Source organism: Streptomyces minutiscleroticus (assembly GCF_014650875.1).
In the GTDB taxonomy this organism is placed as follows: Bacteria; Actinomycetota; Actinomycetes; order Streptomycetales; family Streptomycetaceae; genus Streptomyces; species Streptomyces minutiscleroticus.
In genome coordinates, this window is record NZ_BMVU01000003.1 from 224,423 (window position 1) to 426,644 (window position 202,222).

Below are 202,222 nucleotides of genomic sequence, written 5' to 3' on the forward strand. Positions count from 1 at the left end.
AGTGCCGAAGGCTGCGCGGGCACGGGCTCCGAGGAGATCCGAGGGCCCGGCCGGGAGGGCTTCCGTGGTGGTGCGGACGGGTCAGGCCCGGGCGCCGGGCAGCCTCTGCGACAGTTCGATCATGTTGCCCCACGGGTCGCGGAAGAACGCCAGGCGGCGGCTGATCTCCTCGATCTCGAAGGGCTCGCCGACGAGGTCGACCCCGCGAGCGGCGAGTTCGGCGCACGCCTTGTCGACGTCGTCGACGTGGAGGCAGAGGTGCTGGTACCCGCCGTGCCCCAGACCGGCGCCCAGGTCGTCGAGGACCTCGTTGGGATGGGGCACCGGCCCCGCCAGCAGCTCCAGGTGGAAGTCGTCGTCGGCGGCCGGACTGAGGCAGGCGAGCCTCAGCTCGCCGTAGGGCCACTCCTGCACCACCCGGAAGTCGAGCTTCTCGGTGTACCAGGACCTGGCCGCCTCGTGGTCGGGAACGCGGACACCCACGTGGTGCCCGCGGAAGGAGGCGAACGGGCTCGCGGGGTTCTTCGGGGGATCGGCGGGCATGGGCATCGCGGTCTCCTGGGCGTCGGGGCGGCCGCGGCGGAGGGGTTCCGGCCCGCGGCCCGGCCCGGTGCGGGCCGTGGCACCAGCCAACGCCGTCCGCCGGGCCGGTTCCATACGCTGCCCGGCCCCGTCCGGCCTGGTTCCGGCAGACCCAGGTTCGCTGTGGCCCCGAACGGGCAGGGGCGTTCGGCGCAACCGCCGAGAGGCCGTCAGGAAGCGTGCGAGCTGGCGCGGATCTCCAGGCGGTGGGGCACCACGATGTCCAGGGGCGGCACGCCCGCGGCGGGGCTGTAGATGCGGTCGGCCAGGCACTGCAGGGCGCGCTCGGCGATCTGCCGCTTGTCGGGGGCCACGGTGGTCAGGGCCGGGTTGGCGTAGAGGGCGTCCTCGATGCCGTCGAAGCCCACCACGGCCAGGTCCCGCGGGACGCGCAGGCCGTGCCGGTGCGCGGTGTGCAGTGCGCCGAGGGCGAGTTCGTCGCTGAAGGCGAAGACGGCGTCCGGCCGCACACCGTCCTCCAGCAGGGCGGTCATGGCCTCCGCCCCGTCGCTGCGGTGGAGGGTGGTGACCGTCCGCTCCAGCCGGGGGTCCGGCTCGATGCCCGCGCGGCGCAGCGCGGTGCGGTAGCCCTCCAGGCGCTGGTGGGCGGTGCCGTTGCGCAGATGAGGCTGGAGGCCGACCGCGGCGATGCGGCGGCGTCCGGTGCCGATCAGGTGGGTCGTGGCCTCGTCGGCGGCGAGCACGTTGTCGACGGCCACGCGGTCGGCGAGTCCGTGCGGGTGCCGCTCGCCCAGGAGGACGACCGGCACGCTGCGCGCCTGCGCGGTGAGCTCCTCGGGGCTGAGCGACCAGGGGCTGATGATGAGTCCGTCCACCAGGCGGCCCCCGGTGCCGTCGAGCAGTCTGCGCTCGGCGTCGGGGTCGCCGAAGGTCTGGTCGATGACGACGGTCCACGAGCGCTGCCGGGCGGCCTCGACGATCAGGCCCGCCAGCTCCCCGAAGTAGGGGGAGTGCAGTTCGGGGATGGCCAGGCCGATCAGGCCGGTGCGGCCCGCCCGCAGATTGCGGGCGGCGAGGTTGGGGCGGTAGCCCAGTTCGTCCAGGGCCCGCTGCACCCTGGCCCGGGTCTCCTCGGCGACGGACGCCGATCCGCTCACCACGTTCGACACGGTCCGTATCGACACGCCGGCGAGGGCTGCCACGTCCTTCAGGCGACTGCTCACGGTGGTCATCTTCGCACGCGCCGACAACGGACGGCCAGAATCCCCGGCAGGGTATTGCAACGTTGCATTCATCGATGCAACATGAGGGTCGTCCGATGCAGCGCAAGGAGGCGCGACATGACCACGCACGCATACCCCGGCATCACCCCGGCGGCCCTGGACGTCGACGTGACGCAGGACGTCCGGAACCTGTACGAGGACGGCATCACGGCGCGCAAGGGCGCCTTCTCCGTCGAGTGGGCCGACCGGCTGCGGGAGGACGTCGACGTCGCCTTCGAGGAGGCGCTGTCCCGCCCGGGCGGCGCCGTGGGGCGCGGCCCCAACCGCTACTACGTCGAGATCCACCCCGAGCAGATCAGGGGCTTCGTGGAGCTGGTCGACCACCCCTGGGTGCGCTCCGTGTGCACGGCCGTGCTCGGCCCCGACTACCGCATCGTGGAGCTCGGCTTCGACGTGCCGCTCGAGGGCGCCGTCAACCAGCCCTGGCACCGCGACTTCCCCATGCCGGAGGAGACCCGCCGCGAGCGGCGGCTGACCTCGCTCGCCTTCAACGTGACCACGGTCGACACCGAGGAGGACATGGGCCCCTTCGAGATAGCGCCGGGCACGCAGTGGGACGACAGCCCCGAGTTCGACCACGGCATGTTCCCGCCCAGGGACCACTACGACCGCTACCTCGGCCGCGCGGTGCGCAAGTACCCCAAGCGCGGTGACATCTCCGCCAGGACCGCCCTGACCATCCACCGCGGCACCACCAACGAGTCGGCCAAGCCCCGCCCCGTCCTCGTCCTCGGCGTGGACGGACCGGAGGCCGGCAACGCCGACCGGCACGACACCGCGGTGACGCGCGCGTACTGGGACGCCCTGCCCGAGCGCGTGCGCCGGCACCTCGACTGCCCCGTGGTGGACGAGCTGGTCCCCGTCACGCAGAAGCACACCATCGAGGGTCTGGTCATGGGCGATGCCTGAGCTGACCGCCGTCCCCGCCTCCGCGGACACGGCACGCACCACCGTCCGGCAGCCGCCCCAGGTCTACGCGGTGGCGGCCGTCTCCGCCCTGGGCGGCCTGCTCTTCGGCTACGACACGGGCATCATCTCCGGTGCCCTGCTCCACCTGCGCCACGACCTCCACCTGTCCTCGCGGCAGCAGGAGATCGTCGTGAGCGTCATCCTGGTGGGCGCGATGATCGGCGCACTGGTCTCCGGGCGCCTCGCCGTCCGCCACGGACGGCGCCGGGTGGTGCTGTGGGTGGCCGTGGTCTTCGCCGCGGGCGCCCTGGCGGCCGCCGTCGCACCCGGCACCGGCACACTGATCGCGGCGCGCTTCGTCCTCGGCCTCGCCGTGGGCGGCGCCTCCAACATGGTGCCGGTCTACATCGCCGAGGTGGCGCCCCCCGCCATCCGCGGCCGTCTCATGGTGCTGTTCCAGCTCATGGTCGCCATCGGCCAGCTGATCTCGTACCTGTGCGGCTGGCTCCTCAACGGAAGCGGCGGCTGGCGTCTGATGTTCGGCCTGGCCGTCATTCCCGCGGCCGTCCTGGCGATCGGCATGCTCAAGCTGCCCGAGAGCCCCCGGTGGCTGGTCGAGCACGGGCACCTCGACACCGCGCACGCGGTGCTGAGCAGGCTGCGGCCCGCCGGGTACGACGTCGCCGCGGAGATCGCGAGCATCGGCGAGGTGTCCGCGGCAGCGCCCCGCGCGGACCGGCGCGCGCTGCTGCGGCCGTGGCTGCGGCCCGCCCTGGTGGTCGCCCTCGGCGTGGCCGCGTTCTCCCAGCTCACAGGCATCAACGCCGTGGTCTACTACGCGCCCACGATCCTGTCCGACGCCGGGTTCGGCGAGTCGGTCGCGCTGATCACCGGCGTGGGCGTCGGGGCGATGCTCGTGGTGGCCGGCGTCGTGGGGGCGATCGCGGTGGACGCGCTGGGCCGGCGGCGCACGATGCTGTGGTTCGTACCGCTGTCCGGTCTGGCCATGGCCGTGCTCGGCGTCGCCTTCCTGGCCGGCGACTCACCGGTCCAGCGGTGGACCGTCGTCCTGTCGCTGCTCGCGTACATCCTGTTCAACGGCATCGGCATGCAGTCCGTGGTGTGGCTGATCGCCCCGGAGATCCTCCCGCTCTCCGTGCGGGGACCGGCCACCAGCCTGGCCACGCTCAGCGTCTGGGGCTTCGACCTGCTGATCGCCGTCACGGCACTCAGCGCGATCAACGCCATCGGCCGCTCCGGTACCTTCTTCGTGTACGCCGCCATGAACGCGCTCTGCGTGCTGTTCGTCCTGTTCAAGGTGCCCGAGACGCGCAACCGCTCCCTGGAGGACATCGAGCGCGCACTGCGGGCCCCGGGCTCGCTGCGGCGCAACCTCGCCCGGTCCTCCTGAGCAGCGGCCCGGCGGCCGGCGGGGCGCGGTCGTCCGCGCCGGTGGCCGCCGGCCGGTCGTCGGCCGCCCCGGTGAGAGGGCCGACAGGGCGTGACGAAAAGGCCGGCCCGGCGCACACAGCGCCGGGCCGGCCTTTCGCCGCCCCGCCCTCCGGTGAGGGAACCCGCGGCTGCCGGTCCGTCGTCGGCCGCCCGGCCGTCAGGACTCCACGCCACAGCGTCGCGCGATCGCCTTGAGGCGTTCGGGCTCGCGCTCCGCCGCGGCCGGGTGGGCCAGGTCGAGGGCCATCTCGGCGCGTCCGGCACTCCGCCGACTCTCCTGTCGGGCCGTCCCGGCGTGGACGACAGCGGCACACCATAGGACGAGGGGCGGGCTCACCGCCTGCGCATTACGCCGTGGACCGCTTCGGCCGGGCGGGGGCGGCCCGCGCCCGGTCCTGCCGCGGGACCGGGAAGCCGCGCGCTTTGGCGGCCGGGCCGGCCGTTCCGCCGGGCGCGGCCGCCGACGCGGTACTTCAGCGCCGGTCTCCGCCTCGACGTGACGCCTCAGTGCCCGATCGCCGCCCCGGCGCGGTGGAGCGGTGTCCGATCCGCGTCCCGTGCCCGGTCACGTCCGGCCGGGCGCGCACGCGTTCGCGGTGCCGGAAAAGCGTTTGCCCTCCCGGCCCGTGTCCTCAAGGCTTCACGCATGGCCGCCTCACCCCGCCTGGAGAAGATCACGCCCGGCAACCTCGACGCCGCGATCGCCCTGAAGGTGCGTTCCGACCAGGAACACCTGGTCGCCCCGGTCGTCAAGTCCCTCGCCGAGGCGTACGTGCATCCAGGCGTCGCCTGGCCCCGGCTCATCGTCGACGGCGACCGGCCCGTGGGCTTCCTGATGGCCTTCTTCGACATCGACTTCGCCGGCGACGGCACCGGCACCGACATCCGCTCGGGCCTGTGGCGCCTGAACATCGCGGCCGGCGAGCAGGGCCGCGGCTACGGACGCTTCGCGGTCCGGGCCGTGGCCGCGGAGATCCGCCGGCGCGGCGGCACCCGTCTGACGGCCACCTGGCACCCCGGCGAGGACGGCCCCGAGAAGTTCTACCTCGGACTCGGATTCCGGCTGACCGGGGAGATGAGCGGGGACCAGCGCGTCGGCGAACTGGAACTGGCCTGAAGCGGACTCCGCCTGGTTCCGGCCATGGGTCTGCGCCGGTGACGGCGGGCGCCCGCCGTGCTTGACCTGCGCGGAAGTGCGCGAACGGGTGCGGCCCCGAGGAACCGCCCCGGCCGTTCCGTACTTTCACGCCAATCGGTGTTCGCTACACAGGTGTTGAGGTGTCCGCGTTCTGTCACGGCGGTGTCGTGATGCGCGGACGTGTCTGGTGACCGGGCCCCGGGGTGGGGCATGGTCTTCCCACAGCGGCTCACAGGCCGCGGACCACCACACTCACTCCACCGTCCCGAGAGGGTCTCTTCATCATGATCTCGCTGCGTGCCCGTACCGTCCTCGTCGCCGCCGCCGTCGTGGCGGGCGCACTGTCGACGGCGGCCTGCCAGAACGACGACACCGCTCGGGGCGCCGCCCAGGACGGCACGGCGAGCGTGCAGGCCGCCGCCGACAAGGACGGGGTCGGCGGCACGTTCGCCGGCGGTCAGGTGACCTACCTGGCGCCGGGCAAGTACACGGTCACCACCCGCGGCAGGACGCAGCAGTTCTGGCTGGCCGAGGACACAAAGATCTGGGGTGCCGGGAGGATCTGCGGCGACGCCGGCGGCCAGGCGGCGAGCGAGTGCACCGAGGCGGAGCTGGAGAAGGCGGCCAAGGCCGGCGCGGTGCCCGCGGACGTCGTGATGGAGGACGGCAGGGCGGTGACCGTCACCGAGCGGCCCGCCGCCGACGGCGGTGGCGGGGACGGTTCGTCCGGCTCAGGTGACGGCTCGTCGTCGGACGGCGGGAACGGTTCGTCCTCCGGCGACGGCTCGCCGTCGGGCGGCGGAGCGGACACCGGCGAGGGCAAGGGCGTCAGCGGCACCTGGCTGGGCACGGTGTCGTACCTGGCTCCGGGGAAGTACACGGTGTCGGACCTGAAGGACACCGAGCAGCAGTTCTGGCTGGGCGAGGACACCGAGATCTGGGGTGCCGGCGGGATCTGCGGCGACGCCGACGGGCAGGCCGCGCAGGCGTGCACGGAGGCCGAACTGGAGACGGCCGCGAAGGCGGGCACCCTCGCGGCCGAGGTGCGGATCAGCGACGGGATCGCCACCCGCATCACCGAGGAGCGGTGAGGCGTCGGGCGGTGAACGGGTCCCAGCAGTGGTGGAAAGGGCGGTGTGTGCAGGAAGGCGCCGGTGACGGTGGCGCCACCGGCCCACCAGCCGAAGCGGGCGCCGGGCCAGAGACCGGCCCCGGTGTTCCCGGACACGGTGAGCAGGACGGACGAGCGTGCCGGATCCCCGGTCAGCAGCGCGTCCGTGGCCTCGCGGAACGTCTCGACATCGTCGGTCACATGCCACGCCACGGCTCATGATGCTGCGTCCGGTCCCGCGTACGCACACCGTTTTTCCACCGGCACACCGTCTCCCGGACACCAGGTCCGGCCGCTGCCCCGGGCCGGGCGTCCGAGGAGGCCGTCCGCGACCCGATGCCGACGACCACCCGCGTGACCTGCCGGCACGCTACGCGGCTGGGCCGGAACCGTGGCCGCGGGACGGGCCGGGCGCGCCGGCGCGGGCGGTCCGCCGCCTCCCCGTTCCGGCAGCGGCGCCCCCACGGTGTGACGCGGCGCCCGGCTCAGGTCGGGAGGCGGACAAAGCCGTGACCGGAGCCCGGCGGTGCCGCCGACCGCGTCCGCCCGCCGAGGGTCCGCAGCAGCGCACGGGCCACCGCGTCGTTCTGGCGGAACGCCGGGGCGTCGGTGCGCGGGCGGGCGAAGGCCGCCACGGCACGGGTGTTGGTGGGGGCGCCGAGGGCGATGCGGCGGGGGTGCCGGCCGCCGAGCAGCGGGTCGACGACGTGGCCGTCCGCGGGGGAGACGGCGAGGAGGCCGGAACGGTGGGTGTGGGCCGGGTCGGTCACGACCTCCTCGGCCAGCTCACCGGCGCGGTACAGGCTCCGCAGGAGCGGGTCCGCGGTCCGGTCGAGGGAGGGCCTGGGCAGGTACGCCTCGATCAGGGCGGTGGCGTGGACGGTGTGACCGGGAAGGGTGGGACTGGTCGCGGTGAACGTGCCGGTGGCCTCGTCCGTGTCCACGCGCAGGTCCGCGCCGGTGAAGCGGACGATTCCCGCCCGGGACAGGGCCAGCAGCTGGCGCAGCCGGAAACCGGGCGGCCCGGAGGCCAGGAAGCTGAAGAAGCCGTGCCACCAGCCGTCGAGGTCGTGGGCGAGGGAGCGGGCGGTGAGGCGGCCCGCGGCGACGAGGCGGGGCAGGTGGCCGTAGACGGAGAGCAGGGCGAGGAACGCCCCCAGGTCGGCGCTGTGTTCCGGGTCCTCGCGGCGGGCGACGTCCCGTGCGACGTAGGCGCGCAGATGTTCCTGGAAGGCGTGCGGCGTGGCGAAGGACAGACCTTCCAGGGGGCGGTCGAGGGCCTCGAAGTCGAGCCGGTCCGCCGGGTCGGGCACGGCCTCGGCGATCAGTGCCGTCATGGCGTCGGAGTACCAGTCCAGCCGGTCGTAGGCGGCGGCGAAGTCCGGCCAGGGCAGGGCCGTGCGCCCGGGGTGGCCGTGGAACAGCTCGTGGTAGTGGCCGAAGCCGATCTCCTTGGCCATCAGCGGCCACACGTCCCGGCGCAGGTCCAGCGGGCGGCCCTCGGCGAGCAGTGCGTCGATCGCCGCCGGGCCGAAGTGGCGGGGCAGCGGCGGCGTGGGGCCCTGGAGCCGGTAGCGGGTCTTGGAGTGGTAGGGCACCCCGCGCCGCGACCCGACGTGGAGGACGGGCTCCCGGCCGGACGGCAGGTAGGTGAGGGTGCCGTCGTGCCCGGTGCGGTAGGCGCCGCCGCGGCCCTCGGTGAGCAGCGCCACCAGGTCGACGAAGGCCAGGCCGAGGCCGCGCACCAGGACGTGTTCACCGGGCCGCAGCGCCGACAGGTCGGCGTCGGCGGAGAACTCCGGCGGAAGGTGGAAGCGGCCGTGGCGGCGCGCGAAGGCGGCGTGCGCGCGGTGCTCGGGCGCGGGGGCCGCGCCCAGGTGTCCCTGGGCGAGCACCACCAGGTCGGCGGTGAGCGGGGCGGCGCGGCCGGCCAGGCGCACCTGCTGCGGCCCGTCCGCGGGGCCGGTGACGGCCGTCGCGGTGGTGCGGTGCCACTCGACGGTGACCGAGGGCGGCAGGTCCGCCAGTGCACGACGGAACACCCAGGTCAGGTAGGCGCTCTGGGCGCGCCGGGTGGGGAAGTCGGTGCCGCTGAGCGTCCGCAGTTCGGCCAGCACTTCGGGGTCGGCGAGCACGTCGGGGCCGGCGGCCGGCGGGGCCTCCCCCTGGCCGGGCGGGGCCGGGAGCCCGGGGGAGAGGGGCGTGCGGTGCGGGTCCGGTGCGGAGAACCGGGCGGCCCACTCGGCCAGCGAGGGCCCCGGGCGGACCGGGCCGTCGACGGTGGACGTCTCGTCGGTGAACATGGTGACGTCCTCCGCCATGGAGTTCATGCGCAGCAGTGGGGACTGCTCGTGCCGCCATATCCTCCCGGGGCCCGGCGGGTACGGGTCGACCAGGTGGATGTGCAGCTCTCGCCCCTCGGGCCACAGTTCGGGGGCGTTGGCGGCGATGCGCTCCAGCAGGCCCGTGGCGCGCGGTCCCGCGCCCACGACGACCAGGGTGGCCGGGGAGGGGCCGCCGCTCACCGGTCACCGCCGGCCGAGGGGCGGGCGCCGTCGGCCGCCGCGGCCGGCCGGACGCGCAGGGCGGCCAGGCGGGTGCGCAGGCGTTGCAGCGGGGTGGGCGGCAGACTGCGCGCGGCGCCCCGGGCGTAGTACCGCTCGACGTGATACTGGGCGGCGGTCAGGACGGTGGTGACCGCGACGTACCAGAGGGTGGCGACCAGCAGCAGCGGGATGACCTGGTAGGTCTGGTTGTAGACCAGCTGGACCGAGAACAGCAGGTCGTGCACGGCCAGCACGCTGACGATGCTCGTGCCCTTGAGGGTGCCGATCAGCATGTTGCCCGCGGTCGGCACGATGGAGCGCATCGCCTGCGGGACGACGATCCGGCGCAGCGTGCGCCACCTGCTCAGACCGAGCGCCTGGGCGGCCTCGGTCTGCCCGGCGTCCACGGAGAGGATGCCGCCGCGCACCACCTCGGCGGCGTAGGCGGCCTCGTGCAGGGTCAGGCCGATGACGGCGGTCAGGGTCGGGCCGAACAGGTCGACCGTCTGCACGGTGGCGAACTGCGGGCCGAACGGGACGCCGACCCCGAGCGTGGGGTAGAGGGCGCCGATGTTGAACCAGAACAGCAGCTGCACGAGCAACGGTGTGGACCGGAAGATCCACACGTAGCCCCAGCCCAGTGTGCGCAGCACCGCGTTGGCGGAGAGCCGCATCACGGCCAGCACGGTGCCGAGCAGGAAGCCGAGCACCATCACCGCGGCCGTGAGCCACAGTGTCAGCAGCAGCCCGCTCAGCACGGCGGACGTGGTGAGGTAGCGGCCCACCACGTCCCATCCGAAGGCGTCGTTGCGCACGACGGAGTTGAGCACCATCGCGAGGACCAGCAGCGCGACGGCGGCGGCCAGCAGGCGCCCGGGGTGCCGGCGCGGCACGATCCGCGGCGTCCTGTCGGCGGAGGCACGAGAGGTACCGGGTGGTTCAGGACGCCCGGCCTTGCCGGCGCCGGGAACGGTGGTACGGGAGGACGTGGTCATCGGAAGGCTCTCCGGGCAGGGGACGCGGGCGTGGCGGAGCACCCGGGGCACCGTGTGGGGAGCGCCGCGTGAGCGGGCGCCCGTACGGTGCGGCCGGGATCCGGTGTCGTCACACTCGCCGCGTCCCTCAACGCGGCCGGAGGGGGCCGCCGCGCACGGCGGCCCGGTCCGCTGCCGATCGTAAACGCACGCCGCACGGACGTGTCAACAACGCGATCGGACCGGCCGGTTGGGGCGGTCCGGTATGCGAGCGGTTCTTGACGGCGGACGCGATGTCCTGCTCAATTGGTCGCATGAACGCCCAGCAGCGCTTGGTCTCGCGCGATCACATCGACTTCGGTCGGGTGTGGTCCGCCGCGTGTTGCGCCTGACGCGGCAGCGGGCCGTCTGACCGGCCCTTCCCTCCCTCGGTGACCCCGTCGTGGGCCGAGTTCTCCCTTCGCGCCACCGTTGTGCCCGGGTGATGACCCGCGGACGAGGCGGTGCCGCGAGCCCGGACGCGCGCTGCCCTCGCTCCGTCGCTTTCTTCGCCCTCGACGCCCGGCGTCGTCACACCCGTTCCAGCCGGCGACGACCTCCTCGACCGGCCCCCGCCCGCGGCCCGGCCACACGGTGTCCAGCCCTGCCCGTGCGCGGTCCGCGGCCCATCCGAAAGGCCCTTCCATGCCCGTGGAGTTCCTCGGCATAGCAGCCACCAACGACGGCTCGGAGACCGTGACGCGCTCCGGTGCCGCCTTCGACAAGGAGTACACCCTCCGGCTCGCCCGGGCGCACGAGGACCACGGCTGGGACCGGGTGCTGTTCGCCTACGGCTCCGGATCGCCGGACCCGGCTCCGGCCGCCGCGTACGTCGCGAGCCGGCTGGAGCGCCTGCAGATCCTGCTCGCCCACCGGCCCAACGTCTCGTACCCGACCTTCGCGGCGAAGACCTTCGCCACGCTCGACCGGATCAGCGACGGCCGGCTGACGGTCCACTTCATCACCGGCGGCGACGACCACGAGCAGCGCCGTGAGGGCGACACCCTCACCAAGGACGAGCGTTACGCCCGTACGCGCGAGTACATCCAGATCGTCAAGAGGATCTGGACCACGCACGAACCCTTCGACCACGAGGGCGAGCACTACCGCTTCCACGACTTCGTCAGCGACGTCTTCCCCGTCCAGCAGCCCCGCCCGGACGTGTCGTTCGGCGGTTCGTCGCCCGCCGCCTACGCGGCCGGGGGAGCCGAGGCCGACGTCTACTGCCTGTGGGGCGAGCCGCTGGAGAGGACCGCCGAGCAGATCGAGGCCGTGAGGGCCGCCGCGCGGGCGGCGGGCCGGACCGACGCGCCGCGCATCCAGGTGGCGTTCCGCCCGATCATCGCCCCGACCGAGGAGCTGGCCTGGGAGAAGGCCCGGCGCACGGTCGGCGCCATCCGGGAACGGCGCGAGGCCGGCCTCGTACGTCACCACCGCCGCCGCACGGGCGCCCCCGAGAACACCGGCTCGCAGCGGCTGATCGAGATCGCCGGGGCGGGGGAGCGCTACGACCGCGCCCTGTGGACGGCGACCGCCGCGGCCACCGGGGGAGCGGGCAACTCCAACGCGCTGGTCGGCACGCCGGAGACGGTCGCCCAGGCCCTGCTGGACTACTACGACCTCGGCGTGGACATCCTCTCCGCCCGCGGCTACGACCTGCTGGGCGACGCGATCGACTTCGGCCGGCACGTGATCCCGATCGTCCGCGAGGAGGTCGCCAGGCGCGACGCCGAGCAGGCCGCGCGCGGATCGCGGACCCTCACGGCGGTGGGGGAGTGAGCACCGTCCCGCGCACACCGCTGCGGGAGCCGGCGGTCGTCCACGTCCCCGTCTCCGATCCGCGCGTCGGGCCCCTGCTGCGCGAGCTCGGTGACGAGTACTCCGCGCGCTACGGCAAGGACGCGCACACCGAGCTGGCCCGCTATCCGGACGAGGAGTTCACCGAGCCGTACGGCGGCCTGCTCCTCCTGCTCCTGGAGGACGGGGAGCCCGTGGCGGGCGGGGCCTTCCGCCGGTACGACGGGAACACCGCCGAGCTGAAGAGGATCTGGACGCACTCCGCCCACCGCCGGCGGGGGCTGGCCCGCCGTGTCGTCGCCGAACTGGAGCGCGAGGCGGCCGCCCGCGGCTACCGGAGGATCTTCCTGACCACCGGGCCGCGCCAGCCCGAGGCCCGCGGCCTGTACCTGGCCACCGGCTACACACCGCTGTTCGACCTGGAGGCCGCCCCCGAGACCGTCGGCCCGCTGCCCTTCGAGAAGCACCTCACCGTCCCCGCGCGTCCGTACGCCCCGGCCGGGGGCGGCACGTACGGCGGGGCCCCCGGTGAGCGGGGCACCCGCGACGCCGCGACCGGCGCGCCGAGAACCGATCCGCCCGAGCACGAGTGACCCGTAGGCAGGACGCCACGATGGACCTCACCACCGGCCCCGCCGCGACGCCGCCCGGAGCGGCCGCGCCGGGCGCCGGCCCCGAAGCCCCGCCCGTACCGGACGACCCGGCCGCCCTCCGGGTCGTCCCGGCCCGCCACTACGCCCGATGGGCCGCGGCCGCCGCCGTGGCCGTGCTGGTCGCCCAGTTCGCGCACGGCCTGGCCACCAACCCCGTCTGGGAGTGGGACGTCTTCCGCGCCTACGTCCTGTCCGAGACCATCGTCCAGGCGGTGTGGGTGACGCTCCAGCTCACCGCCTACGCCACCGTGCTGGGCTTCCTCCTCGGCACGGTCCTGGCCTTCATGCGGCTGTCGCGCAGCCCGGTGCTGCAGACCGTCGCCTGGACCTACGTCTGGGTCTTCCGCTCCATCCCGATGATCGTCCAGCTGGTGTTCTGGTTCAACCTGAGCGCCCTGTACGAGGAGCTGGGCGTCGGCATCCCCTTCGGACCGGTGTTCTGGTCCGTCGACAGCAACAGCCTCATCGGCACCATCGGGGCGGCCGTCATCGGACTGACGCTCCATCAGGCCGCCTACGCCGCCGAGGTCGTCCGCGGCGGAGTCGTCGCCGTCGACCACGGGCAGCTGGAGGCCGCCGCCGCGCTGGGCATCCCGCGCCTGCGGCAGATCCGCCGCATCGTGCTGCCGCAGGCCATGCGCGCCATCCTGCCCACGGCCGGCAACGAGATCGTCGGCCTGCTCAAGGGCACCTCGGTGGTCTACGTGATGTCCATCGGCGAACTCTTCTACCAGGCACAGGTCATCTACGGGCGCAACGGCCGGGTGATCCCGCTGCTGCTGGTCGCCACCGCCTGGTACGTGGTGCTCACCTCCCTGCTGTCGGTCGCGCAGTACTACGTGGAACGCCGCTTCGCCCGGGGCGCCGACCGCACCCCGCCGCCCACCCCGCTCCGGCGCGCCCGGCAGTTCGTCCGCACCCTGCGCGGCGCGGCGGCGCAGCGCGACCGGTCCGTCGTACCTCTGAGGTTCCTGGGAGACAGCCGATGAGCGAGGTGATGGTGGACGTCCACGGCGTCCGCAAGAGTTTCGGCCCGCTGGAGGTGCTGCGCGGCGTCGACCTGCGGGTCCGCGCCGGCGAGGTCGCCGTCGTCCTCGGGCCGTCCGGCTCCGGCAAGTCCACGCTGCTGCGCACCGTCAACCACCTGGAGAAGGTCGACGGCGGCTGGGTCAGCGTCGACGGCGAGCTGATCGGCTACCGCCGCGCCGGCGACCGGCTGTACGAGCTGAAGGAGAAGGAGGTCCTCAGGCAGCGCACCCGCATCGGGTTCGTCTTCCAGGACTTCAACCTCTTCCCGCACCTGACCGTGGTGGAGAACCTCGTCGAGGCTCCCGTCTCCGCGCTGCGCCGCCCGCGCGCGCAGGCGGAGGAGACGGCCCGCCGGCTGCTGGAGCGGGTCGGGCTCGCCGACAAGGCCGACGCCTACCCGCGGCAGCTCTCCGGCGGCCAGCAGCAGCGCGTGGCCATCGCCCGCGCGCTCGCCCTGGAACCGAAGGTGCTGCTCTTCGACGAACCCACCTCCGCCCTCGACCCGGAACTGGTCGGCGAGGTCCTCGACGTGATCAAGGATCTGGCCCGTACCGGGACCACCATGATCGTGGTGACCCACGAGATCGGCTTCGCCCGCGAGGTGGCCGACACCGTGGTGTTCATGGACGGCGGCGTCGTCGTGGAGCAGGGACCGCCCGCGGCCGTCCTCGACGCGCCCCGCCACGAGCGCACCCGCGCCTTCCTCTCCAAGGTCCTCTGACCGGCCCCGCCCTCCCCGACCCACGCAAGGAGAACGCCGTGCCCCTCCGCACCCGCCGTACCACCGCAGCCGCGCTCGGACTCGCCTCCGCCCTCGCGCTGGCCGCCTGCGCCGACCCCTCCGACGGCGGGACCACCGAGGTCGCGGCCTCGGCGGGGGCAGGGGCGAGGATCGACCTGAGCCCCGACCAGGACCGCGTCACCACGGACGAGGTGGCCTCCATCGCCGCCCGGGTCCCCGAGCGGATCCGGAAGAGAGGCACCCTGGAGGTCGTCGCCTCGTCCGGCTCCGCCGCGCCGCTGACGTTCCACGCCACCGACAACAGGACCGTCATCGGCGTCGAACCCGACATCGCCCACCTGGTCGCCGACGTCCTCGGTCTCCGGGTGCACCTCAACACCGTCTCCTGGGAGAACATCTTCGTCGGCCTCGACAGCGGCAAGTACGACGTCGGCTTCAGCAACATCACCGTCACCGAGGAACGCAAGGACAAGTACGACTTCGCCACCTACCGCGAGGACAACCTGGCCTTCGAGGCGAGGAAGGGCAGCGGCCTGAAGGTCGCCGGACCCGAGGACGTGGCGGGCAGGACGGTCGCCGTGAGCAGCGGCACCAACCAGGAGAAGCTGCTGGTCGAGTGGAGCGAGGAGAACGAGAGGGCCGGACGGGAGCCGGTGGACGTCAAGTACTACCAGGACGACAGCGACACCTACCTCGCCCTGCAGTCCGGCAGGATCGACCTCTACCTGGGCCCGGGCCCGACCGCCGCCTACCACGTGGCCACCAGCGGCAGGAGCGAGATCGTCGGCACCTGCTCCGGGGCCGGAGCCACCCTCCAGGGCCTGGTCGCGGCCACCACCAAGAAGGACAACGGCCTGGTCGACGCGCTGGCCGCCGCCCTCGACGAGGTCGTCGACAACGGTACGTACGCCAAGGTGCTCAAGCGCTGGGGCCTGTCCGACGAGGCCGTGACCGACTCCGAGATCAACCCGCCCGGCCTGCCCAGGACCGACAAGTAGCCGCCCGGGGGCGTGCCTGCCCGCCTCCGGTCCCCACATCGACGACGAGGAACATCATGTCCGTGTCCGCCGTGCCCCCGCCCCGCCCCGCGGCCCGCCTCGACGAGGCCGCCTACGACCGGCGCAGGCTGCGCCAGTGGCTCGCCGGGGACGCCAGGGCGGACGGGGTCGGCCGCCGCCGTCTGCTCACCCTGCTCGCCGCCACGGCGGCCGCCACCGCGCTCCCCGCGCCACGTCCGGCCCGCGCCGCCGGCACCCCGACGATCGTCAAGGCACTGCCGCCGGAGTGGTTCGTCCGGCGGGGCACCAACGCCGAGACCCGCTGGGAGGCCTTGCGCGCAACCGGCCACCACACCCCCAACGAGCTGTTCTTCGTACGCAACCACACGGCCACCCCCGTTCTGGAGGCGGGCGACTGGCGGCTGCGGCTGTGGGGCAGCGGGCTGCGGGGCGCGCCCGGCGAGGACAGGCCGGTGGAGTTCGGCTACGACGATCTGCGCGCCCTGCCCGCCGTCACCCGGACCGCGTTCGTCGAGTGCGCCGGGAACGGCCGCGGTCACTACACGACCCAGCAGGGCGAGACGGTCACCGGCACCGCGTGGGCACTGGGCGCGATCGGCGTCGCCCGCTGGCGCGGGGCCCGCCTGTCCGACGTGCTGCGCAGGGCGGGGCTGTCCTCCCGCGCGGCGGACGTCCAGCCGCGCGGCCTGGACGCCGAGTACGTCAGCGACGGCGAGAGCCTCGGCCGGGTGCGCCGTCCGCTGCCGCTGGCCAAGGCGCTGGACGACGTCCTGCTCGCGTACGAGATGAACGGCGAGCCCCTGCCGTACGACCACGGGTACCCGGTGCGGGTGCTGGTGCCGTCGTGGGTGGGGATCGCGTCGATCAAGTGGGTCGGCGACATCGAGGTGTCCGCCCAGCCGCTGTTCTCGCCGTGGAACACCACCTTCTACCGGCTGTTCGGCTCCGCCCACCCGCAGGAGGGCAGCGCGCCGCTGACCCGGCAGACGGTCAAGAGCGCCTTCGAGCTGGCGAGCGGCGCCACGTTCCCGGCGGGCCGGGGGCAGGTGCTGCACGGCCGGTCCTGGTCGGGCGCCGGAGCCGTCACGAGGGTCGACGTCAGCACCGACGGCGGGACGAGCTGGCGGCCGGCCCGGCTGCACGACCGCCCCCGGCCCGGCACCTGGACCCGCTGGTCCGTCCCCTGGAAGCCCGGGACACGCGGCGCCACCCACCTCCTGGCCCGCGCCACCGACACGGCGGGCCGCACCCAGCCGGACGCCGCCGTGCCCAACACGCAGGGCTACCTGTTCGACGCGGTGGTACGGCACCCGGTGACCGTGGTCTGACGGCTCAGGGCGCCGTCCTCACCGGGCCCAGCGCCATCCGGTGGCACGCAGCGCCTCCGCCTGCTCCCTGACGGCGGCTCGGAGCTGGGCCGCGTCGGCGACACCGGCATAGGCGGCCTGCGCGGTCGTCTGGGCGGGATGCTTCCGGTAGAGACCGCCCGGGGTCCCGATCATCCATCCGTCGGAGACGGCCGCGCAGCGGAGCACGACGGCGATCGCCTCCCACGCGGGCAGGGCCGGCCATCCCCCCACCGCGAGCAGCAGCGGGGTCCGCGCCGTCAGATGGGTCCCCAGGACCGGGAAGAGGTCGTCGTCGTACGCGGTCAGCAGCGTCTCGTACGCGAGGGGGCCCTCCGGCGGGTCGTACGGGCCGGGCGCGGTCGAGCCGTCGGGCAGCAGGTCGAGCCCGGCGGAGATGCACCACCCCGTCCCGGGGTGGGCTTCCATGGCGTCGATGTCGCGCACCAGCCCGCCGGGGGCGAGCAGGTCGTCCGCGTCCAGCGCGCGCACCAGTTCGCCGGTCGCCCGCGGCAGGGCCATCGTGCGCGCCACGCCGGCGCCGCCCCTGGCCGCCCCTCCGGTGGAGATCCAGGGCTCGTCCGGCAGGGTGCGGAAGGGCTCGCCCGTGGTGCCGTCCTCCTGGACGAGCCACTGCAGGTCCCACCCGTCGGGCAGGCGCTCGCGCTCGTCCCGCACGGACTCGTACGCCTCGTGCAGGTACGCGTCCCCTCCCTCGTGGACGGGTGTCACTACGCTGACGATCCGAGTCATGACCATGGCCTCAAAGATGTGACGAACCGGGGTTCCGCGCGCTCCGCGGACCGGGGCCGGGCAGGGCGACGATCCTCTCGGGCGGCGGTGGACGATCGAGGATATCGCCGGTGACCAGGGACTCCGCGCCGGGGACCCACCGGTGACGGACAGTCGGCGGCCGGAGCCGCCGACGCGGGCGGCACCGCCGGACGGCGCGGAACGGGACCGGGGGCCCGGACGCGTCCTGCTCCCCACCCGTCCTGCTGCGTGCCCGTCCTGTTCCGTGCCCGTCCTATTTCCCGCGCGCGCCGCCGGCTTCCCGCGCGGGCAGGGCGCAGGCGGCCGCTCCCGGCCCCTGGACGGGATGCGCCCGCGCGGACCCGGCGTGCGTGCCCGCGTGGGCCTCGTACAGCGTGCGCAGCGTGTCGGCCAGCGCCTGGGCGGCGTCCTCGTCCAGCGGCGCGAGGTAGGCCCTCTCGGCCTCGGCGCGGGCCTGTTCGGCGTTGCGCAGGCACGCGGCGCCGGCCTCCGTGAGGGTCACCACGTTCCGGCGGCGGTCGCGGGGGCTGCGATGGCGCTCCACGAGACCCCTGTCCTCCAGGTCGTCGATGACGGCCACCATCGTCGTGCGGTCCATGCCGATCGCCGACGCCAGTTCGTTCTGCGACCGCTCGGCCCCGTCCGCCGCGATCACGGAGAGCACGCCCAGTTCCCGAGGATGCACTCCGAACGGCTCCAGGGCGTCGCCCAGGAAGGCGGCCAGCTGGAGGTAGGCGTGCTTGACCAGATATCCCAGCCGCAGCGTGAGGAGGTCGGACAGATCGGCGTCATCGGTCATGCGCGATAGCGTATCCTGGTTCTGATAATCAGCGATGCTGACTATTTGCTGCGCGACGTAACGCGAGACGCCCGCCGCGCACAGGGGGGACGGGGCACCGGCGCCCTGCCTCTCCCGGCCTCCGGACCTCCACCGCGCCTTCGGCCCCGCGTTCCGCCGGGACACGGGGCATCGATCCGCGCTGCCCTCCGCGGCGCACCTCACAGCAAGGAAGCACGTCCTCGACATGAGCGACTCCATATCCGCAGGCGCCACCCGCACGGCGCCCGGCTCCCACACCGCCGACGCCGGGGCGCCCGACCCCCGGCGCTGGTGGGGCCTGGTCGTCATCGCCCTGGCCCAGCTCATGGTGGTCCTCGACGCGACCATCGTGAACATCGCGCTGCCGTCCGCGCAGCAGGACCTCGGCATGTCGGACGGCAACCGCCAGTGGGTCATCACGGCCTACACCCTCGCCTTCGGCGGTCTGCTGCTGCTCGGCGGCCGGGTCGCCGACCTCGTCGGGCGCAAGCGCACCTTCATGTTCGGCCTGGTCGGCTTCGCCGTCGCCTCGGCGGTCGGCGGCGCCGCGACCGGCTCCGGGATGCTCTTCGCCGCCCGCGCGGCGCAGGGCGTCTTCGGCGCCGTCCTCGCGCCGTCCGCGCTGTCGCTGATGACGACGACCTTCACCGACCCGCGCGAGCGCGGCAAGGCGTTCGGCATCTACGGCGCGCTGGCCGGTGCGGGCGGCGCGATCGGCCTCCTGCTCGGCGGCGTCCTCACCTCGTACCTGAACTGGCGCTGGTGCCTGTACGTCAACATCCCGATCGCGATCGTCGCGGTCGTCGGCGCGGTCGTGCTGCTGCACGACCGGCCGGGCCACAGCGAGGCCAGGCTCGACGTGCCCGGCGTGATCCTCGGCTGCGGCGGCCTGGTCGCCATCGTGTACGGCTTCTCCGAGGCCGAGTCGCGCGGCTGGGGCGACGCGTCGGTCGTGTCGCTGATCGCCGGCGGCGTGGTGCTGCTGCTGGCCTTCGTCCTGTGGCAGTCCCGCGCGAAGTCGCCGCTGCTGCCGCTGCGCATCCTGCGGGACCGCAACCGCGCGGGCTGCTTCCTGACGATCGGCTTCGCCACGATCGGCATGTTCGGCCTGTTCCTCTTCATGACGTACTACCTCCAGGGCATCCTCGGGTACTCGCCGGTGAGGACGGGCCTCGCGTTCATGCCGATGTCCCTCGCGATCATCATCGGCTCCACGCAGATCTCCGCCCGCCTGCTGCCCCGCGTCCCGGCCCGTGCCCTCATGGTCCCCGGCATGCTGCTGGCCGCCTGCGGCCTGCTGATCCTGACCCGGCTGGGCGTCGACTCGGCGTACGCGACCCACGTCCTGCCCGCCGAGATCGTCATGGGCCTCGGCATGGGGCTGACGTTCATGCCGGTGTTCTCCACCGCGACACACGGTGTGCGCCCGCAGGACGCCGGTGTCACCTCGGCCATGGTCAACACCTCGCAGCAGGTCGGCGGTTCGCTGGGCACGGCCCTGCTCAACACCATCGCCACCTCGGCGACCTCCGCCTACATCGGCGGCCACCTGACCGACCCGTCGCACAAGGCGCAGGTCGTGGCCGCCGGCGTGGTGCACGGCTACACGCACGCCATCGGGTACGCGGTCGGCGCGATGCTCCTCGCGGGCTGCGCCGCCGCCTTCCTGGTCAACGCCGAGCCCGTGGCGCACGGCGGCTCCGCGACGCCGAACGCCGCCCACTGATCCCGGCGGTGCCCCCGGTGACGCCGGGGGCACCGCACGGGGACGCTCCGTCCCGGGTGCTCCGGGCCGGGAGCAGGGCGACAGGCCCTAACCCCAGGTGAGCGGGTCCAGGTGGAGGTAGAAGCGCAGGCGGTCGTGGTCGAGGACGGTGCCGTACCGCGCGGCGAACTCCGCGTCCGCGGCCCGGGCCCGCGCGTCGTCCGCCCACGTCTCCCGCGCGTTGGCGAGCAGCAGGGCGAGGTCGGCGTGGCGGTCGGCCAGTCCGAGGCGGCCCAGGTCGACGAAGCCCGCCACGTCCAGGGTCCGCGGGTCCAGGACGATGTTGGGCAGGCACAGGTCCCCGTGGCAGACGACCGTGTCGGCGGCCTCCTGCTCCCGCCGTCGCGCGGCCTGGGGGACGAGGCGGGCGAGCAGTTCCGCGGCCGGTGCGTGCCGCTGCTCGACGGGGAGGAACTCCGGGTTCACCGCGTCGCGGGCCACGACGTCGCGTGCCAGGGCCAGCATCCCGTCCAGGTCCCGGCGGAACGGGCACCGCGACACGGGCACCTCGTGCAGCCGGCGGACCGCGTCCGCGATGCCCTCCCAGGCCGCGCGCAGGTCCGCGGCGGACACCCGGTCGGCGGGCACGCCGCGGACAGCACCGGTCACCAGGCAGGCGCCCGCGTCACCGGAGTGCCAGTCCAGCACCCGCGGCCCCGGAACACCCTGCTCGTCCAGCCACGCGGCCCGGTCGCGCTCGGCCTCCAGACCGGCCGCGTCCGCGGCGGCCACGCACTTGGCGTACCGGGTGCCGTCCGCGCTGCGGAAGACGGCGGCCCCCGATTCGCCCGTGGTGACGGGCAGCCAGCCGCCGTCACCACCCTTCGCACCCGGCACCACCGATGACACTGAACGAGCTCCGGAACCACTGTCCATGGCCGGGCACTCTAGCCAGTCGGCCAGTCGGCCAGTCGGCCAGTCGGCCAGTCGGCCAGTCGGCCGGTCGGCCGGTCGGCCGGTCGGCCGTCGGTCCGGCCGGGACCCGGATGCGCGGGCCGGCGCGGTGCCGCCGCCCGGTCCGGACCCTTAGCGCCGGATCCGGCCACCGCGCTCCGGGCGCCGCCCGGCGGAGTCCGCCTGCGGTCGGCCCCGCCGGGCGGACCGTTCGCCGGGTACGGCCCGGACGACGGTGCCCGCCGTGGCGTACCGCCACGGAGGTCCGCCCTCGTGCCGGACCGGTCACCGGACCGCGCGGCCGGACGGGCGGGCCGACACCCGTCCCCTCGACCGTCCCCGGGGCGACGACGGGCCGGGAAGACGAGGGGCGCCGGCGTCTCCTGCGACCGGGGCGCACCTTTCGAACGGCCCGGATGGCGACTGCGGGACCGGCGTGCCGCGTGCCATGCTGGCACCACGACGCACCACCCCGCACGACGGCGCACCTGTCACGGCAGGACCGGCGCGAAGTACCTGACCGTACTGTTCGGGGAGGCTCGATCATGTCGTTGCGGCCCCTCCCGGCTGCTCGCCCCGCGCACCGCCGCCCCCGGGCCCGCCCGTGGCCGTACGCCGCCGCGGTGGCCGTCGCCGCGGTGGTGTCGCTCCTGGCGGCCGGCTGCTCGGGCGGGAGCGGCGGGGCCGGGCGGGACGACACCTTCGTCTACCTCTCCAGCAGGGGGCTCGTCACCGAGTGGGACCCGGCCCGCTCGTACTCCGACGAAGTGGTGGTCCTGTCGAACGTGTACGAGACCCTCACCCGCTACGACGCCGGCACCGGCCGGACGGAGGGCGTGCTCGCGACCGGGTGGACCTCGTCCGAGGACCGCAGGACCTGGACGTTCACCCTGCGGGACGGCGTCCGGTTCCACTCCGGGCGCCCGCTCACCGCCGAGGCGGTGAAGGCTGCCGTGGAACGCACCATGAGGCTGAAGGCCAGCGCCTCCTACGTGTGGGACCCCGTGGACAGAATCGTTCCGCTCGGGACCCGGCGGGTCCGCTTCGAGCTGTCCCGCCCGGCGCCGCTGGACGTCATCGCCTCCGCCACGTACGCGGCCTACATCTACGAGGTCAGGAAGAACGCCGGGGACTACCGGGCCGACGGCTGGGGCACCGGTCCGTACACCGTCGCCTCGTGGCGGCCCGGCGGCGAGAACGAGGTGGAGCTGACCGCCTTCGAGGACTACTGGGGCGGCTGGCGCGGCGACCGCTACCGGGAGGTGGTCTACCGGGCGGTGCCGCAGTCGTCCACGGCGGCGCAGCTCATGAGCTCAGGAGAGGGCGACTACGCCGGAGGACTGCCGCCGCAGCTGATCGACACACTCCGCGGCCGGCCGGGCGTCACCGTACGGGAGCGGCCCTCCTGGCAGACCCTCATCGGCCTGCTGAACACCCGGAAGGCGCCACTGGACGACCTACGGGTGCGCCGGGCCGTCGTGAACGCGCTCGACTACGAGCAACTCGTCACCGCGAGCAGGGGCGCGCTCGTGCGCTCCGACGGCATCATCCCGAAGGGCCTGCTCGGGTACACCGCCGATCCCGACCTGCCCGGCGACCGCGCCCTCGCGCGCAAGCTGCTGGCGCAGGCCGGGTACGGGCCGGGCAGCGGCCGGACCCTCGACCTGGAGATGACCTATCCGGCGGGCGACGACACCATCCGCACCCTCGGCGACCTGATGACGGCCCAGTTGCGCCCCTTGGGCGTGGACCTGCGGGTCAAGGGCCTGGAGTGGTCGTCCGCCCAGTGGCCGCTCGCCAAGCGGAAGGACCCCGACGAGCGCCAGGACGTCTTCGTCATGTACTGGTGGCCCGACGACCCCGAGTCGCTGTCGTACTACCGCAACGTGTTCCGCACCGAGAAGGAGATCTCCTACAACCTCGCCTACTACTCCAACCCCCGGCTCGACCGCCTCATCGACCGTGTCGGCGCCCTCACGGCCACCGACCCGGACCGGGCCGTGCGGACCTACCGCACCATGCAGGACATCGTCGTCGACGACGCGCTCGTCCTCTTCCTCGGCACCACGGTCTACCAGCGGGTGCTGAACAGCGACGTCGAGGGGTTCACCGACAACCCGGCCTACGCCAACGTCGTGTTCGTCCACGACCTCACCCACCGTTAGGGCCGGGGGCGGACACGGTGCGCGCCGGGAACGGCCGCGGAATGCCGGTGGTGTCCTACGTCGCCCGCCGGACGGGCCTGTCGGCCCTGGTCGCCCTCGGTGTGGTGGTGCTGACGTACCTGATCGCACGCGTGGTGCCCGGCGACCCCGCCGGTGTGTGGGCGGGGCCCCGGGCCTCGGCCGCCCAGCGGGCGCGCGTCCGCGCCGAACTGGGCCTCGACCGCCCGGTCCACGAGCAGATCGTCTCCTACGTGGCCGGTGTGTGGCGCGGCGACTGGGGCGTCTCGGTGCACACCCACCGTCCCGTCCGGAGCGACCTGTTCGGGCTGCTGCCCGCCACCTTGCAACTGGTGCTCGCCGGACTGGCCCTCGGGCTCGCCGTGGGAGTGCCCGCGGGGCTGGTCGCGGCACGGTGGCACGGACGGTGGCCCGATGCCCTGGTGCGGACCGGCGCGCTGCTGAGCGCCTCGATGCCGGTGTTCTGGCTGGCGCTGCTCCTGCAGACGGTCTTCGCCAGCCGGCTCGGGCTGCTGCCGATCGCGGGCGGCTACGACCGCACGGTGCTCGCCGCGCATCCCGTGACCGGTGTCACCGGTCTGCCGCTGCTCGACGCCGTGCTCACCGGAAACCGGGCGGCCGCCGCCAGTTACGCCCGTCATCTGGTCCTGCCCGCCCTCGTGGTGGCCACCTACCCGGCCGCGGTCGCCGCCCGCCTGGTGCGGGCCGGCGTCCTGGACGCCCTCGGTGAGGGCCACATCCAGATGGCGCGCTCCCTCGGCTTCCCCGAGCGCGCCGTGCTCGGCCGCTTCGCGCTGCGGCTCGTCTGGAACCCGGTCCTGCAGCTCGGCGCACTGGTCTTCGGGTACTCGCTGGTCAACACCTTCCTGGTGGAGGCGGTGTTCGACTGCCCGGGACTCGGGCTGTACGCGGTCGACTCGGTGAGGTCGCTCGACGCGCCGGCCGTCGTCGGCGTGACCCTCCTGGTCGCGCTGGTCTACCTCGCCGCGAACCTGGCCGTCGACCTGGCACAGGCCGTCCTCGACCCGCGCATCCGGCTGGGGTGAGCGCGTGTGACGGCCTCGCCCTCCCTCCCGCTCCTCCTCCGCGTCCGCCGGGCGCCCGGCGCGCTGCGCGGCCGGTGGACACTGGTCCTGACGGCCGGCGGCCTGGTGCTCGTCGCCGCCCTGGCGCTGCTCGCCCCGGTGCTGGCCCCGTACCCGCCCCTCGCCACCGACCTCGCCCGGACCCTGCGCCCGCCCTCGTCCGCCCACTGGTTCGGCACCGACGAGCTGGGGCGCGACGTGCTCTCCCGGGTGCTGTACGGCGCGCGGACGGGCCCGGTCGTCGCGGTGACCGTCGTGGGGGTCTCCCTGCTGGTCGGCACCGCGACGGGGCTGGCCGCCGGGTACTGCGGCGGGTGGACCGACGAGGCGCTGATGCGCCTCACCGACGTCTTCCTGGCGGTGCCCGCCCTGCTGCTGGCGCTGGCCCTGACCACGGTGCTGGCTCCCGGCCCGGCCGGGCTGACGGTGGCACTGGTCGTGACCTGGTGGCCGTGGTACGCCCGGCTGGTGCGCGGCGAGGCGGCGTCGGTGACCGGACGTGCGTACATCGAGGCGTGCCGGACCCTCGGGCTCGGTCACCGGCGCATCCTGCTCCGCCACGTCCTGCCCAACGCCTCGACCCCGTTGCTGGTCCAGGCATCGACCGACGTCGGCGGGGTCCTCCTCGTCGCCTCCGGGCTGTCCTTCCTCGGGCTGGGCCCGCAGCCGCCGGCACCCGACTGGGGGCTGATGGTGGAGGAGTCGCAGAACTACTTCACCACACACTGGTGGCTCGGCACCTTCCCCGGCCTGGCCATCATGGTCGTCGCGGCGCTCTGCTTCCTGCTCGGCGACGCGCTGCGCGACCGGCTCGACCCCCGCCACACCCCCCGGATCTGACCGATGGCCACCGCCGCCGACGCCCCGTTCCTCGACCTGCGCGACCTGTGCGTCCGGTACGGCACCGCCGACAGCGCACCTGTGGTGCGCATCGACGAACTGACGCTGTCGCGGGGGGAGTTCCTCGGTCTGGCCGGGGAGAGCGGTGCGGGCAAGACGACGGCCGGGCTGACGGTGCTGGGTCTGACCCGGCACACGGGCGCCCGGGTCACCGGCAGCATCCGGCTGGCCGGCGAGGAGCTGGTGCCGGCGCCGGAGAAGCGGCTGCGGCGGCTGCGCGGGTCCGTCATGGCGCTGGTCCCGCAGAACCCGGCCGCCGCGTTCAGCCCGGTCCTGCCGGTCGGGGCGACCGTCCTGCGCGCGCTGCGGCTGCACGGGTGCACCCGCGCCGAGGCCCGGCGCCGGGCCGCCACCGGCCTCGAACGGGTGGGGCTGCCCGTCGGCCACCTCTCCCGCCTCCCGCACCAGCTCTCCGGCGGGCAGCTCCAGCGGGTGGCGATCGCCCTGGCCTCGGCCCTGCGGACGCGGCTGCTCGTCGCCGACGAACCGACCAGCGCACTGGACGTGACGGTGCAGGCGGAGATCTGCGCCCTGCTGGCGGAACTGCGCGACGCGCACGGCACGGCCGTCCTGTTCATCAGTCACGACCTGGCACTGCTGGCGGGGCTGTGCGACCGGATCGCGGTGATGCACCAGGGGCGGGTGAGGGAGGACCGCCCCGCCGCGGACCTGGTCGCCGCGCCGCGGGCCGACTGCACCAGGCGGCTGCTGGCGGCGGCCCCCCGGCCGGGCGCCGCGGCGGCGCCCGGTCCCGGGGCCGCGGTGGCACCCGGACCGGGTGACATCGCGGAGCCCGGGCCGGGCGGGGGACGCGGCGAGGAGGCGGCCGGTGCTTGAGGCGCGCGACCTGACGGTGGTGTACGGGGGAACGACCGTGGTGGACCGGGTGAGCCTGGCCCTGCCCGAGGGCCCGTACGGCCTGGGGCTGATCGGCGCGAGCGGTTCGGGCAAGACGACGGTGGCACGGTGCCTGCTGGGACTGGTGGCGCCGACGCACGGCACGGTCCTCTTCCGCGGTGCCGACGTCGGCGGGATGCGGCGGCCGGGTCCCTACCGGCGCGCGGTCCAGATCGTCGTGCAGGACACCGAGGGCGCCCTCGATCCGCGGATGCGGGTGGGCACGGCGATCGCCGAGGTCCTGCGGGCGCACCGGATGGTGCCGCGCGGCGCCGAGCGCGGGCGCGTCGCCGAACTGCTGGCCGACGTGGGGCTGGACGCCGAGCACGCCGCGCGCCACCCGCACCGGCTCTCCGGCGGGCAGCGCCAGCGTGCGGCGATCGCCCGCGTCCTCGCGCTACGGCCGCGCTTCCTGGTCCTGGACGAGCCGACCAGCGCACTGGACACGACCACGCAGGCCCGCATCCTCGGCCTGCTGGACAGGCTCCGCACCGAGCACCGGCTCTCCCTGCTGCTGATCTCGCACGACCTCGCGGTGGTGGAGCGGCTGTGCCGGCACCTGGTCGTCCTGCACCGCGGACGCGTCGTGGAGGAGGGACCGCTCGCCGACGTCCTGCGCGCGCCCCGGCATCCCGTCACCCGCGGCCTGCGCGACGCGGTGCCGCGCCTTCCGCTGTGAGCCCGGGCTCGGGACGCGCCGCCCCTCGGCGGTGGGCCGCCGGGCCGGACCCCGGAGGGCGGGTCTGGACGGCCGGCGGACACACCGTCACGGTGGGGCACGGGAGCCACCGGAAATTCCCGGTGGGCCCCGCCCCGCCCCGGTTATCCTGCCTCGTCCCGGACAGGCCAGGGAGGCCCCGCCATGAGCAGCGTCACGTCGTCCTTTCCCGCGCGGATCGAGCTCTCGGGGGAGGGACTCGTCCTGCGTGACTGGACGGAGGCGGACCTGGCCGCGATGCCGGAGCTCTTCGACCACCCCGACATCGCGTACTGGACGCCGATCGTCTCGCCCTTCGACGAAGCGGCCGCCCGCGCACGGCTGGAGAAGGACCGGCGGCTGCGGGCGGAGGGTACGGTCGTCCTGCTCGCCATCACCGTCGGCGGCGGCGCACCGCTGGGCGAGGTGATGCTGCGGCGGTCCCCCGAGGGCATGGAGATCGGCTACGCGGTCGGCCCGGCGCACCGCGGCCGGGGGCTGGCGGCGCGGGCGGTGCGGGTGATGGCCTCCTACGCCTTCGGGCAACTGGGCGCGGAGCGGGTGATCCTGGAGCTGGAGGCGGAGAACGCCGCCAGCGTCGCCGTGGCCGCCAAGGCGGGCTTCCGGCTGCTCGACGTGCCGCTGATCACGGGTGAGGAGAAGGGACGGCCCTACGCCCTGCAGACGTGGGGCCTGGACCGCCCCTGATCCCCGGCCGGGACCACCGGCTCCCGGCCCGGACCGCCCGCCCCTGACTCGCCGGCGGTCGACGGCCGGGGCCCGGGCGGGGACGGAGGGCTCAGGGCGCGGTGAATCCGCGGCCGGCCTGCTCGAAGCAGGTCCGCGCGAGTTCCATGAGGCGGTCGAAGCCGTCGTCCGGGGACCACAGGGTGTAGGCCGTGGCCATCGCGGCTCCGGCCGTGTTGACGGCGAGTTCCGCGTAGACCTCGCTGCCCGAAGGGGCGCGGTCCGCGATCCAGTCCCGCAGCTCGCGCTTGAAGCGGGCCGCGTGCTCGCGGGTGGAGGCGGCGAGGGTCGGTGACACCGTCTTCAACCGCTTCTGCAGGACGAGCCGGTCGGAGAAGGTGCTGACGTAGCCGAGGTGGACGGCCTGCAGGGAGGCCCACAGCGTCTCCCGCTCGGGACGCGCGTCCATGAGCGAGCGCCACAGCTGCGGGTCCTGCGGGGCCGGGTCGAGGACGATCGCCTCCTTGGAGGCGAAGTAGTTGAACAGTGTGGTCCGGGACACGCCCGCCGCCTCGGCGATCTCGTCGAGGCTGACGGCGTCGAAGTCACGCCGGTCGATCAGTCGGAGCGCCGCGTCGCGGATCGCCTGCCAGGTGGCGAGCTTCTTGCGTTCCCGCAGTCCCATCCCGGTCTCGTTGGCCATGTCCGCACTGTAGGAAGAATGTTGGACTTGATTCAAATTTGTCCTTGTGCTGGTTCCCTCACCGGCCTTCCGGGAGGGCCGGACGCCGCCGAGCGCCGCTGGGGAAGCGGAGCCCGTCGTGCCGCTGGAGGGGCGGAGCCCGTCGGCCGCGGTCAGGCGGGGACCTGCTCCGCATCTCCCGTTGCGGGGCGCCCACTTCGGGACTTCGCGGACTCGGATCAAACTTGCATTCGGTTCAACCTTGTTTCTATTGTTGCCCTAGGCAATCAAATGGCGCGGGCGAACTTCGCCCGCGTCGGGGGCGGATCCATGCGGGCGGGGAATCGATGAGCGGCAGCGTGCACGACGAGGCTCTCGGCGATGTCGTCCGGCAGCTCACGGCGATCGCCGCCATACGGCGACGGCTGGTACGCGAACTGCCCCAGGGACTGGGGAACGGCTCCTCCGTGCTCGCCGCCCTCGCCCACTGCGGTGAGACCCGGCTGCGTGAACTGGCCCACCACCTGGACCTCGACATGTCGGTGGTGAGCCGGCAGGTGGCCCAACTGGAGCTGCAGGGCGCCGTGGTGCGCCGCGCCAACCCCGAGGACCGGCGCTCCAGTCTGGTCAGCATCACACCGTCCGGCCGTGCCTGGGTCGACGCGCTCGTCCGGGCCCACACCGACTCGGTCGCCGCCGCCACCGCCGACTGGACGCCGCAGGAACTGACCACCCTCACCACCCTGCTCGAACGCCTGCGGGACGGGCTCTCGCGCCGGATGCACGGCACCGAGCCGCGCGACGACGCGCCCGACCGCTCCGGCACCCACGCTTCGCCCGCCCCTCTTCCGTGATCCGGGGCGGCGCGCACCAGTGACCGGCGGACCGGTTCACCACCGCCGACCGATCCTTGCCCCGCGACGGCGCGGGACCAGCGAACAACCACTCAAGGGAAGACAACACACGTGGCACAACAAGGCAGTACGGGCGTCGCCGAGGCCCAGGCCGGCGATGCTCCGATGACGCATCGGCAGATCATGGAGGCCCTCTCCGGCCTCCTGCTCGGCCTCTTCGTGGCGATCCTGTCGAGCACGGTCGTGTCCAACGCCCTGCCGCGGATCATCGCGGACCTCGACGGCAGCCAGTCCGCCTACACCTGGGTGGTGACCAGCACCCTGCTGGCCACCACCGTCTCCACCCCGATCTGGGGCAAGCTCGCCGACCTGACCAGCAAGAAGCTGCTCGTGCAGCTCTCCCTGGTCATCTTCATCGTGGGTTCGGCCGCGGCCGGCCTGTCGCAGAACACCGGGATGCTGATCGCCTTCCGCGTGGTGCAGGGCCTCGGCGCCGGCGGTCTGACCGCCCTCGCCCAGGTCATCCTCGCCTCGATCATCCCCCCGCGCGAGCGCGGCCGGTACAACGGCTACCTCGGCGCCGTCATGGCGGTGGGCACGATCGGCGGCCCGCTGCTCGGCGGTGTCATCGTCGACACCTCCTGGCTCGGCTGGCGCTGGTGCTTCTACGTCGGCGTCCCCTTCGCCCTCGCCGCCCTGGTCGTGCTGCAGCGCACCCTGCGGCTGCCGCTGCTCACCCGCGACGTCAAGGTCGACTACCTGGGCGCCGTCCTCGTCGCCGCCTCGGTCTCCCTGCTGCTGATCTGGGTCTCGCTGGCCGGTGACACCTTCGCCTGGTGGTCCTGGCAGACGATCGCGATGGTGCTCGGCGCCGTCGTCCTGGCCGTGCTGTTCGTGCTGGTGGAGCTGCGGGCGCCGGAGCCGATCATCCCGATGCACCTGTTCCGCAACTCCACCATGACCCTGTCGGTCGTCGCCAGCCTCGCGGTCGGCACCGCGATGTTCGGCGCGACGGTCTTCCTCAGCCAGTACTTCCAGATATCCCGCGGCGACTCGCCGACCATGGCCGGCGTGATGACCCTGCCGATGATCATCGGTCTGGTGGGCTCCTCGACGGTCGTCGGCCGGCTCATCACCGCCTCCGGCAGGTGGAAGCGCTACCTGGTCACCGGCGGCATCCTGCTCATCGTCGGCCTGGCCCTCATGGGCACCGCCCGCGCCGACTCGGCCTACGGCCTGCTCGCCGTCTACATGTTCCTGATCGGCTGCGGCGTCGGTATGACCATGCAGAACCTGGTCCTCGCGGTGCAGAACACCGTGCCGATGCAGGAACTGGGCGCGGCCAGCTCCGTGGTGGCGTTCTTCCGCACCCTCGGCGGCGCCATCGGCGTCTCCGCCCTCGGCGCCGTCCTCGCCTCCAAGGTCGGCACCTACATGGCCGACGGGCTGGCCGAGCTGGGCGTCAAGTCGTCCGGCAGCGGCGGCTCGCTGCCGGACGTCAGCACCCTGCCCGCTCCGATCGCGGCGGTCGTCGAGGACTCCTACGGCCGCGCCACCGGCGTCATCTTCCTCATCGCCGCGCCGATCGCCCTGGTCGCCCTGGTCGCCATGGTCTTCATCAAGGAGATCCCGCTGCGGACCGCCGTCGACGGCGCCGGGGAGGGCGCGCAGCAGGCACCGGCCGGTGCGGCGGGAGCGACCGCGGCCGGCGGGGACGCGCCGGTGACCGGCGCGAGCGCCGCCGGCCGGGCCGACCGCGGCGAACCGGTCGACGGGGACGCCCTCGGCGCCCGGTGAGCCGCCGGCCGGGCGGCTCCGCTCGGAGCGCCGCCGCCCGGCCACCGCGCGCAGGCGGTCCGCAGGACACCGGGGACGGTCCCGGACCGCCTGTGCGGAGCACGACGGTGCGAGGCGGGAAACCGCTTCGCACCCGGGCCGGGGCGGCCGCCGAGAGACGGCCGCCCCGGCCCTTTCCCCGTCCTCGGTGCCGGCACCCGCCGGTACCGGTTCCGTCCGCGAGGGGCGCGCACGCCGGTGTCCGCGAGGAGCGGGGAACGGTGCCGAGGCGGCCGCATGGGGGAGCGGGCGCCCCGAGGCGCGGCGGGCTGCGGCGGATCCTGCTCGACCCGCTTCCGGCCGGTACCGCCCGACGAGGGCACAAGGCCGACGGTGTGCGCGCCCTCGGCGGGAACCGCCACGAGGCGACCTCCGCCGCCGGCGCCCGACTCGCCGTGGACGGCGGCTCCCCGCTGCGACGCCCGGCACCGGGAGCGGCCGTCACCGCTGTGCGCGGGGCTCCGTACCGTCGTCGACGGGGACGCCCAGCCGGCCGGCCACGGTGGTGAGCGCCGCTCCCAGCGGGAGCGCGACCCGGGTGACGGCGTGCCGGTCGCCCCGGGTCACGTCCCGGTTGACGATCAGCACCGGCTTCCCGGCCTCGGCCGCCTGGCGGACGAACCGGAGCCCGGACATCACCGTCAGGGAGGAGCCGAGGACCAGCAGCGAGGTGGCCTCACGGACCAGCGTGCGGCAGTGCTCGACCCGCGCCGGCGGCACGGCTTCGCCGAAGAACACCACGTCAGGCTTGAGGACGCCGCCGCACACCGCGCAGGGCACCACGCGGAAGTCCCCGACCTGCTCGTCGGTGAGGTCGGCGTCACCGTCGGGGTTGATCCCGGCGGCCACCGGCTCGAAGCCGGGGTTGGCCTCCTCCAGCCGCCGGGCGAGTTCGCGGCGCGGGCTGAGGGCGCCGCAGGAGAGGCAGACGACCCGGTCCAGGCTTCCGTGGAGCTCCACCACGTCCTCGCTGCCCGCGGCCTGGTGCAGGCCGTCGACGTTCTGGGTGATCACACCCGAGAGCAGGCCGTGCCGTCCGAACGCGGCCACGGCCCGGTGCCCGGCGTTGGGACGGGCGCGGCCGAAGGTGCGCCAGCCCAGGTGGCTGCGCGCCCAGTACCGGCGCCGGGCCTGCGGGTCGGCGGTGAAGTCCTGGTAGGTCATCGGGGTGTGCCGGCTCAGGCTCCCGCCCTCGCCCCGGTAGTCGGGGATGCCCGACTCCGTGGAGATGCCCGCCCCGCTGAGCACCAGCACACCGCCGCCGCTCAGCGCGTCGGCGACCGGCTCCGGGTCCGTGGTGGCCGGCGGCAGGTCGTCGGTGGGGGTCCAGCTCAGGGTGGGGCGCATGCGCATGCCGCCAGGGTACGGAATCCCGCCGGAACGGTGCGTGCGGGCGGGCCCGCACGCGGGGAGGCCCGCCCCCGCGCCCGGGGAACCGGGACGCGGGGGCGGGCTCGCGGTGCGGCACCGGGGCGGGGCGACGATGAGGTGCCGCACCGGGCCTGGTCAGGCGCCGGGCAGGACGCCGGTGCGGGCCACCTCCGCGTACCAGCGGGCACTGGCCTTGGGGATGCGCGTGCCGGTCGGGTAGTCCACGTAGACGGCGCCGAAGCGCTTGCTGTAGCCGTGCGCCCACTCGAAGTTGTCCAGCAGCGACCACAGGAAGTACCCGCGCACGTCCGCCCCGTCCTCGACGGCCCGGTGCACGGCGGCCAGGTGACCGCGCAGGTAGGCGATGCGGGCGGGGTCGTTCACCTGGCCGGAGGGGTCGGCGTAGTCGTCGGACGCGATGCCGTTCTCCGTGATGACCAGCGGTACCTCGGGGAAGTCGGACGCCATGCGCCGCAGCAGGTCGTACAGGCCGCTCGGGTCGACGGCCCAGCCCATGGGGGTGGTGTCGCCCGGGGGCTGGTGGAAGGCGACCTCGTCGGCGGCCGGCCACGGGCTGTGGGCGCTGTTGCCGTGCCCGTCCGAGGTGTGGGCGCCGTCGCCGTCGGCCCGGGAGACGAGGGTGGGCGTGTAGTAGTTGACGCCGAGGAGGTCCAGCGGCTGGTGGATCTGCGCCAGGTCGCCGTCGTGGACGTACGACCAGTCGGTCAGCGCGGCGGTGTCCTTGAGGAGGTCCTCCGGGTAGGCGCCGCGCAGCATCGGGCCGGTGAAGACGCGGTTGGCCAGCGCGTCGATGCGGCGGGCCGCGTCGGCGTCGGCGTCGCTCCCGGTGAGCGGGCGCACATGGTGGATGTTGAGGCTGACCAGGCACTCGGCGTCGGCGACGCGGTCGCGCAGCGCCTGCACGGCCAGGCCGTGGGCGAGGTTGAGGTGGTGGGCGGCGCGCAGGGCGGCGACCGGGTCGGTGCGGCCGGGGGCGTGCACGCCGGAGCCGTAGCCGAGGAAGGCGCTGCACCAGGGCTCGTTGAGGGTGGTCCAGGTCTTCACCCGGTCGCCGAGCGCGTCGGCGGCCAGGGCCGCGTACTCGGCGAACCGCTCGGCGGTGGCGCGCTCCGGCCAGCCGCCGGCGTCCTCCAGCTCCTGCGGCAGGTCCCAGTGGTAGAGGGTGGCGACGGGCTGGATGCCCTTCTCCAGCAGCGCGTCGACGAGACGCCGGTAGAAGTCGAGCCCCTTCTGCGAGGCGGGACCGCGGCCGGTGGGCTGGACGCGCGGCCAGGCCAGGGAGAAGCGGTAGGCGCCGACGCCGAGGCCGGCCATGAGGGCGACGTCCTCGTGCAGGCGGTGGTAGTGGTCGGTGGCGATGTCACCGGTGTCGCCGTTGCGGACCCGGCCGGGGGTGCGGGCATAGGTGTCCCAGATGGACGGCGTGCGGCCGTCCTCCGCGACGGCTCCCTCGATCTGGTACGCGGCGGTCGAGAAGCCCCAGAGGAAGCCCTCGGGGAAGGTGCGGGAGGCGTCCGGGGCGGATGCTGTCGACTGCTGTGCTGCGGTGGCCACGTGGGTCCTTTCGGAAGCGGGGGCGGGCAGGTGATGACGGGCGCGCAGGGGCGGAGGGACGGAGGGGTGCGGGGAGGGGGCGGCCGGTGGCTCCCCGCCGGTGCGGTGCGGCGGGTCAGCCCTTGACGGCGCCCGCCATGATGCCGCTGACGATCTGCCGGCCGAAGACGATGAACATCGCCAGCAGCGGCAGCGTGCCGAGGAGCGCGCCCGCCATGATCAGGGACTGGTCCCGGACGTAGCCCGCGCTGAGCTGGGTGAGGGCGACGGGGACCGTCGGGTTGGTCATGTCGAGCACCACGAACGGCCAGAAGAAGTCGTTCCAGGCGTGCACGAACGTGATCATGAACAGGACCGCCATCGCGGGGCGTGCCACGGGCAGCACGATGCTCCAGAAGATCCGCAGCGAGTGCGCGCCGTCCACGCGGCCCGCCTCGACCAGTTCGTCCGGCAGCGCCTCCGACAGGTACTGCCGCATGAAGAAGACGCCGACCGCGCTGACCAGGGTGGGGAAGATGACGGCGGGCAGCTCCTGCGTCCAGCCCAGCTCGGACATCATCATGAACAGCGGGACGACGCCGAGCTGCGGGGGCACCAGCATGGTGCCGATCACCAGCATGAGCAGCACGTTGCGGCCCTTGAACCGCAGCTTGGCGAAGGCGAACCCGGCCAGCGTCGCGAACATCACCGTGGACAGGGCGATGACACCGGCCACGATCAGACTGTTGATCATGGCCTTGCCCATCGCCGCCTCGTCCCAGGCGCGGGCGAGGTTGCTGAACAGGTTGGGGCCGGGCAGGAACGGCGGCGGCGTCTGGCTGACGCGGGTGTTGTCGGTCGAGGCCGCCACCATCGTCCAGTACAGCGGGAAGATCGACAGGATCGCCGTGATCGCGAGCAGGACGTAGGCGAGCGGGCCCGCGTGGTGCTGGCGCCCGGCACGCTGGCCCAGCAGTCGGCGGCCACCGCGGGCGGCGGTCCTCTTCGGCGCGGTCCGGACCGGCGCGTCCGCCCGGACCGGGAGGCTGTCTGTGGTCATGGGGACTCCTGGTCAGGACGTACGGGGGCTGCGGGACCGCAGACGCGTGATCAGGCGCTGCGTCACGAAGACGAGGACGAGCAGCAGGAACATCGCCCAGGCGACGGTCGCCGAGCGGCCCATCTGGTAGTTCTTCCAGCCCTCCTCGTACAGCAGCAGACCCAGCGTCTGGTACTGGTTGTCCGCGCCGCCCGTCACACCGTTGGGTCCCTGCCCGAAGATCAGCGGCTCGCCGAACAGCTGCGTCGCGCCGATGGTGGAGAGCACGATGGTGAAGACGATGGTGGAGCGGATCCCCGGCACGGTGACGTGGGTGAACTGCTTCCAGCGCGAGGCGCCGTCGATGGCGGCGGCCTCGTACCGCTCGGCGGGGACGGCCTGCATGGCGGCCAGGTACAGCAGCGCGTTGTAGCCGGTCCAGCGCCAGATGACGATGGTGGAGATCGCGAGCTGGGCGGGCCACTTGTCGGCCTCCCAGTTCACCGGGTCGACGCCGACCAGCCCCAGCATCCAGTTGATCATGCCGAAGTCGCGCTCGAAGAGCATGGTGAACACCAGGGCGGCGGCGCCGACCGACGTGGCGTAGGGGACGAGCGAGGCGACGCGGAAGAAGAGCGAGCCGCGCATCCGGTAGTTGAGCAGGTGGGCCAGGCCGAGCGCCATCAGCAGCTGCGGCACCGTGGAGATGACACCGATCGTGACGGTGTTCATCAGGGCGTTCCAGAAGCGTTCGTCGTTCCACAGCGCGACGTAGTTGTCGAACGCCACCCACTCCATGACGTCGAGGGTGGCCAGTTCCACCCGGTGCAGGGAGATCCAGGAGGTGTAGAGGAGGGGGTAGAAGCTGAACGCGGCGAACACGACGAAGAACGGTGCGACGAACGCGTACGGTGCGCCCTTGAGGTCCAGCCGGTGCAGCAGCGCGCCGCGCCGCCGGCCCGCGTTCTCGCCGCCCGGCTCGGGGGACGGTCCTCGACGTCCCCCGCCGGTCAGGGCCTTGGTGGTGGAGGTGGCCACCGGAGTTCCTTCCTGAGAGCAGGGATGTGAGCCGGGCCCCGGGCCCGCCGGCGCAGTGCGGGCGGGCCCGGGCGGCCGGACGGGCGACGGGTCAGCCGACCGCCTTCTCGATGCGCTCCGCGGTGGTCTTCCATGCCTGGTCGCGTGCGGTGCCCTGCTGCTCGATCAGGGTCAGCCCCTGGGAGAAGGTGTCCTTGATCGTGCCGTCCTTGCGGCCGAGGATCTGCTTGTCCGGGATCTCCTGGGCGGCCTCACCGAAGATCTGGCCGATCGGGGCGTTGTCGAAGTACTCGGACTTCACGCTCTTCACCTCGGGGCTCTCCAGCGCCTTCTGCGAGGACGGGACGCTGCCCAGCTCCTTGAAGATGTGCGCCTGCTGCTCGGGGGCGGTCAGCCACGCCACGAGCTTCTTGGCCTCCTCCTTCACCGGGCTCTTGTCGACCACGCCGAAGAAGGAGCCGCCCCAGTTGGCGCCCTTGGGGGCCTTGGCGACGTCCCACTTGCCCTTGTTCGCCTCGCCGGCCTTCTCGCTGATGTGGGCGAGCATCCAGGCCGGGCAGACGGCCGTGGCGAACGTGCCGTTGGCCAGGCCCGGGTCCCAACCGGGCTGGAACTGGCGGAGCTTGGCGGACAGGCCGTCCTCGGCGGCGTCGGCGGCCAGGTTCCAGGCCTGCTTGACGGCCGGGTTCTTGTCGTAGATCAGGTCGCCGTCGGCGTTGTAGTACTGCTCGGGGTAGCCGTAGACCATGGCGTTGAACAGGCCGCTGGCCGCGTCCATGTACGCCACGTCACCGCCCTTGAAGTCCTTCTTGAACGTGCGGCCGACCTCGACGTACTTGCTCCAGTCCCCCTCCCACAGCTTGGCGACCTCCTCGCGGTCGGTGGGGAGCCCGGCCTTCTCGAAGTAGTCCTTGCGGTAGCAGACGGCCATCGGGCCGATGTCGGTGCCGAGGCCGAGCACCTTGCCGTCCTCGGTGGTGATCTGGGACTGCTTCCACGGCAGGAAGTGGTCGGTGCCCTTGACGTCGGAGAAGTCGGCGAACTTGGCGGCCTGGGTGTCGACGATCTCCTTGGCCCGGCCGATCTCGATGCCCTGGATGTCCTTCAGGCCCTTGCCCCCGGCCAGCCTGGTCTGCAGGGCGGTGTAGTACGTCTGCTCGTCACCGGCCACCTCGGCCTTGATGCGGACGTTCGGGTTCTCCTTCTCGTACTGCTCCAGGAGGCCCGTCTCCTTGAAGCCCATCACGCCGTACATGCCCATGGTGATGGTGACCTTGCCGTCCTTCTTGCCGCCGCCCGTGACGGATTCGTCACCGCCTCCGCAGCCTGCGACGAGCGCGAGCGCACCGGCGGCCGCGACGACGGCGACCGCTCTCCTGCGCGGTGATCCGTGAACTGTGCTCATGTCTCTTCCTCCAAGCGACGGCGCTGGCGCACCGGGCGACGCAGATGTACGTGAAGTCCCATGGCGGTACGACGGACTGTGGGAGCGCTCCCAGGGGGCTGGTGGGAACGTGCCCATGTGTAGGTGGGAACGTGCCCACCGGCGGTTGGAAGACTCGTGGCAGCGAACGGCCGTGTCAATGACTTGAACACGATTCGTTGCCGGACCGGGGACCCGGCGTCGTCTCCCGATTACGGGAGGGTGCTGCCGCAGCCGTGGTGTCTGCCACAATTGCCGCTGGTCACCTCCGCGGCGGGTGCCGCCGCGGCTGCCGCCGGGAGGATCGCATGACAGGGAACCGCCAGCCCACGATCAAAACGGTCGCCGCCCGGGCCGGGGTGGGGCGGACGACGGTGTCCCGTGTCATCAACGGCTCGGATCTCGTCAGCGCCGACGCCCGCGCGCGGGTACTGGCGGCGATCAAGGAGCTGAACTACGTCCCCAACTCCGTGGCCCGCGGCCTGGTGACCAGCCGCACCGACGCGGTGGCCCTGGTGATCCCGGAGTCCGAGAGCCGGCTCGGCGCGGAGCCGTTCTTCGCCGCCCTGATCCGCGGTGTGAGCGGCGCGCTCGCCGAGACCCGGACGCAGCTGCAGCTCACGCTCGTCCGCGACCAGTTCGAACGCGACCAGCTGGCCGCGTCGGTGGCGACCCGCCGGGTCGACGGTGTGCTGCTGGTCTCGGTCCACACCCACGACCGGCTGCCGGGCATGCTGGAGGAGATGGGACTGCCGACCGTGCTCGCCGGCCGCCGCGACGCGGGAGAGCAGCTCAGCTACGTCGACTCCGACAACTCCGGGGGCGCCGCCGCAGCCGTCCGGTACCTGCTGGCCAGGGGGCGCCGCCGCATCGCCACCATCACCGGATCGCTCGACATGGACGTCGGCCGCAGCCGGCTCGCCGGCTGGCGCGACGCCCATCGCGAGGCGGGGGCGCGGGCCGACGGGGCCCTGGCCGAGACCGGTGACTTCACCGAGGAGGGGGGCGTCCGGGCGATGCGTTCGCTCCTTGAACGTGCGCCGGACCTCGACGCCGTCTTCGCGGCCTCGGACCTCATGGCCGTCGGCGCCCTGGCCGAACTGCGCCGCCAGGGGCGCCGGGTGCCGGACGACGTCGCCGTCGTCGGCTTCGAGGACTCCGTCCTCGCCCGCCACACCGCCCCGCCCCTGACGACGGTCCGTCAGCCGGTGGAGGAAGTGGGCCGCACGATGGCCCGGATCCTGCTCGACATCACGCAGAACGGCGCGGACCGGCGGCAGGTGACGCTGCCGACGGAACTGGTGGTGCGCGAGTCGTCGTGAGGCCGGGCGGACTCCCGGCGCCTTCTCCTGCGGGTCCGGCACACCACTGTCGGACGTCCGAGGACGAACGGGCGAACGGGCCCGCCGCCTGAGGCCATCGCGGAGAGCACCCCGGAACGGGGACCGACTGCCGGGGTCCGGACTCGGTGTTGGGGTCGTATGGGATGGCGTCACGTGGTGCCAGGTGGTGCCACATGGCACCACCTGACGCCATCCCGGCTGCTCGCCTGTGCATAGACCTACGTGATGGCACGACGGGCCAGGCCGTCACGTGTGCGTTTTCGCAGGTCAATATGGGTAACGGTGAGTGCGGTCCGTGTGTGGTGCCATAGGGGCTTGCGGGTAGCGCCAGAGTGGTGCCATGATGGCGTCATGGATCTCACCCCGTATGTCGACACCCTCCGCCGCGAACTCGCGGTCGCCGCCGAGGCCGGCGGCGACGAAGCCCGCGAGCTGGCCGAGCGGCTCACCGCTCCTCTGGAGTCGGCGGCCCGGCTGACCATGCTCCACGTGCTGTCCGCCGCGATGGACGAGATCACCCGCGAGCTCGCCCCCGGCTCGGTCGACGTACGGCTGCGCGGGCTGGACCCCGACTTCGTGGTGACGCTGCCGCCCGCCGACGGCGGCACCCCCGCGGAGCCGGCCGTGCCCGTCGTCGAACCGCTCGCGGCCCCGGCCGAGGGCGAGGAGGGCGGCACCGCCCGCGTGAACCTGCGCCTGCCGGCCCACCTCAAGACGCGCGCCGAGGAGGCCGCGGGCCGCGAGGGCCTGTCGGTCAACGCGTGGCTCGTACGGGCGGTGTCGGCCGCGGTCGACGGCGGCGCCCGGCCGCATACGACGCAGAGGACCCGCACCGTCGGACAGAGCTTCACAGGCTGGGTGCGCTGACCGCACCCCGCCCGCATCACTCCACCCACACCACGTCCCAGCAGCGGGGACGCCCTGAAGAGCCAAGAGGACGGGACAGCCATGCCTTCTTTCGACACTCCCGAACCGATCTCCGTCACCGCGCACGTGGACGCCGGTTCCCTCCGGTTCGCCGCCGGCGACCGGCCCGACACCCTCGTCGAGGTGCGCCCCCGCGACCCCGGGAAGGAGCTGGACGTGCGGGCGGCCGAACAGACCGAGGTCGCCTGCGCGGGCGGCGTCCTGACCGTCAGGACGCCCAAGCCCGGTCTGTTCGGCCGTACCGGCACCGTCGACGTGACGGTCGACCTGCCCACGGGCTCGCGCGTCGACATGACCGGCGCCTGGGCCCAGGTGCTCGGCGAGGGCCGGCTCGGCGAGGTCCGCGTGAAGACCTCCTCGGGCGACGTCCGCCTCGAGGCGACCGGTCCGCTGACGCTGACCGCCTCCCACGGCTCGATCACCGTCGACCGGGTCGAGGGCACGGCCGAGATCACCACCAGCTCCGGCAGCCTGCGCGTGGGGCTCGTCGACGGCGCGGCCGTACTGAAGAACTCGCACGGCACCACGACCGTCGGTGCCGCCACCGGCGAGCTGCGGGTGAGCGGCGCCAACGGTGACATCGACATCGCGCGCGCCGAGGGCTCGGTCACCGCCACCACGGCCCACGGCACCCTGCGCGTGGGCGAGGTCGCCCGCGGCACCGTCCAGCTGGAGACCTCCTACGGCGCCATCGAGGTCGGCATCCGCCGGAACACCGCCGCCTGGCTCGACGTCCGCTCCGGCTCCGGCCAGGTGCGCAACACGCTCACCGCCTCCGAGAGCCCGCAGGAGAGCGAGGACACCGTCGAGGTCCGCGCCCGCACCCGGCACGGCAACATCGACATCCGCCGCGCCCGGGCCTGAACACCGGCCCTCCGCCGACCCGTCCGTTTCCCACTCGCCCCGGCTCCCACTCGCCCCATCCTTCGAACGGGAGGGCTCCATGCCTTCATCTGTCATGCTCACACCCAGAACGGGTGACGGCCGTCCGTCGCCGGCCGCCGTCTCCGCCGTCGGACTGCGCAAGTCCTACGGTGACAAGCTCGTCCTCGACGGTATCGATCTGCGTATCCCGGCCGGGTCCGTGTTCGCGCTGCTCGGTCCGAACGGCGCCGGCAAGACCACCGCCGTGAAGATCCTGTCCACGCTCGTCGCCGCCGACGGCGGGCAGGCCCAGGTCGCGGGCCACGACGTCGCCACCTCGCCGGACGGGGTGCGTGCCGCGATCGGTGTGACGGGGCAGTTCTCCGCCGTCGACGGGTTGATCACCGGTGAGGAGAACATGCTCCTGATGGCGGACCTGCACCACCTGTCCCGGCGCGAGGGCCGGCGGGTCGCCGCCGGGCTGCTGGAGCGCTTCGACCTCACGGAGGCGGCGAGGAAACCCGCCTCCACCTACTCCGGCGGCATGAAGCGCCGCCTGGACATCGCCATGACCCTCGTCGGCAGTCCGCGGATCATCTTCCTCGACGAGCCGACCACCGGCCTGGACCCGCGCTCCCGGCACACCATGTGGCAGATCATCCGCGATCTGGTCACGGGCGGGGTGACGGTGTTCCTCACCACCCAGTACCTGGAGGAGGCCGACGAACTCGCCGACCGCATCGCGGTCCTGAACGACGGCAGGATCGCGGCCGAGGGCAGCGCCGAGGAGCTCAAGCGGATCGTCCCCGGCGGGCACGTACGGCTGCGCTTCACCGACCCGGCCGCCTACCGGTCCGCCGCCGGCGCGCTGGACGGGGCGGCCCGGGACGACGGGGCGCTGGCGCTGCAGATCCCCTCGGGCGGCAGCCAACGCGAGCTGCGCACCCTCCTCGACCGGCTGGACGCGGCCGGCGTCGAGGCGGACGAGCTGACCGTGCACACCCCCGACCTCGACGACGTGTTCTTCGCCCTCACCGGCCCCGACCAGCCCGAGGAGGCTGTCCGATGAGTTCCCTGTCCCTGGCCGTGCGCGACTCGTCCACGATGCTGCGGCGCAACCTGCTGCACGTCCGGCGCTATCCGTCCCTGACGCTGAATCTGCTGCTCTCGCCGGTCGTGCTGTTGCTGCTGTTCGTCTACATCTTCGGCGACGTGATGAGCGCCGGCATCGGGGGCGGCGGGGCGGACCGTTCCGAGTACCTCGCGTACCTCGTGCCGGGCATCCTGCTGCTGACCATCGGCTCCACCACGATCGGCACCGCGGTGTCCGTCGCGATGGACATGACCGAGGGCATCATCGCCCGCTTCCGCACGATGGCGATCCACCGCGGCTCGGTGCTCGTCGGGCACGTCGTCGGCAGCGTGCTGCAGTGTGTGACGAGCGTGGTCCTCGTCGGGGCCGTCGCCGTGGCCATCGGCTTCCGCTCCACCGACGCCACCGCCCTGGAGTGGGTCCTGGCGTTCGGACTGCTGGTGCTCGTCTCCCTGGCGCTCACCTGGATCGCGGTCGGGTTGGGGCTGTCCGGCCCGAACGCGGAGGCGGCCAGCAACAACGCGCTGCCCCTGATGGTCCTGCCGCTCCTGTCCAGCGCCTTCGTGCCGGTCGACGCGATGCCGGGCTGGTTCCGGCCGGTCGCCGAGTACCAGCCGTTCACCCCGGCCATCGAGACACTGCGCGGGCTGCTGCTCGGTACCGGGATCGGCCACAACGGGTGGCTGGCCGTGGCCTGGTGCCTGGGGCTGGCCGTGCTCGGTCACCTCTGGTCCAGGTCGCTGTTCGGCCGCGACCCGAAGTAGCGGGAGGAGCGTCGGCCCGCACCTCGAGAGCCGCTTCCTGCGCGCGCGGCGCCCGGCTCGCTCCCCAGCAGGCGGGGCTGCTCCCGCAGCCGGGCATCCGCCGCGTCCCGGGGCTGCGCCGCGAGGAGGTCGCGCGGCTCGCCGGCGTCGGCGACGACTACTACGTCCGCCTGGAGCGCGGCCGCGACCTCGACGTCTCCGACGGCGTGCTGGACGCCATCGCCGGAGCCCTGCGGCTCGATCCGGCCGAACGCGCCCCCGCCCTGGCCGGGCTCGTCGACGACCTGTCCGTCCACCGCGACTTCCGTCGCTGGTGGGCGCACCACGACGTCACCCCCGCGCCCACGGCGCCATCCGCTTCCACCACCCCCTCGTGGGCGACTTCGCCCTCGGGCACGAGTCCTTCGGCCTCGCCGCCGAGACCGACCTCCGGCTCTACGTGCTCACCGCGGAACCCGGCGGCCCCGGCCGGCGGGCACTCGATCTCCTCGCCGTCCGGGCCGCTCCGCCCCCCGCCCCCGGTCCGGGCACCGTTCCCGAACGGCCCCGTGACCGGGTGCGGCGCGGCGGGACCGGCGTGGTGCGGGGCCGACGGGGGCGCCGCGGTGCCGCGGCACCCCTGCGGGGCGGTGGACCACCGCCCCGCAGGGGTGCCGTTCGAGAAGGGGCAGAGGGATCGGAGGGATCAGTCGAGGGTGTCGGGGTCGGGGCCGGTGCGCAGGCCGCGGTCGAGCGCGGCGACGGCGGCCATCTCGTCGTCGGTGAGGGCGAAGTCGAAGACGTCGATGTTCTGCGCGATGCGGGCCGGGGTGACGGACTTGGGGATCACGATATTGCCGAGCTGGAGGTGCCAGCGCAGGACGACCTGAGCGGGGGACTTGCCGTGGCGCTCCGCGACGGCGGTGATCGCGTCGTCGCCGAGGACGGCGCCCTGGGCGAGCGGGCTCCATGCCTCGGTGGCGATGCCGAGCTCGGCGTGCAGGGCGCGCAGCTCGTTCTGCTGGAGGCCGGGGTGCAGCTCGATCTGGTTCACGGCCGGGACGAGCGAGGCGCCGTCCAGCAGCCGGCGCAGGTGGGCGGGCTGGAAGTTGGAGACGCCGGCGGTGCGTACCAGGCCGTCGGCCACCAGCTTCTCGATCGCCTTCCACGTCTCCCGGTACAGGTCGCGGGCCGGGGCGGGCCAGTGGATCAGGTACAGGTCGACGTACTCCAGGCCCAGCGCGGCCAGGCTGGCGTCGAAGGCCTTCAGGGTGGCGTCGTAGCCCTGGTCGGCGTTCCACAGCTTGGTGGTGACGAAGAGCTCGTCGCGCCGGATGCCGGAGGCGGCGAGCGCCTTGCCGACGCCGGCCTCGTTGCCGTAGACCGCGGCGGTGTCGACGGAGCGGTAGCCGGCCTCGAGCGCGGAGGCCACCGCGGCGGTGGTCTCGGCGTCGGGGACCTGGAAGACACCGAAGCCGAGCTGGGGGATCCGGGTGCCGTTGTTGAGCGTGACGGTGGGGACCGTGGGGACCGGGGTGGTCATGGGGAGATCTTCCTCGCTGTGCGTACGGGGGTGGGGGAACCGGGCGGGCAGGCGCCCTCGGCGCGGTCCGCGTGCCCGGGGCATGCGGGGCCGTCGTCCCGGCCGGCGGAAGGGCCGGGAGGTCAGTGGCCCAGGGGTACGGCCGCCTGGTCGGTCCGGGAGGCCGCCACGACCCTGCCGGACGCCCGGGAACGGGTGCGGCGGTCGAGGAGGGCGGCCAGGAGGGACAGCAGCAGCGCGGCGCCGGAGAGCAGGGCGCCCACCCAGTTGGGCGAGGTGTAGCCGAGACCGGCGGCGATGACGACGCCGCCGAGCCAGGCGGCGAGGGCGTTGCCGAGGTTGAAGGCGCCGATGTTGGCGGCGGAGGCCAGGGTGGGAGCGGCCGCGGCCTGGTCGAGCACCCGCTTCTGCAGCGGGGGCACGGTCGCGAAGCCCAGGGCGCCGATCAGCGTCAGGGTGATCGCGGCGAGGACCTTGTGGTGGGCGGTCGCGGTGAACAGCAGCAGGACCAGGGACAGGGCGCCCAGCGAGGCGAACAGCATCGGCATCAGGGCGCGGTCGGCGAACCGGCCGCCGAGGAGGTTGCCCACGAACATGCCGATCCCGAACAGCACCAGCAGCCAGGTGACGGCGGCCTCCGTGTAGCCGGCCACCTCGGTCATCATCGGCGTGATGTAGGTGATCGCGGCGAACACACCGCCGTAGCCGAGCACGGTCATCGCCATCGCGAGCCAGACCTGCACGTTGCGGAAGGCGGCGAACTCGGGGCGCACGCCCTCCGTCTCCGGCCGCCCGGTCTCGGGGACGAGCCCGGCCACGCCGAGCAGGCCGACGACACCGAGGGCCGCGACGACGGCGAAGGTGACCCGCCAGCCGGCGGCCTGGCCGATGTAGGTGCCGCCCGGGACGCCGACGATGTTGGCGACGGTCAGGCCCATGAACATCAGCGAGATGGCCGAGGCCTTCCTCTCGGGGGCCACCAGGTCGGCGGCGACGACGGAGCCGATCCCGAAGAACGCGCCGTGCGCGAGGGAGGCGACGATCCGCCCGGTCAGCATGAGACCGAAGCCCGGCGCGAACGCGGACAGCGCGTTGCCCACGATGAACAGGCCCATCAGGAACATGAGCATCTTCTTGCGGGACACCCGGGTGCCGAGCACGGTCAGCAGCGGAGCGCCGATCACCACGCCGAGGGCGTAGCCGGACACCAGCCAGCCGGCGGTCGGGACGGTCACGCCGAAGTCGTTCGCGACCTGGGGCAGCACACCCATGATCACGAACTCGGTGGTGCCGATTCCGAAGGCCCCGATGGCCAGGGCCAGGAGCGCGAGAGGCATGGACGTACCTTCCAAGTGATTGCTTGAGGCGCTTACGGGCGGCGACAATAGTTGCATACGCTGGATATTGGCAAGCGCTGGCTACGCCGGTACGTGTTTGCCATTGTGTGCAAGCATTGGCGGTGAGGCCCGCCTCCGAAGGAGCCCCTGTGACAGCCACCGCCCCCGCAGTCACCGCCCTCGCGCAGGGCTGGTGCGCGCTCCCCCTGCTCCACGACGGGATCGAGAGCCGTGCCGGGCGGGCCCTGCAGGCCGGACACGGCCTGAGCGCACGTGAGTACTCACTGCTCGACGTGCTCGGCCGCCGGCACGACGGGGAGGGCGGGCACCTCCGGATGCGCCAGGTCGCCGACGCCGTCGTGCTCAGCCGGAGCGCGACCACCTCCGGCGCACCGGCGCCGAACGGCGGACGGCCGGTGGCGGCGTGGGCGACGAGCGCGCCCCGGGCGAACATGTCGCCTTCGGGTCCGGCCGTGCCGGTGCGGTAGTACTCGGGGCTGATCCAGCCGGGAGTGCCCGTCATGACACCGGTACGGGTCACACCGGTGCCGTCGGCGGCGCGGGCGATTCGAAGTCCAGCACGCGTGGTCCGGCGGGGGTGAGGACGACGTTCTGCGGCTTCACGTCACGGTGGACCACACCTGCCTCGTGGATGACGGCCAGCGCCTGGGCGGTGCCGGTGGCGAAGGCGTACAGGGTGCCTCCGGCGAGCGGGCCGTGGGCGGTCAGGTGCCGGCCGAGGTGGGGCCGGCGGCGTAGGCGGTGGCCAGCCACGGCACGGCGGCCCCGGGGTCGGCGGCCAGAAGCGGTACGAGGCACGGGCCCTGCACCCGGGCGGAGAGCCGCACCTCGCGACGGAACCGCGCCCGGAACTCCGGGTCCTCGGCCTGCGCCGGATGGATCACCTTGACCGCGACCCGGAGCCCGTCGGCGGCGGGACCGGCGTGGACGGTGCCCATGCCGCCGGAGCCGAGGCGGCCGATGATCCGGTACGGGCCGACACGGGAAGGGGCACCGGGACGGGCGGGCCGGACCCGCCCAGTGGAGTCGACAGTGCTCACAGACAGTCCGCTCCTTGGCGGGACATGGCAGGTGGAACGATCGAGGGCCGGACGCCGGCCGCAGCCTGCGCGCCCGCCCCGGCCGGGCCGATGGGCGGCCCGGCCGTCAACGGGACTCCCCGAACTTCACCGCTTCGAAGGAGACGGGCCGGCCGCCGGGCTCGGTGCCCGCAGCCGGCTGCCGCAGCGGCGTCCGCCCCGAGGGCGGTCGCTGACGCGGGCACTGGTTCGGCTGGTTCATGCATGTGCCCGGCGGCGGTCCTGCGCACCGGGTGGAGAGGGGAGGGCGAGAGGTGAAGCGGCGCGCTGCGGGGTTCCGGGGTGGGGGAGAGGACCGTCAGCGGAGTGCCCGTGGATGGTTCCGGGGAGCGTTCATGTGATTCCGTCAGTCACCTGTCCTGTGACGGACCGAGGATGTCTGCTGACCGACCGAACGGTCCGCGCAGTCGGTTTCCGTACCGGCGCACGGGCCACGGTCTTCGAACGGCCCGGGGCCGCCCGGGCCCGACGGCAGGTCGTGCACCCATCTGCACCCACCTGCGCACGTCCGCGTCCACCTGCGGCCGACGAAGCACAGGGGCACGCCCGCGGACGGCGGTGGTGCTCCCTGCCGTCCGCATTCCCACGGCGTGGTCGAGCGGACCGGTCGACCACCGGTGCGCTGAGGGGTCCTGCGCGAACTGCTCCGCCCCGTCGGCTGTCTACGCCTCGGGCCTGCTGTAGAAGACCGAGCGGCCCTGCCGCGTGCGCTGAGCCTGGCTCCTGGCGACGAGCCCTTCGAGCGTGGTGCGCACGACGGTGGCCTTGATGCCGCGGTCGGGGAGCGCCTGGGCGAGTGCCGTGGTGATCTCGGCCGCGGAGCGCGGTTCGTTCTGCTCGGCCAGGTGACGGCGGGTGAGTTCGACCAGGGTCGGCCGGGAGGACGCGGGCGCCTCGGCGTTCGGGGCCTTCTCGGCGGCGGTCCCGGTCCTCCCGGCGGGCCTGCCGTTCCCGGCCGTGGTCTTCCCGGCCGGCTCGCCGTTCCCGGTGGTGGTCTTCTCGACGGGTTCGCCGTTCCCGGCGGCGGGCTTCTCCTCCTGCGCGTCCTTGCCGCGCCCGGACGGGGCGGGAGCCTCCTTGCGGGACGTGGGGACGGTGGCACCGCCGGAGGAGCCGGGTGCGGCGGGTGCGGCGGCGACGAGTGCCCGCTGCACGTTCACCAGGACCGAACGCTCGTGCCGCAGTGCGGTCAGCCGTTCCTGCAACGCGGCGATCTCGGCGGTGACACGCTCCTGTTCCTCGGCGTTGTTCCCCAGGTCGGCGTCCACCTGCGCGCGGTACTGGCCCGTCAGGTCGGTTGTTTCCGTGTTCACAGACATGGTGTGTTCATCTTTCTATGGCTGTCGGCCGTGGACGGGACCGCGTTCGGCCGACGCCTCCGCAGGAGGCAGTGGCCGGAGTGCCATCGGTTGTGCGACGGCGGACGTACGACCGTCGGTGGGTGTCCCGGTGTAGGGATAGTACGGATGAGTGGAGTCTGTTGCTTCACTCGAGTGGTGGCTGCGCCCATGTCTTGCCGGCGCGGGCGGGCAGTGATGCGAGTGAGCGCAGTCATGGCGTATGACCTGAACCGACTACGGACACGACGGCCGCTGACGGCGTCATGCCGCTGACACACCGCCCCGTCTCCCGGCGGCGGGGTGAACAGGGCGGCGGGTGACGTGGTCGACGAGGTGCGGGGCGACCCGGCCCTCCACGACGCCGTCGCGGTGGCCGGTGGGAACACGGTGCCGCGGCTCATGCCGTCGCCGACCAGCAGGGTGATGTCCGAGCCGACGCCCCGCCCGCACTCCGGACCGCCGATCGGGCGGCAGGCTGTCCCGTACCCCGGCCCAGGCGTCCGGCCTGCGGAAACCTGTGGATCGTAAGGGGTGTTGTACGAGGGTTTCCCTTTGTTACGGTCGCCCCGGCTCAACAGGTCCTGCCAGGCGGACCGCATGGCCCGAGAGGTGTGCACGTCCGGACGGGAAGGCGAGGGGTGACGGTGTCCACAAGCAGCCGGCTTCCGGGCCGGAGCCCTTCCGGCCGGCCGTCGTGGGAGCGGCAACCGCGGGAGCGACCGTCACGGACGGCACCAGGGCGCTCGGCGCGTGTGCCGTCCGCCAGTGGGGGAGGCTGCCGGGTCTCCCCCCGAGGTGACGGAGCGCCCGGTGTTCCACCGCCGTAGCCGTCCCGGCGCCGGCCCCGGCGGGGTTCCCCACGTCCTCGGCGCGCTCATGCCGGTGGCGTCGGAGGCGGCCGGCCCGGCGGACCCATGGCAGCCGTCCCTCTGATCACCCCGGCCGTCGTCCCCGCCGCGCCCCCGGGGCCGAAGTGCCCCGTCGCCGGACCGGCCTGCGGCGTCACCAAGGGCTGACCACAGCGCCCCGTCCCCGACACCTACCGTGGAAGAGCACACACGCATGAAGATCGTCGACGCCAAGGTCGTCGTCACCAGCCCCGGCCGCAACTTCGTCACGCTCAAGGTGACCACCGACGAGGGCCTGACGGGCCTGGGGGACGCCACGCTCAACGGCCGGGAGCTCGCCGCGGCCAGCTATCTGTCGGACCACATCGTTCCGCTGCTGATCGGCCTGGACCCGCACCGCATCGAGGACACCTGGCAGTACCTCTACCGCGGCGCGTACTGGCGGCGCGGGCCGGTCACCATGGCCGCGATCGCCGCCGTCGACGTGGCCCTGTGGGACATCAAGGCGCAGACCGCCGGCCTTCCCCTCTACCAGCTCCTCGGCGGCGCCAGCCGCCGGCGCGTGGGCACGTACGGGCACGCCGACGGCCGCGACATACCCGAACTCCTCGACTCGGTGCGCGCCCGCCTCGCCGAGGGCTACCCGGCCGTCCGCATCCAGTCCGGAATCCCCGGGCTCAAGGCCGTCTACGGCGTCCACACCACCGGGGCCGACGGCTCGGCCGTCCTCCACCAGCAGGCCCGCCCCCTGGTGGAGGACTGGGACACCGACGCCTACCTGCGTCACATACCGGCGGTCTTCGAGGCCGTACGTTCCGAGTTCGGCCCCGACCTGCCCCTCCTGCACGACGCCCACCACCGGCTCACCCCCGTCCAGGCCGCCCGCCTCGGCAAGGACCTGGAGCCCTACCGGCCCTTCTGGCTCGAGGACTGCACGCCCGCGGAGAACCAGGAGGCCCTGCGCCTGGTACGGCGGCACACCACCACACCCCTGGCCGTCGGCGAGGTGTTCAACACCCTCCACGACTACCAGGGCCTCATCACCGAGCAGCTGATCGACTACGTCCGGTCCGCCGTCACGCACTTCGGCGGCGTCACCCCTCTGCGCAAGCTCCTCGACTTCGCCGCGCAGTACCAGATCAAGAGCGCCGTCCACGGTCCCGAGGACATCTCGCCCGTCGGCATGGCCGCGGCCGTCCACCTCGACCTGGCCGTCCACAACTTCGGCATCCAGGAGTACTCCGGCCACACCGCCCTCACCCACGAGGTCTTCCCCCACGCCTACACCTTCACCGACGGTCACCTCCACCCCGGCGAGGCACCCGGACTCGGCGTCCGGCTCGACGAGGACCTCGCCGCGGCCCACCCCTACGAGCCGGCCTACCTCCCCGTCAACCGCCTCCACGACGGCACCGTCCACGACTGGTAGGCCCGGACGGGTCCGCGCGGCAGCACTCCGCGCCACGCGGGGTCCCCTGACACGAGGAAGGGCGGGAAGGGCCGGCCGCCGGCCGAGCCCGAGCCCGGTTCCGGTCAGGGGGGCCGCTCCCGCGCCGTACGGCTCTCCGCGGCGGGCCGGTGTTCCTCGTGCCGTGCGCAGGAACTGTGGGCGTGGGCAGGAGCCCCTGCGCACGGCGTGGGAACCGGGTCGCCGGTGCCGTCACCCGACCCCGTGCCGGAGCATCCCGCCGCGGGCGGCCGCCGTCCATTACCCGTACGGGCGATGTCGCCCGGTGGTCCCCGCCACCGTGTCCGGCGGTCCTCGCCCGCCGTGTCCGGCGTCCGGCACCCGGCGAAGGCGCCGCCTACGGCCGCGTCACCGTTGTGACACCGTGCGGCGGGCCTGGCTCAGTCTCCGTGCGGGGGAGGTCCTTCCCCGTCGCGCAGAGGGAGCCGGGTGCCGAGTCCGGCTATGGCGATCATGGTGCGTACGACGGTGCTCGGCTCGGTGATGCCGACGGCGACACCGGTCATGGTCAGGGCGTTGCACAGGCCGAGAAGCGTGAACAGGCCGCCGCGGTCGCAGTAGGCGATGTCGGACAGGTCCAGCAGTACCCGGCGGCGGCCGTCCCGGTACGGGGCCAGCTGTATGAACTCGTCGATCAGGAGCCGGACGGTGTCGCTGTCCAGTTCGCCGGCCACGTACACCACCACGGCGTGTCGGTCCCGGACCTGATGCGTGATCAGGCGAGGTTTCGCGTCCTCTTCCATCCTTCCGGCCGTCCGTCAGGGACGGGCCGTGACCGCGCCCGTCGCTGCTGGTCTCTCTTTCAAGCGTGGCAACGAGCCGGTGGGCTGTCAGGACACTGCCGCACTGGTCATGTGATTGATGCGATGTATATGCGCGGCGCATGGGCCGCGCCGCGGACGCGTTTGCCGTTCGCGCACGGGGCCGCGAGGGCCGCGGGCGGGCGGTCGCGGCCCGCACGGGCGGCGGCAGGCGCCGTCAGGGCCGGGGCGCGGCGGCCCTCTCGCCGGGGAGGCCGGTGAGCGCGACCGCGGCGGTGGTGCGCTTGCCGACGGGCTCGCGGTGCACGGTGAAGCTCTGGGCGACCGCCGTGACGATCTCCAGGCCGTGCCGGCCCACCCGGTACGGATCGGCGGGATGGGCCACCGGCAGTCCCAGCGCGCGGTCCCGCACCGTGATCTCGACACGGTCGCCGCGCAGTTCCAGGTCGAGCAGGCACGGTCCGGGCGCGTGTTTGCAGGCGTTCGTCAGCAGCTCGCTGACCACCAGCCGCACCGTGTCCACCGCCGTGCCGCAGACGGGCAGGCCGTACTCGGTCCGCGCGCGGGTGAGGAAGGCACGGGCCAGATCACGCGCCTGGGCGATGTCGTCCGGGTTGCCCGCGTACGCGGCGGAGACTGTGATCGGCTCGTCGTCCGTCTGCCGGTCGTTGCTGTGGACGGCCTTGTCCATCCGACTCGCCCTCTTTCCGAGCTGGGAGCGGTTACGCCCGGGCGTCTGCCCTCAAAGCCGGGGCTCACCGGGAAATCATCCACGCAATCAAGACAATTGGCCTGGGCCGACTCCCCGCGGAGGGCGCGGCCGCCCCGGAAGTTACGGCAAGCAGCCGAACGCCGGCCCGCCGGGACGGCGCCGGAGCATCGACGGCCGAGGCCGGACCGTCTGCCGCCCCTCCGCCCGGGGACGTACGGAGGCCCGTCAAGTCCCGTCGGCGCCCGCCCGCCCGGCCGAGCGCGCGATCGTGAACCCGCCGCGACGGCACCCGTACCCGTGCTGCGGCGGCACCCGTACCCGTGGCAGGACGGTCCGCGAGCCCGCGACCGTCGGGTGCCGGCACCGGCCGCCCTTCCGGGCCACGACGGGCCCGGCACGCAGGACGGCTCCCCACCGATGAGCCGCACGGTGCATATGTGCACGGCCATGCTTGACACGCCCGTACGCGACGCGTGAGGGTGGCGCGGACGCCTGCGGTGTCGGTACCGGATGCTGTGACAGCACCGGGAGACTGTCGAGACGGAGCTTTGGCCCACGCTGTGACTGACGAGCATCGTGCATGCGAGGAGACCGTGACCCACACCGACGGAGCAGCACGGCCCGATCGGCTGTCGATCACCACGGACACCGTCGACGACGTCCGGGTCGTCGCCGCGCGCGGCGAGATCGACTACAGCAACCGCGACCGGTTCGCCCAGGCGCTGCTCCCGCCCGGCACCACCGCACCGCCGCGGACCGTGCTCGACCTCACCGGTGTGACCTTCATGGACTCCACCGGCCTCAACGCCCTCATCGCCGCCCACCTCGCCGCCACGCGGACGGAGGGCTGGCTGCGCCTGGTCTGCCCCCAGGGGCCGGTGCTGCGCGTCATCCAGCTCGTCGGTGTCGACGCCGCCGTCGGCTGCCACCCCACCCTCCACCACGCCCTGCGCGCCTGATCCGGCCCGGAGGCGGCCGTGCCCGCACCGGTTCCGCCTGCGGCACGTCCGCCGGGGGACTCGTGACGACGTCCGCAACGCCGCCCACGGTCCCGCCTCCGGTGCCACCCGCCGGCGACGGCCGAGGGGAGTCGCACTCCGCCGGGCGTCCCCGAGGGCGGTGGGGGTGGTGTGCCGTTCCCGGGGGCCGTGCCGGTGGTGTGCGTTCCTGCTCGCCCGGTCGTCCGCGACACGCGCGGTCGGGACGCTCGGTCCTCGGCGCGGTCCAGCGGGTCGCCGGCCGGGCCGACGGCCGGCCACTGCTCCACGGCCGCGATGCGGACGGCCGCGGCGGAGGCGGCCGGCGCGGCGTCGCGCGACCGCGGCGAGCCGAGGATCTGCTCGTGGTCCCGGTGGGCGTCGTCCAGATCGACGCGGCCCGGGTCGGCGGGGTCGACGAGAACCTCGCGATCCTGCTGCTCGCCGCGGAGTTCGGGGTGCCGGTCCGTCCGCACGCCGGCGGCGTGGGCCTGTGCGAGCTGGTGCAGCACCTGTCGATGTTCGACTTCCTGGCGCTGTCCGGCACGACCGAGGACCGCGCCGTCGAGTTCGTCGACCACCTCCACGAGCACTTCACCGACCCGGTGGCGGTGCGCGACGGCCACTGCACGGCCCCGCTCGCCCCGGCTCCTCCGCCACCATGCGCGCGGAGTCCCTTACCGGGTACCGCTACCCGGACGGCTCGTTCCGGGCCGCCGACCTGGCACGAACGGAGGAGACAGCATGACCGGGCTCTCGGGCCTCAGAGCCGTCGTCACCGGCGGCGCGTCCGGCATCGGGCCGACCACCGCCCGCGCGCCGGCCGCGCAAGGGGCGCGGGTGGCCGTGCTCGACCTCGCCCCGGACGGTGTGACCGACCCGCTCCTCGGGCTCAGGGCGGACGTGAGCGACGACGCCTCCGTCCGCACCGCCGTGGCCGCGGAACTCGGCGGCATCGACATCCTCGTCGACAACGCGGGCATCGGCGCCGCGGGCACCGCCGAGGACAACCCGGACGAGCAGTGGCACCGCGTCCTGGACGTCGACGTCCTCGGCGTCGTCCGCACCACCCGCGCCGCCCTGCCCCCTCTGCGCCGGTCCGCGCACGCGTCGATCGTCGACACCTGCTCCGTCGCGGCCACCGCCGGACTTCCGCAGCGCGCCCTGTACTCCGCCGGCAAGGGCGCCGTGCGGGCCCTCACCCTGGCCATGGCCGCCGACCACGTCCGCGAGGGCGTCCGCGTCAACTGCGTCGACCCCGGCACCGCCGACACACCGTGGGTGGTCCGGCTGCTGGACGCCGCGGACGACCCCGAGGCCGAACGCGCCGCCCTGAACGCCCGTCGGCCCATGGGCCGCCTGGTCACGGCCGACGAGGTGGCGGCCGCCGTCGTCCACCTGGCCGGTCCGGCCGCCGCGTCCGTCACCGGCACCGCGCTCGCGGTGGACGGCGGCATGCAGGGCCCGCGGCTGCGCCCGGAACCCCGGTCATGAGGGCGGCCACGCTGGGCGGCACCGGCGTCGAGGTCTCCCGCCTGGCACTGGGCTGCGCCGCCCTCGGCAACCTCTACCGTCCGGTCACCGACGAGGAGGCCCGCGCCACGGTGGACGCCGCCTGGGACGCCGGCGTCCGCACCTTCGACACCGCGCCCCACTACGGCCTCGGCCTGTCCGAGCGGCGCCTCGGCGCCGCCCTGCGCGAGCGCCCCCGCGACGCCTACACCCTGTCCACCAAGGTGGGCCGGCTCCTCGTCCCGCATCCCGGGGGCGCCGCCGGCGACGACCTCGCGCACGGCTTCGCCGTCCCGGCCGACCACCGCCGGGTCTGGGACTTCAGCGCCGGCGGGGTGCGCCGGTCCCTGGAGGCCAGCCTGGACCGCCTCGGCCTCGACCGGGTCGACGTGGCCCTGATCCACGACCCGGACGACCACGCCGGGCAGGCGCTGCGCGAGGCCTACCCGGCGCTGGAGCGGCTGCGCGACGAAGGCGTGGTCCGCGCGATCGGCATCGGCATGAACCGGTCCGCGCTGCCCACCCGCTTCCTGCGCGAGACCGATATCGACCTGGTGCTCCTGGCCGGCCGCTACACCCTCCTGGAGCAGGACGGGCTCGCCGAGCTGCTCCCCGAGGCGGCCGCCCGCGGCCGGAGCGTCGTCATCGGCGGCGTCTTCAACTCCGGGCTGCTCACCGCCCCGCGCCCCGGCGCCACCTACGACTACGCACCCGCCCCGCAGCCGGTGCTCGACCGGGCGCGGCGCCTCGCGGAGATCACCGGACGCCACGGAGTGCCGCTGCGGGCCGCCGCGCTGCGCTTCCCGTTCGGGCACCCCGCGGTCGCGAGCGTCCTGGCCGGCGCGCGTTCGGCGCGGGAGGTGGACGACGCGGTGGAACAGCTGCGGCGCCCGGTCCCGGACGCCCTCTGGGAGGAGCTGCGCGCCGAGGGCCTGCTGCCCGCGGACGCCCCCGTACCCGTGTCCGGTCCGGCCGGAGAACCCCTGCCGTCGAAGGAGCCGTCATGAGGGGCGCCCTGCACACCAGGGTCCGCGCGCACCCGCGTCGAGGAGTACGAGGCCGCGCACCGGGAGGTGACCGGGGAGCCGACCGCCGCCATCCGCGCCGCCGGGGTGGGCCGGTGGACGATCCGGCGCAGCGGCACCGACCTGTTCCACCTGCTGGAGGCCGAGGACTACCGGGCCGTGCTCGCCGCCCTGGAGGACCTGCCGGCCGACGTCGCCCGGCAGGCGCGGATGGCGGACCCGCTCGACGTCGTCCACGACCGCTCCGCGCAGGGCGCGGACGCCTCGCTGCCGGTGGTGGGGGACCTGTGACCGGGGCGCGGAGCGGGTCCGGGGCCTCGCCGCCCTCCCGAACACCGTGTGCAAGCTGTCCGGCATGGTCACCGGGGCCGACTGGGACTCCTGGTCGGTCGACGACCTGCGGCCGTACGCCGACACCGTGCTCGACGCCTTCGGCCCCGAACGGCTGATGTCCGGCTCCGACCGGCCCGTCTGCCGGCTCGCCGCCACGTACGCCGACGTCCTCGCCGCCGCCCGCGAGCTGACGGCCGGTCCCGGCCCCGCCGAACGCGAGGACGTCTTCACCGGCACGGCCGCACGGACCTACGGCCTCCCCACCGTCCCACCGCCCGCGTCGCCCCGGCACCGCAGAGTGAAGGAGTCCACGCCGTCGAGACCACCGGGACCGCTGGGGTAGGGTCCGACACCATGCCCTTCCGAGTCCTCGTGTACACGCGTACCACCGGCTACCGCCACGACTCCCTGCCCGACGCGGTGGCCGCCTTCCGCACGCTCGGGGACTTCGACGTCGTGCACACCGAGGACCCCGCCGCCCTGGAGACCGGACTGGACCGGTACGCGGCGGTCGTGTTCCTCTCCACCAGCGGTGACGTCCTCACCCCCGCCGGGCGGGACCACCTCGCACGCTACGTCGGGTCGGGAGGCGGGTTCGTCGGTGTGCACGCGGCCGCCTGCACCGAGTACGGCTGGCCGTACTACGGCGACCTCCTCGGAGCGCGCTTCACCCGGCACCCCGAGTACCAGCCGGGAAGAGTGCTGATCGAGGACTCCCGGCACCCCGCCACCCGGCACCTTCCCACGGTGTGGGAGGTCGAGGACGAGTGGTACGACTTCGAGGCCAGCCCCCGCGGCGCCGTGCACGTCCTCGCCGTCGCCGACGAGTCGTCGTACACCGGCGGCGGAATGGGCGACGACCACCCGATCGCCTGGTGCCGCGAACACGGTGGGGGCCGGGTCTTCTACACCGCCCTGGGACACGCCTCCGCCGCCTACGCGGACCCCGGCTTCCGCTCCCACCTGCTGGGCGGCGTCCTCTGGGCGGCCGACCGCCCCGACTGAGCACGGCCCGCGGGTCCGGAGGAACCGCGAGCAGGTCCCCGGACACGGCCTTTGCCGAGCCGTTCTCCGGCCGCGTGGCGCACCGCACCCGTGCCGCGCTCCGGGGCCGCCGGTCCGGGCCGGCCCGGCTCGTCGGGAACGGGCGGGATCGCCGACGGCATCACATGGTGTTCCACGGCTTCGCGCACGCTTCCGCCGCGAACCGCCTACGCTTCCTGCGTGAACGACACCACGTACGGTCTGCGCATCAGACCGGGCGGCCCGGCCGACGCACCCGCCGTTCTGGCCATGCTCGACTCGGCGGTGGCCTGGATGAACGACCGCGGCAACACCGAGCAGTGGGGGACGACACCGTACTCGCACAGGCCCGGCGGCGTGGCGCGGGTCGAGCGGTACATGACCGAGAACGCTCCGTACCTCGCGGAGCTGGACGGAGCGCCGGTCGGGGCCCTGGTGCTGGACTCCGGCCCCAGTCCGCAGATGCCGATCGCGCCGGCCGGGGAACCCGAGCGGTACGTCCGGCTGCTGGTCTCCGACCGTCGGTACGCCGGTCGGGGCATCGGGGCGGCGCTGCTGGCCCGTGCCGCCGAGGAGACCCGGCGGGCCGGTGTGCAGCTGCTGCGGGTCGACTGCTGGGCGGGCGGCGGAGGCGGACTGGTCGCGTTCTACGAGCGCAACGGTTTCACCCCCACCGATCGTTTCCTGTCCGGGGCGTGGCCGGGGCAGGTGCTGGCCCGACGGGTCGGCTAGGAGCGCACGGCGGGGGCGGGAGGCGCGGCGGGGAGCTGTCGCCCCGGGGTGGCGTCGATGACGACGTCGGTGGCGGCGGCCGTGGCGCGCCGGATCGCCGGACTGCCTCCGTCCCGACGGCCGTGCCTTCTTCGGGCGGCTGCCGGTGGCCGAGGGCGACCTCGTGGCCGGCGGCGGGTGTGCGGGCGAGACCGGTTCCGGCGCGGCCGGCGGCGAGGACGCCGATGCCGCTCACAAGGGTGTGCTCTCTGCGGGGTGACGGGTCGTCAGGCGATGGGGGACAGGACCGCGACGGCCGCGGCGTGGATGCCGGGGGCGGCGGCCAGGAAGTCGGGGCTGGTCAGGCTCCAGGGGGTGCCGTGGGTGTCGGTGACGGCGCCTTTGGCCTCGGCAACCAGCAGGGCGCCGGCCACCAGGCCCGAGCGCACGTCGGAGAACTGCCAGAAGGCGTCCGTGCGGCCCGCGGCGACATGGATCAGCTGCAGGGTGGCGGGCACGGAGACGCGGACGACGAGGCCGTGGACGAGCATCTGCGTGACGGACGCGCCGATCCGGCGGAAGGTGTGCTCGTCCTCGCCGGGCCGGGCCTGGCCCGTGCCGGTCAGGGCCGCGCCCAGGTCGGTCTTGGCCGACACACGCAGCGGCACACCGTTGAGGTGGGCGCCGCCCCCGGCCACCGCGGTGTAGTCGTCGCCGGTCAGCGGGAGGTGGACGACCGCGAGGACGGGGTGGCCGTCGCGGACGAGGGCGGCGGTCACGGCCCAGTCCGACATGCCGTGAACATGGTTGATGTTGCCCTCGACCGGGTCGACGACCCACCACTCGCCGGGCGGGAGCGCACCGCCGGCGAGTTCGTCGTCGGCCCACCGCGAGCCCGGGCGGGCCGCCAGCAGCGGCTCCTTCAGGACGTCGAGCACCGCGTCGTCGTTGGCGTGGGCCTCCGCGACGATCTCGTCGGTGCTGGTGCCGCGGGCGTGCGGGGTGCGGCGCTCGCGCAGTACGTCGCCGGCGGTGCGGACGGCGGCGGTGACCTGGGCGAGCAGAGCGGTGTCGGGGGTGGTGCCGGTGGCGGTGCCGGACATGGGGGCTCCTGCGGAATCGCGGCCGGGCACGGCGGTGCCGGCGGAGGGGTCGGGAGGTGTGCGGCGCGTCCCGCGCCGTCCGTACGCGACCGCAGGGATCCCGGTGATTAACAGCAAGTGCATGCTTGTAAGCCTTAGCATTACCCTCATGCAATTGGATTTGAATCTGCTCACCGCGCTGGACGCACTCCTGGAAGAGGGCAGCGTGGCCGGTGCCGCCGCCCGCCTCCATGTCACGGCCCCGGCGATGAGCCGCACCCTCGGGCGCATCCGCCACGCCACCGGCGACCAGATCCTGGTCCGCACCGGCCGGACGATGGTTCCCACCCCCTACGCCCTGGAGGTCCGCGCGCAGGTCCACGACCTCGTCCAGCAGGCCCACCGACTCCTGAGCCGGGACAGGGAACTGGACCTGACCACCCTGGACCGGACCTTCACCATCCGCTGGCACGACGCGCTGACCTCGGCCTGCGGCCCCGCCCTGCTCACCGCCGTCCACCACCGGGCCCCCGGCGTACGCCTGCGCCTGCTGGCCGAGACGAACTCCGACACCCCGGAGCTGCGGCGCGGCGAGGTCGACCTGGAGTCGAGCTCCGCGGCACCCTCGGCACCCGGCCTGCGCCACGAACTCATCGGCGAGAGCCGCCTCGTCGCCGCCGTCCGCCCCGGCCATCCGCTGACCGAGGGGCCACTGACCCCCGAGCGCTACGCCGCCGCCGAACACGTCACCGTCTCCCGGCGCGGACGTCTGCGCGACCCCGTCGACGACGCCCTCGCCTCCCTCGGACTCGAACGCCTGGTCATCGCCGCGGCGCCGAGCACGGCGACAGCCCTCCAACTCGTCCTCGACACCGACCTGGTGGTCACCGTCCCCCACGCCGTCACGGGCCCCGCCCTGCGCACCCTCGGCCTGCGGGTGCTGCCCCTGCCCTTCGCGATGCCACTGGTCCCCCTGCACCTGGTCTGGCACCAACGGCACGACAACGACCGCGCCCACGCCTGGCTGCGCGCCCAGGCCGGCTCCGCCGTACGGGAGATGATCGCCGAGGCGGACACGGCATCGTAGGCGCACGCCGAGGGGACGCCGGACGGCGTGGCCCCACCGGCGGGCGACCGGCGTGGTCGCGCGGTGGTCAGCGGCGCAGCAGGTCGACCACGCCCGTCAGGTCCTCGTCCTCGCCGCCCTCGGCCAGGCGGCGGCGCATGAGGGCGAAGTACGGGGCGATCAGCTGCGGGTCGACACCTTGCTGTTCGGCGGTCCGCAGGAAGGTGGGAACGCCGGCCACCTGCATGGCGAGCCGGGAGACCACGCCCTTCGTGTAGTCGCCGCCGCTCAGCTGTGCGGCGGTCAGGTGGACCGAGGGAGCCATCGCCACGAGCCAGTCGGCGAGCAGCGGCGCGAACACCGTGGGGTCGATGTCCTCCTCGCGGATCAGGGCGAAGGCGTGCGCGGCCCCGGCGAACATCCCGTACATGGCGCTGAGCAGGGCCACGTCGTGCAGGGCCGCGAACCCCGTGTCCTCGCCCACGTAGGTGGTGCCGGCCGGCACGCCGAGCGTGTGCCGGTGCTCCTCGAACACCGCGCGCGGGCCGCTGTAGAAGACGTAGCCGCCGGCCTGCGGGCGGCCGATCATCGGGGGGACGGCCATGATGCCGCCGTCCAGATAGCGGGCGCCGCGCCCCTCGGCCCACGCGGCGCGTGCGCGGGCCTCGGCGGGGGTGCAGGTGGTGAGGTTGACCAGGTCCTTGCCGGTCAGGTCGGCGCCCGCCAGCGCCTGGTCGAGGGAGGCGTCGTCCAGCAGGCAGAGGACGACCAGGCCGTTCGCCGCGACCGCGTCGGCCGCGCTGTCGGCGACGCGCGCACCCGCGTCGGCGAGAGCGGCGGCGCGGGCCGGTGTGCGGTTCCAGACGGTGAGGGGATGGCCGGCGGCCAGCCAGGCACGGGCCAGCGCGGTGCCCATCGCACCGAGGCCGAGCAGCGTGAGGGACGTCTTCTTCACAACGGTGTGTGTCATGCTGTCCAGGCTGGTCCCGGGGTCGGAGGTGATCAAGTACGCACTTCCGGGTGGGCGCTCACCCCGGAGTGAGTGAACAGGTCAGAGGAGTGGGGGCATGGCGACGCTGAACCGGCCGGGCGGACCGGAGGGACACGTCTGCGGTATCGACGCCGCGATGGAGGTGATCGGCGGCAAGTGGAAGGTGCTGATCCTGTGGGCGCTCCATGAGCACCCCCGCCGCCGCTTCGGGGAGCTGCGCCGCCTGCTGCCGGGGATCACCGAGAAGGTGCTCGCCTCCCACCTGCGCGAGATGGAGGCGGACGGCGTCGTGCACCGCGACTCCTACGACGAGGTGCCGCCCCGTGTGGAGTACTCGCTGACGAAGGACGGCGTCCGCCTCAACGAGGCCCTCGAGCCGCTGGCCGCCTGGGGACGGGAGTGGTCCGCCGACCGGCCGGCGCCGGAGGAGGAGGGTCGCTGATCCCCCTCGTGTCATCCGGGAGTTCGGTGGGGCGACGGGGCACGAGGGCATGCGGACCGGCCGTGCCGTCGTCCTGGGACTCCGGTCCGCTCCGTGCGACGCCCTCGCACGGCGGCGCGCGCCGTGTGCTGAGGTGATCCCTCCTCGGCTGCGACCGAGGAGCGACCCGCCCTGTGCGGACGGCCGGAGCGGCGGCCGGCCGGCGGGCCTCAGGCGGCGTCTGCTCCCGCGGGACCGTCGCCGCGGCGCGACGCGGTGACGGGCAGCGACGCCAACTGCCGGTCGTGCAGCCGTCCCAGCAGGAGCACGGACACGGTGGCGCCGATCAGCGCGCAGAACATGTCCCACTGGGTGTCCCACACGTCGCCCTGGGTGGCGAGGAAGGCGTCCGCCGCCTGGCCGCCGATCACGGCCGCCGCCCACTCGAACATCTCGAACACGGCGCTGAAGGCCAGGCAGGCGCAGACCGTCAGCGGCGCCAGCCAGCGGCTGCCGCGCAGCGGGGAGGTACGGCTGAGCAGCTCGCGCACCAGGACGGCCGGGACGAAGCCCTGCATGAGGTGTCCGAAGCGGTCGTACGGATTGCGGTCGAGTCCGAACGCGTCCCGTACCCAGTCGCCGATCGGCACCTGCGCGTAGGTGTAGTGCCCGCCCAGCGCCAGGACGAGCGCGTGCACGGCGAGCAGCACGCACAGCAGCCCGGTGAGCGGGAAGCGCCGCCGGGCCAGCACGGCCGCCGGCAGTCCGACGAGCACCCACACGGTCTCCAGCAGCCAGGTGGTGGGGTCGTGGGGGCGCCAGGCCGACAGGGCCAGGCCCACGACCACTACGGCGGCGCACAGGGCGGGGAGCGTACGGCGCGGTGCGGGGGGTGCGGCGGACAGGCCGGCAGCGGACACGGTGTGCTCCTCGGTGAAGGACGCCGGACAGGGCGCGGGCGTCGCGGGAGCACCCATCGTCGGCCCGGCCGCCGGACCACGGCATGAGTACCGCTACTCAGCTCCCCGTGCGTTTCCGCCCCTCGCCGTACTGATCCGCGTGGCGGGCGCGAGCGGGTCCTCACAGTCCGAACAGTTCCGCCGCGTTGTCGTGGCACACCGACCGCAGCCAGTCCCCTCCCAGGTCCAGCCGTTCCAGGGCGTGCAGCTGGTGGAGGTAGGGGTAGGGGATGTTGGGGAAGTCGGAGCCCAGCAGGACGCGGTCGCCGAGGTCCGCCAGCCGGGGCAGGGACCGGCGGGGGAACGGCATGAGCTCCTCGGTGAAGTCGGTGAACACCATCGTCGTGTCCAGCCGTACCTCCTCGTACCGCTCGGCCAGGCCGAGGAACTGCTCGTACTCGGGCATCCCCAGGTGTGCGACGACCAGCCGCAGCCGGGGGTGCCGTGCCAGCACCCGCGCGATCGGCCCGGGACCGGTGTGCCTGCCGGGGGCCGGCCCGGAGCCGCAGTGGACGACCACGGGGGTCCCGGCCTCGGCCAGCAACCCCCATACGGGATCCAGGAGTTCGTCGGCCGGGTCGTACGCCCCCACCTGGACATGCGCCTTGAAGACGCGCGCGCCCTCCTCGACGGCCCGGCGGACGTACGCCTCGACGCCCGGCTCGGGGTAGAGGGTGGCGGTGTGCAGGCAGTCGGGGGTGCGGCGGGCGAAGTCGGCCGCCCAGCCGTTCAGCCACCGGGCCATGCCCGGCTTGTGGGGGTAGAGCATCGCGGTGAAGGCCCGTACGCCGAACGCGCGGAGCAGGGCCGTCCGTTCCGCCTCCTCCGTCCGGTAGGTGATCGGCCAGTTCAGCCCGCCGGTCAGCGGCCCGAGCGCGTCGAAGTAGCCCCAGACCTTGCGCAGGACGCGCTCGGGCATGAAGTGCGTGTGGACGTCGACCAGTCCGGGGAGACCGAGCCGGCGCCAGAAGCCGCGGACCGCGTCCGCCTCCTCGCCCGGGGGCGTACCGCCCACGGTCCCCCGCGCATCCGCGGCCGCGCCCGGGAGTGGTGCGCCGGCGCCGTGCGGGCGGTCGGGAGCGGGGACGCGGCCGGTGGGCGCGGCGGTGGCGCCGGGTGCCGTGAGGTCATCGTTCATGGCGCCCACGATCAGCCCTGGCGGGACGCGGGGTCCACCTCCCCGCACCGGGGACCCGTGAGGAATGCATCACCCCGCCCCAGTGGTACGGGACCGGCCTTCGGCGGTGGTGCCTGCGGTACTCCGAGGTGGGCAGCGCAGGGGTTGGTGGCACCCTCCGCGCGCAGGGGAATCTGTGGCCATGACACAACGACGCATGGCAGTGATCGTCCCTTCGGTCCTCCTCTCCCTCGGTGCCCTGGCGGTCGCCGCTCCGGCAGCGGGGGACGAGGCGAAGCAGTCCGCGGCCGGCGTTCCGGCCCCGGAGGCCGCGGACTCCGCGCAGCGCGAGCGGCGTGTGGTCGACGCCGTCGAACGCAGTGCCCGCACACTGAGGAGCACCGACCCCGAAGGCAGCCTGAAGGACCTCGGCGCGCTGGGCCGCATGGTCGGGGACGCCCGGGTGGTGGGGCTCGGCGAGGCCACCCACGGGTCGCGGGACTTCTTCCGCATGAAGCACAAGGTGTTCCGCTACCTGGTCGAGGAGAAGGGCTTCCGCACCTTCTCCCTGGAACTCCCCTGGAGCAGCGGCCTGCGGATCGACGCGTACGTGCTGCGCGGCGAGGGGAACCTGGAGGACATCGCGCGCGAGGAGTTCCAGGGCTCGTACCGGATCTGGAACAACCAGGACTACCGCGACCTCATCGAGTGGATGCGCGACCACAACCGCCGGCACCCGGACGACCCCGTGCGCTTCATGGGCGACGACATGGGGTACGCCGGGCCGGAGCTGTACGACCGGGTGACCGACTACGTGGCCCGCGCCCACCCGCGCCTGCGGGCGCGGGTCGCCGAGCTCTACCGTGGCCTGGCGCCCACCACCGACGCCGACGCCTACAGCCGCCGGTACCTGGAGCTGCCGCAGGCCGAGCGCGCGGACCGGGCGGAGCGGACCCGGAAGGTGCTCGAACTGCTCCGGAGGCAGCCACCGGGTTCCGGTGCCGCGCGGCAGGAGCACGCGTGGGCGGTGCAGCACGCCAGGGCCGTCCACCAGCTGGCCCAGGGCTTCTCCTACGACGTCACCGACGAGGACCAGGTCGTGCGGATGATGAGGTACCGCGATCAGGTGATGGCCGAGAACGTGGCCTGGTGGCACCGGCGGACCGGCGACCGGATCCTGCTGTCGGCGCACAACACGCACGTGTCGTACGACGCCTTCGACGCGCGGTACCCCAGGACCCAGGGCGCCTTCCTCCGCGACACGCTGGGCGAGGACTACGTCAGCGTCGGCTCCAGTTTCCACCAGGGCGCCTTCAAGGCGTTCGGCACCGATGACAACGTGATGCGCACCTACCGTGTGGACGCCGCGCGGCCGGGCTCCAACGAGCACACCCTGGACAAGGTCCGCCGGCGCGACTACGTCCTGGACATGCGCACCGCCCCCGCCGCCGCGCGCGCCTGGCTGGACGAACCGCGCGTCACCCGGAACATCGGCGCCGGCTGGCCCGACCCCATGACGTACGAGATCGCCCTGGGCGAGGCGCACGACATCCTCGTCCACCTCCACGACGTCGAAGCCACCGACTACCTCGGCACCCCCTGACTCCCGGACGCGGCCGGCGCGGACACCACTGCCTCCGGGGCCCCGGCCGCTCCCCGCGGCACACCGATGCCCCTGGAACACGTGGACCGGGGCCGCCGAGCAGGCGGCCCCGGTCCGTGCGTTCCTCACGGAGACACCGTCCCGGCGTGCTCCGTCGGGCGGCTGCCGTCACTTCATGGCGGGCAGGGCCGCTCCCTGGTATTTCGCTCCCGCGTTCCACAGGAGGAAGGAGTTCATGCCGTTGTCCGCGGCCGCCTTGATCTGGGCGGAGACCTGTTCCGGACCGTAGTGCGTCCCCATGGAGAAGTCCTGGAGCCACGGGACGACCGCGCTGTTCGTGCCCTTCACCTGCTTGGCGAAGTCGGCGAGCGACCGGTGGACGATGTCGTACGGACTCGAGTTCGGGCTTGTGACACCGTACTCGCCGGCGGCCCAGTGCGAGGGGTACACCATCGGCGCGATGTAGTCGGCGCTCTCGGCGAGGGCGGGGATGTCCTGGGCGATCTCGGTGGGGCGGGTCGCGGCGATGCCGTACACCGACGCCCCGAGGAACGCCCCCTCCGCCCGGACGCGGTCGCGGGTCTCGGCGACGAACTCGGCGATGGACTCCTCGGGCGCCTTCTCACCGAGGCCCGGGAAGCGCAGTCCGGCGAGGTCGCCGTCGGGACGGCGCACGTAGTCGTACAGGATGTCGTCGAAGCCGAGCTTCGCCGCCTCTGCGGCGAGGTCGCTGTTGTACTTGCGCACCTCGGGGTCGGCGAAGTTGGTGAAGGAGAGCTTGCCGTAGCTGCCGCCGTTGTACGGCTCGCCACTGGGATCCTGCACCAGGCGCCGGTCCTTGCCGGCGCGGTGGGACGCCTCGGCCAGGATCGGGTCGCGGAAGGCGACGATGCGGCCGACGACGCGGACCCCCATGCCGTGCAGTTGGTCGATCACCTTGCGGGCGTCGTAGTGGCCCTTGACCGCGCCGATCTCGCGGGCCATGGGCACCTCGGACGCGTAGCCGACCTCTCCGAGTTCGTCCTTGATGTCGAGCTGGACGGCGTTGATCCGCTTCTTCCGGGCGAGTTCCAGGATGGGGTCCCGCAGCGCCGGTGACGTCCAGCCGATCGCGCTGAGGTGCGCGGCCCGGGTGACGGGGTAGGGCATGGACACGTTTACGTTCTCGCTGGTCACGTGGCCGCCCGCGTCCGTCGCCGTCACGGCGATGCTGCCGGGGGAGCGCTCGAGGCGCCGCGAGAAGCTGCCGTCGTCCGCGACGGACACCGGCTTTCCGGCCACGGTCACCTTCACCCGCCCGGCGTCCTCGACCCGGCCGCGCACCGTCACCGGAGCGCCGAACCTCTCGACCCGGGCGTCCGACAGCCGCAGGCGCGGGGCGACCGTGTCGACGGTGAACTTCTTCTTCGTGTCGCGGGCGAAGGGCAGGACGGTGTCGGCCCGGACGGCCAGTTCGTGCTCGCCCTCGGTCAGCTCGGGGACCCGGACGGCGAGCCGTCCGCCGGCCGGCCGGGTGCGCACCGGTTTCCCGTCGAGCGTCACCCGCACCCTGTCCAGGTCGGCCCCCTCCTTCCCGGCGACGGTGAGCCGCAGATCCGCCATGTCCGCCCGGTCGAGCACCGCGTCGCCGCCGAGGCCCTCGATCCGTATGCCGTGCGAGTAGGACTGGACCCCGAAGGCCCCCAGCGCCGTACAGGCGACGACGACGGCGACGACCGCCACGACGGGGCCCTTGCGGCGGCCGCGCCCTGGAGAAGTGCCTTTCCCGGCCGAATTCGTGTGCATGTTCATCCCATGGTCGAGGGCTTCGCTCCACCATCGGGATAACCGCTGGGCCGCCGTCCCATGACGCAACGCCGCACAATCGCGCGTTCGGCCGATCCCACCGGGCGCCGGCCGCGTCCGTGCCGCAGCGTGGAGATGAAGATCCACAACTGTGCTGTCCCACCTCCTCACGCGCCGGAGCCGCCATGCGTCCACATCCGCCGAATCCGCGTCCGTCGGGCCCGCGTCCGTCGCGTCCGCCGCGTCCGTGGGGCCGAGGGGGCGCCGCGGCGCAGGCCGTCCTGGCCGCCGTCCTGCTCGCCGGCTGCTCGGGGGCCGCGCAGCACGCCTCCTCCCCGCCGGACGGGGACCGGGAGGGGTCCCCGGCCGCCGGACACCAGGCCGGACAGGCCGCACCCGCCGACCCCGCGGCGGTCGGGGCCGACGAGCTCGGCGCGGTGCCGGTCCTGATGTACCACCAGATCGTGGCCGAACCCCAGAGCGTGTACGACCGCACCCCGCGGGACTTCCGCGCGGAACTGGAACGGCTCGCGCGGGAGGGCTACGTACCGGTCACCGCCCGGCAGTTCACCGCCGGAAAGATCGACATTCCCGCCGGCGCCCACCCCGTGGTGCTGACCTTCGACGACTCCACCGGCAGCCAGCTGGCCCTCGACGCCGCCGGCCGGCCGGCCCCCGGATCGGCGGTGGGAATCCTGCTGGACGTCGCGGAGAAGCACCCCTCCTTCCGCCCGGTGGCCACCTTCTTCGTCAACGGGGACCCCTTCCGGGACTCCGGCGGCCGCAGGACGCTCAAGTGGCTCGCCGACCACGGCTTCGAGATCGGCAACCACACGCTGCGGCACACCACCCTGGGCACGGTGGGGGACGCGGAGGTCCAGGAGGCCATCGCCCGGAACCAGCAGGCGATCACCGAGGCCGTACCGGGCGCGTCGGTGGTGTCCCTGGCGCTGCCCAACGGCTCCCTGCCCCGCACGCCGCAGCTCGCGGCGAAGGGGGTCTCCGGCGGCGTGCGCTACCAGCACCGGGGCGTCTACCTCGTCGGATCGAACCCGGCGCCCTCGCCGTTCTCGGCCGCCTTCGACCCCCGGGCCGTTCCCCGCATCCGCTCCCAGGCCGCGACCGGCCCGGACGCGCAGTTCACCTCCACCGCGTGGCTGGACAAGCTGCGCGACGGAACGGTCGGGCGGTACACCTCCGACGGCGACCCCGAGAAGATCTCCTTCCCCGAGGAGCGGGCGGCCGAGGTGTCCCCCTCCCACCGCAAGGCGGCCCGGTCGTACTGACGGGGCCGGAGCCCGCCCCGCCCGCCCGGGACCCGGTGGCCCGGCTCCACCCGCGTACCGGGCGGGCACAGCACAGGGGCCCGGTGCGTCCGGCTGACGCACCGGACGTACAGGGCCCCTGCGGCACTGCTCGATGCGCTACCGGTAGGCGACGGTCGTCCCGCTGCGGATGCCGCGCGCGGGCAGGGAGACCTTCAGGACGTGCGTGTCGGCGTCCCAGTGCCAGGCCGACCTCGGCATCCGTGCGTCCCCCGCGGTCACCCGGCTCGGCGGCCGCTCCACGCCGGTGAAGGACACGGTCCACGTGCGCCGGCTCGCCTGCCCCTCGAAGGACCCCTTGGTGGCGCCGATCCTCAGCACGTGGGAGTCCTTGCGCTCGGAGTAGTCGAGCCGGGTGGTCGCCGCCCGTCCCGAGACACGGCTGGTGCCGTCGTCCTCGTAGAGGGAGAAGGAGCCGGACGCCCCCGTGGCGACCTTGACGCCGACCTCGGACAGCGGGCGCTGCGCGTCGTCGGCCACGTCGCCGGACCGGGTGGCGACGATCCCGCCCGCGCGGACGAAGACCGGCATGGTGTCCAGTGTCGTCGTGACGTCGTGCGTGGCGCCGCCGGCGGGCGCGGTGTAGGTGCGCCCGGTGAAGTAGTCCGTCCACGTGCCCGGCGGGAACCACACCGACGTGGTGGTCTCGGTGCCGGGTTCGGCGACCGGTGCGACCAGCAGGTCGGGCCCGTAGAAGTACTCGCTGTCCGCCTCGGTGTAGGCCTTCGCCTCCTCCGGGTACTGCAGGTACAGCGGCCGAGTGATCGGCACCCCGGTGGTGTTCGCCTCGCGGGCCAGGGTGTACGTGTACGGCACCAGCTCCTCGCGCAGCCGCAGGAACTTCTCGGCCGACCTCTCCGCCTCGGGACCGTACTGCCAGGGAAGGCGGTCGCTGTGGTTGCTGTGCAGGCGGTCGATGGGCTGGAAGGTGCCCAGCTGCACCCACCGGGCGTACAGGTCGTCGGGCAGCTTGGTGGTGCGGTGCGTCTTGCCGTCCTCCGAGACGTAGGTCTCCGCGCCGGGGATGCCGAACCCGTCGTTGTGGCCGCCGATGTCGTGGCTGACGGCCGCGAGACCGGTCGACGCGGACTCGCCCGGTGTGTAACCGATCTGGGCGCGCAGGGTGCCCCAGCTCGACGTCGTGTCGCCGGAGAAGTGGATCGTGGTCCGCTTGTCGGCCCACGGCCCGGTGGGCACGCCCACTCCGCCGCTGTAGCCGCCGGCCTGCAGGGACCCGTAGGCGCGGGAGAAGGCGAAGCCCCGGTCACTGGTCTCGGAGGTGAGGTCGGCGTACTGCTGGTTGATCCACGCGTCCGGGGTCACGCCGGCCTGCGAGGAGCGGGAGGCGTCGCAGCACCAGTCCAGCCACCAGAAGTCGTTGCCGGCCTCGTCCAGCGGGCGGTGCAGGTCGAGGTAGGCCTTGAGCTGGTCGGGGTCACCGAAGTCGAAGCTGTAGCAGTCCGCGCCGGCCGCCGAGGCGCATCCGCCCTTGCGCAGCTTGCCCTTGGCCGTGGCCTGCGCCTTCGCGAACTGCGGGTCGGATCCGAGGATGCTCGGGTGCACGTTCAGGGTGCTGTGCAGCCCCTGGCCTTCGGCCCAGTCGAGGAAGCCCTCGGGGTCGGGGAACTTCCCGGTGTCGAAGTTCCAGCCGCTCCAGGCGTTGGGCGCCTTGTAGTCGGTGTCCATGACGAGTACGTCCAGGGGCACCTTCGCGTCGCGGAACGCCGACACGACCTTCTTGTAGTCGTCGGCCGTGCGGTCGATGTACTCCGAGTACCACACGCCGTAGGCCCAGCGGGGCAGCAGCTGCGGCGGCCCGGTCAGCGTGGCCAGGTCGGCAAGGCCCTGCTGGTAGTCGTGGCCGTAGCCGAAGACGTAGCCGTCCCGGTAGGGGCGCCCCTGGTGGCCGGGGCGCGCGGAGACCTTCTCGGTGCGGGTGTCGAGGACCGCGGAGGGCGTGTCGTCGAGCAGGTACCAGCCGTCCCGGTACAGCAGTCCGGGCGTGGTCCAGGGGGTGGGGTCCTTGTCGCCGTCGAGCCCGTCGAGGCTGCGCCGGTAGCCGCCCAGGGCGAGGTGCGACGCGGGCGCCGCCTGCTTGCGCGGGGTCAGTGCGAGGCGGTCCACGTTGACGTGGCAGCTTGCGGCCTCCGGGCACGACAGTGTGATCTCGTCGGTGCCCGCCTTCAGCTCCACGGGGACGGACACCGTCGACCAGGTGTCCCAGTCGTCCGTGGGCGGCAGGGACACGGTGCTCCTCGTGCCGCCCTCGGTGCCGACCGTCATCTCGCGCGCCTGGTGCAGGCCGTCGCCGCCCGAGCCGTTGGCGTAGCGCAGGTGCAGCGTGTAGGTGCCGCTCCCGGGGACGTCCGCGACCCGGTCCGTGATGCGCGACCCCTGGTTGAGCTCGGCGGTGAAGCCGTGGCCGGAGTGCCCGTCGTGGTCCGTGGCGACGACCGCGGAGCCCGACAGGAGCGCGTCCTCGGCCTCGCAGCCCGTACCGAACCGGCAGCCCGCGACGGCGCTCGCCTCCCGGGAGGGGTAGTCGGCCCCCGGCGTCAGCAGGGCGGTGCTGTCGACGTTGACGCTTCCGGAGTCGGAGGCGGCGCGGTGCAGCTTCACCGTGTGGGAGCCCGCGCCGAGGGGCAGCGACAGGCGGGCCACGCCCCAGGTGTCCCAGTCGTCCGTCCTGGGCAGGGTGAACTTCCTGTCGGCGCCGCCGTCCACACTGAGGCTGAGGGTCCGGGTCTCGTGGCGGCCGTCGCTGCCGGCCGCGTTGGCGTAGCGCACGGCGAACTCGTACGTGCCCTTCGCCGGCGCCCGCACGTCCGTGGTGAAGGAGTTGTTGTCGACCTCGAAACCGGCCAGGAACCCCTTGCCGGTGAACGCGCGGTGGTCCGTGGCCAGAGCGGGACCGTCGTACAGCTGGTCCTCGGCCTCGCACAGAGTCCCGACGGCGCAGACGGAACGACGCCAGGGCGCCGCCAGTACCGGCTCCTCGCCCGCGTGGAGTGCAACCGTCAGGTTGTCCGCGGTGAAGGGCCCGGAGCCGACCCGGTAGCGCAGGGTCATCTTGCTGGTGGTGATGGTCAGGACGCCGTCGCGGACGGTCGAGCTGTAGCGGGGCGGCGTGAAGGAGTCCCGGCCGACCGCGTTGAACGTGGACCGGTCCTCGAAGCGGCCGTCCCCTGCGTACTCCGTGCGGATCAGGGTCGGGGACAGCACCTCGAACCGGGCGTTCTGCACCTTCACCGTGGAGGTGCGCGCCGCCGGACCCGCGGTGTCCGCGGTCGCGACACCGGGGTGGGTCAGGCAGAGGGCCACCGACGCGCCGGCCAGGACATGACCGATGACCGGCGCGCGCAGTCTGCGGAAGGATCTGGAGAACGAAGGTCGCACGGCACGCTTCCTCTCATGGTCGGGCACTTCGGCGAGTGCGGCGGGCATGTGGCGACGAGTGCACGTGCGGACCAGCTCGCGCGTACAACGTTGTATCCACGGCCTCACGCATGAGATCACGCCCGGTCCCACGCGTCCACACCTTCGCCGGACATCGTTGTCAAAAATGATCGTTCCGAGCTGAGATCGGTGTGTCCGCACGGTGGTCCGGCACGGTGCCGGGGACGCACAGCGCCGTGTTGCGGGCGGCGAGGCGGGGGAGCAGCGGCCCGGGACAGCGAGGTTCCCCCGTCCCGCGCACGGGTGCGAAGCGCTGCTGACTCCCCGTCACCGTCAAGGTGCGGGGCGCTTCGGCGGCAGCAGGCGGTACGTCCGGACGGCCGCGGCACCGGTGGGTCCGGGCGGTCGAGGTGCCTGCCATCACCTCGTCGGCCGGCCGTCCCGCAACGGGGTCGCCGAGGGGGAGGGAGCGGCCGGGCGCCGCTTCTTCCATAGGATCACCGCATGCCTGCTGACGAACGCGTGACCCGGTCCATGTTCTCCCCTCGCCTCCAGCCGATATCGACTCCTCGGCCCATGCCGCGGCTGCCGCAGCGGATCTGGTCGGACGAAGACTGGGAGCGGATCCGGCGCGGCTACTCGGCGCGGGACATGGACGAGAAGTGGAACGTCTTCACGGAGGGCGAGGACGTCTTCCTGCACCGGAGCTGGACCGGTCACGGGGTCTTCGCGGCGACCTTCGAGCCGGTCGCCGACGGTGGGCGGCGGATCGCTCGCGCCGTGGTCGAGCGCGATCCCGAGCGCTACCGGGGCACGGACGACGACCACGACTGCCTGATGCTCGAGTTGGTGCTCAGCGCCATCGTGCTCGGCGAACCCGCGACCGACCTCCGATCGAGACTGGTGGAGTCGACGCGTCGCAGGTCGGGCTCCGCCGATGCGCCCGCGGGGCTCATCCGGCACAGCGCGTTGGGACTGCGCTCGGATCCGTCGGCCTGACGGGGAGCGCCGCCCCCCACCGCCCGTCCCGGGGCATCCGGATCAACGCCGTGCGCCCCGGCCACCGGCACACCCGTGGCGCGGACGCAGGCGCCGCCCGATGGCCCACGAGCGGGGCCTGCGCCCCGAGCCCGGCCGCACCCTGGACGAGGCCGGCACCCAGCTGCGCGACCTGCTGTCCCGCGAGGTGTCCCGGCTGCTGGTGGCGGACGCCCCCGTCGCGGCCGTCACCTCGGGCGGCCTCGACTCCAGCCTGGTCACCGCGCTCGCGGCCGAGGCGTTCCGCGCCGCGGGCGGCGCCGGTTCCCTGCACACCTTCAACATCGCCTACACCGGCACCTGGCCCAGCGACGAACGCGCCTACGCCGCCGAGGTCGCACGCAGCGTCGGCACCCGCCACCACCAGGTGGAGATCGACTACCTGGTGCTGGCCCGGACGGACGACCCGGCGCCGGCCGCCGGCCCGGACACCGGCTACGGCTCCGCGGGGCAGACGTTCTTCCTGATCCAGGCCGACACCCCCGGTCTGGAGCCGGACACCTCGCTGCGCCTGGCCGGCATGCGCGGATCGGCGACCGGCTTCGTCTCCGTCCACGACTGCCACGTGCCCGACGCGGCCCGGCTGGGGCCGGTCGGCGCCGCCGCCGCGATCACCGCCGGCGTCCGCGACGGCGGCGCCACCCTCGGCGCCGTCGCCGTGGGCCTGGCCCAGGCCGCGCTCGACCTGGCCCACGCGCACGCCGAGCGGCGCGGCCTGTTGGCACAGCAGGCCGTCCGGCACCGCCTGGTGGACCTCGCCACCGAGGTCGAGGCCGCCCGCGCGGTCGTCGAACGCGCCGGCCGGCGCAGCGCCGCCGACCCCGGCATGGCCACGCTGCACTCCAAGCTCTTCGCCTCCGCCGCGGCCGAACGGGTCGTCACCGAGTCGAGCAGCTGCTCGGCTCGGCCGGCTACGTCGCCGCGCACGAGATCAACCGCTACGGACGCGACGCCCGCGCCGTCGCGCTGATGGGCCCGACCAACGACCTCTGCAAGGAACTGGTGAGCCTGACGTGGCACAGCTGACCGACACACCCGCCGACCTGATCGTCGAGGGCGGCCGCCTCGTCACCCCCGACGGCGTCCGCGACGGCGCCGTCGCGATCCGCGACGGCCGCGTGGCCGCCCTGCCCGCCCCCGGCGAGCCGCTGCCCGCCGGCCCGCGCCTGGACGCCCGGGACCGCTACGTGCTCCCCGGCGGCATCGTCGCCGTGCCCCAAGTGGTGCGCCTGGTGCGCGAGTTCGGCACGAAGGCCCACGTCCTGCACGTGTCCTCGGCGGAGGAGGCCGACCTGCTCTCGGCGGCGGCCGCGGAGGGCCTGCCCCTCACCTTCGAAGTGACCGGCCACCACCTGTCGTTCACCCACGACGACACCACCCGGCGCGGCCCGCGCACCCGCCTCTCGCCGGCCATCCGCGACGGCCGCGACCAGCGGCGCCTGTGGCGGGCCGTACTGGACGGCGAGGCCGCCACCCTCGGCAGCGACCACGCCCCGCACACGGTGGAGGAGAAGAACCGCCCGCCCGCGGAGGCGCCCCCCGGCCTGCCCGGCGTCCAGGAACTGGCCACGGCCGTGTGGACCGGCCTGCGGATGCGGGACACCGCGCCGGACGAGGCGGCCGCCCATCTCGCCCGGCTCATGGGGGACGGGCCCGCCCGCCTCTTCGACCTGCCCGGCAAGGGGCGCCTGGAGCCGGGCGCGGACGCCGACCTGGCCCTGCTGGACCCCGCCGAGCGCTGGCAGTTCTCCGCGCGCGACGTGCAGTCGCTGTGCGGCTGGTCGGCGTACGAGGGCTGGACGTTCACCGGCCGCTTCACCACCACGGTGAAGGGGGGCCGCGTGGCCTGGGACCTGCGCGAGGGGTTCACCGGCCGGCCCGCGGGCCGCTGGCTGCGGGGCGCCGCCCGTCCGCTGGAGGCGGCCCGGTGACCGGCACCCTGCCGGCCGGCCGGCCCGCCCGGGGCACGGCGGGGGAACCGGCCGAGGCGTTCCGGACGGCGATGTCCGCCCTGGCGGCCCCCGTCACCCTCGTCACCTGCTACGACGACCAGGGCGTGCCCCGGGGGCTGACGGCCAGCGCCGTGGCCTTTCTGTCCCTCGACCCGCCGCTGTTCCTCGTCTGCCTGGACCGGCGCTCCCGGACGCACGACGCGCTGACCGGCGCCGCCGCCTTCACGGTCCATCTGCTCGCGCCGGGCGACGAACACCTCGTCGGCAGCTTCACCCGGCCGGCCGAGGAACGCTTCGAGGGCATGGCGCTGGTCCCGGACCCGCATCCGGCGCCCGTCCTGCGCGACGCCGCCCTGACCCTGCGCTGCCTGCGGCACGACCTGCTGGAAGGAGGGAACCACACGATCCTCGTGGGCCGGGTCACCGGTGTCGACGGCGAGCCCGCCCGCGCGGGCGGACTGCTCTGGCACCGGCGGGGCTTCGCGCACGCGCGCCGTCCATGACCCCGCCGGGCCGCCGTCCGCCGGCGGCGGCCCGCGGTCCCCGCGACAGGCGCGGCACCACCCCGTAAACCGATCGGTTTTGATGTGCGGACATCGCGTTAGCCTCACGGTATGAGTGGCGAAGAGAAGAAACCGAACTCCCGCGACCGGCTGCTGGAGGCCGCCGCCGCACTCTCCTACCGCGACGGCGTCGGCGTCGGCGTGGAGGCGCTGTGCAAGGCGGCCGGCGTGTCGAAGCGCTCGATGTACCAGCTGTTCGGCAGCAAGGACGACCTCCTGGCGGCCGGCCTGGAGCGGCGCGTCCCCGCCTACGTGGCGAAGCTGCTGCCCGGACCCGGCGACGGGCGCCGCCCGCGGGAGCGGATCCTGCACGTCTTCGACGCGCTGGAGGAGCAGGCGGCCTCGCCGGACTACCTGGGCTGTCCCTTTCTGGCCGCCCAGGTCGAGCTGAAGGACGGGGACCACCCCGCGAGCCGGGTCGCGCGCCGGGCGAAGGAGGGACTGACGTCGTTCTTCCGGGAGGAGGCCGAACGCGGCGGGGCGGGCGACCCCGGCCTGCTGTCCCGGCAGCTGAGCCTCGTCTTCGACGGGGCGAGCGCCCGGGCCGGGATCCGGGCCGACTCCCCGGACGGGCTCGTGCGGCCCACCGTGACCGCTCTCCTCGACGCCGCAGGCGTGCGCTGAACCACCGCGCCCGGGCGGCCCCGCGCTTGAAAGTGGAAACCGATCGGTTTACCTTAGGGGGAAACCGATCGGTTTCCTGTTGTGGAGGCAGACATGACCGAGATCAAGGGGGCCGTCGCCCTCGTCACCGGTGGCAGCCGGGGCATCGGCAAGGCGCTCGTGGAAGAGCTGTACGCGCGCGGCGCGGCCAAGGTCTACGCCACGGCCCGCGACCCGCGCACCGTCACCCACCCCGACGCCGTCCCCCTGGCGCTGGAGATCACCGACCCCGACTCCACGGCCGCCGCCGCGGCACAGGCCCAGGACGTGAACCTGCTGGTCAACAACGCCGGCGCCCTGGTCGGCGCGTCCTTCCTCGACGCGCCCCTCGACGACGTGCGCCGGGAGTTCGAAACCAACTTCTACGGTCCCCTCCTGACGACCCGGGCCTTCGTGCCGGTCATCGAGCGCAACGGCGGCGGGCACGTCCTCACCGTCCACTCCGTGCTCTCGTGGCTGGCCACCGCCGGCTCCTACAGCGCCTCCAAGGCCGCCCTGTGGTCCCAGACCAACTCCCTGCGCCTGGAGCTGCGGCCGCGCGGCATCGAGGTCACCGGCCTGCACATGGCGTACGTCGACACCGACATGGCGGCGGACGTCGACGCGCCCAAGTCGTCCCCGCGCGACGTGGCCGCGCTGGCCCTGGACGGTGTGGAGTCGGGAGCGTACGAGGTGCTGGCCGACGACGTCACGCGCCGCGTCAAGGCGGGACTGGCCGCGGACCCCGCGGCCCTCTACCCGCAGCTGTCCTAGCCGAGGAGCGCTCACCGCGGGGCCTGCCGCGAAGGTGCGGCGGGCTGCCCGGCGGGCACTTCAGCCGGACGCGGGACGGGTGACGGCCTCCAGGAGTTCGAGCAGGTGCCGGTAGGGGGGCCGGTGGCCCGGGTCGGGCCGAGTCCGCGGGCGCGGTCCATCCAGACGTGGGCGTCGGCGGGGCGGACGCCGTCACACCGGGCGGCGCCGGTGAGCGCCGAGGGGGAGGGCCGCCGGGGCGGCGCCCGTAGCTCCGCGGTGGCCGCCGGGTCGCGCCGGGCCACCGGGAGGCCGGTGGCGCCGAGCGGTTCGGCCGTCGCCGGCCCGGCGCCGACGAGGGCGTCTTCCTGCGTTCCCTCCGATTCCCCGGGGCCGGACGGTGCGACGCCAGCCGCCCCGTCGGCTCCGGCCGGGTCCTGTCCGTCCCCGAGGAGCCCGCCCGCCGTCCCGGCGTGACGGGCCGAAGGAGCCGGCCCGGGTGAGCGGCGGTGCCCGGGCCCAGGGGCCGCATCGATCCGCACCCGGTCCGAGGCGCGCCGGGAGCGGCCGGCAGGCAGGGGGTGCCCGCCCGCCGGTCCCGGTGCACTCAGAACGTGAGGACCAGCCGGCCGCGTGTGCCGCCCGCCTCGAGGCGCCGGTGCGCCTCGGCGGCCCGCTCGGCCGGGAACACGTCGGCCACGCGCAGCGTCAGCCCGCCCCTCTCGACCTGCTCGCGCAGCCGGTCGAGCGCCGTCCGGTTCTCGGCGTAGTCCCGGACCATCACCGGATGCCAGGTGACGCCGCGCCCGCCGCCGTCCTCCGGCCCGGCGTACCCGCGGACGGTGGCGATCCGCCCGCCGTCCGCGAGGGCGGGCAGCACCAGGTCGCCCTGCACGCTGCCGTCGGCCAGACCCGCGACGCCCTCCGGTACCGCCCGGCGGATCCGGTCGGCCACGTCGTCACCGCGCCGCACCACGATGTCGGCTCCCAGCGAGCGCACCAGTTCCTCGTCGGCCTCCGAGGCGTCGGCGACCACCCGCAGCCCGTCGGCCCTCGCGAGCTGCACGACGTATCCGCCGAACGCGCCGGCCGCGCCGGTGACGGCGAGCGCGGCACCCGCGGGCAGGGCCAGGGTGTCCAGGGCCAGCCGTGCGGTGAGCCCGTTCATCGGCAGGGTGGCCGCCTCGACGTGTTCGGTCCCCGCCGGTGCGGGGGCGACCGAGCCGGCCGGCAGGACGATCCGCGAGGAGTACCCGCCGTGCGAGCCGTACGGGACGACGATGCCCATCACCCGGTCCCCGACGGAGAGACCGGAGCCTGCGGTGCCGTCGCCGAGGGCCGCCACGGTGCCGGCGACGTCCATGCCGGGCACGTGGGGCAGGGGGGCACCGCGCATGGCCTCGGCCCGTGCTCCGGCGCGGATGTATGTGTCGGTGGGGTTCACGGCCGCGGCGGCGACGTCCACGAGCACCTGGCCGGGTCCGGGGACCGGGTCGGGCAGCTCGAAGACGCCGAGGGCCTCGGGCCCTCCGAACTCCTTCACTCCTACAACACGCATACGTCCCACAACGGCGTGCCGCATCGTCGTGTTCCGTGCCGAACGGGCGAATCCGTCATGGGGCCCGCCGAGGGGGGGGTACGACCGGAGCCGAACCGCCCGGCCGCCCGCCGACGCCCGCGGAGCCCGGAGCGGGACGACGGGCCCCGGCGCCGGCCGTGGCGGGGCGGCTCTCCGGGTCAGGGCCGTCCGCCGCGCTCCAGCGGGATCCGCTCGCCCGCCTCGACCGCGATCGGCAGCCGGTTCCCGGCGGGCGGCAGCGGGCAGGTCGCCAGGTCGGTGTAGGCGCAGGGCAGGTTCCCTGCGCGGTTGAAGTCGAGGACGACCCGGCCGTCGGAGTCGGGCGCGGCGATCCGGAGGGAGCGGTTCGCGGCGTACGTCGTCACGCCCGAGGTCTCGTCGGTGAACAGCACCATGAGGCTGCCGGGGGAGCCGCCGTCGAACGCGGTGAGGCGGTGCGGCGTGCCCTCCCATGCGAACTCCACCTGGCCGGGGGAGTCGTAGACGTGCTCCAGGCCCTCGACGGCGGCGCCCACCGTGAGGGGGCGGGGTTCCCGGAAGGGCAGGAAACGGCCGGTGACGCGCCAGCGCGGGTCCGGGGCGTAGGCGGGCGTGTACGTGAACGAGGTGCGCAGGGGGTTGTCGGGGTGGCGGGGCCGCAGGATGTCGTGGCCGCCGCGCCTGGCGACCTCGATCACGGCGTCGCCGTGGCCGACGTACAGGCTGTCCCGCTCGGCGATCGCACCGAAGCCGTACCGTCCGCGCACCGCCGTGCCGTCGACGGTCAGCTCCTCGCCCTCGGCCAGGTCGACCACGACCCCGCCGGCGGTGGCCGACCAGGCGCCGGGGGCGTCCTCGAAACGGGTCGGTTCCGGGCTCAGCCAGTGCAGTCCCGTGATGGCGAGGAAGCCGTGCGGCCCTGCCAGCGCCTCCTCCTTCGCCCGGTGCCACTCCTCCCACTCCCTGACGAAGCTCACCCGGTCGACGTCCTGGACGGTCATGTCCGCTCCCTCGTGTGAGGCCGATGGCCGAAGTGCCCGCTCCCTCCAACGGCCGCGGCCCCGTGCGCCATTCCGCGCGCCGGCCGCGACCGGCGTCCCTCATGCGGCCGGGCTCGCCCGCGGCGCGCCCGAAGACCTCGGAACGGCCGGGACGGCCGCGTCCAGCAGCCGGGCGCGCCGGTCCCCGACCGTACCGCCGGCGGCCCCGCCCTTCACGGACGAGCCGCCCGTGTCCACCACGTCGCGGCCGTACCAATGGATGCGACTCGCCGGTACCGTGCGATGCATGAAACCTGTCACCGTGTCGGTCGACGTGCGGCAGACGCCTGAGCAGGTCTACGACTTCCTCGACGTCATGGCTCATCACGAGCGGTTCACCGATCACTACCTGACCGGCTGGCGCTGCAGCGGCCCCGGCCGCGGCGTCGGATCGTCCGCCACGGTCACCGCCACGCTGGGCGGCACCAGGACCCGCGTCACCGTCGAGGTCGTCGAGGCCGAAGCGCCGCGACGCATCGTCGAACGCAACGTCAGCGCGGGCGGCCGGCGCCTGGCCCGCGGCGTCTACACCATCGAGCCGTCGCCGGCCGGCGGAAGCCGCGTCTGGTTCACCTACGCCTGGGAGCGCGCCCCTCTCGCCGACCGTCTGCTGGCACCCGTGGTCCGGGCCACGATGCGGCGCGCCAACCGCACGGTCATGCGACGCCTGGCCACCGAACTGGCCCGCCACGAAACCGCCGCGGACCCCTGAGCGCGATGAGACGTCCCGTCAGGTCGTCGGACGCGGCCCGGCCTGCGGGGGACGCTGACCTGTACCTTCCACCCGCCGCGGTCTCCGGGCCCCGAGCGGGAGAGCGGGGGCGCCTCCTGGGCAGGGCGCCGAGACCTGTCCGGGAGGTACCTCCTGACACCGGTCGTCGCGGCACCTCCTGACGCCGGTCGTCGTCGCCCGGGACGCGCCGGGCCCGCGCAGGCGAGCAGTCGCGCCGTGCGAGCGGCGGGTCGGTGCGGCGGCCGTCCTGCGGTCCCGCGGTTCCGGCCCGCGGCGTGTCGCCCGGCGGGGTGTCTCACCGCGCATCGCCGTGCGCCGGACCGGGGTCGAGGCGGAACTCGACGTCGACGACGCCCTCGACCGCACGCACCAGCCGGGCCACCACCGGGACCAGGGACCTGTCCCTGAGCCGTCCGGAGAGAGTGACGACGCCCTCCGCGACCTCCACCCGGATCGGATCGGCCGAGGCGGGGCGCAGGTGGCCGACGATCTCACGGCGGATCTCCCCGGCGATGTCCTCGTCCTTCCGCAGGAACACCTTGAGCAGGTCCCCGCGGCTGACGACGCCGTCCAGCATTCCCTCGCGGTCGACGACGGGCAGCCGCCTCACCCGGTGCTGGGCCATGATGCGGGCGGCCCGGGCGAGGGTGGCGTCGGCGTGCACGGTGACCGCCGGAGCGGTCATCAGGTCCTGGGCGGTCAGCCCGCCGGCCTTGGCCAGGTCGGGCAGCCGGGTCCGCTGGACGAAGCTGTCGGGGTCGCTGTCCCGGAACTCCTCCTTGGGCAGCAGGTCGGCCTCCGAGACGACGCCGACGACCCGGCCCTCGCCCTCCAGCACGGGAAGGGCGCTGACCCTCCACTGGCCCATGAGCCTGACGATGTCCTTGAACGGCGCGTCGCGGCCGACGGCGACGACGGTGTGCGTCATCACGTCGCTCACGAGGCGCGGACTGTCGTGCATGGTCCTCTCCTCACAGCCGTGCCGTCCCACCGTCGGACGCGGCCGACGGCGGGGCCGGCGTTCCCCCACAGCCCCGGCAGCCGCCCCGGGGGCGCCGTCACAGGTCTCGCGGGCGGTGCCCCACGGCAGCCGTCTTCCTGCCCCTTTCCGCCCTTTCCGTATGGCGGTCGCATCGTCGGCCGTCCCGGCGCCCGGCGGCATGGGCCGAACGTCCCCGCCGCGGGGACGAAGCGCCCCTCGCGGCGGCGGGACCAGACCCGGGCGGGGAGCCCTTGGGGCCGCACGGAGGAAGACGCGGTACGGAAAGGGCTCGCCGGGGCCGCCGCTGCGCGGCGGGACGCTCCCGGGCAGGGGCCGACCGGTCTCGACGGTGACCGGGCGGCCCCTCCTCGCGCGCCAGGCGCGGTACGACGCTGGTGTCGACAACCGGACGGACCACAGGTCCGCCGGACCGCCGGACCACAGGCAGGGTCGTCGTGGCCGGGGGTCCGGGGCCGCGAAGCGCAGTGCGGAGGGGTGAGGGGGATGCTGAAGCCGGTCGTGGTGGGCCTGGACGGCTCACCGGAGAGTGTCGCCGCGGCCGACTGGGCGGCCAGGGAGGCCCTGCGCCGCGGGCTGCCGCTGCGTCTGGTGCACGCCTGGGAGGGCCTGCCCGCCGACGACGCCGGTGCGGACCTGCCCGAGCTGCGGGCCCCGCAATACCACGCGCGCCGGGTGCTGCGCACGGCGGTCGAGCGGCTCAGCGCACGGTATCCGCAGCTGTACGTGGCCGCCGAGCAGGTGCGCCTGCGGCCCGGCCCCGCGCTGCTCGCCGAGGCGCGCACCGCCGAACTGCTGGTCATCGGAGGCCAGGGGCTCGGCAGCGTCGGCGGACTCATGACGGGATCGGTGGCCCTCGCCACCGCCGCCCACGCGGAGCGGCCCGTGGTGCTGGTGCGGGCGGGGGAGGACGCGACGCACGAGCACCTGCCGGACGCTTCCGGGAAGGCCTCCACGCACACGCCCTGCCGCGACGTCGCGGTCGCGGTCGACACCGGCACGGCCTGCGACGGCCTCCTGGACTTCGCGTTCCACGCCGCCGAGCTGCGCAGGGCGCCGCTGCGCGTCGTGCACGCCTGGCACGTGCCGCTCTCGCGCGGCCTGCCGGACGCCGCGGGGCGTGCCTGGATCAAGGAGGAGGCGGAGAACGGGCTCACGGCGCTGCTCGAACCGTGGCGTGCGAAGTTCCCCTCCGTGTACGTCCGCGAGACCCTCCACGAGGGACGCGCCGCGCACGTGCTCGTGCGCGCCGCGGACGGAGCGGGCCTGGTGGTGGTGGGGCGCCGGCGGCGTCGCGCGGCGGTCGGCTCGCACACCGGGCCGGTGGCCCACGCACTGCTCCACCACGTACGCCGGCCGGTCGCACTGGTTCCGCACGACTGAGGGCGCGCAGCCGCGTCCGCCGCCGGAAACCGAGGAAGTGATCCGCAGTGATGTACTGGAACCCGCACGGCATGAGCGGCTGGGGCTGGTTCGCCATGTCGTTGAGCACGGTCGTCTTCTGGGCCCTCCTGATCGCCGTCGGCGTGCTGCTCTTCCGCTCCCTGGACCGCGGCCGCCCCGGGGCGCACGGCGAGAGCCCGCACAGCGCCCCTGCACAGGCGCTCGACCGCACCCCTGAGCAGGTGCTCGCCGGGCGCTTCGCCCGAGGGGAGATCGACGAGGAGGAGTACCGGCGCCGGCTGTCCGTCCTGCGGTCGGACGGCCCGGACCGGACGAGCCCTTCCTCCTCTTCGGTCTGACCCCGCTTCGGCCGGCAGGGACGGAACGCGCGCGTCGCGGGACGCCCGCCTCCACCCGCGGGCACGCGGGCCCCGCCCGCCGGGGTGACGGCCCTCAGCCGGTGGTCCGCCGCCGGGTGGGGCCGACCCGCGCCCACTCCCGGTCCCACTCCGCCAGCCGGTACCGGTCCAGGCGCCCGCGCACCGGGTGCCCGCAGACCAGCACGCCGCCGGCGGCCCCCGTTCCGGCCAGCGTGCCGGACAGCGAGGTCCCCCGCCGCGCCTGCGTCCCGGTGGGGGGCCGGGACACCAGCCTGTTCGCGCGGTCCGACCACACGGTGACCGGGGTGCCCGTCCTCGTACCGGGCTCGGCCTTCGCCAGGCCGGTGTGCGAGGAACCGTCGGGGGCGGTCCGGCCGCCCGAGGGGCGCGTGTCCCGCCGGGCGGACCCGGACCGTGGGCCGCGGACCACGAACACGGGCCACGGACCACGAACACGGGCCGCGGACCACGAACACGGGCCGCGGACCACGACCACGGGCCGCGGACACGGACCGCGGCGGGTCACGCCGTCCGGCTTCGCCGCAGGGACGGCCCGCGGCGCGCGAAGCGCTCACACGGTGATGCGGCGCCCGGTGACGATGCGCGGCTCGACGCGAATCCACAGATCCCGCCGGCCGCCCGCCCACGGCTTGCTGTGCGCGAGTCCGCGCAGCCTGCGTACGTCGTCGGGGTCGGTCACGGCGTGGGCGCGCCCGTGCACCAGCACGCTCCAGCCCCGGCTGAACGCCGTGTCGACGCGGTCCACCTCGAAGGCCACCCGGGAGCCGGCCGCCCGCGCCGTCACGGTGCGGGGAGCGGTTCTGAAGACGATGCTCCTGTGGACGACGGTGTAGTTCACGGGGACGACGACCGGTCCCGAGACGGTGTTCACCGCGAGTCTTCCCACGCCGTGCGTGGCCAGCAGGGTCCAGCACTCCTGGGCGCCCAGCCGGGTGAACCCGGGGTTCCGGGCGGCCCGCCCCGGTCCGGGCGGCAGTTCGGCGTCGCCTCCGGTCAGCTCGCGCAGGGTGGTCCGCAGCGCGTCGGCCAGCCTGAGCAGGGTGTGCACGCCGGGCGACGCGGTGGGCTGCTCCTCCAGGTACCGCAGGTAGCCGGGCGCCACGCCCGCCCGGGCGGCCGTCTCCTCGCGGGACAGGCCGAGTTCCTCGCGCCGCAGGGCGAGCCGTCGCCCCAGGTCGCCCGCGGGACGGCTGTCCGGGGGCGGCGGTGGCGGTGTGGCCATGACCGCTGGCCTCCCTTCACGGGCCGGGGAGTGCGGGTGCCGTCCGCCTCCTCCGCCTCCTGTCTCCGTCGCACCGTTCTCCTGCCGTCGTCTCACCGCCTGTGCAGCCGGCCGTCGGCGACACCGTGCAGGGCCTGCTCGTCGGGTTCCAGACGGGAGTCGTCGAAACGGGAGGCGAGCTTGTCGACCACGGCGACCACGCCGTCGATCTGCCTGGTCATGGAGACGGCGATCTGTGCCTCGCTCCTGCGCTCCACGGTGCCGTCGAGCGTGACGACGCCCTCCACCACGGAGACGTCGACGGCCCGCGGCCGCAGCCACAGGGTGCGCACCAGCACCTGCTCGACGACTTCCTCCTGGATGTCGGCGTCGGGCCGCAGGAAGACCTGGAGCAGGTCGTGCCGGGTGACGATGCCGACGAGCCGGTCCTCCTCGTCCACCACCGGAAGCCGGTCCACGTGCCGCTGCGTCATGGCCCGCGCGGCTTCGGCGATGGTCGCTTCGGCGCGCACGGTGACGGCGGGCGAGGTCATCAGCTGTCCGGCCGTGCGCGCGGTGCCCTTGGCGGCCTGCCTCCGGGCCCTGGAGGTCAGTTCGGCGAACCGGGGGCGGCGCCTCGGACCGCTGAGCCCGAAGGGGCCGGGAACTGTCGTCCGGCGCACCATCAGATCCGTCTCGGAGATGACACCGACGACCTTGTCGTCCTCGTCCACGACCGGCAGGCCGCTGATCCGTCGGTCGGCGAGCAGGCGTGCGACTTCCTTGAACGGGGTGCCGTGCTCGGCGCGGACGACCTCGGCGGTCATCACGGAGCCGACCTTGTCGTGCCTCATGGCGGTTCCCTTCTCGGCGCAGTCGGAGGTTGTCCGGGACATCTCCGTTCAGAAGTCCCGCCGGCGGCCGTCCGGCGCCGCGGGGCGGACGCACACGGTGGTACCGCCCGCGAGCAGGGCGCGGACCGGGGCCGACCGGGCACGGCGTCCGTCATCGCGGGTCTCCTTCCGGCCTCTTCCGCCCATCGAGCGTCCAGCGGACCGCGGGGGACCCCCATGGGCTGTCCGGGGACGACTTGAGGGCCGGACGGCCCAAGCGGCGTCCGCCACCGCGGGAGAGGCTGGACCCGCGAGGTGACCCCGGAACCGTCCCGATGACCGGCGGCCGGTGGCTGGTGCCCGGTCGTCACCGGTCCCGCGTCGGTCCGTCACCGGACCCGCGCCCCCACCACCATCCTGCGGTACGAGAGCGGGGGCGCATCCGCGAAGGAGGCCCTGCTCATGTCCCGTACCGTCGTCGCCGGCATGGACGGTTCGCCCGGGACGGACCGGACCCACGGGATCACGTGCCGAAGGCCACCGAACCGCGAGAGTCCGTTCCGTCCCACGGAGGAAACGATGCCGCACACCAAGGAATGGAAGGTCCACCTCTACCTCTCCGAGGACGAGGGGACGACGAAGGCGCGCGTGGTGCTGGACACCGGGACCTCGTCGCTCACCGGGCACGGGGCCGCGCGCTGCAACCCCGCCGACCGGGACGTGCCGGAGATCGGTGACGAACTGGCGGTGGGCCGGGCCCTGCACGACCTCGGCCGGCAGCTCGTGACCATCGCCGAGCGCGACATCGAGGGCATGGGCGCGTCCGAGACCGGACGGGCCGCCCGCCCGGCGGCCGGATGGCCCGGATGACCTGCGGCCCGGACCGGACGGACTCCGGGTTCTCGCACGGTGCTCCGCCCGGTCCTGTCCGGCCCGGCCGGGGTCGGGCCGGCGGTCCGCGCAGTCCGGTGCCGCCGAAGGGAGGACCGGCCGCCGACGGGGTGTGGCCGGGTGGCCGGGAAGCGCGAGGTCTGCCCGGTGGCCGACCGGGTTCCGGGACGCCGGCAGGGGCAGTGGCGCCACCGTGTGCCGGACCGCAGGGCCGATGGGGCTCCCGTCAGGGCCGACCGGCTCTCGTGCGTGCCACCGCGTACTTGATATGCCGGGACGAAGCGAAACACTCCGTGTCCGGCCCCACCGCTCAGCGGGTTGGGGCGTGGATGAGCGCCTTGTCCCATAGGGGAGTTGACATGCCTGGCATTCTCGAGTGGCGCCCGCCCCTGCTGCCCGACCTGTTCGACTGGCTCGAGTCCGGTCTGCCCGGGTTCCCCGCCCGGCACGGAGCGCCGGTGCACGGCATCCGTATCGAGGAGCAGCTGACCGACGACGCGTACCTCCTGCGCGCGGAGCTGCCCGGCCTGGACGTGGAGAAGGACGTCCGGATCGACGTCACGCACGACGTGCTCAGCCTGCGGGCCGAGCGGGGCGAGGAGACGAGGGAACGGCACCACACCGAGTTCCGCTACGGCACCTTCGCCCGCAGCGTCCGTCTGCCGGCCGGTGCCCGGGTGGACGAGGTCAGGGCCGAGTACAAGGACGGGATCCTGACCGTCACCGTGCCCCTCACCGCGGTGGAGAAGCCTTCCGTCACCCACGTCGAGGTCCGCCGCGCCGAGTAGTCCCGGGGGGTCCCGCACACTCCGCACCACCCTCACCGGTGCGCGGCCCGTCCGCTGCGCGCACCGGTCCCGCGGACCACTCCGTCGGAGGCACGGCGACGGGACCGTCCCGTGCGACCGGACCGGACCGGCACGGAGCGACGGCGGGCCGCGGGCCGCGCGATGCCCCGTCGATGCGCTCGTGCACACGGGGCGGAGCCCAGTAGGAGACCGCCCGATCGAAGGGCGCCTGCCGCACGGTGCCCGGGGGAGACGCCATGAAAGCCCACGCTCCGGACTTCAGCGGTGGCACGCGCCTGGTCGAGCTGAGCCGGAACGAGGCCCTCACGCTGCTGGCGAGCGTGCCCCTCGGCCGCGTCGGCTTCACCCGGCAGGCGCTGCCCGCCATCCGCCCCGTCCGCCATCTCGTGCACGAGGGCGCCGTCGTGATCTGCACCCACACGGGCTCCGTGTTCCTGCACCGCTTCCTGGAGTCGGAGGTGGTGGCGTACGAGGCCGACGAGATCGACCCGGACACGCGCACGGGCTGGAGCGTGACCGTCACCGGCGTCGCCGCCCGGGTCACCGACCCCGAGGAACTGGTCCACTACCGGGACCTGCGGTGTCAGAGCCTGCTGGTTCCCTGGACGGACGCCGGCATGGTGCACGTGGTGCGCATCGCCCCCGAACTCGTCACCGGCTACCGGCTGGAGGCGACGTGTCCCGGCGCGTTCCGGGAGCGCCGCGACGGACAGGCGCTCCGCCCCGGCGACACGGTCCTGGGCGAACGGGAGCCGGCCGCCGACGGGTGAGACCCCAGGCCGTTCCCGGAGGCCCGCTCCTGCTCCTCCTTTTCCGTCCTTGTCCCGGCGCGTACGCAGGTGGCGCCCGCTCGGACCGCGGTTCTTCGCGGCGCAGGGCCGGGGCAGAGCCCGATCGGCCCCGGAGCGGGGCTGATCGGGCTCTACCGGTGAGATGTCCGCGATGCTCCGATGGAACCGACGAGGAGGCCGCGATGAGGGGACGAAGGCTCGACGCGGACACGGTGACCGGCCTCGTCGCCGAGGCCACGGCGGCACCGTCCATGCACAACGCGCAGCCGTGGCGTTTCCGCTTCGTGACGGAGGAGCGCGTGCTGCTGCTCCGAGGGGACACGGACCGGACGATGCCGCGGTCCGATCCGGGCAACCGGGCACTGCACATCGGCTGCGGAGCGGCGCTGTTCAATCTGCGGGTCGCCGCGGCGCACGCGGGTCTGGCCCCGGAGGTCAGGCTGTTCCCCGAGCCGGGGGACCCCCTGCTGCTCGCCGCTGTCCACCTCGACCCGGGCGGGACGGCGCCCGACAGGGAGGGCCTGGCGCGGCTGCGTCCCGCCGTCCGGGAACGCCGTACGAGCCGCCACCCCTTCCTGGACGAGGACATCCCCGGGGAGGTCAGGCAGCGGCTGCACGACGCCTCGGCGCAGGAGGGCGCCGCGCTGCTCTTCCTCGGTCCCTGGCACACCGAGACGGTGCTGGACCTGGTCCGCGACGCCGAGAGCCGGGACGTAACGACCCCCGGCAACCGGCAGGACCTGGAATGCTGGACGCGGCTCGGCACCCGGGCGGCCACCGCCGTCGACGGTGTGCCCGAGTACGCCTTCGGACCGCGCGAACGGGACGGCAGGGCTTTCTCGCGGGACTTCGCCGGACGCCGTCCGGTGGCCGGCCGCGGCACGGCCGGCTTCGAGCGCCGTCCCCGCCTGGCCCTGCTGAGCACCCCCGGCGACCAGCCCGCCGACTGGCTGCGTGCGGGGCAGGCGCTCGAACGCGTCCTGCTGGAGGCCACTCTGGCGGGCCTGGCCACCTCCTTGAGCTCCCACCCGCTGGAAAGCGCCGACCTGCGCCGCCTGGTCCGCGACCCGGTGTCGGGCCGGGGGCAGGTGCAGATGGTGCTGCGCCTCGGCTACGGCCCCCGGGGCCCGGCCACGCCCCGCCGCCCCGTCCGGGAGGTCCTCGACATCGTCTGAACCCGGCCCCGCCCGCCGAGGGCGCGCCGTGCGGGGAGAAGGGTTTCGGCCACACAGCGGTGCGTGTCGCGAAGCCCTCGTCCGGGATGCCACCGCGGCGATCCGGGGTGCCGCCGTGGTGAGAAGGAGACATGTTGTGGACGGCGGCGCACGAGGACATCCCGTGCGGTGTGCCGCCGTGGCCGGGCCGACGGTGTGCCCGCGCCGCCGCGTACACGGGTGAAGCACGGCGTACCGGTGAAAGCGGTGGCCGCGGCGGAAGCCCCGTCAGGAGCGTCGCCGTACGGGGCGGCCGGGCGGAAGGCGGCCGAAGCGGGGCTGTGGTCCGTCACCGCCCGGTCGTACTGTGCCACCAGATGTCCCGGTCCCCGACGTCGACACGGACGCGGCGCCGGCCGGCCCTTCCCGACCTGTGCCGGCCAGGCCCTGACGGGGAGGAGGACCTCATGCCCCGGACGGCCGCCCCTCCCACACCGTTCGGCCCCGGGCACGGAGCGCGGCGGTACGAGGCGGCGTTCGTCGACCTCACCCTGACCATGGAGCGTGCCGTGGGCAGCCACCATCTCGTGGCGCACACCGTGCACGACGTCCTCACCGCGCTCGGCCGGCCGTCCTGGACGGTGCACCGTCTGGCGGACACGGCACGCATCGCGGGGCAGTACCTCGTCGGCCACACCACGACGGCCCGCTACGCCGCGCGCCTCCACGTGGACGCCGAGGGCGCCACGATCACCGTGAGCGACTACTGCGAGGCCCTGTCCGGGCGGTCCCCCGTCTGGCTGGCGGTGTCCCGCGCGGACCAGCGTCTCGTCGACGACGTACCGCCCGCCGATCCGCTGTTCCTGGCCGGGGGCGAGGACAGCGGCCTGCAACTGCACAGGACCCTGGACGGACACACGCGGATCGGCCGCCGCTGCACGTGGCCCGCCGCACCGCCGCACGGATAGACGCCGGGCCGCCGCTCCCGGACGCGCCTGCGCCCGAGCGGACCCGTGGGTGCCCCGGGCGGGGCGGCGGGCGCGGGCCGCCCGGCGAACCGTCCGGCGTGGAGTCCGCCCGGCCGTTCGGCGATAGGCTCGACGCCGAGCGCGAGTTGCTTTCCCGGCCGTCCCGGCAGGTGCTGGTGGGAAGGGGCGTGAGCGACGGTGTCCGATGGGCTTGGACCCGAACTGGCCACGGCGGTGGCGCTGGGTGGCGAGATGGGGACCCGTTTCGCCGAGTTCGACTGGAGCGCGCACCCGCTCGGTGCCCCCTCGGAGTGGCCGGCGCAGTGGCGTGACGCGACGGCGACCGCGCTGACGTCGCGGTTCCCGATCGTGCTGTGGCTTGGCCCGGAGCTGTTCCTGGTCTACAACAACGCGTACATCCAGGTGCTCGGGGACAAGCACCCCGCCGCGCTGGGCGGAGCGGGCGAGCGGGTGTGGTGGGACATCTGGGACCCGATCGGCCCGATGCTGGCCGGGGTGATGGAGACCGGCGAGGCGACGTGGTCGGACGACCTGCTCCTGACGATCGTGTCCGAAGGACGCCCGGAGGAGCGGTACTTCACCTTCACCTACGGGCCGATCATCGCCGGGTCCGGTGTGGTGGACGGTGTGTTCTGCGTGGTGACCGAGACCACCGGACGGGTACTGGGCGAGCGGCGGCTGCGGATGCTGACGCGGATGGGCGGCCGGCTGTTCCGGACCCGGACGGCGCAGGAGGCGGTGGCCGCCGCGGTGGGGGCGTGCGACGGAACGCATCCGGACGTACCGCTGCTGGCGGTGTACCTGGACGGCGCCGAGGAACCGGGAGTGCTCGCCGGGGTCTGCGAGCCGGTACGGGGCCGGCTGCCCGAACGGCTCACGGCGCTGCTGCCCGGCCCGGCCGCGCAGCCGCAGCGGCCGCTGGAGGTGGACCTGGGACCGTGGCTGCCCCGCCCCGCGGACGGACCGGGCGTCCAGCGGGGACTGCTGCTCGGGCTGACGGAGGCGGCGGACGGACGCCGGGGCCACCTGCTGCTCGGGCTGAACCCGCGCCGCCCCCTGGACGAGCAGTACCGCGGATTCTGCCGGCTGCTGGCGGACCAGGTGTCCGCGGCCCTGGCCAACGCGGGCTCCTTCGAGCTGGAACGGCGGCGCGCGGACGCGCTGGCGCAGCTGGACCAGGCCAAGACGATGTTCCTGACCAACGTGAGCCACGAGTTCCGCACGCCCCTCACCCTGCTGCTCGGCCCGCTGCAGGACGCGATCACCGCCGAGGAGGACCCCAAGCAGCGCGACCGGCTGGAGACGGCGCAGCGCAACGCCACCCGGCTGCTGCGGCTGGTCGACGCGCTGCTGCAGTTCGCGCGCACCGAGTCCGAGCGGGCCGACCCCCGGCCCGTGCGCGTGGACCTGGGAGCGCTGACGGCGCAGATCGCGTCCTCGTTCACCGAGCTGTGCCGCCGCGCCGGGATCGGCCTCGTGCTCGACTGCGCGTCCGCCCCGGCGGAGGTGGACGTCCAGATGTGGGAGACGGTCGTCCTGAACCTGCTGTCCAACGCCGTGAAGTTCACCTTCGGCGGCCGGATCGTGGTGAAGGTGGCCCCGCCGCGGGACGGCACGATCGCCGTCACGGTCAGCGACACCGGCACCGGGATCGCGGCCGAGGACCTGGGGCGGCTCTTCGAGCGCTTCTACCGGGCCGACAACTCACGGGCGCGCAGCGCGGAGGGCAGCGGTATCGGGCTGTCCCTGGTGCGCAGCCTGGTGGAGCTGCACGGCGGCGGCATCGAGGTGGACAGCGTCGTGAACGTCGGAACCAGCATGCACATCACCCTGCCCGCCGCCCGGGGCCCGGCCTCGGCCGGAGAGCGGCCGGCCGGAGACACCTCCCCGCAGGAGAACGCGTACGTGACCGAGGCCATGGGGTGGGTCGAGGACACGATCCCCTCGTCGGTCACCCGGGGGACGGGACGCCCCCTGGTGCTGATCGTCGACGACAACGCGGACATGCGCCGTCACCTGGCGCAGGTGTGCGCGGCGCACTGGGACGTGGCCCTGGCCGTCGACGGCGCCGAGGCGCTGCGCGCGATGCGCAGGCGGCGTCCGGACGTGGTGGTCACCGACGTGATGATGCCGGCGGTGGACGGCCTCGAGCTGGTCACGGCGATCCGCGCCGACTCCGCTCTGTCCTCCGTACCGGTGGTGATGCTCTCGGCGCGCGCCGGGGTGGAGGCGGCCGGCACGGGTCTGGGCGCGGGCGCCGACGACTACCTGCCCAAACCGTTCAGCTCGGCGGACCTGGTCAACCGCGTCTCCGCGCGCCTGACCGCGGGCGAGCGCGAACACGAACGGCGCCGCGACGAGCACGACCGGACGCGCCGGGCACAGGCCATGGCCGAGTTCGGCGCCGCGCTCGGCTCCGCCACGTCGCCGCCGCACCTGCTCGACGCGCTGCTGGCCTGCCCGGCCGGCCTGGGAGCGCCGTTGGCCGTCCTGGGAGTGGTGGAGGCCGACAGCGGCAACATCCGCCTCACCTTCGCCGGGGAACTGGACGCCGAGGTGCGCGAGCGCTACCACGTGGTGGCCGCGCGGGCGCCGCTCCCGATCGCGCGGGTGATCAGCTCCGGCCGGCCCATGGTCATCCCCGAGACCCGCGACCTGGACGCCGACTTCGCCGCCGTGACGCGCGACACCGACGCGGTCACCCGGGCCGCGGTCATGTACCCGCTGCGGGACCGGACCGACACGGTGACCGGCGCGCTGGCCCTGTCCTGGCCCGCACCCCGCGGCTTCGCCGCCGACGAACTGGCGCTGGTCGAGCAGGCGGTGCCGGTCCTCGGACGGGCCCTGGAGCGCATCCACGCGGCCGAGCGGGAACGCCGCATCGCCACCAGCTTCCAGGAGCACCAGCTGGACCTGGACCGCCGCTCCGGAGCGGCCGTGCTCGGAGCCGTCTACCAGCCGGCCGCGGAGACGATGCGGGTGGGCGGTGACTGGTACCTCGCCGCGCCGCTGCGCGACCCCCGTCAGGTGGCGGTGTCGGTCGGCGACGTGGTCGGGCACGGACTGCCCGCCGCCACGGTGATGGGCCGGCTGCGCGCCGCGGCCGCCGCCGCGACCCTGACCGACTCCCGGCCGGCCTTCGTCCTGGACGTACTGAGGCACTACGCGGCCAGTGTGCCCGGAGCCGAGTGCACGACCGTCGCCTACGCCGTGGTGGACAGCGCCTCCCACCGGGTCGACTACGCCTGCGCAGGCCACCCCTACCCGCTGCTGGTCACCGAGGACCGGACGGCCCGCTACCTGACCGACGGACGCCACCTGCCGCTGGCGACCGGCTTCTGCGCCCGGCCCGGGACCGACGGACGGGACCGGCTGCCTCCCGGCGCACTGTTGCTGCTCTACACCGACGGACTCGTCGAACGCCCCGGCGAGAGCCTGGAGGTGGGGCTCGCCCGGCTCGCCGCCGCCACCACGCGCCTGGTCCACCAGCCCGTCGACGCCGTCTGCGCCCGCCTCCTGCGGACGATGGCCCCGCCCGGCGGCCACCGCGACGACGTCGCACTGCTGGCCGTGCGCCCCGTCGGCACCACCCCCACCAGCTTCGTCGCCGCCCACCCCGCCCGGCAGGACGCGCTGCCCGCCCTGCGGGCCCGGGTGCGCGCCTGGCTCGGCGCCCTGCACCTGGGCGACACCCTCACCCACGACATCCTGCTCACCCTCTGCGAGGCGATCGGCAACGCCGTGGAACACGGTGTGCGCGCCGACCCCCGCCAGCGTGTCAGTGTCGAGATCTTCGCCGACGAGGACACGATCAGTGCCACCGTCACCGACCCCGGCCGCTGGGACACCGACACCGCGGCCAGCCGCCGCGCGGCCCGCGGCACCGGACTGACCGTCATCCACGGCCTGAGCGAGCGAGTGGAGATCGCCCGCAGCATCCGCGGCACCCGGGTGACCATGCACCACCGGCGTCGCCCCGTGCCGACCGCCCACGACCCCAGCTGAGTCCGCTTATGTCCGCCGCCACCTACACCCTGCGCACGGTCCCGGACGGCCCGGTGACCGTCGTCTCCGCCACCGGGGAGGTCGACGCCACCAACGCCACCGCCTTCTCCGCCCACGTCACCGACCTCACGGGCGGCCGACCGGCCGTCCTCGACCTCGGCGACCTGCTCTACCTGGACAGCTTCGGCTTCGCCACCCTGCGCCGTCTCATCGCACAGCATCCCGTCGCCATCGTCCTGCCCGCACAGCATCCCCTGCACAAGGCCGTCACCCTGACGAGACTCCCGCACCACCACACCCTTCGGGAGGCATGCACCGCGGCACGCGACGAACCCACGGCCGACTGAGGCCGCCGCCCCTCGTCCGGAGCCGCCTGCACGGTCACCCCGCCGGCTGCGTGACACGTGTGCCGCGGCGCGACCGGGCCGTCCGGGCCGCCCACATGCGGCGCGACCGAACTCCATGTGCCGATGAAGGAAACACAGCGTGCGGGTCGGCAATTTTGGCGGTTATCCGTCACCTGCCCGGAACGTCTGTCCGGCTACGATGGCGCCGTCTGCAGGTGGACGGCGTGCCGACCGCGACGGAGGCGGGCGACTGTGGCACTTCCGGATTCTCTTCCGGGTTCTGGTACGGGGCACGGGCGCCGGCGCACTCCGTGCCCCGGCGGGTTCCGACGGCCGGGCCGTCGGCGCGAGGACCGTGGCCTCGGCGGGTCCCGGTGAACCCGTGCACCGTGCGGGAAGGCCGATGCGGGGCGGCACCGTCGGACCACGGGCACAGAGACCCTGACCGCCCGGTCGGCTGACCGGCCCTCCGCGGCCTCAGCCGGCCTGCGCCCCGCGCGTCTGCGCCCCGCGCGTCCGCGCCGCGCGGCGGGAGCGTCCGCTCCGGAGGGGGCGCACCACCACGTCACCGGTTAACACACCAGCCGACGAACACACTCCTCACGCTCGCCTCTGTCTGCACGGGGCGCCGTCCGACCAGGCACCGAGCCTGTACGACGTCCCCGCCGCGGCGGTTTCGACGCCTCTTCCGCCCGGCCGTCAGTTGTCATCGGTCAGCACCAGGACAAGGAGTTCCCATGGACCCCATCGGAGACACCGGCCGCGTCGCCACCGGCCGCCGCCGCTTCCTGGGCCTCGCCGCGGGTGCCGTCGTCCACGCCCAGCTCGGCATGCCCGACGAGGCGCAGGCGGCGGCGGGCGGATCGGCGACCGCGGACCGCGCGCCGGTGAAGAGCGCCTCGTCGAGCCCCGCGCAGCCGGTCGCCGGAGTCCGTCCCTTCCGTATCGAGGTACCGCAGAAGGAGATCAGCGACCTGCGGAAGCGCATCAAGGCGACGCGCTGGCCGGACCAGGAGACCGTCGGCGACCGGTCGCAGGGCGCCCAGCTGGCGAAGGTCCGTCCGCTGGTCGAGTACTGGGGAACACGGTACGACTGGCGCAAGGTCGAGGCGAGGCTCAACGCGCTGCCCCAGTACATCACCACGATCGACGGACTGGACATCCAGTTCGCGCACATCCGCTCGGCGCACGTCGGCGCCCTGCCGATGCTCATGACGCACGGCTGGCCCGGTTCGATCGTCGAACTCCTGAAGATCATCGATCCGCTCACGCATCCGACGGCCCACGGCGGGCGCGCCGAGGACGCCTTCCACCTCGTCCTCCCGACGCTGCCCGGCTACGGCTTCTCGGGCAGGCCGACCTCGACCGGCTGGGACCCGGCGCACGTCGCCCGCGCGTTCCACAAGCTCATGATCCGGCTCGGTCACCGCCAGTACGTCTCCCAGGGAGGCGACTGGGGAGCGATCGTCGCGCAACTGCAGGCGGTGCAGCGTCCGGAGGGGCTCCTCGGCATCCACGTCAACATGCCGGGCACCGTGCCGCCGGACGTCCTGCGCCACCTCCGCAACTTCGATCCCGCGCCTGCGAAGCTGTCGGCCCGGGAGAAGGACGCCTACGGCCGGCTGCTGCACTTCTACCGCGAGGGCTTCGGCTACGCGGCGATGATGAACCAGAGCCCGCAGACCATCGGTTACGCTCTCGCCGATTCGCCCGTCGCGATGGCGGCGTACTACTACGACAAGATCGCGGAGTGGACCGACTCCGGCGGCGAGCCCGAGAAGGTCCTCACCTACGACGAGATGCTCGACGCCGTCTCGCTGTACTGGCTGACCAACACCGGGGCGTCGTCCTCCCGGCTGTACTGGGAAGGCGCCCAGGCCGGCGGCGGCCCGTTCGACGCGTTCGACATCCCGACCGTCCCGGTGGCGGTCACGGTGTTCCCGGCCGAGATCTACCCCGCGCCGCGGAGCTGGGGCGAGCGGGCCTACGGCAACCTCATCCACTGGAACGAGGTCGACAAGGGCGGCCACTTCGCCGCCTGGGAGCAGCCGCAGCTGCTGGCCCGGGAGCTCCGCACGGCCTTCAAGTCCCTGCGGCACTGACCCCCTCCGCCGCGACGTGCCGACGGCCGCCACCGGTTTCGCCGCCGAACCGGTGGCGGCCGTCGCACCGTACGTCTCGCGGCCCCGTACCGCGCCGGGACGCCGACACGGAGCCGACACACCCACGCGCGGTGCCCCACCCTCGGCCTGTCTCCCTCGCGACGCCCTTCCATGATCCGAAAGAGCTACGAAACTTTCGAAAGAGACGGCTGGATATTTTGATCTGCGTCCGGGAGGTGCTCGTCGGGCTAGGGCAATGACTCTCGTCATGTATGCGCTGAACAGCGGTGATGGATGAACCATCTCATGTGTCGACGGCTAATGTTTCGGAATGATTGCCGAAACTATTGACAGTTGACAGGCCCAGATCAAAACTGTCGCCGTCGGCAGGGCTCCGTCCCTGCCTCGCTTCGGAACACCGGCATGACCCGGCCCCGCCGGTCGTCACACACCCGGTGCCCGGCCGTGCCCGGCCGCGTCGCGCGCTGTCGTACGCGGCCGGACAGCGCCTGCCGGTCACCGGTGCTCCGCAGGACCCGTGTCACGCCGTCCGGTCCCATCGACCCCGTGCGGACGAGGACGAGGAGGAAGCACGCACATGAACGACGCACCCGCGACGCGCCGACGGCGTGATCGCTTAGGCTGGTCCAGCCGTTTCCGGCTGTTCACCAGCACCGCCTGCACCCTGCTGCTGACCGGTGTGGCCGCACTGGTCCTGCCGGGCACCGCCCATGCCGACACGGTCGTCACCACGAACCAGACCGGGACGAACAACGGCTACTACTACTCGTTCTGGACCGACTCCCAGGGAACGGTCTCCATGAACCTGGGCTCCGGCGGCAACTACAGCACCTCCTGGAGAAACACCGGCAACTTCGTCGCCGGCAAGGGGTGGAGCAACGGCGGACGCAGGACCGTGACCTACTCGGGCACCTTCAACCCGTCCGGCAACGCCTACCTGGCCCTGTACGGGTGGACCTCCAACCCGCTCGTGGAGTACTACATCGTCGACAACTGGGGCACCTTCCGGCCCACGGGCACGTTCATGGGCACCGTCACCAGCGACGGCGGTACGTACGACATCTATAGGACGACGCGGTACAACGCCCCGTCCGTCGAGGGCACGAAGACCTTCGACCAGTACTGGAGCGTCCGGCAGTCGAAGAGGACCGGCGGAACCATCACCACCGGCAACCACTTCGACGCATGGGCCCGCGCCGGCATGCGCCTCGGCAGCTTCAACTACTACATGATCATGGCGACCGAGGGATACCAGAGCAGCGGCAGCTCCGACATCACGGTGGACGGCACCGGTTCGGGCGGCGGTGGCGGCGGTGGGGGCAACAGCGGCAGCTGCAGCGCGACGCTCTCCGTCGGCCAGCAGTGGAGCGACCGGTACAACCTCAATGTGGCCGTCTCCGGTTCCAGCAACTGGACGGTCACGATGAACGTGCCGTCCCCGGCGAAGGTCCTGTCGACCTGGAACGTCAGCGCCAGTTATCCGAGCAGTCAGGTGCTGGTGGCGAAGCCCGACGGCAGCGGTAACAACTGGGGGGCCACGATCCAGCACAACGGCAACCGCACCTGGCCGACGGTCTCCTGCAGTACCGGCTGACCACCGAAAACCCGAGCTGGAGGACCACCGCGCATGAGAACCAGAGCACATCTTTCCGCACGCTCCCTGCTCACGGGACTGACCGTCGCCACGACGGTGGCCGCGGGCACCCTGACCGTCGCCACCGCCGCCCCGGCGCAGGCCGCGGCGTGCAACGGGTACGTCGGGCTCACCTTCGACGACGGCCCGTCCGGCAACACCTCCGCCCTGCTCAACGCGCTCAAGCAGAACGGGCTGCGCGCCACGATGTTCAACCAGGGCCAGAACGCCGCCGCCAACCCTTCCCTGGTCCGGGCCCAGGTGGACGCCGGCATGTGGGTCGGCAACCACAGCTACACCCATCCCCACCTGACCCAGCAGAGCCAGGCGCAGATCGACTCGGAGATCTCCCGGACCCAGCAGGCCATCGCCAACGCCGGCGGCGGCACGCCCAGGCTGTTCCGTCCGCCGTACGGCGAGACCAACGCGACGGTGAAGTCGGTCGAGGCCAAGTACGGCCTGACCGAGGTCATCTGGGACGTCGACTCCCAGGACTGGAACGGTGCCGGCACCGACGCCATCGTGCAGGCCGTCGGCCGGCTCACCAACGGCCAGGTCATCCTCATGCACGACTGGCCCGCCAACACGCTGGCCGCGATCCCGCGCATCGCCCAGACGCTGGCCGCACGCAACCTGTGCGCCGGGATGATCTCCCCGCAGACCGGCCGTGCCGTGGCACCCGACGGGAGCGGCGGTGGCGGTGACGGGGGCGGTGGCGGCGGCTGCACCGCCACGCTGTCGGCCGGCCAGCAGTGGAGCGACCGGTACAACCTCAATGTGGCCGTCTCCGGTTCCAGCAACTGGACGGTCACGATGAACGTGCCGTCCCCGGCGAAGGTCCTGTCGACCTGGAACGTCAGCGCCAGTTATCCGAGCAGTCAGGTGCTGGTGGCGAAGCCCGACGGCAGCGGCAGCAACTGGGGCGTCACCATCCAGCACAACGGCAACCGCACCTGGCCGACGGTCTCCTGCAGCACCGGCTGACCACCGAACGCACAGGGAACACCGTGTGAGTATCCGTGGCGTGGCGACCACGGTCGCCGCGCCACGTCACGCTGCGCGCGGTCATGGCGCTGCGCTTTCGGACGCCGCCCGGCCGACAGCGCGGGAAGCCCCGCCACGCGGCGGCCCTGCGCCCGGACCGCGCCCCCGGAGCGGCTCGGGCGACGTCGTCCGGGACACGTATGCCGCCGGAGGCGAGATACACCCTGGCGCCCGCCCCCAGGAACGCCGCCGGCTCCCCGCCCCCAGGACCTTCTCGGCAGCCGCGCGGAGGGGGCGCCGGAAGAAGGACCACTCATCAGCGATGAGTTCGCTCACGAGCGGGAGTCCCCTTCGGAAACGCCCTTGCCGCCCGCTCCGGCCCGTGAGCGAGGCGGAGCACGACCCCGACAGGAGATTCCCGTGACTGATCCGAGACCGGCGGCAGAGCACGACCGTGGGACCGGAGCCTGGTCCTCGATCCGTACCGAGCGAGCAGCGTTGGCGGCTGATCTCGAAGACCTGGCGGACGAGCAGTGGGCGACGCCGTCGCTGTGCGCCGGACTGACGGTGCGGGAGGTGCTGGCGCACCTGACCGCGGGCGCGAGCCTGAACGCGGTGCGGTGGCTGGCGGGGTGGTCCGCTGCCGGTTCGACTTCGACCGGCAGGTGGCCATGCGGCTGGCCGAACGGATGGGTGCGACCCCGGCCGAGACCCTCGAGCGCTTCCGGCGCATCGTCCCGAGCACGACCAAGCCTCCGCTGCCCGCCGTCGCCATGCTGGGAGAGACGCTCGTGCACGCAGAGGACGTCCGGCGCCCGCTGGGCATCCGCCGTGACTGTCCCGTCGAGGTCGTCACGCAGGTGGCCGAGTACTACCGGGGCTCGGACCTGGTGGTCGTGGCCAAGGGACGCATCGGCGGCCTGCGGCTCGTCGCGCAGGACGGTCCCTTCTCCACCGGGTCCGGACCCCTCGTCTCCGGCCCCACCCTGGCCCTGGTGATGGCCATGACCGGGCGCGACCCACTGCGACGACCTCGAAGGCGACGGTGTGGACCTCCTGCGCAGCCGCTGCGGAAGACCGTGACACCGCACCGGCCCCTGTCCGGCGGGCCGGTCCTGCGCCCGGGTGCGGGTGAACCCTGTACGGACCCCGGGCCCAGCGGTGCGGCCGATGCGCAGCGCGCCCGGCACAGGTGGCCGATCGCGTTCTGACACCGAGGGGCAATGAGGCGGGGTGCCGCAGCCGTCGAGCCGGCTGCGACACCCCTTGCCGATCGCGCTGCGCGGACCGCCCGCCCGCCCGCTCGTGCCGGGCCCAGGCACGGCTTCGTGCGGTGGCGCCCGGTTCCCCGGCACAGGCCACGTCGCCCTCCGCTCGTGTCGTCCCGGCCGACGGTCCCCGGCTCCACCAGCTCCGGGGAGAGGGCGGCCGGATCGACCTACTCCACGCCCAGCTCGCACTCGAGCCGCAGTCCCAGACCACGGTCCAGCGGGAACCCCGCCCGGAAGGCATCCTCCTCCGTCCCCTCGCTCTCTTGCGCCTCCTCGTATTCCTCCGGCGCTCGGCCGTCGAAGGTACGGACGGGCCGGAAGTCCGCTTGGGCCGTCCGGGTCGTCGGATCGTCGTCGAGGGTCATGCGTGCACGCTGTCCCGCCGGTCCGACATGCCCTGTTCGAGGCTACGGACAGGTCGGGGCCGGGGTCTTCGGCGACCGTGCCGTCCCCTTCACCCGCGCGCTCGTGGCCCGGCCCCGGGGCGAGGACGGACCGCTCGTGCGCCGCGCCTCTGCGGCCGACGAGGGCGCGCCCCGCCGCGATGAGTTCCGACCGGTTCGGGAGTCTGTTCCGGTGACCGTCGTAGGCCGCCGGGCGGCACCGCCCGGCGCGAGACATCATGGAGGACACCATGACGACCAGGCCCAATGATCCGGCCGCCGCGCTGCCCGGTCGCCCGCCCGTCGTCGACCTCGCCACCTGGCAGGCCGCCCGTGACGAGCTCCTGGTCCGTGAGAAGGCCCACACCCGCGAGGGCGACGCCCTCGCCGCGGCCCGCCGCCGGCTGCCGATGGTGGAGTTCGACGGAACGGTCGAGATCGTCGGACCCGACGGCCCGGTCCCGTTCCTGGACCTGTTCCAGGGCCGCGACGAACTCGTGGTCTACAAGCACATGTGGTACGACGGCGCGCCGCACCAGGGGCAGTGCGAGGGCTGCACCACCGCGGCCTGGCACCTGAAGGACGCGGTCTACCTCAACGCCCGCGGCGTCTCGTTCGCCGTCCTGACCACGGGCCGGTGGGACGAAGTGGCCTCGTACGTCGAGTTCATGGGCTACACCCAGCCGTGGTACTCGGTGCGCGGCGTGGACGCGCCGGTCGGCGGCAGCATGGGGTACCTCACCTGCTTCCTGCGCGACGGCGACCGCGCGTTCCTCACCTATTCCACGACGGGCCGCGGCAACGAGGTGGTCAACGGCTCCCTCGGCCTGCTCGACATGACGCCCTACGGCCGCGGCGAGGCGTGGGAGGACAACCCCGAGGGCCGGCCCGAGGGACACAGCCCGTGCTGGTACTGGCGCACGGACGCGGACGGGAACGCCACCTGGGGCCCCACCAGCCGCCCCGTGCCGCAGTGGACCCGCCCCGGCGCGACCCCCGTGGAGACGCTCGGCCGGAAGGGACACCACCACTGACGCGCCCCCGCCGACGGCGTCGGCCGGTCTCGCCGGCCACGGGCGGGCACAGGAGCACGGGCAGGGCGATCGGTGCCGCCGCACCGGCCAGGGCGAGGAGGCGCACATGCGCGGGGACGGCGCCGTCGGTCGCCCGCTCCCGCGGGGCTACCGGCGCCGGTCTCCCGCTGCCGGCCGCGCCGCCGGCACCGTCGCCCGCGTCAGTCCCAGGAGGTGGCGCGCGGGCCCGGCGGGCCGCTGTCCCGCCGGCCACACCGCCCGCAGGTCGCGGTCCAGCCGGATGCCGGGGACCGGCACTTCCACCAGCCGCCGGGCCGCCAGCTCCTCGCCGACCGCGAGTTCACTGAGCACCGAAGGGCCCGCGCCGCCGATCGCGGCGGCCTTCACCGCGGTCGTGGAGGCCAGTTCGAGCAGCGGCGGTGCGAGGGGGCCGCACACGGCGAGCGCCGCGTCCAGCACCTGCCGCGTCCCCGAGCCCTGTTCGCGCAGGATCAGCGGAGTGCCGGCCAGCTCGCCGACGGTCAGCGGGGTACGGCGGCGGGCCCACGGGTGGGACGGCGCGGCGACCACCACCAGCCGGTCGCGGCCGACGACCGCGCCGTCCAGCCCGGCCGGTACGTCCAGCCCCTCCACGAACCCCAGGTCGGCCTCGCCGGAGAGCACCCGCCCGGCGACCGCCGCCGTGTTGTCCGCGAACAGCGACACCGCGGTGTCCGGCAGCTGGGCGCGCAGCGCGATCAGCCAGCCCGGCAGCAGGTACTCGGCGATGGTCATGCTCGCGGTGACCCGCAGCCGGGAGTCGCGCCGGGCCCGCAGCGCCTGCGTGCCCGCGTCGAACGCCTCGGCGGCCTCCACGATCCGCCGGGCCCAGTCCGTGACGAGGGCGCCGGCGTCGGTGAGTTGGGAGCCGCGCGGGGAGCGCTCCACCAGGCCGACGCCCAGCTGCCGTTCCATGGCGCGCAGGCGGCTGCTGGCGGCGGGCTGGGTGATGCCCAGCTCCTTGGCGGCCCGGCCCAGGCTGCCCAGCCGGGCGACCGCGAGCAGCAGCTCCAGCGCGCCCAGCTCCGGTACCCGGTGCGCCAGCCGGCCGCCGTGCGCCCTGCCCGCCGTACCGTTCCCGGCCGTCCGCCCCGCTTCGCTCATAACCTCAGCTTATGCCCTCATAGGAGCAGGGGTTCTGGCGGCGGCCGGGCCGACGGCGGAACGCTGGAGGCATGGTCACCCCCGCACACGTCCGCTCCGCCCCGCCGTCCGGCTCCGGCGGCCGCACCCGCGGCTCCGTACGGCACCTGGGCCCCAACTGGTACGCCGCCGTCATGGGCACGGCGATCACCGCGAACGCCGGTGCCGCGCTCCCGGAGCACACCGCAGGACCGGCCGGAGCCCTGGCCCACCTCGCCCTCGAAGCCGTCTGGGCGCTGTCGGCCGTCCTGCTGGCCGCCCTGCTCGTCGCCCGGGCCGCGCACTGGATCCACCACACCGACCAGGCCGGGGCGCACCTGCTCGACCCGGCGGTGGCCCCGTTCCACGGCTGTACGGCGATGGCCCTGCTGGCGGTCGGCGGAGGCGCGCTCATCTTCGGCGAGGACCTGGTCGGGATGTCCGTCGCGGTCGCCGTCGGCGGCGTGCTGTGGAGCGCGGGGACCGTGACCGGCCTGGCCGCGGCGGTGGCCGTCCCGTACCTGATGGTGACCCGGCACCGCATCGACCCGGGCACCGCCACCCCCGTCTGGCTGCTGCCGGTCGTCGCGCCGATGGTCTCCGCCGCCCTCGGCCCCGGCCTGATCCCGTACCTGCCCGCGGGCCAGTGGCGCGCCGCCATGCTGCTGGGCTGCTACAGCATGTTCGGACTGTCGCTGCTGGCCGTACTGGCCCTGCTGCCGCTGATCCTCTCCCGGCTGATCCACCACGGTCCGCCGCCGCTCGCCGCGACCCCCGCACTGGTCCTGGTGCTCGGCCCGCTCGGCCAGTCCACGACCGCGGTGAGCAACCTCGCGCACGCCGCGCCCGCCGCCGGTTCCCCGTACAGCACCGCGATGACCGCCTTCGCCGTGCTGTACGGCGTGCCGGTGACGGGCTTCGCGCTGCTGTGGCTGCTGCTCTCCGCCGCGCTGGTGGTCCGCGCCCTCTGCGGCGGGATGCGCTTCTCGATGACCTGGTGGGCCTTCACCTTTCCCGTCGGCACCTGCGTCACCGGCGCCGCCGGGCTGGCCGGACACACCGGCCTGTCCCTGTACGACTGGCTCGCCGCCGGGCTCTACCTGCTCCTGGTGGCGGGCTGGCTGACGGCCTCCGTGTGCACCGCGCGCGGCCTCCTCCGCGGCACGCTCCTCACACCGCCCGCACCGGCCCCGGCCCCGGCGGCGACGGCCGCCTGAGAGCAGCCGCTCGAGGCACGGCGGCGCTCCCCTCCGCCCTCGCGGACGCGCCGCGGTACCCGGCCGGGTGGTGGAAAGCCTTCCGGCGCTACGAGGACGGCACGGAGCGGCGGACACGGTGTGGTGGCGGACACGGTGTGGTGAAGGGGAGAAGTGCGTCACCGGGCACGCCCCTCCCGGGCGAGGCGTGCGTCGGCCTCGGTGGCGGCCGCGGTGATGCGCGCGAGGAAGTCCGCGGCGCCGCGGAGTTCGCCGGGGTCGGCCTCGCGGAGGGTCGCCGCGATCTCGGTGCCCGCGAAGGCCGGGAATACGAGCGCTGGATGCGGCCCCTCGTCGACACCATCCGGAAGCTCCCGCCCGGAATCGGGCACCTCGCCCACCCGCGGACGCGGCTCGGGCTGGCCCTGCGCAACCTGCTCGGCAAGGCCCTCACCTCGGCACCTCTCGCGCCTCTGACGGCGAAGCTCACCCAGGTCGCCGACACGGACCGACCGCTGCCGCGGATCGCCTCGGCGCCCTGACCCGCGGAGCACCGCGGGGCCGCGCGCATCCGGCGGCCGGCGGAGTGCGGCCCGACCGTCCCGCGCTCCGGCCGTCAGTCCGTGACCTTGCTGCGGGACTGGTACAACAGGTCCTGGTAGTCGGGGTGCCGGGCGATCCACCCGGCGTAGAAGGGGCAGATGGCCAAGACCTTCAACCCGGCCTCGCGCGCCTCGTCCAGGGAGGCCCGCACCAGCGCCGAGCCCACGCCCTTGCCCTCGTGCCGGGACGGCACTTCGGTGTGGACGAAAGCGATGATCTCGGCCGTACGGATGTACTCGGCGACACCGACCACGTCCGGCACGTCGTCGATGCGCGCCTCGTAGCGTCGCTGCTGGGGTTCGTCGGTGACCTCGATGGCCATGGATCCTCCTGTCGTCCGGTCCTGCACCGCGGTGTCCCTCCCGGCCGGGGCCGATCGGGCGGGACGTCCAGGGGCGTTGAGCAGTCTACGAGCCGACACGACGTTGTCGGTCCCGCGTCTGTGCAGGCGGGAGGAGCGTCCGCGCTCGTCTGCCCGACGGCCGGCCCGGCCGTGGCCCTCTGTGGCGTGATCGGTGGGAAGGGCGTCGGTGCCCTGCGAGTCGGTGTGCACGGTGCGCCGTTCGCGAGGAGGAAGGCCGTAGGCCATCAGCGCCTTTTCCACGGCAGAACGAAGCCCCCACATGAATGCCCGACGGTCTGCCGCGAGTGTCCCGGCGTCACGGTCTGCCGTGAGTCTCCAGGCCCCACGTGTGCCGGGACGGTGGTGCACGGGCCCCGGTGCGCGCGGAGGAGCCTCGCTCCGGTTCCCGTCGCTCTCCCTGATCTATCTTGGCACGCATGCAGTCATACACGATCGGCCAGGCGGCACGGCTGCTCGGCGTGAGTCCGGACACCGCGCGGCGATGGGCGGACGCGGGCCGGGTGGCGACCCACCGCGACGAGGGCGGAAGGCGCCTCATCGACGGCAGGGACCTGGCCGCCTTCTCCGTGGAGCTCGCCCAGGGCGGCAGCGGTGAGGAGGTCTCCTGCACCTCGGTCCGCAACGCCTTTCCCGGCATCGTCACCGCGATCAAGCTCGGCGACGTCGCCGCGCAGGTGGAGATCCAGGCGGGCCCGCACCGGCTGGTGTCGCTGCTGACGCGGGAGGCGGTGGAGGACCTGGGACTGGAGGTGGGGATGGAGGCCACCGCCCGGGTGAAGTCGACGAACGTGCACATCGACCGCGTCTGAGCGCGCCGGGCGGTGGCCTCTGCGGAGCGCTCGCCGACCGAGGGGAGTGCGCGTCGGCGTCGGCCCGGGTGACCGCGTCGGCGCGTGTGTCCGGCGCGGGGCCGACCGCCCGCATGCGGCACACGTGACCGGCGGCCCGGTCGCGCCCGGTGCGTCAGCAAGGGCCGGTTCACGGCCCACCGCCTCCCGTACGCTTCTGCCCCGCGCGCCTGCCGTACAGACGCACATGCCATGCCGGTCGACCCTCAGTCCCGCTCATGCGATGCGACAGGAGACTTACAGCTCGCATCTGCGGCAGTATGATCAGTGCATGCACGCCTACCGGACGAGGAACGCCGACGCCGGGCCCGGCGTCGGCGCCGCCTCCGTGAGGCGTCCGGCCGGCGGCGCAGGACCCGCCGCCGACCGCGACGAGCAGGGACGCCGGACCGTCCCCGGACCGGCTCCCGCGTCCGTGACAAGCAGAGGGAGCGACCCGTGACGACCCGTTCCGCGCGCCGGACCCGCCGGACCCTGCAGGCGGCCGGTGCGGGAGCCGCCGCCCTGCTGGCCCTGAGCGGCTGCTCCTCCGGCGGCTCCTCGTCGTCCGGCTCCGACGACTCCGCCGCCTCCTCCGCGAAGCTGTCCGGCACGGTCACCGTGTTCGCCGCGGCCTCCTTGAAGGAGAGCTTCACGACGCTGGGCGAGCGGTTCGAGAAGGCGCATCCGGGCACGGAGGTGACCTTCAGCTTCGGCGGCAGCGACTCCCTCGCCGCGGGCATCACCGGCGGTGCGCCCGCCGACGTCTTCGCCGCGGCCAGCCCCGGGACGATGCAGACCGTCACGGACAAGGGGGACGCGGACGGCACGCCCGCCGCCTTCGTCCGCAACGAGCTGGAGATCGCCACCCTGCCGGGCAACCCGGACAGGATCTCCTCGCTGAAGGACCTCACCGGGTCCGGCCTGAAGGTCGTGCTGTGCGACAAGGAGGTGCCGTGCGGCGCGGCCGCGCAGAAGGCGCTGGACGCCGGCGGTCTCGACCTCACCCCGGTCTCCTACGAGCAGGACGTCAAGAGCGCCCTGACCAAGGTCGAACTGAAGGAGGCCGACGCGGCCGTCGTCTACAGGACCGACGTGCGCGCGGCGGGTGACAAGGTGGAGGGCGTGGAGTTCCCCGAGTCGGCCGACGCCGTCAACGACTATCCGATCGCCCTGCTCAAGGACGCCCCCAACGCCGAGGCCGGCAAGGCGTTCATCGCTCTGGTGCGGTCCGCCGAGGGCCAGGAGGTCCTGGCCGAGGCAGGGTTCCTCAAGCCGTGACCCCTCCTCACGATCCGCACGACACGTCCGCCGCGATGGCCGGCACCCGGGCGGGCAGGCCACGGCGCGGACCGATCCGGGCGGGCGCGGGCCGGGGCGTGCCGTGGCCGCTGCTCGTACCCGCCCTGCTGGGACTGGCGTTCCTGGTGCTGCCGCTGATCGCCCTGCTGGTGCGGACCCCCTGGCACCATCTGACGGAGCAGCTGAGCAGCACCGAGGTCTGGCAGGCGCTCCAGCTGTCCCTGCTCTGCGCCACCGCCGCCACCGCCCTGAGCCTGGTGATCGGTGTCCCGCTGGCCTGGCTGCTGGCGCGGGTCGAGTTCCCCGGACGCGGCCTCGTGCGGGCCCTGGTCACCCTGCCCCTGGTCCTGCCGCCGGTGGTGGGCGGCGTGGCGCTGCTGATGGCCCTGGGGCGCAACGGTGTCATCGGCCAGTGGCTGGACTCGTGGTTCGGCATCACCCTGCCGTTCACCACGGCGGGCGTGATCCTGGCCGAGGCGTTCGTCGCGATGCCGTTCCTGGTCATCAGCGTCGAGGGCACGCTGCGCGCCGCCGATCCGCGCTACGAGGAGGCGGCCACCACCCTGGGGGCCTCCCGCTTCACCGCGTTCCGCCGGGTCACCCTGCCGCTGATCGCCCCCGGCATCGCGGCGGGCGCCGTGCTGGCCTGGGCCCGCGCGCTCGGCGAGTTCGGCGCCACGATCACCTTCGCCGGCAACTTCCCCGGCCGTACACAGACCATGCCGCTCGCCGTCTACCTCGCCCTGCAGAGCGACCCGGAGGCGGCCATCGCCCTCAGCCTGGTGCTGCTGACCGTGTCGATCGCGGTCCTGGCGGGACTGCGCGACCGCTGGACGACCGCCTCATGACCCGTACCGAGAAGACCGCGCACACCGCCGACGCCCCCGGCCCGGGCGCCGAGGGACTCGACGCGCACCTCGTCGTCGACCGGGGCGCCTTCCGCCTCGACGTGGCGCTGACGGCCGCGCCCGGCGACGTGGTCGCGCTGCTCGGCCCCAACGGCGCCGGCAAGACCACGGCCCTGCGCGCGCTCGCCGGACTCGTTCCGCTCGACGGCGGTCACCTCAGGCTCGACGGCGCCTTGCTGGACCGTACGCCGCCCGAGTCCCGCCCGGTCGGCGTCGTCTTCCAGGACTATCTGCTCTTCCCGCATCTGAGCGCCCTCGACAACGTGGCCTTCGGACCACGCTGCCGCGGCGCGGGCAAGGCGGAGGCCCGGGCCCGGGCCTCCGAGCTGCTGGACCGCATGGGCCTCGCCGACCACGCCGGCGCCAGACCCCGAAGGCTCTCCGGCGGACAGGCCCAGCGCGTCGCCCTGGCCCGCGCCCTGGCCACCCGCCCCCGGCTCCTGCTCCTGGACGAGCCGCTGGCCGCGCTGGACGCCCGCACCCGTCTGGACGTCCGCGCCCAGCTGCGCCGCCACCTGGCGGCCTTCGAGGCCGTCGCCGTCCTCGTCACCCACGACCCCCTCGACGCCATGGTCCTGGCCGACCGCCTCGTGGTCGTCGAGGACGGGCGCGTCGTCCAGGAGGGCACCCCGGGCGACGTCGCCCGCCGCCCGCGCACCGACTACATCGCCCACCTGGTCGGCCTGAACCTCTACCAGGGCCGGGCCGACGGCCACACCGTCCACGTCGGCGCCGGGCCGGTGATCACGACCACGGAGGACCTCACGGGCCCGGTCTTCGTCGCCTTCCCGCCCGGCGCGGTGACCCTGCACCGCGAACGCCCCACCGCCTCCAGCGCCCGCAATCTGTGGCGGTGCGAGATCGCCGGTCTGGAGACCCACGGCGACCAGATCCGCGCCGACCTCACCGGCGAACTGAGTCTCACCGCCGACCTGACGACGCCGGCCGCGGCCGAGCTCGGTCTCCAGCCCGGAGTCGCGGTATGGGCGACGGTCAAGGCGGCCCAGACACACGCCTACCCGGCCTGACCGGACGGCCCGGGGGAGTGCCCCGGTCCACCGGGCGCCGCCGGCCCGGACCGGGAGCGAGCCGGACCTCGTCCGCGGGACGGGAGGCGGCCCCTCGGAGGCGCGGGACGCAGGGACCGTCCCTCACGTTCCGGGAGTGTGCTTCGGCGCAGCCTCCTCCGGGCCGGAGGGGCCGTCCCCGGACCCGGTGCCCGCCGTGTCCCGGCCGGAGGTCGCCGCGGCGTGGGCGGCGCGGCGCCGACGGGCGTCCTCGTCGGTCCGGGCGTCGTACGTCATGAGCCCGGGCAGCGCGGCGGTGAGCAGTCCCACGGAGACCACGCAGGCCAGGCCGCCGCTCCAGATGGCCGGGCGGGCACCCGTCCAGCCCGCCATCGCGCCCGCGCGGACCTGCCCGAGCTGCGGGCCGATGCTGTAGGAGAGGACCTCGATGCCCGCCAGCCGGCCGCGCAGCTCGTCCGGGACGGTCTGGTTCCAGATGGTCGACCGGCCCAGCCCGCTCAGCATGTCCCCGGCGCCGGCCAGCCCCAGGCAGACCAGGACGAGCCAGACGTTCGTGGACCAGCCGGCCGCCACGATGGCCAGGCCCCAGCCGGCCGCGCCGAACACCACCAGCAGCCCGTGCCGCCGGGTCCGCGACACCCAGCCGCTGGTCAGGCTGACCAGCACCGATCCGACCGACCCCGCCGCGTACATCAGCCCCAGCGACCAGTCGGCGTCCAGGTCGTCGGCCAGGAAGGGGAAGACGGTGTTGGGGAAGGCGAAGAACATGGCCGCCAGGTCCACGGCGTACGTGCCCAGCAGGACCGGCCTTGACCACGCGTACCTCGCTCCCTCGGCGATGCCGCGCAGGGAGGGCCTGCCGGCGTTCTCCAGGGGCGGCACCGGGGAGAGCCGCAGGCACATCAGCACCGACAGGGTGAAGCAGGCCACCGTGACGGCGTAGGCCGGGACATCGCCCGCGTAGGCCACGACCAGACCGGCCAGGGCCGGTCCCGCGATCGCGCCGGTCTGCCAGCGCAGCGCGTTCAGCGCGGCCGCCGCGGCGAGCTGGTCGTGCGGGACGATCCGGGCCAGCAGCGAGTCCATCGCGGGCCGCTGGAGTCCCGCCATCGCGGCCACGCCCGCCGCCACCACGTACAGCAGCCACAGCGTCGGCTCCGGCAGCACCGCGTTCACCAGGAGGACCAGCGCCAGCAGTCCCAGACCGGCTTCGGTCAGCACGATGACCCTGCTCCGGTCCACCGCGTCCGCGAGCGCTCCGCCGTACAGCCCGAAGACCACCAGCGGCACCAGTTCGACAGCGCCCATCGCACCCACCGCGAGCGGCGAACCGGTCAGCTCCTTGATCTGGAGCGGGAGCGCGACCAGGGCCATGACGCTTCCGAAGTACGTGATCAGCCCCTGGATCCACAGGAGCCGGAAGTCACGGGAGGAACGCCAGGGCGACAGGTCGGGCAGCACCGAGGAGAGCCTGGGGGTCACGGTGTGCCGCCCTTCGCCGGCCCGGCCGCAGGCGGCGGCACCGCCCCGGGCCGTGGCGGCGCGGCGGTGGCGGGCGGCCGCGGGCGGTGTACGTGCATGACTGAACTCCACGGTTCCGGGCGCCGGTTCACGTGCGCACCTCCGGAGGCGCCGTCGTACGGCGAGGGTGTGCGCCACCAGGCGACTTAGGTCACCCTTATGTGCTGCTGCACTGTAAGTGAGTGCGAGCCGGTGTCGCAATCGATCATTCAGGGCAGCCCGTGTAGCGATCCGGCCACCTGAAGGACCGTCGGGTGCACATCGGCGTCCCCACCGCGTCATGGGCGCGGGCGCGGCCGCGTGACCGGTGCGGACGCCCCGGCACGGTCATGAGGCCGGTCATGCGCAGGGGCGGCCGCACCGGCGGGGCGCCGGGAGCCGACCGGGCGTGCCGCCTCAGCGGGCGAACCGCACGGGCAGGCTGCGCGGGCCGCGGATCATCATCCCCGGGCGCCAGGCGATCGCCGCCGGATGGATGTCCAGCGTCAGGTCCGGGCAGCGCTCCAGCAGTGTCCGCAGGGCGATCCGGGCCTCCAGCCGGGCCAGCGGCGCACCCAGGCAGTGGTGGATGCCGTGGCCGAACGCCACGTGCCCGCGGGCGTCGCGGAAGATGTCGAAGCGGTCGGGTTCGGGGAAGCGGTCGGGGTCGCGATTGGCGTCGGCCATGGCGACGAGGACGAGTTCGCCCCCTCCGGGGACGACGGTGCCGCCGATCGTCACCGGCTCGGTGGTGAAGCGGAACGTGGGGGTCTCCACCGGTCCCTCGTAGCGCAGCGCCTCCTCGACGGCGGCGTCGACGAGGGAGAGGTCCGCGCGCAGGGCGGCCAGTTGCCCGGGGTGGGTGAGCAGGGCGAGGACGGCGTTGGAGACGAGGTTCACGGTGGTCTCGTGACCGGCCACGAGCAGCAGCCAGGCCATGCCGAGGAGTTCCTCGTGGGAGAGCCTGTCGCCGTCGTCGTCCGAGTCGTGGATCAGCGCGCTCATGAGGTCGTCACCGGGCTGCTGCCGCTTGCGCCCCACCAGTTCCACCAGGTAGTGCGCCATCGCCTTCGCCGCGGCCCGGCGCAGTTCGGGGTCGACGGCGCCGAGCGCGTCGTTCGACCACGTTCTGAACGACTTCCGGTCCAGGTCCGGCACGCCCAGGAGCTCGCAGATCACGGAGATGGGCAGCGGGAACGACAGCTTCTCGACGAGGTCGGCCCGCCCGTCGGGGGCGGCGAGCATGGTGTCCAGGAGGGTGTCCGTCGTCTCCTGGATGCGGGGGGCGAGTCCCTCCACGCGGCGTGCGGTGAACTCCCGGGCGACCAGCTTGCGCAGCCGGGTGTGGTCCGGCGGATCGGCCCTGAGCATGTGGATGCCGGGGGAGAGGGCGCCCAGGGGCAGTGAGGGGGAGGCGTTGCTCCAGTCCTTGGAGAGCCTGTGGTCCGCGAGGGCCGCGCGTCCGGCCTCGTACCCGACGACGAGCCAGGCCTCCGCACCTCCCTCCGGCATGCGGATGCGGTGCACCGGCCCCTGGGACCGCAGCTCGGCGTAGACGGGGTAGGGGTCGCGGGTGAAGGACTCGCCGAGCGCCGCGAGGTCGACCACGCTCATGGGACTACCACCTCACTGGTACTGGTAGGAAGGGAAGGCGTGCGACGGGCCCCGGCCGGAGCGGCCGGGGCCGCAGGACGCCGCCCGCGCGGTGGCGTCGGCCGCCGACGCGGCGGAGCCGGTGCGGCCGCGCGCGCCGGGACGTGCGGCCCGGACGCGGACGTGACGGTGACGTACAGGCGGCGGGGAGGGAACCGCCCGAAGGGTGACCGGCGATCGCCGTCCACCGGCGCGTGCGGCGCCGCGGTGCACGCGTTGTGGGCCGGGCCGTCGGCGAAGCGCACGCCGGACGGCGCCGGTTCATGGTTCCGGCCACGGTCCGCCCCCTCGGATCAGCACCTGATCGCCCGCCGACTGTAACTCCTGTCGGGGTGGGGCGAACCCGAATTTCGGCCCGCGCAGGACGGGAGGGCTCCGGCGCGGCGGCGAAGCGCACAGGGCGGGGGACACGACCGGACGGCGAGGCGACCGGCCTCGGCCCTGCCGACGGCGGCCCAGGTGACCGAACCGCGCAGCAGCGTACGGAGAACATCCCTGTAGTGCGTCCACAGCAGGGCGCCACCGGTATCGGGAACGACATGCCTGACGGAGGACGGGATGCGGTCCGCCGGGCCGGCACCCGGATCCGGGGAGTGGCTCACGTCCGACGCTCCGTACCACGGGTGGACCGGCACCCGGACGGAGGAGAGGTCGATGCCCCGGTGTCCCATGGCCAAGACGGTGTCCCGGGCATACCCTCCGGCTCCCTGGGCGAACGCCTCGCCGAGGGCGTGCCGGCAGGCCGCGGCGAACACGGGGTGCCGGTGGACGGCCGGATCGGTCTCCGGGCCCGCCGGCATCACCAGGTCCCGCATCCGGTCGGCCGTGAGACGCGCGAACATCCTCTCCGCGGCGCCCGGGCCGGTCACGGCGAGGTCCACCGGTCTTTGCGGCTCGCCCGGCAGCACGCCCGCGAACCGCGCGTCCGACACCTCGTCCGCCCCCGGCACGACCGCCGGTCCGCCGACGACCGATGCGGCGGCGCAGGCCAGTGCGAACGGTGCTCCCCGGGAGTGGGCCGCCATCATCGGCCGGCCCGGTCCCCGCAGCTCCGCGAAGATTTGGACGTCCTCGGCGAAAGCGGGGAAGGACCGGGCGGGCGACGGTGCGGAGACGCCGGGTCCGGGGCGGTCGAGGGAGATCAGCCGCACACCGAGTCCTCCCAGTGCGTCGGCACCGAAGCCCAGTCGGCGACTGGTCGCGGCGCCCGGGGAGAACAGCACCGCCGTACCGTCGTGGGGGCCCACTCGGCCCAGCCGAGCAGCCTCCCGTCGGGCAGGCGCTGCGCGCCCGGGCGTTCGGGCGCGGACACACTTCGCCGTAACGCGTCCATGGCGTTCTGCTCCGGTTCACTGAGGTGTACGGCCGCGGCCGTCAGGGACGGATGTGTCCGAACGGGCCGTTCAGGGCCGCCCACTGCAACAACATGATGGTCTTGGCGTCGGCGATCTCGCCCGTGTGCGTCATGGCGAGTGCTTCGCGGAAGGGCAGTTCCAGCACGGTGATGTCCTCGCCCTCGGCGGCGATGCCCCCGGTCGCCGTCGTGGGGCCCGCGTCCTGGTAGGAGGCGGCGAAGAAGTGCAGCCGTTCGGTGACCGAGCCGGGACTCATGTAGACCGCGAAGACACGCTCGGCGGCACCGACGGCGTACCCCGTCTCCTCGGCGGCCTCCCTGCGGACGGCCTCCTCGGGAGTATCCCCGTCCAGCAGTCCGGCCGCGGTTTCGACGAGCATCCCGTCGGGGTGTCCGTTGACGTAGGCGGGAAGGCGGAACTGCCGGGTCAGCAGCACGGTCTCCCGGTCGGTGTCGTACAGCAGGATCGTGGCGCCGTCGCCCCGGTCGTAGGTCTCGCGCTGCTGGCGACTCCAGTGACCGTCGCTGTGCCGGTAGTCGAAGGTGGTCCTGCGCAGGACGTACCAGTCGCAGGACAGGACCTCGACGTCGCGGATCACCACCCTGGGGTTGCCGGTCAGATCGCGTCCGTGCCGGTCCAGGCCCGTGCGGCCGCGCCGGTCGGGTGTGTCGACGCCCGGGGTCATCGGCGGACGGGTATCTCGTCGAGGCCGGTGTAGACGATCTTGCCCAGGGCCTGCGCCTGCGCGACCATCCGGTCGGCCCCCTCGGAGGCGCCACCGATGCGGAGCACTCCGTCGCAGCGGGACAGCAGTCGTTCGGCGACGGGGTGGAAGATCTCCTCGTAGGCGGTGTCGCCGGGGCGGGTGCCGCCCGCCGCTTCCAGAAGGGGGAGGGCGAGTGCCTCACCGGTGACTCCCAGATGGCCGGCCCGGAAGAGCCTCAGGGCGGTCTCGGTCATCGCCCGGACGTTGGCCTCCAGCTTGTGCGGATCGTCGCCGGTGCCGGACCGGTAGGGCCCGGCGACCAGGATCATGAGCGGTCGGTCGGTGGTCTTCACCGTCGTCTCCTCGATGTGCGGTGTTCTGCGCGGCACTGAGCGGGGCCGGCCGAAAGTCCTGGCACCGGGTCCGGTCGCGTCCGCGACGGTCGGCGGGGCCCGGTCCGGCAGGTGGTGCGAGAGCCCGGACACGCACGCCCGGCCGGAGTTCCGCACCGGACGCAGGGTCCGGACGGGCGGCCTTGTCCATACCCCCTTTCTAACATGCCGATGTTCATTTGAACATTTATATGTGAGGTGCGGTCGGGCGGTGGTCGCCGGCCGGCCCGGCGGATCCCGCCGGCCCGCCGGCCGGGCGACCATGACCACGAGCGTGCTGGGAGGCGTGGGGACGATGAGCGGGTGACCCGCGTACCGACGCGCGGGAACCGATCACGGCTTGACGAGAATCGCGCGTGTGTACAGCAGGCTGAAGCCCTGACGCTGCGCGTTCTGCTGGGACTTGGACGCGGGCTGGGTGGTGACGACCGCGAGATCGCACCCCTGCGCGGCGGCCTCGGCCAGCCGGGCGGCCAGCAGGGCGCTCTGGACTCCGCGCCGGCGGTGGGCGGGCAGCGTCGCGGCGCCGGTGAGCTGGGCGATGCCCTGGGTGACGCGCATACTGGAGCCGCCTGCGACCTCCCCGTCGACCAGCGCGGTGTAGCGTCGAGTGCCGGCCGCCGCGGCCAGGTCGCGCACCGCCCGCTCCAGCACGTCCCGCGGGAAATCCTCGTGCGGGGCGACACCTTGCGCGTCGGGAACGGCGAAGCCGCCGACCACCGTGTCGGCCCACCGGTCGAAGTCCGTGTCGTCGCCGCGCAGCACCTCGATGCCGGGCGGCACGGTGGCGGCGCGAGCGTCGCCCAGCGACCGGCCCAGCACGTTCTCGAAGCCCACGAGCCGGTAACCGCGCGCGGTGAGCGTCTCCGCGACCTCGGGGGCGCCGAGGTGCGCCAGCTCCACCTGGACCGGCGCGCCCACGGCTGCGCAGCGGCGCTCGACCTCGTCGAGCTCGCCGGCCGCCGGCACACCGGCGAAGCCGAGCCCGGCCACCTTGTTGAGGGGTGAGCCCGCCTCCGTGTGGCAGGCGAACCCGCCCGCCAGGCCGATCACGAATCCCCCGTCGTCACCCACCCGTTCCAGTGCCGCCGCGCTGCCCGCGGCGATGAACTCGGCCTCGGCCCGCTCGATCCGCTCGCCGAGTTCGATGCCGCAGAACAGGAAGTCCGCATGATTCCTCATGCCGCGAACCTAGTGTTCACCGTCCGGCGAGCACACACCGTTTTCCCCCGGACGCCCGGCCCGCGCACCTCGGACCCGCCGGTGGCATCCCCGGACCGGTCGGCCTTCGGCCGGCCACCGGTCGGCGTCCGGTCGGTGGCCGGTCCCAGGCCGATGCCGGGTCGTTCGCACCGGTGCCGTCCGGCGCTCCTCCGCTGCTAGAGATGGGTCCCGCCACCGGCCGGGCACGGCCGGAGGCCCGACGAACCGTCCGCACGGAAGGGGAAGCACCGTGAAGAAGCAGCCCATCAAGCCCACGACCCTGAAGAAGATCGCCGTCCGCAGGACCGGCCCGATCCGCTTGACGACCGCCTGCTCCTCGTACTCCACGTTCGTCTTCTGACCGGCCGCACCGCCCGGGCAACCGGCCCTTCGCGCACGGCGCACGGCGAGGCGGCCGGCAGCGAGTCGACAGCCCGTGCGCGGTCGTCACCGGCCCGCACGGGCTCCCTCCGCGGGGAGCAGTCATGACGCAGAACGCCACCGGACGGCCGGACGCGGCACTCGACCGCCGCGTCCCCTTCCACCCGCTGACCTTCGTCACCGAGGGCCCCGACGAGATCGTCGTGGGGCGGCCCGGGACCGATACGTACGCGGTCCTGCCGGCCGACGGCGCGGCCCTGCTGCGCCGCATGGCCGACGGGGACACCCCCCACCGGGCCTCGGCCTGGCACGCGGAGACCTACGGGGAACCCGTCGACATCGCGGACTTCCTCGACACCCTGCGCGAGCTCGGCTTCGTCGCCGAGCACCCCGTCGTACAGGGACCGGCGAAACCCGTCTCGTTCCGTCGTCTGGGGCGAGCGGTGTTCTCACCGGCCGCCTGGACGGCGTACGTTCTCCTGGTCCTCGCCACGGCCGCCGCGCTCGTACGGGAACCGGCGCTGCGGCCCGCCCCGGACCAGGTGTTCTTCACCGGGTCCCTGGTGAGCGTCCAACTGGTGCTGCTGGTGGGACAGACCGTCGGCATCGCCTGGCACGAGGCGTTCCACGTGCTCAGCGGTCGCCGGCTCGGTCTTCCCTGCCGCCTTTCGGTGGGGCGGCGGATGTACTTCGTCGTGTTCGAGACGACGCTCGAAGGGCTGCTCGGCGTGGAGAAGCGCCGCCGCGTGCTGCCGTTCCTCGCGGGGATGGTCGGTGATGTGCTCATGTACTGCGGGCTCACGCTCGGTGCGGCGGCCACCCGCGGCCCCGACGGGACGCCGGGCTGGCCCGGACGGCTCCTCCTCGCACTCGCGTTCCTGACGATCCTCCGCTTCACCTGGCAGTTCTATCTGTTCCTGCGCACCGACCTGTACTACCTGCTCGCCGCCGCGCTGGGCTGCCACGACCTGCACGGCGCCACCGACGCCCGGCTGCGCAACGCCGCCCGGCGCCTGCTGCGCCGTCCGCCCGCCCTGGACGAGAGCGCCTGGAGCGACCGGGACCGGCGCATGGCCCGCTGGTACGTCCCGTTCTACGGCACGGGCGCGCTGGTGCTCACCGCGACCGTCGCCGCCGCCCTGGCGCCCATCGCCGTCGAGTTCGCACACCGTGTGCGGGCCGGGGTGGCCGACGGCGTCTGGGGCGCGCGCTTCTGGGACAGCGCCGCCTCGGCGGCCTCCGCCTTCGTGCCGCTGGGCGTGGTCCTCGCCCTCGGCGTCCGCGATCGCCTGCGCGCCCGCCGCGCCTCCTCCTCCACCTCGTAGAACCGAGTCCCTCGTAGAACCGAGTCCCTCGCAGAGCCGAGTCCCTCGTGAACCGAGGACCGACGCAACCGGAAGGAACTTCCCATGTCCCGCAGGACACCCCGTCCCCGCCATCTGTGGATCCGCGGCGACCGTGCGGCCGACCGGCACCGCGCGGCCCGGGACCTGCTGCCGACGGCCCCCGTCCGCGTCGACTGCCACCGCGGCCACCGCGGCCCGTACACCGGTCTGGGCGGACTGCTGCGCGCCCTGGTGCCGGACGTCCTCGAGCGGTGGCCCGACCTGGTCCGCGCCCACCGGGTGGAGATCCTCACCGCCGCGCCCCACCTGCACGGCCTGCTCGGCGCGGAGCCCGAGACGCTGACCCGGGTCGCGACCGGTGAGGAGCGCACCCGTTTCTACAGCGAGGCGCGCAGCCGCCGCACCCCGCACGGCGTCGTGGAGTTCCTCAAGGAGTACCGGACCCGGCGGGAGGCCACCGGACGAGCGCCGCAGGAGCCGCTAGCCCTGTGGTTCGACAACGTCCACGAGGCCGATGCCAGTGACCTCGAATGTCTGGTGATCATGCTGCGGCGATGCGATCCGCGGCAGGTGCTGCTCCTCGTCGGCACCGGCTCCACGTCTCCCCCGGGCGACGTGGGCGCCGCGCTGGCGCGGTACGCGGACCCGGTGGACGCTCCCTCGCGGGCGTCACGCCCCGAGGAACGGGGCACCGAGGAACTGTGGCGTGCGTACGTGGCGTCCGACGGCACGAGCGACGATCCGGCCGAGCGGAGCGCGTGGCGGGACGCGGACCCGGCGGCGCGGGCGGCCGCGCACGACGCGCGCGCCGACGAACTGGAGGCGGCCGGCGACATCGGGCACGCGCTGGGCGCGGTCCCCTTCCACCGCGAGCACGGCGGCGACCCCGCGGGCGCCGGGACCGCCGCGCTGCGCCGGGCCCTCGACCACTGCGTGGACCTGGGCCTCTACTCCGCCGCGGCCGACCTGGGTCTGCGCGGCCGGGCGCTGACCGACCCGGACACGCGCCAGGTCGACTACTGCCACTTCGCCGCGAAGGCGGCGCTCGCCCTGATCTCGCTCGGCGACCCGCACCGCGCGAGGGAGCTGTACGTGGAACTGCGCGGCCGCTATCCGCTGCCCCGGGTGCACATGTCGACGAGTTACAACATGGCGATGCTGTACACCCGGTTCCTGCCCCGGGAGGAGCTGGACCACCCCTTGGCACGGGCGTACGCGAGCAACGGTGTGGCCCTGGCGACGCTCACCGAGGACCCCGAGGAACGGGCGTTCTACACCGTGTTCCAGCAGAACGGCCTCGCCCTGGTGGAGATGCATCTGGGCCACCTGCGCACCGCCCTGAAGCTGGTGGCCGAGGGGGTGGACCGTCTCGACAGGGAGACGGACCCGGCCAAGTACCGGCTGCACAAGTCCGTGCTGATCCACAACCGCGCCAACGTGTACGCGGGCATGGGCATGCTGCGCGAGAGCATGGCCGACTTCGACGCGGTCGTCGCGCTCGACCCGCACTACCCCGAGTACTACCTGGACCGGGGGAACCTGCACCGCCGGCTCGGGGACGACCGGGCCGCCGTGACCGACTACGAGACCGCGATGGGGCTGGGACCGCCGTTCCCCGAGCTCTACTACAACCGGGGGGACGTGCGCGCCGCCCACGGGGACCTCGACGGGGCGGTCGAGGACTTCGCGTACGCCCTGGAGCTGGAGCCCGGGCACCTGGACGCGCGGATCAACCACGCCTCGCTCCTGCGTGAGTCGGGCCGCCTCGAGGAGGCCGCCGTGTCGGTGGCCGAGGGGCTCGCGTCGCACCCGGACAGCGCCCACCTGCTGTGCAGCCGCGGCCTTCTGGCCCTGGAACACGACGACGCCGAGACCGCCCGTACGTCCCTGACGGCCGCGCTGCGTGCCGACCCGCGGCTGTACCAGGCGCTGGTCGCCCGGGCCCTCCTCGCGCACGCGGAAGGCGCCCACGACGAGGCGGTGCGGCTGCTGGACCGGGCCGCGGAGCAGTCGGGCGACGACCCCGACCTGCTCCACCACCGCGGGCTGAGCCACCTGGCCGCGGGCCGGGCGGCGCTCGCCGCCGCGGACTTCGAGCGGGCCCTGCGCCTGCCGGGCGCGGACCGGGACGGCATCCTGGCCCACCTGGCGCAGTGCGCCTGACGGCCGCGACACGGAGGCGGTGACTTTCATGGCCGTGGACCCGGCCACGTTCCGCCGGGCGCTGTCCCATGTGCCCACCTCGATCTCGGTGGTCGCCGCCTTCGGCGCGCGGGACCGCCCGTACGGTGTGACCGTCGGCTCGCTGTGCTCGCTCTCGCTCGCCCCGCCGCTGGTGCTGTTCTGCCTCGGCCACCGGGGCACCGCCCATCGCGTCGTGACGGCCGCGCACCGGTTCGGCGTCCATGTGCTGACCGCCGATCAGCAGCCGCTGGCCCGCAGGTTCGCCGCCCCGGGCGAGGACCGGACGGCGGGTCTGGTGAGGGGCGAGCGCCACGGTGTGCCGATGGTGCCGGACGCCTTGGCCTCGTTGGTGTGCAGCCGGTACGCGGTGGTGCCGGCCGGGGACCACAGCGTCGTCATCGGCCTGGTCGAGCGCGCCGATGTGGGCGAGGGCAGCCCGCTGCTGTACTACGACCGCTCCTACCGCACACTGTTCGCTCCGGACGCGCACCCGAGTCTGCGCGCGTAGGAGTCATGGGCGGTCGGGCTCCCCGCTGACGTGCCACGCCGCTCTGACCGCCGCGGCCATGCAGCCCGGCAGCGCCAGCACGGTGTGGGCGAGCCGTGGGACGAACCCGGCCGGCGGCGGCCGCCCGGCCGTCCGGGCGGCCGCGGCCTGCCCGGAGTCGGCCGGACCGTAACGGTCGATCAGGGTGCCGACCATTTCCTCGGCCCGCTCCCGCAGTGCCCGCTCCCGCAGCGCCCGCAGGTACCCCGTGGTGATGCCGAACTCCCGCTCGTATGCGGCCACGAGATTCTCGGGCGGTATGCGCCGCCCCCGTTCGTAGTCGAGCAGTCCGCTGTGCGAGCTGAAACCGAGCCGCTGTGCCAGGCGGCGCAGCGACAGGTCCCGCTCCAGGCGGCACTGGTACAGGGCGGCCCCCAGGGCGAGAGCGCCGCTGATCTGCCGGCCACCGCCGTCGGCGGCCGGGTTTCCGCTCCTTCTCTCGGACATCTTCGTCCCCCGTGTGAACGTCGCGCCGGATACGGCGGGCGCGGTGGAGCGGCTGCGCCGGCCGTACGGAGTCCCGGACGCCGACCTGCGGCCCCGTCGGCGTCCACGCTGTGAAGTTGTCGACCGGACAGCGGAGCCGAAGACGGGTGTGATGCGACCGCAGAAGGCTTCGCGCTCGCGCCTCGACCGATCCGGCGGCCGCCGGACCGCCTCTGGCCGGACCGTACGCGCTTCGCTGCCCCTGTCCACCGGAAGGTCCGCCGGTACGGCCGGGCCCCTGTCCCCGCACAACTCTATGGGGCAAGGGCCCGCGCCGGATCGCGGGGTGCGCCGCGGTGGAGGCGCTTGCCGCGCGCATGATGAACCGCGCCGCTTCGGCCCCGTCCGGCACGAGGCCCTCACGCACTGTCCGACGGGGTTCTCCGCCCCTCACACGTCCCGGGGAACGGAGCTGCCGAGCAGCCGCGACGCGGCCTGGAACGGAGTGAGGACACGTACGGGTGCGGCGTCGGGGTGGGGGTGGCAGACGAAGCCGAGGCGGGTCATGGCCCGGGTGACCTCGTCGCTGGTGAAGTCACGACGGTCCTGCCGGGTGATCACTTCACCTACCTGCTTGGCGGGGTAGCGGCGGCGGCCGATGGTCACGGACGCACCCGTGATGCGTTCGGGGACGACGTTCTCCATCGAGCTCAGCACTCCGTTCTTGGTCAGGTCGAAGGGGTACCGGGCGATGACACAGCGCATGGTGGCTCCAGGAAGACGGGGAGAACGAGCTGGAGGAGGAGACGGGTCGGGCGGATCGGGCGGACAGGGGCGCAGCGCCGAGGGCCGGGCCGTGCCGTCCCGCGGCGGCGGGGCGAGCGCCGGGGAACGCGGACGGCGCGGCGGGGACGTCCAGCGGCCGGGCCGGGCGGGGCTGCCGTCGGACCCTGTGGCAGGACGCCTCGACGCCGGGCCGATCGCGCTGAACCGTCGACCGGGGTGCACGGCAGGGGCGCCACCCGGTTCGGGAACGATGTCGGGGGTCCGGGAAAAGAGAGGAGCGGCCGAGCGTGGACCCACCCGGGCAGTCGTATGTCCTGGCTTCGTGAGCGACGCGTGTGCGAATTCGTCAGGATTTCCTCGGCGTGGCACGCGTCGGGGATTTCGCACCATGGCTGCGCGGGACGGTGGTCAATAAAATGAGCCGCAGGTGAGGAAGAGGGGGAGAGGATCCGTCCGCCGAGGAACGTGTCACCGTGCGGCGGGGGATCTTCTGAGGTACTGCGAAGCGCAGTGAGCCGGGGCCCGCACCCCAAGGTGCGGGCCCCGGCTGCGAAAGCAAGCGTCAGCGCCGGTGTCAGGCGGGGACGATGTTCTCGGCCGTAGGGCCCTTCTGGCCCTGTGCGATGTCGAACGTCACCTTCTGGCCCTCCTGCAGCTCGCGAAAGCCCTGGGTGGCGATCTTCGAGTAGTGGGCGAAGACGTCGGCTCCGCCGCCCTCCTGCTCGATGAAGCCGAATCCCTTTTCGGCGTTGAACCACTTCACGGTGCCGGTGCTCATTTTTCATTCTCCTTCGGGACGGTGTTCGGAATCCATTCCGTACGGATTCCGGTCGCCGTGATGATCACCCCGTCGGAAAAACCTTCTGGCAATCACAACTGCAACTGGCGCCGACAGTACCATGATGCGGTTGTTCATGCAGGAAAAGTAATTCGCTCCGGCCGCCGACCGGGAAAAATACTCCGGGTGCCTCGGAAATTTCTGATTTCATGATCACGGATGTCGTCCCCCGGCCCGCTGTGCCGCCGCCGAGCCCCACCGGTCCCGGGCCGTGCGGTCCGGGCGGGGCGGGTGCATCCCTCCGTCCTCCACGGGGCCATCGTGTCCGGGCGGTCCTGTCGGGTCAGGAGGGGCGCGGCGGCTGGGCCGCCCGGGCCTCGGTGACGTCGGCGTAGAGGGGGAAGACGGTGTCGATGCCGGTGAGGCGCAGTATGTGCATGACCCGGTCGGTGGGGGCGGCCAGGGTGAGGCGGCCGCCGTTCTCGTCGGCGTGGCGGCGCAGCCGCAGCAGGGTGTTGAGCCCGGAGGAGTCGCAGAAGGTGATACCGGACAGGTCCAGGATCACGTGGGGGTGGTCGTCGATCAGGGCGGTGGCCCGCGGGTAGAAGTCGGCGGTGGTGTGCAGGTCCATCTCCCCTCTGACGGCCGCCACGGCGAGCGGGCCGCGGGTCTCGACGATGTCCAGGTGCAGGTCGCTGTCGGTCACGGGGTGCTCCTGTCCTGCTCGGCTGCTGCGGGGCGGCCGGGTTCGGGCAGTCCGACCAGGTCGGCCGCCTCCTCGGTGAGATCGGGACGGGGACCGAGCCACTGGCAGAACAGCACGGTGGCATCGTCCTGGAGCCGGTGGTCGTGGTAGTCGAGCACCGCGTGGATCACCCTGCGCAGGGTCTCGGGGACGGGCAGGCCGTCGGCGTGGTGGCGGATGAGGAAGTCGGTGAAGCGCTCCAGGCCGAACTGGGCGTCCCCCGCACCGCCGGCCTCGATGATCCCGTCGGTGTAGAACACGACGCGGTCGCCGGGCTGCAGCTGCTCGTGGCACACGCGGCTCTCCAGGCCCAGGCCGGTGCCCATCGGATGGGCGGGCGGACATCGCAGGTGCGTGGCCCACCGGCTGTCCCGGATGATCACCGGCGGGTGGTGACCGCGGTTGACCCAGGACAGCATTCCGTTCCGGGTGTCCAGGGTGGCCAGGATGCCGGTGACGTAGCGCCGCCGGTCGTACTGCCCGATCAGCTCCGCCTCCACGGCCTCACCGCAGGCGACGAGGCCGCCTCCCTGGCGGCGGGTCCTGCGGCAGGCGGCGACGGCCAGATTGGCGGACAGTCCGGCGGCGGTGTCGTGCCCCATCGCATCGAAGATCGACAGATGGACCAAGGGGCCGTCGGTGGCGTAGTCGAAGGCGTCCCCGCTGATCTGATAGGCCGGTTCCATCACCGCCGCGATCACCACCCGCCCGTCGGCGTAGACCCGGGGCGGCATCAGCTTCCATTGCATCTCCGCCGCCACGTTCAACGGCTTGACCCGCTCCGCCCGGGCCAGCACGTCGCTGCTCTCCCGCCTGCTGTGGAGGATCAGCGCGAGCAGCGAGGCCAGCCGCTCCATGCCCTCCCGCGCACGGTCGTCGTCATGGACCGAGGTGACCCGCAGCACGCCCATGCGCTCGGTGCCGTCCAGCAGCGGCACCCACCAGTCGCGCCCCTCCTCCTCCGCGGGACCGGCGGGCAGGATCTGCCCGTGCTGGAAGGCCCGCCCGGCCACACTGCCCTGCACGGGCAGCTGCGCCAAATGGTCCTCGGCGCGCACGCCCTCTCCGGTCAGCAGCCGCAGCACCTGCTGCTGCAGATCACCCAGATAGATCAGTACGTGCGGGAAACCGGCGAACGCGGCGCTCTCGCACGCCCTGGCCGGAAGCGATTCCATCGGCATCAGGTGGCTGTCCGCCAGCAGGCCCGACAGCATCCGCCACCCGCCCGCTTCCCTGTCCGATCCCGACCAGTCCATGTCGTCTCCTGCCCAGAGCCGGGCACGCCGTCGGCGGCACATCCGTACCCACTCTCCCAGCTACCTGCGACCACCGCCTACGACCGAGGCCGCGCCGCCCCGGGCGTGCTGTCGCCCGCCGCCTCCAATGGGGACAGGAGCCCTTCACCGACGGGTCGTCCGGGGGAGGCGGCCTTCGCGGCGCGGCGGATGTGGCGGAGTGCGCCGCTTCGCGCCAGGCCGGCTTGTCGCGCGCGGGGGAGGGAAGCGTGGCGTCCGACCCCGGCCGGGCGGCGGCCGTCGTGCCCGGCTGTCCGGCGCGACGTACTCGGTACGGATCAGTGGTGGGCGTGGGCGACGGCGTGGCCCTTGCCGCGGCCGATCATCCACTTGTTGACGGGCGTGGTGATCAGGAAGGCGACGGCGAAGCCGCCCAGCAGCGAGGTCCAGAACAAGGTGTCGGACAGGTGGGCGTCCAGCGCGCCCGGCACCAGGGCGATGATGCCGTTGTCGACCAGTTCCATCACCGCGATGGACACGGTGTCGGCGGCCAGCGCCACCTTGACCGCGGCCCTGAAGCCCAGACCGGCCCGGCGCACCGCGAACAAGGTGAAGGAGTAGCCGAAGAGGAACGCCAGCACGATCGCCAGGATCATGGTGGGCACGTTGTGCCACATCAGGGCGGTGCCGATCGCCATGCCGAGGATCTCGCCGACGGCGCAGCCGGTCAGGCAGTGCAGCGTCGCCTTCGCCGCCACTGCCCACGAGGCCCCCGCGCGTCCGCCGTGCCCGGTGCGGGCGTGGTGGGCGTGCCCGGCGCCGGTGTGGTGTGCGGTGCGGTCCATGACCTTCATCCCCTTCTGTTCCGGCATGGCCCTGATGGCCGGTCCCACACACCGAACGGTATACCCCCCTGGGGTATTCCGCCAGGGATGCGGCCCGGGCCGCGAGCCGGTGGGATCCGGCGGCTCCGCAGTACGCGGGCGGAAGCCACCGTGTGAGGCCCGGACCGGGGCGGAACGAGCGGCCGAGGCGGGCACGTCCGGCGCGGGGCGGGCACTCACGGGTGCCCGCCCCGCGCCGGGACGGTGCGGTCAGCCCTTGCCGAGGAGCTTGTTCATCCGCTCGATCTCGGCGCTCTGCGAGGTGACGATCTCGCCGGCCATCTTGGTGGCCGGACCGTAGGCGCCGTCGGCCCGCTCGGTCTCGGCCATCTCCACCGCGCCCTCGTGGTGCTCGACCATCATGTCCAGGAAGGCGGTGTCGAACGCCTTGCCCGACGCCTTCTCGAGCCGGTCCATGTCCTCGTCGGTCATCATGCCGCCCATGCCGTGCGCGGAGTGGTCCATGGCGCCCTCCGCCGGCACGTCCTCGCCCCAGGACGCCAGCCACCCCGACAGCGTCTCGATCTCCGGGGCCTGGGCCTTCTCGATGTCCTGGGCCAGCTTCTTCACCTCGGCCGACCCGGCCCGCGACGCGGCGAGGGCGGCCATCTCCACGGCCTGGCGGTGGTGGGGGATCATCCCCTGCGCGAAGGCCGTGTCGGCCGCGTTGTGGCGGCCCTGCGACGCCGGCGCCGAGGTGGACGCGGCGGTGTGACCGCTGTGCCCGGCCGAGCCGTCCTCGCCCGAGCCGCAGGCGGCCAGGACGAGCGCTGCCGCACTCGCGGCGGCCACGGCGACGGCGGGGCGGACGAGGGAACGCTTGCGGTTCATGGTGGTGCAACTCCTTCTACGCGCGCCGGTCGGGACGCGCGGGTGTTACGGACGGAAAGCGGACGGAAGCGCGGCACCTGGTCCCCGGAGGCATCCGGGCGGGAAGGTGCCGTGCGGGCCGCTCTAGATCCGCAGAAGTTGCAGCTCGGAAAGGTCGGGCGGTGCCCGGCCGCTCTCCGCCGCCGGGGACCGGGCCGCGGCGGCGGAGGGGGAGGGGGCGCCGGGCACGGTGCCGGTCAGCGCGGGCGGCGCATAGGGCGCGCCGACACCGGCGGCCGCGCAGGTCGCGTCCGCGTGGTGGAGACGATCCGTCCCGCCGTCCGTGTGCGAGCACCCTCGGTCCGCGTACGTCGTGTGCGCGTCCGATGCGCTCGCCGTCCGGGCCGCCGTCATCGTGTGGCCCGGCTCCGGCTGTGCGCTCGGCACCCCGGCAGGGCTCAGCGCGTGCATGCCCAGCACGCCGGCCAGCACCGTCAGCACCAGCAGCACGAGAAGCCGCCCGGCCGGGCGGCTCGATCCGGTGCTGCTGGTGTTCACGGGGCCATCGTACGGGGCGACGCCCACGGGCGGGACGGGTCTGCCCCACCGGCCCGCGCGCGTGCACCGTACGGGCGGGCGGCGAGCGGGTGCGGGACCGGGGCCCGCCGGGACGCGGTGTTCTGCGCGGACGAGGGTGGTCGGCGCGGCCGGCCGGGAAGGGGCGGGCCGTGCCTTCGGCGGCCGATGCCGGTTTCGCGGCAGGGCCCGCGGCATGCCTCCGAAGCCGGCACACGTACGTTCACCCGGCGGGCACCGGAAGACCGCCTCCCCGTCATCCGCCGGGTCGGCAGGGCTGGTTGGATGAGGCCGTTCGGGGCCTGCTCGGCACGCGCGCCGCCCCGGCCCGCCCCTCGTCCTGTCCGCCCGCCGCCCGGCCCTCGATCCCGTAGGAGCGTCCATGACCGGCTCGACGCCCGCCGGCACCCGCACGTCCTCCGCCCCCCGCTCCTCCCGCACGCCGCGCGGGCGCCGCCTCGCGTGGAACGCCGGGGTCCTGGGCTGTGCGCTCCTGCTGCACGGCGGCTCGGCCACCCCGTCGTTCGCGGGGGCGTCCGCGGGAACGTCCGCGGCGAGGGGCTTCGCGTCGGCCCGGGCGGGCGACCTGATCGAGGTCACCCTCGACCAGGTGCGGCCCACGCAGCCCTCCCTCGGGTACGACCAGATCTTCTACAAGCTCGGGCGGTACTCCAGCACCAAGGACGAGGACCGGGGGAAGTTCAACAAGCGGTTCGACGACTGGTGCGAGACCAACGGCCAGGGGGAGGCCGCCTCGGTGGACGCGGGAGCCACGCTCGCCGACCCCTCCTCCTTCACCTGCTCGATACCGGCCGGGCAGGAGACCGAGGACAGCCTCGCGCAGATGAAGACCGTGGTCGTCGGTCCCGGCGGCACGCTGTACCTGACGGACGGCCACCACTCGCTGACCTCCTTCTGGGAGGCGGCGGACGGCGGCCCGAAGACCCCCGTCCGCCTGCGGGTCACCGCCAACCTGAGCCGGTTGTCCACCGAGGCCTTCTGGCAGGAGATGCGGGACAACGACTGGGTGTGGCTGAAGGACGAGAACGGCCGGGCCGTCACGGTGGACCGGCTTCCGTCCCGGCTCGGCCTGTCCCGCTTCCACGACGACCGCTACCGCAGCCTGGTGTACTTCACCCGGGGCATCGGCTACGACCGGGCCGACGGCTCGGCGGAGTTCCTGGAGTTCCTCTGGGGCACCTGGCTGCGCGACCGGGTCGACCTGTCCCGGTACGACCTCACGTTGCTCGCCTCCTACCTCGACGCCGTCCGTGACGCCTCCGAGGCCATGACGGACGTGCCCGGCGACACGGTGGTCACGGACGGGCGCACCGCCGACGAACTGGGTCGGCTCGCCGAGTGGAACGACGGCGAGAAGGACACCAAGGGCGAGTTCGGCGACCTGTCCGTACCGCTGGACGACGACAAGCCGGGCAAGCTCGCCTTCGCCCTGGACTACCGCTCCCGTGTGGCGGCGAGCCCCGACTGCACCCGTACCGTCACCGGCAGGCGGACCGGCGCGCTGCTGGTCGCATCGGGCACGACCTGCCTGGACAACGCGCGGCTGACCGGCGCCGTCCTCGTCACCTCCGGAGCGAACCTGGTGGTACGGGGCTCGACCGTCACCGGCGCGGTGCGGACGGTCGGCGCCGGCACGGTGGAGATCTGCGGCAGTACGCTGACCGGCGCGCTGTCCGTGTCGGGCACCCGCGACAGGGTCACCCTGTCCGGCCCGGGCTGCACCGCCAACACCTTTGACGGCCCGGTCTCGGTGACCGGGACGAAGAAGGTCTGACGCCCGGCGACCGTCACGCCGCCCGTGCCGGTCACGGTCCGCCCGTGACCGGCACACACCCGTGCTGAGCCCTCTGCCCGGCTGCGCGGTCGGGGGCGCGTGTCAGGCGGTGAAGCCGCCGTCGACGGGGATCGAGGCTCCGGTGATGTACGCGCCGTCCGCGCCGGCCAGGTGGGCGACGGTGGCCGCGATCTCGGCGGCCTCGTCCACCGCCGCGGTGAGCGCCTCGGGGACCGCGCTGTCGGCCCGGACGGCGAGCGCCCGGCGTCCCGCGGCCTTGACCTGCTCGACCACCTCGGCAGCGCGTTCCGCGCTGTTCTCGTAGGTCAGGACGACGTCGGCGCCCTCTTCGGCCGGCCGTGACGCCACGGCGGCGCCGATATCCCGGCTGCCGCCCGTGACCAGGGCGACGTTTCCTTCGAGTCGGTTCATGACGTCGAGCATCGTCGGCGCCACCGCCGGAGACCGTCGGGACCGCGACGTGGTGTTCGACCTGTGGGAAAGGGGAAGTCCGCGACGTGACGCCCTGCTCCCGCACCGTGCGGCGGGGAGCCCGCGACAGCCGCACCCCGCAGGCGGTGCCTGCGGGGTGCGAGGCGCTTCTCCCGCCTCCCCGTCGGGCGAATCCGGCCCTGCACCGCCGTGACCATGGCGACTGCGGCGGCGTCGATGGCGTCGTTCCTGCCCCTCCTGGGCCGTCGGACCGGAGAGGGCGCGGGGGCGGCTACGGAGCGGCGCTCCCTCCCGCTTCATGCCCGCGGTGGGCGGGATGCGCAGCGAGACGGACCCTGGTTCCGTCGCTACGAGGTGGAGCCGGCGGACGTCTCACGCGGGTGCGCGGCCGGGTGCGTCCCGGCGCAAGGCTTCGTCGAGGAAGGCGCGCATCGCGTCGGCGACCGTGTCGAGGTGGCTTTCGAGGAGGAAGTGCCCTCCGCCCGGCACCAGTCGGACCTGCGCGTCTTCGAGGTCCTTCGTGAAGGCCCGGGCTCCGTCGGGGCCGAAGATCTCGTCTTCCGCGCCCCAGACGGCCAGCAGCGGTACCTGGGTGGTGCGGAAGTACTCGTGGAGCCGGGGGTAGAGGGGCGGGTTGGTGGCGTAGTCGCGGAAGAGGTCGAGTTGGACCCGGTCGAGGCCGGGGCGCGAGATCTCCCGGTGGTCGGCGGCCCAGGTGTCCGGGTCGACCAGTTCCGGTTCGGCGACGCCGTGCAGGTACTGCCGGCGGATGGCCTCCTCGCTCAGGGCCTCGCGCAGGGCGGCTTCCGTCGACGGGTCCGGCGACTGCGCGTAGGCCCAGACGGGGGCCCAGAAGTCGGGGACGAACCCTTCGTCGTAGGCGTTGCCGTTCTGCGAGACGATCGCGGTGACGGCGTGGGGGTGCCGCAGTGCGAGGCGCCATCCGATGGGAGCGCCGTAGTCCTGCACGTAGAGCGCGTATCGCTCCAGCCGCAGCTGGGCGAGGAGTTCCTCGGTCACTTCGGCGAGAGCGTCGAAGCTGTAGGCGAACTCGTCGGCCGGCGGTGCGGCCGACCGGCCGAACCCCAGGTGATCGGGGGCGACGACATGGAACCGGTCGGCCAGCGCGGGGATCAGGTGCCGGAACATGCGTGAGCTGGTGGGGTAGCCGTGCAGCAGGACGACGGCGGGCGCGTCGGCCGGGCCGGCCTCCCGGTAGAACACGCGGTGCCCGAGCACGGAGGTGTAACGGTGTCGCACCTCGACCATGGGTAACCCCTTAAGTGTGTTTATGCGGTTAGGTCGGCTCCAGGTTGGCCTTCGGACTTGTAACCTGTCAAGCGTGTCATGATGGTTACGAGTGGAGGGGAGGCGGGATGTCCGGCGAGGAGACGCTGCTCGAAGCACTGAACAGCACGCCCGTTGTGGACGGGGTTCCGTGTGACCTGTGGCGGGACGACGCCGCGTTGGGCCGGTGGGCGGTACGGCACGGTGGCGACGGCGGCCCCGCGGAGCGGGAGTGGCTCAGGAGGACCCGTGACGCACTGCAGGCGGTGGTCCGGGGTGAGAGCGGACCGGAGGCCCTGGCCGCATGCGTCGAAGGCGCGCGCAAGGTGCCCCGGTTGAGCGGGGAGGGCCTGGACTGGGTCCTGGAGGTCGAGGCGGAGCGGCGGCCGGCCGTCGGACTGATCCTCGCCTGGGCTCGGGTCCAGGAGGAGCTGCCCGGCAGGCTGAGACCGTGCGCGAACAGCGACTGCCGCCTGTTCCTGGTGGACCACAGCCGTGCCAACACCGCGCGGTGGTGCTCGATGAGAACCTGCGGCAACCGGCTCAAGGCCCGCCGGCACCATGAGCGGCAGCGCGCGGCCGAAGGGAGGGCGGCGCCGGGCCACTCCCGGAAGGACCCCGGGCCGGCGAAGCACCGCGCGGAGGAAGGAGACGGTCACTGACCTCGTGAGCTCGGCGCCCATCTTCTCCCGGTTGAACTCGTCCAGCGCCGCGAACGGCTCGTCCATCGGCAGCAGTTCGGGGTCGCTGGTCAGCGACCGGGCGAGCGAGGCGCGCATCTTCATGCCACCGGGCAGCTCACGCGGGTACGCCTTCTCGAACCCCTGAGGCCCACCAGGACGTTCGCCTTCTGCGCGCGCTCCCGGCGCTCGGCCCTGGGCACGCCCTGCAGTTCGGCGACGAGCTCGACGTTGGCCCGGATCGGGCGCCGGGGCAGCAGCGTCGGGTCCTGGAACCCGTAGGACATGCGCTCGGTCCCGTGGCGGTGCGGCCGGGTCGCCGTGCCGGGTGACCGGCGGAGCACAGGTGGTGTCGGTGGGGCGGACGGTGGACCCGTCCGATCGGCCGCGCTTCGTCCTATTGTGGTTCGATGAGCATTCTTGATGGCGCCCGCGCGGGCATGAACCCCGAGATCCGACCGCAGGACGACCTGTTCGGACACGTCAACGACCGGTGGCTCCGTACAGCCGAGATTCCGGCCGACCGGTCGAGCTGGGGGGCGTTCATCCAGCTGGTGGAGACCGCCGAGGAACAGGTCAGGGCGATCATCCAGGACATCGCCGAGGAAGCCGCGGCGGCATCCGGCGAGGGCGCCGCCGCGGCCGCCCCGGGGGAGGGCGACGGCGTTGCCGGCGGCCTCTCCGTCAGCGCCGACGAGGCGCGGAAGATCGCCGCGCTCTACACCTCCTTCATGGACGAGCGGGCCGTGGCCGAGAGCGGCCTCGATCCCGTGCGGCCGCAGCTGCGGGCGGTCGCGGAGCTGCGGGACACCCGGGAACTGGCCGCGTTCCTCGGCGGCTTCGAGCGCACCGGCGGCTCGGGACTCTTCGGGTTCTACGTGAACGCCGACGACCGTGACTCGGACCGGTACATCGTCAACATCACGCAGGGCGGGCTCGGGCTCCCCGACGAGTCGTACTACCGCGACGAGAAGTTCTCCGAGGTGAGGAAGGCGTACGTCGCCTACCTGACCGCCGTGTTCACTCTGGCGGAGCACGAGGACCCGGGCACCGCCGCCGAGACGGTGCTGAGGATCGAGACCGCTCTGGCCGCCGGCCACTGGGAGCGGGCCGAGACACGCGACGTGCAGAAGACCTACAACCTCACCTCGCGCGGTGAACTGGGCGCCCTCGCGCCGGAGTTCGACTGGGACGGCTACATCACGGCGCTGGGCGGCTCGGACGGGACGATCGCCGAGACACTGGTCCGGCAGCCCTCCTACCTCGCGCACCTGTCGACGCTGCTGGGGGAGGTGCCGATCGGGCAGTGGCGGGACTGGGCGGCGGCCCGGGTCCTGCACGCCGCCTCGCCGTACCTGCCCGAGAAGTTCGTCCAGACCGACTTCGACTTCTACGGCCGCACCCTCAACGGCACCCCGGAGCTGCGGGCCCGGTGGAAGCGGGCCGTCGAGTTCGTCCAGGACGCGATGGGCGAGGCCGTCGGCAAGGAGTACGTCGCACGCCACTTCCCGCCGGCCTCCAAGGCGATGATGGACGAACTGGTCGGCAACCTGCTGAAGGCGTACCGGGAGTCGATCTCCCGGCTGGACTGGATGACGGACGCCACCAAGGAGCGGGCCTACGAGAAACTCGCCACCTTCCGCACCAAGATCGGTTACCCGGACCGCTTCCGCGACTACTCCGCGCTGCGCGTCGACGCCGACGACCTGCTCGGCAAGGCGCAGGCGGCCGCCGCCTTCGAGACGGACCGGGAACTCGGCAAGATCGGCTCGCCCGTGGACCGCGACGAGTGGTTCATGCTGCCGCAGACGGTCAACGCGTACTACAACCCGGGAACGAACGAGATCTGCTTCCCGGCGGCCATCCTGCAGGAGCCCTTCTTCTCGCCCGACGCGGACCCGGCGGAGAACTACGGCGGCATCGGCGCGGTGATCGGCCACGAGATCGGGCACGGCTTCGACGACCAGGGCGCGCAGTACGACGGCGCCGGCAACCTGAACGACTGGTGGGCCGCCGCCGACAAGGAGGCATTCCAGGTCAAGGCGGAGGCGCTGGTCGCGCAGTACAACGCCTTCTCACCGCGTGAGCTGCCCGGGCAGTTCGTCAACGGGGCGCTGACGCTGGGCGAGAACATCGGCGACCTCGGCGGACTGACCATCGCCCACAAGGCCTACCTCATCGCGCTCGGCGGGACGGCGGACGCGGCGCGGACGGCAGCGGAGACGGGCGGCTCGCGGACGCTGTTCATGAACTGGGCGCACTGCTGGCGCTTCAAGAGCCGGACCGAGGACCAGCAGCGGCGCCTCACCATCGACCCGCACGCGCCGGCGGAGTTCCGGGCGAACATCGTGCGCAACCTGGACGAGTTCCACGAGGCGTTCGCGACGAGCGAGGACGACGGGCTGTGGCTGGACCCGGAGGAGCGGGTGCGGATCTGGTGACCCCCGCCGCGCCGGCGGGTCCGGGGGCCGGCGGACGGGGCCCGGCGCCGTCCCGGTGACGGCGCCGGGCCGGGGCCTCGGCGGGCTTCCGGGCCGGCCGGGCAGTGCGACAGGGCCGCGTCCCGCTCCCGGGCTCCCCGGCCCGCAGGCGGTGCGGAAGGGCGGGCGCAGGGCCCCGTACCCGGCACCCGGGGTACGGGTTCCGGCCACCGGGCAGCAGGACGGCCGGACGAAACACCGCATGTGGAACAGGAGGCAACGGGAAGCGGACGGAGTTCCTTCTCCCGGGTCACTTCGGCTCGGACGCGGGTTAGCGTGATCTTGCCGGGCGGATCAGCGTCCGGCCGCCCCTGACGTACCTGTAACTCGCGTGCCACACAGGGGCGTCGACGGGCGACGGGGGTGAGGGAAGTGGGACGGTGGCACAGGATCGCGCGCGGAACCCTTGGCGGCTGCTGCTGGTCGAGGACGACGGGGAGCTGGTCACCATGCTCTCCGAGGTGTTACGGGACGAGGGGTACGCGGTCGACGTCGCGACCGACGGCCAGCGGGGCCTGCACCTCGGCCTCACCCGGCAGTACGACGTGCTGGTCGTCGACCGGCGCCTGCCGGTGCTGGACGGCCTCGACCTGCTGGGCCGGCTGCGCTCCCGTGCGGTCCGCACGCCGGTCATGCTGCTGACCGCGATGGGCACGGTGCACGACCGGGTCGACGGCCTGGACGCCGGTGCCGACGACTACCTGGTCAAGCCGTTCGAACTCGACGAGCTCAGCGCCAGATTGAGAGCCTTGTGCCGGCGGGCGCTCGACGTGGCCGACGTGCTGAGGATCGGCTCGGGCCGGCTGCACGTGGGCCACCGGGAGGTCGAGCTGGCCGACGGCGAGCGGATCGCCCTGGCGGCGCGGGAGTTCGAGCTGCTGTGGGCGCTGGCCTCCCGCCCCGACACCGTGTACTCGCGGTCGGAGCTGCGCCGGATGGTCTTCCACGAGGCGCCCGCGTCGTCCATCGTCGACACCTACGTCTACTACCTGCGCCGCAAGCTCGGCCGGCAGGTGGTGCGCACGGTCCGCGGGCTCGGCTACCGCCTGGGGGCGCTGTGAGGGCGTCGGCGTACGAGGAGTGGGCGGCGGTGCGCCGGGCGCGCCTGCGGATCTCCCTGATCACCGGTGCCATCATCACGCTGCTGGTCACGGTCGTCGGCGGCGTCGCCCTCACGGTGATGACGCGCGCGCAGAACGGACAGGTGTGGCGGGAGCTGCGCTACGGCGCGGCGCGCGGCAACCTGTCGGACCCCCCGGTGTGCACCTGGTTGTACGGGCCCGGTGCGACCCCGCTCGCGAACGCCCCGGCCGGCTTCCCGGTCCGCGCCGACCTGGACCGGGTGGGCCGGACCCACGAGGCCGTGGAGCGCACCGTACGGCGTGACGGCACGGTCTACCTGGTGCGTACGCAGGCCAGGGCGGGCGGGGCGGTGGTGCAGGCGGTGTTCGACATGCGCTTCCAGCTCGCCGACCGCAGGTACCTGTGGCTCGCGCTGGGCGCCGCCGAGGTGGTGGGGCTGGCCGCCGCGGCCGTGACCGGTGCGTTCCTCGGACGCCGGGCGGTGGCCCCGCTGGCCGAGGCGCTCACCCGGCAGCGCCGCTTCGTCGCGGACGCCAGCCACGAGCTGCGCACCCCGATCACCCACGTGTACACGCGGACGCAGGTGCTGGCGCGGCAGGCGGCCGCGGAGAACCTGCCCGCCCGGCACCGGGACGGGCTGACCCGGCTGGTCGGTTCGGTCGGCCGGCTCGGTGAGGTACTGGACGACCTGCTGCTGTCCGCGAGTCTCTCGGCGGACCCGGCGCGGCGGGCGGAACGCCGGCCCGTCGACCTGGCGGCGCTGGCCCGGTCGGTGGTCGCCGAGGAGGCGGACCGGACACGGGACGGCGGCCTCTCGGTCGTCGTGAACGGCCCGCGGCATCCCCTGTTCGTCGACGGCATCGAGTCCGCACTGCGCCGCGCCGTCGGCGAGCTGCTGGCCAACGCGATCGGCCACACTCCGGCGGGCGGGCGGATCGAGGTGGCCCTCGCGCGCGTGCGCGGGGCGGTCGAGCTGACCGTCGCGGACACCGGGTCCGGCTTCGACCCCGCCGAGGCGGAGCGGCTGTTCGAGCGGTTCCACCGGGGCGGCGAGGGCGGCCGGTACGGGCTGGGGCTCGCGCTGCTGCGCGAGGTCGTCACCCACCACGGCGGCACGGTCGCCGCCACCGGACGCCCGGGCCGCGGTGCGCGGTTCACCATCCGGCTCCCGGAGTGCGCCCCTGCGGCCGCCCCGGCCCCGGAGCCTCCGGTCAGGGCCGGTCACCCGTGACGAGCAGGCGGGTCGCGGCGCGGACGTCCGCGTCCAGCGGGCGGTCCGGCTCGACCGGGGGGATCGCCGCGACGAGGGCGTCGAGCAGCTCGCCGCACCGGGACGCGGTCGGGCGGCGCGCCCCGACGTGCACGGCCTGGCGCAGGCCGAGCGCGAGCGACCCGCACAGCAGGCCCAGCAGCTCCGCCATGTCGTAGGAGCGCAGGGCCGCCTGGGTGCCGAACGGGACGACGTCCTGGTTGTGCAGGTTCGTCGGCAGGCTCTGCATGCCGGCCGGTGCCGCGGCGCGGCGGATCTCCGCGACGAACGCCGTGGTGGCCAGCTGCACCCCCTGCAGACCGTGCTGGAGGCCCGGCGCGGTGGCGAGCATCGGCGGCAGTCCGCCGTTGCGCGCCGGGTCCACCAGCAGGTCGAGCTGGCGCTCGGCGAGGTTGCCCAGCTGGGCGGTGACGGAGGCGAGCAGGTCGGCGGCGAAGGCGGCGGGCTGGCCGAAGAAGTTCCCGCCGTGCACCACCTTCCCCGCCCCCGCGTCGCCGGGGAAGAACAGCGGGTTGTCGCTGACGCCGCCGAGGTCCGCGGTGACCACGCCGTCGGCGTAGCGCAGGGCGTCCTCCGCAGCGCCGAGCAGCTGCGGGGCGCAGCGGATGCTGTACGGCTCCTGCAGCGGCCGGGTGCCGGAAGGCGTGACGCCGCTGAGCGTGTGCCGCATGCGGGCGCCGACGTCGACCGCGCCGGCGTGGCCGTAGGCGCGCAGCAGGTCCTCGTCGAGGAAGCCGGGGTCGCAGCCGAGGAGGTCGGCCAGCAGGCAGGTGAGGTCCGTGAGCGCGCGGTGCGCGGCGCGGACGGCGTCGCGGGCCAGGGCCAGGGCGGCGGTGGTGACGGAGGTGCCGTTGACGAGGGCGAGGGCGTCGCGGCCGTCCAGGGCGAGCGGGCGCAGCCCGGTGGCGGCCAGCGCCTCGGCGGCCGGCATGCGGCGGCCGTCCACGTAGGCGTGCCCGCGGCCGCGCAGCGCCTGGGTGGCGTAGGCGAGCGGGATCAGGTCGCCGCTCGCCCCGACCGAGCCGTAGCGGGGGACGGCGGGCGAGAACGTCGTGGCGAACATCGCGGCGAGCCGCTCGACGACCTCGGCGGACACGCCGGAGAACCCCTGGGCCAGGGACCGGGTGCGCAGCAGCAGCGCGCCGCGCACGATCTCGTGCGGCAGGTCGGGGCCCTGGCCGGCGCCGAGGTGGGCCAGGGTGTTGTCGCACTGGTCGGCCTCGTCGCCGCGGCCGGCGTAGCCGACGAGCGCGCCGAAGCCGGTGTCGGCGCCGTAGATCCGGCGCTCCTCGCCGCCGTCGCCGTGCCGCAGGGCACGGAAGAAGCTCCGGCCGCGGTCGATGCGCGCGCGGGCCTCGTCGTCCACGGTGACGGTGAGCGGAGCCGCCGCGCGGCGCAGGACGGCGGAGTCGAGGGGGCCGGTCGGCGAGACGGTGTCCGTGGTGGTCAGCACGCCCGGAAATGTAGGCGGGAAATCTCAGAGCGCTCTGAAATCCGGTGGATAGCTTCCGGGCCATGGCGCACGACTACCTGATCATCGGAGCGGGGCCCGCGGGACTGCAACTCGCCGCCTCCCTGGAGCGTGACGGTGCGGACTACGTCGTCCTGGAGCGCGGCAGCGTTCCCGGCGCGTTCTTCACGCGCTTCCCCCGGCACCGCCAACTCATCTCGATCAACAAGGTGCACACCGGATACGACGATCCGGAGCTGCGGCTGAGGATGGACTGGAACTCCATCCTCAGCGACGACCCGGAACTGCTGTTCACCCGGTACAGCCGGCGCTACTTCCCGCCGGCCGACGATCTGGTCCGCTACCTGGCGGACTACGCCGCCCGGACCGGCGTGCGGGTGCAGTACGACACCACCGTGGAGAAGGTCTCCCGCGACGGAGACGGCGACGACGGGGGGTTCGCCGTCACCGACCACACCGGCAAGGTGTGGCGGGCCCGGCGCCTGGTGGTCGCCACCGGGGTGTCCCGGCCGAACCTGCCGACCGTCCCGGGCATCGAACTGGCCGAACGCTACGACACGTTCGACCCCGACCCGGAGTCCTTCACCGACCAGCGGGTGCTGATCATCGGGCGGGGCAACTCCGCCTTCGAGACGGCCGACAGCCTGATGGAGACCGCGGCGGTCATCCACGTCGTCGGCTCGGGCTCGCTGCGGCTGGCGTGGCAGTCGCACTACGTGGGACACCTGCGCGCGGTGAACAACAACTTCCTGGACAGCTACCAGCTCAAGTCGCAGAACGCGCTCCTGGACGGCCGGGTGCTGGAGATCCGCCGGGAGGCGGACGGCTTCTGCGTGCCGGTGTCGTTCGAGCGGGTCGACGAGGTGGTCAAGGACCTCCGCTACGACCGGGTGATCGTCGCGACCGGCTTCCGGTTCGACACCTCGATCTTCGACGAGACCTGTCTGCCGGACCTGATCGTCAACGGCCGTTTCCCCGCCCTCACCCCCGTCGGCGAGTCGGTCAACGTGCCCGGCCTGTACTTCGCCGGGACGCTGACGCAGGGACCCGACTTCAAGAAGTCCACGACCGGCTTCATCCACGGGTTCCGCTACGCGGTCCGCGCCCTGCACCGCGCGCTGCGGCAGCGCCACCACGGCGAGGCATGGCCGGTGACGGAGCTGGGCGACACCGCGGAGCGGGCCGTCGACGCGGTCATCACCCGCGTGAACCGGTCCTCCGCGCTGTGGCAGCAGTTCGCCGTCCTCGGCGACGTCCTGCTCGTCGCCCCGGACGGCACGATGCGCTACGCCGAGGAGGTCCCCGTCCGCCACGTGCCGGACGCCGTGCGCGCCGGGGACTTCGGCGACGTGGACGCCCACGCGGTGATCACCCTGGAGTACGGCGCGGACCACGACCGGGTGGACCCCTTCGACGTCGACGCCGGCCGCAAGTCCCAGCAGGACGTGCGGGGCCTGGACGGCCGCTACCTGCATCCGGTCGTGCGCTGGTACCGGGACGGCGCGTTCGTCTCCGAGCACCACGTCACGGAGAACCTGGAGAACGAGTGGGACAGCGAGGAGTTCCACCGCGCCCCGCTGCGCGCGTTCCTCACCGACCACCTCGGCTCCGCCGCCCCGGTGGCACCGTGACGCTGCGCGCACTGCACGACGCGGCACGCGGGACGCTGGACCCCGTCCACTACGACTACGTGGCGGGCGGGGCGGGCGAGGAACGCGTCCTCGCCGACAACGAGCGGGCCTTCGACCGGTACGCCCTGCTGCCGAGGGTGCTGCGCGGCAGCGAGGACCGGGACACCGCCGTCGACCTGCCGGGCGCCCGGCGGGCGGCGCCGGTGGTCGTCGCGCCGACCGCGTTCCACCGCCTGATGCACCCGGACGGCGAGCGCGCCACGGCCCGTGCGGCCGCGGCCGAGGGCGCCGTCCTGGTGACGGGGACGGCCGCGACCACGGCGGTCGACGCCGTGGTCGCGGCGGCCCGGGAGACGGCCCCGGACCCGGCCGTGTGGTTCCAGCTCTACCCGCACCCCCGCCGGGAGGTCACCGAAGCGCTCGTGCGGCGCGCCGAGAAGGCGGGCTGCACGGCGCTGGTGGTCACCGTCGACTCACCGGTGTTCGGCCGGCACACCAGGGACCTGCGCAACGGGTTCACCGACCTGCCGCCCGGCTACGCCGCGGAGAACATGCGCGACCTGCCCGGCGCCCCGCCCGGCTCCCTCACCGACATCCTCATGTCCCCGGCCCTTTCCTGGCGGGACTTCGGCGCGATAGCGCGTATGACCTCGCTTCCCGTCCTGGTCAAAGGGGTGCTGCACCCGGCGGACGCGCGGCTGGCCGTCGAGCACGGCGCCGCCGGGGTGATCGTCTCCAACCACGGGGGCCGCCAGTGCGACGCCGTCCCGGCCGCGCTGGACTGCCTGCCCGCGGTCGCCCGCGCCGTCGCGGGCCGGGTGCCGGTGCTGCTGGACGGCGGGGTGCGCCGGGGCAGCGACGTCGCCGTCGCCCTGGCCCTCGGCGCGGCGGCCGTCGGCGTGGGACGCCCGGTGGTGTGGGGCCTGGCCGCCGAGGGGGAGGCCGGGGTCCGGGCCGTCCTGGCGACCCTGCGCGAGGAGTACGACCACACGCTCGCGCTGTGCGGAGGGCGCCGCAACACCGATCTGACGAAGGACATGGTCGTCCGGAAGGGTGAGACGTGGTGAGGAGCAGGACGAAGCCGGCCGCGGCGGACACGTGGTGGCTGCCGCGCGGTGTGGTGGCGCTGCGCGTGCGCATCTTCGAGAAGGTCAACGGCGACCGCACGGTGACCCTGCCCAGCGCCACGCACGGGCCCGAGGTGTTCGAGCGGGTCTACGCCCACCCGGCGGTGAACGGGCGCAGCGCCGGGGCGGGCCTGTCCGACCTGTTCTGGTACTGGCTGTCGCCGGGCCCCGAGGTGCACCAGGAGCACCTGGAGCCCGGCGAGCGGTACGAGGACGTGGCCGCGGCGACCCGGCGCATGCTCGCCGGCGGCTCGGCCGACCTCTCGGCGGCGGCCGGCCGCGCCGTCGCCCGCGTGCTCGACGCGGTGCCGGACACGCGGATCAGCCTCGTCCGGCTGCGCGACCTGGTGATGCCCGCGTGGGCCGAGTTCTGCTACGAGCTGGTGTTCAAGGAGCCGTGCCCGCCGCGCGCCCGCGATCTGATCACCGCGCACGCCGACGACGTGGTCAGCGCCCTGAAGTGCACCTCCCTGCGCCATCCGCGGCGCCGGGCCCTGCTGACGGAGTACCTGCGCGAGAGGGTCGCGGCCGGTGACGTGCCGCACGAGCTGCCGGCCACGCTGTCGCCGTCGGAGCAGGTGCACTACCTGCAGGGAACGATGTTCAACACGGCCGTCGTGCAGTTGTCCGAGGCGACCGCCCACGTCCTGCTCGCCCTGGCCCGCCACCCCGAGGTGCAGCGGCGCGTGGCGGAGGACGCCGACGACCGGTACCTCACGCACGTGCTCGACGAGACGATGCGGCTGTACCCGCTGTTCGGCATCGCGCACCGCATCACCACGGGCGAGGTCCCGCTCGACGAGGACACCGTGCTGCCGGCCGGCTCCGTGGTGTGCTTCAGCTACCCCGACTACCACGCCACGGGCTACGACCGGCCCGAGGAGTTCGACCCGGACCGCTGGGACGCCCTGTCCGCCAAGGACGCCCACCACATCCCGTTCGGCGTGGCGGCGAACCGCCCCTGCCCGGCGTGGCGGCTCTCCCCGCTGGTGCTGCGCGCCGCGGTCCGGGAGGTGCTGCGCCGCTTCCGGCTGGACTCGACGGCCTCGCACACGCGGTCCATCCCGCACCGCGCCCCCTGCCTGCTCATCCCGCGCGGCCTGTCCCCCGAGCCGCGCCGGCTCGAGGCGCTGCGCAGCTTCGTGCGGATGCGGGACGGGGTGGAGGACGTCACACGGGGCGTACGGCAGCTGGTGCTCGGCACGGTCATGGTGCTGCACGCCCGCCGGCAGCGGCTCGCGGCGCGCTACTTCGAGGACCGTCCGGCCGGCGGCTGCCCGGTCGCCCACCCGGAGGGCGGCGGCGGACGGGAACACCCGCACCGGCCGGGGCACACCCGGGACCGCAGCCCCGCGCCGCACCGTCGCGCCGGTCACCTGCGCGGATGAACGCGGCCCCGGCCCCGGCCCCGGCGGCCGACAGCGCCGCCCCCTCGACCGGCGCCGTCACGGCGGCCCGCCGCTCCCGGCCGGCTCCGTCCCCCGGTGCGGCGGGACCGCCGTCGGCCCGCGGCGGCCCGCGGCCTCCCTGAACACCGCCGGCCCGCGACGGCCCGCCACCCCCCCGAACGCCGCCGGTGCGCGCGGACGCCCGGCGGCCGTGCCGCCCCGACCGCCCGCACACGCGTGACGGTCACCGCCCTCGCGCCCATCGGCCACACGGCTCTGCGACAGGCGGCCACCGGGCCCGCTGCCGAAGTGCGTCCCGTCGTCCGCCGGCAGCGGGCACGACCGGTTCCGCGACGTCGCCCCGACGACCTGCGCCACCCCTCCGTCCCCGGATGTCGCCGACGACCACAGGAGTCCTCCGTGCCCCCCACCACCTTCCTGGCCGCCACCACCGACAAGAACCTCGAACTCGTCCTGCGGGTCCTGCCCGCCATCGTGGTCATCCTCGCCGCGTCCGCCGTCTGCGGCCGCCTCGCCCTCTGGGTGAAGCAGCCGCGCGTGCTCGGTGAGATGGTGGCCGGCGTCCTCCTGGGCCCCACACTGTTCGGCGCCCTCCTCCCCGACGCCCAGAGAGCGGTCTTCCCCCCCGAGGCCAAGCCCGTCCTCTACGTGCTGAGCACCATCGGCCTGACCCTGTTCATGTTCCTCGTCGGCGCGGGCCTCGACCACGGGGGCGGCAACGGCAGGAAGGACACCAGGAACGCGGCCGTCCTGGCCGTCTCCGGGATCGTCCCCTCCCTCCTGCTCGGCGCCGCGTGCGGCTACCTGCTCCACGACCGGCTCTCCCGGCCCGACGTCACCCCCTTCGAGTTCGCCCTCTTCGTCGGCGGTGCCCTGTCCATCACCGCCTTCCCGATGCTCGCCCGCATCCTCTACGAGCGCGGCCTGGAGAACTCCCGGCTGGGCCGCATGACCCTCCTGGGCGCCTCCGTCGACGACGCGGCGGCCTGGTGCTTCCTCGCCGTGCTGTCCGCCATGCACACCGGTGCCGGCGCGCTGCACGCCCTGCGCACCATCGGGCTCACCGCCGTCTTCGTCCTGGTCATGCTCACCGTCGTGTCGCGGCTCCTGCGTCCGGCGGGCGCACGGGTCGAGCGCACCGGCCGGTTCGGCTTCGACCAGATGTACGTCGTCGTGGGCGTCGTCCTGCTCGCCGGGTGGTTCACCGACTACATCGGCATCTACTCCGTCTTCGGCGGCTTCGTCGCCGGCCTGGCCATGCCCCGCAACCCCGCCTTCCGCCAGGCCCTGCACAGCCGCATGATGGACATCGTCTGCGTGCTGCTCCTGCCCATCTTCTTCGCCTTCTCCGGACTCAACACCGAACTGGGCGGCATCGCCGGCTGGGGCATGGCCGGAGCGTTCCTGCTGATCCTCGCGGCCGGGTTCACCGGCAAGTACGTCGGCTGCGCCCTCGCCATGCGCGGCACCGGCTTCAGCTGGCGCGAGTCCTGGGCGGTGGGCGGCCTGATGAACGCCCGCGGCCTGATGATCCTGATCTTCATCAACATCGGCCTCGCCCAGGGCATGATCACCAAGGAGGTCTTCTCCATGCTGGTCCTGGTCGCGGTGCTCACCACCGCGGGTGCCGTACCGCTGTACCGCTGGGCCCTGCCGGAGCACCTCGAACGCCGTATGTCCCCGACGGCGCAGCCGGTCGCCGACAGCGCCTCCCCGGCCGAGGCGGGCCGCGTGCACGCCTGACCCGCCGCGGCCCCGGCCCGACCCACCACGGCCCCGGCCGGACGCGCACGCGTCCGGCCGGGGCCGCGCCGTGCACACCCTCCCGCCCCGCCGCCCGCCGCCAATCTCAGAGCCCTCTGATGTGGCGCCGCTAACGTCCCGCCCATGGTGCGCGATTACCTGATCATCGGGGCCGGACCGGCCGGACTTCAGCTCGCCGCTTCACTGGAACGTGACGGACGGGACTACGCCGTCCTGGAGCGGGGGAGCGGACCCGGCACGTTCTTCACCAGATACCCCAGACATCGGCAGCTGATATCGATCAACAAGGTGAACACCGGGTACACCGACCCGGAACTCAACCTCAGGATGGACTGGAACTCGCTGCTCGGCGACGATCCGGAGCTGCTCCTCACCCGGTACACCGACGAGTACTTCCCCCGCGCCGACGACCTCGTGCGCTACCTGGCCGACTTCGCGGACCGCACCGGCGTCCGCGTCGAGTACGGCACGGAGGTCGTCCGGGTCTCCCGCGCGGACGGCGTCTTCACCGTCCACGACGCCGCGGGGCGGACACGGCAGGCGCGGCGGCTCGTCGTGGCGACCGGCGTCTCCCGGCTCAACGAGCCGCCGATCCCCGGCATCGAACTCGCCGAACGCTACGACACGTTCGACCCCGACCCGGCGTCCTTCACCAACCAGCGGGTCCTCATCGTGGGCAAGGGCAACTCCGCGTTCGAGACCGCCGACGCCCTCATGGCGAAGGCCGCGGTCATCCACGTCGCCGGCCCGCACTCGCTCAAGATGGCCTGGAAGACCCACTTCGTGGGGCATCTGCGCGCGGTGAACAACAACTTCCTGGACAGCTACCAGCTCAAGTCGCAGAACGCCGTCCTGGACGGCACGGTGGAGAACATCGAGAAGACCGCCGACGGCGGTTTCCACGTCACGTTCCGCTACGCCCGTACCACGGAACGGCTCCGCGAGCTGCACTACGACCGGATCATCCTGTGCGCCGGCTTCCGCTTCGACGCCTCCGTCTTCGACGAGACCTGCCGTCCCGCCCTCGTCATCGACGACCGGTTCCCCGAGCAGACCTCCGCCTACGAGTCGGTGAACGTACCGGGCCTCTACTTCGCCGGCACCCTCACCCAGCAGCGCGACTTCAAGAAGGGCACCAACGGCTTCATCCACGGCTTCCGCTACGGAGTGCGCGCCCTGCACCGCATCCTCGGCGCCCGCCACCACGACACGCCCTGGCCCGCCCGGCCGCTCACCGCGGCACCGGAGGAGATCGCCGACGCCGTCGTCGCGCGCGTCAACCGCTCGTCCGGCCTCTGGCAGCAGTTCGGGGTCCTCGGCGACGTGGTCACCGTGGACGGGGACCGGGCCCAGTACCAGGAGGAGGTACCGCTCGCCTACGTCACCGACGGCGGCCTCGGCCCCGCCGCGCACCGGTTCGTCGTCGACCTGGAGTACGGGCCCGACCACGACGGCGTCGACCCGTTCGACGTCACCGTCCCGCGCGTGACCGAGAACGACGTCGAGCACGCGATGGACTCCAGCTATCTCCACCCCGTCGTGCGCCACTACCGCGACGGTGTCCTCGCCGGCACCCACCACCTGGCGGAGAACCTGGAGAACGAGTGGGACGTCCCGGCGGTCCACCAGCAGCCGCTCGCCGCGTTCGTGAAGGCCTGCCTTGGCTGAGCAGTTCCCCGGCGGCGTACTGGACCTCCTCGACGCGGCGGGCGACCGTCCGGTGTTCGAGCACGCCGACCGGGTGGTCTCCGGAGCCGGACTCCTCGCGACGGTACGACGTGTGACCAACGGGCTGCGCACGCACGGCGTCGGACCCGGCGACGGCGTCGCCCTGCTGCTGGGCGTCAGCCCCGAGGCGTTCGCCGCCGTCGTAGCGGCGCACGTCGTCGGCGCCCGCGTCGTGGGGGTGCGGCCGGGCCTGACCGAGCGTCAGAAGGAACACCTCCTCGCGGACACCGCCTTCGAGGTCACCGACCGGGCCGCCGGCCTGGTCGGTGACCGGTCCGGGAAGGTCCTCGTCCTGGACGACCTGCTGTCGGCGCCGGACGACGGCGTCCGCCCCGAGGTCACGGCACGGCCGCAGGACGTCGCCCGGCTCATCCACACCAGCGGCAGCACCGGCGTCCCCAAGGCGTGTGCCCAGACCTACGCGGCGATGACCGCGGCCTGGGCCCTGCGCCCGGACGCCTGGCCGCCCGCCGTCCGCGAACTCGCCGCGCGCCTGGACCGGTTCCTGGTCTTCGGCACCCTGGCGAGCCAGGTGATGATGGAGTACGGGCTGATCACCCTCGCCGCGGGCGGCACCCTGGTCACCGCCGAGCGGCCGGGCTTCCCCGACAGCATCGTGCGGCACCGGGCGACCGCGAGCGTCATCACCGTGGCCCGGCTGACGAAACTCGTGGCGAGCCAGCGGGAGTCGCCCGCGGACCTGGGCAGCCTGCGCGCGCTGATGGTGTCCGGGTCCCCGCTGGAGCCGGGACGGCTGCGCGAGGCCGCCGAGGTGCTCGGCCCGGTCGTCTTCCACGGCTACGGCCAGACCGAGACCGGCATGATCTCCATGGCCACCCCGTGGGACGTGCCGGGCTCGCTGGGCGTGCCGCCCGTCGACGTGGAGGTGCGGGACGCCTCCGGCCGCCCCGTCCCGCCCGGGACCGACGGCGAGCTCTTCGTCCGGACCCCGGCTCAGAGCTCCGGCTACTGGCGGGAGCCAGCCCTCACCGCCGAGGTGTTCTCCGACGGCTGGGTGCGCACCCGCGACCTCGGCCGCCTCGACGCCGAGGGGCGGCTGTGGCTCACGGGCCGGGCCCGCGACGTGATCATCGTCAACGCCAACGTGTACTACGCCGGCCCCGTCGAGCGGCTGCTCGCCACCCATCCCTCGGTGGCCGAGGCGTACGTCGTCGCCGTACCCGACGACGACACCGGTGAGGCCGTCCACGCCTTCGTGGTGCCCGCCGCCGGGCACGTACCGGACCTGGGCGAACTGCGCGCGCTCGTGGCGGCGAACCTGGAGGAGGCGAGTGCGCCGACCCGTCTGACCCTCATCGAGGAGGTGCCGCTCACGCCCGCGGGAAAGCCCGACAAACGGCGGCTCGCCGCCGGCGGGTAGCCGTCCCGCCGGCTCCGTCCGGCCCACCGTCACGCGCGGCGCGACGGTGGGCCGCGGATCCGCCCGCAGCGGCACGCGCCCCGTGCCGGCCCAAAGAGGCTTCCTCGCCCGTCAGGTCCTCGTGCCGGGGGTGTGCGGGGCCGGGTACGGTCGTATCGAATTCGTTCCGCTTCCGTCGGAGGGCGGAATCGGACCGAGGCGTGAGGGAGTTCGCATGGCCACCATCCACCGCACCACCATGGCGCCCACCAAGCTGGAGCTGCTCACCGCGTGGGTGCCGCGGCAGAGCTGGTACGCGGGCGGTGGGGGAGCGCCGGAACTGGTCAGGGCCGGTGGCTTCCGCCTGGACGATCCCGAGGGCGAGGTGGGGATCGAGTTCATGGTCGTGGCGGACGCCGCCGCGCAGGAGCCGGTGGCGTACCTGGTGCCGATGGGCTATCGCGCCGCGGCGCTGGAGGGCGTCCCCGGCGAAGCGCTGATCGGCACCTCCGAGCACGGGGTGCTCGGCACCCGGTGGGTCTACGACGGCGTCCACGACCCGGTGGTGACGGCGCAGTTGCACGCGCTTCTGCGCGGCGAGGCGGTTCCGCAGCACCAGAGCGAGAGCGACACCCCCGACCCGACCGTCACCGTGCACGGCACCGGCCCTGACGAGGGGGCCGACGTCCACGTCAACCGCGTCCTGCGACCGTCGCGGACCGCGCGGGAGTCGTGCCGAGGGCTCGTCGCCGGATGGACCTGGCCGGACGGAACGGCCGCGCGGGGCGTCCTCGTGACCGTGGCGCCCAGGCCCGCGACCGGTCAGGGCTGCTGAGGCCGGCGGGCGGGGGAGAGGGGCGCGGGACCGCCGAAGGCTCCGGCCCGGCTCGTGCGGAGCCGGCTCCTTCGATGCGACGGGATCCGTCCGGACCGTCGCGTAGACCTCCTCCGCACGGAGGCCGCGCGCACCGGCCCTCGACGGGGCGTCCGGTCGGCAGGCTGCAGTAGGCCTTTCTCCGTATTCCGTCTTCCTTTCCAGCGTCCTGGCGCAGCGCTCGCCACAGGAGTCGTCCTGCGCTCCGGCAGTCGGCCGGGTCATTGAAGGACATACGGACGGCGTCGAAATATTGCCGTGAATTTATGTTCACGGATATTGAACGTCGCGAAATTCATTCGTATTATCCCGTAATGGCACCCCGATTGCCCGGCGCTGCCCGGCATCGGCCAGTTCTGAACGGGGGAATTCCTTTTTCCGTCTGCGGGATTTCAGTGGATGTACACGTATGGATTGACGGAAGAGAATGGAAGATCGGTTCGTTGTCGCAGCGCCGGACGGCGTGTCCGGGGCCGGTGAGGAGCATCCGGGAGTTCCGGACGAAATTCTGCTGACGGACTACGTGTGGGCTGCGCTGGAGCGCCACGCGTCGCGCGACTGGCGGCTGGAGACGGGGGACTTCTGGTGCCGTGTCCGGCCTCCGGCGCACCGCTCCCGGGTGCAGGGGTGGAAGCTGCATCTGTCGGCGACCCCTCTGTCCGCCCCGCTGGTGCTGGCCCGGGCCGTCGACGTCCTGGTACGCCACCGGTGCGGATTCAAGTTCGCCAAGAGCGTCGAGCGTGTCGCGGAGCTGGTGTCCAGAGCGTGCGACCGGGGCAGCGCCGGCAAGTTCATCACCGTCTACCCCGAAGCCGGCGACGACGCCTTCCGTACGCTCGCGGAGGAACTCGACCGGGCGACCGAGGGCCTGCCCGGCCCCAGGATCCTGTCGGACGAGGCCTACCGCCGGGGGAGCCTGGTCCACTACCGGTACGGCGTCTTCGACGGTGTGCCGATGCTCAGCAACGACGGTATGTACGAGGCGCTGCTCCTCGCGCCGGACGGCACACCGGTCCTGGACCGGCGGGAGGCCCGGTTCAGGACACCGCCCTGGGCGCCGCGCGATCCGCTCTCCCCGGCGGAGGGGGGTGCGCGGTCCGCTCCGGCCGGACGGGTGGCCAGGACGGTCCTGCTGAACGAGCGGTACGAGGTGCGGCAGGCGCTGCGCCACTCCTGCGCCGGCGGTGTCTACCGCGCCCTCGACCGCGGCACCGGCGCCTCCGTCATCGTGAAGCAGGCCCGCGCGCACACCCGGGCCACGCTGACGGGGCGTGACGTCCGGGACTGCCGTCGTCACGAGGCCGGGATGCTGAGGCACTTCGCGTCCTCCGGGGTGACGCCCCGGTTCGTGGACCTCTTCGAGCAGCAGGAGGACCTCTTCCTGGTACAGGAGGAGATCGAGGGTTCCACGCTGCGTGCATGGGTGAGGGATTCCGTGCGCTGGTCCGAGGACGGGACCTGGGGAGCCCCGCCGGACTCCGTCGCGCACGTCGTCGCCGAACTGGCCGCTCTCGTGGCGACGGTCCACGAGCGGGGCCTGGTGCTGCGCGATCTCAACCCCGCCAACGTCATGGTCCGCGAGGACGGCAGTCTGTGCCTGATCGACCTGGAACTGCTGGCCCGCCCCGGGGAGCGTCCCGTCACCCGGGCCCACACACCCGGCTACGGAGCACCGGAACAGGCCGGCGCACCCCGCGTCGGTGCCGCGCCGCAGCCGGCCGCCGACCTCTACAGCCTGGGTGCCACCCTCTTCCACCTGATCAGCGGCACGGACCCGTTGCTGGCCCCCGACCGGCCGGCCGTGCGGCCGCGGCACGAGCGACTGGCGTACTGGCTGGACCGGCTCGCTCCCGGCAACCCCAACGCGCGCCGCTTCGGTGCCCTCGCCCTCTCCCTCCTGCACGAGGACCCCGGCTCGCGCCCGGGCATCGGCGAAGTGCGACGACTGGTGTCCCGCTCCCGGAGCGCCGTGCCGACACTTCCGGACGCACCGGCGGCTCCCGCCGTCCCCCCGTGCCCCGGCACGGCACCGGGCGATGCGGCGGGCGGTCCGCTGCGGCGCATGCTCGACGACACGCTCGGCCACCTCGTCGCGACGATGCGCACCGACGACCCGGCATGGCTCTGGACGCCGGGCAGGTCCGGTGCGAGGAGCGATCCGTGCAACGTCCAGCACGGTGCCGCGGGGATCCTCGGAACGCTCGTACGAGCCCATGAGGTGCGTCGGGACCCGGAGACGGGGAACGCCGTGCGGGATGCCGCCGGATGGATCGCCGGCGCGGTGGCACGCGAGCCCCGTATCCTGCCCGGCCTCCACTTCGGCCGGTCGGGGACGGCCTGGGCGCTGCTGGACGCCGGCCGGGCCCTCGGCGACGACGGCATCGTGCTGCTCGCCGAGGACCTGGCCCGGGCGGTCCCCGTCCGATGGCCCAACCCGGACGTCTGCCACGGCGTCGCCGGCGCCGGCCTGACCCAGCTGCGCTTCTGGGAGGTCACCGGTGAGACCGACTTCCTCAGCCGCGCGCGGCAGGCGGCCGAAGCACTGCTGGAAGGCGCGGAACACCGCGACGGACGCGTCCTGTGGCCCGTCGCCGCGGACTTCGAGTCCCGGCTGGCAGGGCGTGCCGCCTACGGCTTCGCCCACGGTGTCGCCGGGGTCGGGAGCTTCCTGCTCGCCGCGGGACGGGCGACGGGGGACGACGCCTTCACGAGCGCCGCGCGGGCGGCGGCACGCACACTGTCCATCGCGGCGCGCGAGTCGGACGGCGCCGCCCACTGGCCCGAGGACGAGGACGACGGCCGCCTGTGGACCCACTGGTGCAGCGGATCCTCCGGTGTGGGCACCTTCCTCCTGCGCGTGTGGCAGGAGGAGGGCGACGACCGGTCACTCGCCCTCGCCGGGCGGGCCGCCGTCGCGGTGCACCGCTCGCGCTGGGGCGCCGGCCCCACGCAGTGCCACGGGCTGTCCGGGGACGGTGAGTTCCTGCTCGACCTCGCCGAGGCGACCGGTGAGGAGCGCTACCGGACCTGGGCCGAGGACGTCGCGACGGGCATCCTCGTACGCCACGTGGTGCGGGAGGGCCGCGTGCTGCCCGTGGACGAGACGGGGACGGGCACGGCGGCCGGCTTCGGCACCGGCCTCGCCGGGATCGCGGCGTTCCTGCTGAGAATGGTCCACGGCGGCCCACGCCCATGGACGCCCCGTTCGATTCCTCGTACGGCCAGGAATGTCGAGAAAGCGGGAGAACAGCGGGAGAACACAGGTGAAAGGAGGTGAATTCCCATGGAAGAAGAGACCACGGTCGACGTGCTCGCTCTGCAGATCCTCGAAGTGGACGACGAGCCGGACCAGGGCGTGTGCGTGGACGCCATGTGCCCCATCCTCACCCTAGGGTCCGACTCCTGTGAAGTGGCGGCGGAATGAGGTGAAAGACCGGATGACGGGTCCACCGTCATGCTCCGACCACGCGCTTTCGCAAGGCGGGCTGTCCGGAGACGGGCCGTCCGACCGGTGAACGGCGAAACAGGAAGTGCCTCTGGCCGGCGGGGATCGGACGTGCCGAAGTACACGTCCTCGCCGTCGTCGGAGGCACTTTCCCCTGAGGCGGCGCGTCCGAGCCGCGCCCCGTCGCGCGTCCTCGGCTCGGCTCCGTCCGTGATGAACCGTTACGGCGCCGTCTTGCGCTGCCCCAGGCCGGCTTCCCGGGCGCGCACGATCGCGTCCGCCCGGTCGGCGGCGTGCAGCTTCGCGAAGATGTTGGAGATGTGGTTGCGCACGGTCTTGGGACTGAGCACGAGCTGACGGGCGATGTGCGCGTTGTTCCGTCCCTGGGCGATGAGGTCCAGCACTTCGTGCTCACGTTGCGTCAGGGTCGGGAAGGCCTCCGCGTGGTGTTCCGTCACCGGGGTGGTGAAGAACTGCGTGACCCAGGACGCGACCGCCGGGCTGGTGATGAAGCCGCCGCTCGCCACGGCGTGGACCGCGCGCAGCAGCTCGGCCGCGCCGGCCTCCTTCAGGAGGTAGCCGCGTGCTCCGGCGCGCAGGGCGGCGAAGACGGAGTCGCCGTCCTCCACCATGGTGAGCACGAGCACGGCGATGTGAGGGCTCTGCCGGACGATCACCCGGGTGGCTTCGACCCCGCCGACGCGAGGCATCCGCAGGTCCATCATCACCACGTCGGGTTGCAGGTCCGCCGCCGCTTCGATCGCCTCCTCGCTGGTGCTCGCCTCGGCGATCACCTCGATGTCCTCCGCCATCTCCAGAAGCGCCCGCACGCCCGCCCGTATCGAGGGATGGTCGTCGGCGATGACGACCTGTATCCGGTCCGAGCTCATCAATCGGTCACCGCCTCCCTGATGGGCAGGTGCACCTCGACGACGGTGCCGCCTTCGTCCCCCCGGTAGACGCGGCATGTGCCGCGCAGCTCCTCGGCGCGCTCGCGCATGGAGATCAGACCGCCGCCGGACCTGACCCGCTCGGGCAGGCCCCGGCCGTTGTCGCAGATCCTGACGGACAGCGTCGGCCCGCGGGCCAGCCGGACGCGGCAGAGGGACGCCTGGGCGTGCCGGATGGCGTTGTTCACGGCCTCGACGCTGATCCAGAAGGCGGCGACCTCCACGGCGGCGGGCAGGTCGCCCAGGTCGCCCTCCTGGGCGACCAGGACCTGCATACGGCTCGACGTGTCCGGCCGGGACAGCTGGCTCGTGCGTTCACGCAGCGCACCGGCGAGCCCGAGCTGGTCCAGGGCCGGCGGCCGCAGGTTGTAGACCAGACCCCGGATGTCGCCGATCAGGGATCGGGTGAGCGCGATCTGCTCGTCGAGATGTCTGCCGGCGGCGTCGGGGTTCCGCCTGAGCAGTTCCCGGGCGGCCTCCATGCGCATGATGCCGGCGGCGAGGTTCGGGCCCAGACCGTCGTGGATGCGGTGATGGAGCCGGCGCCGCTCCTCCTCCCGCGCCAGGACGATCTGCTCCCGTGACTGCTGGAGCTCATTGGTCAGCAGCACCATGGACGCGGCGCCGCTGACCTGACGGGCCAGGGTGTCCAGCAGGCGGCGGTCAGCCGGCCCGAAGGGCTCCTGCCCGGGGCTGACGGCCAGGGTCAGCCGGCCCCGTACGCCGTCGGCCAGCGCAAGGGGCAGGGTGACCGACCGGCCGGTGTCACGGCCGTAGCCGACCTGGACCGCGAACCGGCTCTGCGCGCGGCGCAGTTCGATGGCCGCGAAGGGCAGCCGGAGGGTCTGGGCGACCGTCTCCACGACCGTCTGCAGCACCAGCCGCGGATCCTCGGCGGCGTCGATGCGGCCCAGGCGGGACAGGACCTTGAACGGATCGTCCCGTTCGCCGTACACCAGCCGCCCGACCCGGCGGCGCAGGAAGGAGTGCAGCGGCGGCGCGATGAGTCCGATCAGCCCGCCGGCCAGCACGGCCGCCAGGGTGGGATGGGTGACGAAGACCCGGCTCAGCACCCAGGCGCCGGCCAGGTAGATGCCCACCACCGACGCGGTCAGGCTCCCGTACAGCAGGGAGCGGCGGACGATGACCTCGACGTCGAACAGCCGGTAGCGGAGGATCGCCGCGCTGAGCGCCACGGGCGGCGGCAGGTAGATCAACGCCATGAGGTTCGACGGCGGGACGGGCCACCCCATGAGGTTCGGGACGCCCCAGACCGCCAGGAACGCCAGCCCGCCGAGGGCCAGTGCCAGCAGCACCCAGCGCACCCGCCGCCGGGACTCGATGTCACTGGTCGCCCGGTAGCTCAGGAAGAGGAGCACCGCGGCGAGCAGGGGAAGGACCAGGCTGGGCATCAGGGAGAACTGGGCGATGAGGCCGCGCACTTCCGGGGTGCTGCGGGCGGAGGGCAGCATCCACGCCAGATAGATGCCGTGCAGCAGCAGGGGCAGGCTGTAGACCGCGACGATCCGCCGCCGGGTGACCGTGAGCCCGGTGCCGGGAGCCACCAGCGAGAAATGGGCTATCGCGCCCCACATGAGCGCCAGCGCGAGTTCGCCGGCGGCCTCCATGGCCGTCGGGCCGTGGGCGGCCAGCCGGAACGCCTGATCACCGAGCAGGTACGTGACGGTCCCGCAGAACGCGAGGAACGCGACCAGCATCAGTGCCTGTGCCGCCGGGTCGGCGGCCCGTGCATGGAACACGAAGACGGCCGTCGCCAGCAGAGCCAGCAGTGTGAGCAGTGACGGCCAGGACTGGACCAGGAATCCCGCGACCGGGAAGTCCTGGAGCCGGAAGGTCACCTGTTCCAGGTCTCCGTCCCGCAGCACCGTGTAGGTGAGGGTGCTGCCGACGTGTACCGGGCGGTCGGGAGGATAGGACCGCAGCGGAATCCCGTCGATCGCCGTCACCACGTCCCCGCTGCGCAGTCCTGTCGCGTCGTCCAGGACCGACGAGACGGTCATCCGGTCGCCGTGGAACGTGCCCTTCGACAGTTGCACGCTGGTTCCGTCCGAAGGACCGACGACGCGGATCCACAGGATCACAGCGGTCAGCAGGACGAGGGCCGAACATATCCCGGCGGTCGCATAACGGCTCATGGTGGTCGGCCCCTGCGCTCCGAGCCCGCTGCCGCCGAACGAGATCCGCGCCATGGTTCCAGGTTCGCAGGGGCCATGTGCGTCGTCATGGGGCAGCGGTCCCAAATGCTGGTCTGTCGCCTCACCTCGCATGTCCCGCGGTGAACCGCGTCAGCGGGGCCGGTCCGTGCGGGCGGCCCGCCGCGAGGAGGGTGGGGGGAAGGCGGCTGAGGATGCCGGGCGGTGTCCGGCACGGGCGGAGCGGATCGGTGGAACAGCTGGAACCCGATGCGATCGTTCTCCGTCGTGCCGGTCCCGGCGAGCAGATCACGAAGAGCGCGGGACAGTGCTGCGTCTGTTCCCCGACGGGCGCCCGGGACGTCCGCCGCACGCCGGGGAACCGGCGGGGCGGGAGCACCACCGGTCCTCCGGGCCGACCGCGGTCCTGACGGGCGCAACCGGCCCGCGCCGACCGGCCGGCCCCGGAGAACCCGGTCGAGTAACATCCGATGTCACGTCTTGGGCCGTCATCGCTGACACCACCTGGTCCTGTGACCGTCGATTCGATTATGGCAGCGCCCGCCCGATCGACGAAAGGCGCCCGCGATGCCAGAAGCGCCCGTCACAGGATGGGACTTCGCTCCCTGCTGGACGGGACGGGGGGCGTCGCACCCTCTGAGCAGCACGACCGAGGCCAGGGTGGACCAGCGCAGCCGAAGGAAGGCCACAACGATGTCACCTCAGCAAGCCCCTTCCGTCCCGTCCGCCGGAGTCACACCGTCCGCGCCCGTCGTCACCGGCACAGGACGCGGACCGCTCGATGCCGATCCACCCCGTGTCCTCGGGGGGCCGCGGACGGGACTGCCGGGGTGGTGCCCTTCCCGCGTCCGGACGGCGGTCGGCGAACTGGGCGCCCTGGTCCGGCTGGTTCCCCGGACGCCGGTGCTGACCGGGGCCGCCAGGGCCGAAGCGGTCGCCGTCACCGCCGCCCCGACCGGCCTCCAGCGGGCGCCGGCGGCCGGCACGGCCAGGCCGGTGGTCCTGGTGCACGGCTATCTGACCAGTGACCAGTGCTGGGACCCCCTTCTGCCGCACCTGCGCCGGGCGGGGTTCCACGACGTCACCACCCTGCGCTACGACACCCTGCGCACCGACATCACACAGGCCGCCGCCGTACTCGCCCGTGCCGTGCGAACCCTCGTGCGGCGCAGCGGCGCCGACGGTGTGCACCTGATCGGCTACAGCCTCGGCGGTCTGGCCGTGCGCTACGCGGTACAGCGGCTGGGAACGGACGCCGAAGCGCTCGGCGCGATCACCGTGGCGACGCCGCATCAGGGCACGGTGCTGGCGCGAGCGGCGGTGGGGCCCGCCGCCGGACAGATGCGCACCGGCTCCGCGCTGCTCGCCGGTCTGCCCGCGATCGGGACCGAGCGCGACGTGCGGTGGTCCCTCATCGCCGCGAAATCCGATCCCGTCGTGTCGGTGTCCAGTGCGACAGCCGGTCACCACGCCGCGTCCGTCTGCGTCCCGGGCTGCGGCCACCTCAGCGTCATCGCCTCCCCGCACACGGCGGACGCGGTCATCCGGCACCTCCTGCACGTCGAAGCCGGTGACCGGACCGGCGGCGGCCTGCCCCTGGCGGGGTGACGCGGACCGGGGAACCGGGCCGCCGGCCGGGCAGGGGCGCTTCGGCGGCGCGGGCGGAACCCGTGAAGGGATGGGACTGCGGTCCCTGTCGGACGGGACAGCGGACGCCGAAGAATCTACGGCATCACCGCGGTTCGCACCGGTGAGCCGGCACTTCGGAGAGGGGACCACCACCATGTCGCCGCGCACAGCCCGCCCGGCTCCGTCCGACGAGGCCGTGCCGCGCGCGCTCCACTCCGAGCGGCGGAGTGCGCCGGCCCTCTGAACGGGTGCCTGCGCTGCTTTCACGGGGGGAAGCAGCGCAGGCACCACTTTCCGGGCCCGGCCGGCCCCCGGGCGGACGACGCCGGTCCGGTCCGGCGCGACCGGCCCGCCGGCGCATCGCGCGCACGACGGCCGCCGGCGGGCGGCACCCGTCCGCGCACGGCTCACCCACACGCACAGGCGAACGCGTTGCCCCGCGCACGACGAGACCGTCCATCAGGACTCAGCCCTCACCGCCGGCGGCCGGAGCGCCGTATCCGTGCACAGTCCGTGCGGACAACCAGGAGACCATGTTGATCGCCGACCACAGTTACGACCTGATTCCGGACGACATCTTCCTGCGGGTGCGGGACGTCGCCGGCCTGGACCGGTTCTACATCAAGGTGGAGGGCCTCAACCCCGGCGGTTCCATCAAGATGAAAACGGCACGTGGTCTGGTCGAGGCGGCCGAGGACTCGGGCGCCGACATGAGGCGGGTCCGGCTCATCGAGTCGACGTCCGGCAACCTCGGCATCGCCCTCGCCGTCGTCTGCGCCGCGAAGAACTACGAGCTGACCTGCGTCACCGACGCGAACGCCAACGCGTCGGCGACCGCCGTCATGCGCTCGCTCGGAGCCGAGGTCGTCGTCCTGCGCAACCGGGACGCGAACGGCGGCTTCCTCGGTTCCCGCATCGCGTACATCCGGCGGCGGCTGGCCGGCGACCCGAACCTGTACTGGTTGAACCAGTACGCCAGCCCGAGCAATCCGGCGGTCCACGAGCGGTCCACCGCGCCGGCCGTGCTGGCCGCCTTCGAGAGGGTCGACTACCTGTTCGTCGGAGTGGGCACCGGCGGCACCCTGATGGGCTGCGTGGACCACTTCCGCCGGCACAGCCCGTCGACCCGCATCGTCGCGGTCGACACCGTGGGGTCGGTGAGCTTCGGCTCGGCCCCGGGCACCCGGCACATCCCGGGCCTGGGCATGAGCCGGCCGTCGGAGATCCTCGACCGTAACGCCCCGGACGAGGTCCTGCTCCTGCCGGAATGGGAGACGGTGCGCGAATGCCGCTGGCTGGCCCGGCACACCGGCCTGCTCGCCGGCGGGTCGACGGGCACCGTCCTGGCCGCCGTGCGGCGGCGCGGGGCCTCGATCGCCCCGGACAGGACCGTCGTGGCGCTCGCGCCGGACATGGGTGAGCGCTACCTCGGCTCGCTGTACGACGAGCGCTGGGTGGTCGATCGCGGGCTGGAGCGGGCCCTCGGACACGGGACGCGGACCGCGGAGGGACGCCGCGACGAACCCGTCCCGGCCTGACGCCGCCGGCGGTTCCGGAACCCGCCGGTACGACGGCGTGGTCAGGAGGCGCGCCCGGGACTTCCCGAAGGCCGGCGCGGTTGCCGCGACCCGCCGGACGCGATCGCCGGGACCCGTTGCCGGACGCCCGGGACGCTCTGGCGCTCAGTCGGTCGGGGTCTCGGAGGGGTCCAGCATCACGGGCAGGCGGGTCAGGCCGCGGAAGGCGGGGAAGGGCACGGTGAGCCACTCGGCCTCCTCCGCCGGCCGGGCCAGGGAGATCCTCGGGAAGCGGCGGAAGAGGGAGGCCAGGGCGATCTGCATCTCCATCCGCGCCAGCGGTGCGCCGATGCAGTAGTGCGGCCCGGTCCCGAACCCCAGGTGGCTGCTCTGCACGCCCGGTCTCGTGATGTCGAAGGTGTCGGGGCGCTCGAACGAGGCGGCGTCCCGGTTGGCCGAGGTGATCGCGATCTGCACCAAGGAGCCCTTGGGGATGAGCGTCCCCGCGACGGTGATGTCCTCGAGGGCGTGACGGAAGGTCGCGTTCTCCACCGAGCCCTCGAAGCGGATGATCTCCTCGACCGCGTTCGGGAGGAGCTCGGGCGAGGTGACGACCTGCTGGAGCTGGTCGGGGTGGGTCAGCAGCGTGTGGACGGCGTTGCCGATGAGGTACGCGGTCGTCTTGTGGCCCGCGAAGAGCAGGACCCACAGGGTGGACAGCAACTCGCCGTCCGTCAGCGAGTCCTGCTCGTCCCGCGTCTGGACGAGGACGCTGAGCAGGTCGTCCTCCGGGCGCTTCCTCTTGCGGGCGATGAGGTCCTCGAAGTACTCCCGCAAGCCGTTCTCGGCCTCGGCCAGACGGGCCTTGTCCTTCTTGCTGAAACCGGTCCGCGCCACGACCGAGCACAGTTGCTGGGCCTTCTGCCTCTCGCTCTCGGGAACGCCGATGAGCTCGCAGATCACCTGGAGCGGGAGGGGAAAGGCGAAGTCGGACAGGAGGTCGACGGGCTCCAGGGTGGTGAACCTGTCGAGCAGGGCGTCGGTGATCTCCTGGACGCGCGGGCGCAGGGCTTCGATACGGCGGGGGACGAAGGCGCGGTTCACGAGCCGGCGCAACCGTGTGTGCTTGGGCGGGTCGGCGAACAGCATGTTGTCGTCGAGGGCGATGGAGGAGTCGCCGAAGACGGAGCGGTAGGCGTCGACCGCCGCGTACATGTCCTTGCTGATCCTCGGGTCCGCCAGGGCGGCCTTCGCGTCCTCGTACCGGGTGATGAGGTAGGAGTCCACACCGTGGGGCGGGGTGAGGCGGCTCACGGGCGAGGCTTCACGCAGATGCCGGTACAGGGGATGCGGGTTCGACCGGTACACCGGGCAGCCCCGGGACGCCGCGTCCACTGCCCGGGCCGTCTCGTCCGCGGTCCCCTGCTCTTGCGTCTGAGTCATCGGCTGTCCTTCTTCTCTTCCCGCACGGGCACGGGCCGGCTGAGACGCTGCAATGCATTGACGGCTCCCGGAACGAGGAAACGCGATTCACTCCGACGCTGACCGACGTCGTCGGCACCACGCCGCAGCGGTACGGAAATCGGGCTGTGCAGGGGAAAGGCTCGATTGCTGATCCGGAGGGCGTGTGGCAGCTTCGGACCCAGGGCCACGACGAGCGTGAACGCTCCCCCCTCGAATCCACTGCCGGGTCACCGAAGGAGAACGCGCCGTGGACATGCGTGACAAAGACATGGTGCCGGTGGTGATCGTGGGCGGCTCGCTCGTCGGGCTGTCCGCGTCGGTCTTCCTGGGACGGCTGGGCACCGCCCATAGGGTCGTCGAACGCCGCGCGGCCACTTCCGAGCACCCCCGCGGCCGGGGGAACAACATGCGGACGATGGAGTTGTTCCGCACCGCCGGCCTGGAACCCGACATCAGGAGGGCAGCGGCCACCCTGTCCGGCAATCACGGCATCCTGCAGACGGACACACTCTCCGCCGGCCGCGGCACATGGCTCTCGGCCCGGCTCACCGGCCGGGCCCCGGAGACGGAGGTCTGCTCCGCCGCGCGGTGCGCGTGCAGCCAGAACGACCTGGAGCCGGTCCTGCTGGCGCACGCCCGCGAACTGGGCGGGGACGTTCGCTTCGGCACGGAGCTGGTCTCCTTCACCGAGAGCCGGGACGGGGTGACGTGCGTACTGCGCGAGAGGGAGAGCGGCCGGACGTACCCGGTGCGCACGGCGTACCTCCTGGCGGCCGACGGACCGCGCAGCCCGGTGCGCGAGCGTCTCGGCATCGGGCGGAGCGGACGGGGCGACCTGTTCCACAACGTCAGCGTCACCTTCCGGAGCAAGCGCCTGCGCGAGGCGGTGGGCGACCGGCGCTTCCTCGTGTGCTACCTGAACGGCACCGAGGGCGAAGGGGTCCTGCTGCCCGTGGACAACGAGGAGGCATGGGTCTTCCACGTCCCGTGGTTCCCCGAGCGCGGCCAGACGCTCGAGCACTTCACCGACACGCGCATCGCGAGCCACATCAGGGCCGCCGTCGGCGTACGGGACGTGGACGTCGAGGTCACCGCACGGGCCCCGTGGCACGCGGCGGACCGGGTGGCCGACCGGTACCGGCGGGGACGTGTCTTCCTCGCCGGCGACTCGGCCCATGAGATGCCCCCCACGGGCGCCTTCGGCTCCAACACGGGCATCCAGGACGCCCACAACCTGGCCTGGAAGATCACGGCGGTGCTCCGGGGCTGGGCGGGGGAGGGACTGCTGGACACCTACGAGAGCGAACGGCGCCCGGTCGCCCTGGCCACCAGCGCCCGGGCCATCGAGCAGGCCGCACGCGAGCAGCACCCCGGCTACACCCCCACGCAGGGCCCGGGCCGGGGCACGGACCTGATGACCGTGGCGCTCGGCTACCGGTACCGGTCCACGGCGGTGTCCGGCGCCGACGCCGGCGCACCGGTCATCCCCGCGTCGCTCCGCCTGCGGGCGGATCCCGGTACGCGCGCCCCGCACATGCCCGTCGTGCACGACGGCGTCGCCAAGTCCACCATCGACCTGTACGAGCGATGTTTCGTCCTGCTCTGCGGCCTGCCCGACGGACCGTGGCCGCCGGCCGCCCACCGTGCGGCGGCCGGGCTCGGCGTCCCCTTGACGGCCTACAGCATCGGTTCCGGCCCCGGCTTCGACCTCGACACCGGAACCGGGGACTGGGCCGCCGCACACGGTGTCACCCCGCGGGGCGCCGTGCTCGTCCGCCCCGACGGCTTCGTCGCCTGGCGCTCCAGCGACGTCCCCACGCGTCCCGAGGCCGAGCTGACGCGTGTTCTCGAAGGCGTCCTCAGCCTCGAACCCGCTCGTCAGCCCCTCGACCCGTTCGACCCACCGACCCAGACCGACCACCCGCAGGGAGTCCTCCCATGCCCCACGCCACTCAGACCACCCAGCTGCAGGCCCCGGACGACATAGGTCTTCGGACCGCGCACGGCGCCGGTGACGCCCGGCACGAACGAATAGACGTCCACCACCACTACACCGCACCCGAATGGATCCGGTGGGCCGAGGACAAGGGGGTCGCACACCGTGACAAGCTGCCGCCGTGGACCCGGTGGGACGAAGCCGCCGCACTGGCCCTGATGGACCGGGCGGGCACCCGCACCAGCGTCCTCACCGTCGCCATGCTGGGACGCCTGAAGGAACCGGTGGTACGCAAGGAGAGCGCGCGGGTCGCGCTCGAAGCCGCCGACGACCTCACCAGCAGACACGGCGGCCGTTTCGCCTTCTTCACCCCCATCTTCCTCGACGACGCCGACCTCTCCCGCTGGTCCGTCGCCCACGGAATGGACCGGCTCGGCGCGGTGGGGGTCAGCGCGCGCACCAGCGTGGGGGGCACCTACCTGGGCGACCCCGGGCTCGACCCGATCATGGCGGAGCTCGACGAACGCGCAGCCGTGATCAGTACGCATCCCATGGAAGTGAGCGCTCCCGGCGCCCCCCGGGGCGTGCCGCCCTTCGTGTGCGACTTCCTCATGGACACGACGCGCGCCGCACTGAGCCTCATCATGAACGGCACCCTGGACCGCTTCCCGCGGCTCACCTTCATCCTTCCGCACGGCGGCGGGTACCTTCCGTACATCGCGAGCCGGATCGAGGTCTTCGGCCGCCGGCTCACCCCGGCCGTCGACCCCGGCCGCGTCCGCGACTACCTGCACCGTTTCTGCTACGACACGGCCGCCCCCATGTCACCGTGGGCCACCCCCACGCTGCTCGCCGCGGTCGGCTCCTCCCGCATCCTCTACGGAAGCGACTGGCCGCCCACCCCCGCCCGCGTGGTCACCGAAGTGACGGCCCCCGCGCTGGACGGGGACCCCGCCCTCGGCGACCGGGAACGCGCCCGCATCAACCGCGGCAACGCCCTGCGCATCCTGCCCGCCCTCGCACGCGCCTGAGGCGACGGGCCCGGGGCCGCGTGCGCGGCGCCCTGGGCCCCTCGTGCCCGACGGTGCTCCTCGCCGGGCGGAGGACGGGGCCGCCGTCCCCGTCGTGTGCCGTCCGGGCGGCCCGGCGGGAACCACCCGCCGGGGGTGAGGCGGGTGGCGCGCGGCGCGGCGGATGCTTCCAGGACTCCGGCGATCGGGTGGGGGAGGGGACGGCGCGGCGCGCGGCGAAGGGACGTAGCGGTGAGGGCCGAGGAGAGGGACGGGCGCACAGCGGACTTCATCCGGCCGCTGCGGGTGGAGCCGGGGACGAAGGTGAGCCTGGCCGACGACTTCGACCCCCGGTTCAAGGCGGGTGTCCGCAAGAAGGACGGGGTCGAACTGCTCCGCGGGAGTGTCGAACTGCTCGCCGACCACCAGCGGCGGCTCGCCGCCGAGAGCGCCTTCGGCGTGCTGGTGTGCCTGCAGTCCCTGGACGCGGGCGGCAAGGACGGCACGATCCGCCATGTGATGAGCGGGCTGAATCCGCAGGGCGTGCGCGTGTCCGCCTTCAAGGTGCCCTCGGCCGAGGAACTCGACCACGACTACCTGTGGCGCTATGTCCGCCGGCTGCCCGGACGCGGGGAGATCAGCATCTTCAACCGGTCCCACTACGAGGAGGTCCTGGTGGTGCGCGTGCACCCCGAGAACCTCGAACGGCAGCGGCTGCCGGAGGCGGCGCGCGGCCCGGGCGTCTGGGAGCGGCGGTACCGGGAGATCAACGACTGGGAGCGCTACCTGACCGACAACGGGTTCCGGATCGTGAAGCTGTTCCTCAACCTGTCCAAGGAGGAGCAGCGGGTCCGTTTCCTCAAGCGGATCGAGGTGCCCGAACGCAACTGGAAGTTCTCGGCGGCCGACGCGCGCGAGCGGGAACGGTGGGACGACTACCAGCACGCCTTCTCCGAGATGCTCTCCGCCACCAGCACCGACTGGGCTCCCTGGTACGTCGTACCGGCCGACCGCAAGTGGTTCGCGCGCCTGTGCGTCGGTACCGTGCTGGCGCACACCTTGATCGAACTCGACCCCCGGTACCCCGACGTCGGCGACGCGGCCCGCCGTGAGCTGGCCAAGGCCAAGCGGGAGCTCGAACGCCAGGCGCCCGACGCCGCCCCGGCCGGCCCGCACACGGTGCCCGCCCGCCGGCGCACCGTCGCAGAGGGGAAGGCTGCGGGAAAGGGCCAGGAGGCCGCGCAGTGCGGAAAGGCGGGAAAGGGCCGGCGGAAGGCGTAGCCGCCGGGACGCGGGGCCGGACCGGGGCCATGGGGCATGACGCACGAGCACACGCCGACGCGCCACCCATGTGCACGGGTTCGCCGGGCGCTCCGGCGCTCTGGACGGGGGGCGACGCCACCCACGCCGTGGAGCCGCCCTTCGTCCTCGACCGCACCCGCCCCTCCCGGCTGTACGGGCCCGCCGCTCTGCTCGGTCCTGGCCCCCGCAGGCCCCGCCGCACGCGTGCACCGGGTGCGGATCCGGTTCGCCGGAGCCGGCATCACCACCGACGACGCGTCAGCCCGGCCCGCCCCGTTGTCCCAAGGGGTCCGCGAAGACCCTGTCCTGCGGGTCCCCGGGCGGCTTCCGCCGGATCCGGGCACGGGCGAGGAGGCCGGCACCGCCGGGCAGAGACCGTGCCGGTGCGGTGCGTGCCCTTCTCACGGCCGTGCTCGCCCGGGCAGGGTGAGGATCTCGGCCCCGTCGCCGGTGATGGCGATGGTGTGCTCACTGTGGGCCGTCCGGCAGCCCGTCGCGCTCCGGAGCGTCCACCCGTCGGCATCGGTGACGAGCCCGGCGGTGTCCGCCATGACCCACGGCTCCAGCGCCAGCAGCAGTCCCGGGCGGAGCTTGTAACCCCGGCCGGGCCGGCCGGTGTTCGGAACGTGGGGATCCTGATGCATCGTCGATCCGATGCCATGCCCTCCGAACTCGGTGTTGACCGGGTACCCCGCCTCGCTGAGGACCGTGCCGATGGCGTGGGAGATGTCGCCGATGCGCGCCCCGGGCCCGGCGGCGGCGATCCCCGCGGCCAGCGCGCGTTCGGTCGCACTGATCAGCGCGACGCTCTCCGGGGGCCTCGTGCCGCCCACGACGAAGCTGACGGCGGCGTCCGCGGCGACTCCGCCCCGGGAGACGGCGAGGTCGAGTGTCAGCAGGTCGCCGTCGGCGAGCGTGTAGTCGTGCGGCCGTCCGTGGAGCACGGCGTCGTTGACGGCCGTGCAGATGTAGTGGCCGAAGGGGCCGCGTCCGAAGGACGGCGCGTAGTCGACGTAGCAGGACTGTGCTCCCGCCTCGACGATCATGTCCTTGGCCCACCGGTCGATGTCCAGGAGGTTCGTGCCGATCGTGCTGCGGCTCTTCAGCGTCTGCAGGATGTCGGCGACCAGGGCGCCTGTGTCTTTCGCCCGGGTCAGCAGGGTGGGGTTCAGGATCTCGATCATGCGGCGTCCTTCTCGCGCTACCAATAACTATACCGTCCTTACTATACCGGTATAAGAATGGGAGGCAGGGTCGGGCTGCCGCTTCCCCACCCCGCGGAGACCGAACGATGACGGCGCTGGACGGCCGACCGGCGGAATCGGTCTCTCCCTGCCTCCGCGGACGCCGTCGGCGTGCCGGCGCCGGCCCTCACGGGTGACGACCACGCCGGCCCGGGGACGACGGAACGGGACGCCTCGGTGAGGACCCGGCGAGACGGGGGCCGGGCGTCCGGGTGCCTGGGTGCTCACCGGGCGAGGTCCTCCGTCCGGTCGGTGCCGGGCTCCTCCCCGGTCCAGGAGGTGAGGATGCGCAGCGCGTCGTGGGAGGGGCTGCCGGGTTCGGCGGTCAGGATCATCAGGCGCTGTCCGGAGCCGTCGGGGCTGGCCCAGGTGTCGCAGTCGAGGGTGAGGTCGCCGACCAGGCGGTGGCGGTAGCGCTTGGTGCCGTATGCCGCGCCGTTGACGCGGTGTTCGGCCCACCAGGTGCGGAAGTCCGCGTCCTGCACGGACAGGTCACCGACGAGTCGGGCGAGCTCCGGGTCGTCGGGGTCGGCCCCGGCCTCCATGCGCAGCGCGGCGACCGCGTCCCGGGCGTCGTGCGCCCACTCCTGGTGCATCCCCCGGATCGCGGGGTCGGTGAACATCAGGCGCAGGTAGTTGCGCCGGTCCGCCGGCAGGGCGGCGAAGTCGGTGTACAGCGCCGCGGCGGCCGGGTTCCAGGCCAGGACGTCCAGGCGTTTGCCGAGGACGAGCGCGGGAGCCTCGGGGAGCTGGTCGAGCAGGCGCCGCATGGCGGGCCGTACCCGCTGGGTCTGCCGACGGCGGCGCGGCCGGTCGGCGGTCCGGCCGGCGAGCTCGTAGAGGTAGCTCCTCTGGTCGTCGTCGAGGCGCAGGGCGCGGACGAGCGTGGCGAGGACGGACGCGGAGGCCCGGACGCGGCCCTGTTCGAGCCGGGTGTAGTAGTCCACGCTGATCGCGGCGAGCCGGGCGACCTCCTCACGGCGCAGCCCCGCGACCCTACGGGCGGAGTCGGTGTCGGGCAGCCCGCACTCGTGCGGTGTCAGCTGTGCCCGGCGCGCCCTGAGGAAGGCGCCGAGGTGCGGTTCGGGTGACGGTTTCATGTTCCTCAGTGTCATGCGGCCGGGCCTGAGGGGACACAGGTGTGAGGGGGCAGGATCCTTCCCGGGCGGAAACCTGTCTCTCCCGGGGGCGGGGCCGGCGGCGGAGGGTGGGTGTGCGCCCGGCACGCCCCGGGCGCCGAGCCGCCCCACGGTGCGGCAGCCCTCACGCCTCGGCGTCGTCCTCGGGAGAGTCGCCCTCATGACCAGGACCAGTGTCGGTTTCTACAGTGCCGGTATCCCGATCGCCGCGCACCTCTGCACCCCCGGCAGCCCGGCCGACGGTCCGCGTCCGGCGCTGGTGGTCGGTCACCCCGGTACCGGGGTCAAGGAGCAGACCTCCGGCACCTACGCGCGGCTGATGGCCGAGCGCGGATTCGTCACCCTGGCCTTCGACGCCGCCCACCAGGGCGAGTCCGGCGGTCTGCCCCGGGGGCTGGAGGACCCCGCCCAGCGGGTGGAGGACTTCAAGGCCGCCGTCTCCCACCTCACCACCCGTGAGGAGGTCGACCCCGGCCGCATCGGCCTGCTCGGCGTCTGCGCCTCCGGCGGCTACGCGCTCGCCGCCGCCGGAGGTGACCACCGGGTCGGGGCCGTGGCCACCGTGTGCACCGCCGAACCCGCTCGGCAGTTCCGCTACGGCGCGGACGGCACCCAGGACCCGGCCGTCCTCCAGGGCCTCCTCGACGCCGCCGCCCAGGCGCGCGCCGCCGTCGCCCGCGGCGAGGACCCCGGCGTGATGGCCGTGTTCCCGGAAACGGCCGAACAGGCCGGCGCGCTCGGCGGCCGGCACGGTGCCGAGGGCTGGGAGTACTACTGCGGCAGCCGTGGCCGCCATGAGCGCTCGGCGAAGTTCCTCGCCTGGGAGAGCATCGACAGGATGGCCTCCAGCGACGCCTTCCACGCCGTCCCCCTCATCGGCCCCCGCCCGATCCTGCAGATCCTCGGCGAACACGCCGTCACCGCCTGGATGGGCCTGGAGACCCACCGCCGCGCCACCGGTCCCGCGGAGATCCACTGGATCAAGGGCGCCGGCCACGTCGACCTGTACGACAAGAGGGAGTACATCGACCCCGCCGTCGACAAGCTCACCGACTACTTCACCACCGCCCTGGGCAAGTGACGAACCGACCGGCGGGGGCAGGCGCACACGACGGAACGGTGGACCCGGCCCGCGCCCACCGCACGCCGGCGGCGGGGAAGTGCCGACTCGACCCGCAGCCGGCGCCCGGCTGATCCGCGAAGTGCCGCACCCCCGCACCGAATCGCTGCACGTCGTGACCAAGGTCGGCGCGGTCCGCGACCGGCAGGGCGGCCGACCCCCGGCCCGGCTCGCCGGCCGAGCCCTCCGAGGCGCTCGTCGAACTTCAGCGGCAGGGCCTCGTCCGGCACCTCGGAGCGAGTGACGCGACGGCGGAACAGATCGCCGGGGCACGCTCGACCGCACCGATCGTGTGCGTGCAGGACATGTACCGCCGCGCCCGCGAGCCGGCCGGCGAGAGGCGGTCCCGGCCGTGGTGCGCTCACCCGACGTGGACCCGTGGGCGTCGGGTGCGGTCGGGTTCCGCCTCGCGCAGGATCTCCCGGGTGACCGGGGCGACCTCGCCGTGGCCGAAGAGGAAGAAGCGAAGGAAGTTGGCGAAGGGGCCGCCTTCGGTCCACTCGAAGTAGATGTGGGGGATGCGGCCGGTGCTGTCGCGGACATGGAGGAGGAGCGCGGCCAGGGCGTTGGGGACCGATGAGCTGTCTGTGGTCAGGACGCGGTGGCGGCCGTGCATCACCTCGCCGCGCACGGTCAGGCCCGCCTCGAACTCCGAGGGGTCGGTGACGGTGACCTCGACGAAGACGAAGTCCTCCGTGGTGGGGAGGTCGTTGTCGTTGCGGATCTGCTCGGTCTTGTCGCGGTACTCGGCCGCGTCCCGGTTGTCCGGCTCGTTGGCGATGAACCGGATCTTGCGGTGCGCGATGTCCCGGACGAAGCGTTCCGCCATGGCGTCCAGCTCGACGTGGGTGACGCGGAGTTCGAAGGAGCGGGCGAGGCGGGAGAGGAAGGAGACCACGACGATGCCGGCGACGAAGCAGGCGCCGATCTTCACACCGTCCGGGCGCTCGACGACGTTCAGGACCGTGGTGTAGAGGAAGACCGCGGAGATGACGGCGAAGGCGACGGTCCAGCCGCGCTGACCGGCCCTGCGGGCGGCGATGGTCACCGCGACGGCCGCCGAGCTGATCAGTACCAGGACGCCGGTGGCGTAGGCGCCGCCCTGGGCGTCGACGTCGGCGTCGAAGATCCAGGTGACGAGGAAGCCGACGAGGGTGAAGACGATGACCATGGGGCGCACCGCGCGGGCCCAGTGCGGGGCCATGCCGTAGCGGGGCAGGTAGCGCGGCATCAGGTTGAGCAGGCCGGCCATCGCGGAGGCGCCGGCGAACCACAGGATGGCGATCGTCGAGACGTCGTAGACGGTGCCGAAGGTGTTTCCCAGGTACGCGTGCGCCAGGTACGCCAGCGCGCGGCCGTTGGCCTCGCCGCCGGAGGCGAACTCCCTCTCCGGGACGAGCAGCGTGGTGATGAAGCTGGTGGTGATCAGGAAGGCGCTCATGACCAGGGCGGCCGTGGTGAGCAGTCTCCTGGTGTCCCGGATGCGGCCTGTCGGCCTGTCCTCGGTGTCCGAGGTGTCGCCCTGGACGTGGGGCATCACGGCCACGCCGGTCTCGAAGCCCGACAGGCCGAGCGCCAGCTTGGGAAAGACGACCAGGGCCACGCCGATCATCACGAAGACGTTGCCGTGCTCGGCGGTCAGGGCGTGGGACCAGTCGGTGACGACGTGCCCTTCGGCGGCGACGTGCCGCAGGCCGGCCACCACCACGACCACGTTGAGCGCGAGGTAGGTCCCCACCAGGGCGACGGCGACCCCCATCGCCTCCAGGAAGCCCTTGAGGAAGACGGCGCCGAGAAGAGCGATCAGGACCAGGGTGACGACCAGTTGCCTGTCGCGCAGGGCGTCGGCCAGATGGGGGTTCTCCACCAGGTGGGTGGAGGCGTCCGCCGCGGACAGGGTGATGGTGACGAGGAAGTCGGTGGCCGCGAAGCCCAGCAGGACGAGGACGAACAGCTTGCCCTTCCAGAACGTCAGCAGCCGCTCCAGCATGGCGATCGAGCCCTGTCCGTGCGGGCTCTCCTGGGCGACCCGCCGGTAGACGGGCAGCGCCCCGGCCAGGGTGACGACCACGAGAACGAGGGTGGCCACGGGGGAGAGCAGGCCGGCCGCGAGGGCGGCGATGCCGGGCTGGTAGCCGAGAGTGGAGAAGTAGTCGACGCCGGTCAGGCACATCACCCGGTACCAGGGCTGCCCCTTGTGCGGAGGGTCGGGCCGGGCGTGCGGCCCCTGAAGGCCACCACCCCTGCCCATGTCGGACAGGCCCTCCAGCATCCAGGCCCGCAGGCGACGGGGCGAAGGGTGCTCGGTGGTGGCCATGGGGGCGCTCTCTCCTGACGTGCGGCTGGGGCCGGGTCCGGCCGTCGCGCGGACGGCCCGATCAGCATATGCAGAGCGTGACCCACAGGCCTTCGGGCGATGCGGCCGGACGTGTCAGGGTTTCGTCAGGAACAGCGTGCCGGACGCCCGCGATTCGGCGTCCGGCGCAGATCAGCGTGGTGGTTCCGGACGACTGCGCCGGCCGGGGGAGGGGCCGGGGCGGCGCCCTGGGCGAATGCCCGGAGTCACCGCCGTCGCGCCTCGGCAGACAACGTCCCGGACTCCCGGCCGCGCGGGACCGGGACGGCCGCGCGGGACCGGGACGGCCGTCCGGCGTCGCCTCCGCCGTGCCGCGTGGGCGACGACGTCCGTGCTCCGCCGGTTCCCGCTCCGCCCGGCCCGTCGGCACGGGCTCGCACACCGGCCGCGGGGGAAGCGGCGCGCTCCCGAGCCGCGGCCCTGAACCAGACCCCTGAACCAGACCCCTGAACCAGGCCCCTGAACCAGGCCCCTGAACCAGGCCCCTGAACCAGGCCCCTGAACCAGGCCCCTGAACCAGGACGCCGGACCACACCCTCGAGCCGCGCGCCCTCAGCCGTAAGAGAGGCGTCAAAAACGCTCGGATCGCCGTAAGGGAGCCATCAACGAAGGGCCGGACCCGGCCGCGGAGGCGCTTTCCTCTTCTTGTCAGATTCTTCGTCCGTACCTCACTAGGAGCTCGCGATGGCCGACGTGGCCTTCGTCGTCACCACGATCGCGGTGTTCGCGCTCGTGGCTCTCGTCGCCAAGGGGGTGACCAGGCTGTGACCGCCGAGAACATCGTCGGCCTGGTCGTGGCCGTCGCCCTGCTGGGCTACCTCGTCCTCGCCCTGATCCACCCGGAGAGGTTCTGAGCCCGGCATGAGCCCCGTCCTCGCCGGCGTGCTCCAGCTGCTCGCGCTCATGGCCGCGCTGGCGCTCGCCTACGTTCCCCTTGGTACCTACATGGCCAAGGTCTACTCCTCCGACAAGCACTGGCGGATCGAGAAGTGGATCTACAAGGGCATCGGTGCCAACCCCGACGCGCAGATGCGCTGGCCCGCCTATCTGCGCGGCGTACTGGCCTTCTCCGCCGTCGGCGTCCTCTTCCTCTACCTGCTCCAGCGCCTCCAGGGCGTGCTGCCCGGCTCGCTGGGCTTCGCCGCCATCGACCCCGACCAGGCGTTCAACACCGCCGTGTCGTTCGTGACCAACACCAACTGGCAGTCGTACTACGGCGAGCAGGCCATGGGTCACGTCGTGCAGACGGCCGGGCTGGCCGTGCAGAACTTCGTCTCCGCGGCGGTCGGCATCGCGGTCGCGGTGGCCCTGGTGCGCGGGTTCGCCCGGTCGCGCACCGGTGAGCTGGGCAACTTCTGGGCCGACCTGGTGCGCGGCACCGTCCGCGTCCTGGTGCCGCTGGCGGCGGTCGCCGCGGTGGTCCTGGTGGCCTGCGGCGCGATCCAGAACTTCTCCGGCATCCATGAGGTCGGCCGGTTCATGGGCGGCTCGCAGGAGTGGAACGGCGGGGCGGTCGCCTCGCAGGAGGCGATCAAGGAGCTGGGCACCAACGGAGGCGGCTACTTCAACGCCAACTCCGCCCACCCCTTCGAGAACCCCACCCCGTTCACCAACCTCTTCGAGATCTTCCTGATCCTGCTGATCCCCTTCGCGCTGACCCGCACCTTCGGGATCATGGTCGGCTCGGTCAGGCAGGGTTACGCGATCCTCGGCACGATGGCCGCCGTCTGGCTGGGCTTCACCGCCCTGATGATGTGGACCGAGTTCGCCCACCACGGCCCGGCACTGCAGGCGGCCGGCGGGGCGCTGGAGGGCAAGGAGGTCCGCTTCGGCGTCGGCGGCTCCTCGATCTTCGCGGTCGCCACCACGCTCACCTCCACCGGTGCGGTGGACTCCTTCCACTCCTCCTTCACCGGTCTGGGCGGCGGCGTCACGATGCTCGGCATGATGCTGGGCGAGATCGCGCCCGGCGGTGTGGGCTCCGGCCTGTACGGCATGCTGGTCATGGCGGTCGTCGCGGTGTTCATCGCCGGTCTGATGGTCGGCCGCACCCCCGAGTACCTGGGCAAGAAGATCGGCACCCGCGAGATCAAGTTCGCGGCCCTGTACATCCTGGTCACGCCGGCGCTGGTGCTGACCTTCACCGCCGCGGCGATGGCGCTGCCCACCCCGGGCGACTCGATGACCAACGGCGGGGCGCACGGCTTCTCCGAGATCCTCTACGCCTACACCTCCGCCTCGAACAACAACGGCTCGGCCTTCGCCGGCCTGAACGCCGACACCCAGTGGTTCAACACCACGCTCGGCCTGGCCATGCTGCTGGGGCGCTTCCTGTCGATGGTGTTCGTGCTGGCGCTGGCGGGCTCGCTGGCGCAGCAGAGGCCGGTGCCGGTCACCGCGGGCACCCTGCGCACCGAGAAGCCGCTGTTCACCGGTCTGCTGGTGGGCGCCGTCCTGATCGTCACCGGTCTGACCTACTTCCCGGCGCTCGCGCTGGGCCCGCTCGCCGAGGGGCTGGCGGCATGACCACCGACACGCACAAGTACGAGGACTCGATGTCCACAACCACTCCGACCCGGGCGCCGCACAGCGACGCACCCACCGGGCACACATCCGACCGGGGTCGTGCCGGCGCGGGCCTCTTCGACCCCGGGCAGCTGGTCACGTCGCTCCCCGACGCCTTGCGCAAGCTCGACCCGCGGGTGATGGTCAAGTCGCCCGTGATGTTCGTCGTCCTGGTCGGGTCCGTCCTGACCACGGTCTTCTCCTTCACCGACCCCGGCGACCCGTTCGGCTGGGCCATCAGCGCCTGGCTCTGGCTCACCGTGGTCTTCGCCAACCTGGCGGAGGCGGTCGCCGAGGGCCGCGGCAAGGCGCAGGCCGACACGCTGCGCAGGGCCAAGACCGACACCGTCGCCCGCCGTCTGGTGGGCGAGCGCGAGGAGCAGGTGCCCGGCACCGAGTTGAGGATCGGTGACCTGGTGGTCTGCGAGGCAGGTGACACCATTCCCGGCGACGGTGACGTCGTCGAGGGCGTGGCCTCCGTCGACGAGTCGGCGATCACCGGCGAGTCGGCGCCGGTCATCCGCGAGTCCGGCGGCGACCGGTCCGCGGTCACCGGTGGCACCAGGGTCCTGTCCGACCGCGTCGTCATCAAGATCACGACGAAACCCGGCGAGACGTTCATCGACCGGATGATCAATCTGGTGGAGGGCGCCGCGCGGCAGAAGACGCCCAACGAGATCGCGCTGAACATCCTGCTCGCCTCGCTGACGATCGTCTTCCTGCTGGCCTGCGCCACGCTCCCGCCGTTCGCCGACTACGCGGGCACCCGTCTGACCATGGTGGTGCTGGTGGCGCTGCTGGTCTGCCTGATCCCCACCACCATCGGCGCCCTGCTCTCCGCGATCGGCATCGCCGGCATGGACCGTCTGGTCCAGCGCAACGTGCTGGCCATGTCGGGCCGCGCCGTCGAGGCCGCCGGCGACGTCTCCACGCTGCTGCTGGACAAGACCGGCACGATCACCCTCGGCAACCGGCGGGCGGCCGGGTTCGTACCGGTGCGCGGCACCACCGAGGCCGAGGTCGCCGACGCCGCCCAGCTCTCCTCGCTGGCCGACGAGACGCCCGAGGGCCGCTCCGTCGTCGTGCTGGCCAAGGAGCGGTACGGGCTGCGCGAGCGCCACCAGGGCGAACTGGTCGGCGCCGAGTGGGTCCCCTTCACCGCCCAGACCCGTATGTCGGGTGTGGACGTCGACGGCCGCAGGGTGCGCAAGGGCGCGGCGGGGTCGGTCGTCGCCTGGGTGAAGGAGCGCGGCGGTGAGGCGGCCGAGGACGCGGACGCCGCCGTCGGCCGCATCTCCGAGGCGGGCGGTACCCCGCTGCTGGTGGCCGTCGAGGACGAGCGCGGCGCCCGCGTCCTGGGCGTCATCCACCTCAAGGACGTGGTCAAGGAGGGCATGCGGGAGCGGTTCGCGGAACTGCGCCGCATGGGCATCAGGACCGTCATGATCACCGGTGACAACCCGCTGACCGCCAAGGCGATCGCCGACGAGGCGGGTGTGGACGACTTCCTCGCCGAGGCCACCCCCGAGGACAAGATGGCGCTGATCAAACGGGAGCAGGCGGGCGGCAGGCTGGTCGCGATGACCGGTGACGGCACCAACGACGCCCCGGCGCTGGCGCAGGCGGACGTCGGTGTGGCGATGAACACCGGCACGTCGGCCGCCAAGGAGGCCGGCAACATGGTCGACCTCGACTCCGACCCCACCAAGCTCATCGAGATCGTCGAGATCGGCAAGCAGTTGCTGATCACACGCGGGGCGCTGACCACGTTCTCCATCGCCAACGACGTGGCGAAGTACTTCGCGATCATCCCGGCGCTGTTCGCGGCCGTGTACCCCGGCCTGGACAAGCTCAACATCATGCACCTGTCCTCGCCGAACTCCGCGATCCTGTCCGCGGTGATCTTCAACGCGCTGATCATCGTCGCGCTCGTGCCGCTCGCCCTGAAGGGCGTGCGGTACCGGCCGGTCAGCGCCGACCGGATGCTCAGGCGCAACCTCGCCGTCTACGGACTGGGCGGCCTGATCGCCCCGTTCATCGGCATCAAGGTCATCGACCTGCTCATCTCCCTCGTCCCCGGACTGTGATCCCCGGAAAGCGTGCTGATCCCCATGAACAACTCCGTGACCGGCACCGCCCGGCTGCTCGGGGCGGGCCTGCGCGCCCTGCTCGTGCTGACCCTGGTGTGCGGCGTCGTCTACCCGCTGGTCGTCACCGGCATCGCCCAGGGACTGTTCCCCGGCAGGGCGAACGGCTCCGAGATCGAGGCGGACGGCGAGGTCGTCGGCTCCTCCCTGATCGGGCAGTCCTACACCCTGCCGCTGAAAGAGGGTCAGAAGACCCCGGAACCGGACCTGAAGTGGTTCCAGGGACGCCCGGCGAACGGCCTCGGCACCAACAGCGTCAACACGCAGTACCGGCTCGTCCTGTCCGGGGCCACCAACCGCTCCGCCGACGACGAAGAGCTGATCCAGTGGGTGAAGGACGCCAAGGCGGCCGTCATCAGGGACAACTCCGTGGGCGGTTATACCGTCGAGCCCTCCGAGGTGCCCGCCGACGCGGTCACCTCCTCCGGCTCCGGCCTCGACCCGGACATCTCCCCGCAGTACGCGCACCTCCAGGTCCACCGGGTCGCCCAGAGGAACGGCCTGCCCGTCGAGCAGGTCGAGCAGCTCGTCGACGCGCACACCGAGAGCCGTACGCTCGGCTTCATCGGCGAACCCCGGGTGAACGTGCTCGAACTGAACATCGCGCTCAAGGACCTCACGGCGAAGCGGTGACGGCCCTGCGCGGCCCGTGCGGGAGCCGGCGGGTCCGGGGACACCCCGGGCCCGCCGGCTCCCGCCGCCGTGGAGCCGGGTCCCCGGCCGCGTCCTACGGGCCCTCGGTGCGGGGGCCCTCTGAGAGCGAGGGGGTGCGCAGGGCGAGCAGGGCGATGTCGTCGTCGTTGTCCGGGGGGCGGACCTGTTCCAGCAGCAGGTCGCAGAAGGAGCCCAGGGGACGGTGGGCGAGGGCGGCGGCGTGCCGGCGCAGCCGGTCCAGCCCGTGGTCGATGGAGTGGTGAGGAGCCTCGATCAGGCCGTCGGTGTAGAGCAGGAGGGTGGACCGGGGCGGCAGCACGGTGACGGCGTCGGAGCGGGGCAGGGCGACTCCGGTTCCGAGCAGGAGGCCGTGGGCGTCGGTGAGGTAGCGGGCCCGGCCGTCGTGGGTGACGAGCAGCGGGGGCGGGTGACCGGCGTTCGTCCAGTGCAGGTGCCACAGCCCGTCGTCGCCGAGAAACAGTTTGGCCATGACCATGGTCGCCATGGGGACCTCGGCCACGTGCCGGATGGCCTCGTCGAGCTGGGTGACGACGGCGCCGGGGGCGGCCTTCGGCCGGGACCAGGCGAAGGCGCGCAGCATGTTGCGGACCTGGGCCATGCCGGCCGCGGCGTCGAGGTCGTGTCCGACGACGTCGCCGATGACCAGTGAGTGGACGCCCGCGGCCAGGGCGAAGGCGTCGTACCAGTCGCCGCCGACGAAGGAGGCGTGCGGAGCGGGCACGTAACGTGCCGTCATCTCCACTCCGGGCACCATGGGCAGCTGGGGCAGCAGGTGGCGCTGCATGGTCTCGGCGACCTTGCGCTGGCGCTGGTACAGGCGGGCGTTGTCCAGCGCCAGCCCGGTTCTGCGGGTGAGGTCCTCCAGCAGGGGCAGGTCGGCGGCGGTGAAGGCGTCGGGACGTTGCGAGCGGCCCAGGGTCAGGGCGCCGAGCACGTCGCGCAGTCCCCGGATGGGCGCGATGGCGGCGGAGTGCATGCCCGTCTCGGTGAACAGGCGGCGCTGCTCGACCGCGATGCCCGAGTCGGGCTCACCCTGGTAGGTGGCAGGACCGGCAAGAGAGGAAGCAGCACCGCGCAGCGCCCGCGACAGAGGCATCGGCGACTCCGCCGGCACGGGGGGCATGGGGCCCTGCAAGTGCTCCCGTTCGATCAGGACGCCCTCCTTGTGTTCCACCACCAGGGCGCGTCGCACCTCGTCGCGTTCGGTGAGCAGGTCGATCACCGCCCAGTCCGCGAGCCGGGGCACGGTCAGGGCCGCCAGCCGGTGCAGGGCCTCGTCCACGTCCAGGGTGGAGGTGAGCCGGGTGGTCGTCTCGGCCAGCAGGGCCAGACGGTCCAGCTCCGTCAGCGGTGTCGAGGCGCCGGCGCCGCCCGGATGTGCCTCGTGCCGCTGCGGCTCGTACAGCAGGACGAGCGCACCCGTCGCTCCCGGCTCGAGCGCATAGGGCGTGACCAGCCAGGACAGCCGTAGCACGGTGCCGTCCCCGTGGGAGAACCACTCCTTGTCGCCGTGCCCGGTGCTCCCGGCGAGGAGTGTCTGCCTCATCCGGCAGCGCGTGCGGGGCACGACATGGCCGTGGCCGTCCCGGTGCAGCAGGTCGTGGGCGTCCTGCCCGACGAGTTCCGCGAGGCTCCTGCCCAGCATGCTCCGGGCCGCCCCGTTGGCCGCGACGATCAGGCCGTCGTCGTCCACGACGAGGGCAGCCGCCTGCACGTCCTCCAGCGTCGTGTCGGGCAGGGCGCGGTGCCCGGACCCGGGAGAACCACCCGTGCCGGCGTCGGCGGCGTCCATGTCCCTCCTCGTGGGATGGATGCAGGCCCCTCCCGGTTTCCGGGAGACATGCCTACGTGCAGTAGGTGAGCGTTGCGCGCGTAAAGCGTCCACTAGGCATCTTCGAGCCGGACGGAGGCGTTCCGCAACGGTACAAGGTCGTCTGCAAGCCGCTGCCGACCTCGGTGTTCCAGGGGCTGCGCCGTGGCCTCGGCCCGGCCGCTGCGCCGTATGGAGCACAGCGTGCAGGTATCCGCCCGGAGCGCCGCGAACGCGACGGGGACGCCGTCACCCGGTGGCGGTCCATCGCGCTGCCGCCTGACGTGGAACCGGCCGATCCGAGCGGACGACAAAAAACAAAGGCGAGGAGGCCTCTCCTCGCCATGCTCAATTTATAGCGCACCGGGGGGCTTGCGGCAAGCCCCGGGTCCGGGCGCAGAATCGTCGGCCGAGCCCACAACCTGCGGAAACGGGAGCAGCACGGGTGGGTCGTAGCCGACGTACAGGGGCGCGGCGACGTTGGACCGGTGGGGGAGGAACAGTGTGGTCACGGCTGCTCGGGGCGAAGGCGCGGGTGTGCGCGCCGCCCGGCAGGGCGCAGTGGTCGGCCGGCTCGTCGGCCGGAAGGCCGCCGGAGACGAGGACATGCCCGTCACGGGGTTCCACAGAGCTGGAGAGGCCCGTGCATCGATCGACCAGTGCAGTACGACGGAGCACGACCGCCGCGGAGGTGTCGCAATGACCGAGCAGTACGTATGGGATCTTCAGGAGATCGACGACGGGCAGGTCGGGGCTGTCGGCGGCAAGGGCGCGAACCTGGGCCGGCTGTCGCGGATCGCGGGAGTGCGCGTGCCGGCCGGCTTCTGCGTGACGACGGACGCCTTCCGGCGGATCATGGGGGAAGCGTCGATCGACGACCGGCTCGACGAGCTGTCGCGCCTGGACCCGGACGACCGGGAGGCGATCCGCAGACTCAGCGCGGAGATCCGCAGGACCGTCGAGGACATCGCCGTCCCGGGCGACCTCGCGGCGGAGATCACGCGCGCACTCGTCCGCAACGGCGAGCAGGCCGCCTACGCCGTCCGGTCCAGCGCGACGGCGGAGGACCTGCCGACGGCCTCCTTCGCGGGCCAGCAGGACACGTACCTGAACGTCGTGGGCACGACGGCGGTCCTCCGGCACGTCAGCCGGTGCTGGGCCTCGCTGTTCACCGAGCGGGCCGTGACCTACCGCCGGCGCAACGGCATCGACCACCGTACGGTCCACATGGCCGTGGTCGTGCAGCAGATGGTCTTCCCCCGCGCCTCCGGCATCCTGTTCACCGCCGACCCCGTCACGGGCAACCGCAAGGTCGCCACCGTGGACGCCGGCTTCGGCCTCGGCGAGGCACTGGTCTCCGGCCTGGTGAACCCGGACGTCTTCAAGGTGCGGGACGGCGAGGTCGTCGCCAGGACGATCGCCGCCAAACAGCGTGCCGTTCACGCCGTGCCGGGCGGCGGTACGCGGGAAGTGGCACTCGACGCGCGGCGGCGGGAGCAGCCGGCGCTGACGGATGCGCAGGCCGTGCGGCTCGTGCGGCTCGGGCGGCGGATCGAAGCGCACTTCGGCGGCCCGCAGGACATCGAATGGTGCCTGGTCGACGAGGACTTCCAGATCGTTCAGAGCCGACCGGTCACGACGCTGTTCCCCGTCCCCGAGACGGACGACCGGGAGAACCACGTCTACGTCTCCGTCGGCCATCAGCAGATGATGACCGACCCCATGAAGCCCCTGGGGCTGTCCATGTGGCAGCTGACGGCCATGGTGCCGATGCACGAGGCCGGCGGGAGGCTGTTCGTCGACGTCACGCGGCGCCTGGCCGCACCCGCGAGCCGCGCCGGCCTCCTGGACGTCGTGGGCAGAGGCGATCCGCTGATCAGGGACGCGCTGGAGACCGTCCTGGACCAGGACGGTTTCGTCCCGTCGCTCCCGGACGAGGGCCCCGTCGCCCCGCCGGCCGGCGGCGCGTCCGCCCCGGTCGAGACCGATCCGGCCGTCGTCACCGAGCTGATCGAGCGGAGCCGGGCGTCCGTCGCCGCCCTGGAGGGCGACATCCGGACGAAGAGCGGGCCGGAGCTGTTCGACTTCCTGCTGGAGGCCTTCGAGGAGCACAAGCGAGTCCTCGGCGATCCGCTGAGCCTTCAGGTGATCATGGCGGGGATGGAGGCCACCTGGTGGCTCAACGACAGACTGCACGAGTGGCTGGGCGAGAAGAACGCGGCCGACACGCTCACACTGTCCGCCCCGGGCAACGTCACCTCCGAGATGGGACTGGCACTGCTCGACGTAGCGGACGTGATCCGGCCGTATCCGGAGGTGGTGGCATTCCTGGAGGGCGTCGGGGACGACGGCTTCCTGGACGAGCTGGTGAAACTCCCGGGCGGGACCGAGGCACGCGACGCCATCGAGGGCTACCTGGACCGGTACGGCATGCGCTGCGTCGGCGAGATCGACATCACCAGGCCGCGGTGGCGCGAGCGCCCCGCCACGCTCGTACCCGCGATCCTGGACAACGTCAGGAACTTCGAGCCGGGTGCCGCCGAGCGGCGCTTCGAGCACGGGCGCCGGCAGGCGCGGAAGAAGGAGCAGGACGTGCTGTCGCGCCTGCGGGCCCTGCCGGACGGGGAGAAGAAGGCCGACGAGGCCAAACGGATGATCGACCGGGTGCGGACCTTCATCGGGTACCGGGAGTACCCGAAGTACGGCATCGTCAGCCGCTACTTCGTCTACAAGCAGGCCCTGCTGAAGGAGGCCGAGCGCCTCGTGCGGACCCGTGTGCTCGCCGAGCAGGAGGACGCCTTCTACCTCACGTTCCAGGAACTGCACGACGCCGTGCGCTCGAACCGGGTGGACGACCGGCTCGTCCGGCAGCGCAAGGACGCGTTCCGGTCGTACCGGGCGCTCACGCCTCCGCGGGTGCTGACATCGGACGGCGAGTGTGTCAACGGGGCGTACCGGCGCGACGACGTGCCGGCCGGTGCCCTGCTCGGCCTGCCGGTCTCCGCCGGGACCGTGGAGGGCAGGGCCCGCGTCGTCCTCGACATCGCCGAGGCCGATCTCGAGGCGGGGGACATCCTGGTCACGACCTACACGGACCCCAGCTGGTCGCCTCTGTTCGTCGGCGTCGCGGGCCTGGTGACGGAGGTGGGCGGCCTGATGACCCACGGCGCGGTGATCGCCCGGGAGTACGGCCTGCCCGCCGTGGTGGGTGTGGAGCGGGCCGCCCGGTCGATCCGCGACGGACAGCGGATCCGCGTCCACGGAACCGACGGGTACGTCGAGATCCTCTCCTGACCGTCCGCGCCCGGAGGCCCCACCGGGAACACCGTGCGTGTACGTCTCTCCCACCATGGCGAACAGGGCCCGGCCGATGCCGGTCCCACCGGACATCGGTGCAGCGGTTGTCCGGTGGGGCGGGATGCGCCGATGCCGCGGCGCAGCCGGCAACGTGACGGCAGGCGCTGTGCACGACTCATCGGGCTGAGCGAAGGAGCCGATGTGAGCACAAGCCCGGACGGCTAAGAGATGCCGGGCAACGACGACGAGGCCGGGCGCGCGGTGGCTGCCACGGGCCTGTGGGGTGCGTTTGGCGCGTGCTCCCGGCTCCCGGCACCGTACACGGGCCGGTTGGCCGGAAAACATCGGCAGGAAGGGGGCGGGAACCGAAGGGCGAATGCGGGGGAGAGGGAGACATGGACACACTTCCCCGTACCTGGCCTGTCCAGCGCACGAGTGGGGCCAAGTGTCACACCTCCCGAGGCGCGGCGGCGCTCAATCCGTTTCGGACACCCAGGGCATCGGCTGTGGTTACACTCGCCGTCCATGCAAGAGGTCGGCCGGAAGACGAACCGGCAGGAAACGCTCTGCCCTTCATCGGGCCTCGGTGTCGTTGACCAGCAGGTGAGGGCAGCCCGGCGTACGGCCGGGTGCACCGTCCGCACCGCCGGGCCGAGACCCTCCGCCGAGGCGGACGCTTTCGAGGATGCCCCCGGCGGCAGACCTGCACGCGACCGCGGGCGCATACCGGGGACGTGCCGGACGGGACCAGGCCGGCGAGGCCGGACCGACTGCTGCGTCCGGACGCCGGCGCTGTCCGCCGCCATGGCGGCTCCGCCGGTCGGCGCCCGTCCCGCACCCGCTCACAGCGGGCCGGCAGCGGTCGCCTTCGCCACCGTCCTCCGTCGTACAGGCCGCGATGCGGCTGTGCCCGACGCCCGTCCGGGGATGGTGGTGTGAGCCGCGCGGCGCGACGGCGGCACGCCCGCTCCCGCGATCCCCGCGGGCACTGGCGACTGCTGGCCCTGACCCTGCCCCTGATCTTCGCCGCCCTGCTCTTCGAGGGCTGGACCACCCACGAGGTGGACTCCGCCAAGACGCGGCGCCCGTGCACCAGACCCGTGCCCAGGGCGGTGGACGAGAGCGGCCCCGTCCTGCGTCGGCTCAGCGGGGGGAAGGTGTCCTCCGCCGCGGCGCCCGCACGGACCGTCGCCCTCACCTATGACGGCGGCCCCGACCCCCAGTGGACCCCCCGTCTGCTGGACCTGCTCCGCGAGCACCACGCGCACGCCACCTTCTTCGTCTTCGGTGCCCGGGCGGCACGCCATCCGGACCTGGTCCGGCGCATCCTCGACGAGGGCCACGAGATCGGCTCGAACACGTACACCGGAGCCGACCTCGGCTCCTCGTCGCGCGTCCGCTTCGAGATGGAACTGGCCCTCACCCGGAAGACCCTCGCGGGTTCGGCCGGCATCCGCACCGACCTGCTGCGGATGCCGCTGACCGGTCAGGTGGACACGTTGTGCGGCGCCGAGGGGCAGGCGGCCCGGCGGGCCGCCGCGAAGGGCTACGTCCTGGTCGCCGCCGACCGGCCGGACCGTCCTGCGGCACATGGCCTGATCCGGCAGTTCAGCCAGACGGAACTGGCGTACCAGGAGACGGAGAAGCTGCTCGGCGACCCCCGCGCCGACCGGTTCACCACCGTGACGGACGCGGTCGGCATGCCGCCCGCCGACGCCCGGGCCGCCACCGCCGAACGGTGGCAGGGCAGGGCTCTGAACTGGGCGGTGACAGCCGGGAACACGTTCACCCACGTCATGACATGGGTGCTGGTCGCGGCGGGAACGCTCGGCCTGCTGCGGCTGCTGATGCTGGCCTTCTTCGCCCGCGCCCATGTCCGGCGCCTCACACGCCTCCGCCCCGGCGCGCCCTGGCTGCGGGAGGTCGGCGCGCCCGTGTCGGTGCTCGTGCCCGCCTACAACGAGGAGGCCGGCATCGAGTCCACCGTCCGTTCGCTGCTCGCCTCCGTACACCCGCACTTCGAGATCATCGTGATCGACGACGGCTCGACGGACCGGACGGCGGACCTCGCCGGCCGGATCGACGACCCCCGGGTGCGGGTGATCCGGCAGCCCAACGCGGGCAAGGCGGCCGCGCTCAACACCGGTCTGGCGAACGCCTCGTACGAGATCGTGGTGATGGTCGACGCCGACACCGTGTTCGAGGACGACGCCCTGTACCGGCTCGTCCAGCCGCTCGCGCATCCCGCCGTCGGTGCCGTCAGCGGAAACACCAAGGTCGGCAATCGGCGCGGGCTGCTCGGCAGATGGCAGCACCTGGAGTACGTCTTCGGCTTCAACCTCGACCGGCGCATGTTCGAGGTGCTGGAGTGCATGCCGACGGTTCCGGGAGCCATCGGCGCCTTCCGCCGGGACGCGCTCATGGGCGTCGGCGGGGTCAGTGAGGACACCCTCGCCGAGGACACCGACCTCACGATGGCCATGTGGCGGGCCGGCTGGCGGGTGGTCTACGAGGAGTCGGCCGTCGCCTGGACGGAAGTGCCCACCTCGCTGCGCCAGTTGTGGCGACAGCGCTACCGCTGGTGCTACGGCACCCTCCAGGCGATGTGGAAGCACCGCGGGGCCGTCGCCGAAGTGGGCCCGGCCGGACGCTTCGCCCGCCGGGGCCTGACCTATCTGGCCGTCTTCCAGGTGGTCCTGCCGCTGCTGGCGCCGGTCGTCGACCTCTTCGCGGTGTACGGGACGCTGTTCGCCGACCCCGTGCGGTCCACCGGCGTGTGGCTCGGCTTCCTCACCGTCCAGCTGCTCTGCGCCGGCTACGCGCTGAGACTCGACGGCGAGCGCCTGCGGACCCTGTGGTCGCTGCCGCTGCAGCTCTTCGTCTACCGGCAGCTGATGTATCTGGTCGTCATCCAGTCCGTGGTCGCCCTCCTGCTCGGCACCCGGCTGAGGTGGCACCGCATGCAGCGGGCCGGCACCGCCGCCGGCGAGCAGCTCAGGCAACCGGTCACCGCACGACAACTGCCATCGAGGTGATGAGCGTGGTCCATCCCATGGACGAAGGGCCGGACAGCCGGCCCGGCACCGGCCGGCAGGACGGGAGCGGGCAGACACAGGGGCCCCGGGTGGTCACGGGGCAGGCGGGGCACCGCGGCACCTCCCCGCTGCGGGCACCGGCCGTCCCGTACGACGGTTCCGCCGACGGGCCGCACGGAGACGGCAACGGTGCCGGTGAACACACCCGGCACCGAAGCGGCGGCGAACGACCCCGGCGCCACGGCGGCGGCTTCGGCTCCACTGCTGGACCCCGCCGGGTGCGCCCCGGCCGGTCCCGCCGGATCGCACGCCTGCTGGGCGTCCTGCTCTGCGCACCGGCCGTCACCGGCGTGGGCACCTACGCCTGGGCCGACTTCAGGATCGACAGGTCCGTCGACCTGGGCGGGGCCGCGGACCGCCCGCCGCGGGGGAAGGGAACGACGTACCTCGTCGTGGGCTCCGACGGCCGGGACGGCCTGTCGGAGCGGGCCAGGAAGGAGCTGCACACCGGCACGGCCGGAGGCAGCCGCACCGACTCGATGATGCTCCTGCACACCGGCGCCCACGGCACCACGTTGGTGAGTCTGCCGCGCGACTCCTGGGTCACCCTCCCGTCGTACGTCGATCCGGACACCGGCAAGCACCACCGGGCGGTGAGGAACAAGCTGAACGCGGCCTACTCCCTGGGCGGGGCCCGACTGCTCGTCCGGACCGTCGAGCTGAACACGGGCCTACGCGTCGACCATTACGCGGAGATCGGCTTCGCGGGGTTCGTCGGCGTCGTGGACGCGGTCGGCGGCGTGGACATGTGCCTGGACCGGGACATCAAGGACCCGAAGTCGGGGACCGACCTGGAGAAGGGCTGCCACACCCTCGACGGAGCCCAGGCGCTGGCGTTCGTCCGCCAGCGGCACCAGGAGGCGGACGGCGACCTCGGGCGCTCCAGGAACCAGCGGAGGTTCCTCTCCGCCCTCGCCCGCGAGACCGCACGGCCGGGCACCGTGCTCGACCCGTCCCGGGTGTACCCCGCACTGAACGCGGCGCTGGACACCCTCGTCGTGGACGGGAACATGGACCTGCCGACTCTGGTGTCGCTGTTCCAGGCGATGAGGAGGGTCTCGGACGGCAACGGCAAGCAGCTCAACGTTCCCGTGGGCGACCGCGGCCTCCGCACGTCCAAGGGCAGCGCCCTGCAATGGGAGAGGGCGAAGGCGGAGAGACTCTTCACCGAGCTGCGGAACGACCGGCCGGTGAGCATCGAGGGGGAGGACTGAGGAGGCGGACACGGAGGTCACGACCGGCTGTTGTGCGCTGTGCGGCTCCCGTGGTGCTCCGCGATCGTCGTGCGCGAGGCCCGGGGTGCGGGGTCCGCGGGGTGCCGTAGCGCCCGGCCGTCGTGCGGACCGGCCGCTCCACGTCCCCTGAACGCCTGACGTCGGCGACGCCGGAGCCGGCGGTGCCACCGTCTTCGCCCACGAGGCGCACGACCTTCTCGACGGGTACCGGCCGGCCCTCGGCAGCGGCGTCGGGGTGCCTGCCCGGTCGAGGGCCCCGGCGCCGGTCCGGCCGGTGCCGGATCCGGTACCGGTGGCGACGACGACCTCGCTCTTGAAGCGCTTCGATGCGCGTGGGGGTACCGGAGTCAGCCGTTCAGGGGCGGGTAGTGTATTCGAGGTTCGAACAGCTCTCCGTGCGACCCGCGGTGGAGACTGTGATGGGCAAGCCGTCCGTCTGAGCCCGCTTGCGTGCGACTTTTGAAAGTGGAGCGGATGAACGTGTCGACCGGCGGCAGACGGTTGCGAAGCCTGGCCGCCACAGCAGCCCTCGTCTGTGCGGTCACTTCGACAGCCGGCCCGAGTCATGCGGCTCCGGGCGACCCCGGTCCGCAGGACGACAGGACGATCGAGGGCATCCGTGCCGAACTGGACGGTCTCTATCGCCAGGCGGAGGTGGCCACCGAGGCGTACAACGCCGCGGACGAGAAGGCGGCCGAGCAGCAGAAGCGGCTGACGTCGCTGCGCAAGGACCTGGCCCGCGCCGAGGACCGGGTGGACGATCTGCACGACCTCTCGGGTGCGGCCGCCCGTACCCAGTACCGCGGGGGGAACCTCGCCGCCACGGGCATCCAGTTGCTGCTCGGCGACCACCCCGACCAGGCCCTGGACGAGGCGTCCCAAGCGCGCCAGGCCCTGCGGAACCTGGTCGGCGTCGCCGAGACCCAGAAGACCGCCCGCGCGGAGCTGAGCCGGCACACCGAAGCCGCCGCGAAGGAACTGCGGAAGCTGAAGAGCACGCGTGCGGACAAGGCCGAGGCGAAGCGGAAGATCGAAGGCAGGATCGCCGCGGCCGAGCAGATCGAGGCGGGACTGGAGAAGGAGCAGACCCGCAGGCTGGCCCAGCTGGAGAAAGAAGAGGCGAAGGAGGCCGAGTCCAGGTGGACGGCTTCCGGCCCGGACGCCGACATCTCCACCGGGACCGGCTCCAGCGGGGCCGGTGCGAGTGGCAGCGGGACGAAGGCGAGCGGGGCGGCCGCGAAGGCCGTCGACTTCGCGATGGCGCAGATCGGCAAACCGTACGTGTGGGGCGCCGTGGGGCCCTCGTCGTACGACTGCTCGGGACTCACCTCCACGGCATGGGCGGCGGCCGGGCATCCCGTACCCCGTACCTCGCAGGCGCAGTGGCAGGGCCTGACCCGGGTCGGCCTCGCGTCCGCGCAGCCCGGTGACCTGATCATCTACTACAGCGACGCCACGCACGTGGGCATGTACATCGGAGGCGGGCAGATGGTCCACGCCCCGCGGCCCGGACGCACGGTCACGACCGCGCCGGCCGCCTCCATGCCCGTCCTCGGTGTCGTCCGGCCCGGAGTGTGAGCGGATGTCCCACTCGCTGACACCCCGTGACGAGGGGAACCTGCCCGCGCTCGGCGCACCGCCGCTGATCCGTCTCGACGCCTACGTGGCCGAGGACGGCTCCACGGTGGTCAACGGCCATCTGCTGCAGATGGGCGGCACGAGGCCGCCCAACGAGGCGGTCCTCGACGCTGTCGCCATGTTCGCCCGCACGCTGGGGGCCCCGGTGGCGGCCACCGTCATCGACCGCACCGTGCAGCAGATGGCACGCCTGCGGGTGTACCCCGACGGCTCCAGCCGGACCATCGCCGACGAGGACGACCTGCCGCCCGGGCCCGAGCGCACCGCCGCGGAGGAAGAGGCGTTCCCCCCGCTCGCCCGCGTGGAGCGGATCATCCAGCACGCGCAGCGCGAGGAGCTGCACGCGGCGTTCGTCCTCGCCGGCGCGCTGCGGGAGCACCTCACGCTGCGCAGGGGAGCGGAGGACGAACTCTCGCTGGAGGCACGGGCGATCGAGGCGTACATCGCGTACCGGCGAGGCGACTACACGGTCTCCACGGCTCTGGCGCTGACCGTGGCGCGCGTCCGCTGCCGCACCGAGCTGAACCGGGCGGCACCCGAGGTGGCCCGTGCCACCGCGGCGTGGCAGCGGCTGACGGACGAGAGCCAGGTGGCCACCCGGGGACAGGAACTGCTGCACATGTGGGAGCGGCTGTCCGAGGAGGGCCTGCTGCTGGAACCGTCCCACCAGGCCATGGCCCAGGCTGTCCGCAGCCGGCTCGCACAGGGCGTCCAGCCCGTACCACCGGCTCCGAGCGTGACACCGGCCGTGACCGCGGATCAGGCTCCGGTCGCCCCCGAGGACAAGCCCCTCAAGCCCACGCGACGGGGGCTGCGGCGTTTCACCCGGTGGCCCGGCCGGTCCGCCGGGGCATCGCCCTGAAGGCCCGTCGCGGCACGAGTCGTCCCGTCACTGGTGAGCGCAACCGTGGGGCGCGGCCCGAAAGTCGGTGGCCGTCGTGCGTGAGCCGCCGATACCGTCGGGCTCCCGGCCGGCCGCAACGGCCGGCGGCCGTCCCGACCAGAGAGTGTTTCCCATGACCGGCCGGCGAGCAACGACGACCCTGTGGCGTCCCACGGGCCCCGAGGAACTGGAGCTGGTGCGCGAGCTGGACTGGCGCGCCTGGCCACCCCGGCTCCTCGCCCTTGCTGAGCACGTCCCGCGGAACGGCTTTCACGTCGGGGAGTTCGGGACCGCGGCCACCGGCGGGAACAGGCAGGTCCACGGTGGTCGTGCGCTCCTCCGGGTCCCGGCTCTCACGGTCACCCTCCTCGGCATCGGCGGGCAGTAGTACTTGACGAGGTGGTCCATGGGACGGCTCCTGTCCGATGGCTTGGGCACGTCCCCTGGGCACGTCCCCTGGGCACGTCCCCTGGGGACGTCGAGACGACGCGGGCAGCGTAGTGACCAGGACCGGCAGCGCAACGGCGAAGTCGAGCCAGTACGGAAACCGGCGAACTGCGCCGTCTGCTCGTCCGCGCCCAGGGTGATCGGTCGCCTCTGTACACGGCGGACGGGCAGGGGCTCGCGGACGTCGAGGACCTCGTGGGCAACGTGCCCTTGGAGGATCCGGCGCCGGAGCTTTTGGACGGCCTGGCGGACCGGCTCGCCCGTGCGGCCGGCCCGGGACGGGTCGTGACCTACGGGGGACTCGCCTGAGGCGTCGTCGGCACCTGTGGGCCGGGCCCGCCGGCGGGCACGGGACGCGTACGACGAGCGGTGGGACCGGGGTCATGCCCAGCGCGTGCTGATGGCGGACAGGAGCCGCAGCTTGTCATGGCTCTCGGTGCCCGGAGCGGCGGTGTAGACGAGCAGGTGGTGCGACTGGTCCGGGTCGAGAAGTCTTTGGCAGTCCAGCTCCAGCGCGCCGACCTCGGGGTGGACGAAGCGTTTCACCTGGCCGGGGTGGATGCCGACTTCGTGCTTGCTCCACAGGCTGCGGAATTCGTCACTCCGTGCGAGGAGGAGGTCGGCGTAATGAGCGGCTCGGCTGCCGGGACCCCGTAGCGTGGCGATCTCACGCAGGCCGGACGCGAACATCCGCGAGAGCAGCGGGTGCTCTTCGCGCGCGTACAGCTCGCGGCTGGCGGGATCGGTGAACCAGCGGTAGCCGATGCTGCGCGCCGGGCCGGTGTACCGGGTCGTGTCGCCGGTGAGCGCGACACCGAGCGGACTTTGGCGCAGTGTCTCCCCGAGTTCGGTGACGATCTCCGCGGGAGTGTCGCCCAGACGGTCGAAGATGCGCAGCAGGCCGGGGCTGATGTGATCGCCGGCCGCGCCCCGGTCGGGCGGGTTGTGCCCGGCGAGACGGAACAGGTGGTCACGCTCGCTCAGGGAGAGGTGCAGGCCTTGCGCGATCGAGGCGATCATCTGTTCGGACGGCTGGGGGCCGCGCTCCCGCTCCAGCCGGGCGTAGTAGTCGGTCGACATGTGACAGAGCGCGGCGACTTCCTCGCGGCGCAGTCCACTGGTCCTGCGGCGCTGTCCGCGCGGGAGACCGACGTCCTCGGGCTGCAGCAGTTCCCGGCGGCGCCGGAGGAACGCCGCCAGCCCGGTCCGATCGATCTCCATGTGTTCTCCTCCCTCGCCGCCGCCTCCTTTCTACCGCCGGCCCGCGCACGTATCCACGGATCGCCGGGCCCCCCTTTCCCGCAGCGCGGCAGTCCCGTGATCCGCGGACCGACGAGGACGAACGGCCCGTCCACCCCCTCGTCAACAACGCGGGCGTCATGACGCCGCCCGACCGGCAGACGACCGCCGACGGGTTCGAGCTGCAGTTCGGCACCGACCACCTCGGCCACTTCGCCCTCGTCACCCGTCTGCCGCCACTCCTGCGAGGTCACCCGCGCGCGGGTGACCTCGCAGGAGTGGCGGCGCGGCGAACAGCAACGCCATCAACTGGTACGACCTGAACTGGGAACGGTCGTACCACGGCATGCGCGCCTCCAGCCAGCCGGACTCGACCGTGCGCCGGACGGCCGGGCCCGGGGCTCCTGTGCGGCGGCGCAGCTCCTCCGCCGCTCCGGTCCCGTACCGGTGCCGGGCGAGGTCGAGCAGCCGCTCCCGGTCGGCCTCGGCCGGCCGCAGCCGGGGCTCCTTGCCGAGCACGGCGTCGGCCGGTGCAGGGGAGCCGGGGTCGACGCCCCGCAGCAGTGGTGTCGTGCCGTCCGGCAGCTCGAAGCCGGAGCCGGCGCCACCCTCCACCGGGGCCTGGACGGTCTCGTGATCGCATCCGGCCACGGCCGCGCAGAGCAGCGGGAGGCCGTCGGCGCCCGGAGTGTCCGGACCGACGCCACCCTCCAGACAGGCCCGTACCGCGTCGGAGTCCCGGTCGGTCACAGCTGCCACGAGCCGGTCGGTCAGGTCGTGTTCCGGTGCTGCCGTCCGCCCCCTGATGCGCCGTCGGACAGCACGGTGTCCAGGGCCCGGATGGCGATCACCTGGGCCCGCCGACCCACGATCCCCACCAGGCCGACGCGGACCCGCAGGTGGATCCACTGACATGAAGCCGACAGACCACACGGTCCGCCCGGCACCGCAGGGCCGGCGCCTGCCTGCGGCACAGGGCTGAAGAGGCCTCGTGCTGTCTGTGCCGTCTTCCCCCGGCCGGGGGAGAAGGAGTCCCCCGTGTACGGGATCTGCCCAGAGCCGCCGACCGGTGTACTGAGGCAGTCGGCGACGTCAGGAAAAACCTTTTGACCGTTCCCGAATGAGGTGCACAGGTGCCTCAAGCAGATGGCGCCGCAAGCGGGACGGAGTTCCGTAACCCGTTCCTTGACGAAGGGGAAAGCATGTCGGCACGGACGAAATTGATGACGGCGATCATGGTGGCGGTGACGGCGGTCCCGGCCGTACCCGCTGTGGCGGCTCCCGCCCCACCTCCGGCAAGAGCCGGCCACGAGACCACCCAGAAGGCCATGGAAGCGGCGGTGGGAGACGGCGTACCCGGTGTCGTGGCCCGGGTGAAGGACCGGCACGGCACCTGGAGCGCCGTCTCGGGTGTGGGCGACATCCGGACGGACGAACCGCGTTCGGTCCACGACCGTTACCGCGTGGGCAGCATCACCAAGACGTTCGTCGCGACGGTCCTGCTCCAGCTGGAGGCCGAGGGACGGCTGTCCCTCGACGACACGGTGGAGCAGTGGCTGCCGGGCCTGGTCCTCGGCAACGGTCACGACGGCCGTGGCATCACCCTGCGGCAGCTCCTCAACCACACGAGCGGCATCTTCGACTACACCGCCGACAAGACCTACCAGCACACGTACGTCCTGAAGGACGGGTTCTTCGAGCACCGCTACGACACGCTCAGCCCGTACGAGCTCATAGGCATCGCCATGCGACACGAACCCGGCTTCCCGCCCGGCACGTCCTGGGGCTACTCCAACACCAACTACGTCCTGGCGGGCCTGGTCATCGAGAAGGCCACCGGCAACCCGTACGGCGACGAGATCCGCCACCGCGTCATCGAGCCCCTGAACCTGCACGCCACCACCGTCCCCGGCACCTCCACGAAGGTGCCGCGCCCCAGCAGCCGCGCCTACGGCAAACTGGCCGAGACCACCACCGGTCCCACGTACGACATCACCGAGATCAACCCCTCGTCGGCCCATGCCGCGGGCGAGATGATCTCCGACTCGGCTGATCTGAACCGCTTCTACTCGGCCCTGCTGACCGGCAAGCTGCTCCCGGCGCGCCAGCTTGCCGCGATGAAGACGACGGTCGAGGAAGGCGTGCCCCCTCGCACGGGTTACGGCCTGGGCATCATGAAACTGGAACTGGGCTGCGGTCTCACCGTCTGGGGCCACAGCGGCGGCATCCGCGGCTCGTCCTCGGTGGCCGCGGCGACAGAGGACGGAAGCCACGCGCTCGCCTTCAACTTCAACAACGACTGGTCGGGCGACAGCCAGGCGGTGGTCGAGGCCGAGTTCTGCGGCAAGTAGACCTCCGACGGCCGGGCAGCCCGCCTCCTTACACGCGGTGTGTCCCCGGCCGGTGGGCCGTGTGGACGGCGGGGACGAGCCGCCCGGCGTCGCTGCCCCGGCCGCCCCGCGTGCCCGGTCCTGCCGGCGGCCGCCTCAGAACCGGAAGGCTCTCCGGCCCCGCTCGAACAGCGCGGAGAGCGCCTCGACGGGGTCCTCGGGCAACGCGGGCGGGAAACGGACGAAGACGGGCCCGGCGTGTTCGCGGAGTACACGCAGGTGTCCCCGACGCCGGCGGAGCTGTTCGGCGACGTTCTCGCCCGGGGCCGTGCCAGGGCGGCGGCGAAGCGGATGGTGTGCGGACCCGTCCGTGCCCGGACGCGGACGGTTCGGCCCTGACGGCCGTGTCGGCCTGTTCAACGGGGTGAGGTGTCGGTCGTGGACCGCGTGAGCTGCGCGAAGGACCGACCGCCGGCCGGCTGTGCGGCCGGCCCGGTGGCCGGTCGCGACGGCACCGCGAGGGCGACGCGGACCGCGCCCGCCCACACCAGGGCGGCCCCGAACAGATGCAGAACGACCGCCGCCGCGGGCAGGGAGGTCAGCGACTGGAACACTCCGACCAGCCCCTGCGCCGGGAAGACGGTGAGGAACGCCCCGGTGCGCCGGCGGGCCGGGGAACCTTCGGGCAGCCCGGCGAAGAGCCGAACACCCAGCACCAGACAACCGGCTGCGATCAGGCCGTGCGCCACGGTGACGTCCGTCCAGTCGAAGGGCATCCGGTTCACGTCGGAGGAGTCACCCGCGTGCGGTCCGGAACCGGTGGCCGCGGTGCCGACCACGAGCGGCAGGGCCGTGCCGGCCGGCAGCCACCGGCCCAGCGCGACGGCGCGTTGCGGCAGGACGGCCGGTACGGACGCGTCGTGCTCCAGCCTTTGCACACGGTCCCAGGTGACGGCCGCCGCGGTCAGCAACAGGGTCGCCGCGAGGAAGTGCGCGGCGACGATGTAGGGGCTGAGCCGCATCCACACCGTGACGCCGCCGACGACGGCGTTGAGGACGATGACCCAGAACTGGGCCCACGCCCCGCGCAGCACCGCCCGCGACGGCTCGCGCTGCAGCCGGGCGGCGATGACGAGCCAGCCGACCACCAGGCACAGGGCACCGGTCAGCAGCCTGTTGCCGAACTCGATCACACCGTGCACGCCCATCTCGGCCGTGGGCGCCAGACGCCCGCCGGTGCACGAGGGCCACTGCGGGCAGCCGAGCCCCGACCCGGTGACCCGCACCACCCCGCCGGTGACGATGATCGCGACAGCGGCCGCCACCGACGCCAGCGCGGCCATGCGCAGGCTGCGCGGCCCCCAGGTGTACCGACCGGCCAACCAGGACAGCGGTGTCCGCACGACGACTCCTCGCTACGGATAGGGCGCCGGTCCGGAGACCAAAGGCGAAGTACCGGCTCCAGCCTTTTCGGGCAGGCGGCGTCCCGCGGGGTCACCTGCTCGTGGGACGCCGCCTGCATCAGCTCCCGCGCTCAGGCGGCGGGGCTGAGACCGGGCACGACGAGGTGGGTTCTGTCGTGACGTCCGGTCAGGTCCTGATGCGGATGCCGGTGTCGGGCGAGTGCACGGCCGAGGCGGAGGGCAGGACCGATCAGGTCAGGGCAGGCCAGACGGTCATCCTGCCCGCCTGCCCGCCTGCCCGCCTGCCCGCCTGCGGGTGCGGTGCGGCACCCACGGCCGTCGGTGGCCCCGCGCGTGCCTTGGTCGCCACGACCGTCGGAGGCAGGGCCGTGATGCCGGGTAGCGACGGCAAAGTCTCCCTTCCCCGGCGGAATGACATGCCTCTGTCGGTGATCTCGCCGGCTCGGACATGGTGTGGGCGCGGCTTCTCCTCCTCGAAGGTGGGTCCACCGAGAATGTTCTCGAGCATCCGTCACTGCACCCCGATGAGCCTGTCCCGGCCGAGGCGTCGGACGGGGCGCGGGTACTCGGTCCAGGAGCCGATGCATCAACTTGCAACGTCCAGACCGGACTTGGCAGGGCGGAGAACCATTGCACTTCATCTGGAGCGTGCCTCGTGCCGGGGCGATGCGGCCAGACCGTAAATGAGCACTGTCATCGCAGCTCAAGCGCTCTGTGTTGATGCCCGCTCGGCCCCTGGGGCGAGGCGCCCGTGGTGAGGGGATCCGCCCATGCCCGCTGGCACATGACCGAACACGCCGACAGCCCGGCATGCGGTGCGGGACCATGACATCCCGCTCGGAGCCGCACCCTGCCCCGTGCCATCTCCACGCCCACGGCTACGTCCGTGACGAGGCATGTCCGCTCCGCTTGCGGGTCGCTCCGCGATTGGTCCTGTGACGTGCTGGTTTGGAGGTCCGGCGAGCTGGTGGTTCAGCAGTCGCCGGTCGGCCCGTTACTCGTACCGGTACTTCAGCGAATCCGCCTCCGCCTGCTCGATGTCAGCGATCGTCAGCTCCGGCATCCGCAGCTGGGCCAGTGTCACCTCGGCCGAGGTCGGCTGTGCGTCCGCCGGCAGCCACTGCTCCGGCTTCCAGGCCCCGCTGCGCAGGAGCGACTTGGGGCAGTGCGGATAGACCTCCTCGATCCCCAGCACCAGCGCACTGGCCGGAGGCTTGCCCACGGCGGTCAGCCGCGACAGCAGCTCCGGGCGGGTGGAGACGCAGGCCCGGCCGTTCACCCTGAGCGTCGTGGTGCGCCCCGGGACGACGAACAGCAGCCCGGCCCGTCCGGTGGCGACGACGTTCTGCAGGGTGTCCAGACGCTTGTTGCCGGTCGCGTCCGGTACCGCCACCGTCCGTGTGTCCAGGACGGTGACGAACCCGGCGGGGCCGCCGCGCGGGGAGACGTCACAGTTGCCCTCGGCGTCGGCGCTGGCGACCAGGACCAGCGATGAGCATGCGATCAGCCGCTGGGTCTGTTCGGTGAGTTCGGTCATCTGCTTGCGTACGGCCACGTCGCTGGGGAGCTCGTAGACCTGGCGCAGCGTCTCCTGGTCGAAGACGGCGTCGAGGCGGAGCGAATCGAAGGCACTGCCGACAAGGGATGGCATCATGCCACCGACTCTAACGAGCCGACCTGCGATTGACCCGGGAACTCCCAACGAAATGATCTTCGAGGCGGTTGCTCCGCTCCGGAGCACGTGATCCGGGGATGCGGAGTGGCGCGGCCGAAGCCGGGGGAAGCCGATGCGGCGACTGGAGCCCGGGTCTGCTTCGGAGGGACGAGACGGACCTGACCGGCCGGCCGACGCAGGGACGCACCTGGGGCCGACGCGGGACCACCCCGACGGACAAGGTGCCTGGCCGCGGCACTGCTCGCCCGTGGGCCCGGCCGACCGTGACGTCGCTCCGGGTGACTGCGGCTATGACCACGACAAGTACCGCCGCCCGGCCCGGGACCTCGGTGTGAAACCGCTGATCGCTCGGCGTGGTACCGCGCTCCCAGCGCCCATACATGGGCTGGTACCGCAGCGTGACACCTTACGGGGAGTGTGTCTCGGCTCGGTCCACGCGCAGCACCAGGAGCAGAACCGCCGCTCCTTCGCAGGCAGGTCCTGCACCGTTGGCGGATTCGCTACCGGTGCCTGCCGTATCTCGTGTCCACACGCATCGCACGTCGCAGCCGGATCCCGTCCTGGCAGCTCCACACCTGCCGGTGACAGCGGGGCCCTCGGTCGAACCGCTGCCCGGCAGGGGTTCTTCGAGCGGCAGTGTGGCAAGCCGCGGACCGGCCGCGAACCGACGGTCGGACTCCGGGCCGCCTTCCTTGCCGGAACCCGGCAGCCTGCGGAAGCCTGAACCTGCCACGGCGGCACCTCCCGTACCGACATACCGATCGGTACCGTTCCGGACATCACCCGGCACCCCGAGCCCTGGGAGGTCCTGTGCCGAGAGAGCCCCGCACCTGGCAATGGGCCGTGCCTGTCGCCCTGGGCCTGATCCTCGTACTGTTGTCCGCCCGGCTCTTCGCCACCGTTCCGGTCCGGCAGGCCGAGCAACGCGCATACACCACCGCGTCCGCCTGTCCCGCCGGGACCGCTGACACCCGCGCGGACGACTGCACGACGCGCGTACCGGCGGCGGTCGAGCGCAAGGAACACAGGGCCACCCCCAAGGGCGGCGGGAAGAACTGGCTGCATCTCGTCGAGCGCGGCGCGAACGACGGGCGCCGGGTGCGTATGGACGACGTCGGCGGTCCCGTGTACGAGTCCGTCGCCCCGGGCGACCGCGTCACGGTCACGTACTGGCGCGGCGAGATCCGCAGCGTGCAGGCCGGCGACCTGTCCGAGGCCACCCGCGCCACGCCGGTCGACGGCTGGCGGACACCGCTGGGCGCCGCCCTGGCACTGCTGCCCGTCGCCCTCATGCTCCTGCACACCGGATGGTTCTACCGTTACCGCTACGACCCCGCCGTGCTCCGGCACCGCTACATGTGGGGTGTCTCGACGGCCTTCCTGGCCGCCGTCCTGCTCGGTGCGTGGGCGTTCCTGGCGAGTGGCATCGGCGACGGCGTGCCGGGCGTACTGCTTGCCGCGGCGGTCGGCGCACCTCCTTGTGCGGCCCTGGGCTTCTTCTTCACGTGGACGGTGTGGCGTCGCCTGCTCAAGGCGAACGACACGAGCGACATCGTCCCGAGGGTGCCGGCCGGACGCCGGGTGCTGTCCGCCGACGTACGGGGGAACGTGCCCTACAGCGTGGACGGTCACGGCTGCCTCGTGGTGGGCGACGGCCGCCCCGCGACCTCGCCCGACCCGACGGGCCGCTACGCACTGGAGGAAGTGCCGGAGACGCTCACCGTGCAGGGTGTACGGGGATTCCGGCTCGGCGAGGACCCCGACGGCTGGTTCCAGAAGTACAGGTACACGGGCGTGGCCATGGAGTGCCGGGACGGTGACGAGACGGTCCTGATCGCGACGAAGCGGCGAGACGCGCCGGTCGTCCTCGGGGCATTGCTCGACACCTTGACGTGCTATCCGTCCTGACTGCGGGTTCTAGCCCGAATGCTTCGACCAGCCGCCCATTCCGCACCGGTGGTGCCAAGCAGACAGCAGCGTCGGTGCATCGCAAGAAATGGGGCCCTGCACGCGAGCGGCAGGGAGTACGGATGCAGTGCCGGTACCGTCACGGCGATCGGCGCTCCCGGCGAGCAGTCCATCGCCCAGTGCCTGGACGGCATCGAGCGCGTCCTGCCCGCCTTCGTCCGCAACCAGGGCGTCGACCCCGCCACCCCGTCCTGACGCCCGGCCGGCCCGGACGGAGCGACCGCCCTGCGCCGCGCCGGGCTGCGCGGCATCCTGCAGACCGGCAGTGCCGGGCTCGGTGCCGACGGCGACGACATCCTCACCATCGGGGACGTACCGCACACCCTGCTGTTCCCGCGGCCGGCCGCGGTGGTCGACCACACCGGGGCCGGCGCGTCGGCCGCGGTCCTGCGCGCCGCGGTGCCGGTAATTCCCGTGCCGGTGACCGTCGGCCAGCCGTTCCGGGTGGGACGTCGTGCAGCCCTCGGCGCCGCGACCGATCCCGTTCCCTTCCGGGCTCTCGCCGCCGAACGGCTCGCCGACGCCCCCGGCTGCGTGGTGAAACAGCGGGCATGCATACACGCTGCTGCAACAGCGGCGCACCACATCGCGACCGAGGGCGGAGCAGGCCACGTCCTCAAGTCCGTCCAGCAGTTGCCCCACAGGCGACGTGCGACGTTGGGTTCGTCGCCCGTCGAGGCCGTCGGCGGACTCGGTTCAGGTGTCCATGCGGTGGTGACAGCACCAGCCGGGGACAACTTGTCCGCGGTTAGAACCACCCTTCATCCGGTTTCCGGTTCGCGTCAGGATCGTCCTGTCGAACAGAGGAGGTCGGACGACGGACCGGACGGTGCCGGCTGATTCTCCCTGCGCGCGTCGTGGTCCAGTACATGCGTACCGGTCTCATCTCCCATCCGGACAACACCTCGCACCACCGCACACCCGTCACCCCGTCGGCCGTACGGCCCAAGGGCGTCATGTTCACCACCAGCGGCCTCCGGGAGGTGTCCGTCCCGCGGGCCCTCGCCGCCGACAAATCACCGATCTCGTCGGCGAGTTCCGCTACGAGCACTGTCCGCTGGTTGCGCAGTGCGTCGGCTCGCTCGCCGCGGGCCGGCGCCCTGCCCGGCGGGACGTGCGACGGGCGTGACGGCCTCCTCCGTACGACTTGACAAAGCGGAGCATCGTTCCGGATAGTAAGCGGAACGACGCTCCACTTCATGCCGGCCGAAGCGAAACACTCCCGGCCGCCCCTCCATGCGCGGGTCGAACCGATCAGCCGGGCGGCACAAACCACAGAAGGGCAACCACGCATCATGAACACATCCACCACCGCACCCGTCCCCGTCCTGTCCTACAGCCCGGTGGTGCTGTCCGTACCCGGACGGCCCGTGGACCTCCAGGTCCGCGTCTCCGCGCCCGAGACCGGGTCCGGCCTGCCCGTCGTCCTGTTCTCCCACGGCCAGGGACCCTCGAACAACCTCTCCTCGCTCAACGGCTACGCGCCCATCGCCAACCTCTGGGCGGCAGCCGGATTCGTCGTCATCCAGCCCACCCACCTCGGCTCCCGGACCCTGAGCCGGCAGCTCGGCGACGCCCCCGGGGCCCCCTACTTCTGGCGCTCGCGCGCCGAGGACATGACCCACGTTCTCGACCGGCTCGACGAGATCGAGAAGGCCGTGCCGCTGCTCGCCGGGCGGATCGACCACACCAAGGTCGCCGTTGCCGGACACTCCTTCGGCGGCTTCACCTCCAGCACCCTGCTCGGCGCCAAGGTCACCGACCCCGACACCGGGGAGGAAGTCAGCTTCCTCGAACCCCGCATCAAGGCGGGCGTGCTGCTGGCCGCGCCCGGCAGGGGCGACGTCATCAACGGGCCCATGGGCCAGGCGCTGCCGGTCTTCGCAACCATCGACTTCTCCACGATGACCACACCCGCGCTGGTCGTCGCCGGAGACGAGGACGACTCCCGGCACTTCACGGACATGGGGCCGGACTGGCACGCCGACCCCTACACCCTCAGCCCCGGCCCCAAGTCCCTGCTCACCCTGTTCGGCGCGGGGCACGCACTGGGAGGGATCTCCGGATACGACGCCGCCGAGACCACCGACGAAAGCCCCGAGCGGGTCGCCGCCGTCGGACAGCTCACCTCGGCCTACCTCCGCAGCCGGCTCCACCCCGGTGACAACGCCTGGCAGACGGCGCGCGAGGCACTCGCGGCCGACCCCGCCCCGGCCGGACGAGTCGAAACCAAGTAGGTCCCCCGCAGGCGCGGCAGGAGCGGTGCTGCCCGGACACGGATACGGCGAGCGAGCGGGCACGGCAACTGCCCGGGTTCACCGGCGGACAGCGGCGTCGGCGGCACGGCAGTCCAGCCATAGCCCCGGCCGTGGCGTCCAAGCCCGCCGAGTCCGCCCAGGAACGCCGGCGCGCGGTCACCTCACCTCGCCGCCCTCGTCCGCGCAGGTGCCCGCTTCGAGAACGACGAGCTCGTCGAAGGAGCACTCGGAGTCTCCCGTTACTGGGAGTTGACTGCCATCACCCGCACAGGCGACCCCGTCCGGGTCGCGCTGCGGAGAGGCTCTTCTGGTGTGTCGGCCAAGCCTCCGCGCTGCCTGGGGGGGGAGGGGCGGCGGCTGCGGAGCCGCCCCAGGGCGCCTGGAGGGCCGGAAGACGGCTTCCCGAACAGACGGTGCACGACGCTTCCGGCCGACTCTCTCCGCCGGCACGGGCTCACAACCTTGACCCCGGTCGAGACAACGCGGACCCGACCCGGAGCCTGTGAACGAACTCCGTCTACGCGGCGGCGTCAGGTGCGCCCGCCCTTCGGGCGGACGACGGCGGTTTGTTCACAGGCTTTCAGCCGAACCGCTGACGGGGTGGTTCCGGGGGACGCCGGAGACCTGTCCTCTGCCAGCGGCAGAACACCGGCCCGACCGGGCTCGACGATCACTACAGTCCAGGCTCATGACGACGGTTACAACGCGCACGATCGAATACGAGGCCGACGGCCTGACGATGATCGGGCATCTCGCGCTCCCGGCCGGTGTCGACCGCCGGCCTGCGGTCCTGGTCGGGCCCGAGGGAGTGGGGCTCAGCGACGTCGAGCGCCGCCGGGCCGATGCGCTCGCCGAGCTGGGATACGTGGCGCTGGCCTTCGACCTCCACGGCGGGCGCTATCTGGGCGACCCCGAGGAGATGCTGGCCCGTTGCATGCCGCTGCTCGCCGACCCCGCCCGGATGCGAGGCATCGGCCACGCGGCGCTCGACGTGCTCCACGCCGAGCCGCGGACCGACCCCGGCCGGATCGCCGCCGTCGGCTACGGTACCGGGGGCGCAATCGCGCTGGAACTCGGGCGCGACGGCGTCGACCTGCGCGCGATCGCGACAGTCAACGCACTGACCACGGGGCGACCAGGCGAGGCGGCGCGCATCCGCTGCCCGGTGTGGGCCGGGGTCGGGTCGGAAGACCCGATCATGCCGCCCGCGCAACGGGACGCATTCACCGCCGAGATGCAGGCCGCGGGCGTCGACTGGCGCCTCGTGGTCTACGGCGGAGCCTTGCACGCCTTCCACCACCCACCGGTCGACCACACCGTGCTCCCCGGGGTCGGCTACCACCCGCAGCACGCGCGGCGAGCTTGGCGGGACGTCGTCGACCTGCTCGCCGAGTGCCTGCCCACAACGGAGTGATCTGGTCGGCAACCACGATCCCGGACCGCAATCAAGCCGGTCGAACGGGGCTTTCGGTAACGCCGCGAGCGTGCGTGCCGGACGCCGCTGCGCTGCGACACGGTTGGACGCGGTGCCGGCCAGGAGGTGGAGGTGATCGGATTCGGCGTCCGTGAGCAGCAGGGCGCCTGCGATCCCGGCGAGGACGTCTCCTGAGGGTCTTGAGACTGCTCTGCCTTGTTCGAGGCGGATGCAGTACTCCGTGGAGATGTGCGCCAGGACTGCTACCTCCTCGCGCCGAAGACCCGGTGTCGCCGTCGCGGGCCCGGGGGCAGACCGACGTCTTGGGGGCGCAGCCGTTCGCGGCGGCTGCGGAGAAAAGCGCCCAGCTCCTGCTTGTCCATGCTCTGAGTCTGCACGCTGTGCGGAGCAAGATCCTGGTACAGCCTGTGCCTGTGTCGGATCCAAGGACCGGCAAACACTGTTGCCAGGACCACCGGCACGGACATCACCCCCATCGGCCTGCTCAACGACGAGGTCGTGTTCATCACCGGCGCCAGCCGCGGCATCGGCGCCGCCGCGGCCCGGCTCTTTGCACGGGAAGGCGAAGGTCGTACTGGCCGCCCGCAGCACCGACGCCCTCGAACGGATCGTGCCCGAGATCCGCGCCGACGGCCGCGTCGCCGACGCGATTCCTTCGGACCTCGCCGACGGCGCGAGCATCCGCGCCGCGGTCGACCACGTCCAGCAGCTGCACGGACGGCTCGACGGCGCCTTCGACAACGGCGCAATCCCTCAGCGGCAGGTCGGCCCGGTCGACACCACCAGCGACGAGGACATCGATCAGCAGTTCGCGGTGAACTTCCGCTCGCACTGGATCGCCATGAACGCCCAGGCCGCCCTCATGCGACAGAACGCGGGCGGAGCCGTCGTCAACACCTCCAGCATCGGCAGCCGCCGCGCCCATCCCGCCCTGCCCGCCTACGGGGCCATGAAGCGCGCGCTCAACAGCCTCACCGAGACCGCCGCGGTCAACTGGGCTCTTGCCGACATCCGGGTGAACGGCATCACTCCCGGCGGCACCTCCACCGAAATGATCGACACCTGGGAGGCGGCCGCACCCGGCATCATCAAGCAGATGACCGCATCGATCCCGCTGGGCCGGATGGCCCAGCCCCACCAGAACGCCGAAGCGGCCGCTCGGCTGCTCAGCGACCGCGCCTCGTTCGTGACCGACGCGATCCTGCCGGTCGACGGCGGCGCCGGCGCCTGACCGGGACAGCCCAGCACCGCGCCACCCCCTCCAGCACCGTGCCGCCATCGCCGCCGGGCACAGCTCCAGGCGCATACAAGGGTTTCGTAGCTGGTGATCGGGGATGTTGGCGGGGCGTGACGCGGTGGGCCTTCGGCGGGAGGCTGGGGAGTTCGCGGGACTGGCGGCCTGCGCACCCGGCTCGTGGGCTGTTCGTTGTACCTGTGCGGGCCGGGTGCCGCCGCCCGCCCGGGACCGGGGCGGTGTCCGTCAGCTTGTGGGCGTGCCGATCTGGCCGCGTTCGGGCACGGAGCGCAGCTTCGAGACGGTGTGGACGGTGGCCGAGGCCGGGGAGTCGTCGGGCGTGTTTCCGGTTAGCTCGGCGAGTCCGTCGGTGAAGGTTTTCTCCGCCGCGTCGACGAGCTGGGAGCCGTCGTCGGTCAGCGCCAGCAGTGAGGACCGGCGGTCGGACGGGTTCGGCTGCCGGAGGACCCGTCCTTGTTTCTCCAGACGGTCGACGCCCTTGCTGGTCGCCCCGACACCGACGGCGGACTCGGCGGCGAGAGCGGCCACACGGGATCCGGGGTGGTCGTGCAGGCGGCGCAGGAACCCGAACTGCGAGGTGACGATCCCGTGCCTCTCACGGAGAGGGCCGCTGAGGACCACACCCGGTCCGGGCCGCTATCGGACGAGGTGGCTTTCGATGTGGTCGATGACTGTTGAGACGGCTTGTCGGTAGGCGGTGGTGGACCGGCGGACCTGGGACAGGAGCATGCCGCCCTGGATGGCGGCCAGCAGAGCGGTGGCGAGCGCGGCGGTATCGGCGCTCTCCTTCAGTTCGCCGCGTGCCTGCATGCGTGCGAGTCCTGACCTGATGGGTTCTTCCCATCGGTCGAAGGCGCCGGCGAGGCCGGTGCGTGCGGACTCGTCGCTGTCGGCGAGTTCGCTGGCGAGGGAGCCGATCTCGCAGCCTCCTTCGCATCCCGCGGCGTCCTGGCGGTCTGCTGCCCTGTCGCACCACTCGCGCAGGGCCTCGATGCTGTCCAGGCTGTCCAGCAGCGGGCGCTGCTGGGCGAGCTTGGCGTCGGTCTGGTGGTCGATGACCGCCAGGACCAGGCCCTGCTTGTCGCCGAAGTAGTGGTAGATCTGCGACGCGCTGACCTCGGCGGCCGCCTGGATGTCCGGGATGCTCGTACCCGCCACGCCCCGGTGGAACATCAGCTCCGCAGCGGTCTCGATGATGCGTTCGCGGGTCCTGCGGCCGGCCTGGGTGAGCCGCTGCCTCTTCGGCTCTGCGGCCTTCACTGGTGCGCTCATGCGCTCACGCTACCAAAGTTGGAATTGACATTCCAATCACGCCTCCCCGATGATCCTGGAAAGGTCATTCCACACCGGGTGGCCGTCTTTCCAGAACAGGTGAGTGCCATGTCTCTTGACCCGCAGATCGAGACCCTGCTCAAGCAAGTGGCCGCGGAAGGCGCGCCGGCCCCGGAGTCCCTGACGGTGGCGGAGAACCGTGCGTTCGGGCGCTCCTTCGGCTCGCTGGCCGGCGCTCCCGTACCGGTGGCCGACGTCCGGGACGCCGCCGTCCCCGCCGACGGCCGCGACATCCCGGTCCGTATCTACCGGCCCTCCACCGGGGCGGAGGCTGATCTCCTGCCCGTGACGCTCTTCTTCCACGGCGGCGGGTGGGTCTTCGGCGACCTGGACACCCAGGACAACATCGCCCGCACCCTGGCCGCCCGCTCCGGCACGATCGTGGTCTCCGTCGACTACCGCCTGGCCCCCGAACACCGCTTCCCCGCCGCCACCGACGACGCTTACGCCGCACTGGCCTGGGTCGCGGCCAACGCCGCCGGCTTCGGAGGCGACGCGGAACGCATCGCCGTGTTCGGCGAGAGCGCCGGCGGCAACATCGCCGCGACCCTCGTCCAGGAAGCCCTGCGCCACGGAGGACCCCGCATCACCCTCCAGGTGCTCGCCTACCCGGCGGTCGACCGGTTCGACGACAGCCCCTCCATGTACGAAAACGCGACAGCCCCGGTCCTGTCCCGCTCCTACCTCGAATGGTTCTGGGGCGCCTACCTGAGCACCCCCGACCAGGGCGCCGACCCGCGGGTCTCACCGGCACGCACCGAAGAGGCGGCCGGCCTCGCCCCCGCGGTCATCGCCACCGCCGAGTACGACCCCCTGCGCGACCAGGGCGACCGCTACGCCCGCAAGCTGGCCGAGGCCGGCGTACCGGTCCAGCACCTCCCGGTTGCGGGAGCCGTTCACGGCTTCCTCTCCTTCACCGGCTCGGTGCAGCTCTCGCGGGACGTCCTGAACCAGCTCTCCGACGCCGTGGCCACAGCCTTCAACTGACGTGCCCTGCACGGCCCTGCCGATCGCCGATCATGTGTCGCACGCAAGCCGGACAGCGACCACCACCGTGCCGATCCTCGCCGTGAAGCGGCCGGCCCGGCCGCTCCCCGCCCCACCGCATCCCGCGCGGGTGCGCCCCTCAACGAGCCCGGCCCGGCCGCCTTCTACGGCGGCGACCAGCGTGCCCGCACCGACCACCCGGCCCTCACCACCACTGAAGCCCAACCATGGCCACTCTTCACATTAAGCCCGGCGACAGGACCGTCGCCGTCACCGTCCAGCAGCGCACCCGCAGCACACCCCAGGACGCCCTGCGCATCCTGGCCCCCATCGACCTTCCCACCGTCTTCCGCCCGGTCTTCCCGTTTCCCGGGATCAGCGAGGTGAAGAACCGGACCGAGGCATGGGACCACGCGGGCCCCCGAAGAAACCCGCAGTTCGACGACGGCTCCCAGGCCGACGAAGAACTCACCGAATACACGCCCGGATCCAGCTTCGCCTACCGGCTGACCAACTTCACCGATGTCCTCTCCCGCCTGGCGGCCGGAGTCAGGGGCGAGTTCAACGTCAGCCCCGACGGCGACGGCGCACTCATCCGCTGGGCCCACGAGTTCAAGCCGCTGCCCGGCCGCCTCGACCTCCCCGTATCTCCCGTGAGGAGATCATCGAGACAGCCCGCCGGATCGTGGATGAGGCAGGAGTGGGCCGGCTGACCATGCGTCGGCTGGCCGCAGAAGTCGGCAGTACGCCGATGGCGCTCTACCACCACGTCCGCGACAAGGAGGAACTGCTCCTCCTTCTGCTGGACGATTACGCCGCCCGGACCATGCGCCGCCCGGAACTGCCCGCCCACCCTCGGGAGCGGATCATCGTGGCCGCCACCGCCATCCACGAGGCGCTCGCCGCCTGCCCCTGGATCGTGGAGGTGCTGACCGCCGACGACCTGCTGTCCACAAGCGCGCTGTGGTTCGTCGAGCAGATCGTCGACGGCCTGGTCGAATGCGGCCTCTCCCTCGACCGGGCCGTGCATGGCTACCGTGCGATCTGGTACTACACCGCCGGAGAGATTGTGGTCAGGACAACAGCGGCCCGACGGCGCGCAGACGATGACCGTGCGACCTACCGGGAGCAAGTTTTCGCCGATCTCGACCCGAGCGAACTACCCCGCTTGGCGCAGGCCGCAGACCGTTGGGCTCCGCTGACCGCTGAGGACACCTACCGGGACGGGCTCCGGGCCCTGGTGGACGGCCTTCTCGTCAGCCGCTGACAGACTCGCCGCCGACGATGTGCCCGGCCGCTGACGCCACGGCACTCAAGCGTCGGCAAACGATGGCACCCTCAAGTGATCAACGCACCACCTACGGATGATCATGTGGTCGTGGAGGCACTGGCGCGTGATTACGGGTTTTCGCCAGTTCAGCAGGATGAGATCTGGAGACGCTGGCGCGAGGGGCAGCCGTTCAGCCCTCTGCCGCAACGGCTCCGGGCGCCGCATGGCGAGGCGCAGTGTCTACGCACACCGGCCTTCAAGACCCCGTCCTCATGGCATAGTTTCCCCCGAGCGGATCCGCACATGAATTCCCGAAGCCCCGAACGGATCGATATCTCGGATTCAATCACCCCGAATGAACGGCTCCTGCCCATCCTTTTACGGATGCCGCGTCCGCCGTACGACCGCGCTATTCACCGTTTCCTTCTCCATGGATGGAAAGGCTGAACGCGGCAGTCGCCGGCTGCGGTTGTACGGGCTGCTGCCGGGCCGGTGGTCGGATGGATATCGGATCGCGTGGGGGAGGCGTCGGCTGGCAGGCTGCCTTGCATGGATCATGCAGAGGTGCTTCTCATCGGAGGGCGAGCTGGTGTCGGTAAGACGACGGTGGGGTGGGAGGTGTCGGCGCTGCTGCGCTCCGAGGCGGTCGCGCACGCGGTCATCGACG

Annotated in this window: 166 protein-coding genes and 13 pseudogenes; 112 read left to right on the forward strand and 67 right to left on the reverse strand. The window is 73.2% G+C overall.

Translation table 11 applies throughout. From position 1 onward, the window contains the following. Nucleotides 1-81: 81 nt before the first annotated feature. Both IE271_RS06245 and IE271_RS06250 read right to left on the reverse strand, forming a co-directional pair. Nucleotides 82-549, reverse strand: coding sequence for a VOC family protein (locus IE271_RS06245; RefSeq protein ID WP_190189164.1), 468 nt, complete (start codon nucleotides 547-549; stop codon nucleotides 82-84). A gap of 203 nt (nucleotides 550-752) precedes the next feature. Continuing rightward, nucleotides 753-1,766, reverse strand: coding sequence for a LacI family DNA-binding transcriptional regulator (locus IE271_RS06250; RefSeq protein ID WP_190189165.1), 1,014 nt, complete (start codon nucleotides 1,764-1,766; stop codon nucleotides 753-755). 117 nt (nucleotides 1,767-1,883) lie between these two features. Here IE271_RS06250 and IE271_RS06255 point away from each other — a divergent pair, with 117 nt between their 5' ends. The 4 genes from IE271_RS06255 to IE271_RS06270 all read left to right on the forward strand — a co-directional run bounded on the left by IE271_RS06255 (nucleotide 1,884) and on the right by IE271_RS06270 (nucleotide 6,416). Beyond that, on the forward strand, nucleotides 1,884-2,735 hold the full coding sequence (locus IE271_RS06255; protein WP_190189166.1) for a phytanoyl-CoA dioxygenase family protein: 852 nt from the start codon (nucleotides 1,884-1,886) through the stop codon (nucleotides 2,733-2,735). Beyond that, entirely contained in the window at nucleotides 2,728-4,146 is a 1,419-nt protein-coding gene (locus tag IE271_RS06260; protein ID WP_190189167.1) for a sugar porter family MFS transporter, read from the forward strand. The genes IE271_RS06255 and IE271_RS06260 overlap by 8 nt, the downstream gene beginning before the upstream one ends. 687 nt (nucleotides 4,147-4,833) lie before the next feature. Further along, entirely contained in the window at nucleotides 4,834-5,304 is a 471-nt protein-coding gene (locus IE271_RS06265) for a GNAT family N-acetyltransferase (protein ID WP_190189168.1), read from the forward strand. A 305-nt stretch (nucleotides 5,305-5,609) separates the two neighbouring features. Next, nucleotides 5,610-6,416, forward strand: coding sequence for a hypothetical protein (locus IE271_RS06270; protein WP_190189169.1), 807 nt, complete (start codon nucleotides 5,610-5,612; stop codon nucleotides 6,414-6,416). 505 nt (nucleotides 6,417-6,921) lie between these two features. On the opposite strand, the gene IE271_RS06275 is transcribed toward IE271_RS06270, so the two are convergent. Both IE271_RS06275 and IE271_RS06280 read right to left on the reverse strand, forming a co-directional pair. After that, nucleotides 6,922-8,961 carry an FAD/NAD(P)-binding protein gene (locus IE271_RS06275; protein ID WP_190189170.1) on the reverse strand — a complete coding sequence of 680 codons (2,040 nt, stop codon included), beginning with the start codon at nucleotides 8,959-8,961 and terminating at the stop codon, nucleotides 6,922-6,924. Continuing rightward, the gene (locus tag IE271_RS06280) at nucleotides 8,958-9,977 is read right to left on the reverse strand and encodes an amino acid ABC transporter permease (protein ID WP_190189171.1); all 1,020 of its coding nucleotides are present in this window, start codon (nucleotides 9,975-9,977) and stop codon (nucleotides 8,958-8,960) included. The genes IE271_RS06275 and IE271_RS06280 overlap by 4 nt, the downstream gene beginning before the upstream one ends. A 663-nt stretch (nucleotides 9,978-10,640) precedes the next feature. On the opposite strand from IE271_RS06280, the gene IE271_RS06285 reads away from it, so the two are divergent. Genes IE271_RS06285 through IE271_RS06310 form a run of 6 tightly spaced genes read left to right on the forward strand, consistent with a single transcriptional unit; the run spans nucleotide 10,641 to nucleotide 16,563 of the window. Next, nucleotides 10,641-11,774 (forward strand): LLM class flavin-dependent oxidoreductase, encoded by a 1,134-nt coding sequence (locus IE271_RS06285; protein ID WP_190189172.1) that lies wholly within the window; start codon nucleotides 10,641-10,643, stop codon nucleotides 11,772-11,774. Next, a complete protein-coding gene (locus IE271_RS06290) occupies nucleotides 11,771-12,385 on the forward strand; it encodes a GNAT family N-acetyltransferase (RefSeq protein ID WP_373308722.1) in 615 nt (204 codons plus the stop codon). Before IE271_RS06285 ends, IE271_RS06290 begins: the two co-directional genes overlap by 4 nt. 20 nt (nucleotides 12,386-12,405) lie before the next feature. Further along, on the forward strand, nucleotides 12,406-13,434 hold the full coding sequence (locus IE271_RS06295; RefSeq protein ID WP_190189173.1) for an amino acid ABC transporter permease: 1,029 nt from the start codon (nucleotides 12,406-12,408) through the stop codon (nucleotides 13,432-13,434). Beyond that, nucleotides 13,431-14,195 carry an amino acid ABC transporter ATP-binding protein gene (locus IE271_RS06300; RefSeq protein ID WP_308435159.1) on the forward strand — a complete coding sequence of 255 codons (765 nt, stop codon included), beginning with the start codon at nucleotides 13,431-13,433 and terminating at the stop codon, nucleotides 14,193-14,195. The genes IE271_RS06295 and IE271_RS06300 overlap by 4 nt, the downstream gene beginning before the upstream one ends. Nucleotides 14,196-14,233: 38 nt before the next feature. After that, nucleotides 14,234-15,214: an ABC transporter substrate-binding protein gene (locus tag IE271_RS06305; RefSeq protein WP_190189174.1), complete on the forward strand. Its 981-nt coding sequence runs from the start codon at nucleotides 14,234-14,236 to the stop codon at nucleotides 15,212-15,214. A 56-nt stretch (nucleotides 15,215-15,270) separates the two neighbouring features. Then, the gene (locus tag IE271_RS06310) at nucleotides 15,271-16,563 is read left to right on the forward strand and encodes a sulfite oxidase (protein ID WP_190189175.1); all 1,293 of its coding nucleotides are present in this window, start codon (nucleotides 15,271-15,273) and stop codon (nucleotides 16,561-16,563) included. An 18-nt stretch (nucleotides 16,564-16,581) separates the two neighbouring features. On the opposite strand, the gene IE271_RS06315 is transcribed toward IE271_RS06310, so the two are convergent. Both IE271_RS06315 and IE271_RS06320 read right to left on the reverse strand, forming a co-directional pair. Next, nucleotides 16,582-17,313: a GltA gene (locus IE271_RS06315; protein ID WP_229919161.1), complete on the reverse strand. Its 732-nt coding sequence runs from the start codon at nucleotides 17,311-17,313 to the stop codon at nucleotides 16,582-16,584. Nucleotides 17,314-17,608: 295 nt separating this feature from the next. Beyond that, nucleotides 17,609-18,154, reverse strand: a complete 546-nt coding sequence (locus IE271_RS06320; protein ID WP_190189176.1) for a MarR family winged helix-turn-helix transcriptional regulator — start codon at nucleotides 18,152-18,154, stop codon at nucleotides 17,609-17,611. A gap of 226 nt (nucleotides 18,155-18,380) precedes the next feature. On the opposite strand from IE271_RS06320, the gene IE271_RS06325 reads away from it, so the two are divergent. Further along, the gene (locus IE271_RS06325; RefSeq protein ID WP_190189177.1) at nucleotides 18,381-19,901 is read left to right on the forward strand and encodes an MFS transporter; all 1,521 of its coding nucleotides are present in this window, start codon (nucleotides 18,381-18,383) and stop codon (nucleotides 19,899-19,901) included. Between the two features lie 87 nt (nucleotides 19,902-19,988). On the opposite strand, the gene IE271_RS06330 is transcribed toward IE271_RS06325, so the two are convergent. Continuing rightward, nucleotides 19,989-20,816 carry an APH(3'') family aminoglycoside O-phosphotransferase gene (locus IE271_RS06330; protein WP_190189178.1) on the reverse strand — a complete coding sequence of 276 codons (828 nt, stop codon included), beginning with the start codon at nucleotides 20,814-20,816 and terminating at the stop codon, nucleotides 19,989-19,991. A gap of 563 nt (nucleotides 20,817-21,379) precedes the next feature. Between IE271_RS06330 and IE271_RS06335 the strand changes: the two genes are divergently transcribed. From IE271_RS06335 to IE271_RS06360, 6 genes are all read left to right on the forward strand, one after another. Next, entirely contained in the window at nucleotides 21,380-22,999 is a 1,620-nt protein-coding gene (locus tag IE271_RS06335) for an ABC transporter substrate-binding protein (protein ID WP_190189179.1), read from the forward strand. Nucleotides 23,000-23,046: 47 nt separating this feature from the next. Beyond that, nucleotides 23,047-24,063 carry an ABC transporter permease gene (locus tag IE271_RS06340; RefSeq protein WP_190189180.1) on the forward strand — a complete coding sequence of 339 codons (1,017 nt, stop codon included), beginning with the start codon at nucleotides 23,047-23,049 and terminating at the stop codon, nucleotides 24,061-24,063. A 6-nt stretch (nucleotides 24,064-24,069) separates the two neighbouring features. Next, nucleotides 24,070-24,942 carry an ABC transporter permease gene (locus IE271_RS06345; protein WP_229919162.1) on the forward strand — a complete coding sequence of 291 codons (873 nt, stop codon included), beginning with the start codon at nucleotides 24,070-24,072 and terminating at the stop codon, nucleotides 24,940-24,942. Nucleotides 24,943-24,945: 3 nt separating this feature from the next. Next, nucleotides 24,946-25,839, forward strand: a complete 894-nt coding sequence (locus tag IE271_RS06350) for an ATP-binding cassette domain-containing protein (RefSeq protein WP_190189181.1) — start codon at nucleotides 24,946-24,948, stop codon at nucleotides 25,837-25,839. Next, complete coding sequence (locus IE271_RS06355) at nucleotides 25,832-26,578, forward strand: ABC transporter ATP-binding protein (RefSeq protein ID WP_190189182.1); 747 nt, start codon at nucleotides 25,832-25,834, stop codon at nucleotides 26,576-26,578. Before IE271_RS06350 ends, IE271_RS06355 begins: the two co-directional genes overlap by 8 nt. Before the next feature lie 183 nt (nucleotides 26,579-26,761). Next, nucleotides 26,762-27,304, forward strand: coding sequence for a GNAT family N-acetyltransferase (locus IE271_RS06360; protein WP_190189183.1), 543 nt, complete (start codon nucleotides 26,762-26,764; stop codon nucleotides 27,302-27,304). Nucleotides 27,305-27,395: 91 nt separating this feature from the next. Here the strand turns inward: IE271_RS06360 and IE271_RS06365 are convergent, their stop codons facing one another. Beyond that, nucleotides 27,396-27,986 carry a TetR/AcrR family transcriptional regulator gene (locus tag IE271_RS06365; protein ID WP_190189184.1) on the reverse strand — a complete coding sequence of 197 codons (591 nt, stop codon included), beginning with the start codon at nucleotides 27,984-27,986 and terminating at the stop codon, nucleotides 27,396-27,398. A 326-nt stretch (nucleotides 27,987-28,312) separates the two neighbouring features. Between IE271_RS06365 and IE271_RS06370 the strand changes: the two genes are divergently transcribed. Further along, on the forward strand, nucleotides 28,313-28,819 hold the full coding sequence (locus IE271_RS06370; protein ID WP_190189185.1) for a MarR family winged helix-turn-helix transcriptional regulator: 507 nt from the start codon (nucleotides 28,313-28,315) through the stop codon (nucleotides 28,817-28,819). Nucleotides 28,820-28,984: 165 nt separating this feature from the next. Continuing rightward, complete coding sequence (locus IE271_RS06375) at nucleotides 28,985-30,616, forward strand: MDR family MFS transporter (protein ID WP_229919179.1); 1,632 nt, start codon at nucleotides 28,985-28,987, stop codon at nucleotides 30,614-30,616. Between the two features lie 480 nt (nucleotides 30,617-31,096). Here IE271_RS06375 and IE271_RS06380 read toward each other — a convergent pair whose 3' ends face one another. From IE271_RS06380 to IE271_RS06400, 5 genes are all read right to left on the reverse strand, one after another. Further along, nucleotides 31,097-32,008 carry an NAD-dependent protein deacetylase gene (locus IE271_RS06380; protein ID WP_190189186.1) on the reverse strand — a complete coding sequence of 304 codons (912 nt, stop codon included), beginning with the start codon at nucleotides 32,006-32,008 and terminating at the stop codon, nucleotides 31,097-31,099. A gap of 153 nt (nucleotides 32,009-32,161) precedes the next feature. After that, entirely contained in the window at nucleotides 32,162-33,601 is a 1,440-nt protein-coding gene (locus IE271_RS06385; protein WP_190189187.1) for a GH1 family beta-glucosidase, read from the reverse strand. Nucleotides 33,602-33,716: 115 nt separating this feature from the next. Then, nucleotides 33,717-34,640, reverse strand: a complete 924-nt coding sequence (locus tag IE271_RS06390) for a carbohydrate ABC transporter permease (protein ID WP_190189188.1) — start codon at nucleotides 34,638-34,640, stop codon at nucleotides 33,717-33,719. 12 nt (nucleotides 34,641-34,652) lie between these two features. After that, entirely contained in the window at nucleotides 34,653-35,657 is a 1,005-nt protein-coding gene (locus IE271_RS06395) for a carbohydrate ABC transporter permease (RefSeq protein WP_190189189.1), read from the reverse strand. 91 nt (nucleotides 35,658-35,748) lie between these two features. Next, the gene (locus IE271_RS06400; RefSeq protein ID WP_190189190.1) at nucleotides 35,749-37,062 is read right to left on the reverse strand and encodes an ABC transporter substrate-binding protein; all 1,314 of its coding nucleotides are present in this window, start codon (nucleotides 37,060-37,062) and stop codon (nucleotides 35,749-35,751) included. A gap of 326 nt (nucleotides 37,063-37,388) precedes the next feature. Between IE271_RS06400 and IE271_RS06405 the strand changes: the two genes are divergently transcribed. From IE271_RS06405 to IE271_RS43850, 7 genes and pseudogenes are all read left to right on the forward strand, one after another. After that, nucleotides 37,389-38,402 carry a LacI family DNA-binding transcriptional regulator gene (locus tag IE271_RS06405; RefSeq protein WP_190189191.1) on the forward strand — a complete coding sequence of 338 codons (1,014 nt, stop codon included), beginning with the start codon at nucleotides 37,389-37,391 and terminating at the stop codon, nucleotides 38,400-38,402. A 372-nt stretch (nucleotides 38,403-38,774) separates the two neighbouring features. Beyond that, entirely contained in the window at nucleotides 38,775-39,290 is a 516-nt protein-coding gene (locus IE271_RS06410; protein ID WP_190189192.1) for a hypothetical protein, read from the forward strand. 81 nt (nucleotides 39,291-39,371) lie between these two features. Then, entirely contained in the window at nucleotides 39,372-40,214 is an 843-nt protein-coding gene (locus IE271_RS06415; RefSeq protein ID WP_190189193.1) for a DUF4097 family beta strand repeat-containing protein, read from the forward strand. 79 nt (nucleotides 40,215-40,293) lie between these two features. Beyond that, nucleotides 40,294-41,283, forward strand: coding sequence for an ATP-binding cassette domain-containing protein (locus IE271_RS06420; RefSeq protein WP_190189194.1), 990 nt, complete (start codon nucleotides 40,294-40,296; stop codon nucleotides 41,281-41,283). Beyond that, the gene (locus IE271_RS06425; RefSeq protein WP_190189195.1) at nucleotides 41,280-42,071 is read left to right on the forward strand and encodes an ABC transporter permease; all 792 of its coding nucleotides are present in this window, start codon (nucleotides 41,280-41,282) and stop codon (nucleotides 42,069-42,071) included. The genes IE271_RS06420 and IE271_RS06425 overlap by 4 nt, the downstream gene beginning before the upstream one ends. After that, nucleotides 42,005-42,268 (forward strand): annotated as a pseudogene (locus IE271_RS06430) (hypothetical protein); the annotation flags it as partial. The gene IE271_RS06425 and the pseudogene IE271_RS06430, both read left to right, overlap by 67 nt. Before the next feature lie 116 nt (nucleotides 42,269-42,384). Further along, nucleotides 42,385-42,501, forward strand: a pseudogene (locus IE271_RS43850) (hypothetical protein); the annotation flags it as partial. A 255-nt stretch (nucleotides 42,502-42,756) separates the two neighbouring features. Here IE271_RS43850 and IE271_RS06440 read toward each other — a convergent pair. Beyond that, complete coding sequence (locus IE271_RS06440; RefSeq protein ID WP_190189330.1) at nucleotides 42,757-43,593, reverse strand: aldo/keto reductase; 837 nt, start codon at nucleotides 43,591-43,593, stop codon at nucleotides 42,757-42,759. Nucleotides 43,594-43,715: 122 nt separating this feature from the next. Beyond that, nucleotides 43,716-44,930: an MFS transporter gene (locus IE271_RS06445; RefSeq protein WP_190189196.1), complete on the reverse strand. Its 1,215-nt coding sequence runs from the start codon at nucleotides 44,928-44,930 to the stop codon at nucleotides 43,716-43,718. A 149-nt stretch (nucleotides 44,931-45,079) separates the two neighbouring features. On the opposite strand from IE271_RS06445, the pseudogene IE271_RS06450 reads away from it, so the two are divergent. Continuing rightward, a pseudogene (locus IE271_RS06450) lies at nucleotides 45,080-45,313 on the forward strand (MarR family transcriptional regulator); the annotation flags it as partial. 154 nt (nucleotides 45,314-45,467) lie between these two features. Here IE271_RS06450 and IE271_RS43855 read toward each other — a convergent pair. From IE271_RS43855 to IE271_RS06460, 3 genes are all read right to left on the reverse strand, one after another. After that, on the reverse strand, nucleotides 45,468-45,704 hold the full coding sequence (locus tag IE271_RS43855) for a protein kinase domain-containing protein (protein ID WP_373308723.1): 237 nt from the start codon (nucleotides 45,702-45,704) through the stop codon (nucleotides 45,468-45,470). Then, a complete protein-coding gene (locus IE271_RS43860; RefSeq protein WP_373308724.1) occupies nucleotides 45,656-45,991 on the reverse strand; it encodes a protein kinase family protein in 336 nt (111 codons plus the stop codon). The genes IE271_RS43855 and IE271_RS43860 overlap by 49 nt, the downstream gene beginning before the upstream one ends. Before the next feature lie 701 nt (nucleotides 45,992-46,692). After that, entirely contained in the window at nucleotides 46,693-47,349 is a 657-nt protein-coding gene (locus IE271_RS06460) for a hypothetical protein (protein WP_190189197.1), read from the reverse strand. Nucleotides 47,350-48,432: 1,083 nt separating this feature from the next. Here IE271_RS06460 and manD point away from each other — a divergent pair. Continuing rightward, the gene (gene manD, locus IE271_RS06465) at nucleotides 48,433-49,647 is read left to right on the forward strand and encodes a D-mannonate dehydratase ManD (protein WP_190189198.1); all 1,215 of its coding nucleotides are present in this window, start codon (nucleotides 48,433-48,435) and stop codon (nucleotides 49,645-49,647) included. A gap of 419 nt (nucleotides 49,648-50,066) precedes the next feature. Here manD and IE271_RS06470 read toward each other — a convergent pair whose 3' ends face one another. Continuing rightward, nucleotides 50,067-50,429, reverse strand: a complete 363-nt coding sequence (locus tag IE271_RS06470) for an STAS domain-containing protein (protein WP_351278008.1) — start codon at nucleotides 50,427-50,429, stop codon at nucleotides 50,067-50,069. A 235-nt stretch (nucleotides 50,430-50,664) separates the two neighbouring features. After that, a complete protein-coding gene (locus IE271_RS06475) occupies nucleotides 50,665-51,138 on the reverse strand; it encodes an ATP-binding protein (protein WP_190189200.1) in 474 nt (157 codons plus the stop codon). Between the two features lie 614 nt (nucleotides 51,139-51,752). Here IE271_RS06475 and IE271_RS06480 point away from each other — a divergent pair. From IE271_RS06480 to IE271_RS06515, 8 genes and pseudogenes are all read left to right on the forward strand, one after another. Further along, on the forward strand, nucleotides 51,753-52,118 hold the full coding sequence (locus IE271_RS06480) for an STAS domain-containing protein (RefSeq protein WP_190189201.1): 366 nt from the start codon (nucleotides 51,753-51,755) through the stop codon (nucleotides 52,116-52,118). A 392-nt stretch (nucleotides 52,119-52,510) separates the two neighbouring features. Next, nucleotides 52,511-52,723, forward strand: a pseudogene (locus IE271_RS41715) (enolase C-terminal domain-like protein); the annotation flags it as partial. Nucleotides 52,724-52,880: 157 nt separating this feature from the next. Further along, on the forward strand, nucleotides 52,881-53,630 hold the full coding sequence (locus tag IE271_RS06490; protein WP_190189202.1) for an SDR family NAD(P)-dependent oxidoreductase: 750 nt from the start codon (nucleotides 52,881-52,883) through the stop codon (nucleotides 53,628-53,630). Then, entirely contained in the window at nucleotides 53,627-54,655 is a 1,029-nt protein-coding gene (locus IE271_RS06495; RefSeq protein WP_190189331.1) for an aldo/keto reductase, read from the forward strand. Before IE271_RS06490 ends, IE271_RS06495 begins: the two co-directional genes overlap by 4 nt. Continuing rightward, nucleotides 54,652-54,964, forward strand: a pseudogene (locus IE271_RS06500) (L-rhamnose mutarotase). The gene IE271_RS06495 and the pseudogene IE271_RS06500 overlap by 4 nt, the downstream one beginning before the upstream one ends. Before the next feature lie 7 nt (nucleotides 54,965-54,971). Next, nucleotides 54,972-55,349 (forward strand): annotated as a pseudogene (locus IE271_RS06505) (amidohydrolase family protein); the annotation flags it as partial. 11 nt (nucleotides 55,350-55,360) lie between these two features. Beyond that, nucleotides 55,361-56,011, forward strand: coding sequence for a ThuA domain-containing protein (locus IE271_RS06510; RefSeq protein WP_190189204.1), 651 nt, complete (start codon nucleotides 55,361-55,363; stop codon nucleotides 56,009-56,011). 219 nt (nucleotides 56,012-56,230) lie between these two features. After that, on the forward strand, nucleotides 56,231-56,761 hold the full coding sequence (locus tag IE271_RS06515) for a GNAT family N-acetyltransferase (protein WP_190189205.1): 531 nt from the start codon (nucleotides 56,231-56,233) through the stop codon (nucleotides 56,759-56,761). Between the two features lie 266 nt (nucleotides 56,762-57,027). Here IE271_RS06515 and IE271_RS06520 read toward each other — a convergent pair whose 3' ends face one another. Next, nucleotides 57,028-57,843, reverse strand: coding sequence for an inositol monophosphatase family protein (locus tag IE271_RS06520; RefSeq protein WP_190189206.1), 816 nt, complete (start codon nucleotides 57,841-57,843; stop codon nucleotides 57,028-57,030). A gap of 148 nt (nucleotides 57,844-57,991) precedes the next feature. Between IE271_RS06520 and IE271_RS06525 the strand changes: the two genes are divergently transcribed. Then, the gene (locus tag IE271_RS06525; RefSeq protein WP_190189207.1) at nucleotides 57,992-58,909 is read left to right on the forward strand and encodes a LysR family transcriptional regulator; all 918 of its coding nucleotides are present in this window, start codon (nucleotides 57,992-57,994) and stop codon (nucleotides 58,907-58,909) included. A gap of 67 nt (nucleotides 58,910-58,976) precedes the next feature. Here the strand turns inward: IE271_RS06525 and IE271_RS06530 are convergent, their stop codons facing one another. Continuing rightward, nucleotides 58,977-59,858, reverse strand: a complete 882-nt coding sequence (locus IE271_RS06530; protein ID WP_190189208.1) for an NAD(P)-dependent oxidoreductase — start codon at nucleotides 59,856-59,858, stop codon at nucleotides 58,977-58,979. Nucleotides 59,859-59,955: 97 nt separating this feature from the next. On the opposite strand from IE271_RS06530, the gene IE271_RS06535 reads away from it, so the two are divergent. Then, nucleotides 59,956-60,321 carry a winged helix-turn-helix transcriptional regulator gene (locus IE271_RS06535; RefSeq protein ID WP_190189209.1) on the forward strand — a complete coding sequence of 122 codons (366 nt, stop codon included), beginning with the start codon at nucleotides 59,956-59,958 and terminating at the stop codon, nucleotides 60,319-60,321. A gap of 209 nt (nucleotides 60,322-60,530) precedes the next feature. Here IE271_RS06535 and IE271_RS06540 read toward each other — a convergent pair whose 3' ends face one another. Both IE271_RS06540 and IE271_RS06545 read right to left on the reverse strand, forming a co-directional pair. Next, a complete protein-coding gene (locus IE271_RS06540) occupies nucleotides 60,531-61,205 on the reverse strand; it encodes a DUF2238 domain-containing protein (RefSeq protein WP_190189332.1) in 675 nt (224 codons plus the stop codon). A gap of 175 nt (nucleotides 61,206-61,380) precedes the next feature. After that, the gene (locus tag IE271_RS06545; protein WP_190189210.1) at nucleotides 61,381-62,397 is read right to left on the reverse strand and encodes an amidohydrolase family protein; all 1,017 of its coding nucleotides are present in this window, start codon (nucleotides 62,395-62,397) and stop codon (nucleotides 61,381-61,383) included. Nucleotides 62,398-62,593: 196 nt separating this feature from the next. Here IE271_RS06545 and IE271_RS06550 point away from each other — a divergent pair, with 196 nt between their 5' ends. Then, nucleotides 62,594-63,979: an erythromycin esterase family protein gene (locus IE271_RS06550; protein ID WP_229919163.1), complete on the forward strand. Its 1,386-nt coding sequence runs from the start codon at nucleotides 62,594-62,596 to the stop codon at nucleotides 63,977-63,979. Nucleotides 63,980-64,147: 168 nt separating this feature from the next. Here IE271_RS06550 and IE271_RS06555 read toward each other — a convergent pair whose 3' ends face one another. Beyond that, nucleotides 64,148-65,764, reverse strand: a complete 1,617-nt coding sequence (locus IE271_RS06555; RefSeq protein WP_190189212.1) for a putative glycoside hydrolase — start codon at nucleotides 65,762-65,764, stop codon at nucleotides 64,148-64,150. Between the two features lie 185 nt (nucleotides 65,765-65,949). Here IE271_RS06555 and IE271_RS06560 point away from each other — a divergent pair, with 185 nt between their 5' ends. Then, complete coding sequence (locus IE271_RS06560; protein ID WP_190189213.1) at nucleotides 65,950-67,050, forward strand: polysaccharide deacetylase family protein; 1,101 nt, start codon at nucleotides 65,950-65,952, stop codon at nucleotides 67,048-67,050. A gap of 138 nt (nucleotides 67,051-67,188) precedes the next feature. On the opposite strand, the gene IE271_RS06565 is transcribed toward IE271_RS06560, so the two are convergent. Further along, a complete protein-coding gene (locus tag IE271_RS06565) occupies nucleotides 67,189-70,485 on the reverse strand; it encodes a TIM-barrel domain-containing protein (protein WP_373308725.1) in 3,297 nt (1,098 codons plus the stop codon). A 576-nt stretch (nucleotides 70,486-71,061) separates the two neighbouring features. On the opposite strand from IE271_RS06565, the gene IE271_RS06570 reads away from it, so the two are divergent. From IE271_RS06570 to IE271_RS06595, 6 genes are all read left to right on the forward strand, one after another. Further along, nucleotides 71,062-71,484, forward strand: coding sequence for a hypothetical protein (locus IE271_RS06570; RefSeq protein WP_190189333.1), 423 nt, complete (start codon nucleotides 71,062-71,064; stop codon nucleotides 71,482-71,484). 100 nt (nucleotides 71,485-71,584) lie between these two features. Further along, nucleotides 71,585-72,493, forward strand: a complete 909-nt coding sequence (locus tag IE271_RS43865; RefSeq protein ID WP_373308726.1) for an asparagine synthase-related protein — start codon at nucleotides 71,585-71,587, stop codon at nucleotides 72,491-72,493. Between the two features lie 43 nt (nucleotides 72,494-72,536). Next, nucleotides 72,537-73,454 carry a dihydroorotase gene (locus IE271_RS06580; RefSeq protein WP_190189216.1) on the forward strand — a complete coding sequence of 306 codons (918 nt, stop codon included), beginning with the start codon at nucleotides 72,537-72,539 and terminating at the stop codon, nucleotides 73,452-73,454. Next, nucleotides 73,451-73,978, forward strand: a complete 528-nt coding sequence (locus IE271_RS06585) for a flavin reductase family protein (protein WP_229919164.1) — start codon at nucleotides 73,451-73,453, stop codon at nucleotides 73,976-73,978. The genes IE271_RS06580 and IE271_RS06585 overlap by 4 nt, the downstream gene beginning before the upstream one ends. A 111-nt stretch (nucleotides 73,979-74,089) precedes the next feature. Then, the gene (locus tag IE271_RS06590) at nucleotides 74,090-74,662 is read left to right on the forward strand and encodes a TetR/AcrR family transcriptional regulator (RefSeq protein WP_190189217.1); all 573 of its coding nucleotides are present in this window, start codon (nucleotides 74,090-74,092) and stop codon (nucleotides 74,660-74,662) included. A gap of 93 nt (nucleotides 74,663-74,755) precedes the next feature. Continuing rightward, a complete protein-coding gene (locus IE271_RS06595) occupies nucleotides 74,756-75,454 on the forward strand; it encodes an SDR family oxidoreductase (protein WP_190189218.1) in 699 nt (232 codons plus the stop codon). A 586-nt stretch (nucleotides 75,455-76,040) separates the two neighbouring features. On the opposite strand, the gene IE271_RS06600 is transcribed toward IE271_RS06595, so the two are convergent. Together IE271_RS06600 and IE271_RS06605 are read right to left on the reverse strand one after the other, a co-directional pair. Continuing rightward, nucleotides 76,041-76,991: an NADP-dependent oxidoreductase gene (locus IE271_RS06600; protein WP_190189219.1), complete on the reverse strand. Its 951-nt coding sequence runs from the start codon at nucleotides 76,989-76,991 to the stop codon at nucleotides 76,041-76,043. A gap of 179 nt (nucleotides 76,992-77,170) precedes the next feature. Next, complete coding sequence (locus IE271_RS06605) at nucleotides 77,171-77,992, reverse strand: DUF1684 domain-containing protein (protein WP_190189220.1); 822 nt, start codon at nucleotides 77,990-77,992, stop codon at nucleotides 77,171-77,173. 286 nt (nucleotides 77,993-78,278) lie between these two features. Here IE271_RS06605 and IE271_RS06610 point away from each other — a divergent pair, with 286 nt between their 5' ends. Beyond that, nucleotides 78,279-78,743, forward strand: a complete 465-nt coding sequence (locus IE271_RS06610) for an SRPBCC family protein (protein ID WP_190189221.1) — start codon at nucleotides 78,279-78,281, stop codon at nucleotides 78,741-78,743. A gap of 316 nt (nucleotides 78,744-79,059) precedes the next feature. On the opposite strand, the gene IE271_RS06615 is transcribed toward IE271_RS06610, so the two are convergent. Then, nucleotides 79,060-79,725, reverse strand: a complete 666-nt coding sequence (locus tag IE271_RS06615; RefSeq protein WP_190189222.1) for a CBS domain-containing protein — start codon at nucleotides 79,723-79,725, stop codon at nucleotides 79,060-79,062. Nucleotides 79,726-80,250: 525 nt separating this feature from the next. Here IE271_RS06615 and IE271_RS06620 point away from each other — a divergent pair. Then, entirely contained in the window at nucleotides 80,251-81,147 is an 897-nt protein-coding gene (locus tag IE271_RS06620; protein ID WP_190189223.1) for a universal stress protein, read from the forward strand. A 50-nt stretch (nucleotides 81,148-81,197) separates the two neighbouring features. After that, nucleotides 81,198-81,506, forward strand: a complete 309-nt coding sequence (locus IE271_RS06625) for an SHOCT domain-containing protein (RefSeq protein WP_229919183.1) — start codon at nucleotides 81,198-81,200, stop codon at nucleotides 81,504-81,506. A gap of 94 nt (nucleotides 81,507-81,600) precedes the next feature. Here the strand turns inward: IE271_RS06625 and IE271_RS06630 are convergent, their stop codons facing one another. The 3 genes from IE271_RS06630 to IE271_RS06640 all read right to left on the reverse strand — a co-directional run bounded on the left by IE271_RS06630 (nucleotide 81,601) and on the right by IE271_RS06640 (nucleotide 83,603). Next, nucleotides 81,601-81,963, reverse strand: a complete 363-nt coding sequence (locus IE271_RS06630) for an Rv1733c family protein (protein ID WP_190189225.1) — start codon at nucleotides 81,961-81,963, stop codon at nucleotides 81,601-81,603. Nucleotides 81,964-82,098: 135 nt separating this feature from the next. Continuing rightward, the gene (locus tag IE271_RS06635) at nucleotides 82,099-82,770 is read right to left on the reverse strand and encodes a helix-turn-helix domain-containing protein (RefSeq protein ID WP_190189226.1); all 672 of its coding nucleotides are present in this window, start codon (nucleotides 82,768-82,770) and stop codon (nucleotides 82,099-82,101) included. 92 nt (nucleotides 82,771-82,862) lie between these two features. Beyond that, nucleotides 82,863-83,603: a CBS domain-containing protein gene (locus IE271_RS06640; RefSeq protein WP_190189227.1), complete on the reverse strand. Its 741-nt coding sequence runs from the start codon at nucleotides 83,601-83,603 to the stop codon at nucleotides 82,863-82,865. Between the two features lie 558 nt (nucleotides 83,604-84,161). On the opposite strand from IE271_RS06640, the gene IE271_RS06645 reads away from it, so the two are divergent. The 11 genes and pseudogenes from IE271_RS06645 (at nucleotide 84,162) to IE271_RS06695 (ending at nucleotide 98,391) form a co-directional block, all read left to right on the forward strand. Then, on the forward strand, nucleotides 84,162-84,452 hold the full coding sequence (locus IE271_RS06645) for a DUF1876 domain-containing protein (RefSeq protein ID WP_190189228.1): 291 nt from the start codon (nucleotides 84,162-84,164) through the stop codon (nucleotides 84,450-84,452). A 380-nt stretch (nucleotides 84,453-84,832) separates the two neighbouring features. Continuing rightward, on the forward strand, nucleotides 84,833-85,261 hold the full coding sequence (locus tag IE271_RS06650) for an Hsp20/alpha crystallin family protein (protein ID WP_190189229.1): 429 nt from the start codon (nucleotides 84,833-84,835) through the stop codon (nucleotides 85,259-85,261). Nucleotides 85,262-85,518: 257 nt separating this feature from the next. Beyond that, nucleotides 85,519-86,052 carry a pyridoxamine 5'-phosphate oxidase family protein gene (locus tag IE271_RS06655; protein ID WP_190189230.1) on the forward strand — a complete coding sequence of 178 codons (534 nt, stop codon included), beginning with the start codon at nucleotides 85,519-85,521 and terminating at the stop codon, nucleotides 86,050-86,052. A 203-nt stretch (nucleotides 86,053-86,255) separates the two neighbouring features. Beyond that, complete coding sequence (locus tag IE271_RS06660) at nucleotides 86,256-87,248, forward strand: Acg family FMN-binding oxidoreductase (protein WP_190189231.1); 993 nt, start codon at nucleotides 86,256-86,258, stop codon at nucleotides 87,246-87,248. 446 nt (nucleotides 87,249-87,694) lie between these two features. Further along, entirely contained in the window at nucleotides 87,695-88,195 is a 501-nt protein-coding gene (locus IE271_RS06665) for a hypothetical protein (protein WP_190189232.1), read from the forward strand. Between the two features lie 198 nt (nucleotides 88,196-88,393). Continuing rightward, on the forward strand, nucleotides 88,394-92,221 hold the full coding sequence (locus IE271_RS06670) for a SpoIIE family protein phosphatase (protein ID WP_229919165.1): 3,828 nt from the start codon (nucleotides 88,394-88,396) through the stop codon (nucleotides 92,219-92,221). Nucleotides 92,222-92,229: 8 nt separating this feature from the next. Beyond that, nucleotides 92,230-92,568: an STAS domain-containing protein gene (locus tag IE271_RS06675; protein ID WP_190189233.1), complete on the forward strand. Its 339-nt coding sequence runs from the start codon at nucleotides 92,230-92,232 to the stop codon at nucleotides 92,566-92,568. A gap of 737 nt (nucleotides 92,569-93,305) precedes the next feature. Beyond that, nucleotides 93,306-94,670, forward strand: coding sequence for an epoxide hydrolase family protein (locus IE271_RS06680; RefSeq protein ID WP_229919166.1), 1,365 nt, complete (start codon nucleotides 93,306-93,308; stop codon nucleotides 94,668-94,670). Between the two features lie 598 nt (nucleotides 94,671-95,268). Beyond that, nucleotides 95,269-96,285, forward strand: coding sequence for an endo-1,4-beta-xylanase XynA (gene xynA, locus IE271_RS06685; RefSeq protein ID WP_190189234.1), 1,017 nt, complete (start codon nucleotides 95,269-95,271; stop codon nucleotides 96,283-96,285). Nucleotides 96,286-96,318: 33 nt separating this feature from the next. Then, the gene (locus IE271_RS06690; RefSeq protein WP_190189235.1) at nucleotides 96,319-97,308 is read left to right on the forward strand and encodes a polysaccharide deacetylase family protein; all 990 of its coding nucleotides are present in this window, start codon (nucleotides 96,319-96,321) and stop codon (nucleotides 97,306-97,308) included. A 420-nt stretch (nucleotides 97,309-97,728) separates the two neighbouring features. Further along, nucleotides 97,729-98,391 (forward strand): annotated as a pseudogene (locus IE271_RS06695) (maleylpyruvate isomerase family mycothiol-dependent enzyme). Nucleotides 98,392-98,746: 355 nt separating this feature from the next. Here IE271_RS06695 and IE271_RS06700 read toward each other — a convergent pair. Continuing rightward, complete coding sequence (locus IE271_RS06700) at nucleotides 98,747-98,944, reverse strand: hypothetical protein (protein WP_190189236.1); 198 nt, start codon at nucleotides 98,942-98,944, stop codon at nucleotides 98,747-98,749. A gap of 269 nt (nucleotides 98,945-99,213) precedes the next feature. Here IE271_RS06700 and IE271_RS06705 point away from each other — a divergent pair, with 269 nt between their 5' ends. After that, a complete protein-coding gene (locus tag IE271_RS06705; RefSeq protein WP_190189237.1) occupies nucleotides 99,214-99,996 on the forward strand; it encodes a DUF899 domain-containing protein in 783 nt (260 codons plus the stop codon). A 147-nt stretch (nucleotides 99,997-100,143) separates the two neighbouring features. Here IE271_RS06705 and IE271_RS06710 read toward each other — a convergent pair whose 3' ends face one another. Continuing rightward, entirely contained in the window at nucleotides 100,144-101,139 is a 996-nt protein-coding gene (locus IE271_RS06710) for a LysR family transcriptional regulator (RefSeq protein ID WP_190189238.1), read from the reverse strand. A 71-nt stretch (nucleotides 101,140-101,210) separates the two neighbouring features. Between IE271_RS06710 and IE271_RS06715 the strand changes: the two genes are divergently transcribed. Next, entirely contained in the window at nucleotides 101,211-102,374 is a 1,164-nt protein-coding gene (locus IE271_RS06715) for a TDT family transporter (protein ID WP_190189239.1), read from the forward strand. Between the two features lie 320 nt (nucleotides 102,375-102,694). Further along, nucleotides 102,695-102,895, forward strand: a complete 201-nt coding sequence (locus IE271_RS06720; RefSeq protein WP_190189240.1) for a hypothetical protein — start codon at nucleotides 102,695-102,697, stop codon at nucleotides 102,893-102,895. Between the two features lie 74 nt (nucleotides 102,896-102,969). On the opposite strand, the gene IE271_RS06725 is transcribed toward IE271_RS06720, so the two are convergent. Beyond that, nucleotides 102,970-103,278 carry a GNAT family N-acetyltransferase gene (locus IE271_RS06725; protein ID WP_190189241.1) on the reverse strand — a complete coding sequence of 103 codons (309 nt, stop codon included), beginning with the start codon at nucleotides 103,276-103,278 and terminating at the stop codon, nucleotides 102,970-102,972. A 458-nt stretch (nucleotides 103,279-103,736) separates the two neighbouring features. Between IE271_RS06725 and IE271_RS06730 the strand changes: the two genes are divergently transcribed. The 4 genes from IE271_RS06730 (at nucleotide 103,737) to IE271_RS06745 (ending at nucleotide 107,385) form a co-directional block, all read left to right on the forward strand. Further along, complete coding sequence (locus IE271_RS06730; protein ID WP_190189242.1) at nucleotides 103,737-104,129, forward strand: TOBE domain-containing protein; 393 nt, start codon at nucleotides 103,737-103,739, stop codon at nucleotides 104,127-104,129. A gap of 477 nt (nucleotides 104,130-104,606) precedes the next feature. After that, complete coding sequence (gene modA, locus IE271_RS06735) at nucleotides 104,607-105,428, forward strand: molybdate ABC transporter substrate-binding protein (RefSeq protein WP_190189243.1); 822 nt, start codon at nucleotides 104,607-104,609, stop codon at nucleotides 105,426-105,428. A 35-nt stretch (nucleotides 105,429-105,463) separates the two neighbouring features. Continuing rightward, nucleotides 105,464-106,297, forward strand: a complete 834-nt coding sequence (gene modB, locus IE271_RS06740; protein ID WP_190189337.1) for a molybdate ABC transporter permease subunit — start codon at nucleotides 105,464-105,466, stop codon at nucleotides 106,295-106,297. Then, the gene (locus tag IE271_RS06745) at nucleotides 106,294-107,385 is read left to right on the forward strand and encodes an ABC transporter ATP-binding protein (RefSeq protein WP_190189244.1); all 1,092 of its coding nucleotides are present in this window, start codon (nucleotides 106,294-106,296) and stop codon (nucleotides 107,383-107,385) included. Before modB ends, IE271_RS06745 begins: the two co-directional genes overlap by 4 nt. Before the next feature lie 123 nt (nucleotides 107,386-107,508). Here IE271_RS06745 and IE271_RS06750 read toward each other — a convergent pair whose 3' ends face one another. The 6 genes from IE271_RS06750 to IE271_RS06775 all read right to left on the reverse strand — a co-directional run bounded on the left by IE271_RS06750 (nucleotide 107,509) and on the right by IE271_RS06775 (nucleotide 114,173). After that, complete coding sequence (locus IE271_RS06750; RefSeq protein WP_190189245.1) at nucleotides 107,509-108,867, reverse strand: MFS transporter; 1,359 nt, start codon at nucleotides 108,865-108,867, stop codon at nucleotides 107,509-107,511. A gap of 435 nt (nucleotides 108,868-109,302) precedes the next feature. After that, the gene (locus IE271_RS06755; protein ID WP_190189246.1) at nucleotides 109,303-110,499 is read right to left on the reverse strand and encodes a cytochrome P450 family protein; all 1,197 of its coding nucleotides are present in this window, start codon (nucleotides 110,497-110,499) and stop codon (nucleotides 109,303-109,305) included. Nucleotides 110,500-110,831: 332 nt separating this feature from the next. Next, nucleotides 110,832-111,761, reverse strand: coding sequence for an alpha/beta hydrolase (locus IE271_RS06760; RefSeq protein ID WP_229919167.1), 930 nt, complete (start codon nucleotides 111,759-111,761; stop codon nucleotides 110,832-110,834). Between the two features lie 151 nt (nucleotides 111,762-111,912). Then, nucleotides 111,913-112,578 carry an NUDIX domain-containing protein gene (locus tag IE271_RS06765; protein ID WP_190189247.1) on the reverse strand — a complete coding sequence of 222 codons (666 nt, stop codon included), beginning with the start codon at nucleotides 112,576-112,578 and terminating at the stop codon, nucleotides 111,913-111,915. Further along, nucleotides 112,575-112,952 carry a DUF4406 domain-containing protein gene (locus tag IE271_RS06770; protein ID WP_229919168.1) on the reverse strand — a complete coding sequence of 126 codons (378 nt, stop codon included), beginning with the start codon at nucleotides 112,950-112,952 and terminating at the stop codon, nucleotides 112,575-112,577. The genes IE271_RS06765 and IE271_RS06770 overlap by 4 nt, the downstream gene beginning before the upstream one ends. Nucleotides 112,953-113,324: 372 nt before the next feature. Next, on the reverse strand, nucleotides 113,325-114,173 hold the full coding sequence (locus IE271_RS06775; RefSeq protein ID WP_229919169.1) for a GNAT family N-acetyltransferase: 849 nt from the start codon (nucleotides 114,171-114,173) through the stop codon (nucleotides 113,325-113,327). A 506-nt stretch (nucleotides 114,174-114,679) separates the two neighbouring features. Between IE271_RS06775 and IE271_RS06780 the strand changes: the two genes are divergently transcribed. From IE271_RS06780 to IE271_RS06790, 3 genes are all read left to right on the forward strand, one after another. Next, complete coding sequence (locus tag IE271_RS06780; protein ID WP_190189248.1) at nucleotides 114,680-115,900, forward strand: hypothetical protein; 1,221 nt, start codon at nucleotides 114,680-114,682, stop codon at nucleotides 115,898-115,900. 84 nt (nucleotides 115,901-115,984) lie between these two features. Continuing rightward, complete coding sequence (locus IE271_RS06785; RefSeq protein ID WP_190189249.1) at nucleotides 115,985-118,084, forward strand: tetratricopeptide repeat protein; 2,100 nt, start codon at nucleotides 115,985-115,987, stop codon at nucleotides 118,082-118,084. Nucleotides 118,085-118,112: 28 nt separating this feature from the next. Then, nucleotides 118,113-118,613 carry a flavin reductase family protein gene (locus IE271_RS06790; RefSeq protein ID WP_190189250.1) on the forward strand — a complete coding sequence of 167 codons (501 nt, stop codon included), beginning with the start codon at nucleotides 118,113-118,115 and terminating at the stop codon, nucleotides 118,611-118,613. 3 nt (nucleotides 118,614-118,616) lie between these two features. Here the strand turns inward: IE271_RS06790 and IE271_RS06795 are convergent, their stop codons facing one another. The 9 genes from IE271_RS06795 to IE271_RS06830 all read right to left on the reverse strand — a co-directional run bounded on the left by IE271_RS06795 (nucleotide 118,617) and on the right by IE271_RS06830 (nucleotide 124,874). Further along, complete coding sequence (locus tag IE271_RS06795) at nucleotides 118,617-119,099, reverse strand: helix-turn-helix domain-containing protein (protein WP_190189251.1); 483 nt, start codon at nucleotides 119,097-119,099, stop codon at nucleotides 118,617-118,619. Nucleotides 119,100-119,528: 429 nt separating this feature from the next. Next, entirely contained in the window at nucleotides 119,529-119,843 is a 315-nt protein-coding gene (locus IE271_RS06800) for an SCO5918 family protein (protein WP_190189252.1), read from the reverse strand. A gap of 595 nt (nucleotides 119,844-120,438) precedes the next feature. After that, nucleotides 120,439-120,642: a cold-shock protein gene (locus IE271_RS06805; protein WP_190189253.1), complete on the reverse strand. Its 204-nt coding sequence runs from the start codon at nucleotides 120,640-120,642 to the stop codon at nucleotides 120,439-120,441. A 3-nt stretch (nucleotides 120,643-120,645) separates the two neighbouring features. Then, nucleotides 120,646-120,780 (reverse strand): hypothetical protein, encoded by a 135-nt coding sequence (locus IE271_RS43260; RefSeq protein ID WP_268256172.1) that lies wholly within the window; start codon nucleotides 120,778-120,780, stop codon nucleotides 120,646-120,648. A 205-nt stretch (nucleotides 120,781-120,985) separates the two neighbouring features. Further along, entirely contained in the window at nucleotides 120,986-121,348 is a 363-nt protein-coding gene (locus IE271_RS06810; protein WP_190189254.1) for an STAS domain-containing protein, read from the reverse strand. Then, nucleotides 121,345-122,643 (reverse strand): PP2C family protein-serine/threonine phosphatase, encoded by a 1,299-nt coding sequence (locus IE271_RS06815; RefSeq protein WP_190189255.1) that lies wholly within the window; start codon nucleotides 122,641-122,643, stop codon nucleotides 121,345-121,347. The genes IE271_RS06810 and IE271_RS06815 overlap by 4 nt, the downstream gene beginning before the upstream one ends. 317 nt (nucleotides 122,644-122,960) lie before the next feature. Beyond that, the gene (locus IE271_RS06820) at nucleotides 122,961-123,467 is read right to left on the reverse strand and encodes a DUF4396 domain-containing protein (RefSeq protein WP_373308730.1); all 507 of its coding nucleotides are present in this window, start codon (nucleotides 123,465-123,467) and stop codon (nucleotides 122,961-122,963) included. Nucleotides 123,468-123,716: 249 nt separating this feature from the next. After that, nucleotides 123,717-124,337, reverse strand: coding sequence for a DUF305 domain-containing protein (locus IE271_RS06825; RefSeq protein WP_190189256.1), 621 nt, complete (start codon nucleotides 124,335-124,337; stop codon nucleotides 123,717-123,719). A 123-nt stretch (nucleotides 124,338-124,460) separates the two neighbouring features. Beyond that, the gene (locus IE271_RS06830; RefSeq protein ID WP_190189257.1) at nucleotides 124,461-124,874 is read right to left on the reverse strand and encodes a DUF6153 family protein; all 414 of its coding nucleotides are present in this window, start codon (nucleotides 124,872-124,874) and stop codon (nucleotides 124,461-124,463) included. A 400-nt stretch (nucleotides 124,875-125,274) separates the two neighbouring features. Here IE271_RS06830 and IE271_RS06835 point away from each other — a divergent pair, with 400 nt between their 5' ends. Next, nucleotides 125,275-126,687, forward strand: coding sequence for a ParB-like protein (locus IE271_RS06835; RefSeq protein WP_229919170.1), 1,413 nt, complete (start codon nucleotides 125,275-125,277; stop codon nucleotides 126,685-126,687). Nucleotides 126,688-126,789: 102 nt separating this feature from the next. On the opposite strand, the gene IE271_RS06840 is transcribed toward IE271_RS06835, so the two are convergent. Next, nucleotides 126,790-127,119: an SDR family NAD(P)-dependent oxidoreductase gene (locus IE271_RS06840; RefSeq protein ID WP_268256173.1), complete on the reverse strand. Its 330-nt coding sequence runs from the start codon at nucleotides 127,117-127,119 to the stop codon at nucleotides 126,790-126,792. A gap of 393 nt (nucleotides 127,120-127,512) precedes the next feature. Continuing rightward, entirely contained in the window at nucleotides 127,513-128,409 is an 897-nt protein-coding gene (locus tag IE271_RS06845; protein ID WP_190189258.1) for an alpha/beta fold hydrolase, read from the reverse strand. 107 nt (nucleotides 128,410-128,516) lie between these two features. Between IE271_RS06845 and IE271_RS06850 the strand changes: the two genes are divergently transcribed. Next, entirely contained in the window at nucleotides 128,517-129,089 is a 573-nt protein-coding gene (locus IE271_RS06850; protein ID WP_190189259.1) for a CGNR zinc finger domain-containing protein, read from the forward strand. A 119-nt stretch (nucleotides 129,090-129,208) separates the two neighbouring features. Here IE271_RS06850 and IE271_RS06855 read toward each other — a convergent pair whose 3' ends face one another. After that, nucleotides 129,209-129,394, reverse strand: a complete 186-nt coding sequence (locus tag IE271_RS06855) for a P-loop NTPase family protein (RefSeq protein WP_190189260.1) — start codon at nucleotides 129,392-129,394, stop codon at nucleotides 129,209-129,211. 123 nt (nucleotides 129,395-129,517) lie between these two features. On the opposite strand from IE271_RS06855, the gene IE271_RS06860 reads away from it, so the two are divergent. The 3 genes from IE271_RS06860 (at nucleotide 129,518) to IE271_RS06870 (ending at nucleotide 133,901) form a co-directional block, all read left to right on the forward strand. Further along, on the forward strand, nucleotides 129,518-131,548 hold the full coding sequence (locus IE271_RS06860; RefSeq protein WP_190189261.1) for a M13 family metallopeptidase: 2,031 nt from the start codon (nucleotides 129,518-129,520) through the stop codon (nucleotides 131,546-131,548). A 419-nt stretch (nucleotides 131,549-131,967) separates the two neighbouring features. Further along, complete coding sequence (locus IE271_RS06865; protein WP_268256174.1) at nucleotides 131,968-132,648, forward strand: response regulator transcription factor; 681 nt, start codon at nucleotides 131,968-131,970, stop codon at nucleotides 132,646-132,648. Further along, entirely contained in the window at nucleotides 132,645-133,901 is a 1,257-nt protein-coding gene (locus tag IE271_RS06870) for a sensor histidine kinase (RefSeq protein WP_229919171.1), read from the forward strand. Before IE271_RS06865 ends, IE271_RS06870 begins: the two co-directional genes overlap by 4 nt. Here the strand turns inward: IE271_RS06870 and IE271_RS41730 are convergent. Then, nucleotides 133,882-135,393 (reverse strand): aromatic amino acid ammonia-lyase, encoded by a 1,512-nt coding sequence (locus IE271_RS41730; RefSeq protein WP_229919172.1) that lies wholly within the window; start codon nucleotides 135,391-135,393, stop codon nucleotides 133,882-133,884. The genes IE271_RS06870 and IE271_RS41730 overlap by 20 nt on opposite strands. A 62-nt stretch (nucleotides 135,394-135,455) precedes the next feature. Here IE271_RS41730 and IE271_RS06875 point away from each other — a divergent pair, with 62 nt between their 5' ends. The 9 genes from IE271_RS06875 to IE271_RS06915 all read left to right on the forward strand — a co-directional run bounded on the left by IE271_RS06875 (nucleotide 135,456) and on the right by IE271_RS06915 (nucleotide 148,728). Beyond that, nucleotides 135,456-137,042, forward strand: coding sequence for an NAD(P)-binding domain-containing protein (locus IE271_RS06875; RefSeq protein ID WP_190189262.1), 1,587 nt, complete (start codon nucleotides 135,456-135,458; stop codon nucleotides 137,040-137,042). Beyond that, nucleotides 137,039-138,109, forward strand: a complete 1,071-nt coding sequence (locus IE271_RS06880; protein WP_190189263.1) for an alpha-hydroxy acid oxidase — start codon at nucleotides 137,039-137,041, stop codon at nucleotides 138,107-138,109. The genes IE271_RS06875 and IE271_RS06880 overlap by 4 nt, the downstream gene beginning before the upstream one ends. After that, entirely contained in the window at nucleotides 138,106-139,557 is a 1,452-nt protein-coding gene (locus IE271_RS06885) for a cytochrome P450 (RefSeq protein WP_373308727.1), read from the forward strand. The genes IE271_RS06880 and IE271_RS06885 overlap by 4 nt, the downstream gene beginning before the upstream one ends. Before the next feature lie 420 nt (nucleotides 139,558-139,977). After that, on the forward strand, nucleotides 139,978-141,321 hold the full coding sequence (locus IE271_RS06890) for a cation:proton antiporter (RefSeq protein WP_190189265.1): 1,344 nt from the start codon (nucleotides 139,978-139,980) through the stop codon (nucleotides 141,319-141,321). 144 nt (nucleotides 141,322-141,465) lie between these two features. Further along, a complete protein-coding gene (locus IE271_RS06895; RefSeq protein ID WP_190189266.1) occupies nucleotides 141,466-143,010 on the forward strand; it encodes an FAD-dependent oxidoreductase in 1,545 nt (514 codons plus the stop codon). Further along, nucleotides 143,003-144,451, forward strand: a complete 1,449-nt coding sequence (locus IE271_RS06900; RefSeq protein ID WP_190189267.1) for a class I adenylate-forming enzyme family protein — start codon at nucleotides 143,003-143,005, stop codon at nucleotides 144,449-144,451. The genes IE271_RS06895 and IE271_RS06900 overlap by 8 nt, the downstream gene beginning before the upstream one ends. A 214-nt stretch (nucleotides 144,452-144,665) precedes the next feature. Continuing rightward, a complete protein-coding gene (locus IE271_RS06905; protein ID WP_190189268.1) occupies nucleotides 144,666-145,265 on the forward strand; it encodes a maltokinase N-terminal cap-like domain-containing protein in 600 nt (199 codons plus the stop codon). A 466-nt stretch (nucleotides 145,266-145,731) separates the two neighbouring features. Continuing rightward, the gene (gene lanL, locus IE271_RS06910) at nucleotides 145,732-148,581 is read left to right on the forward strand and encodes a class IV lanthionine synthetase LanL (RefSeq protein WP_190189269.1); all 2,850 of its coding nucleotides are present in this window, start codon (nucleotides 145,732-145,734) and stop codon (nucleotides 148,579-148,581) included. A 6-nt stretch (nucleotides 148,582-148,587) separates the two neighbouring features. Then, entirely contained in the window at nucleotides 148,588-148,728 is a 141-nt protein-coding gene (locus IE271_RS06915) for a hypothetical protein (protein WP_190189270.1), read from the forward strand. A gap of 242 nt (nucleotides 148,729-148,970) precedes the next feature. Here IE271_RS06915 and IE271_RS06920 read toward each other — a convergent pair whose 3' ends face one another. Together IE271_RS06920 and IE271_RS06925 are read right to left on the reverse strand one after the other, a co-directional pair. Then, on the reverse strand, nucleotides 148,971-149,639 hold the full coding sequence (locus tag IE271_RS06920) for a response regulator transcription factor (protein ID WP_190189271.1): 669 nt from the start codon (nucleotides 149,637-149,639) through the stop codon (nucleotides 148,971-148,973). Continuing rightward, complete coding sequence (locus tag IE271_RS06925) at nucleotides 149,639-151,909, reverse strand: histidine kinase (protein WP_190189272.1); 2,271 nt, start codon at nucleotides 151,907-151,909, stop codon at nucleotides 149,639-149,641. The genes IE271_RS06920 and IE271_RS06925 overlap by 1 nt, the downstream gene beginning before the upstream one ends. 657 nt (nucleotides 151,910-152,566) lie before the next feature. On the opposite strand from IE271_RS06925, the gene IE271_RS06930 reads away from it, so the two are divergent. Both IE271_RS06930 and sbnA read left to right on the forward strand, forming a co-directional pair. Beyond that, nucleotides 152,567-153,481 carry an esterase/lipase family protein gene (locus IE271_RS06930; RefSeq protein WP_190189273.1) on the forward strand — a complete coding sequence of 305 codons (915 nt, stop codon included), beginning with the start codon at nucleotides 152,567-152,569 and terminating at the stop codon, nucleotides 153,479-153,481. Between the two features lie 554 nt (nucleotides 153,482-154,035). After that, the gene (gene sbnA, locus IE271_RS06935) at nucleotides 154,036-155,040 is read left to right on the forward strand and encodes a 2,3-diaminopropionate biosynthesis protein SbnA (RefSeq protein ID WP_190189274.1); all 1,005 of its coding nucleotides are present in this window, start codon (nucleotides 154,036-154,038) and stop codon (nucleotides 155,038-155,040) included. Between the two features lie 144 nt (nucleotides 155,041-155,184). Here sbnA and IE271_RS06940 read toward each other — a convergent pair whose 3' ends face one another. Beyond that, nucleotides 155,185-156,462: a cytochrome P450 family protein gene (locus tag IE271_RS06940; protein WP_190189275.1), complete on the reverse strand. Its 1,278-nt coding sequence runs from the start codon at nucleotides 156,460-156,462 to the stop codon at nucleotides 155,185-155,187. Nucleotides 156,463-156,736: 274 nt separating this feature from the next. Here IE271_RS06940 and IE271_RS06945 point away from each other — a divergent pair, with 274 nt between their 5' ends. From IE271_RS06945 to IE271_RS06955, 3 genes are all read left to right on the forward strand, one after another. After that, on the forward strand, nucleotides 156,737-158,470 hold the full coding sequence (locus IE271_RS06945) for an FAD-dependent oxidoreductase (protein WP_190189276.1): 1,734 nt from the start codon (nucleotides 156,737-156,739) through the stop codon (nucleotides 158,468-158,470). Beyond that, a complete protein-coding gene (locus IE271_RS06950) occupies nucleotides 158,422-159,450 on the forward strand; it encodes an amidohydrolase family protein (RefSeq protein WP_190189277.1) in 1,029 nt (342 codons plus the stop codon). The genes IE271_RS06945 and IE271_RS06950 overlap by 49 nt, the downstream gene beginning before the upstream one ends. A 231-nt stretch (nucleotides 159,451-159,681) precedes the next feature. After that, nucleotides 159,682-160,710 carry a polyphosphate kinase 2 family protein gene (locus tag IE271_RS06955; RefSeq protein ID WP_190189278.1) on the forward strand — a complete coding sequence of 343 codons (1,029 nt, stop codon included), beginning with the start codon at nucleotides 159,682-159,684 and terminating at the stop codon, nucleotides 160,708-160,710. A 422-nt stretch (nucleotides 160,711-161,132) separates the two neighbouring features. Here the strand turns inward: IE271_RS06955 and map are convergent, their stop codons facing one another. Then, complete coding sequence (gene map / locus IE271_RS06960; protein WP_190189279.1) at nucleotides 161,133-161,915, reverse strand: type I methionyl aminopeptidase; 783 nt, start codon at nucleotides 161,913-161,915, stop codon at nucleotides 161,133-161,135. A 284-nt stretch (nucleotides 161,916-162,199) separates the two neighbouring features. Next, nucleotides 162,200-163,075 (reverse strand): helix-turn-helix domain-containing protein, encoded by an 876-nt coding sequence (locus IE271_RS06965; RefSeq protein WP_190189280.1) that lies wholly within the window; start codon nucleotides 163,073-163,075, stop codon nucleotides 162,200-162,202. Between the two features lie 199 nt (nucleotides 163,076-163,274). Here IE271_RS06965 and IE271_RS06970 point away from each other — a divergent pair, with 199 nt between their 5' ends. Both IE271_RS06970 and IE271_RS06975 read left to right on the forward strand, forming a co-directional pair. After that, on the forward strand, nucleotides 163,275-164,195 hold the full coding sequence (locus IE271_RS06970) for an alpha/beta hydrolase (protein ID WP_190189281.1): 921 nt from the start codon (nucleotides 163,275-163,277) through the stop codon (nucleotides 164,193-164,195). 91 nt (nucleotides 164,196-164,286) lie between these two features. Next, nucleotides 164,287-164,554: pseudogene (locus tag IE271_RS06975) on the forward strand (aldo/keto reductase); the annotation flags it as partial. Between the two features lie 41 nt (nucleotides 164,555-164,595). On the opposite strand, the gene IE271_RS06980 reads toward IE271_RS06975, so the two are convergent. Continuing rightward, a complete protein-coding gene (locus IE271_RS06980) occupies nucleotides 164,596-166,551 on the reverse strand; it encodes an APC family permease (RefSeq protein ID WP_190189282.1) in 1,956 nt (651 codons plus the stop codon). A gap of 803 nt (nucleotides 166,552-167,354) precedes the next feature. On the opposite strand from IE271_RS06980, the gene kdpF reads away from it, so the two are divergent. Genes kdpF through IE271_RS07000 form a run of 4 tightly spaced genes read left to right on the forward strand, consistent with a single transcriptional unit; the run spans nucleotide 167,355 to nucleotide 171,935 of the window. Then, nucleotides 167,355-167,444, forward strand: a complete 90-nt coding sequence (kdpF, locus tag IE271_RS06985) for a K(+)-transporting ATPase subunit F (RefSeq protein ID WP_133888732.1) — start codon at nucleotides 167,355-167,357, stop codon at nucleotides 167,442-167,444. 7 nt (nucleotides 167,445-167,451) lie between these two features. After that, entirely contained in the window at nucleotides 167,452-169,116 is a 1,665-nt protein-coding gene (gene kdpA / locus IE271_RS06990; RefSeq protein ID WP_190189283.1) for a potassium-transporting ATPase subunit KdpA, read from the forward strand. Further along, complete coding sequence (kdpB, locus tag IE271_RS06995; RefSeq protein ID WP_190189284.1) at nucleotides 169,113-171,242, forward strand: potassium-transporting ATPase subunit KdpB; 2,130 nt, start codon at nucleotides 169,113-169,115, stop codon at nucleotides 171,240-171,242. The genes kdpA and kdpB overlap by 4 nt, the downstream gene beginning before the upstream one ends. 24 nt (nucleotides 171,243-171,266) lie before the next feature. Beyond that, nucleotides 171,267-171,935 carry a potassium-transporting ATPase subunit C gene (locus IE271_RS07000; RefSeq protein WP_190189285.1) on the forward strand — a complete coding sequence of 223 codons (669 nt, stop codon included), beginning with the start codon at nucleotides 171,267-171,269 and terminating at the stop codon, nucleotides 171,933-171,935. Nucleotides 171,936-172,029: 94 nt separating this feature from the next. Here IE271_RS07000 and IE271_RS07005 read toward each other — a convergent pair whose 3' ends face one another. Further along, the gene (locus IE271_RS07005; protein WP_190189286.1) at nucleotides 172,030-173,769 is read right to left on the reverse strand and encodes a SpoIIE family protein phosphatase; all 1,740 of its coding nucleotides are present in this window, start codon (nucleotides 173,767-173,769) and stop codon (nucleotides 172,030-172,032) included. Between the two features lie 717 nt (nucleotides 173,770-174,486). On the opposite strand from IE271_RS07005, the gene rph reads away from it, so the two are divergent. From rph to IE271_RS07035, 6 genes and pseudogenes are all read left to right on the forward strand, one after another. Then, nucleotides 174,487-177,081 (forward strand): rifamycin-inactivating phosphotransferase, encoded by a 2,595-nt coding sequence (rph, locus tag IE271_RS07010; protein WP_190189287.1) that lies wholly within the window; start codon nucleotides 174,487-174,489, stop codon nucleotides 177,079-177,081. A gap of 938 nt (nucleotides 177,082-178,019) precedes the next feature. Beyond that, nucleotides 178,020-180,119, forward strand: a complete 2,100-nt coding sequence (locus IE271_RS07015; protein WP_190189288.1) for a bifunctional polysaccharide deacetylase/glycosyltransferase family 2 protein — start codon at nucleotides 178,020-178,022, stop codon at nucleotides 180,117-180,119. Further along, complete coding sequence (locus IE271_RS07020) at nucleotides 180,119-181,393, forward strand: LCP family protein (protein ID WP_229919173.1); 1,275 nt, start codon at nucleotides 180,119-180,121, stop codon at nucleotides 181,391-181,393. The genes IE271_RS07015 and IE271_RS07020 overlap by 1 nt, the downstream gene beginning before the upstream one ends. A gap of 495 nt (nucleotides 181,394-181,888) precedes the next feature. Beyond that, nucleotides 181,889-182,992 (forward strand): C40 family peptidase, encoded by a 1,104-nt coding sequence (locus IE271_RS07025; protein ID WP_190189289.1) that lies wholly within the window; start codon nucleotides 181,889-181,891, stop codon nucleotides 182,990-182,992. A 4-nt stretch (nucleotides 182,993-182,996) separates the two neighbouring features. Next, complete coding sequence (locus IE271_RS07030) at nucleotides 182,997-183,914, forward strand: hypothetical protein (RefSeq protein ID WP_190189290.1); 918 nt, start codon at nucleotides 182,997-182,999, stop codon at nucleotides 183,912-183,914. A gap of 154 nt (nucleotides 183,915-184,068) precedes the next feature. After that, nucleotides 184,069-184,170: pseudogene (locus IE271_RS07035) on the forward strand (ADP-ribosylation/crystallin J1); the annotation flags it as partial. Between the two features lie 593 nt (nucleotides 184,171-184,763). Here IE271_RS07035 and IE271_RS07040 read toward each other — a convergent pair. After that, entirely contained in the window at nucleotides 184,764-185,603 is an 840-nt protein-coding gene (locus IE271_RS07040) for a helix-turn-helix transcriptional regulator (protein ID WP_190189291.1), read from the reverse strand. 116 nt (nucleotides 185,604-185,719) lie between these two features. Between IE271_RS07040 and IE271_RS41735 the strand changes: the two are divergent. Beyond that, nucleotides 185,720-185,985: pseudogene (locus IE271_RS41735) on the forward strand (short chain dehydrogenase); the annotation flags it as partial. Between the two features lie 838 nt (nucleotides 185,986-186,823). Then, nucleotides 186,824-187,972, forward strand: coding sequence for a serine hydrolase domain-containing protein (locus IE271_RS07050; RefSeq protein WP_190189293.1), 1,149 nt, complete (start codon nucleotides 186,824-186,826; stop codon nucleotides 187,970-187,972). Nucleotides 187,973-188,367: 395 nt separating this feature from the next. Here the strand turns inward: IE271_RS07050 and IE271_RS07055 are convergent, their stop codons facing one another. Then, nucleotides 188,368-189,354 (reverse strand): COX15/CtaA family protein, encoded by a 987-nt coding sequence (locus IE271_RS07055; RefSeq protein WP_229919174.1) that lies wholly within the window; start codon nucleotides 189,352-189,354, stop codon nucleotides 188,368-188,370. 1,015 nt (nucleotides 189,355-190,369) lie between these two features. After that, complete coding sequence (locus tag IE271_RS07060) at nucleotides 190,370-191,029, reverse strand: MSMEG_1061 family FMN-dependent PPOX-type flavoprotein (protein ID WP_190189294.1); 660 nt, start codon at nucleotides 191,027-191,029, stop codon at nucleotides 190,370-190,372. 864 nt (nucleotides 191,030-191,893) lie between these two features. Between IE271_RS07060 and IE271_RS07065 the strand changes: the two genes are divergently transcribed. The 5 genes and pseudogenes from IE271_RS07065 to IE271_RS07080 all read left to right on the forward strand — a co-directional run bounded on the left by IE271_RS07065 (nucleotide 191,894) and on the right by IE271_RS07080 (nucleotide 196,690). After that, nucleotides 191,894-192,958, forward strand: a complete 1,065-nt coding sequence (locus tag IE271_RS07065) for a hypothetical protein (RefSeq protein WP_190189295.1) — start codon at nucleotides 191,894-191,896, stop codon at nucleotides 192,956-192,958. 48 nt (nucleotides 192,959-193,006) lie between these two features. Further along, a complete protein-coding gene (locus IE271_RS07070; RefSeq protein ID WP_190189296.1) occupies nucleotides 193,007-193,213 on the forward strand; it encodes a hypothetical protein in 207 nt (68 codons plus the stop codon). A 27-nt stretch (nucleotides 193,214-193,240) separates the two neighbouring features. Beyond that, nucleotides 193,241-193,654 (forward strand): annotated as a pseudogene (locus IE271_RS41740) (glycosyltransferase); the annotation flags it as partial. Between the two features lie 659 nt (nucleotides 193,655-194,313). Next, on the forward strand, nucleotides 194,314-195,255 hold the full coding sequence (locus tag IE271_RS43870) for an alpha/beta hydrolase family protein (RefSeq protein ID WP_190189297.1): 942 nt from the start codon (nucleotides 194,314-194,316) through the stop codon (nucleotides 195,253-195,255). A 709-nt stretch (nucleotides 195,256-195,964) separates the two neighbouring features. Then, nucleotides 195,965-196,690 (forward strand): dienelactone hydrolase family protein, encoded by a 726-nt coding sequence (locus tag IE271_RS07080; RefSeq protein ID WP_190189298.1) that lies wholly within the window; start codon nucleotides 195,965-195,967, stop codon nucleotides 196,688-196,690. Nucleotides 196,691-196,735: 45 nt separating this feature from the next. Here the strand turns inward: IE271_RS07080 and IE271_RS07085 are convergent. Beyond that, a pseudogene (locus tag IE271_RS07085) lies at nucleotides 196,736-197,073 on the reverse strand (helix-turn-helix domain-containing protein); the annotation flags it as partial. A gap of 58 nt (nucleotides 197,074-197,131) precedes the next feature. Between IE271_RS07085 and IE271_RS07090 the strand changes: the two are divergent. Then, a pseudogene (locus IE271_RS07090) lies at nucleotides 197,132-197,942 on the forward strand (SDR family NAD(P)-dependent oxidoreductase). A gap of 249 nt (nucleotides 197,943-198,191) precedes the next feature. Here IE271_RS07090 and IE271_RS07095 read toward each other — a convergent pair. Together IE271_RS07095 and IE271_RS07100 are read right to left on the reverse strand one after the other, a co-directional pair. Next, a complete protein-coding gene (locus tag IE271_RS07095; RefSeq protein ID WP_190189299.1) occupies nucleotides 198,192-198,587 on the reverse strand; it encodes a MarR family winged helix-turn-helix transcriptional regulator in 396 nt (131 codons plus the stop codon). Between the two features lie 15 nt (nucleotides 198,588-198,602). Further along, complete coding sequence (locus tag IE271_RS07100) at nucleotides 198,603-199,238, reverse strand: TetR/AcrR family transcriptional regulator (RefSeq protein ID WP_190189300.1); 636 nt, start codon at nucleotides 199,236-199,238, stop codon at nucleotides 198,603-198,605. 108 nt (nucleotides 199,239-199,346) lie between these two features. Between IE271_RS07100 and lipP1 the strand changes: the two genes are divergently transcribed. The 3 genes from lipP1 to IE271_RS07115 all read left to right on the forward strand — a co-directional run bounded on the left by lipP1 (nucleotide 199,347) and on the right by IE271_RS07115 (nucleotide 201,552). Beyond that, nucleotides 199,347-200,285 (forward strand): LipP1 family hormone-sensitive lipase, encoded by a 939-nt coding sequence (gene lipP1, locus IE271_RS07105; RefSeq protein ID WP_190189301.1) that lies wholly within the window; start codon nucleotides 199,347-199,349, stop codon nucleotides 200,283-200,285. Nucleotides 200,286-200,512: 227 nt separating this feature from the next. Continuing rightward, nucleotides 200,513-200,998: an SRPBCC family protein gene (locus tag IE271_RS07110; protein WP_190189302.1), complete on the forward strand. Its 486-nt coding sequence runs from the start codon at nucleotides 200,513-200,515 to the stop codon at nucleotides 200,996-200,998. Continuing rightward, nucleotides 200,971-201,552: a TetR/AcrR family transcriptional regulator gene (locus tag IE271_RS07115; RefSeq protein ID WP_229919175.1), complete on the forward strand. Its 582-nt coding sequence runs from the start codon at nucleotides 200,971-200,973 to the stop codon at nucleotides 201,550-201,552. The genes IE271_RS07110 and IE271_RS07115 overlap by 28 nt, the downstream gene beginning before the upstream one ends. Nucleotides 201,553-202,222: the final 670 nt, after the last annotated feature.

What these genes read in the sequence shown, in the direction of transcription:
- IE271_RS06245 (WP_190189164.1), bottom strand. Translation starts at nt 549, where the DNA reads ATGCCCATGCCCGCCGATCCCCCGAAGAACCCCGCGAGCCCGTTCGCC.
- IE271_RS06255 (WP_190189166.1), top strand. Translation starts at nt 1,884, where the DNA reads ATGACCACGCACGCATACCCCGGCATCACCCCGGCGGCCCTGGACGTC.
- IE271_RS06260 (WP_190189167.1), top strand. Translation starts at nt 2,728, where the DNA reads ATGCCTGAGCTGACCGCCGTCCCCGCCTCCGCGGACACGGCACGCACC.
- IE271_RS06265 (WP_190189168.1), top strand. Translation starts at nt 4,834, where the DNA reads ATGGCCGCCTCACCCCGCCTGGAGAAGATCACGCCCGGCAACCTCGAC.
- IE271_RS06270 (WP_190189169.1), top strand. Translation starts at nt 5,610, where the DNA reads ATGATCTCGCTGCGTGCCCGTACCGTCCTCGTCGCCGCCGCCGTCGTG.
- IE271_RS06280 (WP_190189171.1), bottom strand. Translation starts at nt 9,977, where the DNA reads ATGACCACGTCCTCCCGTACCACCGTTCCCGGCGCCGGCAAGGCCGGG.
- IE271_RS06285 (WP_190189172.1), top strand. Translation starts at nt 10,641, where the DNA reads ATGCCCGTGGAGTTCCTCGGCATAGCAGCCACCAACGACGGCTCGGAG.
- IE271_RS06295 (WP_190189173.1), top strand. Translation starts at nt 12,406, where the DNA reads ATGGACCTCACCACCGGCCCCGCCGCGACGCCGCCCGGAGCGGCCGCG.
- IE271_RS06300 (WP_308435159.1), top strand. Translation starts at nt 13,431, where the DNA reads ATGAGCGAGGTGATGGTGGACGTCCACGGCGTCCGCAAGAGTTTCGGC.
- IE271_RS06310 (WP_190189175.1), top strand. Translation starts at nt 15,271, where the DNA reads ATGTCCGTGTCCGCCGTGCCCCCGCCCCGCCCCGCGGCCCGCCTCGAC.
- IE271_RS06320 (WP_190189176.1), bottom strand. Translation starts at nt 18,154, where the DNA reads ATGACCGATGACGCCGATCTGTCCGACCTCCTCACGCTGCGGCTGGGA.
- IE271_RS06325 (WP_190189177.1), top strand. Translation starts at nt 18,381, where the DNA reads ATGAGCGACTCCATATCCGCAGGCGCCACCCGCACGGCGCCCGGCTCC.
- IE271_RS06330 (WP_190189178.1), bottom strand. Translation starts at nt 20,816, where the DNA reads ATGGACAGTGGTTCCGGAGCTCGTTCAGTGTCATCGGTGGTGCCGGGT.
- IE271_RS06335 (WP_190189179.1), top strand. Translation starts at nt 21,380, where the DNA reads ATGTCGTTGCGGCCCCTCCCGGCTGCTCGCCCCGCGCACCGCCGCCCC.
- IE271_RS06350 (WP_190189181.1), top strand. Translation starts at nt 24,946, where the DNA reads ATGGCCACCGCCGCCGACGCCCCGTTCCTCGACCTGCGCGACCTGTGC.
- IE271_RS06360 (WP_190189183.1), top strand. Translation starts at nt 26,762, where the DNA reads ATGAGCAGCGTCACGTCGTCCTTTCCCGCGCGGATCGAGCTCTCGGGG.
- IE271_RS06365 (WP_190189184.1), bottom strand. Translation starts at nt 27,986, where the DNA reads ATGGCCAACGAGACCGGGATGGGACTGCGGGAACGCAAGAAGCTCGCC.
- IE271_RS06370 (WP_190189185.1), top strand. Translation starts at nt 28,313, where the DNA reads ATGAGCGGCAGCGTGCACGACGAGGCTCTCGGCGATGTCGTCCGGCAG.
- IE271_RS06375 (WP_229919179.1), top strand. Translation starts at nt 28,985, where the DNA reads ATGACGCATCGGCAGATCATGGAGGCCCTCTCCGGCCTCCTGCTCGGC.
- IE271_RS06380 (WP_190189186.1), bottom strand. Translation starts at nt 32,008, where the DNA reads ATGCGCATGCGCCCCACCCTGAGCTGGACCCCCACCGACGACCTGCCG.
- IE271_RS06390 (WP_190189188.1), bottom strand. Translation starts at nt 34,640, where the DNA reads ATGACCACAGACAGCCTCCCGGTCCGGGCGGACGCGCCGGTCCGGACC.
- IE271_RS06400 (WP_190189190.1), bottom strand. Translation starts at nt 37,062, where the DNA reads ATGAGCACAGTTCACGGATCACCGCGCAGGAGAGCGGTCGCCGTCGTC.
- IE271_RS06405 (WP_190189191.1), top strand. Translation starts at nt 37,389, where the DNA reads ATGACAGGGAACCGCCAGCCCACGATCAAAACGGTCGCCGCCCGGGCC.
- IE271_RS06410 (WP_190189192.1), top strand. Translation starts at nt 38,775, where the DNA reads ATGGATCTCACCCCGTATGTCGACACCCTCCGCCGCGAACTCGCGGTC.
- IE271_RS06415 (WP_190189193.1), top strand. Translation starts at nt 39,372, where the DNA reads ATGCCTTCTTTCGACACTCCCGAACCGATCTCCGTCACCGCGCACGTG.
- IE271_RS06420 (WP_190189194.1), top strand. Translation starts at nt 40,294, where the DNA reads ATGCCTTCATCTGTCATGCTCACACCCAGAACGGGTGACGGCCGTCCG.
- IE271_RS06425 (WP_190189195.1), top strand. Translation starts at nt 41,280, where the DNA reads ATGAGTTCCCTGTCCCTGGCCGTGCGCGACTCGTCCACGATGCTGCGG.
- IE271_RS06440 (WP_190189330.1), bottom strand. Translation starts at nt 43,593, where the DNA reads ATGACCACCCCGGTCCCCACGGTCCCCACCGTCACGCTCAACAACGGC.
- IE271_RS06445 (WP_190189196.1), bottom strand. Translation starts at nt 44,930, where the DNA reads ATGCCTCTCGCGCTCCTGGCCCTGGCCATCGGGGCCTTCGGAATCGGC.
- IE271_RS06460 (WP_190189197.1), bottom strand. Translation starts at nt 47,349, where the DNA reads ATGTCTGTGAACACGGAAACAACCGACCTGACGGGCCAGTACCGCGCG.
- manD (WP_190189198.1), top strand. Translation starts at nt 48,433, where the DNA reads ATGAAGATCGTCGACGCCAAGGTCGTCGTCACCAGCCCCGGCCGCAAC.
- IE271_RS06470 (WP_351278008.1), bottom strand. Translation starts at nt 50,429, where the DNA reads ATGGAAGAGGACGCGAAACCTCGCCTGATCACGCATCAGGTCCGGGAC.
- IE271_RS06475 (WP_190189200.1), bottom strand. Translation starts at nt 51,138, where the DNA reads ATGGACAAGGCCGTCCACAGCAACGACCGGCAGACGGACGACGAGCCG.
- IE271_RS06490 (WP_190189202.1), top strand. Translation starts at nt 52,881, where the DNA reads ATGACCGGGCTCTCGGGCCTCAGAGCCGTCGTCACCGGCGGCGCGTCC.
- IE271_RS06495 (WP_190189331.1), top strand. Translation starts at nt 53,627, where the DNA reads ATGAGGGCGGCCACGCTGGGCGGCACCGGCGTCGAGGTCTCCCGCCTG.
- IE271_RS06510 (WP_190189204.1), top strand. Translation starts at nt 55,361, where the DNA reads ATGCCCTTCCGAGTCCTCGTGTACACGCGTACCACCGGCTACCGCCAC.
- IE271_RS06520 (WP_190189206.1), bottom strand. Translation starts at nt 57,843, where the DNA reads ATGTCCGGCACCGCCACCGGCACCACCCCCGACACCGCTCTGCTCGCC.
- IE271_RS06525 (WP_190189207.1), top strand. Translation starts at nt 57,992, where the DNA reads ATGCAATTGGATTTGAATCTGCTCACCGCGCTGGACGCACTCCTGGAA.
- IE271_RS06530 (WP_190189208.1), bottom strand. Translation starts at nt 59,858, where the DNA reads ATGACACACACCGTTGTGAAGAAGACGTCCCTCACGCTGCTCGGCCTC.
- IE271_RS06535 (WP_190189209.1), top strand. Translation starts at nt 59,956, where the DNA reads ATGGCGACGCTGAACCGGCCGGGCGGACCGGAGGGACACGTCTGCGGT.
- IE271_RS06545 (WP_190189210.1), bottom strand. Translation starts at nt 62,397, where the DNA reads ATGAACGATGACCTCACGGCACCCGGCGCCACCGCCGCGCCCACCGGC.
- IE271_RS06550 (WP_229919163.1), top strand. Translation starts at nt 62,594, where the DNA reads ATGGCAGTGATCGTCCCTTCGGTCCTCCTCTCCCTCGGTGCCCTGGCG.
- IE271_RS06555 (WP_190189212.1), bottom strand. Translation starts at nt 65,764, where the DNA reads ATGCACACGAATTCGGCCGGGAAAGGCACTTCTCCAGGGCGCGGCCGC.
- IE271_RS06560 (WP_190189213.1), top strand. Translation starts at nt 65,950, where the DNA reads ATGCGTCCACATCCGCCGAATCCGCGTCCGTCGGGCCCGCGTCCGTCG.
- IE271_RS06570 (WP_190189333.1), top strand. Translation starts at nt 71,062, where the DNA reads ATGCCGCGGCTGCCGCAGCGGATCTGGTCGGACGAAGACTGGGAGCGG.
- IE271_RS43865 (WP_373308726.1), top strand. Translation starts at nt 71,585, where the DNA reads ATGGCCCACGAGCGGGGCCTGCGCCCCGAGCCCGGCCGCACCCTGGAC.
- IE271_RS06590 (WP_190189217.1), top strand. Translation starts at nt 74,090, where the DNA reads ATGAGTGGCGAAGAGAAGAAACCGAACTCCCGCGACCGGCTGCTGGAG.
- IE271_RS06595 (WP_190189218.1), top strand. Translation starts at nt 74,756, where the DNA reads ATGACCGAGATCAAGGGGGCCGTCGCCCTCGTCACCGGTGGCAGCCGG.
- IE271_RS06600 (WP_190189219.1), bottom strand. Translation starts at nt 76,991, where the DNA reads ATGCGTGTTGTAGGAGTGAAGGAGTTCGGAGGGCCCGAGGCCCTCGGC.
- IE271_RS06605 (WP_190189220.1), bottom strand. Translation starts at nt 77,992, where the DNA reads ATGACCGTCCAGGACGTCGACCGGGTGAGCTTCGTCAGGGAGTGGGAG.
- IE271_RS06610 (WP_190189221.1), top strand. Translation starts at nt 78,279, where the DNA reads ATGAAACCTGTCACCGTGTCGGTCGACGTGCGGCAGACGCCTGAGCAG.
- IE271_RS06615 (WP_190189222.1), bottom strand. Translation starts at nt 79,725, where the DNA reads ATGCACGACAGTCCGCGCCTCGTGAGCGACGTGATGACGCACACCGTC.
- IE271_RS06620 (WP_190189223.1), top strand. Translation starts at nt 80,251, where the DNA reads ATGCTGAAGCCGGTCGTGGTGGGCCTGGACGGCTCACCGGAGAGTGTC.
- IE271_RS06625 (WP_229919183.1), top strand. Translation starts at nt 81,198, where the DNA reads ATGTACTGGAACCCGCACGGCATGAGCGGCTGGGGCTGGTTCGCCATG.
- IE271_RS06635 (WP_190189226.1), bottom strand. Translation starts at nt 82,770, where the DNA reads ATGGCCACACCGCCACCGCCGCCCCCGGACAGCCGTCCCGCGGGCGAC.
- IE271_RS06640 (WP_190189227.1), bottom strand. Translation starts at nt 83,603, where the DNA reads ATGAGGCACGACAAGGTCGGCTCCGTGATGACCGCCGAGGTCGTCCGC.
- IE271_RS06645 (WP_190189228.1), top strand. Translation starts at nt 84,162, where the DNA reads ATGCCGCACACCAAGGAATGGAAGGTCCACCTCTACCTCTCCGAGGAC.
- IE271_RS06650 (WP_190189229.1), top strand. Translation starts at nt 84,833, where the DNA reads ATGCCTGGCATTCTCGAGTGGCGCCCGCCCCTGCTGCCCGACCTGTTC.
- IE271_RS06655 (WP_190189230.1), top strand. Translation starts at nt 85,519, where the DNA reads ATGAAAGCCCACGCTCCGGACTTCAGCGGTGGCACGCGCCTGGTCGAG.
- IE271_RS06660 (WP_190189231.1), top strand. Translation starts at nt 86,256, where the DNA reads ATGAGGGGACGAAGGCTCGACGCGGACACGGTGACCGGCCTCGTCGCC.
- IE271_RS06665 (WP_190189232.1), top strand. Translation starts at nt 87,695, where the DNA reads ATGCCCCGGACGGCCGCCCCTCCCACACCGTTCGGCCCCGGGCACGGA.
- IE271_RS06675 (WP_190189233.1), top strand. Translation starts at nt 92,230, where the DNA reads ATGTCCGCCGCCACCTACACCCTGCGCACGGTCCCGGACGGCCCGGTG.
- IE271_RS06680 (WP_229919166.1), top strand. Translation starts at nt 93,306, where the DNA reads ATGGACCCCATCGGAGACACCGGCCGCGTCGCCACCGGCCGCCGCCGC.
- xynA (WP_190189234.1), top strand. Translation starts at nt 95,269, where the DNA reads ATGAACGACGCACCCGCGACGCGCCGACGGCGTGATCGCTTAGGCTGG.
- IE271_RS06690 (WP_190189235.1), top strand. Translation starts at nt 96,319, where the DNA reads ATGAGAACCAGAGCACATCTTTCCGCACGCTCCCTGCTCACGGGACTG.
- IE271_RS06700 (WP_190189236.1), bottom strand. Translation starts at nt 98,944, where the DNA reads ATGACCCTCGACGACGATCCGACGACCCGGACGGCCCAAGCGGACTTC.
- IE271_RS06705 (WP_190189237.1), top strand. Translation starts at nt 99,214, where the DNA reads ATGACGACCAGGCCCAATGATCCGGCCGCCGCGCTGCCCGGTCGCCCG.
- IE271_RS06710 (WP_190189238.1), bottom strand. Translation starts at nt 101,139, where the DNA reads ATGAGCGAAGCGGGGCGGACGGCCGGGAACGGTACGGCGGGCAGGGCG.
- IE271_RS06715 (WP_190189239.1), top strand. Translation starts at nt 101,211, where the DNA reads ATGGTCACCCCCGCACACGTCCGCTCCGCCCCGCCGTCCGGCTCCGGC.
- IE271_RS06720 (WP_190189240.1), top strand. Translation starts at nt 102,695, where the DNA reads ATGCGGCCCCTCGTCGACACCATCCGGAAGCTCCCGCCCGGAATCGGG.
- IE271_RS06725 (WP_190189241.1), bottom strand. Translation starts at nt 103,278, where the DNA reads ATGGCCATCGAGGTCACCGACGAACCCCAGCAGCGACGCTACGAGGCG.
- IE271_RS06730 (WP_190189242.1), top strand. Translation starts at nt 103,737, where the DNA reads ATGCAGTCATACACGATCGGCCAGGCGGCACGGCTGCTCGGCGTGAGT.
- modB (WP_190189337.1), top strand. Translation starts at nt 105,464, where the DNA reads ATGGCCGGCACCCGGGCGGGCAGGCCACGGCGCGGACCGATCCGGGCG.
- IE271_RS06745 (WP_190189244.1), top strand. Translation starts at nt 106,294, where the DNA reads ATGACCCGTACCGAGAAGACCGCGCACACCGCCGACGCCCCCGGCCCG.
- IE271_RS06755 (WP_190189246.1), bottom strand. Translation starts at nt 110,499, where the DNA reads ATGAGCGTGGTCGACCTCGCGGCGCTCGGCGAGTCCTTCACCCGCGAC.
- IE271_RS06765 (WP_190189247.1), bottom strand. Translation starts at nt 112,578, where the DNA reads ATGACCCCGGGCGTCGACACACCCGACCGGCGCGGCCGCACGGGCCTG.
- IE271_RS06775 (WP_229919169.1), bottom strand. Translation starts at nt 114,173, where the DNA reads ATGAGGAATCATGCGGACTTCCTGTTCTGCGGCATCGAACTCGGCGAG.
- IE271_RS06780 (WP_190189248.1), top strand. Translation starts at nt 114,680, where the DNA reads ATGACGCAGAACGCCACCGGACGGCCGGACGCGGCACTCGACCGCCGC.
- IE271_RS06785 (WP_190189249.1), top strand. Translation starts at nt 115,985, where the DNA reads ATGTCCCGCAGGACACCCCGTCCCCGCCATCTGTGGATCCGCGGCGAC.
- IE271_RS06790 (WP_190189250.1), top strand. Translation starts at nt 118,113, where the DNA reads ATGGCCGTGGACCCGGCCACGTTCCGCCGGGCGCTGTCCCATGTGCCC.
- IE271_RS06795 (WP_190189251.1), bottom strand. Translation starts at nt 119,099, where the DNA reads ATGTCCGAGAGAAGGAGCGGAAACCCGGCCGCCGACGGCGGTGGCCGG.
- IE271_RS06800 (WP_190189252.1), bottom strand. Translation starts at nt 119,843, where the DNA reads ATGCGCTGTGTCATCGCCCGGTACCCCTTCGACCTGACCAAGAACGGA.
- IE271_RS06805 (WP_190189253.1), bottom strand. Translation starts at nt 120,642, where the DNA reads ATGAGCACCGGCACCGTGAAGTGGTTCAACGCCGAAAAGGGATTCGGC.
- IE271_RS43260 (WP_268256172.1), bottom strand. Translation starts at nt 120,780, where the DNA reads ATGAACAACCGCATCATGGTACTGTCGGCGCCAGTTGCAGTTGTGATT.
- IE271_RS06815 (WP_190189255.1), bottom strand. Translation starts at nt 122,643, where the DNA reads ATGGACTGGTCGGGATCGGACAGGGAAGCGGGCGGGTGGCGGATGCTG.
- IE271_RS06820 (WP_373308730.1), bottom strand. Translation starts at nt 123,467, where the DNA reads ATGGACCGCACCGCACACCACACCGGCGCCGGGCACGCCCACCACGCC.
- IE271_RS06825 (WP_190189256.1), bottom strand. Translation starts at nt 124,337, where the DNA reads ATGAACCGCAAGCGTTCCCTCGTCCGCCCCGCCGTCGCCGTGGCCGCC.
- IE271_RS06835 (WP_229919170.1), top strand. Translation starts at nt 125,275, where the DNA reads ATGACCGGCTCGACGCCCGCCGGCACCCGCACGTCCTCCGCCCCCCGC.
- IE271_RS06840 (WP_268256173.1), bottom strand. Translation starts at nt 127,119, where the DNA reads ATGAACCGACTCGAAGGAAACGTCGCCCTGGTCACGGGCGGCAGCCGG.
- IE271_RS06845 (WP_190189258.1), bottom strand. Translation starts at nt 128,409, where the DNA reads ATGGTCGAGGTGCGACACCGTTACACCTCCGTGCTCGGGCACCGCGTG.
- IE271_RS06850 (WP_190189259.1), top strand. Translation starts at nt 128,517, where the DNA reads ATGTCCGGCGAGGAGACGCTGCTCGAAGCACTGAACAGCACGCCCGTT.
- IE271_RS06855 (WP_190189260.1), bottom strand. Translation starts at nt 129,394, where the DNA reads ATGTCCTACGGGTTCCAGGACCCGACGCTGCTGCCCCGGCGCCCGATC.
- IE271_RS06860 (WP_190189261.1), top strand. Translation starts at nt 129,518, where the DNA reads ATGAGCATTCTTGATGGCGCCCGCGCGGGCATGAACCCCGAGATCCGA.
- IE271_RS06875 (WP_190189262.1), top strand. Translation starts at nt 135,456, where the DNA reads ATGGCGCACGACTACCTGATCATCGGAGCGGGGCCCGCGGGACTGCAA.
- IE271_RS06895 (WP_190189266.1), top strand. Translation starts at nt 141,466, where the DNA reads ATGGTGCGCGATTACCTGATCATCGGGGCCGGACCGGCCGGACTTCAG.
- IE271_RS06905 (WP_190189268.1), top strand. Translation starts at nt 144,666, where the DNA reads ATGGCCACCATCCACCGCACCACCATGGCGCCCACCAAGCTGGAGCTG.
- lanL (WP_190189269.1), top strand. Translation starts at nt 145,732, where the DNA reads ATGGAAGATCGGTTCGTTGTCGCAGCGCCGGACGGCGTGTCCGGGGCC.
- IE271_RS06915 (WP_190189270.1), top strand. Translation starts at nt 148,588, where the DNA reads ATGGAAGAAGAGACCACGGTCGACGTGCTCGCTCTGCAGATCCTCGAA.
- IE271_RS06920 (WP_190189271.1), bottom strand. Translation starts at nt 149,639, where the DNA reads ATGAGCTCGGACCGGATACAGGTCGTCATCGCCGACGACCATCCCTCG.
- IE271_RS06925 (WP_190189272.1), bottom strand. Translation starts at nt 151,909, where the DNA reads ATGGCGCGGATCTCGTTCGGCGGCAGCGGGCTCGGAGCGCAGGGGCCG.
- IE271_RS06930 (WP_190189273.1), top strand. Translation starts at nt 152,567, where the DNA reads ATGTCACCTCAGCAAGCCCCTTCCGTCCCGTCCGCCGGAGTCACACCG.
- sbnA (WP_190189274.1), top strand. Translation starts at nt 154,036, where the DNA reads ATGTTGATCGCCGACCACAGTTACGACCTGATTCCGGACGACATCTTC.
- IE271_RS06940 (WP_190189275.1), bottom strand. Translation starts at nt 156,462, where the DNA reads ATGACTCAGACGCAAGAGCAGGGGACCGCGGACGAGACGGCCCGGGCA.
- IE271_RS06945 (WP_190189276.1), top strand. Translation starts at nt 156,737, where the DNA reads ATGCGTGACAAAGACATGGTGCCGGTGGTGATCGTGGGCGGCTCGCTC.
- IE271_RS06950 (WP_190189277.1), top strand. Translation starts at nt 158,422, where the DNA reads ATGCCCCACGCCACTCAGACCACCCAGCTGCAGGCCCCGGACGACATA.
- map (WP_190189279.1), bottom strand. Translation starts at nt 161,915, where the DNA reads ATGATCGAGATCCTGAACCCCACCCTGCTGACCCGGGCGAAAGACACA.
- IE271_RS06965 (WP_190189280.1), bottom strand. Translation starts at nt 163,075, where the DNA reads ATGAAACCGTCACCCGAACCGCACCTCGGCGCCTTCCTCAGGGCGCGC.
- IE271_RS06970 (WP_190189281.1), top strand. Translation starts at nt 163,275, where the DNA reads ATGACCAGGACCAGTGTCGGTTTCTACAGTGCCGGTATCCCGATCGCC.
- IE271_RS06980 (WP_190189282.1), bottom strand. Translation starts at nt 166,551, where the DNA reads ATGGCCACCACCGAGCACCCTTCGCCCCGTCGCCTGCGGGCCTGGATG.
- kdpA (WP_190189283.1), top strand. Translation starts at nt 167,452, where the DNA reads ATGAGCCCCGTCCTCGCCGGCGTGCTCCAGCTGCTCGCGCTCATGGCC.
- kdpB (WP_190189284.1), top strand. Translation starts at nt 169,113, where the DNA reads ATGACCACCGACACGCACAAGTACGAGGACTCGATGTCCACAACCACT.
- IE271_RS07000 (WP_190189285.1), top strand. Translation starts at nt 171,267, where the DNA reads ATGAACAACTCCGTGACCGGCACCGCCCGGCTGCTCGGGGCGGGCCTG.
- IE271_RS07005 (WP_190189286.1), bottom strand. Translation starts at nt 173,769, where the DNA reads ATGGACGCCGCCGACGCCGGCACGGGTGGTTCTCCCGGGTCCGGGCAC.
- rph (WP_190189287.1), top strand. Translation starts at nt 174,487, where the DNA reads ATGACCGAGCAGTACGTATGGGATCTTCAGGAGATCGACGACGGGCAG.
- IE271_RS07020 (WP_229919173.1), top strand. Translation starts at nt 180,119, where the DNA reads ATGAGCGTGGTCCATCCCATGGACGAAGGGCCGGACAGCCGGCCCGGC.
- IE271_RS07025 (WP_190189289.1), top strand. Translation starts at nt 181,889, where the DNA reads ATGAACGTGTCGACCGGCGGCAGACGGTTGCGAAGCCTGGCCGCCACA.
- IE271_RS07030 (WP_190189290.1), top strand. Translation starts at nt 182,997, where the DNA reads ATGTCCCACTCGCTGACACCCCGTGACGAGGGGAACCTGCCCGCGCTC.
- IE271_RS07040 (WP_190189291.1), bottom strand. Translation starts at nt 185,603, where the DNA reads ATGGAGATCGATCGGACCGGGCTGGCGGCGTTCCTCCGGCGCCGCCGG.
- IE271_RS07050 (WP_190189293.1), top strand. Translation starts at nt 186,824, where the DNA reads ATGTCGGCACGGACGAAATTGATGACGGCGATCATGGTGGCGGTGACG.
- IE271_RS07060 (WP_190189294.1), bottom strand. Translation starts at nt 191,029, where the DNA reads ATGATGCCATCCCTTGTCGGCAGTGCCTTCGATTCGCTCCGCCTCGAC.
- IE271_RS43870 (WP_190189297.1), top strand. Translation starts at nt 194,314, where the DNA reads ATGAACACATCCACCACCGCACCCGTCCCCGTCCTGTCCTACAGCCCG.
- IE271_RS07080 (WP_190189298.1), top strand. Translation starts at nt 195,965, where the DNA reads ATGACGACGGTTACAACGCGCACGATCGAATACGAGGCCGACGGCCTG.
- IE271_RS07100 (WP_190189300.1), bottom strand. Translation starts at nt 199,238, where the DNA reads ATGAGCGCACCAGTGAAGGCCGCAGAGCCGAAGAGGCAGCGGCTCACC.
- lipP1 (WP_190189301.1), top strand. Translation starts at nt 199,347, where the DNA reads ATGTCTCTTGACCCGCAGATCGAGACCCTGCTCAAGCAAGTGGCCGCG.
- IE271_RS07110 (WP_190189302.1), top strand. Translation starts at nt 200,513, where the DNA reads ATGGCCACTCTTCACATTAAGCCCGGCGACAGGACCGTCGCCGTCACC.